This is a genomic window from Streptomyces sp. NPDC101110 (genome assembly GCF_044759525.1).
Taxonomy (GTDB): domain Bacteria; phylum Actinomycetota; class Actinomycetes; order Streptomycetales; family Streptomycetaceae; genus Streptomyces.
The window spans coordinates 225,948-450,610 of sequence record NZ_JBIVZM010000004.1; the positions used below are offsets into that span (position 1 = coordinate 225,948).

A 224,663-nucleotide genomic window follows, 5' to 3' on the forward strand; every position below is an offset into this window, starting at 1 on the left:
ACCCGCTGACCCTGTACTTAGAGCGCTGTCTGTTTCACGTGGAACGCTCTGTGTTTCACGTGAAACAGGGGATGCTCCACAGAAACACCGTGTTTCACGTGAAACATGGCCTCGCTCGACAGGGCCGCCCGGGAGACACGAAGGGGCCGCACCCCACAGGGTGCGGCCCCTTCGCTCACTGCCTCAGCGAGCGCGGCACTCAGGCCGCGACGACCTCGATGTTGACCTTGGCGGCAACCTCGGGGTGCAGACGGACGGACGTCTCGTGAGCGCCCAGCGTCTTGATCGGCGAGCCGAGCTCGATGCGGCGCTTGTCGACCTCGGGGCCACCGGAAGCCTTGATCGCGGAAGCGATGTCGGCCGGGGTGACGGAACCGAAGAGACGACCGGCGTCGCCGGAGCGGACGGCCAGACGGACCTTGACGCCCTCGAGCTGGGCCTTCACGGCGTTGGCCTGCTCGATGGTCTGGATCTCGTGGATCTTGCGAGCACGACGGATCTGCTCGACGTCCTTCTCGCCACCCTTGGTCCAGCGGATAGCGAACTTCCGCGGGATCAGGTAGTTGCGAGCGTAACCGTCCTTGACGTCGACGACGTCGCCCGCGGCACCGAGGCCGGAGACCTCGTGGGTGAGGATGATCTTCATGTGTCGGTCACCCTTCCCTTATCGCGCGGTGGACGTGTAGGGCAGCAGCGCCATCTCACGGCTGTTCTTCACGGCCGTGGCGACGTCACGCTGGTGCTGCGTGCAGTTGCCGGTCACGCGGCGGGCACGGATCTTGCCGCGGTCGGAAATGAACTTCCGCAGCATGTTCGTGTCCTTGTAGTCCACGTACGTGACCTTGTCCTTGCAGAAAGCGCAGACCTTCTTCTTCGGCTTGCGCACAGGCGGCTTCGCCATGGTGTTTCTCCTGTGTGATCAAGAAGTGTGGGTGCGAGCCCGCCCTTAGAAGGGGGGCTCGTCCGAGTAGCCGCCACCGCCGCCGCCGGAGTTTCCACCCCAGCCGCCGCCACCGCCCTGGTTGCCACCGGCGGGAGCGCCGGTGGCCCACGGGTCGTCGGCGGGAGCGCCGCCGCCCTGCTGACCGCCACCGGGGCCGCCGCCCCAGCCGCCGCCACCCTGGCCGCCGCCACCGCCGTAGCCGCCCTGGCCACCCTGTCCGCCGCGGCCGGTGGTCTTGGTGACCTTGGCCGTGGCGTTGCGCAGGCTGGCGCCGACTTCCTCGACGTCCAGCTCGTAGACCGTGCGCTTGACACCCTCACGGTCCTCGTAGGACCGCTGCTTCAGCCGGCCCTGCACGATGACGCGCATGCCTCGCTGGAGCGACTCGGCGACGTTCTCCGCCGCCTGACGCCAGACCGAGCAGGTCAGGAAGAGGCTCTCGCCGTCCTTCCACTCGTTCGTCTGGCGGTCGAAGGTGCGGGGGGTGGACGCGACACGGAACTTCGCGACCGCCGCACCGGAGGGGGTGAAGCGCAGCTCGGGGTCGTCGACAAGATTGCCGACGACCGTGATGACGGTCTCGCCTGCCATGGGGGAACCTCTCGGCGGGTTTGCTCTGGCTGCTTGCTACTCGAATCCCGGAATCAGCTGAGCCGGGAAGCTCAGTGGGTCTCGGGACGGAGGACCTTGGTCCGGAGGACCGACTCGTTCAGGTTCATCTGGCGGTCGAGCTCCTTGACGACCGCAGGCTCGGCCTGCAGGTCGATGACCGAGTAGATGCCCTCGGGCTTCTTCTTGATCTCGTACGCGAGACGACGACGGCCCCAGGTGTCGACCTTCTCGACCTTTCCGCCGCCGTCACGGACGACAGAGAGGAAGTTCTCGATCAGCGGAGAGACAGCGCGCTCCTCGACCTCGGGGTCGAGGATGACCATCACCTCGTAGTGACGCATGTGGAACCCACCTCCTTTGGACTCAGCGGCCACGGTCGTTCCGTGGCAGGAGGGTTGTGATGCGTAGGCAACGGTATCGGCCACCACTGACAATCGGGGTTCTGAAGAGAAGCCCCTGCCATGACGTGGGCAGACACCGGTGCGGACGCTACAGAGTACCCGCACAGCGGCTTGCGGTTGAAATCCGGCCGTCAGGGCAGCCAATCTGTACACATCGGGTGTGTATGGCGCTACGATGCGCCGACTTTCGCAGGAGGTGCCCTATGGCACAGGCATTGCGACCCAACACCGGTGGCGGCCTCTTCGCCACGGACGGCAAGCCCCATCCCCTCCAGGACGCCCTGCTCGCGGTGACCCTGGTACTGGGCCTCTTGTCGTTCCTCACGGCGATCATCGAGGAAGACCTGCATCTGCTCAGCTCCTGGGCGGGCCTGGTGGGCATCCTCACGGGTGCGTACGGCCAGTGGATCTCGGAGACGACCCGGGAGCGCTTCGGTCTCATCCTCGGCCTGGGCGCATCGGGCGTCGGGTTCTTCCTGGGCATGGCGCACGGCGGCCTCATCGGCTGACGCCAGGGACACCTCCACATCCGAAGACCGGATCACGCCCCGGTCGGCCTCGGGCCGGGGCGTGGGCCCCGTACGCCCAACCGGCGCGCTCCCAAGGCGCAGTAGGCTTCGCGCGAGAGCCGGAGCCCCTGACCCCATGGGGACACACCAGCCCGAGGAGCGCCCCGAAATGAGCCTGACCCTGAGGACCATCAGTCGCGAGCAGCATCTGGCGTACATCCAGAGCCTGCCGTCGGCGAGCCACATGCAGGTCCCGGCCTGGGCTGACGTCAAGGCGGAGTGGCGCTCCGAGAACCTCGGCTGGTTCGACGACCGCACCGGCGAGATGGTCGGCGCGGGTCTGGTCCTCTACCGGCAGCTTCCCAAGATCAAGCGCTACCTCGCCTACCTGCCCGAGGGCCCGGTCATCAACTGGTTCGCGCCGAACTTGCAGGAATGGCTCGAACCGATGCTGGCGCACCTGAAGCAGCAGGGGGCCTTCTCCGTGAAGATGGGGCCTCCGGTGATCATCCGGCGCTGGGAGGCCCCGTCGATCAAGCAGGGCATTCAGAACCCGGACGTCAAGCGCCTCCGTGACATCGAGGCCGACCACATCGAGCCGCGTGCCTTCGAGGTGGCCGACAAGCTCCGCCGCATGGGCTGGCAGCAGGGTGAGGACGGCGGCGCCGGCTTCGGTGACGTCCAGCCGCGCTACGTGTACCAGGTGCCGCTGGCGAATCGTTCCCTGGAAGAGGTCCACAAGAACTTCAACCAGCTGTGGCGCCGCAACATCAAGAAAGCCGAGAAGGCCGGCGTGGAGGTCGTCCAGGGCGGCTACCAGGACCTCGAGGAATGGCAGCGGCTGTACGAGATCACGGCCGTGCGCGACCACTTCCGGCCGCGCCCGCTGTCGTACTTCCAGCGCATGTGGACGGCCCTCAACACCGAGGACCCCAACCGCATGCGGCTGTACTTCGCCCGGCACAACGGCGTGAACCTGTCGGCGGCGACCATGCTGATCGTCGGCGGGCACGTCTGGTACTCCTACGGGGCCTCCGACAACATCGGCCGCGAGGTGCGGCCCTCGAACGCGATGCAGTGGCGGATGCTGCGCGACGCCTACGCGCTCGGTGCCACCGTCTACGACCTGCGGGGCATCTCCGACTCGCTGGACGAGACCGACCACCTCTTCGGTCTGATCCAGTTCAAGGTGGGTACCGGCGGCCAGGCGGCCGAATACCTCGGCGAGTGGGACTTCCCGCTGAACAAGCTGCTGCACAAGGCGCTCGACATCTACATGTCGCGCCGCTGATGTCCCGTTCAGTGCTTCTATACCTCTGATACACGGCAACCGCCGATACACGGCACCGCGAGAAAGGTTCCAGGTCCGGCCATGGCGCTCACGCTCTACGTCGACACCGCGCGCTGGCGTGCGCACCACAAGCACGTACAGGAGCAGTTCCCGGGCCTCGTGCCGGTCTGCAAGGGCAACGGCTACGGCTTCGGGCACGAGCGGCTGGCGGAGGAGGCCACGCGGCTGGGCTCGGACGTCCTGGCCGTCGGCACGACCTACGAGGCCGCCCGGATCAAGGACTGGTTCGGCGGGGACCTGCTGGTGCTGACGCCGTACCGGCGCGGCGAGGAGCCGGTGCCGCTGCCGGACCGGGTCATCCGCTCCGTCTCGTCGATAGACGGTGTCTACGGTCTGGTCGGTGCGCGCGTCGTCATCGAGGTGATGTCCTCGATGAAGCGGCACGGCATCGGCGAGCAGGACCTGGCCCAGCTGCACGCGGCCATCGAGAACGTCCGCCTCGAAGGCTTCGCCATCCACCTCCCGCTGGACCGGACCGACGGCTCGGACGCCGTCGAGGAGGTCATCGGCTGGATGGACCGGCTGCGTGCCGCCCGGCTGCCCCTGCACACCATGTTCGTCAGCCACCTCAAGGCCGAGGACCTCGCCCGGCTCCAGCAGCAGTTCCCGCAGACCCGCTTCCGGGCCCGCATCGGCACGCGGCTGTGGCTGGGAGACCACGACGCCACCGAGTACCGCGGGGCGGTCCTGGACGTCACACGCGTCGCCAAGGGGGACCGTTTCGGCTATCGGCAGCAGAAGGCGGCCTCGGACGGCTTCCTGGTGGTCGTGGCGGGCGGCACGTCGCACGGAGTGGGCCTGGAGGCTCCCAAGGCGCTGCACGGCGTCATGCCACGCGCCAAGGGAGTCGCCCGCGCCGGTCTCGCGACGGTGAACCGGAACCTCTCTCCGTTCGTCTGGGGCGGCAAGCAGCGCTGGTTCGCGGAGCCGCCGCACATGCAGGTCTCGATCCTCTTCGTACCGGCGGACGCGCCGGAGCCGACGGTCGGTGAGGAACTGGTCGCCCATCTGCGCCACACCACCACGCAGTTCGACCGGATCGTGGACCGCTGACCGTCGCGAGAGACCGTCGCACGAAGCGCAGCAAGAAGGCCGTACACGGTGCCCCGTGTACGGCCTTCTGCGTTCCCGGGCCACGGCGTCCCGGGGGAGGTTCGCTCAGAGCGAACCTCCCGTGGCACGGGGCCCGCCCCACTCGACCGGCGTCCCGTCGAACTCGGCGGTCACGTGCTGCCGGGGTCGGGCTGCCGGGCCGAGGACGAAGACGTCGTCGGCCCCGTCGAGGACACCGCCCGAGGGATCGTCGTCACCGGACCGGCGCACCGGATCCCGGTCCGGCATGAAGATGTCGCGCACGACCATCACGCACAGGTACAACGTCCCCAGCAGATGCAGGCCGATGGCCCAGTGGTAGCCGTCGGTGGGCAGTCCCTTGTGAGCTTCTCCGCTGGTCGTGTACGCGAGATACAGCCAGATCCCCAGGAAGTACGCCACCTCGCAGGCCTGCCAGATCAGGAAGTCCCGCCACTTCGGCCGGGCTAGAGCGGCCAGCGGCACCAGCCACAGCACGTACTGCGGCGAGTAGACCTTGTTGGTGAGGATGAAGGCCGCGACGATCAGGAACGCGAGCTGGGCGAACCGTGGGCGGCGCGGGGCGGTCAGTGCGAGCGCCGCGACAGCCGCACAGCACACCAGCATCAGCAGCGTGGCCAGGGTGTTCACGGTGTCGGTGCTGAGCGGGTCGTCCGAGTTCTGCGCCATGATCAGCCAGAAGGAGCCGAAGTCGACGCCCCTCTCCTGGCTGAACGTGTAGAACTTCGACCAGCCTTCGAAGGCGAAGAGCATCACCGGCCCATTCACGACGACCCAGGCGACGATCGCGCCCCCCAACGCCGTCCCGAACTCGCGCCATCTGCCCGCGCGCCAGCACAGCACCATCAGGGGCCCGAGGAGCAGGAAGGGATAGAGCTTGGCGGCCGTGGCAAGCCCCAGCAGGACGCCGAAAGCGAGGGAGCGGCCACGTGACCACATCAGCATCGCCGCGGCGGTCAGAGCGACCGCCAGCAGGTCCCAGTTGATGGTCGCCGTCAGTGCGGCGGCGGGCGCCAGGGCGACGAGCAGGCCGTCCCAGGGGCGCCGGGCGTGGGTACGGGTCACGCAGACGGCGATGACCGACGCGCACACCATGAGCATCCCGGCGTTGACCATCCAGTACCACTGCTCCTGGTCCTGGATGGTGCCGCTGCCGGGCGTGAGCCACGAGGCGGCCTCCATGAAGACACCGGTGAGCACCGGATACTCCAGGTACTCCATGTCGCCGGGGAGCCTGTCGAAGTACGGCACGAGTCCGTCGGCGAAGCCGCGCCCCTGGTAGAGGTGCGGGATGTCCGAGTAGCACGCGTGCGTGTACTGGGAGCTGGCTCCGAAGAACCAGGCGCCGTTGTAGCAGGGCGCCTTCTGGACCAGGCCGAGGGCGAACATGCCGATCGCCACCAGCGCGATCACCCGCACGGGCGTCCACCAGGACGACCCGAGCAGGGCACGGCGCCCGAGCGGACCGCCGATCAGCTCGCTGCCGGCCGCGGCGACCTCGTCCTCCTTGGTCGGCCCCACCGGCTCCCGCTCATGGACGCTCGCTTGCGTCGATTCTGCACTGGGCATGCCGCACATCCTGCCGTACGTGTCCGGGAAAACGCCGAGGGCCGCCGTACCCCGCGGGGACGGCGGCCCTTGTTTCACGTGAAACACCCTCGCGTTTCACGTGAAACACCCAAGCCGGGCGATCTGTCTGCGGCTACCCTTCGGGGCCTCCGAAGATGCCTCCGTTGCCGTTGCCTCTGCTGTTGCCGCCGTCCAGGTTCGTATCGGTCGGCGTGGGCTCGGGGGAGACTCCTCCGTCCGTGCCTCCGTTGCCGGTGCCGCCGTTCTGCGCGCCACCGTCCTCCTCACAGCCGAAGAACCCACAGGTGTCGCTGGGCGACGGCGACGGAGACGGGCTCTCGGTCGGCGTGGGGCTCGGCGACTCGGTCACGGTCTGGCTGGGCTCCACGCTGGGCGTCGGCTTCGGCGACGGAGCACCCACCTCGTCCTGGATCTCGCCGATCTTCTCGGCCTCGGGGAAGCCGAGGTCGGCCTTGCCCTTCAGTGCGGCCTTCATGTACTCGGTCCACACCAGCGTCGGGACGTCACCGCCGTGGATGGACTCCTCACCCGCGGTGCCGTTCATGGACAGCAGCTTGGCGCTCTTGGGGTCCTCACGGAACATCGCGACCGAGGTCGACAGCTGCTGGGTGTAGCCGACGAACCAAGCCGACTTGTTCTCGTCGGTGGTACCGGTCTTGCCGGCCGCCGTACGGCCCAGGGAGAGAGCGTTCTTACCCGTACCGTTCTGGATGACGTTCTCCAGAACGTCCGTGACGTTGTTGGCCACGTTCTCCGGCATGGCCTGCGTGACCCTCGGCTTGTCGAACCCCTCGACCTCCTGGCCGTTGTACTTGACGCTGGTCACCGAGTACGGAGCGGCCTGCTTGCCCGCCGCTGCGAACGTCGCGTAGGCGTCGGCCATACGGATCGCACTGGGAGTCGACGTACCGAGCGCGAACGACGGGTTGAGGGTGGCGAAGCTGGAGTCCAGGATGCCGGACTTCTCCGCCACGTCCCGCACGTTCCTCATCCCCACGTCCATGCCGAGCTGCACGAACGGGGTGTTGACCGACTGCTCCATCGCCTTGCGCAGGGAGATGTAGCCCCAGGGATGGTCGCTCTCGTTCTCCTGGAAGAACGGGGTGTTGTCTTTCTTCAGCACGTAGGTGCCGTCGTTGTTCTTGACCTTGAGGTGGTCGTTGCCGTTGTACTTGCTCAGCGGCGAGAGGGGACCGTTGCTCCGGTACGTGCCGTGCTCCATCGCGGCGGCCAGCACGAACGGCTTCCACGTAGAACCGACGGGGACACCCGAGGTGTCCGCGTTGTTGTTGAAGTGACCGTTCTCGTAGCCCGCACCGCCGTACAGCGCGACGATCGCGCCGTCCTTGGGCTTCACCGACGCCGCACCGAACTGGACGTGCTTGTCCAGCTCACGGTTCTTCGGGTCCAGCTTCTCCTTCTCGACCTTCTTGACGGCCTTCGCCAGCGCCTCGACCTTGCCCTTCTGGAAGGTGGTCTTGATCTGGTAGCCGCCCAGGTCGAACTGCTTCTCGGAGATGTTGGAGTGGTTCAGGACGTACTTCTTGGCCGTCTCCGCGAGGTAGCCGATCTGGCCGCTCATGCCCTTGGAGGCCTTGCGGTCCTGGGGCATGGGGTACTTCTTGATCGCGTCCTGGTACTGCTTGTCCGTGATCCTCTTGTCGTTGTGCATCTGCTCGAGGATCCAGCCCCAACGGTCCTCGGACCGCTTGCGGTTGGCCTTGGCGGTCGCCGTCTTGTCGATGCCGTCGTTACCCGCGGGGTCGTAGTACGTCGGGCCCTTCAGCAGGGCGGCGAGGAAGGCGCACTCACTCGGTGTGAGGTCCTTCGCCTCCTTGCCGTAGTAGGCCTGGGCGGCGGCCTGGATGCCGTAGGCGCCACGGCCGTAGTACGAGGTGTTCAGGTAGCCCTGGAGGATCAACGGCTTGGAGACCTTGGTGCCCACCTTGATGGAGATGAACATCTCCTTGAACTTACGGGTGACCGTCTGTTCCTGGCTCAGGTAGGTGTTCTTGACGAACTGCTGGGTGATCGTCGAACCGCCCTGCGTGTCGCCGCCCCGGGCCATGTTCGCCAGGGCGCGGGCGATGCCCATGGGGTCGACACCGGAGTCGTCGTAGAAGCTCTTGTTCTCGGCCGAGATCACCGCCCACTGCATGGCCTTCGGGATCCGGTCGATCGTGACGTTCTGCCGGTTCTGGCCACTGCCGGCCGCGACCATCTGGCTGCCGTCGGCCCAGTAGTAGACGTTGTTCTGCGACAGCGCCGCGGCGTTCTCCTCATTGGGGACGCCCACCATGGCGTAGCCGATGCCCGCCACGGCCACCAGACTGCCGAAGAAGCCGATGCACAGTCCGGAGACGAGCTTCCAGGACGGCATCCAGCGCTGCCAGCCGTACTTGCCGGCGCGCGGATAGTCGATCATCCGCTTCTTGTCAGGGACGGCGGCCGCGCGTCCCCTGCCCCGGCCGGGCCCGGCCGGCCCTCCGGGTGCGGCGCGCCGGCCGCCACGGGCCGGCTCGGGGGCTCTGCGGCGGCTGCCACCCGTACTTCTCTGCGCAGCACGACGGGCCTCGGCACGGCCGCCGTACTGACGCTCCTCACCCCCCGAGTCGTACGAGCCCGACCCATAGGAGTCGGACGGAGACCCGGTGGCGCCTCGCGGTGCCGCACGGCGGCCGGAGGACGAGGCGGACGTGCCGCGTCGGGCCGCGGCACGTCCGCCTCCCTGCGGCTGCTGCGGTTTGCGACGGTGCTCGCTCATCGAACGACTACTCCTCGGGCAGGCGCACCCCTGCGCGCCTGGAAACGGCGGCTTGTTTCCGGTCCCCCCGAAGTACGGATGCGGTCGGCTCCGCATTCATCGGTCCCGCATGCACCCGTACTACACCGAAGATGACGACGCGCTCAGGCGTCACTCGGTTCCCGGTGATGTGCATGGCGCACAGACTACGCACCGTCAAAACCCGCCGAGCCCAGAAGTTCACCTCAAATCAGGCAACTCGCATCGGATGAATCGGTGATGTGATCCCGTTCACCCACCCCCCTCTTGTCGCATCCGGAAGGCCGTTCTATCGTCGTGATGTATCGACTCGATACATCAGCTCGACACATCGGCCCGACACATCGGACTGATACACGCGCACCGCGGCGAGAGGAGGCGACCATGAGCCGGCGTTCCGGGATCCTCGAGTTCGCCGTACTCGGTCTGCTCCGCGAATCTCCGATGCACGGCTATGAGCTGCGCAAACGGCTCAATACATCGCTGGGTGTGTTCCGTGCGTTCAGCTACGGAACGCTCTACCCCTGCCTCAAGACGCTGGTCGCGAACGGCTGGTTGATCGAGGAAACGGGCAGCACCACCGAGGACGCCCTCGCCGCCCCCCTCGCGGGGCGCCGCGCCAAGATCGTCTATCGGCTCACGGCGGAGGGTAAGGAGCACTTCGAGCAGCTGCTCTCGCAGACCGGGCCCGACGCGTACGAGGACGAAACCTTCGCAGCCCGTTTCGCCTTCTTCGGGCAAACCTCACGCGATGTCCGCATGCGCGTGCTGGAGGGACGCCGCAGCCGGCTGGAGGAGCGGCTGGAGAAGATGAGCGCCTCCCTGGCCCGGACCCGGGAGCGTCTCGACGACTACACGCTGGAGCTCCAGCGCCACGGGATGGAATCCGTGGAGCGGGAGGTGCGCTGGCTGAACGAGCTCATCGAGAGCGAGCGGGCGGGGCGGGACCTCCAGGGTCCGGCCGCCGGAGAGCCCGTTTCGCGTGACACCACATCTGGAGCGTCGGGCGTCCTGCCCCGGCCGGGGGACGCCCCCCGGCCGGATGCGCCCGACGACACCGCCACGTGAGAGCCCACTCAGGGCCTCACTCGTACACACAGGGAGCAACCGGAATGGGTTCGGTTCGCGTAGCCATCGTCGGTGTGGGCAACTGCGCCGCATCGCTGGTGCAGGGAGTCGAGTACTACAAGGACGCCGACCCGGCGTCCAAGGTGCCGGGCCTGATGCACGTCCAGTTCGGCGACTACCACGTGCGCGACGTCGAGTTCGTCGCCGCCTTCGACGTGGACGCCAAGAAGGTCGGCCTGGACCTGGCGGACGCCATCGGCGCCTCCGAGAACAACACCATCAAGATCTGCGACGTGCCCCGCACGGGTGTCACGGTGCAGCGCGGCCACACCCTCGACGGCCTCGGCAAGTACTACCGCGAGACGATCGAGGAGTCCGCCGAGGAGCCGGTCGACATCGTCCAGGTCCTCAAGGACCAGCAGGTCGACGTCCTCGTCTGCTACCTGCCCGTCGGTTCCGAGGACGCGGCGAAGTTCTACGCGCAGTGCGCCATCGACGCCAAGGTCGCCTTCGTCAACGCCCTTCCGGTCTTCATCGCCGGCACCAAGGAGTGGGCCGACAAGTTCACCGAGGCGGGCGTCCCGATCGTCGGTGACGACATCAAGTCCCAGGTGGGCGCCACCATCACGCACCGCGTGATGGCGAAGCTGTTCGAGGACCGGGGCGTCATCCTGGACCGCACGATGCAGCTGAACGTCGGCGGCAACATGGACTTCAAGAACATGCTCGAGCGCGACCGCCTCGAGTCGAAGAAGATCTCCAAGACGCAGGCCGTCACCTCCCAGATCCGCGACCGCGAGCTGGGCGAGGGCAACGTCCACATCGGCCCGTCCGACTACGTCGCCTGGCTGGACGACCGCAAGTGGGCCTACGTCCGCCTCGAGGGCCGCGCCTTCGGTGACGTCCCGCTGAACCTGGAGTACAAGCTCGAGGTCTGGGACTCCCCGAACTCGGCCGGCGTCATCATCGACGCCCTGCGCGCCGCGAAGATCGCCAAGGATCGCGGCATCGGTGGTCCGATCCTCTCCGCGTCGAGCTACTTCATGAAGTCCCCGCCCGTGCAGTACTTCGACGACGAGGCCCGCGAGAACGTCGAGAAGTTCATCAAGGGTGAGGTCGAGCGCTGACGCGCACAACAGTCGCTCCTGCCAGGGCTGTGAGGGTCCCCGGGTCGTACGACCCGGGGACCCTCCCCGTATGTGAGGCTGGGCCCCATGGCCGTCGTCCGTGACCTGCGCGTCCTGTTGCGCTTCCAGGGCTTCCGGCGCCTGCTCGCCGTGCGTCTGCTGTCCCAGGGGGCCGACGGCGTCTACCAGGTCGCGCTCGCCGCGTACGTGGTCTTCTCGCCGGAGAAGCAGACCTCGGCCGCGGCGGTCGCCTCCGCGATGGCGGTACTGCTGCTTCCGTACTCACTCGTCGGCCCGTTCGCCGGTGTCCTGCTGGACCGCTGGCGGCGTCGGCAGGTCCTGCTGTACGGGAGTCTGCTGCGCGCTCTGCTGGCCGGTGCGACGGCCCTGCTCATCCTCAGCCCGGCTCCGGACTGGCTCTTCTACGTCTCGGCGCTGTGCGTCACCGCGGTCAACCGATTCGTGCTGTCGGGCCTGTCCGCCGCCCTGCCGCGGGTGGTCGACGCCGATCGCCTGGTCATCGCCAACTCCCTTTCCCCCACCGCAGGAACGCTGGCGGCGACCGCGGGCGGCGGGCTCGCCTTCGTCGTACGCCTGGCGGTGGCGGACTCGGACGCCGCGGTGGTGCTCGTGGGAGCCGGGCTGTATCTGTGCGCGGCCCTGGCGTCGCTGAGCATGGCGCGGGAACTGCTCGGACCTGACCGGCCCTTGGCGCGCGAGCAGCTCGGGACGGCCCTCACGGGAACGGCCCGTGACCTGGCGGCAGGCGTACGTCACCTGGCCGCTCCACAGCGCCGGCAAGCCGCCTGGGCGCTCGCGGCGATGTCGCTGATGCGGTTCTGCTACGGCGCCCTGCTGGTCATGCTGTTGATGCTGTGCCGGTACGCGCTCACCTCGACCACGGACGACGGACTGGCCCTGCTGGGAGTGGCGTTGGGCGTCTCCGGAGCGGGGTTCTTCGCGGCCGCCGTGGTCACCCCCTGGGCCGCCGGGAGGCTTGGGCCGGGGCGCTGGATCGTGGTGTGCGCGGGAGCCGCAGCGCTGCTGGAGCCCGCTCTCGGGCTGCCCTTCGCCACCGCCCCGCTCCTGGCCGCGGCGTTCGTCCTGGGACTGACCACTCAGGGCGCGAAGATCGCCACGGACACCATCGTCCAGTCCTCCGTCGAGGACGGCTTCCGTGGCCGGATCTTCTCGGTCTACGACGTCCTCTTCAACGTCTTCTTCGTCGGCGCGGCCGCCGTCGCCGCCGTGATGCTGCCACCGGACGGCCGATCCGTGCCGCTGGTGATCACGATCGCCGTTATCTACGCGGCAGTAGCTGGGGCTATGGCACGGTTTGGCCGTCAGTAAGTGTCACATCAATGACACAGAGCCACTTCTGGCTACTGCGTTGTCAGTGGAGACCGCTACCTTACGTGGGTCTTATCTCGCGACATGTTCGCGTCACTCACCATGTTCTAGGGGGACCCCCAAGTGACTACTCCGCCGCCCCAGGGCAATCCGTTCGCGCAGGGACAGCCCGCGGCTGCGCCGCAGGCTCCGTTCCCGCCCCAGGGCGGTTACCCGCAGCAGCCCGGTCAGCCCGGCTTCCCGCCCCAGGGCGCCGCTCCGTACGCTCCGGTCCCCCCGCAGCCGGCCGGCCGCAAGCTCAGCTTCAAGACCATCAAGAACATCGTCGTCGTGATAGCCGTGGCGACCATCGCCGTCGTCGGCTACGTCACGAGCCGGGACGACGCCAACACCGCCGCCGTGGGCGACTGCATGCACCGAGGCAGCAGCAGCGACAACAACCCGGACCTGGAAGTCGTGAACTGCGACGATGCCAAGGCCCAGTACAAGGTGCTGGCCAAGATCGAGGGTTCGTTCCTCACAGACACCCTGGCCTCCAGCAAGTGCGAGGCGGAGGCCAAGGACTTCCAGTACACGTACACCGAGAGCGGTGACGGCAAGGACTTCCTGCTGTGCCTGAAGGACTACAAGAAGTAGACAGACGCACCGAGGGGCACTGTTTCACGTGAAACAGTGCCCCTCGGGCTGTGCCCAGCAGGCGGCAGCTCTCCGCCGGTTCATGTTTCACGTGAAACATGAACCCGTTTCCCAGCCTCAGCCCTCCTGGCCGGCCCACCACTCCTTGAGCGCCGCCACCGCGGCATCAGGCTCCATGGGGCCGTGCTCCAAACGCAGCTCCAGCATGTGCTGGTAGGCGCGGCCGATGACCGGGCCGGGACCCACGCCCAGGATTTCCATGATCTGGTTGCCGTCGAGGTCCGGACGGATCGCGTCCAGCTCCTCCTGATCCTGCAGCTTGGCGATCCGCTCCTCCAACCCGTCGTAGGCGCGCGACAGAGCCGCCGCCTTGCGCTTGTTCCGGGTCGTGCAGTCCGAGCGGGTCAGCTTGTGGAGGCGGTCGAGGAGAGGCCCGGCGTCACGGACGTAACGGCGGACCGCCGAGTCCGTCCACTCGCCGGTGCCGTAGCCGTGGAAGCGCAGGTGGAGTTCGACCAGACGTGAGACGTCCTTCACCAGCTCGTTGGAGTACTTCAGCGCCGTCATACGCTTCTTGGTCATCTTCGCCCCGACCACCTCATGGTGGTGGAACGAGACCCGGCCGTCCTTCTCGAAGCGACGCGTACGGGGCTTGCCGATGTCGTGCAGCAGGGCGGCCAGGCGCAGCGTGAGGTCGGGGCCGCCCTCCTCCAGTGCCATCGCCTGCTCCAGAACGATCAGCGTGTGGTCGTAGACGTCCTTATGACGGTGGTGCTCGTCACGTTCCAGGCGCAGGGCCGGCAGCTCGGGCATCACGCGTTCGGCCAGGCCCGTCTCCACGAGCAGCGTCAGGCCCTTGCGCGGCTGCTGGGAGAGGATCAGCTTGTTCAGCTCGTCCCGCACCCGCTCAGCCGAGACGATCTCGATACGCCCGGCCATCTCCGACATCGCCGTGACGACCTCGGGGGCGACCTCGAAGTCGAGCTGAGCCGCGAAGCGCGCGGCCCTCATCATCCGCAGCGGGTCGTCCGAGAACGACTCCTCCGGAGTGCCGGGGGTACGCAGCACCCGCGCGGCGAGGTCCCCCAGCCCGCCGTGCGGGTCGACGAACTCCTTCTCCGGCAGTGCCACCGCCATCGCGTTCACCGTGAAGTCACGACGAACGAGGTCCTCCTCGATGGAGTCCCCGTACGACACCTCGGGCTTGCGCGAGGTGCGGTCGTAGGCCTCGGAGCGGTAGGTGGTCACCTCGATCTGGTAGCCGCCCTTGTGCGCACCGACGGTGCCGAAGGCGATCCCGACCTCCCACACGGCGTCCGCCCAGGGCCGAACGATCTTGAGGACGTCCTGCGGTCGCGCGTCCGTGGTGAAGTCCAGGTCGTTGCCGAGCCGACCGAGCAGCGCGTCCCTGACCGATCCACCGACCAGGGCGAGGGAGAACCCGGCCTCCTGGAAGCGGCGGGCGAGGTCGTCGGCGACAGGGGCGACCCGCAGCAGTTCACTCACCGCACGGTGCTGCACCTGGCTGAGGGCGTTGGACGATTCTTCGTTGGCGTTCGGCACAACAGAAGAGGGTACGTGGCCCGCGCCACCGGGAGCTCCTCCTATTCTGCTGGCACAAGCATGGGGACACGTCCGCCATACGCGCACAAGCAGAGCCTTGAGCAGTAAAGAGCGCTGTTCTCCAAAGAGCCATATACCGGACAGCGCGGTGCCCGCCCGCGATCTTGTGAAGCGGACCATGGCACTTCCCCTCAGCGCGCATCGTTACCATGCGTGGACGCACATTCCGACGACCACTGACGACGACGAGGGACGGACGAGCGCGTGGCCGAGGCGGCAGACTTCCGAGGGGCCAGTGCCTCACCTGCCCGCCGCTGGCTGCGGCGCACCGGGGCACTGCTCACCGGCGCGCCCCTGCTGGCCGGGCTCCTCCAGTTGCCCGCTGCGACACCGGCGGGCGCGGCCGGACAGCAGTCCCCGCAGGCTGCTGCCGCCGGCAAGGGCTCGGTGGCGGTCGCGGTCGACTCACTGAGCCCCAGCGCCCCCTCCGAGGGGGACACGGTCACCGTGTCGGGGACGGTGACCAACAACGGCAAGCAGACGGTCACCGGTGCCCACGTCGACCTACAGGTGGGCCCACCGCTGGAGACCCGCTCGGCGATCGACACCCTCGCCAAGAAGAGCGACGATCTCCAGGGCCCCTCCGGAGAGAAGCTCGGCGGTAAGTACAGCGAGAAGTTCTCCACGCTCACCCCCGGCGTCGCGGAGCCGTTCAGCATCTCCGTGCCGGCCGACAAGCTTGATCTCGGCCGCGACGGTGTCTACCAGCTGGCCGTCGCGCTCTCCGGTGAGACCGCGGCACAGCCTTGGGACCAGGTTCTCGGTGTCCAGCGCACGTTCCTGCCGTGGCAGCCGGAGGAGGCCGGCACAAAGACGAAGACCACGTTCCTGTGGCCGCTGGTCTCCAGCGCGCACATGGCGGCCGAGACCGGGTCGAACGAACAGCAGACGCCGGTCTTCCGTGATGACGAGCTCGCCGACCAGATCGCCCCGGGCGGCCGCCTCGACCAGATGGTGTCGCTGGGCAAGGGCCTCGACGTCACCTGGGTGATCGACCCGGACCTGCTGGCGTCCGTCGACGCGATGACGGGGAGCTACGAGGTCCGCGGCGCGGACGGCACCACCACCCCTGGAAAGAACCAGGAGATCGCCAAGCACTGGCTGGCCGAGCTCCAGCAGGCGGTCACGGGCAAGGAGGTCACCGCGCTGCCGTTCGGCGACCCGGACCTGGCCTCCCTCGCCCACAACGGCACGAACGTCACCGGTTCGCTGAACCACCTCAAGGAGGCCACCGACGTCGCCGACGACACGGTGGAGACCATCCTCCACGTGAAACCGTCCACGGATTTCGTGTGGCCGGTGGACGGCGCTGTCGACCCCTCGATCGTGAAGGTCGCCACATCCGCGGGCGCCGACAAGGTGATCACCCGCAGCGACAGCCTCCAGGACAACCTGTCGTACACGCCCTCCGCAGCCCGGCCCATCGGCGGCGGCACCACCGCCGTCGTCGCGGACTCCCGGATGTCCACGGCGTTCCAGGGCGACCTGACCAGGGCCTCCGCATCCACGCTCGCCGTGCAGCGGTTCCTGGCCCAGAGCCTGACGCTCGGCCTGCAGACCGGCAAGCAGCGCAGCGTCGTCGTTGCCCCGCAGCGCATGCCGTCCGTGAGCGAGGCACAGGCCATGGCCGAGGCGGTGGGGGCCCTTCAGGTCGGGAACTGGTCCGAGTCGCAGGACCTCACGGCGGCCGCCAAGGCCAAGCCGGACCCGTCCGCCAACACGAAGGTGCCCTCGGCCTCCGCCTATCCCTCCGCGTTGCGCAAGCAGGAACTGCCGCGGGCCGCCTTCGAGCAGATCGCCAGGACCCAGGCCAAGCTCGACAAGTTCAAGGTGATCCTCACCCGCCAGGCCCGGGTGGTGACCCCGTTCGGGCGGGCCATGAACCGCGAGATGTCCACGTCGTGGCGTGGCCGGGGTGTTGCGGCGGTGGGGTACCGCGATGGCATCGAGTCGTACCTCAACGGACTCATCGACGGGGTCAAGCTGATCCAGAAGTCGGAAACCAAGCTTTCCGGCCGCAGCGCCACGATCCCCGTGACCGTCCAGAACAACCTGGTCCAGGGCGTCGAGAACCTGGAGCTGCGGCTCACGTCGAAGAACCCCACGCGACTCAAGATCGACGGCGACGCCTACGAGGAGCAGCCCGTCACCGTCAACGGCGGCCACGCCCAGTCGGTGAAGTTCACCACGTCGGCCAACGCCAACGGCCGGGCGGAGGTCGTCGCCCAGCTGTACACGGAGGACGGCCAGAAGTACGGCGCCCCGGTCACCTTCGACGTACGGGTCACCGAGGTCACTCCCACGGTGATGCTGGTCATCGGCGGTGGCGTCCTGCTCCTGGTCCTCGCGGGCTTCCGGATGTACACCCAGCGCAAGCGCGCCGCCGCCCGTGAGACCGCCGAGGACGAGACCACCGAGGCCGACGACGAGGCCGACGGCCCGCAAGGCCAGGCAGACGCTGCACAGAACCCGGAAGCCGCCGGCACACGTCCCACGGAGGAGGTGGAGGCCGGCTCACGCGCCGAAACCCCCGAGCAGCCGAGTGACCCGGCCCCGGACACCGCAGCGGAAAGCGCCGACCCGTCCGGCACGGGTGAGAGAGTGGACCGTTGAGAAATCGTGGCCGGTGGGCCCGGGACGATGAGGTGGGGTAATCATGAACGCGCCGTACGACGGTGACCGCCGTGCCGCGGGCAGCTCGGGCTACCCCGACGCGGGCGAACCCGAGGGTTCACCGCCCGAGCACGGCCAGGTGCCGCCGCAGCCGCCCACGGACATGTACCTCCAGGACGCCTACGGCCAGGATCCCTACCGCGCGCAGGACCTCTCCGCGCAGGACCCGGTCGGCGAGGCGCTCTACGACCGCGCGGCGCACCCGCCGCCCGCTCCCGGCACGTACCAGCCGCAGCAGCAGCTCTACGGCCGGCCGCCGCAGTCGCCGTACGCGCCGGACCCGCAGGTGTGGGCCCAGACGCCCGCTCCCGAGCCGGAGGGCCCCACCCGGCATCTGCCCTACGGCGACGACCCCCGCACCACGCAGTTCGTAGGCGTGGACGACCTCGTCTCCCAGGCGGGCGAGCCGCGCCAGGAGCAGGACGCGTTCGCGCACCTCTTCCGGGACCAGCAGCAGGGCAGCGGTCACCCGTCGTACGAACCGCCGTCGGTCCCCGGCCCGTCGCCGGCCCCGGGGCAGCCGGCGCAGAGCCCGTACGCGGCACAGGGCCCGTACGCGGCCACCGACCAGACCATGGCGGGACCGCACCTCGTGGACGAGGCACGGGATCCCGAGCCTGAGGCCGCGCCCGCTCCCGCTTCCGCTCCAGCTCCAGCTCCAGCTCCGAAGAAGAGCGGCCGCGCGGCGGGCCTGATGAAGTCCAGCGCCGTGATGGCCGCGGGCACGATGGTCTCCCGCCTCACGGGCTTCATCCGCTCCGCGCTGATCGTGTCGGCACTGGGCGTCGGCCTCCTCGGTGACACCTTCCAGGTCGCCTACCAGCTGCCGACGATGATCTACATCCTCACCGTCGGCGGTGGTCTCAACTCCGTCTTCGTGCCGCAGCTCGTGCGTGCCATGAAGGAGGACGACGACGGCGGCGAAGCCTACGCCAACCGCCTGCTCACCCTGGTCATCGTGACGCTCGGCGCACTCACCGCGCTCTCGGTCCTCGGCGCACCGCTCCTGATCCGCGTCCTGTCCGACCCGGTCGCCAGCGACCCGGCGGCCAACGAGGTCGCCGTCACCTTCGCCCAGTTCTTCCTGCCCACCATCTTCTTCATGGGCATCCACGTGGTGATGGGCCAGATCCTCAACGCCCGTGGCAAGTTCGGCGCGATGATGTGGACTCCGGTCCTGAACAACATCGTCATCATCGTGACGCTGGGCATGTTCATCTACGTCTACGGCACCGCGGCCGACTCCGGGATGAAGGCCTCCACCATCCCGCCGGAGGGCCAGCGTCTGCTCGGCATCGGCGTCCTGCTCGGCCTCGTGGTCCAGGCACTCGCGATGATCCCCTATCTGCGCGAGACCGGCTTCCGGCTGCGCCTGCGCTTCGACTGGAAGGGTCAGGGCCTCGGCAAGGCCGTCACGCTCGCCAAGTGGACCGTGCTGTTCGTCCTCGCGAACCAGGCCGGTGCCATGATCGTCATCCAGCTCTCCACCGCGGCGGGCAAGGCCTCGCCGGTCGACGGCACCGGCTTCGCCGCCTACGCCAACGCACAGTTGATCTGGGGCCTGCCGCAGGCCATCATCACGGTCTCCCTCATGGCCGCCCTGCTGCCGCGTCTGTCGCGCTCGGCCGCCGAGGGCGACGGGGGCGCCGTCCGGGACGACATCTCCCAGGGCCTGCGCACCACGGCGGTCGCGATCGTGCCGATCGCGTTCGGCTTCCTCTCCCTCGGCATCCCGATGTGCACGCTGATGTTCGGCTCCTCGGGCACCAGCGAGGCCACCAACATGGGCTTCATGCTGATGGCGTTCGGTCTCGGCCTGATCCCGTACTCCGTGCAGTACGTGGTCCTGCGTGCCTTCTACGCCTATGAGGACACCCGAACTCCCTTCTACAACACGGTCATCGTGGCCGCGGTCAACGCCGGCGCCTCAGCTGTCTGCTTCTTCGTCATCCCCTCCCGCTGGGCCGTGGTCGGCATGGCCGCCTCGTACGGCCTGGCCTACGCGATCGGCGTCGGCGTCGCCTGGCGACGGCTGCGCAAGCGGCTGGGCGGGGACCTCGACGGAGCCCGTGTCCTGCGGACCTACGCCCGCCTGTGCATCGCGTCGGTCCCGGCCGCCCTGCTCAGCGGCGCGGCCTGTTACGGCATCGGCCACACGCTCGGCCAGGGCCCCGCCGGCTCGCTGGCCGCCGTCCTGGCAGGCGGCGCCGTGCTGCTCGGGATCTTCTTCGTCGCCGCCCGCCGCATGCGCATCGAGGAGCTCAACTCCCTGGTGGGCATGGTCCGCGGACGCCTGGGACGCTGAGTCGGGGGGTAGGCGCACAACCATCGTCAGCCACCGCGTGTCGTGCATAGCGGCGGAGTGTGGGCACAATTGGTTTCGGCGTCGGACGGCGCGCAGTGGATGCCGGCCGGGGCGTAATGGATGGGGAGGCAGGAACGACGGTGGCGGATCGGAGTACGGCTGCCGTCGACGTGGCAGACAACAGCGGCGAGTCGTCGCTGACCGCAGAGGCGGACCAGTCCACGGCCGACGGGGTGGCCAAGAACCGGGAGCGGGACACGGACAGCGACGAGGTACAGGAGAGCACCAGGACCGACGGTGCCGGAACGACCTCGCCGCCCGAACTGCACAGTGGGCACAAGCTCGCCAGACGCTACCGTCTCGAGGAGTGCGTTACCCGACTGGACGGTTTCAGCAGTTGGCGTGCCGTCGACGAGAAGCTCCGCCGTGCCGTCGGAGTGCACATCCTGCCCGCCGACCACTCGCGGGCCCGCTCCGTCCTGGCCGCCGCCCGTTCCTCCGCCCTCCTGGGTGACCCCCGCTTCGTTCAGGTGCTGGACGCAGTCGAGGAGAACGACGTCGTCTACGTCGTCCACGAGTGGCTTCCCGACGCGACGGAACTGACCACGCTCCTCACCTCCGGCCCGCTGGAGCCCTACGACGCCTACCAGATGGTCAGTCAGGTCGCCTCCGCCATGGCGGCCGCCCATCGTGAGGGTCTCGCCCATCTGCGGCTGAACCCCAACGCCGTGCTGCGCGCCTCGACCGGCCAGTGGCGCATCCGCGGCCTCGCGGTCAACGCCGCCCTGCGCGGCGTCTCGTCGGACACGCCGCAGCGCACCGACACCGAGGCCATCGGCGCCCTGCTGTACGCGGCGCTCACACAGCGCTGGCCGTACGAGAGCGACGCCTACGGTCTGTCGGGCCTCCCCAAGGACATCGGGCTCATCGCGCCCGACCAGGTGCGGGCCGGTGTGCACCGCGGCCTGTCCGAGCTCTCCATGCGCGCGCTCGCCAACGACGGTGCCACCGCCTCCCGGCACGAGTCGCCGTGCACCACGCCGGAGGAGCTGGTGAAGGCGATCGGTGAGATGCCGCGCATTCGCCCGCCGGAGCCCGCGTTCACCGCCCCACCCGAGTACCAGCGCACGACCTACCAGCAGGGCACGTACGGCCGTCAGGCCCCGCTTCCCGGCAGCACCCAGCCGGTGCCGGCCCCGCCGCCCCCGCTCCAGAGCCGCACGGGCAAGGCCCTGAAGTGGGCCGTCTCCGCACTGCTGATCGCAGCGCTGGGCCTCGGCAGCTGGCAGCTGGCGGACGCGTTGATGGACCAGGGGGGCAAGAACGAGGATCCGGGCCAGACGCAGACGAACGACGGGAACGACAAGAGCCCGAAGAAGCCCGCGTCCGGCAGGCCGATCGCCATCAGCAGTGCCCGCGACTTCGACCCTCTCGGGGATCAGACGGAGAAGCCGTCCGACATAGGGAAGGTCTACGACGACAGCACGGCCACCTATTGGCAGACCGACTTCTATCTGAGCCCGGACTTCGGCCGGTTGAAGTCGGGCGTCGGCATCATCCTCGACCTCGGCAAGACCCAGCAGGTCGGGAAGGTGACCGTCACGTTCGTGGGGGACACCTCGGTCGAGCTCCGCAGTGCGGGCCCGGGCGCGGGCTCCGAACCCACCTCCCTTGATGCCTACTCCAAAGTCGCCGAAGGCACGGGGACGACCGTCCAGCTGAAGCCCGACAAGACCCTCAAGAGCAGGTACCTCCTCGTGTGGCTGACGAAGCTGCCGCTGCAGCCGGACGACGGCAAGTGGCGCGGCCGGGTGGCGGACATCAAGGTGACCAGCTGACGGCATCTGCCTCGAGGAAGGAGGCCGATGGCAGACGGCACCGGATATGACGGAGTGAGCGATCAGGATCTGCTCGCCCGGCACGTCGAAGGCGACCCCGATGCCTTCGGTGAGATCGTGCGGCGGCATCGTGATCGGCTCTGGGCCGTCGCACTGCGGACGCTCGGTGACCGCGAGGAGGCCGCTGACGCCGTGCAGGACGCCCTCGTGTCCGCCTATCGGGCCGCCCACACCTTCCGGGGCCAGTCGGCCGTCACGACGTGGTTGCACAGGATCACGGTGAACGCCTGCTTGGACCGCGCACGCAAGGCCGCCTCCCGGAAAACCTCGCCCGTGGACGACACGGAGCGCCTGGAGCAGCTCCTGGAGCCGCACGAGTCGGCCTCGGCCCCCGCCGAGCGCAACGATCTCCACCGGCAGCTCATCGAAGCCCTGGGGACCCTCCCGGCCGACCAGCGTGCCGCGCTCGTACTGGTGGACATGCAGGGCTACCCGGTGGCCGAGGCCGCCCGCATCCTCGACGTGCCCACCGGCACGGTGAAGAGCAGATGCGCGCGCGGAAGAGCGAGACTGCTGCCGCTGCTGACCCACCTGCGGCCGGACAAGGGCGGTGAGGGCAAGAACCCGGGTGGAGAACGGAACCGGACGCAAGGGTCGGCCGTCCCACCCGCAGCGGGGCCGCCGCCAGCGGGCCCCCCGGCCAAGGGACCCAGCGACCCAGCTGCAGTGAAGGGCGGAGGTGGACGAGCGTGACGTCGACGACAGACATGGCCGGGCACCCGGACGTCGCGGAGATCTCCGACCTCGCCGAGGGGCTCCTCCCAGCGGACCGGACCACCGACCTGCGTCGGCACCTGGATGAGTGCGAGCTCTGTGCGGACGTGTACAGCTCCCTGGAGGAGATCCGTGGCCTGCTCGGCACACTGCCGGGCCCGCCGCGCATGCCTGCTGAGGTCGCGGGGCGTATCGATGCCGCACTTGCCGCCGAAGCTCTGCTGAACGCCGGCGGCCCCCATACGTCCGGCCCGGATTCGTCCGAGACACCTGAGTCGGTGAGTGCCCCTCGTGCCACCCCCGAGGACGACAGCGGTGTGCGTGTTTCACGTGAAACGACGACAGCCGATCGACCTGCCGGCCGCCCCCGCTCTTCCACCACGGGCCCGGGCCGCAAGGGCCGCCCCCGCCTCGGGCGACGCAGGATCGCCGTCCTGGGAACCGTCTTCACCGTGGCCGCCCTGGGGCTGGGCTCCGTACTGCTGTCGTCGCTCGGCGACAACAAGCCTTCCCATGACACGGCAGGCGAACGGAAGACCACCGCCGCGGACACCTTCTCCGAAGGAAAGCTGCAGAAGCAGGTCACCGATCTGCTGTCCCAGAACAAGACCAAGGAGGGTGGCTCCCGCACCCCGCTGGGCGCGGCGACGGCCCCCGGCAGCAACCAGCCCAGGGTCTTCCGGGAACCCGTGGTGCCCGGCTGCGTGCGAGACGGCATCGGGCGCGACGATGCGGCCCTGGCCACCAAGAACGGCACGTATCAAGGGAAGAAGGCCATGCTCGTACTGCTTCCCGATGCCTCCGACGCCACTCGGGTCACCGCCTACATCGTCGACGCCACCTGTGTGGATCACGCACCGTCCACGGTCACCGGCGAGGTGCTCCTGGAACGCACCTATCCCTCCGCCTGACCAAACGCCTCGTCTTCACCTCGCAGGGTCACCGCTTGGTGCCGCATCTCCGTGTGCCCGGACACAGTGGGAATGCGCGCCCCTTAGGATCCGTTGGGTGGGGTGAGAGCTCCGAGAGAAGCTCCCACCGGTCGAACGACGCAGTCCAGAGACGAGGAATCAAGCCGTGAGCGACGTCCGTAACGTGATCATCATCGGCTCCGGGCCCGCCGGCTACACGGCGGCGCTCTACACCGCGCGCGCGTCGCTGAAGCCCCTGGTGTTCGAGGGTGCCGTGACCGCTGGTGGTGCGCTCATGAACACCACCGACGTCGAGAACTTCCCGGGCTTCCAGGACGGCATCATGGGCCCCGAGCTCATGGACAACATGCGTGCCCAGTCGGAGCGCTTCGGAGCCGAACTCGTCCCGGACGACATCGTGGCCGTCGACCTGAGCGGTGAGATCAAGACCGTCACGGACACGGCCGGCACCGTGCACCGGGCGAAGGCCGTCATCGTCGCCACCGGCTCGCAGCACCGCAAGCTCGGTCTCCCGAACGAGGACGCCCTCTCCGGCCGTGGCGTGTCCTGGTGCGCCACCTGTGACGGGTTCTTCTTCAAGGACCAGGACATCGCCGTGATCGGTGGGGGCGACACCGCGATGGAGGAGGCAACCTTCCTCTCGCGGTTCGCCAAGTCCGTGACCGTCGTCCACCGTCGTGACACCCTGCGCGCCTCCAAGGCCATGCAGGAGCGCGCCTTCGCCGACCCGAAGATCTCCTTCGTCTGGGACAGTGAGGTCGCCGAGATCCAGGGCGACCCGAAGCTCTCGGGTCTGAAGCTGCGCAACCTCAAGACGGGGGAGATCTCGGACCTGCCGGTCACCGGACTCTTCATCGCCATCGGCCACGACCCGCGCACCGAGCTCTTCAAGGGTCAGCTCGACCTGGACGAAGAGGGGTACCTGAAGGTTCAGGCGCCGTCGACGCGCACGAACCTGACCGGTGTCTTCGGTGCCGGTGACGTGGTCGACCACACCTACCGACAGGCGATCACCGCGGCCGGGACCGGCTGCTCCGCAGCTCTCGACGCCGAGCGTTACCTCGCCGCCCTGGCGGACGAGGAGCAGCCCGAGCCCGAGAAGACCCCTGTCTGACCTCCCCCTACCCGCCCCACGCACCAACAGTTAAGGAGCCCGCCGTGGCCGGCACCCTGAAGAATGTGACCGACGACTCCTTCGAGCAGGACGTCCTCAAGAGCGACAAGCCCGTTCTGGTGGACTTCTGGGCCGCCTGGTGCGGACCGTGCCGCCAGATCGCTCCGTCCCTTGAGGCGATCGCCTCCGAGTACGGTGACAAGATCGAGATCGTCAAGCTGAACATTGATGAGAACCCGGGTACGGCCGCCAAGTACGGCGTCATGTCCATCCCCACCCTGAACGTCTACCAGGGTGGCGAGGTCGCCAAGACCATCGTGGGCGCGAAGCCGAAGGCCGCGATCATTCGCGACCTCGAGGAGTTCATCGCCGAGTGAATCGGCTGAGTCGTCGCACCGGCGACGCATGTTTCACGTGAAACACGAATGGGCCAGCCCGCGAGGGCTGGCCCATTCGTTTGCGTCCCTTACAGCGGTCGCAGCGCCGGTTCCTTCTGCACGGCTCCCAGAAGACGGTCCAGCGCCATCTCGACGTCTTCCTTCCAGGAGAGCGTCGACCGCAGTTCCAGTCTCAACCGGGGGTGTGTGGGGTGCTGGCGAACCGTCTTGAAGCCCACAGCCAGCAGATGCTCCGCGGGCAGGAGGCAGGCCGGTTCCTTCCAGCGCGCGTCGCCGAACGCCTCGATCGCCTTGAAGCCTCGCCGCAGCAGATCCTTGGCCACCGTCTGCACCATCACCCGACCCAGTCCCTGCCCCTGGTAGCCGGGCACGATGAACGCGGTCATCAGTTGCACCGCGTCGGGCGAGACAGGACTCGTGGGAAACGCCGTGGAGCGAGGAACATAGGCGGGTGGGGCGTAGAGCACGAAACCCACCGGCACGTCGTCGACGTACACCACACGCCCGCAGGAGCCCCAGTCCAGCAGAACCGCTGAGATCCAGGCTTCCTTCTCCGGGGCGGAGGTGCCCGCCTTTACCGCGGCCTCACCGCTGACTGGGTCGAGTTCCCAGAAGACGCACGAGCGACAACGCTTGGGAAGGTCCTGGAGGTTGTCCAGCGTGAGCGGTACGACCCGGCGGCCCATGAAGGCTGATCCTCGCTTCCTTCGCCCGCCGCCGCATCGCGGGCGGCTGTCAGAACGCTCCGTTCCCTGAGGAGACTGCCGATGAACCCACCGACTGCTCCCAGCCCCAAACCGGCGCTCACCAGTCCGGTGCGCCTCATGGTTCGCATGGCCCCTGCCTCCCTCTCAGAGGTGCTGCCAAGTGGTTGCGCCGTACCCGACGCATCGTATCCACGATGCGATTGCATCGATACCGCCAGAAAGGAAAGAGCGGACCATGTTCCGGCACATACCGGACATGGCCCGCTCCCTCTCCTGCACAGTGGAGGTTCCCGCCGGAGCCTCAGGAATCGGTCTCCTCGGAATCACCCTCCAGGAGACTCTTCTGCAGGACCGGTCCCTCGCCGGGAGCGAGTGAGCCGAGGATCCGTTCAAGATCCTCCATCGAGGCAAACTCGACGGTGATCTTGCCCTTCTTCTGCCCCAGGTCGACCTTCACCCGGGTCTCGAAGCGGTCGGAGAGCCGTGTGGCGAGGTCGGACAGGGCGGGAGAAACCCGCGCGCCGGCACGCGGGCCCTTGGGCTTCTGCGCCTTCTGGGGCCGTGAACCCATCAGCGTGACGATCTCCTCGACAGCCCGTACTGAGAGTCCCTCGGCCACGATGCGGTGAGCCAGCCGGTCCTGCTCCTCCGAGTCATTCACAGAGAGCAGGGCCCGCGCGTGGCCGGCGGAGAGGACCCCAGCGGCGACCCGGCGCTGCACGGCCGGTGAGAGCTTCAGCAGACGCAGAGTGTTGGAGACCTGAGGACGGGATCGGCCGATGCGATCCGCCAGCTGGTCATGCGTGCAGTTGAAGTCCCTCAGCAACTGGTCGTAGGCGGCTGCCTCTTCCAGCGGGTTGAGCTGGGCCCGGTGCAGGTTCTCCAGCAGGGCGTCCAGGAGGAGCTTCTCGTCCTCAGTGGCACGCACAATGGCCGGGATCGCCTCCAGCCCTGCCTCACGACAGGCCCGCCAGCGACGCTCGCCCATGATGAGCTCATAGCGGGCCGGACCCACCTGCCGCACCACGACCGGCTGGAGGAGCCCCACTTCCTTGATGGAGGTGATGAGCTCGGACAGCGCGTCCTCGTCGAAGACATCACGCGGCTGGCGCGGGTTCGGCGTGATGGAGTCGAGAGGGATCTCGGCGAAATGCGCACCGACTGGTGCCGCAGACGTGACGGGAGCGCTCGAGTGCGTCGGCTCCTCCGTTTCACGTGAAACAGACGGCAGTGTTGCTACCTTCGCTGCGGCCACCCCGCGTTCATGCGGCAGCGCAGGCACTGCCGCGGGGGACGTGGAAACAGCGTTCCCCGCCGCGGCCTGGGCCACCGATTTCTCCGTTGGTGCGGCAGGGATCAGTGCGCCGAGACCACGGCCCAGCCCCCTTCGTCGCTCGCTCACTGGATGCCCTCCACCATGCTCGGGTCGTTCTGCTGTGCGCCGATATGGGCGTGCGTCGCGTCATAGCTGATCCCCACACCCTTCAGCGCGATCTCTCGTGCCGCCTCAAGATAGGAGAGGGCACCACTCGATCCAGGATCGTAAGTCAGTACCGTCTGCCCATAACTCGGCGCCTCCGAGATCCGGACGGAGCGCGGGATGCTCGTCCGTAGTACCTCGTCGCCGAAGTGGGTGCGCACCTCTTCCGCGACCTGCGACGCAAGACGCGTCCGGCCGTCGTACATGGTGAGCAGGATGGTCGACACATGCAGGGCGGGGTTGAGGTGCCCCCGCACCAGGTCGACGTTGCGCAGCAGTTGCCCGAGGCCTTCCAGCGCGTAGTACTCGCACTGGATGGGAATCAGGACTTCCTGGCCTGCCACGAGAGCGTTGACCGTCAGAAGGCCGAGCGAGGGCGGGCAGTCGATGAGGATGTAGTCCAGCGGCTGTTCGTACGCCTGGATCGCGCGCTGCAGCCTGCTCTCCCGAGCCACCAGGGACACCAGCTCGATCTCCGCACCGGCGAGATCGATGGTGGCGGGGGCACAGAAAAGCCCCTCGACGTCGGGGACAGGCTGGACGACCTCGGAGAGCGGCCTGCTCTCGACCAACACGTCGTAGATCGAAGGGACTTCGGCATGATGGTCGATACCCAGAGCGGTGGAGGCATTGCCCTGAGGATCGAGGTCGACCACCAGGACCCGGCCACCGTGCAGCGCCAGCGATGCGGCGAGATTGACGGTCGTCGTCGTCTTCCCCACACCGCCCTTCTGGTTGGCGACCACGATGATTCGCGTCTGCTCGGGTCGTGGCAGGCCCTCGCCGGCACGCCCCAGAGCCTCCACCGCCAGTTGGGCAGCACGACCGATGGGAGTGTCGTCCATCGGAGGCGGTGTTTCACGTGAAACATCCGCCCCCATCGACTCGGTACGGGGACCGGGGACCGGATCGGTCATCGGTCCCGCGATGTTGGCGTCGGACCGCAAGGATTCACTCTCCTCGACTTCAGGCTCGCAATGAACAGAGCCTCCCATGTCTTCGGGGTCGCGAACCAGTGAGGCCTGGCGTTCTGTGGAGAAATCCACCTCTGTGGATACCTCAGGTCCCTCATCGAGTGAACCGAGAGGCTTTCGGTCGCGGGGTTCGGCCGCAGCGCGGCCCCGACTGATGATGCCGTGCAGCAGTGAGCGACGTTTCACGTGAAACACGATGCACAGCAGCCGTGGCCGGACTGTCGCGACACTCCGGCATGCACGGCTTTGGCAGCTTGTGTGGAGTACGTCTCTTCCTCAGGACGGATCAGACCCGCAGGACGGATCAGGACCTCAAGCCGAATCAGGACCTCAAGCCGGATCAGGACCTCAGGCCGAATCAGGACCTCAGGCCGAATCAGGACCTCAGGCCGGATCAGAGCCACTCCGGAAGGATCTCCTCAGCGCCTACGGCGCGTCCGCCCCGTGCGAGCCGCCTTGGCGCGCTTCGCGGCGAAGCGCACACCGCCGGGGCTCTCCCCGACCTCGACCCGTACGACGGTGGACGTGGGGTCCACCACACCCTCACCCACATGCAGGATGGACGTCTCCACCGCGCCCAGCTTGCTCAGCGCCGCCGACGCGCTCTTCAGCTCCTCCTCGGCGGTGTCGCCCTTGAGCGCGAGCATCTCCCCGTAGGGCCGCAGCAGCGGAATGCCCCAGGTTGCGAGCCGGTCGAGAGGCGCAACCGCTCGAGCCGTCACCACGTGGACGGGCTGGATCTTCCCCATGACCTCTTCGGCCCGGCCTCGCATGACCGTCACGTGGTCGAGGCCGAGCAGCTCCACGACCTCGGTGAGGAAGGTGGTGCGCCGCAGCAGCGGTTCCAGGAGCGTGATCTTCAGGTCGGTACGGACCAGTGCCAGCGGAATGCCGGGGAGGCCGGCGCCGGAGCCGACATCGCACACGGTCACGTTGTCGGGCACGACTTCCGAGAGCACCGCGCAGTTCAGCAGGTGCCGCTCCCACAGGCGGGGCACCTCGCGCGGGCCGATGAGACCGCGCTGCACGCCCGCCTCAGCGAGCAGCTCGGCGTACCGCACCGCATCCGCGTAGCGATCACCGAACACCTCGCGCGCCTGCTCGGGCGCGGGGGGAAGCTCCGCTGCCTCCGTCACGGGGGACCGTCCTTCCGTACCGCGTCGGCGCACCCGGCGCCGACACCAGAACCACCAGAACTATCAGGCTGACAAAGTTCGGCCCCGCCTGCGCAACAGACGGGGCCGGGAACGTAGGGGCCGATCAGGCGGGCAGCACGACGACGAAGCGCTGCGGCTCCTCGCCCTCGGACTCGCTGCGCAGACCGGCGGCCTTGACCGCGTCGTGCACGACCTTGCGCTCGAAGGGCGTCATCGGCTTCAGCTTCACGGCCTCACCGCTGCTCTTGGCCTCCGCGGCGGCCTTCGCGCCCAGCTCGGACAGCTCGGAGCGCTTCTGTGCCCGGTACCCCGCGATGTCGAGCATCAGACGGCTGCGGTCACCGGTCTCCCGGTGCACGGCCAGGCGGGTGAGCTCCTGGAGCGCTTCAAGCACCTCGCCGTCACGGCCGACCAGCTTCTGCAGGTCGCGGCCGCCCATGTCGCTGATGATCGAGACGGAGGCGCGGTCGGCCTCGACGTCCATGTCGATGTCGCCGTCGAGGTCGGCGATGTCGAGCAGACCCTCCAGGTAGTCCGCCGCGATCTCGCCTTCCTGCTCCAGGCGAGTCAGGGTGTCTGCACCCTCGGCAGCGGCGGAGGTGGTGCCTTCCGTCACGGGATGGACTCCTTCTTACTTCTTGGACGGGGACTTGGGCCGCTGCGGACCCTTGCGCTGTCCGGACTGGGCCTTGCTGCGGGTACCGCCAGCGGGCTTCGGACCGCCCTGCTTCGCAGCGGTGGCGGGCTTGTCCTCGGACCGGTCGGACTTGGTGAGCGACGTCTTCGGCTCGTTCTCCCCGGCCGCCTTCGGGACGACGGCACCGCCGTGCTGCCGCTGCGACTTGCTCTGCCGCTTGGGCTGCTGGCGCTTCGGGGTTCCGGCGGCGGTGGTCGGCGTACCGTCCTCGGCCTGGGCCGCGGCCGCGCTCTCGCTCTTGATAACGGTTCCGTCGGCCTGGGCGGCGAGGCCGGCCTTGCTCAGGCCGTTGATGAACTTGCGCTCGAACTCGTTGCGGTCGCGGCCCTTGACGACGATCGCCTTGACGATGGCCCGGTCGCGGCGCTTGCCGACCTTGTCGTGCTGCGTGACGTGCTTGACCAGACGCTCGAGGTACGCGGCCTGAGCCTTGGAACCAGGAGTCGGGTTGTTGCGGATCACGTACATCTGCTGGCCCATGGTCCACACGTTCGTGGTCAGCCAGTAGACGAGGACACCGACGGGGAAGTTGATGCCGAAGACGGCGAACATGACCGGGAAGACGTACATCAGCATCTTCTGCTGCTGCATGAACGGCGTCTTCACCGTGGTGTCGACGTTCTTCGTCATCAGCTGGCGCTGCGTGTAGAACTGCGACGCCGACATCAGGACGATCATGACCGCGGTGACGATGCGGACCGTGGTCAGCGAGGCGTCGAGGGCGGCGACATCAGCGCTGCTGTCGGTGAACTTCGCGGCCAGCGGGGCCCCGAAGATGTGCGCCTTCTGCGCGCTCTCCAGCAGGCTCTGGTTGATGACACCGATGGTGTCGTTGTTCGCGATGCTGTTGAGCACGTGGTACAGGGCGAAGAAGAACGGCGACTGCGCCAGGATGGGAAGGCACGAGGAGAGCGGGTTGGTGCCCGTCTCCTTGTACAGCTTCATCATCTCTTCGGACTGACGCTGCTTGTCGTTCTTGTAGCGCTCCTGGATCTTCTTCATCTCGGGCTGGAGCGTCTGCATGGCCCGGGTCGCCTTGATCTGCTTCACGAAGAGCGGGATCAGGCAGATACGGATCAGGATCACCAGGGACACGATCGACAGGCCCCAGGCCCAGCCGGTGTCGGGGCCGAAGATGGCGCCGTACACCGAGTGGAACTGGACGATGACCCAGGAGACGGGTGTGGTGATGAAGCTGAAGAGGCTGGCAATCGTGTCCACTAATCATGCTCCTTGGGCATGGGACGGTGTCTCTGCGGCCGGGCTCGAGGGGCCGGACCGACTTGTGGGAGAAGTCGGTCCCTCGGTGGCCGGTTCGGCGGCGGAGGACCCGCCCTTGCGTGCACGCCACGCGTTACGCAGCGTTTCGTGCCACCGCGGGCGCTTGCGCGGCGGGACATGGTCCACACCGCCCAGCGACCACGGATTGCACCGCAGGATGCGCCAGGCCGTGAGTGCCGTTCCCTTGATGGCACCATGCCGGTCGATGGCCGTGTAGCCGTAGTGGGAGCACGACGGGTAGTACTTGCAGACCGGCCCCAACAGCGGACTGATCGTCCACTGGTAGAGCTTGATCAGAGCCAGCAGCGGGTACTTCATCGCGCGCCCCCTCCCAGCAACCGCTGGAGAGCGGCATCCAGGTCTCGGGCCAGCTGTGCATGGTCGGCGTCGCCCGATCCGGGCAGCGCTCGTACGACTACCAGGCTACCGGGGGGCAGCTGGGCGACTCGCTCGCGCATCAGGTGGCGAAGCCTGCGCTTGACTTTGTTGCGCACGACCGCACCACCCACGGCTTTGCTCACGACGAAACCCGCACGCGTCGGGGGAGCGCTCTCCCCAGGCGCATGCGGGTCCGTGGCACCGCTTCGAAGGTGGACGACGAGGTGCGGGCGTCCTGCCCGGCGTCCTCGCCGTACCGCGGTCGCGAAGTCCTCGCGCCGCCTCAGCCGGTTCTCGGTGGGCAGCACGACGTCATGACCTGATCGGGATCAGGCGGACAGACGGGCGCGACCCTTGCTACGGCGGGACGCGAGAATCGCGCGGCCGGCACGGGTGCGCATACGCAGCCGGAAGCCGTGGGTCTTCGCGCGACGACGGTTGTTCGGCTGGAAGGTGCGCTTGCTCACTCGGGGGCTCCAGAAAGAATCGGTGGTTGCGGGGTGCCGTCCTGGCTGTCACCGTGCGCCCACGAGTAGCTCGCAGTTACGCCCGAGTGCACCGCTTACCGATCACCCAAATGATCTGTGCCCATCGGAGGCAGGCGGCAGCAGCCATCGACAACTCGACCTGGTTACGGTACGCGCGGCTACGCCATCCGGTCAAACCGGGAGTCGCCGGGAGACACTTGTCCACAGGCTGGGGACAACAACTTGAACCGTACCGGCCGCGCTGACTACCGTGACGGAGCTCCGATTCGTTCCCTTATCCCTGCCCCACCCGATTTACATCCCGAGCCGTCCCAGAACCACACGTTCGTGGGACCTGTGAGAGAGCGTGCCCTGTGGCTGACGTACCTGCCGATCTTGCCGCAGTGTGGCCACGCGTATTGGAGCAGCTCCTCGGGGAGGGGCGCGGCCAAGGGGTCGAGGGGAAGGACGAGCACTGGATCCGGCGCTGCCAGCCGCTCGCGCTGGTCGCGGACACCGCGCTGCTCGCCGTGCCGAACGAGTTCGCGAAGGGCGTACTCGAGGGACGGCTGGCGCCGGTCGTCAGTGAGACGCTGAGCCGCGAGTGCGGGCGCCCGATCCGGATCGCGATCACCGTCGACGACTCCGCGGGCGAGCCCCCCGCCCCTCTCGCGCCCCCGGCGCGCCCCCAGCAGCGCTACGAGGAGCCCGAGCTCCCGTCCGCGCGCCAGGACCGCGACGGGTACGACCGCTCCGAACGTGACGGATACGACCGTCAGGAGCGCGACGCGTACGACCGCCAGGACCGCGACGCGTACGACCGCCAGGAGCGTGACGGGTACGAGCGCCCGGACCGCGACGGATATGAGGGGTACGGCCGTCACCGCGCCGAGCCGCTGCCCGGGCCGGCCGGCGACCAGCTTCCGCCTACGCGCGCAGATCAGCTGCCGACGCCCCGTCCCGCATACCCCTCCGAGTACCAGCGCCCCGAGCCCGGCGCCTGGCCGCGGCCGGCGCAGCAGGACGAGTACGGCTGGCAGCAGCAGCGCCTCGGCTTTCCCGAGCGTGATCCGTACGCGTCACCCGGGCAGGACTCGTACGGCTCCGGCTCGCAGGACACCTACGGGTCCCAGGACTCCTACGGAGCCAAAGACACGTACGGGTCCAAGGACTCCTACGGCCCGCCCTCCCAGGATTCCTACGGTTCCCCCTCCCAGGACTACCGCCCGCAGCCCGTCGAGCGGTCCTCCTACGACCCGCAACGCTCCGACTACGACACGTCGCGGGGTGAATACGACCAGCGTGACGCGGGGCGCCGGGAGCTGCCCGAGCCCCCGGCCGGTTCGGGCCACGTGCACCGGGGCGGCCCGGTCGGTCCGAACCTGCCGACGACCGGTGCGCCCGGCCCCCTGGCCGCGCAGCCCGCGCCGGCGACCGGCCCGGGTGAGCCGACCGCCCGCCTGAACCCGAAGTACCTCTTCGACACCTTCGTCATCGGCGCCTCCAACCGCTTCGCGCACGCGGCCGCGGTCGCCGTGGCCGAGGCGCCGGCGAAGGCGTACAACCCCTTGTTCATCTACGGGGAGTCCGGGCTCGGCAAGACTCACCTGCTGCACGCGATCGGGCACTACGCGCGCAGCCTGTACCCGGGAACGCGGGTGCGGTACGTGAGCTCGGAGGAGTTCACCAACGAGTTCATCAACTCCATCCGCGACGGCAAGGGCGACAGCTTCCGCAAGCGGTACCGCGAGATGGACATCCTGCTCGTCGATGACATCCAGTTCCTCGCGGACAAGGAGTCGACGCAGGAGGAGTTCTTCCACACCTTCAACACGCTCCACAACGCCAACAAGCAGATCGTGCTCTCCTCCGACCGGCCGCCGAAGCAGCTGGTGACGCTGGAAGACCGGCTGCGGAACCGGTTCGAGTGGGGCCTGATCACGGACGTCCAGCCACCCGAGCTGGAGACGCGGATCGCGATCCTCCGCAAGAAGGCGGTGCAGGAGCAGCTGAACGCGCCGCCAGAGGTGCTGGAGTTCATCGCGTCCCGGATCTCACGGAACATCCGTGAGCTGGAGGGCGCGCTGATCCGGGTCACGGCGTTCGCCTCGCTCAACCGGCAGCCGGTCGACCTGGGCCTGACGGAGATCGTTCTGAAGGACCTGATCCCCGGGGGCGAGGACTCGGCCCCCGAGATCACCTCGACGGCCATCATGGGCGCCACGGCGGACTACTTCGGGCTGACCGTCGAGGACCTGTGCGGCACGTCGCGCGGCCGCGCCCTCGTGACCGCCCGGCAGATCGCCATGTACCTGTGCCGTGAGCTGACGGACCTGTCGCTGCCGAAGATCGGCGCGTTGTTCGGCGGGCGCGATCACACCACGGTCATGCACGCGGACCGCAAGATCCGCAATCTGATGGCCGAGCGCCGCTCCATCTACAACCAGGTCACGGAGCTGACCAACCGCATCAAGAACGGCTGACGCCGCCGGCGGAACGCCGCTGAGGGCGCCCTCCTGTGCTTCCGGGGGCGCCCTTCTTCATGCCCCGGGGGGGCCGGCGAGCACCGCGCCGAGCATCCTCCCGGCACCCGACCGCAACCCGCTGTTCGATTAGTCGCCGGGTTACGGCCTCCCTCCACAGATTCGGTGACTTTCTGCCGTCCACATCCTGGGGACCGGGGAGTTGTCCAGATCGTGTCCACAGCCGCCGCTGTTGAAAGACCATCAGACCAGCTCAGGTGGTTGTGGATTGGTGGACGAAGGATCTCCACAGACTGTGGACGACGAGATGATCCACAGGCTGTGCACCGAGTTGTCCACCGGCTGCCCACAGGCTGGGGGCGGTTGTCCCCAGCAAACGGTCGCTTCTCCACATGACTGTCCACTGTTCGGCAACCCGACGCGCCTCCTCACCGGGTCGAGTGAAAGGCGTCACACAAAGGTGCCGGGTTGGGCTGTGGGAAAGCTGGGTAAAGCTGGGGATGGCGCTGGGGAGAACTCGCCTCACCCTGTGCACGGCGTGTGCAGAACTTTCTGTTCTCCACAGATACGCCCGGTTGTCCACCGCCTCCACCCACAGGACCCGTGGACAAAATTCCTGCCTTGAGCTGGGCAAACGAGGTTATCCACGGTATCCACAGGCCCTACTACTACTCCCGACTAGAGAGAGCTGGGAATCCGTTTCGAAGGGGGCCCTGTGCACAACTCGCTCTTCGGTGCCCGGCCGCCCCTCGTCACGACTTGACCCCGAGAGGCACCTACTGTCAGTGCCGTGCGTCAGACTGGTCCCCGGTGTCCTCCCCGTCACAGGGACCGTCGACACCGAGACAGACGACGAGGGCCAGGCAGAGCGAGAAGCGCCGGCAACAGCAGGAGGCGGCAACAGTGAAGATCCGGGTGGAACGCGACGTACTCGCGGAGGCAGTGGCCTGGGCGGCACGCAGCCTCCCGGCCCGTCCGCCGGCGCCTGTCCTCGCCGGCCTCCTGCTGAAGACCGAGGAGGGCAAGCTGAGCCTGTCCGGCTTCGACTACGAGGTCTCCGCGCGGGTCTCCGTGGATGCCGAGGTCGAGGAGGAGGGCACGGTCCTGGTCTCCGGCCGCCTGCTCGCGGACATCTGCCGCGCGCTGCCCAACCGCCCGGTGGAGATTTCCACAGACGGTGTACGGGCGACCGTGGTCTGCGGCTCCTCCCGGTTCACACTCCACACCCTGCCTGTGGAGGAGTACCCGGCCCTGCCCCAGATGCCGAACGCGACGGGCACCGTCCCCGGCGAGGTCTTCGCCTCCGCCGCCTCCCAGGTCGCCATCGCGGCCGGCCGTGACGACACGCTGCCCGTCCTCACCGGTGTGCGCATCGAGATCGAGGGCGACACCGTCACGCTGGCGTCCACCGACCGCTACCGCTTCGCGGTCCGCGAGTTCCTGTGGAAGCCCGAGAACCCGGAGGCCTCCGCGGTCGCCCTGGTGCCCGCCAAGACGCTCCTGGACACCGCCAAGGCCCTGACCAGCGGCGACCAGGTCACCCTGGCGCTGTCCGGCTCGGGCTCCGGCGAGGGCCTGATCGGCTTCGAGGGTGCCGGCCGCCGCACGACGACCCGGCTGTTGGAGGGCGACCTCCCGAAGTACCGCACGCTCTTCCCGACGGAGTTCAACAGCGTCGCCGTGATCGAGACCGCCCCCTTCGTGGAGGCCGTCAAGCGCGTGGCCCTGGTCGCCGAGCGCAACACCCCGGTGCGGCTCAGCTTCGAGCAGGGCGTGCTCATCCTGGAGGCCGGTTCCAGCGACGACGCACAGGCTGTGGAGAGGGTCGACGCCCAGCTCGAGGGCGACGACATCTCGATCGCCTTCAACCCGACGTTCCTGCTGGACGGCCTGAGCGCCATCGACTCCCCGGTGGCCCAGCTGTCGTTCACGACGTCCACCAAGCCCGCCCTGCTCAGCGGCAAGCCGGCGCTGGACGCCGAGGCGGACGACGCCTACAAGTACCTGATCATGCCGGTGCGCCTCAGCGGCTGAGCCGGGCCCGGGGCCGCAGGCAGGCTGGGATCACCGGCGGTTGTCCACAGGTTGAGGACAAAGCCGCAGGTGAGGGCGTACGAGTGAGCGCGTATGCCCACAGATGTGCGCGAGCGTCCGGGTTTAGGCTCGGACGTGGGTACGAAAGTGCCTCGCGGTACGCACGTGCCGCCACGCCACGTCGCAGAACCTAAGGAACACAACTGATGGAGCTCGGTCTCGTCGGCCTCGGCAAGATGGGCGGCAACATGCGCGAGCGGATCCGCCGCGCAGGCCACACCGTCCTCGGATACGACCGCAACCCGGACCTCGCCGATGTCCACAGCCTGGAAGAGCTTGTGGGCAAGCTCAGCGGCCCGCGCGTGATCTGGGTGATGGTCCCTGCCGGTGAGGCCACGCAGACCACGATCGACCGGCTCGCCGAGCTGCTGGAGCCCGGCGACGTCGTCGTGGACGGCGGCAACTCCCGCTGGACCGACGACGAGCGGCACGCGGAGGAGCTGGCGGCCAAGGGCATCGGTTTCGTCGACTGCGGTGTCTCCGGCGGCGTCTGGGGCCTGGAGAACGGCTACGCGCTGATGTACGGCGGCGACAAGGAGAACGTCGCCAAGGTGCAGCCGGTCTTCGACGCCCTCAAGCCGGAGGGCGATTTCGGCTCGGTGCACGCCGGCAAGGTGGGCGCGGGCCACTTCGCGAAGATGGTCCACAACGGCATCGAGTACGCGATGATGCAGGCCTACGCCGAGGGCTGGGAGCTCCTGGAGAAGGTCGACTCCGTGACCGACGTCCGGGAGGTCTTCCGCTCCTGGCAGGAGGGCACGGTCATCCGTTCCTGGCTGCTCGACCTCGCGGTCAACGCGCTCGACGAGGACGAGCACCTGGACGAGCTGCGGGGTTATGCACAGGACTCCGGCGAGGGACGCTGGACTGTGGAGGCCGCCATCGACAACGCGGTGCCGCTGCCGGCGATCACCGCGTCGCTGTTCGCGCGCTTCGCCTCCCGCCAGGAGGACTCGCCCCAGATGAAGATGATCGCGGCGCTGCGGAACCAGTTCGGCGGCCACGCGGTCGAGAAGAAGTAGTCCACAGGGCTGTACGGCAGTCCACGAACGCCCGGGGAGGTCGGCGAAACGACCATGCACGTCACGCATCTGTCGCTGGCCGACTTCCGTTCGTACCCCCGGGTCGAGGTCCCGCTCGACCCCGGGGTGACCGCCTTCGTCGGGCCGAACGGGCAGGGCAAGACCAACCTGGTCGAGGCCGTCGGCTATCTCGCCACGCTCGGCAGCCACCGGGTCTCCTCCGACGCCCCCCTGGTCCGCATGGGCGCCGAGCGCGCGATCATCCGGGCCCAGGTCCGGCAGGGCGAACGGCAGCAGCTGGTCGAGCTGGAGCTGAACCCCGGGCGCGCCAACCGGGCGCGTATCAACAGGTCCTCGCAGGTCAGACCGCGTGACGTGCTGGGGATCGTACGGACCGTGCTGTTCGCGCCCGAGGATCTCGCGCTGGTCAAGGGCGACCCCGGCGAGCGGCGCCGTTTCCTCGACGAGCTGATCACCGCGCGCTCTCCGCGCATGGCCGGGGTCCGCTCCGACTACGACCGGGTCCTCAAGCAGCGCAACACACTGCTGAAGTCCGCCGCCCTGGCCCGTCGGCACGGCGGCCGCACCATGGACATGTCCACGTTGGACGTGTGGGACCAGCATCTCGCGCGTGCGGGCGCCGAGTTGCTGGCGCAGCGCCTGGACCTGATCGCCGCGGTCCAGCCGCTGGCGGACAAGGCATATGAGCAGCTCGCGCCCGGTGGCGGCCCGATCGCGCTGGAGTACAAGCCGTCCGCGCCGGGCGAGGCGCACACCCGCGAGGATCTCTACGAGCAGCTGATGGCGGCGCTCGCGGAGGCCCGCAAGCAGGAGATCGAGCGAGGTGTCACCCTGATCGGCCCGCACCGCGACGACCTGCAGCTCAAGCTCGGCCAGCTCCCGGCCAAGGGCTACGCCTCCCACGGCGAGTGCTGGTCCTACGCGCTGGCACTGCGTCTGGCCTCGTACGACCTGCTCAGGGCGGAGGGCAACGAGCCGGTGCTGGTGCTCGACGACGTCTTCGCCGAGCTGGACACCCGTCGCCGTGAGCGCCTGGCCGAGCTGGTCGCGCCCGGCGAGCAGGTGCTGGTGACGGCCGCGGTCGACGACGACGTACCGCATGTGCTGTCCGGGACGCGGTTCGCCGTGTCCGAGGGGACGGTGGAGCGGGTATGACGGAGAACACACCCGGTGACGCCCCCCAGCCGTCCAAGTCCTCCAAGGCCCCCGAGCCCTCCGGCGTCGACCTCGCGCGCGTGGCACTGCGCGCGGCCAAGGAAGCGGCACGCGCGCGGGGGGACGCTGCGCAGCAGAAGAAGCAGGCACGCCGTGGCGGTCTGCGGTCCGGCGCGCGAGCCGACGGACGCGACCCCATGGCACTCGGGTCCGCGATCAACCGGCTGATCAACGAACGAGGCTGGGAGGCGCCGGCCGCGGTGGGCGGCGTGATGGGCCGCTGGCCGCAGATCGTCGGCGAGGACGTGGCCAAGCACTGTGTGCCGGAGAGGTACGACGAGGACGAGCGCGTCCTGACGGTGCGCTGCGACTCGACGGCCTGGGCGACGAACCTCCGGCTGCTGGCGCCCACGCTGGTCGCGCGGCTGAACGAGGACCTGGGCCACGGCAGGGTGAAGCTGATCAAGGTGCAGGGCCCCGGCGGGCCCACCCGCCGCTACGGCCCGTTGCGCGCACCCGGCAGCACCGGGCCGGGCGACACCTACGGCTGATCGGCACCGGTTTTCCCACTGGTCGGCAGCACGTGACTGACATCACATCAGGGGCTTGCGGCGGCCCTGTCGGTGCGTCGGCGGCCCTCTTGTCGCGTGCCCGCACACGGTTGCGAATCGCGACCTGACTCCGAAGTAGCCAAGGGTTGACGGCCGGAAGCGCTGAGTGCCTCCGTGAGCCTCTTGGAGCCCCCTTCCGCATATCGGGAGTCGGACAAGACCCGTCGAGGGCGGCACATGCGGACTCAGGTACCGGCAAACCCCCATCAGTGTCAGTGCTACCGGTAGACTGGAAGCAATCCCGCCCCACTCGCTGGGGACCGTCCGGGAAAAGCTGAGCAACGCTGATCAAGGCTTACCAACGCAACATGCCGCAGCCGCTCCGGCAACCCGCCGACGAGCCTGGCTCGTGCTGTGCCAGAAAGGGCGCTTCGTGGCCGATTCCGGCAACCCCAACGAGAACATCCCGTCCACCGACGAAGGCGTGAGCAGCGAGGCGATCACCTCCAGCAGCGAGGTCACCGCCTCGTACGACGCCAGTGCCATCACCGTCCTCGAGGGTCTGGACGCGGTCCGCAAGCGACCCGGCATGTACATCGGCTCGACCGGTGAGCGCGGCCTGCACCACCTCGTGTACGAGGTAGTCGACAACTCCGTCGACGAGGCGCTGGCCGGGCACGCGGACACGATCCAGGTGACGATCCTCCCCGACGGCGGCGTCCGCGTCGTCGACAACGGCCGTGGCATCCCGGTGGGCATCGTCCCGTCCGAGGGCAAGCCGGCCGTCGAGGTCGTGCTGACCGTGCTGCACGCGGGCGGCAAGTTCGGCGGCGGCGGCTACGCGGTCTCCGGTGGTCTGCACGGCGTCGGCGTCTCGGTGGTGAACGCCCTGTCCAGCAAGGTCTCCGTCGAGGTGAAGACCGACGGCCACCGCTGGACGCAGGACTACAAGATGGGCGTCCCCACGGCGCCGCTCGCCAAGCACGAGGCCATCGAGGAGACCGGCACCTCGGTCACCTTCTGGGCCGACGGCGACATCTTCGAGACCACCGACTACTCCTTCGAGACGCTCTCGCGGCGCTTCCAGGAGATGGCGTTCCTCAACAAGGGCCTCACGATCAAGCTCACGGACGAGCGCGAGTCCGCGAAGGCCACGTCGGGGGCGGACGAGGCGGGGGCGGACGAGACCGCCGAGGTCAAGACGGTCACGTACCACTACGAGGGCGGCATCGTCGACTTCGTGAAGTACCTCAACTCCCGCAAGGGCGAGGCGGTGCACCCCACCGTCATCGACCTGGAGGCCGAGGACAAGGACAGGCAGCTGTCCCTCGAGGTCGCCATGCAGTGGAACGGCGGCTACACCGAGGGCGTGTACTCCTTCGCCAACATCATCCACACCCACGAGGGCGGCACGCACGAAGAGGGCTTCCGCGCCGCGCTGACCTCGCTGATCAACAAGTATGCGCGGGACAAGAGGCTGCTGCGCGAGAAGGACGACAACCTCACGGGTGACGACATCCGCGAGGGCCTGACGGCGATCATCTCGGTCAAGCTGAGCGAGCCCCAGTTCGAGGGCCAGACCAAGACCAAGCTGGGCAACACCGAGGCCAAGACCTTCGTGCAGAAGGTCGTCTACGAGCACCTCGCGGACTGGCTCGACCGCAACCCGAACGAGGCGGCGGACATCATCCGCAAGGGCATCCAGGCGGCCACCGCGCGTGTGGCGGCCCGCAAGGCCCGTGACCTCACCCGCCGCAAGGGCCTGCTGGAGACGGCGTCCCTGCCCGGCAAGCTCTCCGACTGCCAGTCGAACGATCCCACCAAGTGCGAGATCTTCATCGTCGAGGGTGACTCCGCCGGCGGCTCGGCCAAGTCCGGCCGCAATCCGCAGTACCAGGCGATCCTCCCGATCCGAGGCAAGATCCTCAACGTCGAGAAGGCGCGGATCGACAAGATCCTGCAGAACCAGGAGATCCAGGCGCTGATCTCGGCCTTCGGCACCGGAGTCCACGAGGACTTCGACATCGAGAAGCTGCGCTATCACAAGATCATCCTGATGGCGGACGCCGACGTCGACGGCCAGCACATCAACACCCTGTTGCTGACCTTCCTGTTCCGTTTCATGCGGCCCCTGGTCGAGGCCGGTCACGTGTACCTCTCCCGCCCGCCGCTCTACAAGATCAAGTGGGGCAAGGACGACTTCGAGTACGCCTACTCCGACCGCGAGCGCGACGCCCTGATCGAGATGGGCCGCAACGCCGGCAAGCGCATCAAGGACGACTCCGTCCAGCGCTTCAAGGGTCTCGGTGAGATGAACGCCGAGGAGCTGCGCATCACGACCATGGACCAGGAGCACCGCGTCCTCGGCCAGGTCACCCTCGACGACGCCGCTCAGGCCGACGACCTGTTCTCGGTCCTCATGGGTGAGGACGTCGAGGCCCGTCGCGCGTTCATCCAGCGCAACGCCAAGGACGTCCGCTTCCTCGACATCTGAGTCGGTCTCAGCTGACCGCACCAGGAAGGATCTTCACCAGCAATGACCGACGAGAACACTCCCGTGACGACGCCCGAGGGTGACGCCCTGGCCATGCGCGTCGAGCCCGTCGGGCTCGAGACGGAGATGCAGCGTTCGTACCTCGACTACGCGATGTCCGTCATCGTCTCGCGTGCGCTGCCCGACGTCCGCGACGGCCTCAAGCCCGTCCACCGCCGCGTGCTGTACGCCATGTACGACGGCGGTTACCGCCCCGAGCGCGGCTTCTACAAGTGCGCCCGCGTCGTCGGCGACGTCATGGGCAACTACCACCCGCACGGCGACTCCTCGATCTACGACGCACTCGTGCGCCTCGCCCAGCCCTGGTCGATGCGCATGCCGCTCGTCGACTCCAACGGCAACTTCGGCTCCCCGGGCAACGACCCGGCCGCGGCCATGCGGTACACCGAGTGCAAGATGGCGCCGCTGTCGATGGAGATGGTCCGCGACATCGACGAGGAGACCGTCGACTTCACGGACAACTACGACGGCCGCTCCCAGGAGCCGACCGTCCTGCCGGCCCGTTTCCCGAACCTGCTGATCAACGGCTCGGCCGGTATCGCGGTCGGCATGGCGACGAACATCCCGCCGCACAACCTGCGCGAGGTCGCCGCCGGCGCCCAGTGGTACCTGGAGAACCCCGAGGCCTCCCACGAGGAGCTGCTGGACGCGCTCATCGAGCGCATCAAGGGCCCGGACTTCCCGACCGGCGCGCTCGTCGTCGGCCGCCGGGGCATCGAGGAGGCGTACCGCACCGGCCGCGGCTCCATCACCATGCGCGCGGTCGTCGAGGTCGAGGAGATCCAGAACCGCCAGTGCCTGGTGGTCACGGAGCTGCCGTACCAGGTCAACCCGGACAACCTCGCGCAGAAGATCGCCGACCTCGTGAAGGACGGCAAGATCGGCGGCATCGCGGACGTCCGCGACGAGACCTCCTCGCGCACCGGTCAGCGCCTGGTCATCGTGCTGAAGCGGGACGCGGTTGCCAAGGTCGTGCTGAACAACCTCTACAAGCACACCGACCTGCAGACGAACTTCGGCGCCAACATGCTGGCGCTGGTGGACGGCGTGCCGCGCACGCTCTCGCTGGACGCGTTTATCCGCCACTGGGTGACCCACCAGATCGAGGTCATCGTCCGCCGTACGCGCTTCCGGCTGCGCAAGGCCGAGGAGCGGGCGCACATCCTGCGCGGTCTGCTGAAGGCCCTGGACGCCATCGACGAGGTCATCGCGCTGATCCGGCGCAGTGAGACCGTCGAGATCGCCCGCGGCGGCCTGATGGACCTGCTGACGATCGACGAGATCCAGGCCAACGCCATCCTCGAGATGCAGCTGCGCCGACTGGCCGCCCTGGAGCGCCAGAAGATCGTCCAGGAGCACGACGAGCTCCAGGCGAAGATCAACGAGTACAACGAGATCCTCGCCTCCCCCGTCCGCCAGCGCGGCATCGTCAGCGCCGAACTGGCCGCGATCGTCGAGAAGTACGGCGACGACCGCAAGACGACGCTGATCCCCTACGAGGGCGACATGTCCATCGAGGACCTGATCGCCGAGGAGGACATCGTCGTCACGGTCACCCGGGGCGGCTACATCAAGCGCACCAAGACCGACGACTACCGTGCCCAGAAGCGCGGCGGCAAGGGCGTGCGGGGCACGAAGCTCAAGGAAGACGACATCGTCGACCACTTCTTCGTGTCCACCACGCACCACTGGCTGCTGTTCTTCACCAACAAGGGCCGCGTCTACCGCGTGAAGGGCTACGAGCTGCCCGACGCCGGCCGGGACGCGCGCGGTCAGCACGTGGCGAACCTGCTCGCCTTCCAGCCGGACGAGTCGATCGCCGAGATCCTGGCGATCCGCAACTACGAGGCGGTCCCCTACCTCGTGCTCGCCACCAAGGCCGGACTTGTGAAGAAGACGCCTCTGAAGGATTACGATTCGCCCCGTTCCGGCGGTGTGATCGCGATCAACCTTCGCGCGATGGAGGACGGGTCCGACGACGAACTGATCGGTGCCGAACTCGTCTCGTCGGATGACGATCTCCTTCTGATCAGCAAGAAGGCGCAGTCGATCAGGTTCACTGCATCGGACGACACCCTGCGGCCCATGGGCCGTGCCACCTCGGGCGTCAAGGGCATGAGCTTCCGCGAAGGCGACGAGCTGCTCTCGATGAATGTTGTTCGACCCGGTACGTTCGTGTTCACTGCCACAGACGGCGGGTACGCGAAGCGGACCGCCGTCGACGAGTACCGCGTCCAGGGTCGCGGCGGTCTCGGCATCAAGGCCGCCAAGATCGTCGAAGACCGTGGATCCCTCGTCGGCGCGCTGGTGGTCGAGGAGACCGACGAGATCCTCGCCATCACGCTGTCGGGCGGTGTGATTCGTACGCGAGTCAACGAGATCAGGGAAACCGGCCGTGACACCATGGGCGTCCAACTGATCAATCTGGGCAAGCGCGATGCCGTCGTGGGCATCGCTCGCAACGCCGAGGCGGGGCGTGAGGCGGAGGAGGTCGACGGCGATGTGGTCGTCGACGAGAACGCCGAGAGCGCCGCGACCAGCGGCACGGACGAGGGTGAGGCGCCCTCGGCCGAGTAGGCACGAGGAGTGAGTCAGCGTGAGCGGAGCCACGGGCGCCGGACCGGCCGGAACCTCGAGGGGTACGGAAGCGGACGACGGCGGCCGTGGCTCCGCCGCGCGTGCGGCGGACCCGCACACGACCAACCTGAAGGCGATCAAGTCCCCGACCAAGGACGAGCCGTCGCCGGACGCGCACGAATCACAGGGGGGAACTGTGACGGACACCCGAGGTCCGCAGACTCAGCAGGCCAAGTCCGGTGCGGGGACGTCCGCCTCCGGCGCGCAGCCGAAGCCGGCCGCGCAGGAACCGGCCACGGCGTCGCCCCTGCCGGGCGAACGCAAGACGCAGCAGCCTGCCGGCCCGTACCACCCGCCGCAGGCCTACCCGGCGCAGCAGGCGGCGGCCGGGGCCGGCGCCGAGGCGGTACGGCGTCCTCGCACGGGGGCGCGCACCACGCCCCGCGTCCGCAAGGCGCGGCTCCGCGTGGCGAAGGCCGACCCGTGGTCGGTGATGAAGGTCAGCTTCCTGCTCTCCATCGCCCTGGGCATCTGCACGATCGTCGCGTCCGCCGTGCTGTGGATGGTCATGGACGCGATGGGCGTCTTCTCAACGGTGGGCGGCACGATCTCCGAAGCCACCGGATCGAACGAGTCCAACGGCTTCGACCTGCAGGCTTTCCTGTCGCTGCCCAACGTCCTGATGTTCACGTCGGTCATCGCGGTCATCGACGTGGTCCTGGCGACCGCCCTCGCGACGCTCGGCGCGTTCATCTACAACCTGTCCGCGGGCTTCGTGGGCGGGGTGGAGCTGACGCTCGCCGAGGACGAGTGACGTCACCTTCGTCTTTCTCCTGACGAGCTGTCCTGACGGTGCTCTGACAACCGATTTTGGGACTGCCCATGTCGTGCGCTAATCTTCAGGAGTCAGCGCGCGGGACACACACCGCAGAGCGCGGCGGGGCTATAGCTCAGTTGGTTAGAGCGCATCCCTGATAAGGATGAGGCCACAGGTTCAAATCCTGTTAGCCCCACCAGCGAGAAGACCCTCAGTCGAATGCGACTGGGGGTCTTTCGGTGTCCGTGGCCGGTGTTCAGGTGGACGGCTCTGTGGCCGACGGCTACGGCCGACGGTCACGGTCGAAGGCCATGGCCGATGGTTCTGGCCGACGGCTATGGCTCTCATCCGGTGGGCACGCCCTGATCCGAGGTCTCTGGAGCAGGACATGCGTAAGCCCGGCCGCTCCGCGGAGCTGCCGGGCTTTGTACGCAGTTCGCCGGGACGTCGTTCTCAGAGGTTCAGCGCTTCAGGGGCGTGAGATGGTCCGCCTCGGGGTCGGAGCCGGGGTCCTCGTCAGTGCCGTCGGTGCCGGGGGAGGCGGCCGTGTCCGCGGGTGAGCGGTGCCGGCAGCGGGGGGTCTTGCCGTGGGCCTCGGCACGGATGCGCTGCTTCATCGTGGGGGGCAGGGCCCTGGGGGAGGACCAGGGGGACATCACCGGTGCCGCCGTCCGCTGCTGCGGGATGCTCGCGCCGTTGCTGTTGCTCTTCTGCTCGGTCTGCGGTACGGCCGCGGCGGCGGTCGTGGTGATCAGGCCGAGCGCCGTGCACAGCGCGAGGAAGGCGGTGACGATGGTGGTCCACAGCTTCATGACCTTGTTCCGGGCCATGGCCCCTCACTTTCGGGTTGGGCGATTTGCGTACTTTCCTCATGATGTGTATGGGGGTCGAGAAGTGGTGGACCTCCGCCCGTGGCGCGTCGATGTTCTGATGAACACCACCCGGATGGGTGCAGGGCGGTTGAAAACATGAGGAAAGCGCCGAAGGAGGGTCAAAGTAACCTTCCGTCGGCGTGTGGTCACCCTCTGATCGGAACGTTGCACTCCGCTTCTATCCCGGCTTCCGGGACGGGAGTTGAGGGCCGACGCAGGTCACCGATCGGTCTCGGCCGGTGTGTATAGTCGGGCGCCAGAGGTCCCCTACGTCAAGGAAAGACGAGGTCGCGCGGTGAAGAAGCTTCTCCTGGTCGCACTGGCCGCCATCGGCGGGCTCCTCGTGTACCGCCAGATCCAGGCGGATCGCGCCGAGCAGGATCTGTGGACGGAGGCGACTGACTCCGTGCCCACGGGTTCGTGAGTCACGACAACTCATACCGAGCACACCCCGGCCGCCTCGCGGTCGGGGTTTTGTGTGCCGAGGGCCGGTCGTGAACCCGGTGCACGCGGCAGGATGGGCCACGGCTTCACGGCTCTGCGGTCCGGCGAGGGTGAGGGGTGGCGCGTGAGGGGACGGTGTCGTACGGCGTGGCGACGGCACACGGGGGCGTGGCGCGGCCGTCCGGCCGTGGCCGTGCGCGTCGGCGCCGCGGCGCTGGTCCTGGGGACGACGACGGCAGCGCTGCCGACGACAGCCGCAGCGGTTGCGGGCAACGAGGCAGCGGCTGCGGGGCGGGCCTCCGCCATCGCGGCGCAGGCCTCCGCCACCGCGGCGCGGGCCTCCGCCACCGCTGCGACGGCCTCCGGTACGCCGAGCCCCTACGCCTTCGCCGACGGTGCCCGGAGCATCGAAGGAGCCAGAAGCACCGGTGACGCCGCCCTTCTGAAGCCCGGCGAGGCCTACAAGAGCTCTCTGCCGGGCACCGGCAGGGTCAGCTACCGCCTCGACCTCGACGCCGCGTCCAACGCGTACGTCTCCGTCACGGCCGTCCCCTCCCCCGACACCACCGTCTCCGTCATCGACGGGGTCAGGGTGACCGTGCAGGACGCCGAGGGCAACACCTGCTCCGATGACACCAAGAGGTTCGGTACCGCCCGCAGCCCCCACCCGATCGCCGCGTGGGGGATGCGTGAGATCTCGCCCAACCGGCCGCTGTGCCGGAAGGCCGGTGCCTACTACGTGTCCGTCGAGCGCGTCGACCCCGAGGGCGACGGCTCCTCACCCGACGCCTGGGGCCTGGAACTCCTGGCCACGACGGAACCGGGAACAGCGAAGACCGGGGCGACCGGCGCGCCCGAGGGATGGAACTCCGCCACGCCCCAGCCGCTCCAGGGTGAGCCCGGGCACCGCAAGGGCGGAGCGGGTTTCACCGGGGCGACGCCCCTGGACCAGGGCGTCTGGCGGGACGACATCCGGCCGGGCCAGACCCTCTTCTACGAGGTGCCGGTCGACTGGGGACAGCAGGTCTCCGTCACCGCGGACCTCGGCAGCTCCGACTCCGGCGGCACCGGGTACACGTCCGACGCGCTGGACCTGGTCCTCTACAACCCCGCGCGCGGTGATGTCGCCGATGTGGCCGTGGGCTACGACGGCGACCAGAAGTCCGGAAGCCTGCCTCCCCTGCCCCCGGTCGACCACGCCAACCGCCACTCCGCCATCGCCCAGGTGAGCGCGATGCGCTTCGCCGGCTCCTACTACCTCGTCGCCCATCTCGCCCGCGGTGTCGCCGACAGCTTCGGGGACGGGCCGTTCAAGATGACGCTGCGCGTGACGGTGAGCGGGGAGCCGCGTGGAGGGCCCGACTACGAGGGGGAGTCCGTGCCGAGCGGCGTCTTCGAGGTCTCGGAGCAGGACCGGGAGGCGGCTGCGGAGGGCGTGGCCGCGGGCGGTGACACCGCCATGAGGGTGCTCGCCGTGGGCGGCATCGGCACCGGGAGCGCGCTGCTCGTGGGGCTCGGCGTGTGGACCCTTGTGGCCCGGCGCAGGAGTGTCGCGTAGGGGAGCGCCGAGGGCCGCGGGCAGTCTGCCTCGGCGCGCGGAGTATCGCCTGAGAGGGGTTCCGCCGGCCGCCCAGGCGGTTCGCTGCGGCGCGCGGAGTATCGCCTGAGGGGAGCTCCGATGGGCCGGCGGTTCGCTGCGGCGCCCCGGGCTCCCCATTGCCGTCCTGCCGGCCTCGCCGAGTGGTGTACGCGTCAGGGCCGCTCAGATGCGGGACAGGGCCCAGAAACCCACGGCGTAGCAGGCCAGTGCGAGGAGCAGCAGGGGCACCGCCACCCTGGCCGGAGGACCTGGTCGCGAGGGCCGCTGAGCCCGGTGCCGTGACGGTGCCGGGCCGCTCGGTGGGGCCGCCGGTGTCCGGGCGGTGTACGAGGCTGTGGAGGCGTCCGCACGGTACTGCTCCGCGGGAGGCACATGCGGGCCGGGGTACACCGGTGGGAGCGGCTGGGCGGGGGACAGCCGGTGGGTGGTGTCGTAGGGCGAGACGGGCGCCTGCGCGGGCGGGGCGTGGACCGGGGCGGGACGGGCCCGTCCGGCCGCGGGGGACGAGGTGACGGTGGGCTGGGGCGGCGGCAGATGGAAGCTGCCGGTGTCCGACATGGAGGCCGGCTGCGCCGGGTCGGCGGTGTGCCGGGGATCGGACGGCGTCACCCATGCGTGGTGCCGGTCGTGCTCGGAGACCTGCTGCCCGCCCGGCTCCGACGCCTTCCCCTCGGCCCGCCGCTGCGAGGACCTCTCCCCGCCCCCCTCCGAGGGGTCGGACGGCTCCTCCCTCGGGCCCAGACCTTTCGCTCTCTCCAGCGGACCCTCGGGGGCGAACCCTCTTGGCAACGGGCCCAGTTGGTCGAAGATCTCGATCAGCTCGTCGTCCGGGCCCGGCTCCGGAAGCAGCTCCGCGGCGGCGGCGAGCGCCTTACGTGCCCCCGTGGCCGTACGGAAGCGCGCCTCCGGATCCGGCTGGAGCAACGAGGCCACCACCTGCCACAGCGGCTCCGGAATGCCCTTGGGCGCACCGGGCGTCCCGTGTTCGGCGAAGTACTGGATGAGCGCCTTGCTGTCCGGTTTGGCACCCTCCAGCAGATACAGCGCGACCAGTCCCACGGCGAACAGGTCGGCGGGGAAGTCCGGTTCGGCCCCCATCATCTGTTCGGGCGCGAGGTAACCGGGCGTCCCCACCACAAGGTTGGTCTCCGTCAGGCGGGGCTCGCCCAGCCGCATCGCGATGCCGAAGTCGGACAGCCGCAGCCGCGGCCGGCCCGTGCCCGTGGCCTCCAGTAGGACATTGGCGGGCTTCACGTCACGATGGACGACGTCCTCCGCGTGCACCGCGGCCAGGCCCGCCAGCAGCTGATCGAGCAGGGTGCAGACGAACGCCGGCGGGAGCGGGCCGTAGTCACCGACGAGGTGGACGAGCGAACCGCCCGCGACCAGGTCCATGGTGAACAGGACCTTGTCGTCGTCGGCGGCCCAGCTGGTCGGGGCGAGCACATGCGGGTGATCGATCCGCAGGGCCTGTTCCCGTACGAAGCGCAGCAGCGAGTGCGCGTCGCTCTGGAGCAGGACCTTGGCGGCCACGTAGCGGCGACGGCGGTGGTCCCAGGCGCGCCAGACGGCACCGACCCCTCCGCGCCCGATCGGGTCGACCAGTTCGTACCGGCCGGCGAAGACCTCACCCATGGCTGTACGTCGCTCCTCCCCCTGCGGCTTCCCCCCTTGCTTCCCCCTCGGCGAGCGCTACGACTCCCCGACGGGGCGAAACGCCTCCCCCGAGTCCCCCGAATCCTGATCCCCCTCGAACCCACGGGCTCCCCCGAACCCCTGGAATTTCCGGGCTCCCCCGAACCCAGGCTGTCTCGACCCGCATCCCCGATGAGTGATACGTCCCCCTCGCGTCGACCGGTCCCCCGTACGGACCACGCCCCCACGTGTCCGCCCGTACCGTGACGCATCCCCCGTCACCTCACCCGAGCCCGTCGCCGAACCCCCTTCGGCGGTCGGGCGGTGGGATCAGTTCTGGTGGGACTGGTAGTGCGTGACGGCGTCCGAGGTGCGGCCGGCGCCGTAGACCCGGAGGAACTCTGCCAGCTCCGGATGGCTCGGGGCGAGAGTGTCGGCGGCGTCGATTATGTCGCCCGCCGCCGCGACCGACCGCAGCAGCGACTGGATCTCGCGCACGACGCGCTTGACCGTGGGCGCCCCCGAACTGCTCGTCGTCTGCGTGGTGTTGCTCAGCACCGAGCCCCCCTGCGACTTCTTGATCTCCTCCATGCGCTCGGTGGCCTCGGCCGCGCTCACACTGCCGTCCGCGACCTGCCCCGCCAGGTCCTGCAGCAGCTGCACCCGCTGCACCACGGCCGGGTTGCCGATCTTCGCCCGCTGACCACTCATCAGCTGCGACAACATCGGTGCGGACAGTCCCAGAACCCCCGCGAGACGAGCCTGGTTGAGACCAAGATCGTCGATGAGCCTACGGAAGAGCGCCCCCAGTGGCTCCCCGTACCAGTTCCGCTGCAGTTCCCGCGCTCTTGCGGTCGCTTCCTGCTGTGCGGCGTCCATTGCGTCTCCCCATCGCTTCCCCATGTACGGCGGTTCGCGGTAGCGAACCACGCCGAGCATCTTACGGAGAGTGGTCGATGACGGGGACCCCCAATCTTTTTGCGGAACCACGGGGGAGACCCGGTACTCTGGTCTCCGACGCCCGCCGGGACGCGGTTTCTCCGGTCGGACGTCCCCTTCCGGGGCCTTAGCTCAGTTGGTAGAGCGCTGTCTTTGCATGGCAGATGTCAGGGGTTCGACTCCCCTAGGCTCCACTCCGGATATGCCCTCCGAGCTGCGGAAACGCGGTCTCGGGGGCATTTCGCATGTCGGCGCGGACGGCGGGGCGCCTGTTTCACGTGAAACAGCCCGGCGGGGCGGGAGACCCTCAAGTCTCCCGCCCCGCCGGGCTGTTAGATCAGGCGCCCTCAGGAATTGTCATCGCGCCGGGAGGCCTCGTCCTCGGCCTGCTTGGCCTCGACCTCCGGATCCAGGACCGCCGGGCCGGTGCCGTCCACGGACGACAGACGCCCCGACTCGGGGACCTCCGTCGCGGCCGGCGGCTCCACCAGCCAGTCCGGGTTGGCCTGCTTGTCCCACCACTTCCACGCGGCGAAAGCACCACCGGCGACCGCGCCCAGAATCACCAGCGTCTTCATGGCCTTACCGGCCTTGGCCCGCCGTTCGTGCTTGCGGACCAGCTTCTGGATCTCCTTGGGCGTGACCTGGCCGCGCAGCGCGGACAGGGCGGCCACACTCCGGGCCGCGGCCTCGGTCGTGACAGGCACGGCCGCGGCCACCGCCTGTTCGATCCTCGGACGCGAGTACTCCGCCGCCTGGCGAGCGGCCTTGCGGGTGCGCTCGGCAGCCTCCTGGGCGGCCTGGTCGACCTTCGGTGGCACATGCGTGCGGGCCTGCTCCAGATACGGCTGCACATGAGTGCCGTACTGGACGCGAGCCTGCCCTGCGGCCTGCGTCACCTTGGGCGCTAGCCGTACGCGTGCCTCGTGCGCGTAGTGCGCGGCCCTGTCCTTGGCCGTGTCGGCGTAGGGCGCCACCACTTCCGCGGCGTGCAGCACGCTGTCCTTCGCCGAACCAGTCGCGGCGCGCACGCTGTCGATGCGGGTCACGGGTTCCTCCTCCTCGGTGGCGTACGGTATTTCGACTTTCCACCCTTTTACGGATCATGCCTCCCGGCACACGACCAGGCATGCGCGGAAGGGCATCCGGGTCACGGGAACCGGCGTCCGAAGGACGCCGATCACGTGCAATAGCGGATGAATGGGGGACAACAGGAGCTTGTCGTCGACAATGCCACGGATCGCAGCCGAGCGCTCCCGCCCCGGGACTACTCGACTTCTTTTTGCGTACACCCGCCGAGGGTTTCCCCCCGCTGCCACGAGGTCGGGCGACGCGGAGGCCCGTCCGTGCGAGGATCGGGGAGTCACGGAAAGACAACGGAAGGCAGATCGTGGCCGAGCAGCTCTACGCCACCCTGAAGACCAATCACGGCGACATCGACGTCCGGCTTCTGCCGAACCACGCGCCCAAGACGGTCAAGAACTTCGTCGAGCTCGCCCAGGGCGAGCGGGAGTGGACGCACCCGGAGACGGGACAGAAGTCCACGGACAAGCTCTACGACGGCACGGTCTTCCACCGGGTGATCAGTGGCTTCATGATCCAGGGCGGTGACCCGCTGGGCAACGGCACCGGCGGCCCCGGCTACCAGTTCGAGGACGAGTTCCACCCCGACCTGCGCTTCGACAAGCCCTACCTGCTCGCGATGGCCAACGCCGGCCCCGGCACCAACGGCTCGCAGTTCTTCATCACGGTCTCCCCGACGGCGTGGCTGAACCGCAAGCACACCATCTTCGGCGAGGTCACCGACGCGGCCAGCCAGAAGGTCGTGGACACCATCGCCACGACCCAGACCAACCCGCGCACCGACCGTCCGCTCAACGACGTGGTCATCGAGTCGGTCGTCATCGAGACCCGCTGAGCGCGAGGGCTTCCGCAGGGAACCCCGTGACGGCCCCGCAGGCCGTCATGCGAAGGCGCCCGCAGGGAACCAATCGCCCCGCTCATCCGTAAGGATGAGCGGGGCGGGCTTTTCTCACACGACCTAGGGGAGACCATGGACGACCAGGCTGCGGGCAGCCCGCAGGACGCCCACAGCGTCCCCATGTGCTACCGCCACCCGGACCGCGAAACGGGCATCCGCTGCACCCGCTGCGAGCGCCCCATCTGCCCCGAATGCATGGTCAACGCCTCCGTCGGCTTCCAGTGCCCCGAATGCGTCCGCACCGGTTCCGGCACGGGCCACTCGCCCACGGCCGCCATGCCCCGGACGATCGCGGGAGGCTCCGTCGCCGCCGACCCGCGGCTGCTGACCAAGATCCTCATCGGTATCAACCTGGCCGTGTTCATCGCCGTCCGGGTCCACGAGTCGCTGCTGACCGACATCTTCCTCCTCGGCGCCTGGCCGCCCGCACCCTTCACGCCCACCCAGGGCGTGGCCGGAGGCGAGTGGTACCGCATGGTCACGTCGATGTTCACGCACCAGGAGATCTGGCACGTCGCGTTCAACATGCTCAGCCTGTGGTGGCTCGGCGGTCCCCTCGAAGCGGCCCTCGGCCGCGCTCGCTACCTCGCCCTCTACTTCATCTCCGGCCTCGCCGGCAGCGCCCTGGCCTATCTGCTGGCATCCCCGACCACGGCGACCCTGGGCGCCTCCGGCGCGATCTTCGGCCTCTTCGGCGCGACGGCCGTGCTGATGCGCCGGCTCAAGTACGACATGCGGCCGATCATCGCGCTGCTGGTGATCAACCTGATCTTCACCTTCAGCCCCGGCTTCAACATCTCCTGGCAGGCCCACATCGGCGGCCTGGTCGCCGGAGTCGTCGTCGGATACGCCATGGTCCACGCCCCGCGGGAACGCCGCGCACTGGTCCAGTTCGGCACCTGTGCCCTGGTCCTCGGCGTGGTCGTGCTCATGACCGTGTTGAGGACGGCGCAGCTCGCCTGACCAGGCGTTGTCCACAGCGGGTGCCGGATCTTGTGCATACGGTGCGGGAACACATGTGCCCCCTGTCACTGACCTGCGTTTCCGCAGGCCAGGCAGGGGGCGAACAAGTTTTCGAGTGCCGGTACTTCCGTCATACCGGCGTCAACGTCCAACGGGTTATCCACAGATCGTCTTCATTATCCCCATGTGGAAAACCGCTGTGGATAACTCAGCGAACACCCCTGGGCAGAGCTGCGTTCACCGCCCGGTGACCGCTACTTCCACTGGGTCGAGACACCGAATCCGGCGGCGATGAAGCCGAATCCCACCACGATGTTCCAGTTGCCCAGCGAGTCGATGGGCAGCGTTCCGTCGGTGACGTAGAAGACGACGATCCAGGCCAGACCGATGAGGAACATGGCCAGCATGACGGGCGCGACCCAGGCACGGTTGGTCAGCTTGATCGCGGTCGTCTGCTTGGCAGGCGGCGGCGTGTAGTCGGCCTTCTTGCGGATACGTGACTTCGGCACGAGGGTCTCTCCTGTCGATGCGCTGCGTGGCCGCGCAGGTAACTGGGTCGGTCTCGGGGCAGCGTAAGGGGACTCCGATTGCTCCCCCGGGCGTCCGTTAGCGTAGTGCTTCCGCCGCGCCGAAGGAGATAAGGGTACGTTGAGCAATTCTGCCGACTCCCCCGGGACGGGATCCACCCCTGAGCGCGCGCGCCGTTTCCGGCCCGTGCGCATCCTCACGGCGGCCGTGTTCGCTCTCGCGGGGCTGATCTTCTTCACCAGCTTCAACACCGCCAAGGGCACCAACATCCGTACGGACACCTCGCTGCTGAAGCTGTCCGACCTCATCCACGAGCGCAGCCGTGAGAACGGGGAACTGGACGAGACCAACGGCACCCTGCGCCAGGAGATAGAGGCCCTCGCCGAGCGGGACGACGGCAGTACCAAGGCGGAGGACGACAAGCTCAGCGCGCTGGAGAAGCGCGCGGGTACACAGAAGCTCAAAGGCGACTCGCTCACGGTCACGCTCAACGACGCTCCGCCGGACGCCACCGCCAAGCTGCCGGGCTACCCCGAGCCGCAGCCGGACTACCTGGTCATCCACCAGCAGGACCTCCAGGCGGTGGTGAACGCGCTGTGGCAGGGCGGGGCCAAGGGCATCAAGGTCATGGACCAGCGGCTGATCTCGACCAGCGCGGTGCGCTGCGTGGGCAACACCCTGATCCTCCAGGGGCGCGTGTACTCGCCGCCGTACAAGATCACGGCGGTCGGTGACCCGGACAGGCTGAAGAACGCGCTCGCGGCCTCCGCCGCGATCCAGAACTACATGGTCTACGTCAATGTCTACGGGCTCGGCTGGAAAGTCGAGGAGAACGGCCCGGTGACTCTGCCCGGCTACTCGGGCACAGTGGATCTGCACTACGCGAAGCCCGTGGAGTAGCGGCCAGGCCGGGGGAGCTGCCGGTGCGCGTGATCGTCAGAACCGTCAGCGAACTGTGCGTCACCGTCGGCAGCGTGATCGTGCTGTTCGTCGTCTACGTGCTCTTCTGGACCGGTGTGCGGGCCGACGGCGTCATGGACGACCAGATCGACCTGCTCCAAAAGGAGTGGTCGAAACCCCGTCCGCCGGCCGGCGCCTCCCCTGCCGGGCCGGTGAAGCCAGCGCCGCACGCCAAGGGCAGGCCCTTCGCGATCATGTACATCCCGCGGCTCGGTTTCACGTGGAACAAGCCCGTGCTCGAAGGCACCGCCACCGGCACCTTGAAGAAAGGGCTGGGGCACTATGCGCAGACCGCTCAGCTCGGGCAGCAGGGGAACTTCGCCGTCGCCGGCCACCGCCGCACCTACGGCGACCCCTTCAAGGACTTTCCCGAGCTCAGGCGGGGTGACGCGGTGGTGCTGACGGACGGCACGACCTGGTTCACGTATCGGATCGACAAAGGCCCGTACAAAACAGTGCCCTCGGAGATCGAGGTGATCGACCCTGTCCCACGTACATCCGGGTACACGCGTGCGGGCCGGTACCTGACGCTGACCACGTGTGAACCGGAATGGGGACACAGCCACCGGCTGATCGTCTGGGCGCACCTGGACTCCACCCAGCCCGTGGAGGCCGGGAAACCAGAGGCGCTGCGCCGTTAGTCTGGTGGCTGTACGGCGTGGGTCTGGTGCCGTGGTACGACGGAAGGGACGGCATGTACGGCTGGATCTGGCGGCATCTGCCGGGGAACACGGGAGTGAAGGCAGTGATCTCACTCGTCCTGGTCGTGGCCGTGGTCTACGTCCTCTTCCAGTACGTCTTCCCGTGGGCGGAACCGCTGCTGCCCTTCAACGATGTGACGGTGGACAACCAGTGAGCGCGCGCATTCTCGTCGTCGACAACTACGACAGCTTCGTCTTCAACCTGGTCCAGTACCTGTACCAGCTGGGCGCCGAGTGCGAGGTCCTGCGCAACGACGAGGTCTCGACGGCGCACGCCCAGGACGGTTTCGACGGGGTGCTGCTCTCCCCCGGGCCCGGCACGCCGGAGCAGGCCGGCGTGTGCGTCGACATGGTCCGGCACTGTGCGGACACCGGTGTCCCGGTCTTCGGTGTCTGCCTAGGCATGCAGTCGATGCAGGTGGCGTACGGCGGTGTGGTGGACCGGGCACCGGAGCTGCTGCACGGCAAAACCTCGCTGGTCGAGCACAGCGGGGGCGGCGTCTTCGCCGGCCTGCCCTCGCCCTTCACGGCGACGCGCTACCACTCCCTGGCCGCCGAGCCGGCCACGGTTCCGGACGAGCTGGAGGTCACGGCCCGTACGCACGACGGCATCGTGATGGGTCTCCGGCACCGCGAACTTCCGGTCGAGGGAGTGCAGTTCCACCCCGAGTCGGTGCTGACCGAGCACGGGCACCGGATGCTGGCCAACTGGCTGGTGGAGTGCGGCGACCAGGGCGCGGTGGCGAGGTCGGCCGGGCTCGCCCCGGTGGTGGGCAGGGCCTCGGCGTGACCGCGCTGCGCCCCGAGCGCGAGTCCGACACCTCGTACGGGCAGCAGTCGTACGGGGCGCGGGGCGCGTTCGAGGAGTGGTCGGGCGGGGAGTCGTACGGGGTGACCCCGCACTCCCAGCCGCAGCAGCCGTACGCGTCGTACGAGCCCGTGCCGGACGAGAGGTATCTGCCGCCCGCCGACGAGGAGACGGTGGCGCTGCGGATACCGGATCCCCTGCCGGAGGGTGGCGGCCCCACGACGGGCTCTGCCGCTTCCTCCGCCACGCGCCGGGACGGACCGGCCCACGGTGGGCGCGCGGCCCGCAGAAAGGCCGCCAAGCGCCGTCACGGGCGCCATGGCGGAGCCTCGGACACGTCGGACACCCCGTCCGCCCGCACCGGCAGCGGGGGCCGGGGAGGGGCGCCGCTGTCGCGGGTCGAGGCGCGGCGGCAGGCACGGGCGCGCAAACCGGGGGCGGCGGTTGTCGCGAGCCGGGCGATCGGCGAGGTGTTCATCACCACCGGCGTCCTGATGCTGCTGTTCGTCACCTACCAGCTGTGGTGGACGAACGTGCGGGCGCACGCCCAGGCCGGCAAGGAGGCCAGCAGCCTCCAGAACGACTGGGCGAGCGGCAAACGGAACCCGGGCGCCTTCGAACCGGGGCAGGGTTTCGCCATCCTGCACATTCCGAAGCTGGACGTGGTCGTGCCGATCGCCGAGGGGACCAGCAGCAAGGGCGTGCTCGACCGGGGCATGGTCGGCCATTACGCCGAGGGTGCGCTGAAGACGGCGATGCCCGGTGACAGGAGCGGCAACTTCGGGCTCGCGGGTCACCGCAACACCCACGGAGAACCCTTCCGGTACATCAACAAGCTCGCTCCGGGCGATCCGATCGTCGTGGAGACGCAGGACGAGTACTTCGTCTACAAGATGGCGTCGATCCTGCCGGTGACGCCGCCGAGCAACACGAGCGTGCTGAATCCGGTGCCCAAGGGGTCGGGATTCACCAAGCCCGGCCGTTACATCACGCTGACCACGTGCACGCCGGAGTTCACCAGTAAGTACCGGATGATCGTCTGGGGCAAGATGGTCGAGGAACGGCCGCGCAGCAAGGGCAAGCCGGATGCGCTCGTCAGTTAAGGGCAGATGACCAGTGGCAGCGACCACCGACACGGATCACGAAGAGCACACCGGCAGGGGGTCCCGGCCGCACGCGGCACGACGCCGCGTCGGGCCGGTCGCGATGGCGGTCAGCTTCTTCGGGGAACTCCTCATCACCGCGGGCCTGGTCCTCGGCCTGTTCGTCGTCTATTCGCTGTGGTGGACGAACGTGGTCGCCGACCGTGCGGCGGGCAAGCAGGCGGACCAGGTCCGTGAGGACTGGGCACACGGCCGGGGCGGCCCGGGTGTGCTGGACACGCACAACGGCATCGGGTTCCTGCACGTGCCGTCGATGCGCAACGGTGAGGTGCTGGTCGAGAAGGGCACGTCGAACAAGATCCTCAACGACGGTGTCGCCGGCTACTACACCGATCCGGTGAAGGCGACCCTGCCGATGTCGGGCAAGAACGGCAACTTCTCCCTCGCCGCCCATCGCGACGGCCACGGCGCGAAGTTCCACAACATCGACAAGATCGGCAAGGGCGACCCGATCGTCTTCGAGACGAAGGACAAGTGGTACGTCTACAAGGTCTACGGCATCCTTCCCGAGACGTCGAAGTTCAACGTCAAGGTCCTCTCGCAGGTCCCGAAGGAGTCGGGCCGGAAGAAGCCGGGCCACTACATCACGCTGACGACCTGCACGCCGGTGTACACGAGCACGTACCGGTACGTGGTGTGGGGTGAGCTGGAGCGCGTGGAGAAGGTGGACGCGGACCGCACGCCGCCGAAGGAACTGCGCTGACGGCACTCCCGGCGGGAGAGCAGCCGCCGGCATGACGACGGCCCGAAGGCGCGCCGTACCGGCGTACCCCCGGGCCGGAACCGACGGTCGTCAGGACCACTCGATGCAGGAGTTCAGCTTCCATCGAACACCCGCGCAGTCCGCCTCATGAGCGTCCCCGTCTCTGGATGGTCCGATGACCAACGGATCATCAGGAAGCGTCTGAACAAACGGTGATGGCCCGGGCTCCCCGTGGGAGCCCGGGCCATCACCGTGGTGCGGTGAGCCGTCAGTCGTCTTCGTTGCTGCCGGTGATGCCGCCGAAGATGCCGCCGTTTCCGCCGCCGCCGTTGTTGTTGCCGCCGTTGTTCCCGAAGCCGACGGTCTGAAGGGTGATCGTCGTCCCTGCCGGGTCGTCGACCTCCTGGTTGGCGCCGGGGTTCTGGCCGGCGACGAGGGCGTTGTCGCTCTGGTCGCTGCCCTCGGCGAACTGGATGTTGGTGAAGCCCTGCTGCGCGAGGGTCTGCTTGGCCTGGCCGACCGTCTGGCCGACGACCTGCGGGACCTTGACCTTCTGCTTCTGCTTCTTCTTGCCGATCTGGATGTTGACCGACGAGTTCGGGTCGACCGACGTGCCGGCCTGCGGGGTGGTCTGGATGACCTTGCCCACCTGGCTGTCGTCGTCGGTCTCCACCTCGGTGCAGTTGCCGATCAGGTCACTGGCCTGCATCTGCTGCTTGGCCGCGTCGCAGGTCTGGCCGAGCACGTCCGGGACGGTGGACTTCTCCGCTTCCTTGGCGATGGTCAGGGTGATCGTGGAGCCCTTCTCCACCTCTGCGCCCGTGGTGGGGTCCTGCTCCAGAACGGTGCCAGGCTTCTCGGGGGACGTCCGGGTCTTCGTTTCGACCTCGAACTTGTACTTGTCGTCCTCCAGCTTGGCCTTCGCCTCGTCCAGAGTCAGGCCGGTGACGCTGGGCACCGTCACCTTCGGCGCCCCCGTCGACACCACCAGGGAGATGGTGTCGCCCTTGTTGACCTGCACCCCGGCCTTCGGGTCCTGGGAGCAGATCTTGCCCTTGCTCTGGCTGTCACAGGGCTTGCTGGAGAAGGTCAGTTCCAGATCGGAGTTCTTGGCCAGCTGCTGGGCGCTGCTCTTCGACTCACCGACGAAGTTGGGCGCCGCGAGCGCGTCGTTGCCCGCGCCTCCGTCGCCGCTGAACGCCCACCGGCCGATCAGGATCGCCCCGACCAGGACCAGGATGCCGGCGACGACCAGCAGGATCGTGGAGGTGTTGGACTTGCGCTGCTGCCCGCGGCGCCGGTCGGGGCGGTCGTCGTAGCCGTAGCCGCCGTCGTCCGGGTTCATGGGGGGCAGCATGGACGTGGCGCCGGCGCCGGAGTCGGCGCGCAGGGCCGTCGTCGGCTGGTCGTCGGGGTAGCCGCCGTAGCCGGCGGAGCCCATCGCTGCCGTGGCGGCGACCGGCTGGCCGTCGAGGCAGGCCTCGATGTCGGCGCGCATCTCGTCGGCCGACTGGTAGCGGTAGTCCGGGTCCTTGACGAGCGCCTTCAGCACGATCGCGTCCATCTCGGGGGTGATCTCGGGGTCGAAGACGCTCGGCGACTGCGGCTCCTCCCGGACGTGCTGGTAGGCCACGGCCACCGGGGAGTCGCCGACGAACGGAGGACGGACGGTCAGCAGCTCGTACAGCAGACAGCCGGTGGAGTACAGGTCGGACCGGGCGTCGACCTGCTCGCCCTTGGCTTGCTCCGGCGAGAGGTACTGGGCGGTGCCGATGACCGCGGAGGTCTGCGTCATCGTCATGCCGGAGTCGCCCATGGCGCGGGCGATGCCGAAGTCCATGACCTTGACCTGGCCGTTGCGCGTGAGCATGACGTTGGCCGGCTTGATGTCGCGGTGGACGATGCCGGCGCGGTGGGAGTACTCCAGGGCCTGGAGGATGCCGATGGTCATCTCCATGGCACGCTCCGGCAGCAGCTTGCGGCCGGAGTGCAGCAGCTCACGCAGGGTCGAGCCGTCCACGTACTCCATGACGATGTACGGGATCGACACGTTGTCGATGTAGTCCTCGCCCGTGTCGTAGACCGCGACGATCGCGGGATGGTTGAGCGAGGCGGCCGACTGGGCCTCCCGGCGGAACCGGGCCTGGAAGGAAGGGTCACGCGCGAGATCCGCACGCAACGTCTTCACCGCCACGGTGCGGCCGAGGCGGGTGTCATGCGCGAGGTAGACCTCCGCCATGCCACCACGCCCGAGCACCTGGCCCAGTTCGTACCGGCCGCCGAGGCGACGCGGCTCTTCCATAGCTACCTACCAGCCCTCTCCGTCGGTCCCGACCGGCACGCTTGTACGGTCGGAGGCTGCCGTCCGGGCCTACCGTACCCGGCTCGCTTTATGTGACCTGGCCAAGCCCGTCAGCCGATACAGGACCGGTATCGCAACGTGCACCGATGTGAAGCAGGCGTGAGCGGGGTCACTTCTTGCTGTCGATGACCGCCTCCATCACGTTCCTCGCGATCGGCGCCGCGAGGCCGCCACCGGAGATGTCGTCACGGACGGCGTTGTCGTCCTCGACGACGACCGCCACCGCGACCGGCGAGCTGCCGTCGTCGCCCTTGGCGTAGGAGATGAACCACGCGTAGGGGTTCTCGCTGTTGTCGACGCCGTGCTGGGCGGTACCGGTCTTGCCGCCCACCGTGACGCCGGGGATCTTGGCGTTCGAGCCCGTGCCCTTGTCGACGACCGTCTCCATCATCGACTGGAGGATCTGCGCGTTCTCCGGCGACAGCGGCTGGCTCAGCTCCTCCGGGTCGGTCTTCGTGATCGGGTCGAGGCCGGGCGACTGGAGCTCGTCGACCATGTACGGCTTCATCAGCTTGCCGTCGTTGGCGACGGCCGAGGCGACCATGGCCATCTGCAGCGGGGTCGCGGCGGTGTTGAACTGCCCGATGGACGACAGCGCGGTCTGCGACGGGTTCATGTCGTCGGAGAAGACCGAGGCGTTGGCGCGGACCGGCGTGAAGTGCTCCTCGTCGAAGCCGAACTTCTTGGCCATGTCCAGCATCTTGTCGTTGCCGAGGTCCGAGCCGATCTTGCCGAAGACGGTGTTGCAGGAGTACTGGAGGGCCACCCGCAGCGTCGCGTTCTCGCAGGGGATGTTGCCCTCGTTGGGCAGCTTGGTGGTGGTGCCCTTCATGATCCACGGGTCCGGCGAGTTCGTCTTGGCGTCGGCGGACGTGTACAGACCGTCCTCCAGCGCCGCGGCCGCGGTGACGACCTTGAACGTGGAGCCGGGCGGGTAGGTCTCCCGCAGTGCCCGGTTGAGCATCGGGTCGTCGGGGTTGTTCTTCTTCTGCAGCTTCGTCCAGGCCTTGCTGTCCTTCGTCGTGGAGTTGCCGGCGAAGGACGACGGGTCGTACGACGGGTAGGAGGCCAGGGCGAGGATCTTGCCCGTCGACGGTTCCAGGGCGACTACGGCGCCCTTGCCGCCCTGCTTCTCGAGGCCGTTGTACGCGGCCTTCTGGGCGGCGGAGTTCAGGGTGGTGACGACGTTGCCGCCCTGCTGCTTCTTGCCCGTGAGCATGTCGAGGGTGTTGCGGAAGAACAGCCGGTCGTCGTTGCCGGTGAGGATGCCGTCCTCGAGGTTCTCCAGCTGCGTGGCGCCGAAGGCCTGCGAGGCGTAGCCGGTGACCGGCGCCCACATGGGGCCGTCCTTGTAGGTGCGCTTGAACTTGAAGTCGCTGCCCGACGACTCGGCGGAGCCGGTGATCGCCTTTCCGCCGACGATGATGTTGCCGCGCGGGGAGGCATAGCGCTCGATGGTGACGCGGCGGTTGTTCTTGTTGGTCCGGAGTTCGTCGGCCTGGACGTACTGGATCCAGTTGTCGCGGATCAGCAGTGCCAGAACGAGCAGGCCGCAGAAGATCGCGATCCGGCGCAGGGGCTTGTTCATGACGGGCGGACCACCTGGGTCATCTCGGCGTCGGGGTTGGCGGCGGGGGCGGGGGCCGGGCGGCGGGCGGTGTCGCTGATGCGCAACAGGATGCCGATCAGCGCCCAGTTGGCGATCACGGAGGAACCGCCGTACGCCACGAACGGCAGCGTCATACCGGTCAGCGGGATGAGGCCCATCACACCGCCGGCCACGACGAACACCTGGAGGGCGAAGGCGCCGGACAGGCCGATCGCCAGCAGCTTGCCGAACGGGTCACGGGCCGCGAGGGCGGTACGCACGCCGCGCTCGACGATCAGACCGTAGAGCAGCATGATCGCCATGACGCCCGCCAGACCCAGCTCCTCGCCGAAGGTGGCGAGGATGAAGTCGGAGTTGGCGGCGAAGCCGATGAGGTCGGAGTTGCCCTGCCCCAGACCGGTGCCGAGGGTGCCGCCGGAACCGAAGGCCCACAGTGCCTGCATGGCCTGCTCGGAGTGGACGACGCCGTCCTGGACGGCAGCACGGGAGAGCTCGAACTCCCGCATCGGGTCCAGCCAGGCCTGGACACGCGTCTGGATGTGCGGCTCGAAGCTCGCCACGCCGACCGCGCCGACCGCGGACATCAGCAGACCGAAGACGATCCAGCTGGTCCGCTCGGTGGCGACGTACAGCATGATGACGAACATCCCGAAGAACAGCAGGGATGTACCGAGGTCGGTCTCGAAGACCAGGATCAGGATCGACATCACCCAGACGACGAGGATCGGACCCAGGTCACGGCCACGCGGCAGGTACAGACCCATGAAGCGACGGCTGGCCAGGGCCAGGGCGTCCCTCTTGACCATGAGGTAGCCGGCGAAGAACACCGCCAGGGCGATCTTCGCGAACTCACCGGGCTGGAGCGTGCCGAGGCCGGGGATCTTGATCCAGATCTTGGCGCCGTAGGTCGGAGCACTGAGACCGGGGATCAGCGGCATCACGAGCAGGAGCAGGGCCGCGGCCATGGAGATGTAGGTGTACCGCTGGAGGACCCGGTGGTCCTTGAGGAAGATCAGCACGACCACCAGCAGCGCGACGCCCATCGCCGAGTACAGCAGCTGGCGCGGAGCCGCCTCGACGAAGGTCCTGCTCGCCTGCAGCTTCTCCGACTGGTCCAGCCGCCAGATCACCACCAGTCCGAGCCCGTTGAGAAGGGTCGCCAGCGGCAGCATCAGCGGGTCAGCGTACGGCGCGAACTTCCGGACGACGAGGTGCCCGACGCCCGCGAGCAGACCGAGCCCGAGCCCGTAGCTCAACAGGCCCGGCGGCACCGAGTCGTGGAGTGCCAGGCCGACGTTGGCGTAGGCGAACACCGGGATGACGACGGCGAACACCAGCAGTGCGAGCTCGGTGTTGCGCCGGCTCGGCGCGCCGATGGCGCCGATCGTGGACGTGTGGTGCGTCGCCGAGGGCGACGTATTCGTACCGCTCATCGTGTGACAGGGCCTCTCACGGCTACTGCTTACCGCACAGCGAGACGACCTTCTGCTCTTCCTCCGAGAGGCTGGGGCCGGGGCTGGGGGTGGGTGCGGTCGTGGTCGGGGGCGTGGACTTCTCCGGGGCCGACGGTGAACCCGACGGGCTGGACGGGTTCGGCGTCGGTGTGGCCTTGGACGTGAAGGAGGCGGGAGTGGTTCCCGTGGTGCCCCCGGCCTCGCCTTCGCCGGTCTTGGAGTTGTTCTTGCTCTCGGCTTCGCGCCGCTGCGCCTCCTTCTTGCACGCGGAGGCCTGCACCGACAGTTCCTGGATCTTCGCCTGGGCGTTCTTCAGCCCGCCCTCGGGGATCGTCTCCTTGACCTGCTTCTGCTGGTAGGGCGGCAGGTACTTGAGTTCGATCTCGGGGTGGTCCTTCTCGACCTTCGAGAGCGAGACCCAGGCCAGGTCCTGGCTGATGCCCCGGTACAGGGCGACGTGCTCGTCCTCGGTGCCGACGTAGTACTGCGTCTGCGTCCAGCGGTAGCCGCCGTACAGACCGCCGCCGACGACGGCCAGAGCGAGCGCGCCGTAGAAGGATCTCTTCAGCCAGCGGCCCTTCTTGCGGCGGGGCTTGGTGAAGTCGTCGTCGCCGTAGTCGAAGCCGTCCGCCGGGATGTAACCGGTGGTGTCGCCGGAGCCGGGCGGGCCGAACTCGCCGCTGCCGCCGCCCCGTCCGTGCCGGCCGAGCCCGGAGGCGCGGCCCGCGGGGGTCTGCATGATGCCGTTGTCGTGCAGCTGGTGCTGGTTCTCGGCGACGGCGCCGACCACGACGGGGGTGTCGGACAGCTGTCCCGCGAGGGTGTCGCCGGTGTCGAGGTCGAGGACGTCGGCGATGATGACCGTGATGTTGTCCGGACCGCCGCCGCGCAGGGCCAGCTCGATCAGGTTCTGGACGGTCTCCTGGGGGCCCTGGTAGCTGGCGAGGGTGTCCTCCAGGGTCTGGTGGGACACCACGCCGGACAAGCCGTCGGAGCAGATCAGGTAGCGGTCGCCGGCGCGGACCTCGCGGATGGACAGGTCCGGCTCGACGTGGTCGCCCGATCCGAGGGCGCGCATCAGCAGCGAGCGCTGCGGGTGCGTGGTCGCCTCCTCCTCGGTGATCCGGCCCTCGTCGACCAGGCGCTGCACCCAGGTGTGGTCCTGGGTGATCTGTGTGAGGACGCCGTCGCGGAGCAGGTACGCGCGCGAGTCGCCGACGTGCACCATGCCGAGGCGCTGGCCCGTCCACAGCAGGGCGGTCAGGGTGGTGCCCATGCCCTCCAGCTGGGGGTCGTCCTCGACCATCGAGCGCAGCTGGTCGTTGGCGCGCTGCACCGCGGTGCCGAGCGAGGTGAGGAGGTCCGAGCCGGGGACGTCGTCGTCGAGGGCGACGATCGTGGAGATGGCCTCGGAGGAGGCGACCTCACCGGCCGCCGCGCCGCCCATGCCGTCGGCGATGGCGAGCAGGCGCGGGCCGGCGTATCCGGAGTCCTCGTTGCCCTCCCGGATCATGCCCTTGTGCGATCCGGCCGCGAAGCGCAGTGACAGACTCATGCGCACCTCGCCTGTCGGCTCCGGGTACAGCCGGTCGTGTCGAGCCACACTGCCCACCCTCCGGTCGGGAGCGCGCGGGGGGCCGGGGTGGGGCCCGCCACTGCGTGCTCGCTCCGCTCGCGCCTATCCATGATGTAGCACTACTTCCGCAGCTCGATGACGGTCTTGCCGATGCGGATCGGCGCGCCCAGCGCAATCGGTGTGGGAGTCGTCAGCCGGGACCGGTCCAGGTACGTGCCGTTGGTGGAGCCGAGGTCCTCGACGATCCACTGGCCGTCGCGGTCCGGATAGATCCTGGCATGGCGGCTGGAGGCGTAGTCGTCGTCCAGCACGATCGTCGAGTCGTGCGCCCGGCCCAGGGTGATGGTCTGGCCCTGGAGCGCGACCGTGGTGCCGGTGAGGGTGCCTTCGGTCACGACCAGCTTGGTGGGGGCGTTTCGGCCCCGGCGTCCGCCGGCGGGCTGCTGGCGCTGCTGCGGCGGCGCCTGGCGGGCGGCGGCCTGCTGCTGCCGGCCTGCCTCGCGGCGCGATCCGCGCTGCGTGACACGCGTACCGAACAGGTCGCTGCGGATGACCTGCACGGCCACGATCACGAACAGCCACAGTACGGCCAGGAAACCCAGCCGCATGACCGTGAGGGTCAGCTCTGACATTGCCCCCGCTTCACCCTTCGGCTTGCCGGTAAATGATGGTGGTGCTGCCCACGACGATCCGCGAGCCGTCGCGGAGCGTAGCGCGGGTGGTGTGCTGCCCGTCCACCACGATGCCGTTGGTGGATCCGAGATCCTGGATCGTCGAGGGCGTTCCGGTCCGGATCTCGCAGTGCCGACGCGAGACGCCGGGGTCGTCGATCCGCACGTCGGCGTCGGTGCTGCGGCCCATCACCAGCGTCGCGCGGGAGATCTGGTGGCGGGTGCCGTTGATCTCGATCCAGTGGCGGGTGCGTCCGCCGGCGGCCGGGGGCCGCTGGCCGCTCGCGGCGGGCGGGTAGCCGTAGCCGCCGGGGCGGCCGCCGGGCGGCGGCGCGGACGGCATGGGCGGGGCGCCGGAGGGCGCAGCGGACGGCGGGTAGCCGTAGCCACCGGGGCGTCCGCCCTGCGGGGCCGCGGGTGCGGCGGCGCCGCCTCCCGGGCCGCCCTGCTGGCTGCTGGAGGAGGCCAGCGTGCGGCTGCGCACCCGGTACAGGCCGGTGTCGAGGTCGTCCGCCTTCTCCAGGTGCACCTTGATCGGGCCCATGAAGGTGTAGCGCTGCTGCTTGGCGTAGTCGCGCACCATGCCGGCGAGCTCGTCGCCGAGCTGCCCGGAGTAGGGGCTGAGCCGCTCGAAGTCCGGAGTGCTCAGTTCGACGATGAAGTCGTTGGGGACGACCGTCCGGTCGCGGTTCCAGATGGTGGCGTTGTTGTCGCACTCACGCTGGAGAGCTCCCGCGATCTCCACGGGCTGGACCTCGGACTTGAACACCTTGGCGAAGGTGCCGTTGACCAGACCTTCGAGACGTTGCTCGAACTTCTTCAGGACTCCCATGGGGCACCTCCTCCTTGGCTGCCGTCCTGTGTACTGCCCTGCGGGCCGCTTGCCGGGTACTGCTGGTACTGCTTACTGATCGTATCCACGCGCCGCTCGATCGGCTGGTTCCCCCTGTCAGCCCCGCCGACGGGTGTCGACGCATGACGAAGTTCCCTGTGGAGCTCGTCTTCGAACTCCTCCGGTGGTACTGCTGCGCGTATCCGCCTCCGGTATGCCTGACAAGGATCGTAGAGGCGGCTGAAGACCAGTGTCCCGCACCTGACTGTGGACCCCGCCCCCTCCTGCGGAGACGGCGGGGACCGGTACGAGGTTGATACGTGAACCGGTACGGGTTGATACGTGACAGGGACATCGACGGTTCGGCAGGGGGGTCTGCCTGCGGGGATAAGGGATGTGAACCCACCCCTTCCAGCGTGCTAATGTTCTGGGTGTCGGAAGGCGCCCGCCCCAACGGGGCAGACGCCCAGGGCACACCCAATGCGCGGGTGGCGGAATAGGCAGACGCGCTGGATTCAGGTTCCAGTGCCCGCAAGGGCGTGGGGGTTCAACTCCCCCCTCGCGCACCGTCGGAACGGGCGGCATCGATCAGATGCCGCCCGTTCCTCTTTGTATGGGCTAAGACGCGGGGACCGTCGACGGCGGAGGCCGTCGGAGGTCCTGTTCGGGTGGATCTTCGGTTGTGCTTCCCAGGCCAGGGCCGGCTTGTGATGAAGGTCTCAGGGTTGGATGACGTAGCCCTTGGGAGTCCAGTTCCCCGGTGGCTTGGCCTTGCCCCGGTGGGTGTGCCGGTCGGTCGTCGTGGAGCGCGGGGGAGTCGGCCCAGGTTCTGAGCTTGCGGCGGTTGGCGTGGGCGAGCTGGAAGGTCAGCAGGAGGGTCTGGGCGGCGATGCCGCGGATCCGGCGGATGCCCGCGTCTTCGAGGCGTTCGGAGAGGGGGCGTTGGCACAGCCCTTGATGCCTTCGTTCCTGTTGCGCAGCCGGAGGCACATGACGCTGCCATGGACGCGTGCCTTGAGGGGCACTGGGTCCGGTTGTCCTCGGCCGGGCACGTCACGCGGCGGCGGCCCACGGCTTCGGGCTGATGCTTGCGCATGACTGTGCGCCAGTCGTCGACGGGATCACGCAGGCTGAGCTGCGCTGTGGTCCTGGCTCCCGTCCCGGTTGATTGTCAGGTAGTTCGACGGGCTGGGTCGAAGAAACGAATCAGCTGGTCAGCTCATTACTCCTTGATCACTCAAGTCGGTGAACCATTCCATCGACCAGAAACATGATCGCGGTATCGAAGTTTTTCCGGTCGGAGAGATTCTCCACTGGAAGGGGCTTGTTCATGTTCGCGCTCTGTCGATACAAACTCTTCATGGCTCTTGCCGCTGCGTGCGCTCTCGTGCTGACGAGTTCCTCGGTGGCGCAGGCCGGCGCTGTCGGATCGACTCCTGTTCGAACCTTCGATTACAGCGTTGGCGGCATGGCGATGAAGGTTCCGACCGGTTGCATGTTCACACACATCATCCGAGGCGGTGGGAAGAAGATCACCTATCAGAACGCCGGCGTCGACTGTGCTTTTGTCGCCGCGCTCGGCACCGGCTTCTGCAACTGGCGAATTGACTTCACCTACGCGAGCACCAACAACAAGACGTACAGGACCTCCCGGGGGCGAACGCATCCTGAGTGCAAGATCGATCCGATGCGGAGCAACTCTCCTCAGATGCTGCCTCGTTATGGAAAGGCGTGCGCGCATCTCCACGTCAACGGGGTGCGCCGAGTGAGCCAGTGTCACCACATCACGAAGTGAGCCGTTCATGATTGATCAACAGCAGGGGCGGGATCAGCGATGGGATGCGAGGCGCCGGTCGGCTGGGATCGCCGCATTCGTGGCGGGTCTCGTCGTGGCACTCGCCTTTTTCGCTTTCTTCCCTGGGCTTCCGCATGTCATCGACTGGGGGGCAATCGTCATTGCCGTTCTGGCAGGAGTGCTCGCCCGATGGGTCTGCCAGTCCTGGATGGGAAAAAGGAGTGGAGAGAGCAAGTGAACTCGGGAATAGCTGGGCGGGCATATAAACGGCACTCTGCCGGTACCGGAAGCGGACGCCTTGCGGGTGCTGGACGCGCGGAGCCTTTGAGCTCCTGACCTGCGTCCCGGGAAAACTGCGACAACAGCGCGGGAAACCGTCCACGCATCGGGCCCGTGGGGCGCGATCAGCATTCTTCGTGTATCCGGATGTGACGGTCCTCTCGGGACGGGTTCGGAGGCGTGGGCGGGGCGTGTGAGGAAGCTCTCAGGGTCGGTCGGCGGGGCCGTCCCCCAGGGTGCGCCCCGGTGTGAAGCGGTCCCGGACGGACGGGTCGTGGAGGAGACGGGGCGGGTAGCCGGGGCCGGTGCGGGCGCTCATGTCCCTCTGGTGAAGTACCTCGCCGCAGGCGGAGCAGATGACCCGGGCCTCGGTGTCGTGGCCGCAGGGCCGGTGGTGCAGGACCACGGGGGCGCCCGCGTCGTCCGCAAGCCAGCGGTCCCCCCAGGCGTTGATCGCGGCGAGCACACCGAAGAAGTCTCGGCCCTTGTCCGTGGGCAGGTACTCGTGACGGACCGGGTCGCTCTGGTAGACGCGCCTGTGCAGCAGGCCCTCGGCCTCCAGGCGCCGCAGCCGGTCGGTGAGGGTGTTGCGGGCGATGCCCAGGGTGTTGATGAAGCCGTCGAAACGGGATTCGCCGTAGAAGACCTCGCGCAGCACCAGGAGAGTCCAGGCGTCGCCCAGGATGTCGGCGGTGCGGGCGATCGAGCAGGGCCAGGTGCCGAACGAGGTCCGTCGCATGGGTTCACTGTAGAAGGCGGCCGCCACGCCGGTCTCATGATGAGATCGACCATCGCCGCCCGGACCGCTATGTGCGCATGCCCGCCAGTTCCGCCGGGCAGCGGCGCAGGGCGAGGGCCGCGGGCACCGTGGCGCAGACCACGGCCAGGAGGGCGCAGGCGGCCGCCGTCGCGCCGAGGGCCTGCCACGGGACGGTGACGGTGGGCGGCACCGACAGCAGGGCGAGCGCGGCCCCCATGCCGGCCAGGTTGACGCCGGTGACCAGCAGGCCGAGCAGCGCGCCGGCCGTGACGGCCGTCAGGGCCTCGGCCGCGGTCAGCCGCAGCACCTGCCGGCGGGTCGCTCCGGCCAGCCGCAGCACGGCCAGGTCACGGGCCTGGTCCGAGGCCGCCATGACCGTGGTGTTGGCCACGGAGATGCCCGTGTAGAGCAGGGCGATGCCGAGAACCAGGAGGAGGCCGAGGCGGGTGGTGCGGTTGGTCTCCGGCTGGACGGCGTGCAGCCATGCCTCCCGGGTGAGGACCCGGGCGCCTCCCGGACCGGCCGCCTCGCGCAGCGCGGTGGCCGCCGCTGCCGGGGCGGTGCCGTGCTCCAGGGCCACGTCCACGCGGTCGACCGTGGTGCCCGGGGCGTTGCGCGGGGTGACGTAGACGCCGTAGCCGCCCGTGCCGGTGGGCATCACGGCGGCGATGCGGAGGGTGCGCGCGGTTCCGTCGCCGAGCCAGACCCGGACGCGGTCGCCCACCCGGTGCCGTTCCCACTCCTCGTTGACGATGATCGAGTCGTCGTCGAGGTCGCTCACGCGGCCGGCCCCGAGCGGCAGGCGGGTGGTGGCCGCCAGATCGCTGGGGGTCGCGGCGCGGGCCTCGGAGCGGACCAGGGCGACCCCGTCCTCCAGCACGTGCACGGCCGTCGACGACGTCGGGGAGATCCGCGCGCCCGGCACGGCGCGCAGCCTGTCCAGGGCGGCGGCGTCGAAGCCCTGCCCGGCGGCGGGGGTGACGACGAAGTCTGCGGTGGTGCGTTCGCTCGTCTCGGTGGACTTCGCCCGGTTCAGGGTCGCGGTGGCGCCCAGGAGTGAACCGGCGAGCGCGACCGTGACCAGGACGGGGGCCGCGAGGGCGGCGGTGCGGCGTACGGCGGTGACGGTGTTCCCGCGGACCACGGTGCCCAGGGCCGAGGGCAGGCAGGTCAGCAGGCGCGTCAGCGGGCGCAGGACGAGGGGGGCGAGCAGGGCGGCCGCAGTGATCAGCAGCATGGGGCGGCTGATGTACGTCTTGCGGTGGAGCAGGTCGCCCGGGTCGGTGGTGAGGGAAAGGGTCAGGGTCACGGCGGCGACGAGCAGGAGGGCCGTGCCGCAGAGCAGGCGTCCCCGGGTGAGCGGTCCGCTGTCGGCGGCGGCCTCGCGCAAGGCCTCGGCGGGGGCGGTGCGGCCGGCCCGCCAGGAGGCCGCGGCCGCTCCGCACAGGGCGACGAACAGGCCCGTCCAGAACGCGGCGTGGTAGGGCCAGGTGTGCTCGCCGACGGTGAACCAGGCTGGGGCCAGGCCCTCTTCGACCACCCGGGCCGCCAGCAGCGGCGCCCCGTGGGAGCCCAGCGCGCAGCCGGCCACGGAGGCGAGCACGCCGACGGCGAGGGCCTCGGTGAGGACGGCCCGGCGCAGCTGAGCGGGACTGGCCCCGGCGGTGCGCAGCAGGGCGAACTCCCTGCGGCGCTGGGCGACCGCGAAGGCGAAGGTCGACGCCACGACGAACACGGACACGAACGCGGTGACGCCGCCGGCGGTGCCGAAGAGGGCGTTCATCGCGGTGAGCGCCTCACGGTCCCGGTCCGGGTCGGCGTCGGCGAGGCGGCGTGCCGTGCCGGTGAGGACCCGGGCGCTGTCGCCCACCGCCGCGCGTACGGACGCCGGGGCGGCCGTCACGACCAACTGGTCCGTCGCCGGGTGCAGTTGTGCGGCGCGGGTGTCCGTGAAGAACACGGCGTTCTCGAAGCCGCGCGAGGTCAGCGTGCCCACGACGCGTACGGTGCCCGCGTCGGTGTGGATCCGCCGGCCCGGGCGGGCCCAGTCGCCGGTGACGGTGACTTCGTCGGCCGCGCGGGGGGCGCGGCCGGTGGCGAGGTCGTACGGGGCGAACGCGGCGATGGACCAGGGGTGGCCCACCAGGCCCGCGGGTGCGCCGGGTGCGCGGACGGGGAACGAGCGGTCCTCGACGACCGGGCCCAGCGTCCGCAGCCGTGCGACGGTCGTGGCGGGTACGGAACGCGGGTGGGCGAGCCGGGACGCGCGCACGCCGATCGGAGTCGGTACGCGCAGGGTGTCCTGCCCCTTGACCACGACCGGCGCGGCGGCGAAGCGTTCGGGGGCGCGCTCCGGGGCGGTGAGCGTCGAGGCCAGGGCCAGGCCCATCACGGTGAGCAGGGCCACGCCCAGGCAGAGCGCGACGAAGCTGCCGGTGAAGGTGGCCCAGCGGGCGCGCAGGGTGTGCAGGGTGACGCTCAGCACGGCACGGCCTCCAGGCGGGTCATGCGGCCGGCGATGGTTTCGGCGTCGGCGCCCGTCAACTCGCCGCTCACACGGCCGTCGACGAGGAAGACGACACGGTCGGCGTACGCGGCGGCCACCGGGTCGTGCGTGACCATGACGACCGTCTGGCCCTCTCGGTCGACCATGCCGCGCAGCAGGCCGAGCACCTCACGGCCGGTGCGGGTGTCCAGGGCGCCGGTCGGTTCGTCGCCGAACAGCACGTCGGGCCGGGTGATCAATGCGCGGGCCAGGGCGACGCGTTGCTGCTGGCCGCCGGAGAGCTGGGCCGGCCGGTGCCGGGCCCGGTCCGCGAGCCCGACCTGACCGAGCGCCTCGCGCACCCGGGCCGTGGGGACGCGGCGGCCGGCCAGGCGCAGGGGCAGGGCCACGTTCTGCTCGGCGGTCAGTGAGGGCAGCAGATTGAACGCCTGGAAGACGAACCCGACGCGTTCGCGCCGCAGCAGGGTCAGCCGCCGTTCGCTCAGCCCGGTCAGCTCGGTGCCGCCCACGGTGACCGACCCGGAGGTGGGCCGGTCCAGGCCGGCCGCGCACTGGAGCAGCGTGGACTTGCCGGAGCCGGAAGGGCCCATGACGGCGGTGAAGGTCCCGGCGGGGAACGCGAGCGAGACCGCGTCGAGTGCGGTCAGGGGCCCGTATTTCCGGGTGAGCGAGTCCAGCCGGACGGCGTCGTGTGTCATGGGTTCCCCCTGGTGTCGGTGTGGCTTCCACGAAACCGGGCGGGGCGGGCCGGCGCACTGCGGCAGGGCCTAGACCCGGGGTAGGGCCAGGCATACCCCCGGGCCTCTGCCTGCGCCCATGGCCACGGCACAGGGCGGCTCCTACGGTGATCCGCATGCATCCTCGGAACGTGTGGCAGGCCCTGTCCCGCCCCGGCTACCTGCTGTCGGCGTGGCCCTGGCGGTCGGCGGCCTACCTGCTCACCGGCGCGGTCACGGGCATGGTCGTGCTGGTGGGCATCGTGCTGGGGCTGGCGGCCGGCGGGGTGCTCGCGCTCGCCCTGGTGGGGCTGCCGCTGCTGCTCGGGGCGGCCCTGGCGGGGATCCCGGTGGCGGCCCTGGAGCGGTACCGGCTGCGGCTGGTCGACGAGGAGCCGGCGCCCGACCCGCACGAGGAGCCCGCGGAGCCGGGTTTGCGGGCCTGGCTGGTGACGCGGTTGCGGGAGCGGGCCACCTGGCGGGAGCTGGGCCACGCCCTGCTGTTCGCGGGGCTGCTGTGGCCGGCGGACACCCTGGCGTTCGCCGTCCTGCTGCTCGGGCCGCTGTCGGTGGTGGCGACGCCGTTGCAGCTGGCCCGCTTCGGTGAGGCGAAGGTCCTCAAGGTGTGGCTGGTCACCGGCTGGCCGGCTGCCGTCGGCTGGGCTGTGCTCGGGCTGGTGCTGCTGGCCCTGGGCGGCTGTCTGCTGGGTGTCGTGGCCGGGGCCCGGGCCGGGCTGGCCCGGCTGCTGATCGCGCCGCGGGAGGCCGAGCTGGGGGCCCGCGTGGTCGAACTGGCCCGCTCCCGGGTGCGGTTGGTGGACGCCTTCGAGGCGGAGCGGCGGCGGATCGAGCGCGATCTGCACGACGGGGCGCAGCAGCGGCTCGTCGCCCTGACGATGACGCTCGGGCTGGCGCGCCTCGACGCCCCGCCCGGCCCGCTCGCCGACCAGCTCGCCAAGGCGCACCAAGAGGCGGGAACGGCCCTCGAGGAGCTGCGCGAACTCATCCACGGCATCCACCCCAAGGTCCTCGCCGACTACGGTCTGGAAGCGGCGGTGGCCGACGCGGCCGACCGATCGGCCGTGCCCGTGGACGTCGACCTGGAGCTGCCCGGACGGCTCTCCCCGGCGGTCGAGGCCGCCGCGTACTTCGTGGTGTGCGAGGCGCTCGCCAACGTGGGCAGGCACAGCGGGGCCGGCCGGGCGGAGGTCAGCGGGGAGCACCGCGACGGGCGGCTGCTGCTGCGGGTGCGCGACGACGGGCGCGGCGGGGCGCGGGCCGGGGAGGGCAGCGGGCTGACCGGGCTCGCCGACCGGGTGTCGGTGCTCGATGGCAGACTTTCCCTGTCCAGTCCGCCCGGCGGACCGACCCTGCTGTGTGTGGAGATCCCTTGTGACCCTGCGAGTTGAGCGCCCGCTGCGGGTCGTCCTGGCGGAGGACAGCGTCCTGCTGCGGGACGGGCTCGTCGGACTGCTGGAGCGCTGTGGGCACGAGGTCGTCGCGGCCGTGGGGGACGCCGGTGCGCTGGTCGCGGCCGTCGCGGAGCACGACCCGGACGTGGTCGTGACGGACGTGCGGATGCCGCCCGGGTTCCAGGACGAGGGCCTGCACGCGGCGGTGCGGCTGCGACAGGAGCGGCCCACGCTGCCCGTGCTGGTCCTCAGCCAGTACGTGCAGCGCCGGTATGCCGCCGAGCTGCTGGACTCCGGCGACGGCACGGGCGTCGGCTATCTGCTCAAGGACCGCGTCGGCCAGGTCGAGGAGTTCGTCGAGGCGCTCGGCAAGGTGGCGGAGGGCGGCACGGTCGTCGACCCCGAGGTCGTACGGCAGTTGCTGCGCCGCCGCCGCGACCCGCTGGAGCGGCTCACCCCGCGCGAGCGGGAGGTGCTGGCGCTGATCGCCGAGGGCAGGTCCAACAGCGCCATCGCCCGCGAACTGGTCGTCTCCGAGGCGGCCGTGGGCAAGCACGTCTCCGGCATCCTCACCAAGCTGGATCTGCCCCCGGCCGACGCCACGCACCGCCGGGTGCTGGCCGTGCTGGCGTATCTGCGGTCCTGACGGGTGCTTCCGCGGGGCTGACAGGGCGTGCGATTAGGTCCGAAGGGGCGGACCCGGGGATCTGACGGGGTGGATCCGGGAGCCCGACGGGGCGGACCCGGGGCCCGACGGGGCGGATCCGAGAACCTGAAGGGGGGCGGATAAGCGGGACTGACGGGTCAACAGCACCGCTCATAGAGTGCAGGCATGACGCTGCAACTTGTTCAGGTGAACTTCAAGGCCCGGGACGACTCGGCGCTCGGCCGGTTCTGGGCGGAGGTGCTCGGCTGGGGCGTTTCCAGCGAGGGCCCCGGGGTCACCAACCTGGAACCGGTGGGCTTCGACTGGCCGGACCCGTCCGCCGTCTGCGTCGATCTCGTCCGCGTCCCGGACCCGGAGTCGGTGCGGTACCGCGTCCACCTCGAACTCGCCACCACCTCGGACGCCCATCAGGCGGAGCTGGTCGCACGCCTGAAGGACCTCGGGGCGACGCCCGTCGACCCGGGTCGGGGCGATGTGCCGTGGACGACGCTGGCCGACCCGGAGGGCAACGTGTTCAGCGTCCTGGAGCCACGGGAGCTCTACCGCGACACCGGGCCCATCGCCGCCGTGGTCGTCGACTGCGCCGACCCGCGGGCCATGGTCCGGTTCTGGGGAGAGGCGATCGACTGGACCGTCCATGAACTGACCGACGACCGCGCCCTGCTGCGCTCCGCCGAGGGTGTCGGGCCGTACCTGGAGTTTCGCCGCACGCCGGACGACCGGGTCGTCACCAGCCGCGTCCACCTCGACGTCAGGCCCGACCCGGTCGAGGACCAGGCCAAGGAGGTCGCCCGGCTCGAAGGGCTCGGCGCGACCCGGGCCGATGTGGGGCAGGGCGACGTCCCCTGGGTCGTCCTGGCCGACCCGGAGGGCAACGAGTTCTGCGTGCTCGGCCGGGGCTGACGGGGACTGCGTCCGGTCTTTCACTCGGCGGCACGGCAGTGCGCACCCGTACGGGACGACCCCGAGGAACCCCCCCCAAGAGCCGTGCGTGGTGCGCACGTTGTATTAAAACCAGCGAGTTGGTTTCATTGCGTCGCCATCAGAGCCCTGCAGGGGAGCCACGGGTGACCAAACAGGACCGGGCCGTCCGGACCCGTCTCGCGCTGATCCGTTCCGCGGCCGAGCAGTTCGAGGCCCGGGGATACGTCCGGGCAGGTCTGGCGCAGATCAGCGCGGGCGCCGGCGTCAGCTCCGGGGCGCTGCACTTCCACTTCGCCAACAAGGCCGCCGTCGCCGAGGCCGTCGAGCACGCGGCCGTCGGCGCCCTGCGCGAGGCGGCGGGATACGGCCGGGACGCCGGCGGCAGCGCCCTGCAGCGGCTCGTGGACGTCACCCACCACGTCGCCCGGCTGCTGTGCGCCGACGTGGTGGTGCGGGCCGGTCTGCGGCTGAACGCCGAGGGGTACGGCGGGGGGACGAGGGACCTGCGCCGCGAGTGGCGTGAGTGCGTGCAGGGGCTGCTGGCCGAGGCGGAGGGACGGGGCGAACTCGCCGCCGGTGTGACGCCGCAGCGCACCGGCGCCGTAGTCCTCGCCGCCACGACCGGCATCGAGGTCCTGGCCAGGCAGGACCGCGGCTGGCTCGCCCGGCCCTCGCTGACCGACCTGTGGCACCTGCTGCTGCCGTGCCTGGCGGCACCGCGCCTGGCCGGAGCGCTGGACCCGGCGGGGAGCGGATCGGCGGCGAGTGGATCGGCGGCGAATGGATCGCCGGTGAGCGGGTCGGCGGGGAGTGAGCCGGTGGCTTGTAGGTCAGAGGCCGGACGGTCGGCGGAAGCGGGGCCGGTGGGGAGCGGGGCGGACGATCCGGACTCTCCGGGCGTCCGGGCGCAGGCGTGCGGTGTGGGGCTCGCGCTGTGGTAGGGATGCGCCCCCCGGCCGAGCACGCCGCCGAGCCGTGACCAAAACAAACCGGATGGCAAGTTTTTCGGGCCGGCTGATCGCAGGATGGTCTCCCAGTCTCTGGACCGAGGAGCGATGAGCCATGACTCAGCCCGCCTGCCCCTTCCTGTCGATCGACCCGTCCGGTCAGGACCTCTACGGCGAGATATCCCGCATCCGTGCCCAGGGCCCGGCCGTGGAGGTCGAACTCCCCGGCGGCGTACGGGCGTGGTGGATCAACGGCCTGGAGCTGAACAAGCGGCTCCTGGCCGGCCCCGAGACGAGCAAGGACGCCTTCCAGCACTGGCCGGCCTGGATCAACGGGGACATCTCCCGTACCTGGCCGCTCGCCATCTGGGTCTCGGTGCGCAACATGGTCACCGCCTACGGCTCCGACCACAGCCGGCTGCGCAAACCGATGGCCGCCGCCTTCACCAAACGCCGCGTCGAGGCGCTGCTGCCGCGCGTCCGGCAGATCGTCGACCAGGCACTGGACGCACTGGAACGCGTCCCGGAAGGCGAAGTCGTGGATCTGCGGGCGGCGTTCGCGGCGCCCGTCCCGCACGAGGTGGTGTGCGAACTCTTCGGCGTACCGCGCGGCGAGGACGGCCCGCGCGCGGACCTCTACCGCATCATCAACCGCTTCTTCGACACGGCCATCTCCCTGGAGGACGCGCAGGCCAACGCCGTCGACCTCTACGGCACGCTGACGGCGTTCCTCCAGCACAAGCGCGAGCACCCGGCCGACGACCTGACGACGGCGCTGATCGCCGCGCACGACCAAGGTGCCCTGAGTGAGCAGGAGTTGATGGACAACCTGATCCTGCTGCTCACCGCGGGTTTCGAGACGACGGTCAACCTCATCGACAACACCGTGCACAGTCTGCTCGCCCACCCCGAGCAACTCGACCTCGTCCGCTCCGGCCGGGCGACCTGGGAGGACGCCCTGGAGGAGTCGCTGCGCTTCGAGGCGCCGGGTGCCATGTCGGGGCTGCGCTACGCCGTGGAGGACATCGAGATCGAGCCGGGCCTGACCATCCCCGAGGGCGACCCGCTGGTGGTCTCCTTCGCCGGTGCCGGGCGCGACCCCGAGCGGCACGGGCCCGACGCCGACCGGTTCGACATCACCCGCGGCACCAGCCGCGACCACGTGTCCTTCGGCCACGGGGTGCACCACTGCCTGGGCCGGCCCCTGGCCATGGCCGAGGCGACCGTGGCCCTGACGTCGCTGTTCGCACGCTTCCCGCGGCTGGCCCTGGCCGATCCGTCGCGCCCGCCGCAGCGGCTGCGGTCCATCATCTCCACCGGCCACCAGGAACTGCCGGTCCTGTTGCACGGCAGGCGCCCCGGCTCGCGACCGGAGTCCGAGCGGGAGCCGGAGGCGGCGCCGGAATGATCAGGAGACCTTCCGGCCCTGGAGGAAAGCGCGGTACCAGGGCACCGCGCGGGGGAAGCCGACCGTGAACCCCTCACCGGGCGAGCAGTCGAAGGCCTTCCAGAACGTGTCGTCCACGAACCAGTGGTCGACCGTGAGCATGCCGAGGTGATGCAGGGCGAGCGGTGACCCGGCGGCCCGGTCGAGGGCGGTGGCGACGTCCACGGCCGCGCCGCCGCCGGGCTCCCCGAGCTCCCGGGACACGGCCTCCAGCAGGTCCGGAACAGCCACCGGCTCGGGATGGCCGACGTGGTGCACACCGCCGCCGGATGCCGGGGAGAGCGCGGCGGCCACCACGGCACGGCCCAGGGTGTCGGCGTCGATCATCGACTGAAGTGCCTCGCAGCCGGTCAGGGTGGCCGACAGCTCTTTCATCAGCCCCACCAGCCCGGGGATCACCCACCGGTCGCCCTCGCCGTACACGAGGTGCGGGCGCAGCACCAGGCCGCCGGCGTCGAGGACGTACCGTTCGGCGGCGGCCCGGGTGCGGCTGGTGGGCGAGGCGGGCGCGATCGGCGCCTCCCCGGGGCGCACGCCGCGGAAGGGGCCCCGGCCGTGCACGGCGGCCGTACTGACGTACACGATCCGGCGCACTCCGGCGCGCACGGCCTCCTCGACCAGGGCCCGGGTGCCGTGGTCGTTGACCGCCTCGACGGTCTCGGCGTCGCCGCCGACCCGCGTGGCGCAGTGCACCAGGACGTCGGTGTCGGCGCAGACGCCGCGCAAGGAGGGCGGGGCGCAGAGGTCGCCGTGCACGTACTCGGGCCCGGGCGGTGCGTGCCGGGACAACAGGCGCACGCGGACGCCCGGTTGCCGCTTCGCGGTGGCGGCGACCCGGCCGCCGACGAAGCCGGTCGCGCCGGTGATCAGAATCTTGAGCGTCACGGCAGGGACCGTACCCGCGCGGGGCGGGTTGAGGTCAGGTCGGCGGTGAAGACCGGCTCGCCGTCCTGCCGCCCCGACACCCGTACGGTCACCTCCCCGGGGCGCTGGTCGAGAACCTCGGTCTCGATCCGGCACGGGCTGTTCAGTTCGGCGTAGCGGGCGAATTCCGCCGTCATCCTGAGCGGCAGGAACGGGTGCAGGCCCGATGCGGCGGTCGCGGCCTGGCGGGCCGCCTCGAACAGGACCATGCCGGGGACGTGGTCGTTGGGGCGCGGGAAGAGCACCGGGTGACCGGTGTCGACGCGCAGGTCGAAGACGCCGGGGCGGTCGCCGGGAGCGAGGACGACGTCCTCGGCGCGGGCCCGGCCCGCGGTCCGCGGCGCGATGCCCGCCGGGAGCGGCACCGGTATGTCCAGGGCGTGCAGCCTGCCCGCGCGCAGCCGGCGGTAGGCGCGCGGTGGGGTGCAGCCGGTGCTTCCGGTGCCGCGGGCGACGAGTCGTCCCGCGCGGCGGAACTCCATCGTGGTCCGCATGCTGCGCAGCCCGCGGCCGCGGCGGCGGATCTCGGAGCACACGACGTCGAACTCGACGGGTTCGGCGGCGTCCGCGAGCAGGAGCGCGGCCGGGTCGACGTGGACCGTCATGTCCCACATGACGAAGTGCGTGTCGGCCGGGGCACCGAACTCGGCGTGCGCGAGCACCATCGAGGCCTGCCGCAACGTTTCGCCCACGACCATCGGGTCCTGGTGACGGTCGTCCACGGGGCCGAAGAAGCGGTGGTCGGCCGGCCAGTGCCCCGTGAAGTGGAAGCGGCTGTCGGAGATTCGCGTCCACCGGGTGGGGAAGACGTCCGTCTCAGCGGTGCGATGGGCGAGTTCCGTGGTGACGACGCCGGTGTGGGAGCGGGGGGTGGGGAGTTCGGTGACGGGGGTTTCGGTGATGGGGGGTTCGGTGACGGGGATCTGTGGTGCGGACCGGCCGTCGGCAGGGGGCGCGGACCGTGGTGGGCGGGCTTCGGTGGTGGGGCGTGCCGCGGTGGCCGGGGTGGTGCGGGTCGATGACATGGGCTCGTTCGTTGCTGAGGGGGCCGAAGGGGCCGAGAGGGCTGACGGGGGTGTGCCGGTCGCTGCCGGGATCGCCGGTGCCCGCCGCTCTCGGAGGGCGGTGTGCTGTGGCGTGTTCTCGACGGTCGTAGCCGTTGCGTTTGCCGGACTGCCCTCATGTCCGGTCTGATCCTCCGTGAGTGGGCTTAAAGGCCCTGTCTGCGGCATGAGAACCCCCAGGATCGGCTGCCTGGCCGCGGTCGACGCCTGACTAAGATACGGACGAGCCGGTTTTTTTCAAAGGGTGAGCCAAGCCGCTGGAACAGGCTCTCGCGCCCTCGCCACACAGCGACTTCACAGGGATCGACGGAGATCAGGAGGCATCCGATGGCGCGACAGGAGCGCGCGATCCGCACCCGGCGGACCATCCTGGAGGCGGCAGCGGCCGTCTTCGACGAACGCGGCTACACCTCGGCGACCATCGGCGAGATCCTGGACCGGGCCGGCGTCACCAAGGGCGCACTGTACTTCCACTTCGGTTCCAAGGAGGAGCTGGCGGTGGGGGTGTTCGAGGAGCAGCTCGCGATCACGCTCCCGCCGCAGACCAGCAAGCTCCAGGAACTCGTCGACTCCGGTCTGGTGATGGCCCGCCGCCTGCGGTCCGAACCGCTGGTACGGGCCAGTGTGGGGCTCGCCCTCGACCAGGGGGCCATGGACCTCGACCGCACCCCGGCCTTCCGGATGTGGATCGACCAGAACACGCAGATGCTGACCGAGGCGAAAGCGCGGGGCGAACTGCTCCAGCACGTCGACGTGGCGGAGACGGCCGAGCTGCTGGTCGGGAGCTTCTCCGGGGTGCAGCTGCTGTCCCAGCTGCGCTGCCAGCGGCAGGATCTGGAGCGCCGGGTCGTGGTGCTGTTCGAGCACTTCCTGCCCAGCATCACGGTGCCGGCGGTGCTGGCCAGGCTCGACATCTCGGTGGAGCGGGCCGAGCGGGTGCTGGCGCAGGTGCTGACGGAGGAGGGCGCGGCCGTGCCGGCCCGGGCCGCCGTGCCCGCGCAGACGACCGTGGCTTCGGGGGCTTGAGCACGGCCGCGAGGCCCGGTGCTGCTCGGCTCGGTGCTGCCTGGGCCGGTGCTGCTCGGGCCGGAGCGGTCCGGCCTCGCTGGGTGCGGTCCGGCTCGGTGCCGTCCGGCTCGGCGGGGGCTGTCCACAGTCGTGGAGTTGTCCACAGGGTCTGACGCGTTTCGGCCGCCGGTTGTACGGTCGGCACGAGTTGATGTTCGTGCGCGTGCGGGGGAGGCGGTCGGGATGACCAGGGCTGGAGCTCAGGACGAGAGCGGGAGCACGGCGAAAGGCGGGGCACCGCGCAGGCTGCCCCGGGTACGCGGCTTCGCCGAGTGGCCGGCCGCCGGTTCGCCCAAGGACGAGGGCAAGGCCCTGCGCAAGCGGATCCCCCGCAGCGCCCACGCCTCGCTCGACCTGGACGCCTCCCGGCCCGGCGCGGTGAGCGCCGTCGAGGAATCGGGCCGCGGGCGGCTGCCCGAGCTGACCCCGATCCGGGTCGGGCGCATGGCCGCCAACCCGTTCGCGTTCCTGCGCGGCTCGGCGGGACTCATGGCGTACGACCTCGCGCGCACGCCGATGACGAGAATCCGGGCCCAGCTCTGCGGCGACGCCCACGCGGCCAACTTCGGCCTGTACGGCGACGCCCGCGGCGGGCTGGTCATCGACCTGAACGACTTCGACGAGACGGTGCCCGGCCCGTGGGAGTGGGACCTCAAGCGCCTCGCGGCCTCCCTGGTGCTCGCGGGCCGGGTGGCGGGCGCCGACGAGGACCAGTGCCGCAAGGCGGCGTACGACGCGGCGGGCGCCTACCGCAGAACCATGCGGCTCCTGGCCAGGCTCCCGGTCCTGGACGCGTGGAACGCCATCGCGGACGAGGAGCTCGTCTCCCACACCGACGCCCATGATCTGCTCGGCACGCTGGAGCGGGTCGCCGAGAAGGCCCGCCACAACACCAGCGGCCGCTTCGCCGCCAAGTCGACCGAGGCCACCGAGGACGGCGGGCGCCGCTTCGTCGACGCTCCACCGGTGCTGCGGCGCGTCCCGGACGCCGAGGCCGCGGCGGTGGCGGCGTCCCTGGAGGAGTACGTCGGCACGCTGCAGGAGGACCGGCTGCCACTCCTCGCCCGGCACGCGGTGCAGGACGTGGCGTTCCGCGTCGTCGGCACGGGCAGCGTCGGCACCCGGTCCTACGTCGTGCTGCTCCTGGACCACCGGGGCGAGCCGCTGGTGCTCCAGGTGAAGGAGGCGCGGGCGTCGGCGCTGGTGCCGCATCTGGCGACGGCCGGTTTCGAGACGCCGGAGTCCGGCCATGAGGGCCGGAGGGTCGTGCTGGGCCAGAAGCGGATGCAGGTCGTCAGCGACAACCTGCTGGGCTGGACGACGGTCGACGGCTTGCCCTTCCAGGTCCGCCAGTTCCGCAACCGCAAGGGCAGCGTCGATCCGGCCGCCCTGGCCACCGACCAGCTGGACGACTACGGCCGCATGACCGGCGCCCTCCTGGCCAGGGCGCACGCGCACAGCGCCGATCCGCGGCTCATCGCCGGGTACTGCGGGAAGAACGAGGAGCTGGACGAGGCGATGGCGGCCTTCGCCGTGACCTACGCGGACCGGACGGAGGCGGACCACGCGGATCTGCTGGCCGGGGTGAAGGCGGGGAAGGTGGCGGCGGAGCTGGGGGTGTAGGGGCGCCACGGCCGACGGGCGAGTCTCGGTGCAGGGGTGCAGGGGTGCAGGGGTGCAGGGGTGCAGGGGCGCGGGGGCGCGGGACGCACCTGGCCGTGGTTTGGGCCGTTCGTCTCCGGGGCGTGGGCGCGGTCGGTGCGTCGCCTAGGCTGGTCGGGTGACGACCCCGGAAGCTGAGCAGGATGGTGGCGACGCCGCACGGCCCGAGGCGCGGCTGGAGCGGGCCGTGCGGGCCGCGGAGCAGGCGTTGATCGAGTACGAGATCGCCGTGGAGACCTTCCGCGTCGAGGTCGAGAACTTCTCCCGGCTGCACGAACAGAAGCTCGGCCCGCTGTACGCCCGGCTCGAGGAGCTGGACGCCCGGATCCTGGAGGCCAGAGCCGCCCGCAGCGGCGACCCCGCGGACCGGCAGCGGGCGGAGGAGGCCAGGGCGCGGCTCGCCCCCATCCCCGGCGTCGAGGAACTGCTGCACGGCTGGATGGACGGCGACGGTCTGTTCGCCGAGGCGTCGGCGATGCTCACGGACCAGCCGGTCCGGCCCCCGCAGCGGGTCCGCCCCAGCGAGGAGGCCCGCAAGCTGTACCGGGACCTGGCCCGAAAGGCCCACCCGGACCTGGCGCAGGAGGAGAAGGAACGCCGCCGGCGCGAGGAGTTCATCACACGGGTCAACGCGGCCTACGCCCGCGGAGACGAGAAGGAGCTGCGGGAACTCGCCGCGGAATGGGCCGAGGGACCCCAGCTGAAACGGGGACCGAGCCGCGCCGAGGAGCTCTATGCCCGCCTGGAGTGGCTCGCCCAGCGCAAGGAACTGCTCGGGCTGCTCGCCCGGGAACTGGAGGACAGCGCCATCGGCCACATGCTGCAGCTGGCCCCGGACGACCCGGACCGGCTCCTGGACGAGATCGGGCAGGGGCTGCTCGCCCAGGTCACCGAGCGGGAGACGGAGCTGGCCACGCTGCTCGGCGAGGGCGAGGGTCAGGGCCAGGGTTAGGGCCAGGGCCAGGGCCGGGGAGTAGGGGGCCGTGGCTGTGGCCAGGGCCCGGGTCGGCGAGAGCGGCAGGGCTGAGCCGTGCCCGGGCCGGTGTTGCGGCCGGTTCCGGTAGCGTCGGGCGTATGAGTTTTGGAGCTGGTGTGCCCACGGTCGCGGTCGCGGACCTCAAGGACGGTGACTTCCTGCTGGACGTCCGGGAGGACGACGAGTGGAAGGCCGGCCACGCCGCAGGGGCGCTGCACATCCCGATCAGCGAGTTCGTCGCCCGGTACGGCGAGCTGACCGAGGCCGCCCCGCAGGACGGCCGCGTCCATGTGATCTGCCGTTCGGGCGGCCGGTCCGCCCAGGTCACGATGTACCTGGCCCAGCAGGGCGTCGACGCCGTGAACGTGGACGGCGGCATGCAGGTGTGGGAGGCGGCGGGCCGTCCCGTCGTGACGGACGACGGGCAGCAGGGGTTCGTCCTCTAGGGCCCGTTGACCGGGGACTCTGGGGCCCGTCGACCGGGGACTCCAGAACCCGCCGACCGGCGACTCCCGACGAGGGATTCCCGACTAAGGGCGCCCGTCCAGAGACTCCCGACGGCGACGGCCGACCGGGGACGGCCGACCGGTGACCCCGCATGGGCCCCCGGCGGACCCGGCTGTCGGGTCAGGCGGGCGGATGGGCCGCCAGCAGGTCGCCCAGGGCCTCCTCGTGTGCCGCGGCCGGGCCGAGTGACAGTTCCAGGTGCTTGGCCCAGGCGTGGTAGCGGTGCAGGGGATAGTCCACGTCGGCGCCGAACCCGCCGTGCAGGTGCTGCGCGGTCTGCACGACCCGGCGGACGCCCTCCGCCGCCCAGATCTTGGCCACGGCCACGTCTCCGGCGGCGGGCAGCGGGCCCGGCGCCCCCGAGGCGATGCGCCATGCGGCCTGCCACAGCGTGGCCTCCATCGCGCGCAGGTCGATGTAGCGGTCGGCGGCCTGCACGGCGACGGCCTGGAAGGTCGCGATCGGGAACCCGAACTGCTCCCGCTTGCCCGTGTACTCCCCGGTCATCCGCAGCACGCGTTCCCCGAGTCCGAGCGCCAGCGCGCACGTGCCGGTGGCCAGCAGGTCCCGCAGCCACTCCCATGCCCCGTCGGCGTCGATGACGTCCCGGGACGCGAGCCGTGCCGACTCCAGCCGCAGCTCCCCGAGCCGTTCGCCGCTGGTGGAGAACTGCTCCGCGAGCCGCACGCCCTCGTGCCCGCGCGGCACCAGGGCCAGTACGGTCCGGCCGGTCCCGGTGTGCGCGGGGACGAGCGTGACGTCCGCGTCGTAGGCCCACGGCACCGCCGTCTGCACCCCGTCCAGCACCCAGTCCCCGCCGTCCTGCCGGGCGGTCACGGACTGTTCGGCCGGGTCGTGGCCGGTGCGGCCGTGCGCGGCGACGGTCAGCACGGTCTCTCCCCGGCCGGCCCGGGCGAGCAGGTCCGCCCTCACCTCCTCCCCGCCGAAGGCCTGGACGGTCGCGGCTGCCGCACTGCTCTCCAGCAGGGGCACCCTGGCCAGTACCCGCGCCGACTCCCGCAGCACCAGGCACAGTGCGATGGCGTCCAGGCCGGCCCCGCCGTACCGCGCGTCGAGCAGCAGGCTCAGCAGGTCGGCTTCGGCGAGCCTGGCCCACAGGGCGCGGTCGTAGGTCTCGGCGACGGCGCCCGGGGTGAGAGCCGGGCTGGGCACGGCGTCGGGGGCGACCCCGGCGAACACGCCCTTCGCCGCCTCGGCCGCCGCCTGCTGCTCCTCGGTGAAGGTGAAGTCCACGGTGCCTGTCCTCCCGGCGGGTCCCGATGAGCTGACGGGGCGTCAAGATAGAACAGGTTCTAGAAGAAGGGAATGGGTGTACGGGCGGGCACCGTAGGGTGTCACTCCCGTCGGCGACCGGCCGGGGCGCCCTGTGGATAACCTGCGGGGGTCCCCTGTGGACCACGGGGACGGCGGCTCCCGGATGGTCGCCCGCGCCGTACGGTCATCCTCCGTGGTGTGGCGACGGCCACTGCGGGAGGGGCGGGCAGGGGCTGTGCGCGGGTGGGTGTCCTGAGTACCGTGCCGGTGCCGATGCCGCGCGGTGCAGCGCGGGCGGTACGACGCCCTCGCGACCGGGCGGACGGAACGACGGACCGGGATCGTGGAACGGGGCGGAATGGACGCGTACGACGAGGGCTCGAGCGCCCGGCACGGCCCGGACGCGCCGGGCCCCCCGACCCCGCCCCAGCGACAGCCGGTGCCGGCCGGTCCGCCCGTGCCGTGCCCGCCCGGTGAACCCAGTACCGGCGTCGCCGCGCTCTCCCTGCCTTACCAGGTCGGTGTCGCCCTGGCCCTCGCGGTGGTCGCCATCGGGGTGTGTGTGCATCTAGGGATGACGTTCCTGCACGTCGCGCCGGCGAACACGGTCACCAGGGCGCACGGCAAGGCCGTCGACGACTGGATCTATCCGGAGTTCGAGCAGAACTGGAAGCTCTTCGCTCCGAACCCGCTCCAGCAGAACATCTCGATCCAGGTCCGCGCCGGGGTTCGCGGGCCGGACGGCATGACGCTGACCACTGGCTGGTACGACCTGTCCGCCGAGGACGGCAGGGCCATCGACGGCAACCTGCTGCCCAGCCACACCCAGCAGAACGAGCTGCGCCGGGCCTGGGACTTCTTCGTCGCGACGCATGACGGCGAGAACCGCCCGGTGGGGCTGCGGGGTGCGCTCTCGGAGACTTATCTGCGCCGGATCATGGTGTTGCGCCTCACCGAGGACGACGCGGTGCGGGCCGCGACCGGGGGCGCCGGGGTGATCGAACGGGTGCAGGTGCGTTCCCGGACCAGCAACGTGCCGCCGCCCTCGTGGAGCCGGGAGAAGGTCTCCACGACACCGTCCTACCGGGAGCTGCCGTGGTGGAAGGTGCCGCGGGACGAGGCCGAGGGAGGAATGCGGTGAACCGCTTCTCGCTGGCCGTCTCGGGCGGCATCGCCCGGGTCACCGAGGCCGCCCTGGGCCCCTGTCAGACGGCCGTCGTCCGCATCGGCTTCAGCGCCACCTGGCTGCTGTTCCTGCTCCGCGAACTCCCCCACCGGCACGAGCTGTACGGTCCCGACGGCCCCTGGAGCTGGGATCTCGCCCAGCAGCTGGTCGGCTCCAACGGCTCCTTCACCGTCCTGATGTGGTCGGACGGCCGGGTCTGGTTCGAGATCGTCTACGCGCTCGCGGTCCTCTCCGGCGCTCTGCTGATGCTGGGCTGGCGCACCCGCACCATGTCGGTGCTGTTCATGGTCGGCGTGCTGTCGCTGCAGAACCGCAGCGTCTTCATGGGCGACGGCGGCGACAATGTGCTGCACCTGATGTCGATCTACCTGGTGTTCACGCGCTGCGCCCAGGTGTGGTCGCTGGACGCCCGGCGGGCCGTGCGGGACAGGGCGGCCCGCGCGCGGGGCGAGCGGGTCACGGACCGGACCGGGCCGGTGCTGTGGGGCGTGCTCGGGTTCGTGCTGGTCGCGGTCACCCTGGCCGGCCGCATGCAGGGGGACCGGCTCATACCGGTCCTGTTGTGGACGGTGTGGGTGGTGCTGGGCCTGTGGTGGCTGGTGGGACGCCGGGCCGGGACCGGTGAGCCGCGGATCCTGCTGGACGTCGTCGCGAACATCGCGCACAACGGCGCGCTGCTCGTGATCATGGCCGAGGCGTGCCTGATCTACGCGACAGCGGGCTGGTACAAGGTCCAGGGCTCTCGCTGGCAGGACGGCACGGCGGTCTACTACCCGCTCCACCTGGAGTACTTCTCGCCCTGGCCGGCGCTCGCGGACTTGCTGTCGGCCAGCGGCACGATGGTGATGCTGGTGACCTACGGGACGGTCCTCGTGCAGGTCGCCTTTCCGTTCACGCTGTTCAACCGGCGAGTGAAGAACGTCCTGCTGGCCGTCATGATGACCGAGCACGCCGTGATCGCCGTGGTCCTCGGGCTGCCGTTCTTCTCGCTGGCGATGATCGCGGCGGACGCGGTGTTCCTGCCGACGGGCTTCCTGCGCCGCCTGGGCGGCCGGGCGGTCCGCGCGCGGGACCGGCTGCGGCGGGGCGGGCGTACGGAGCTGCCCGGGCAGCGCACCCGCGAGAGCCCGGAGGCCACGCACGTAGGCTTCGGGGCATGACCGACCCCGTGACCACCTGGCGACGGCTCGCCGGTGACACCGTCCTGCTCGACGGGTTCCACGCCCTCAAGCACGCGCTGCGCTTCGGTGCCGAGGTGCCGCTGGCGGTCACGGCCGACCGGGCGGCGGCGCTGGGCCTCGCCGACGCGCTGGCCCCGGACGTGCGGGACGCGCTGGCCGGGTTGCTGGCTGAGGTGCCGCACGAGACGTACGCGTCGCTCGTGCCGCGCCCGCATCCCACGGCCGTGGCCGCCCTCGCCGTACGGCCGACCCGGGCCTCCAATGTGGAGAAGCTCGCGTGGATGCCCCGCGCGGCCCCGGTCGTGGTCCTGGACAACCCCCGCAACCTGGGCAACGCGGGCGCGGTGATCCGTCTGGCCGCCGGTCTGGGGGCGACCGGCGTGGTGACGACCGGGACGCTCGACCCCTGGCACCCGACGGTCGTGCGGGGCGGGGCGGGGCTGCACTTCGCGACGACCGTGGAGCGGCTGGCCGTCGACGAACTGCCGCCGGGCCCGCTGTTCGCCCTGGACCCGGAGGGCGACGACATCCGGGGGGTGAAGCTCCCGGACGACGCCGTCCTCGCGTTCGGCTCCGAGCGCACCGGACTGTCGGGCGAACTGCGCACCCGGGCCGACCACCTGCTGTCCCTGCCGATGCGCCCTCAGGTCAGCAGCTACAACCTGGCGACCAGTGTGGCGATGACGCTGTACCACTGGAGCCTCGGAGCGCCCCTCTAGAAGCGCCCTCGGGGCACCCGTACAGGCGCGCGGGGACCTGCGCGGGCAACCACAACGCACCGGTCACCCGCGCGAGGACGAGCACCCCCGAGCTCCTAGGCCTCCCTGCGCACCTCGACCACCCGGAACCGGTTGGCCACGAACGCCCCGTCACACAGCGCCGCACTGGCCGCCGGGTTGCCGCCGGACCCGTGGAAGTCGGAGAACGCGGCCGTCTGGTTCACGTACACCCCGCCCGTGAGGTTCAGCGACAGCTGCGCCGCCTCCTCCAGGCAGACCTCCTGCACGGCCTGCTCGACCTCCGGGTCGGTCGTGTACGCCCCGACGGTCATCGCGCCCTTCTCACGGACGGTCCGCCGCAGCAGCTCCGCCGCGTCCGCCGCGGAGTCGACGGCCACGGCGAAGGACACCGGTCCGAAGCACTCGCTCATGTACGCGGCCTCGTCGTCCGGCTTGGCCCCGTCCAGCTTGACGATCACCGGCGTGCGGACGACGGCCCCGGGGAAGTCCGGGTTGGTGATCTCGCGGGAGGCCAGGGCGACCTCGCCCAGCCCCGCGGCGGCCTCCAGGCGGGCCTTCACGTCCGGGTTGACGATCGCGCCGAGCAGGGCGTTCGCCCGGGCGTCGTCGCCGAGCAGCCCGTCCACGGCCCGGGCGAGGTCCGCGACGAACTCGTCGTAGGACTTGGGGCCCTGGTCCGTGGTGATGCCGTCGCGGGGGACCAGCAGGTTCTGCGGGGTGGTGCACATCTGGCCGCTGTACAGGGACAGCGAGAAGGCCAGGTTGGAGAGCATGCCCTTGTAGTCGGACGTGGAGTGGACGACGACGGTGTTGACGCCGGCCTTCTCCGTGTAGACCTGGGCCTGGCGGGCGTTGGCCTCCAGCCAGTCGCCGAACTCGGTCGAGCCCGTGTAGTCGATGATGCGGATCTCGGGGCGCAGCGCGAGCGTCTTGGCGATGCCCTCGCCGGGGCGCTCGGCGGCCAGCGCCACCAGGTTCGGGTCGAAGCCGGTCTCCGCGAGCACCTCGCGCGCGACCTGGACCGTGAGGGCGAGCGGCAGCACCGCGCGCGGGTGGGGCTTGACCAGGACCGCGTTGCCCGTGGCGAGGGAGGCGAACAGGCCCGGGTAGCCGTTCCACGTCGGGAAGGTGTTGCAGCCGACCATCAGGGCGATGCCGCGCGGGACCGGCGTGAACTGCTTGTTCATGGCCAGGGGGTCGCGCTTGCCCTGCGGCTTGGTCCACTCGGCGTTGTCGGGCGTGCGCACCTGCTCCACATAGGCGTAGGCCACCGCCTCCAGGCCGCGGTCCTGCGCGTGCGGCCCGCCCGCCTGGAACGCCATCATGAACGCCTGGCCGGAGGTGTGCATGACCGCGTGCGCGAACTCGTGCGTGCGGTCGCTGATGCGCTTGAGGATCTCCAGGCAGACCACCGCGCGCTGCTCGGCGCCCGCGTCCCGCCAGGCGCGCTGGCCGGCCTTCATGGCGGGCAGCAGCACGTCGAGGTCCGCGTGCGGGTACGTCACGCCCAGGTCGACGCCGTACGGGGACGTCTCGCCGCCCACCCAGTCGTCCGTGCCCGGCTGGCCGAGGTCGAGGCGGGAGCCGAGCAGGGCGTCGAAGGCGGCCTTGCCCGCCGCCGCGTCCAGGCTGCCGTTCTCCCCGTAGGCCTTGGGGTGCTCGGGGTGCGGGGACCAGTAGGCGCGCGTGCGGATCGCTTCCAGCGCCTGGTCGAGGGTGGACCGGTGCCGGGCGATCAGCTCGTGCGCCGAGAGTGCGGCGGTCATGGATGACCAACTCCTCGTCTCAAGAACTCCTCGTCGAGTTCATGACCTGGGCAGAAACCTGGGCAGGAACACTCGGACAGAGCTAGAGTAACCGAACGATCGGTCGGTTCAAGGGGGTCCGCCGCATCTGTGGAAAACCCCGTGCGGGAGGATCGCGCACATGACAGCACTCGACCTCAGCAGTCCCGTGGCCGTCGTCGGCACCGGCACCATGGGCCAGGGAATCGCCCAGGTCGCGCTGGTCGCGGGCCATCCCGTCCGGCTGTACGACACCGTCCCCGGGCGGGCCCGGGAGGCGGCCGACGCGATCGGCGCCCGTCTTGACCGGCTCGTCGAGAAGGAGCGGCTCACCGGCCCCGAGCGGGACGCCGCCCGCTCCCGGCTGCTGCCCGCCGGGACCCTCGCCGAGCTCGCGGACTGCGCCCTGGTCGTCGAGGCCGTCCTGGAGCGGCTGGACGTCAAGCAGGAGCTGTTCGGCGAGCTGGAGGGCGTCGTCTCCGACGACTGCCTGCTCGCCACCAACACCTCGTCGCTGTCGGTCACCGCCATCGGCGGCGCCCTGCGCGTCCCGGGCCGGTTCGTCGGCCTGCACTTCTTCAACCCGGCGCCGCTGCTGCCGCTGGTCGAGGTCGTCTCCGGGTTCGCCACCGACGTCACGTACGCCACGCGCGCTTACGAGACCGCCCGCGCCTGGGGCAAGACGCCGGTCGCCTGCGCGGACACCCCCGGCTTCATCGTCAACCGCATCGCCCGGCCCTTCTACGCCGAGGCCTTCGCGGTGTACGAGTCGCAGGGCGCCGACCCGGCCACCATCGACGCCGTGCTGCGCGAGTCGGGCGGCTTCCGGATGGGCGCGTTCGAGCTGACCGACCTGATCGGCCAGGACGTCAACGAGTCGGTCACGCGGTCGGTCTGGGAGTCCTTCTTCCAGGACGTGCGCTTCACGCCGTCCCTCGCCCAGCGGCGTCTGGTGGAGTCGGGCCGGCTCGGCCGCAAGACCGGCCACGGCTGGTACGACCACGGCGACGGCGCCGAGCGCCCCGAGCCGGACACCGCCGAGAAGCGGCAGCCGCCCGCCTACGTCGTCGCCGAGGGCGACCTCGGGCCGGCCGCCGAGCTGCTCACGCTGATCCGCGAGACGGGCATCCCGGTCCGCGACGAGGACGAGGACAGCGGCAGCCGCCTGGTGCTGCCGAGCGGCGGGCAGCTCGCGCTCGCCGACGGGCAGACCTCGGTGGAGTTCCGCGACGTCGTCTACTTCGACCTCGCGCTCGACTACCGCGCGGCCACCCGGATCGCCCTGTCCGCCTCCCAGGACACCTCCCCGCAGACCCTCTCCGAGGCCATCGGCCTCTTCCAGGCGCTCGGCAAGCAGGTCAGTGTCATCGGCGACGTTCCGGGCATGATCGTCGCCCGTACGGTGGCGCGGATCATCGACCTGGCGCACGACGCGGTCGCCAAGGGCGTCGCCACCGAGGAGGACATCGACACCGCGATGCGCCTCGGCGTCAACTACCCTCTGGGCCCCTTCGAGTGGAGCCGCCGGCTCGGCCGCTCCTGGGCCTACGCGCTGCTGGACGACCTGCACCTGCGCGACCCCTCGGGGCGCTACGCGCCTTCCTTGGCGCTGTACCGCCACGCCCACGCCTCCGACAAGCGGGAGGGCACCGCCTCATGACCACCGCCAAGCGCGACACCTACACCCCGGACACCCTGCTGTCCGTCGCCGTCCAGGTGTTCAACGAGCGCGGTTACGACGGCACCTCCATGGAGCACCTCTCCAAGGCGGCCGGCATCTCCAAGTCGTCGATCTACCACCACGTGACCGGCAAGGAGGAGCTGCTGCGCCGGGCCGTCGACCGGGCCCTGGACGGGCTCTTCGGGATCCTCGACGAGGAGCACGCGCGCGTGGGGCGCGCCTCCGACCGGCTGGAGTACGTGGTCCGGCGCATGGTCGAGGTGCTGATCTCCGAACTGCCCTACGTGACCCTGCTGCTGCGGGTGCGCGGCAACACCGACACCGAGCGGTGGGCCCTGGAGCGGCGCCGCGACTTCGACCACCGGGTCGCCGACCTGCTCAAGGCGGCCGCGGCGGACGGGGACGTGCGCGCCGACATAGAGGTGCGGCTGGTGACCCGGCTGGTCTTCGGCATGATCAACTCGATCGTCGAGTGGTACCGCCCGGACGGGCGCGGCATGAGCGAGCGCGAGGTGGCCGACGCGGTGGTGCAGCTGGCCTTCGGAGGTCTGCGCAAGGCCGGGTGACGGTGCCCTGCGCGTGAGTACCCGCGACGGGCGGGCTGAGTACGTGTGACGATGTCCCGGCCACCCGGCGGTGATGGGGTGGTGCGCATGCCCGGACACGACACACCGCCCCTTCGCACCGCCCACCGGACCTGGTGGCGGGCACCGCTCGCGGCCACCCTGCCCGGCCTGCCGCTCCTCGTGCTGGAGTACCGCTGGTTCGCATCCCAGGACGGCCCCGGCGCCTTCTCGGGCGTGCTGTTCTGGGCGGCCGGCCTGCTCGCGCTCGCCTGGGTGCTGCCGCACCGCCGTTCCCTGCGCGGACTGCGGATCGCGGCCGCCGGCACCGGGCTCGGCTGTGCCCTGCTCCCGGTGGCGTTCGCGGTGCTGCTCGGCGTCGCGGTGGCCGCGGGCTGACGGGCGCGGCCCGGCCCGTCAGCCCTGCGGTTCCAGGTCCTCCTCCTCGAACACCAGCAGGGTGCGTGTGCTGAGCACCTGGGGGATCGCCTGGAGCCGGGTCAGGACCAGCTCGCGCAGGGACCGGTTGTCGGAGACGTGGACCAGCAGCAGCACGTCGAAGTCGCCTCCCACCAGGGCGATGTGGGAGGCGCCGGGCAGCTGTCTGAGTTCCTCGCGGACCGTGCGCCAGGAGTTCTGGACGATCTTCAGCGTGATGTACGCGGACGTGCCCTGTCCCGCCCGCTGGTGATCGACCCGGGCGCCGAAGCCCCGGATGACACCGTCCTCCACGAGCCGGTTGATGCGGGCGTAGGCGTTCGCCCGGGAGACGTGGACCCGCTCGGCGACCGACCGGATCGACGCGCGGCCGTCCGCCTGCAACATGCGCAGGATGTCCTGATCTATGGCGTCCAGGGGTCGCGGCGGCGGCAGCACGCCAGTGTCGTCCGGTCCTTCGGCCATTTGTTCAGATGCCACCTGCGCCGACCTCCCTGCCATGGACGTACTGCGTCCATCTCAGGCTGTGGAGAACCGTTTGTCCACAGCCTGGGGCCACCCATAGCCAAATTGTGCCGTCGACCGAACAATCGGTAGGTGAGGCGAGTCACAGCCGACGCGTCTCTTCGAGCCGCTCCCACGAGGAGGTGCCGTCATGACGGTCATGGAGCAGCGGGGCGCGTACAAGCCGACCCCGCCGCCCGCCTGGCAGCCCCGGACGGATCCCGCGCCGTTGCTGCCCGACGCCGAGCCGTACCGCGTCCTCGGCACCGAGGCGGCCGCCAAGGCCGACCCCGAGCTGCTGAGGGCGCTGTACGGGCAGCTGGTGAAGGGCCGCCGCTACAACGCGCAGGCCACCGCCCTCACCAAGCAGGGCCGTCTCGCGGTCTACCCCTCCACCACCGGCCAGGAGGCCTGCGAGGTCGCCGCCGCCATGGTCCTCGAGGAGCGTGACTGGCTCTTCCCGAGCTACCGCGACACGCTCGCCGTGGTCGCCCGGGGCGTGGACCCCGTGGAGGCGCTCACCCTGCTGCGCGGCGACTGGCACACCGGCTACGACCCGCACGAGCACCGGGTCGCCCCCCTGTGCACCCCGCTCGCCACCCAGCTGCCGCACGCCGTGGGCCTCGCGCACGCCGCCCGCCTCAAGGGCGACGACGTGGTCGCGCTGGCCATGGTCGGCGACGGCGGCACCAGCGAGGGCGACTTCCACGAGGCGCTGAACTTCGCCGCCGTCTGGCAGGCCCCGGTCGTCTTCCTCGTGCAGAACAACGGCTTCGCCATCTCCGTCCCGCTCGCCAAGCAGACCGCGGCCCCGTCGCTGGCCCACAAGGCGGTCGGCTACGGCATGCCCGGCCGCCTGGTCGACGGCAACGACGCCGCGGCCGTGCACGAGGTGCTCGCCGACGCCGTACGCCACGCCCGCGCGGGCGGCGGCCCCACCCTCGTCGAGGCGATCACCTACCGCGTCGACGCCCACACCAACGCCGACGACGCGACCCGCTACCGCGGCGACGCCGAGGTCGAGACCTGGCGCGAGCACGACCCGATCCGGCTGCTGGAGCGTGAGCTGACCGGACGCGGCCTCCTCGACGAAGCCGGCATCGAGGCCGCCCGCCAGGACGCCGAGACCATGGCCGCGGCCCTGCGCGAGCAGATGAACAAGGACGCGGTCCTCGACCCGATGGACCTGTTCGATCACGTCTACGCCGAGCCCACGCCCCAGCTGCTGGAACAGCGGGAACAGCTGCGGGCCGAGCTGGAGGCCGAGGCCGAGTCCGAGGGGGGCACGCACCGATGACCACCGTCGCCGTCAAGCCGGCCACCATGGCGCAGGCCCTCACGCGCGCGCTGCGCGATGCCATGGCCGCCGACCCCGCCGTGCACGTCATGGGCGAGGACGTCGGCACCCTCGGCGGCGTCTTCCGCGTCACCGACGGACTCGCCAAGGAATTCGGCGAGGACCGCTGCACGGACACCCCGCTCGCCGAGGCCGGCATCCTCGGCACCGCGGTCGGCATGGCCATGTACGGTCTCCGGCCGGTCGTGGAGATGCAGTTCGACGCGTTTGCCTACCCGGCGTTCGAGCAGCTCATCTCGCACGTGGCCCGCATGCGCAACCGCACCCGCGGCAGGATGCCCCTGCCGATCACCATCCGCGTCCCCTACGGCGGCGGCATCGGCGGCGTCGAGCACCACAGTGACTCCTCAGAGGCGTACTACACGGCGACTCCGGGGCTCCACGTCGTCACGCCCGCGACCGTCGCCGACGCCTACGGGCTGCTGCGCGCGTCCATCGCCTCCGACGACCCGGTCGTCTTCCTGGAGCCCAAGCGGCTGTACTGGTCGAAGGACTCCTGGAACCCCGAGGAGCCGGCGCCCGTCGAGCCGATCGGCCGCGCGGTGGTGCGCCGCCCGGGCCGCAGCGCCACGCTCATCACGTACGGGCCGTCCGTGCCCGTCTGCATGGAGGCGGCCGAGGCGGCCCGGGCCGAGGGCTGGGACCTCGAAGTCGTCGACCTGCGTTCCCTGGTGCCGTTCGACGACGAGACGGTGAGCGCGTCGGTGCGGCGCACGGGGCGGGCGGTCGTCGTCCACGAGTCGGGTTCCTTCGCAGGCCCGGGCGGGGAGATCGCGGCGCGGGTCACGGAGCGCTGCTTCCACCACCTGGAGGCGCCGGTGCTGCGCGTGGCCGGGTTCGACGTCCCGTACCCGCCGCCCATGCTGGAGCGCCACCACCTGCCCGGTGTGGACCGGATCCTTGATGCCGTGGGGCGTCTGCAGTGGGAGGCCGAGAGCTGATGGCACAGGTGCTGGAGTTCAAGCTGCCCGACCTCGGTGAGGGGCTGACCGAGGCGGAGATCGTGCGCTGGCTGGTCGAGGTCGGCGACGTGGTCGCCATCGACCAGCCGGTCGTCGAGGTCGAGACGGCCAAGGCCATGGTCGAGGTGCCCTGCCCCTACGGCGGTGTGGTCACGGCCCGCTTCGGCGAGGAAGGCACGGAACTGCCCGTCGGGGCGCCGCTGATCACGGTGGCCGTGGGGGAGCGGCCCGCCTCGGGCGACGAGGACACCGGCTCCGGGGAATCGGGCAACGTCCTGGTCGGCTACGGCACCTCCGAGGCGCCCGCGCGGCGCCGCCGGGTCCGGCAGGACCGGCCCCTGTCCGGCGCGTCCGCGACAGCCGGTCGGGCCGATGCCGCCGGGTCGCCGACCGGGCGGGCGGACGCCGCGGCGGCCACGGAGCCGGTTTCCCCGGCGTCCCAAGCGCAGGCCGCCGGCTCCGTGACGACCGTGAACGGCCGGGCCGACGGCCCCGGCACGGCGGACGGCCTCGGTGCCGCAGACGGCCCCGTCCCCGTGATCTCACCCCTGGTGCGCCGGCTGGCGCGGCAGAACGGCCTGGACCTGCGGGCGCTGACCGGGTCCGGCCCCGACGGGCTGATCCTGCGGGCGGACGTGGAGGACGCGCTGCGCGTCGCGGGCACCCAGGGGGCCCCGGTGGAATCGCCGGCCGTGCCGCGCCCGCACGAGGTGCAGCACGCACCGAGCCCGGCTCTCGCCTCCCGCCCTTCCGCGACGGCGGCCCACGGCGAGACCCGCGCTCCGCTCACCGGCGAGATCCGCACCCCGCTCAAGGGCGTCCGCGGCGCCGTCGCCGACAAGCTGGCGCGCAGTCGCCGGGAGATCCCGGACGCCACCTGCTGGGTCGACGCGGACGCCACGGAGCTCATGCGGGCGCGTGCGGCCATGAACGCGGCCGGCGGACCGAAGATCTCCCTCCTGGCCCTGCTCGCCCGGATCTGCACCGCGGCCCTCGCCCGCTTCCCCGAGCTCAACTCCACGGTCGACGCGCAGGCGCGGGAGATCGTGCGGTTCGACCACGTGCACCTGGGGTTCGCGGCGCAGACCGACCGGGGCCTGGTCGTGCCGGTCGTGCGGGACGCGCACGCGCGGGACGCCGAGTCGCTGACCGCAGAGTTCGCCCGGCTGACCGAGGCGGGCCGCACGGGGACGCTGACACCGGGCGAACTCACCGGCGGGACCTTCACCTTGAACAACTACGGGGTCTTCGGCGTCGACGGCTCCACGCCGATCATCAACCACCCGGAGGCCGCGATGCTCGGCGTCGGCCGCATCGTTCCCAAGCCGTGGGTGCACGAGGGCGAGCTGGCGGTGCGGCAGGTCGTGCAGCTCTCGCTCACCTTCGACCACCGGGTGTGCGACGGAGGCGTGGCCGGCGGCTTCCTGCGGTACGTCGCGGACTGCGTGGAACAGCCGGCGGTGCTGCTGCGGACGCTGTGATTCCTGTTCCTCGTCCGAGCCGCTGTAGGTGATCGCGTCGCTTCCCCCGCGTTCCGTGTGATCGCGGGGGCACGCATACTCGGAGGGTGACCGCCTACCAGCCCCCCGGTGAACCCGGCGCCGCCCCCGGGCCCGCGCACGGGGCCGGGCCCGCCCGGTACAACGCCGGGCCCGCCCGGTACGACGCCGTCGTGCTCGCCGGCGGTGCCGCCCGGCGGCTGGGCGGCACGGACAAACCCGGTGTGCGGGTCGGCGGACGGCCCCTGCTGGACCGGGTGCTCGCGGCCTGCGCCACCGCCCGCACCACCGTCGTCGTCGCCGCGCCCAGACCGACCGCACGGCCCGTGACCTGGGCGCGTGAGGACCCACCCGGCGGCGGCCCGCTCGCCGCGCTCGACGCCGGGCTGCGCCACACCACGGCCGAGCACCTCGTGGTGCTCTCCGCCGATCTGCCGTTCCTCCGGGAGCCGACCGTGAGCCGCCTGCTGAGCGCGCTGCGGACGAGCGGCTCCGACGGCGTGCTGCTGACCGACCCCGGCGGCCGTGACCAGCCCCTCGTGGCCGCCTACCGGGCGTCGCGGCTGCGTGCGGAACTCGCGCTCCTCACCGGCCGGCACGACGCTCTCACCGGTCTCCCCCTGCGGCGTCTGACCGCCGAGCTGAACCTCACCCGTATCTCCGACCCGGTCGCGTCCTTCGACTGCGACACCTGGGACGACATCGCCACCGCCAGGGCACGTATCAGGGAGCATGGGCACGTGTTGGATGAATGGATTTCCGCCGTCAAGGACGAACTGGGGATCGACCTCGACGTCGACACCCGCGGCCTGCTCGACCTCGCCCGCGACGCCGCCCACGGGGTGGCCCGGCCCGCGGCGCCGCTGACCACCTTCCTCGTCGGCTACGCGGCCGCACAGGCCGGCGGCGGCCCCGAGGCGGTCGCCGAGGCCGCCCGCAAGGCCGTGGCGCTCGCCGCGCGCTGGGCACAGGAGAAGACGTCCGAGGCCGGACCCCCCGACGGCGGTTCGCAGCAGCCTCAGGGCGGCGGCGTGGCCTCCGAAGGCGCACAGCAGACCCGGGGCGACGCGGCCGCCGACGCCACGCAGCCCCCGCAGGGCGATGTGGCCCCCGACGCCACGCCGGACACCCGGCCGGACGCCGGATGAGCCGGCACGGCGCCCGCGCCGGAGAGGACGCCGAGGACCTCGATGTCGAGGAGGTGCTCGCCCTCGTGAGGAACAGCAACGGCGACCACCTGCCCGGCCCCGCGGCCGGAGGCGGGAAGGACAGTGCCCGCACCGCGTCCCAGCCGGACACTCCGGCCCGGCCCGACAGCCACCACCGCGCCACCGCGTGGCCCGAGGCCCGGGCCGTCGCCGAACGCGCCGGCCGCGACGCCGCCCGGGCCGCCCGTCGGGCCCCCGTCTCCGCACCCCTCGACACCGCCCTCGGCCTGACCCTCGCCGCCCCGCTCGACGCGCTCACCGACCTCCCCTCCTTCGACACCTCCGCGATGGACGGCTGGGCGGTCTGCGGCCCCGCACCCTGGCGCGTACGGGACGAGGGGGTTTTGGCCGGGCACGCCGCGCCCGGGTCCCTGACCGACGGCGAGGCCGTCCGGATCGCCACCGGCGCCCGCATCCCGCCGGACACCACCGCGGTCCTGCGCAGCGAGCACGGCCGCACCGACGACAAGGGCCGCCTCTACGCGACCAGGGACGTCGTCCCCGGCCAGGACATCCGCCCACGCGGCCAGGAATGCCGTACCGGCGACCAGCTGCTCGCCGTCGGCACGCTCGTCACCCCGGCCGTCCTCGGGCTCGCGGCGGCGGCCGGATACGACACCGTCACCGCCGTCCCCCGGGCCCGTGCCGAAGTCCTGGTGCTCGGTGACGAGTTGCTCACCGCGGGCCTGCCGCACGGCGGCCTGATCCGGGACGCGCTCGGCCCCATGCTGCCGCCCTGGCTGCGGGCGCTCGGCGCCGAGGTCACCGCCGTCCGGCGCATCCGCGACGACGCCGACGCGCTGTACGAGGCCGTCACCGCCTCCGACGCCGACGTTCTCCTCACCACCGGCGGCACCGCGGCGGGCCCCGTCGACCACGTCCATCCCACGCTGCGCCGGATCGGTGCCGAACTCCTCGTGGACGGGGTCAAGGTGCGCCCGGGCCATCCGATGCTGCTGGCCCGCACCACGCAGACCCAGCACCTCGTGGGACTGCCCGGCAATCCGCTCGCCGCCGTCTCCGGCCTGCTGACCCTCGCCGAACCGCTGCTGCGGATCCTCACGGCCCGCCCGGCCCCCGAGCCGTACACGATGCCGCTCCGGGAGGGCGTCCACGGGCACCCGCACGACACGCGGCTCGTCCCCGTCGTCCTGCGCGGCGACGAGGCCGTACCGCTGCACTACAACGGCCCCGCCATGCTGCGCGGTATCGCGGCGGCCGACGCGCTGGCCGTGGTCCCGCCGGGCGGTGCAGGCACGGGACAGGAGACGGAACTGCTCGACCTGCCCTGGGCGTCCGGAGGAATCGGGGTGTGTTTCACGTGAAACTTCCGGGCCAGGACGCGATCGCCCGCCAGGCCGACGAACATCTGGTGACCCATCGGGTGAAACTCCCGAGGAAAGTGGTGGAGCACCCGATCCGCCAGGTCGCCAAACGGCTCTCCATGGCGCTGTTCGTCCTCGTGCTGACCGCGTTGATCGTCTACGCCGACCGCGACGGCTACAACGACAACGCGGGCGGCGGCATCAGCCTCCTCGACGCGTTCTACTACGCGACCGTCACCCTCTCCACCACCGGCTACGGTGACATCACCCCGGCCAGCGAAAGCGCCCGGCTCACCAACATCCTCGTCATCACGCCCCTGCGCGTGCTGTTCCTGATCATCCTGGTCGGCACCACGCTCGAAGCCCTCACCGAACGCACCCGGGAGGAGTGGCGGCTGACCCGCTGGAGGTCCACCTTGCGCGATCACACCGTCGTCATCGGCTTTGGCACGAAGGGCAGATCGGCGATCCGGACCGTCTGTGCGACGGGCCTGAAGAAGGAGCAGGTCGTCGTGGTCGACCCCAGTTCCAAGGTGATCGACGCCGCGACCGCCGAGGGCTACGCGGGCATCGTCGGGGACGCCACCCGCAGCGAGGTCCTCACCCGGGCCGAGGTGCACAAGGCGCGGCAGATCATCATCGCGACCCAGCGCGACGACACGGCGGTCCTGGTCACGCTGACGGCTCGCCAGCTCAACCGCGGGGCGAAGATCGTGGCCACCGTGCGGGAGGAGGAGAACGCTCCGCTGCTCAAGCAGTCAGGCGCGGACGCGGTCGTCACCAGCGCCAGCGCCGCCGGCCGGCTGCTCGGGCTGTCCGTGCTCAGCCCCTCCGCCGGCATGGTGATGGAGGACCTCATCCAGCAGGGCAGCGGCCTCGACATCGTGGAACGGCCGGTGGTGAAGGCCGAGGTGGGCAAGACGCCCCGGGAGGTCGCCGACCTGGTGGTGAGCGTCATACGCGGTCACCGGGTGCTCGGTTACGACGATCCCGCCGTCGGCAGGCTGGAGTTGACCGACCGTCTCATCACGATCGTGCGCGCGACCCCGGCCACCCAGGTCGCACCGGACATCCGCCCGATGCCCCCGATGCCCCGCAACAACTGACGCGCGCAGCGCCCGGCCGGCCGAACCGCACCCTGGCTGAGCGCCCGGCCGGCCGGACCGCACCCCGAGCAGTGCGTGACGGCCGGCCGAAGTGCCGGACCCCGAGGGCTACTTCCGGTTGTACAGCCGCATCGTGACCGGCCCGAAGACCAGCACGAACAGGGCGGCCCAGCCCAGCGACCAGGCGACCTCGTCGGCCGGCCAGTCGCCGCCCATCAGGCCGCGCACCGCCGACGCCAGATGGGTGATGGGGCTGTTGTTCACGAAGGCCTGCAGCCAGCCCGGCATCGTCCTGGGATCGACGAACACGTTGGACAGGAACGTGAGCGGGAAGATCACCATCATGCTGACGCCCATCACCGACTTCTCGGTGCGCAGCATCAGCCCGAACATCGTCCAGATCCACGAGAAGGCGAACGAGAAGGCCACCAGCAGGGCGATCCCGGCGAGCACGCCGAGGACCCCGCCGTCCGGCCGGTAGCCGAGGATGATGCCGACGGTGAGCATCACGACCGAGGCGATCGTGTACCGCAGGGCGTCACCGAGCAGATAGCCGACCATCGTCGACGGCCGCCAGATCGGCAGGCTGCGGAACCGGTCGAAGACGCCCTTCTCGATGTCGGTGTTCACGGAGACACCCGTGTACATGGTGATCATCACGACCGACATCACGAGGATGCCCGGCAGCAGGAACTGGATGTACTCCTCCGGCGAGCCGGCCAGCGCCCCGCCGAACAGGTACGTGTACATCAGCACCATCATGATCGGGAACGCCGTGACGTCGAAGAGCTGCTCCGGCACATGCTTGATCTTGAGGATCGCCCGCCAGCCGAAGGTCATCGACGCCGACCACGCGCTGGGCCGCGGCGGCCGCTCCCTGGCGACGAGCAGGGCGGCGAGCGACTCGGCGCTGACCGGGGCGAGTTCCTTGCTCTCGGTGGTCGTCGCGGTGCTCATGCCGCCACCTCGTCCTTCGGGTCGTCGGAGCGGTCGGTGGAGTCGTGCGTGTCGTGCCCGGTGAGGGCGAGGAACACCTCGTCCAGGCTGGGCTGGCCCAGCGAGAAGTTGTCGACGGTGATGCCGGCCCGGGCCAGTTCGTTCAGCGCGCGGGCGGCCTGCTCGGCGGCGGAGTCGTCGTTCGCCGCCGTGCCGAGGCGGGCGGTGAGGGCCACCGGGTCGGGCTCCGGCTGCACCTGCGCGTCGAGCGCGCGGCGCAGCAGGCCGGCCGCGAGATCACGCTGGTCGGCATCGCGCAGCCGCAGGTGGACGGACCCGGCGCCGACGGACGACTTCAGCTCGCCCTTGGTGCCCTCGGCGATCACCTTGCCCCGGTCGATGACGGCGATCCGGGACGCCAGCTGGTCGGCCTCGTCCAGGTACTGCGTGGTCAGCAGCACGGTGGTGCCCTGGGCGACGACGGCCCGCACGATGTCCCAGACCTGGTTGCGGCTGCGCGGGTCCAGGCCGGTCGTCGGTTCGTCGAGGAACAGCAGGTCCGGGGTGTTGAGGATCGACGCGGCGATGTCGATGCGGCGCCGCATGCCCCCCGAGTAGTGCTTGACCTGCTTCGCGGCCGCGTCCGTGAGCCCGAAGGCCTCCAGCAGCTGGGCGGCGCGCTCCCGGGCGGCCTTCTTGTGATGGCCCAGCAGCCGGCCCAGCAGGACCAGGTTCTCGGTGCCGGTGAGGTCCTCGTCCACCGACGCGTACTGGCCGGTGAGGCTCACCCGGCCGCGCACCTCGTCCGCCTCGCGGACGATGTCGTGGCCGAAGACATGCGCCTCGCCGCCGTCCGGCCGCAGGAGTGTGGCGAGCATCTTCACGGTGGTGGTCTTGCCGGCGCCGTTCGGGCCGAGGACGCCGTAGACCGTGCCCGCGGGCACGGACAGGTCCACTCCGTCGACGGCCCTCGTGTCGCCGAACGTTTTCACCAGGCCCGCGGTCTCGATCGCCAGGCCGGACAACTGCGTGCTCATGCTTCGGGTCCTTCCGCGTGCTTGGGCTACGCATGGGGAGACCTTTACCGTCGCGCAAACTCATCGGTGACGCACACGACTTTTTCGGCGGGACAGGTCCGGCGGCGCACGCGGGGAGGACCTCGGGACGGAGCGGACTCGGTCCCAGAGCGGCGGGTACGGTCCCTTGCATGCATGCGATCACGATTCCCGAACCTGGTGGGCCCGAGGCGCTGGTCTGGGACGAGGTCCCCGACCCCGTGCCCGGCGAGGGCGAGGTCCTGGTCGAGGTGGCGGCCGGCGCCGTCAACCGGGCCGACATCCTGCAGCGGCAGGGCTTCTACGAACCGCCGCCCGGCGCGTCCCCGTACCCCGGCCTGGAGTGCTCCGGCCGGATCGCCGGGATCGGCACCGGCGTCTCCGGCTGGAAGGTCGGCGACGAGGTGTGCGCGCTGCTGTCCGGCGGCGGCTACGCCGAGAAGGTGGCCGTCCCGGCCGGACAGCTGCTGCCCGTGCCCGAGGGCGTCGGCCTGACGCAGGCGGCGGCGTTGCCCGAGGTGGCCTGCACGGTCTGGTCCAACGTCTTCATGATCGCCCACCTGCGGCCCGGCGAGACGCTCCTCGTGCACGGGGGCTCCAGCGGTATCGGCACGATGGCGATCCAGCTGGCCAAGGCCGTCGGAGCGCGGGTGGCCGTGACGGCCGGTACGAAGGAGAAGCTGGAGCGGTGTGCCGAGCTGGGCGCCGACATCCTGGTCAACTACCGCGAGCAGGACTTCGTCGAGGAGGTCGGGAAGGCGACGGACGGCGCCGGTGCGGACGTGATCCTCGACAACATGGGCGCCAAGTACCTGGAGCGCAACGTCAAGGCCCTCGCCGTCAACGGCCGGCTCGCGATCATCGGCATGCAGGGCGGCGTCAAGGGCGAGCTGAACATCGGCGCCCTGCTGGCCAAGCGCGCCGCGATCAGCGCGACGTCACTGCGGGCCCGGCCCCTCGAGGAGAAGGCCGCCATCGTCGCGGCCGTACGCGAACACGTCTGGCCCCTGCTCGCGGGAGGCCATCTGCGCCCGGTCGTCGACCGCGAACTCCCGATGCGGGACGCTGCCGCCGCGCACCGCGTGGTGGAGGAGAGCGGCCACGTCGGAAAGGTCCTGCTGATCACCCCGCAGGGCACCTGAGCCCACCCCGCCCCCAGGGGGTGTCTGCGAAGTGGCGTCGTCCGCCCGGAGGCGGGACATTGCGGACAGCGTGCCGGGCGCCGCGGGGCAGGCGGAACATCGCGGACATCTCCTGGGCCCTCCCTGTGGGGCTACTGACGGATCTCCGTGGTGTCGCGACGTCCGTCAGAAGCCTCCTGGGCCCGGCCGCCCCCTAGGCCCGGCGCAGGCGCAGTGCGACGAAGGCCAGGGCCAGCCCCAGGCCGATCAGGACCAGGCCGCTGCCCAGGGGCAGGATCCGCAGGACCGGGCCGACGGGGCGTTCGGCGGTGGCCGCCTCGCGTACGGGCTGCTCGGCCGGGGCGGACGGCACCGGGGCGGTCTCCCGTGGCTCCTCGGGGAGGGCCGTGGCGTCGGAGAGGTCCGGCCGCTGCACCGCGTCCTCCGGCCGTCCCGGCCGCGCCCGGCCCTCTCCCGCCCTGCTCCCGGCCCGGGAGGGCTCACCGGCGGCGGAGGGAGCCGCCACGGACGCCGCCACGGACGCCGCCACGGACGCCGCCGAGGAAGCCGCCCGGGCCGACGGGGCCGCCAGGGGTGACGGGGCGGACCGGGACGGTGAGGCAGTCGGCGGCGACGCAGTCGGCCTGGGGGACTGCACGGCCGGCCGGGTCTGTCCGGCCGGCGCGGCCGACGGGGCCGAGGAAGCGGGCCTCGGGGACCGGGCGGTGAGCGGCCCGGACCGCGCCCCCTCGGCGCCCTCCGGGTCGGTCTCCTCGTCGTGGGCGAGGACAGCCCCGTACGACGGGACGGATGCGAAAGGTGAGACGACCGCGCCGGCCCCCAGGGCGAGCACCAGTCCCGCCGCCCGCAGTGCGCGTAGCCATGGAGTCACGGGGGTGACCCCTTCCCGCCGTGCCCGGCAGGGCGTAAACGGCAAGTTCGGTCATATCGTGGCAATAAGCCTCACACCGTCCCGGGCGCCCGGCACTCCGGGTTCGGCCGACGGACGGAATCGCGCACCGTCCGGCTATGTCGATTCGTCACGGGCTGCTGGCCCTGCCGGCGGCCGGCCCCCGCTACGGCTCCCGCCTGCGCTCCGACTTCGAGGCCCGCCCCGGCGGCACCCGGCCGCTGAACATCGGGCAGGTCTGCACGACGGCGGGCCGCCTGGAACGGGACGGCATGGTCGCCCGGGACGACGTCGACGCGGCCGGGCGGACGCTGTACGCGCTCACCGAGACCGGCCGGGCCGAACCGCGCTCCAGGTACGAACGCCCCGTGGAACGGGCCGGCCGAGGTCCTCGCCCGCGCGCCGGCCCCCCCGGGGGGAGCCGGCCCGGCTGCTCGTCGTGGAGCGGCTCGTCCTCCACGCGGAGGCCGAGGTGCGCCGACTGGACCACTGCGAGGCCCGCCTGCACCGTTTCACCCGCGGGGCGGAGCCACCCCCGCCGGAGCAACCCGGAGCGTGAGCGACTCGTCTCCTCCAGCACGGTGGATCAGCGTCCCGTGGGGGCACCACGGAGGTGAGGTGCAGGCGTGCGACAGAATGGCGACATGGAGATGCCGAGGAACGAACGGTCGTCGGAGAACCCGCAGATCCTGGTCGTGGGCCAGGACGGCATGGCGCTCGGTGGCGGCGGCGCAGACGATGACTCCCGCGAGACCCCGGTCACGGAACAGGTGGAGCAGCCCGCGAAGGTCATGCGGATCGGCAGCATGATCAAGCAGCTGCTGGAGGAAGTGCGCGCGGCTCCCCTGGACGAGGCCAGCCGGGTGCGGCTGAAGGACATCCACGCCAGCTCCGTGAAGGAGCTGGAGGACGGCCTCGCGCCCGAGCTGGTCGAGGAACTGGAGCGGCTCTCCCTGCCCTTCACGGACGAGGCGACTCCCAGCGACTCGGAGCTGCGCATCGCGCAGGCCCAGCTGGTCGGATGGCTGGAGGGGCTCTTCCACGGGATCCAGACGACGCTGTTCGCCCAGCAGATGGCGGCCCGCGCCCAGCTGGAGTCCATGCGCCGCGCCCTCCCGCCCGGGGTGGGCGACGGCCTCGACGAGCAGCACCCGGGCGGCCGCTCCGGCGGCCCCTACCTCTAGAGGCCCGGCCCCGCACGGAGTGAACGAAGGGCCCGGCAGCCGAAGCCGCCGGGCCCTTCCGCGTGTCAGGGGGGCTCAGGAGGGCGGGTTGCCCGTCGAGACGCTCAGTTCGATCTCGGGCATGTCCTCCGGGTCGACGTCGGTGTCGGCGGACGGGAACTGGTTCATCACCGTGCCGTCGCCGTAGGTGTTCTCGTCGACCTTCTTCTCGTTCACTTCCCAGCCGGCCGCCTGGAGACAGGCCTTGACCGACTTGATGTTCTTGAACTTGAAGTCCGGGATCTGGATCTTGTCGGGGTCGTTGTACGACTCCCGCGGCTCCGTGCACTCCTCGGTGTCGATCGTCTTCGTGGTGTCCGGGCCGCGGTAGCCGGGCTTCTTCTCCGCGGAGGCCGAGGCGCTCGCGCTGCTGCCGCCGCCGCCCTTGTCGTCCTCGCTGCCGCCGTTCAGCAGCAGCGCCGTGACGAGGCCGCCGACCGCCAGCACGGACACGATGACCGAGCCGATGATCACCGGCTTGTTCCGGCCGCCGGAGGAGGCCGCCGGTGCCTGGGGCGACAGGTTGTACGGCGGCGGCGTCGACGGGCCCGGCTGCGGGGAGTACCCCGCCGGGGCCGGCGTCCGGTAGCCGCCCGCCTGGGGATATCCGTACGCCGGGGTCGGTCCCGTCGGGGCGGGCGTGCCGTACGGGTTCGGGGGCGGGGTCGGCTGGTACGGCGTCTGGACCTGGCCCGAGGGCGCCGGGGTCGCCTGGTCGACCGGCGGGAACACGGCCGAGCCGACTCCCGCGCCGCTCGGGGCCGGGGTGCCCGGGACGATGCTCGGCGGCGCGGCCTGGAAGGACGCCGCCACCCGCAGGCACTCGTCCCGCATGGCCTCGGCGCTGGGGAAGCGCTCGTTCGGGTTCTTCTTCAGCGCGCGGGCGATCAGCGCGTCCACGGCCGGGGGCAGGGCGCGGTTGACCGAGGACGGGACGGGCGGCTCCTCCTGCACGTGCGCGTACGCGATCGCCAGCGGGGAGTCCGCCTCGAAGGGCAGCCGCCCGGTCACCAGCTGGAACAGCATGATGCCGACCGAGTACAGGTCGGAGCGGGCGTCCACCCCGCGGCCGAGGGCCTGTTCGGGCGAGAGGTACTGCGGGGTGCCGACGACCATGCCGGTCTGCGTCATCGACGTCACACCGGACTGCATGGCGCGGGCGATGCCGAAGTCCATGACCTTGACGACGCCGCGCTTGGTCATCATCACGTTGCCCGGCTTGATGTCGCGGTGGACCAGGCCCATCTCGTGGCTGATCTCCAGCGCGGCGAGCACGTCGGCGGTGATCTTCAGTGCCTTGTCCGCGGGCATCGCGCCCTGCTGCCGCACGTCCTCGTCGAGGACCGAGCCGAGCGGGCGGCCCTCGACGTACTCCATGACGATGTACGGCGTCGTCAAGCCGTCGAGGGTGTCCTCGCCGGTGTCGAAGACCGACACGATGTTGGTGTGCGTGAGCTTGGCCACGGACTGGGCCTCGCGGCGGAACCGCTCGCGGAAGGCCTGTTCCCGTCCGAGATCCGTGTGAAGTGTCTTGATGGCGACCTGCCGGTCGAGCACGCTGTCGTACGCAAGGTGCACCGAGGCCATGCCGCCCTGGCCGAGGAGGTCACGCAGCTGATAGCGGCCACCGGCGAGCGCCCGCCCCGCGTACTGGCCCTGTGCGCCGTCCTGGCTCATGTTCCGTTTCCCCCGTAGCCCTTGAGGCGCCGCCGACTTACGCGGACCCGCCGCAGATCCGTCGTTGATCCAAACCGCCATTCCCGGCCAAGTCTGCCCCAGGGCACTGACACGTCAAGCTCGGTGCCCGTTCCGTGACCGTACGCGAAAGAAGCGTCGCGGAAGCGTTACCGGGGGCGTACGGGCGGGACACAGAATTTGCACGACGGTAAGGAGTGAAGGTTTCATGGCCGGTCCGTCTCGTGCCGGTCCCGGTGCCCCTTCTCGGGCCGGTGGCTTGCGCGGAGGCTGTAGCGTGGCCGACGGAGACCGTAACAACACCGCGCGCACCGCGGGCAGAAACGACGGCGAGGACTGATGGCACAGCAGCAGCGCGCTCAGGGCCCGTCCGACCCCGAGGCGACTGGCGGCGGCATGTCGGAGGCGCCGGAGTCCTGGGGGAACGGCGGACTGGTCGGGGACGGCCGGTACCGGCTGACCCGCAGACTCGGCCGGGGCGGCATGGCCGAGGTGTTCGCAGCCGAGGACGTCCGCCTCGGACGCACCGTCGCGGTCAAGCTGCTCCGCTCCGACCTCGCCGAGGACCCGGTGTCCAAGGCGCGCTTCACGCGCGAGGCCCAGTCGGTGGCCGGCCTCAACCACCACGCGATCGTCGCCGTGTACGACTCCGGCGAGGACTTCGTCGGCGGCCAGTCCGTGCCGTACATCGTCATGGAGATCGTCGAGGGCCGCACCATCCGCGACCTGCTGCTGAACGCGGAGGCGCCCGGCCCCGAGCAGGCACTGATCATCGTCTCGGGCGTCCTGGAGGCGCTCGCCTACTCGCACCAGCACGGCATCGTGCACCGCGACATCAAGCCCGCCAACGTCATCATCACGCACAACGGCGCCGTGAAGGTGATGGACTTCGGCATCGCCCGCGCCCTGCACGGCGCGTCCACGACGATGACGCAGACCGGCATGGTCATGGGCACCCCGCAGTACCTCTCCCCCGAGCAGGCCCTCGGCAAGGCCGTCGACCATCGCTCCGACCTGTACGCGACGGGCTGCCTCCTCTACGAACTCCTCGCGCTGCGCCCGCCGTTCACCGGCGAGACCCCGCTGTCCGTGGTCTACCAGCACGTCCAGGACATCCCGACGCCGCCGTCCGAGGCCTCCGACGCCTGCCCGCCGGAGCTGGACGGCCTGGTCATGCGCTCCCTCGCCAAGGAGCCCGACGACCGGTTCCAGACGGCGGAGGAGATGCGCGGGCTGGTCCAGTACGCGCTGCAGATGCTGTACGACCAGGGCGGCCACACCGGCACCTGGAACACCGGCCCGGTCGACATGCACGAGGGCCGCAACACCCCGTCGGGCGGCTTCGCCGGAGCGACGGCCGTGATGGGACACGCCGGGGACGTCTCCGGCACCACGCAGATCCCCTCGCCGATCCTGCCCAGCGGCTACGGCGGCGGGGACGACGGCGGCTTCGAGGGCCACGGCAACAAGGGCAGCGGTCGCGGCAAGCTGTGGATCCTCGCCGTGCTTGCGGTGATCGCCGTCGCCGCGGGCGTCGCGCTGGCGCTGCAGAACACCGGCGGCGGCAAGGAAGGCCCGAGCAAGGACCAGAAGCCGACCACCTCGCAGACGACCGAGAAGAAGACGCCCAGCGAGACGCCGAGCGACGACGACACGGGCCAGCCGACGGACACCACCACGGACGACGGCACCGGCACCGGCTCGGGCAACGGCAACTGGACGCCGACCTACAAGCCGTCCGCCACGCCGTCGCAGAGCGCTCCCGCCTCGCCCACCGGCGAGCCGACGGGGGAGCCGACCAGCGCGGAGCCGACCGGCGAGCCGACGGACGAGGAGCCCACGGACCCGGGCACCCCGACCGACGACACCGGCGGTGTCGACGGCGGCGGCACCACGGAGGGCATCGTGGGCGGCGCAGGCGACGGCGAAGGCTGATCCCACAGCTCAGCGGCATGATCCACGCGCGCGTGGGACCCGGGGACGGGGCCCACGCGCGCGTGCCGTTCGGGGTACGCCAAAAAGAGGACTCTTCCCGTGACCTGGGTCACCGGGTTAACGTGCGGTAGCTCCGGCCTCCTGCAAGGCTGTGACCAGGGCCCCTTCCACGCCTTTCCGATTTACTTGGATATCCAAGCAAAATCGCAGGTCAGGTGGGGTTTCACAGAAATGTGGCGCACTGGGTAACGTGCTTTCTGCAGGGCGCTCGCCGGGGCACCTGTCACGCCCGTTCCCGGCCGAGCGGCACCCACCCCGTGCCCCGTGGTCGAGAACAGGTGAGCCGCTCCCCCGAGCTCAAAAGAGCAAGGGGGGACCCCCAGGCCTACCGGCAACCCCGTGGCCCGGACCGACGGAGGAGCACACGTGACCGTGGAGAGCACTGCCGCGCGCACACCGCGACGCAGCGCCGGAAGCAAGGCCGGCACCACCGGCACCAAGCGCACCCGCACCACCGCCAAGAAGGACGCCGGCACCGAGCCCCAGCTCGTGCAGCTGCTGACGCCCGAGGGCAAGCGCGTCAAGAACGCCGAGTACGACAAGTACGTCGCCGGCATCACCCCGGAAGAGCTCCGCGGCCTCTACCGCGACATGGTGCTCACCCGCCGCTTCGACGCCGAGGCCACCTCCCTGCAACGCCAGGGCGAGCTGGGCCTGTGGGCGTCGCTGCTCGGCCAAGAGGCCGCCCAGATCGGATCCGGCCGGGCCACCCGCGAGGACGACTACGTCTTCCCGACCTACCGCGAGCACGGCGTCGCCTGGTGCCGCGGGGTCGACCCGGCCAACCTGCTCGGGATGTTCCGCGGTGTGAACAACGGCGGCTGGGACCCCAACAGCAACAACTTCCAGCTGTACACGATCGTCATCGGCTCCCAGACGCTGCACGCCACCGGCTACGCGATGGGCGTGGCCAAGGACGGCGCCGACAGCGCGGTGATCGCCTACTTCGGCGACGGCGCCTCCAGCCAGGGCGACGTGGCCGAGTCCTTCACCTTCTCCGCGGTCTACAACGCCCCGGTCGTGTTCTTCTGCCAGAACAACCAGTGGGCCATCTCCGAGCCCACCGAGAAGCAGTCCCGCGTGCCGATCTACCAGCGCGCCCAGGGCTTCGGGTTCCCGGGCGTGCGGGTCGACGGCAACGACGTGCTCGGCGTCCTCGCGGTCACCCGGTGGGCCCTGGAGCGGGCCCGCAGCGGCGAGGGCCCGACCCTCGTCGAGGCGTTCACCTACCGCATGGGCGCCCACACCACCTCGGACGACCCGACCCGCTACCGGGGCGACGAGGAGCGCCAGGCCTGGGAGGCCAAGGACCCGATCCTGCGCCTGCGCCGCTATCTGGAGGCCTCAAACCACGCGGACGAGGGATTCTTCGCGGAACTGGAGAACGAGTCCGAGGCGTTGGGCAGACGAGTGCGCGAGGCGGTCCGTGCCATGCCGGACCCGGACCACTTCGCAATCTTCGAGAACGCCTACGCGGACGGGCACGCGCTCGTCGACGAGGAGCGCGCCCAGTTCGCCGCGTACCAGGCGTCGTTCGCCGATGAGGGGGGTAACTGAGATGGCCGACAAGATGGCACTGGCCAAGGCGATCAACGAGTCGCTGCGCCGCGCCCTGGAGTCCGACCCCAAGGTCCTGATCATGGGTGAGGACGTCGGCAAGCTCGGCGGCGTCTTCCGGGTGACGGACGGGCTGCAGAAGGACTTCGGCGAGAGCCGCGTCATCGACACCCCGCTCGCCGAGTCGGGCATCGTGGGCACGGCGATCGGCCTGGCCCTGCGCGGCTACCGCCCGGTGGTGGAGATCCAGTTCGACGGCTTCGTCTTCCCCGCGTACGACCAGATCGTCACGCAGCTCGCGAAGATGCACGCCCGCTCGCTGGGCAAGGTCAAGCTCCCGGTCGTCGTCCGCATCCCCTACGGCGGCGGCATCGGCGCGGTGGAGCACCACTCCGAGTCGCCCGAGTCGCTCTTCGCCCACGTGGCGGGTCTGAAGATCGTCAGCCCGTCGAACGCCTCGGACGCGTACTGGATGATGCAGCAGGCCATCCAGAGCGACGACCCGGTGATCTTCTTCGAGCCCAAGCGCCGCTACTGGGACAAGGGCGAGGTCAACACGGAGGCGATCCCGGGCCCGCTGCACAAGGCCCAGGTGGTCCGCGAGGGCACCGACCTCACCCTGGCCGCCTACGGCCCGATGGTGAAGCTCTGCCAGGAGGTCGCCGACGCGGCCGCCGAGGAGGGCAAGAGCCTGGAGGTCCTGGACCTGCGCTCGGTCTCCCCGCTCGACTTCGACTCGATCCAGGCGTCGGTGGAGAAGACCCGCCGCCTGGTCGTCGTCCACGAGGCCCCGGTGTTCTTCGGCTCCGGCGCGGAGATTGCCGCGCGGATCACGGAGCGCTGCTTCTACCACCTGGAGGCCCCGGTGCTCCGGGTCGGCGGCTACCACGCCCCCTACCCGCCGGCCCGCCTGGAAGAGGAGTACCTGCCGAACCTGGACCGGGTACTGGACGCCGTCGACCGCTCGCTGGCGTACTGAGGAGAGGGTCGTGACGACGATGACGGAAGCGTCCGTGCGCGAGTTCAAGATGCCCGACGTGGGCGAGGGACTCACCGAGGCCGAGATCCTCAAGTGGTACGTCCAGCCCGGTGACACGGTCACCGACGGGCAGGTGGTCTGCGAGGTCGAGACGGCGAAGGCGGCCGTGGAGCTGCCCATCCCGTACGACGGCGTGGTCCGGGACCTGCACTTCCCCGAGGGCACCACGGTCGACGTGGGCACGGCGATCATCGCGGTGGACGTCGGCGGCGGCAGCGCCGCGCCCGCCGCCGAGCAGCCCGCCGCCGAGCAGCCCGCCGCCGCGCAGCCGGCGGCAGCCGCGCCCGCCGCGGAACCGAAGGCCGCGGGCTCCGGACGCCAGCCGGTCCTGGTGGGCTACGGGGTGGCGACCTCCTCCACCCGCCGCCGCCCCCGCAAGGGCCCCGAGGTTCCGGTCCAGCAGGTCTCGACGGCGATCCAGACGGAGCTGAACGGCCACGCGCCGGCGGCCCCGGCAGCGAACGCCCCGGCGGCTTCGGCCGCCCCGGTCCCGGCCGCCCCGGCCGGCGGGGAGCGCCCGCTGGCCAAGCCACCCGTCCGCAAGCTCGCCAAGGACCTGGGCGTCGACCTGACGACGGTGGTCCCGACCGGCCCGGACGGCATCATCACCCGCGAGGACGTGCACGCGGCGGTCGCCGCGGCCGTACCGGCGGCCCCCGAGCCCCAGGTGGCGTCCGCCCCGGTGGCCGCGGCCCAGGCCGCGGTGTCGTACGACACCGCGCGGGAGACCCGCATCCCGGTCAAGGGCGTCCGCAAGGCGACGGCGGCGGCGATGGTCGGCTCGGCGTTCACCGCGCCGCACGTGACGGAGTTCGTGACGGTCGACGTGACGCGCACGATGAAGCTGGTCGAGGAGCTGAAGGCCGACAAGGAGTTCACCGGTCTGCGCGTGAACCCGCTGCTGCTGATCGCCAAGGCGCTGCTGGTGGCCATCAAGCGCAACCCGGACGTCAACGCGTCCTGGGACGAGGCCGCCCAGGAGATCGTGGTCAAGCACTACGTGAACCTGGGCATCGCGGCCGCCACCCCGCGCGGTCTGATCGTGCCGAACATCAAGGACGCGCACGCCAAGACGCTGCCGCAGCTGGCCGAGTCGCTGGGCGAGCTGGTGTCGACGGCCCGGGACGGCAAGACGTCCCCGGCGGCGATGCAGGGCGGCACGGTGACGATCACCAACGTGGGCGTGTTCGGCGTCGACACGGGCACGCCGATCCTCAACCCGGGCGAGTCCGCGATTCTCGCGGTCGGTGCGATCAAGCCGCAGCCGTGGGTCCACAAGGGCAAGGTGAAGCCCCGTCAGGTCACCACCCTGGCTCTGTCCTTCGACCACCGCCTGGTCGACGGCGAGCTGGGCTCGAAGGTGCTGGCCGACGTGGCGGCGATCCTGGAGCAGCCGAAGCGTCTGATCACCTGGGCGTGAGCCGACTGCGGCGGCCCCCTGCCCACCCGGGCGGGGGGCCGCCGGCGTTTTTCCGGGGGCTGCGCGGGCGGGCGGCGCCGTCAGCGCACCGCCGTGTGGCGGACACGGCCGAGGGGGCCCCGCCGCACACCGCGGCGGGGCCCCCTCGGCCGTGGTCCTACTTGGTGAAGCCGTAGTTGAGCAGCTTCGTGGCGTCCGCCTTGCGGGCGTCCAGGCCGGTCGAGGCGAGGACGGTGCCGATGACGGTCTTGCCGCTGCGGGTGGCGGCGAAGACCAGGCAGTACTTCGCCTCCGGGCCGGAACCGGTCTTCACGCCGATCGCGCCGGAGTAGCTGCCGAGCAACGGGTTGGTGTTCTCCCAGGGCGCCATCGTCCGCGTACCGCCGGACTTGGTGGTCGTCTTCGCCGTGTACTTCTTCGTCTTGACGACCGTGCGGAACGAGGAGTTCTTCATCGCCGCGCTGGCGAGCTTCGTCAGATCGCGCGGCGTGGAGTAGTTCGCGCCGTGGCCGATGCCGTCGAACGAGTCGAAGTGGGTGTTCTTCAGACCCAGGTTCTTGGCGGTGGTGTTCATCTTGCCGATGAACGACTTCACGCGGGCCGAGCGGGTCGAGCCCGAGCCGAACTTGTCGGCGAGGGCGTACGCCGCGTCGCAGCCGGACGGCAGCATCAGCCCGTACAGCAGCTGACGGACGGTGACCTTGTCGCCGACGATCAGCTTCGCGTTGGACGCGTAGTTGTTGTCGACGATGTAGTCGCTGTACGCCTTCTGGATCGTGACCTTGCTGTCCATGTTCAGGTTCGACTGCTTCAGCACCACCAGGGCAGTCATGATCTTGGTGGTCGAGCCCGTCGAGCGGCGCGTGTCGGCCGCCTTGGTGTAGAGCGACTTGCCGGTCGCGTTGTTCATCACGTAGCCGCCCTTGGCGGCGATGGAGGGCGCCGAGGCGGCCTGCGCCGGCGCGACGGTGAGGGCACCGGTCGCGAGCATGGCGCCGGTGGTCACGGCGACGGCCGCGGCTCTGCGGAGACGAGTGCCCTTAATGCCGGTTATCAAGTCAAGTACCCCGATTACGTCGAATGCCCCAACGATGCGGCCGAGTTGAGGACGAGGGGAAAGGGGGCCGCACGTGTCTGACTCGTAACTAGCACACGTGGTTGTGCTGTTGCTGAGGGGGACCCCCGCTTTGCCACGGATGTGTGACATACAAGTCCGCATACTGGACGTTTCTCTTCATGCGTACCTGTTGTATCTATGCTGTCCGCATGACCCTGGCCGTGAAGCAACCGCCCGCCGCCGACCGCGTCTATGCCCACGTCAAACAGGGTGTCCTGGAACGCCGCTACGAGGGCGGCACCCTCCTCACCGAGGGCGAGCTCGCCGAGGCCGTCGGAGTGTCGCGCACACCGGTCCGCGAGGCGCTGCTCCGCCTGGAGGTCGAGGGGCTCATCCGGCTCTACCCGAAGAAGGGCGCCCTCGTCCTGCCCGTCTCCGCGCAGGAGATTGCCGACGTCGTCGAGACGCGGCTGCTCGTCGAGGAGCACGCGGCGCGCAAGGCCGTGCCCGCGCCCGCCGGGCTCATCGAGCGCCTGGAGGAGCTGCTGGCCCGGCAGAAGAAGCAGGCCGCCGCAGGGGACCTCGCGGGGGCCGCCGTCACCGACCGCTGCTTCCACGCCGAGATCGTCCGCAGCGGCGGCAACGAGATCCTCTCCCGCCTCTACGACCAGCTGCGCGACCGCCAACTGCGCATGGGCGTCGCCGTCATGCACTCCCACCCCGACCGCATCGCCAAGACCCTCGCCGAGCACGAGGAGATCCTCGACGCACTGCGCTCCGGTGACGCGGAGACGGCCGTCGGCCTCGTCCACCGCCACATCGGCTGGTTCTCCCACCTGGCCCGGGGAGAAGTCCGATGAGCGCCGTCTCGATACCCGGCGACCCGCCGGGCGGCCGCCGGGCCCTGGCCGTCTGGGGCACCGGCGTCTCGGTCTACTTCGTCGCGGTCATCTTCCGCACGTCCCTGGGCGTGGCCGGACTCGACGCCGCCGACCGCTTCCACGTCAACGCCTCCGCCCTGTCCACCTTCTCCATCCTCCAGCTGCTGGTCTACGCCGGCATGCAGATCCCCGTCGGCCTGCTGGTCGACCGGCTCGGCACCAAGAAGGTGCTGGCGCTCGGCGCGGTGCTGTTCACCGCCGGGCAGCTGGGCTTCGCCTTCTCCCCCTCGTACGGCACGGCGCTCGCCTCCCGGGCGCTGCTGGGCTGCGGTGACGCGCTGACGTTCATCAGCGTGCTGCGCCTGGGCAGCCGCTGGTTCCCGGCCCGTCGGGGGCCGCTGGTCGCCCAGTTCGCGGGACTGGTCGGCATGGCGGGCAATCTCGTCTCCACGCTCGTCCTGGCCCGGCTGCTGCACGGCATCGGCTGGACGGCGGCGTTCGCGGGCAGCGCGGCGGCCGGTGCCGTGGTGCTCGTCCTCGTACTGCTCTTCCTCAAGGACCACCCGGAGGGCCACGAGCCGGAGCCCTTCCCGCACCAGGGCGCGGCCTATGTGCGGCGGCAGATCGCCGCGTCCTGGCGGGAGCCCGGGACGCGGCTCGGCCTCTGGGTGCACTTCACCACCCAGTTCCCGGCGATGGTGTTCCTGCTGCTGTGGGGCCTGCCCTTCCTCGTCGAGGCGCAGGGGCTGTCCCGGGCGGTCGCCGGCGAACTCCTCACCCTCGTCGTCCTGTCGAACATGGTGGTGGGCCTGGTCTACGGCCAGATCGTCGCCCGGCACCACGGGGCCCGGCTGCCACTCGCGCTCGGCACGGTCGGCACGACGGCGGCCCTGTGGGCTGCGACGCTCGCCCACCCCGGCCCCCGCGCCCCGATGTGGCTGCTGATCGTGCTGTGCACGGTGCTCGGGGCCTGCGGGCCGGCGTCGATGATCGGTTTCGACTTCGCGCGCCCGGCCAACCCGCCCGAACGGCAGGGCACCGCCTCCGGCATCACCAACATGGGCGGCTTCGTCGCCTCCATGACCACGTTGCTCGCGATCGGCGTGCTCCTGGACGCGACCGGTGACGACTACTCCCTGGCCTTCTCGGCGGTGTTCGTGCTCCAGGCGCTCGGGGTCTCCCAGATCCTGCGGCTTCGTAAGCGGGCGCAACGGCGGGAGCGGGAGCGGCTGGTGGCCAGCCGCGTGGAGACGGTGCACGTGCCCGCGTGACGTCCGTCAGGCGGCCGTCGGTACGAGGGTGAGGTACGCGAGGCCGAGGACGCCGCGGTAGGCGAGCCACCGGGCGCGGTGCCGGTCGACGCGTTGCCGGGTCTCCTCCGCCAGGGGGTGGCGGGGGTGCTCGGCGAGCCACACCTCGGTGTCCGCGAGGTACCCCGACTCGAACGCCTCCCATTCGTCGAGGCTCGCCGTCTCCGTCCACTCGGGCCGGAACCCCGCGTCGACGGCCGTCCCTGTGAGCGTCGCGAGGTCGGGGTGGTCCGTCGCGGCGGCGTCCGGCCACATGCGGGACAGTTCGCCGGGGGTCGGGGTGCGCTCCCAGAACCCCTCGCCGAGCAGGACGCGGCCGTGGTCGGTGACGAGGCGGCGGAGCTCGCCCAGGGCCTCGGGTAGCCGGTGGCCGAGGGCCTGGCTCGATCCCACGCACAGGACGAGGTCGGCGGGGCCGCGGGTGGTGCCGGTGGCGGACTCCTCCAGGAAACGGACCCGGGACGCCAGGCCGCGCTCCGCGGCGGCCTTGCGCCCGCGTGCCAGGTCGTCGGTGTCCAGGTCGATGCCGGTGCCGGTCGCCTCCGGCGTGGTGGCCAGGACACGGAGCATCAACTCGCCCGAGCCGCAGCCGATGTCCAGGACGGTGGTGGGGTGGTGGCGGGTGAGGCGCTGTACGAGAGCCTCTGCGCGGGTCTCGGAGAGCGGGCCGTGGAAGGTGAGGCGGGTGCGGTGGGGTGGGGTCATGCGGGTGGACGGTACGGGGGGTCGGGGGGCAGCGGCACGGGGTTTTCGAGGCCCGGGGGGGCTGGAGCCTGGCGGGTCCGCAGCCCGGCGCAGCGGGGCGCCTCCCCCAAGCTCTCGGCTTCGCTGGAGCAGGGGACCCCCACGCCCACCCGCGCCGCCCCTCGGGGGCTTCACTCAGCCTGTCCGGCGATTCACCTCCCACTCAGGTCCTAGGCCGGCGGGTCCGCCCTCCGGCGTACAGCGGAGACGGTCTGCCGTAGCGGACGACGCGCGGCTGCCATGTCCACGGCCAGCATGTAGATCATGACGACAGCAACCGCTCCTGTCCTCGCCGCGCCTGTCTGGGCCCGCCGCGCCGCCCATGCCATCGCCCTGTGCGCCGTCCCGTCCGGCCTGTGGCGCATCGCCATGGCATCCGGTGTCCATGTCGGCTACAGCGACCAGGTCCTGCGGGACGTCTTCGACATTCCGGGCTGGGGTGTCGCGTACGTCGTCGGCCTCTCCGTCCTCACCGAACTGGCCGCCCTGTTCCCGCTGCTCCTCGTGAGCGACCGGTGGCGGCCGCTGCGCCCCCGGACCCTCGCCGCACTGGCCTGGACCGCGTCGGCCGTCCTGGTCCTGGTGACACTGTGGCAGCTCGTGGTCGCTTTCACCGTCGAGAGCCGGACGTACATGTCGAGCGGTACGGCGCAGACCGTCTGGGGCTTCACCTTTGCCCCGTTGTTCGCCATCCCGGTCCTGATGACCGCGGTGACCTGGTCGTACGCGAAGCGGCACCGGGCACGGGTCAGGCCGTGATCCCCCCCGCGTGCTCGACGTCGACCGAGGCGAAGACCCGGTCCGGAAGGGCTCCGGCATCGGCTCGGTCCGCTCGTCGTCAGGCTCGGGCAGGCGGGGACGGCCTTCCGCCCACCGAGGGTCCCGGCAGGCCAGGCCGATCTCGTTGTCCAACCGCCAACCCGGCGAACCTTCCCGGTCCCAGCACCAGCGGCACGCATGCCCGCGGCTCGCGTGGCACACGTGCCCGCAGCGGGGGCGGGGCGTCCCCTACTGCGTCACCGTGAAGTTGCGCAGGATCGCTGCCGTCAGTTCCGGGTCGCCCTCTGTTTTCAGCCGGTCGGACACCGACTCCGGTGTCACGCGGCCGCAGGCCAGGCGGACGTAGGTCTCCCAGTCGAGGGTGAGGGTGGCGGCGGGGCCGAGAGCCGGAGCCGTTTCCAGGGTGCCGCGGCCCTGGATGTCGACGCGGATCGTGCGCAGGAACTCCACGGGCCCGTGCACGTCGAAGACGATCGCCGAGCTGCGCGGTGCCTGCGCGTTCTCGGCGACCACGCGAGGGAGTTCGCCGAGGAGCACGTCACGGGCGACCAGCGCGCCGGGGGAGTCGAGGTTGCCGGGGCGGCCGAGGGCCGTACGCAGATCCTGCTCGTGCACCCACACGTCGAACGCGTGCCGCCGCATCGACTCCTCCAGGGTGAGTTCGCTGCCGAGCGGCCCCCGCACCTTCGTGCCCGGGTCGCGCGACTCGTTCCGCAGCTGCCGGTTGCGGCGGATGATCACGTACTCCAGCTCGGAGGTCATCTCCGGCGCCGTGTGATGGCGGCGGACGTCGACCTGCATCTCCATGTAGCGCTGGTGCTCGTTGGTGACGTGGAAGAGGTCACGCGGAAGGCTGTGGATGGGACGCGGGTCGCCGAGCATCTCGCAGTCCAGACCGATGACGTGGGACACCACGTCCCGCACCGACCACCCGGGGCACGGCGTCCGCCGGTTCCACTCGGCCTCCGCGAGCGGCTGGAGCAGCTCGGATATCGCTTCGACGGAGTGGGTCCAGGCATCGGCATAGGGCTGGAGGGTGGGATGCAGACTCACGGAACGGGACCCCTCGGCGGTTCGGTCACGGGCAGGTGGTGGCGGCGTTGCCAGTGGGAGGTGGCGGCTGTCGGCGGGCGTCTTGCGAGCTAAGTTACGCTGCTGTGAGGCACCCCGGCAGTGCTTTCGTGTGACGATCGTAGGCCCGTGTGGACGGCTCGAATGCCAGGACGGTGGTAGTGTGCGCGCCTCTGTGATCCAGATCGCCGTGAACGAGGACGAATCGGTCGAAGCGCGCCGCCGGCGCGTGGCGGCGCTGGTCCGGGAGCAGGCCGGAGCCGATCTCGTCGTCCTGCCGGAGCTGTGGACCACGGGTGCCTTCGCCTACGAGGAGTTCGGGCGTGAGGCCGAGCCGCTCGAAGGGCCGACGTACGAGGCGATGGCGAAGGCCGCGAGCGACGCGGGCGTCTGGCTGCACGCGGGTTCCGTCCCGGAGCGGGATCCCGACGGCCCGCTCTACAACACCTCCCTGGTCTTCTCCCCCTCCGGCGACCTGGCCGCCGCCTACCGCAAGATCCACCGCTTCGGCTTCGACAAGGGCGAAGCCGTGCTGATGGGCGCGGGCGCGGAGCTGGTGACGGTGCGTCTGCCCGGGACGACCCTCGGCCTGTCCACGTGCTACGACCTCCGCTTCCCCGAGCTCTACCGCGGTCTCGTCGACGCCGGTGCCGAGACGCTCGTGGTGTCGGCGGGCTGGCCGGAGCGCCGCCGCTCCCACTGGACGCTGCTGGCCCAGGCACGGGCCGTGGAGAACCAGTCGTTCCTCCTCGCCTGCGCAACGGCCGGGACGCACGCCGGAGTTCCCCAGGCCGGTCACTCGATCGTGGTCGACCCCTGGGGCGAGGTGCTGGGGCAGGCCGGTGCCGGCGAGGAGGTCCTCACGGTGGAGTTCGACCCGGGGAAGGTCGCGGCGACCCGGGAGCAGTTCCCGGCGCTGAAGGACCGGATGCTGGGACTCCAGCCGCCGCGCAGGCCCTGAGGACGCCCTGCGCGCACGGGTACGCCCGGGCGGCTCAGTCCTCCCGTTCCTTCTCCGCCAGGTGGATCACGCACACGGCCACCGCGATCAGCAGCGCCGGATCGGCGTCCTCGCGGACGACGTCCACGCCGTAGGTGTCCCGTACGGTCAGCCACCGCCGGGAGATCACCGCCAGCAGCTCCCCGTCGTACTCGACGGCGAACTCCCGGTCGAGGATCCTGCCGCTGACGTCCAGCTCGTTGCCGTCGGCCAGGGCCACCCGGTAGTGGTTGCGCAGCAGGGACAGCCGTTTCCTGCGGATGGTCGCCAGCGGCTCCCCGCCGCGCTGGAGCACCATGGTGTCGCGCAGGGCGAGCATCTTCTGGTGGATGTCGACGAGGACGCGTCCCTGGGTGTCCTTCAGCTCCCAGGTGTCCCGCACCCGCAGGGCCTTGCCGTCGACGAGGAACACCTTGCCGCCGTGGTCGTCCTCGATCCAGTAGTCGTCACCGAAGCCGAGGAGCCGGTCGTACACGAGGAATCTCATGAGACCAGGGCTTCCCCGCGGCCCGGTCCGAAACGCCGCCGATAGGCCGAAGGGCCGAGGCCCGCCGGGCACCGGCACCGGCCCCGGGCGCAACGGGGCGAAGGCAACCGTACGGTGACGGTGAACAGCCGTCACGTCCGCACCCTGGAGGGGACATGCACCGGGCAGCAGAGGACCGCGATCGTCCCGAGGAGGCGGCCGCCGACGGCCCGCGCACCGGGGTCACGTGCCCGTTCTGCCGCATCGTGCGCGGGCTCGCCCCCGCCCGGGTGCTGCGCGACTGGCCCGACGCGCTGGCGATCCTGCCCCGCGGCGGGGGCGTCACGGCGGGCCACGTGCTGGTGCTGCCCAAAACGCACGTCCCGGACGTGGCGGCGGACCCGCTGGTGTCCGCGGCGACGATGCGGCGCGTCGCGGAACTCGCCGCCGAGATGGACGACTGCAACGTCATCACGTCGCGGGGCGCCGCCGCCACGCAGACCGTGCGGCACATGCACGTCCACCTGGTGCCGCGCCGCGACGGCGACGGCATCCTGCTGCCCTGGACACCGGTCGCCGGAGCCAGCCGCCGGCCGGGCCCGGACCGGCGGCCCTGGTCGGCCCGCCCGGCCGGCCGGTGAGCCCGCGTCGGCGGTCCTGGTCGGCCTGCCCGGCCGGCCGGTGAGCCCGCGTCGGCGGCCCTGGTCGGCCCGCCCGGCCGGCCGGTGAGCCCGCCCCTCCCCGGCCGGGTGCGCCTCAGCCGAGGAAGACGAGAAGCAGGCTGTTGGCCGCGGCCAGCACGCCGTAGCAGAACAGCATCGGCCGGGACAGCAGCACGGCGGTCCAGGACACCGTCCCGCCGTGGCGCTCGGCGTCCATGGTGAACGGGGGCGGCGGGTCGTCCCGGTCGCTGACGACCTTCTCGTAGAGGGCGCGGAACAGTCGCTCCTGGCGGAGGTAGTAGCCGTCGAGCAGCCAGAAGCCGACGGCGAGGGCCAGGGTGACGGGGATCGTCGCGCAGCCCGGCCTGCGGTCCGCGACCGCGACGAGCACGCCGCTCAGCGTGATGCACCAGCCCTTGATCAGGAACGAGTTGTTGCCGAGCCGGGCGATCACGCTCTGGAGCAGCTCCAGGTGCTTGAGGCGCTGTTCGTCGAGGCCCGGGCCGCCGGTCATCCGCGGGATGCCCCGCCGGGCCCGGCCCCGGTCTCGGGCGGTGTCTCGGACTGGGGCCCGGGCGGGGTCCCGGACTCGGATCCGGGCGGGGGCTCGGATTCGGGCGGTGTCTCGGACTCGGGCCCGGGCGGGGTCCCGGCCCCGGGCGGCTCCTCGGCCGGCGGGGTGCCCGGAGGTTCGATGTCCGGCTGTGAGAACTGCTCGTTCAGCTCCTCGACGGTGTCCTCCAGCCAGTTCTCCAGCCGGGTCGGGGCGTACCGGTCCAGCAGCCCGTCGCCGTGCTCCAGCATCTCCAGACGCAGCCGGGGCAGCGCGGTCCTGCCGTCGCCCCCGGCCCGGTCCGGGCCGGCCGGCCAGGCGTAGCCGCGCAGCGGCAGCTCCAGGGTGCCGGCGACGCCGCTCTCGGCCCGTTCCTCGAGCAACCGGACGCAGGCGTCGTCCACGGCCCGGTGCGCGTCGGCCTCCGCCTGCTCCAGGGCGGAGCGCAGCCGGTGCCAGGTGGTGCTGTGCGAGACGAGCCGCTGCCGCGCCTCGGACACGAGCCGGTCCGCGCTCTCCTCGGCGGCGGACGCGGAGCCGGAGGCCGCCTTGTCGGCCTCGGCGTAGGGATTGTGCGCCAGGACGGCCGTCGCCGCGGTGGCGAGACCGAGCGAGACGATGAGGAAGACGGCCATCACCGTGCCGGCCGTGTCGAAGGCCAGCGGGTTGCTCTGGTCCGTCCGCGTGTAGGCGGTCGTGGCGAGCAGACCGACGAGCAGCAGGTTGGCGAGGACCGGAAGGACCGGCGCGGACCAGGCCAGGTCGTCCGGCCGCCGGGTCTCGGTGCGGGGCCCGTCCAGCCGCAGCGCGTGCCGCAGCGCGGGCCAGGGCGCGCGCCGCACCCGTTCGGTGCGGTGCGCGGCGCGTACCCGCAGCCGGAACAGCGACCTCGCCAGCCAGCAGCTCAGCGCGAACTGGAGCGTGGACACCCCGAGGGCGACCAGGAAGGACAGGGCGTAGACCACGGTCTGCCACGGGTCGCCCGGGCCGACGCTCAGGGCCTGTGCCGTGGCCTGGCCGACGAAGGGCAGGTCGAACAGGGCGCTCAGCCCCAGCATCACCCACTGGAGCCACGACCAGGGCCGGCGGCTGCGGCGCAGCCCCTCCGGCCCGTCCGAGGTGTGCCGGACCCGTACCTGGCGGACCCGGTTGCGGGCCTCGCCGGCCGTCCGGCCGACGGTGAAACGCTCCACGGCGTCGATCGCGGTGAGCGCCGACTGGAACGTCTCCACCAGCGCCGTGCCCAGCTCCCCGAGGTTCCGCTGGGCCTTGGCCAGGCCGTTGTTGGCCTGTGTGAAGGCCCGCATCAGCACGGCGTGTTCCCGGCTGTCCACGGGGTCGGCCGGCCGCCCGGCGGGCCGGGGGCCGTCCGGGCCCACGAAGGGGAGGAACGTCTTTCCGGGGCAGGGTATGGGCGCCTCGCGGGCGCCTCCGTTCGAACCGTTGCTGCCGTTCACTTTCATGGCGCCCCGCCTCACTTCCGGATGATCTCGATGTCCACGCGGCGGTCGCACTGCCACCGCTGCTCCCGGGTCATGTCCACGGCGGCCGTCTCCTCGGTCTCGGGGCAGCCCGGTGACCGGCCCCGGCCGTGCGCCGTCACCCGGGAGGCGGCCACCCCGTGGTCGACGAGGACTTCCCGCACCGCCTCCGCCCGGCCCTGGGACAGCTCGCGGTCGTTGCCCGAGCCGCCGCGCGGGTCGACGTAGCCGTTGACCACGACCCGGTCGAGCGAGGGGGTGGTGCGTGCGGTCGCGGCGACGTCGGCGAGCGTGGGGACGGCTCCCCGCCGCACCCTCGGCGAGTTGGGGTCGAACAGGGCGGCGCCCGGCAGCGTGATCGTCCGGGAGCGGCTGTCGCCGTAGCGCACCACCGGCTCGCCCGGGGAACCCGGCCGGGCCGGAGCGGGGGACTTGGCCATGACGGAGGAGTCCTCGGCCTCGCACGTGCCGCCGGCCCGCTCGCACAGCGTGGTCCACAGCTTGCGCAGCCATTCGCGCTGGGCCCTGTCGGCGGAGGGCTGGCCGCCCGCGGAGTGCCCCAGGCCCACGAACGTGACCTTCACCCCCGACAGACGGGGGAGCTCGCTGAACTCCCCCCGCGCGGCGCACACCGAGACGATCGACTTGATGTCCTGCGGTGAGCCGAACCGCGCCCCCCGCAGGTCGGCGCAGCCCGTGGTGGACAGCCCGTCGCTGAGCACGAGCAGGTGCTTGTCGCCCTTCGTGTCGCTGAGCGTCTCGGCGCCCGCCGCCAGCGCGGCGAGGACGTCGGTGCCCCCGTCGACGGGCCGCTCCCGCTGGGCCGTGGCGAGGTCCTCGCGCAGACAGTCGTTCGCCGCCTGGCGGTTCAGCTCCTGGTTGCGCGGGTTGTCGTTGCTCTCCTTCCAGTCCCCGGGCCGCTCCCGCACGGTCCACACGACGTCCCCCGCGGGTCCGCCGAAGGTGCCGATGGAGACGGTCTCCCCCTGCTCGTCCTCCTTGTCGAGCAGTTCGTCGGCCGTCCCCCCGTAGTCCGGCCCGCGGGCCCCGGCCTTCTTGACGCGCACGGACGCCGAACCGTCGACGAGGACGACGGTGTTCCCGGCCTCCGCGGTGGGCGCCTGAGTCTTCGTCCAGGCGCATCCGGCTCTCTCGTCCTCTTCCTCGCAGCCGGTGAGCAGTGTGGCGGCCGTAAGGACGCCCACCACCGCGACGGCGGCGGAAAGCCGGCGTGCGGCGCTCACAGGGCCGGCCCCTCGGAAGCGATGGCGTCCTCGATCCAGGACGACTCGCTGAGCCCCATCTCCCGGCGGAACGCCCCGATCGCCTTGTCGTAGGCGTCGGCGAACTCGAACAGCCCAGCCTCCTGGTGGGCGCCGCGCGCCCCCTCCAGCGTCGTGATCAGCGCGTCGACGCTGGTACGGCGCTGCCTGCGCAGTCCCTCCATGACCTTGCGGAAGTCCTGGTCGGCGAGCGTGGCCGCGAACGGGACCAGCAGACGCCTCTGGTGGGCGTCGAGTTCACCGATCAGCTCCAGGTCGCTGATCACCTTCAGCCAGGCCTCGGTGAGCTCCCGCGCCCGCTCCGCCCTGATCAGGCCCAGGCGCTGGGTCTCCCGGAGCGTCAGCTCGTTCAGACGGTGCGGCAGCACGTGCTCGCGCAGGGCGGGGTCGACCCGGACCCGGACCGAGGGTGTGCACCGGATGAGGCCCTCGGTGTCGTCGAAGCACCAGTTGCCGTCGATCGACAGCCTCTTGTTGATCGCGCGCTCGGCGGCGACCGGGTCGGCCGGGTCGCAGTCGCGGGCGGCCGACCAGCCGACCCGCAGCAACTCCTCGCGCGCCGTCGCCTCGTGGTGCACGACGCGTTCCTTCAGCGTCTCCCGCGACATCGCCGAGCTGTTCCACTGGAACGTCGGGAACACCTCGTAGGAGAAGACGTCGTCCCGCGCCGCCATGGACAGCGGTGTCTCCGGGGGCAGGGACTGCACGAAAACCTTCCTGCGGCGGGGCTGCCGGGCGGTCTCGTCCCCGTCGTCGGAGCCGGAGGTCTCCGGCTCCTCCTCGAAGGTGTCGTCGTAGCGGTTGCGTCGCCAGGTGCGCCACGCCTCGCGCAGCGTGGCGAACAGGCCTTTGCGTCGTGCCATGTCGGTCCTCCCAGTGGGGTCGGATCTGTTTTCGGGTGCGGTGTGCCGGGGCCGGGTGGTGCCGGTCGGGAGAAGGCGGTACGAGGTGCGCCGGGGCTCAAGCGCCGCTCAGGCCGCGCAGAAGCCGGGCGATCAACCGGGCGTCCGGCAGCCGGCGCGCCCACCGGCGCAGGTTGAACAGGGCGCGGCGGTCCTTGGGCGGCCACATCCGGAGCGCGAACTTCTCCAGGAAAAGGGCCAGTTCCTCGTCCTCGTCGGCCGCGACCAGCCAGTCGCACAGCAGGCGCCAGGCCTGGCCCGAGTGGGCCGGGTCGATCAGCGCGCGCTGCCACAGCAGCAGCAGCGTCTCCTCGCCCCCGGGGTCCTCCATCGCCTGGTGCGCGAGCGTGGGGCGGGACGGCAGCTCGGGTCCCGCAGCCAGGGGGCCGAGGACCAGCAGGGTGCGGACCGCGTGGCGCGGCAGGTGCCCGTCGCCCGCTCGGATCCACCGGCCGAGCGCCTCACCGACGGGTGCCGCGCCGCCCCCGGCGAGGAACAGCGCCGCGGTCGAGTAGGCGACGGACGCGTAGGGGTCGAGCGCGGGCCGGCCGCCCAGCCCTTGCAGGGCCCGCAGGGTGCCCGGCACGTCCTGGGTCCCCACCTGCGTCCCGTAGGCCCGTGCGGCGCTGTCCTGGAGCTGCGGGCTGGGGCTGCCGGACCAGTCCCGCACCTGACGGGCGACCTGGGCCGTGATCCGGGGGTCGTCGGCGGCCATCGCCACCGACAGCGCCATGGCGGCGTAGCGGCGGTCGCGCACCGACGGGCTGCGCGCCCAGTCCTTCACCACGTCCCGGTATACGCTGTCGAAGTCGTGCCGGAGCAGATGGCCGACGATCACGGCGGCCCGGGCGCCGACCCGTTCAAGACGGTCGTCGGCCAGAGCCCGCAGCCAGGCGACCAGCGGGTCGCGCAGCCAGCCGAATCCGTGCCAGATCACCTCGATGACCGCCGGCATCAAGTCCGGGTCCGTGAGCCGGGCACGGCGCGGGTTGTCGGACAGATGGGCTCCGGCCTCGGCGGCGATGCCCATGCCCGGCGCGACCAGCCGGTCCAGGTCCAGCTCGAAGACGGGCCGGGCGGGCGCCGACTCCCGGTACTCGGCGCGCAGCATCTCCGCGCTGAGCCGCGTGCCCATCCGCAGGACGTCGGACAGCGGCAGTTCGTGGCCGAGGACGTAGGAGATCCGCACGGCCTGGTGGTGCGTCTCGGCCTCCGAGGCGGACGGTTCCCCCTCGGTGTCCTGTGTCTCCGACAGCTTCAGAAACCGTCTGGCGAGGCTGCGCAAGTCCTCGTGAGGGGTGTCGAGAAGGACGTCCAGGGCGTCCTCGGTGCCGTGCAGGCACGCGGCGATGTTCCGGGCGAAGGACGTGATCCAGTCGATCGAGCGGGCGGCGTCGAGTTTGGCGCCCACCCGTGCGTCGTCCAGCACCCCGTCCGCGAACCGGCGCAGCCGTGCCCGTTCGCAGCGGTCGCGGTCGGTGCACCGGGTGCGGTGCGCCTCCAGCACGGACCGCAGGTGCGCGTCCAGCACCGGCCGCGGGTCGGGGCGCAGGTGCCGGACGGCGTAGGGGGCCGGGAGGTCGTCGTCGGTCCGGGTGTCCTCGACGACCAGGACCACGTACGTCCCATGCGCACGGGCGAGCAGGCTCAGCGCCTGGAGCGTGCTCCGGCCGGGGCGCCGGCCGCCCAGACCGACCAGCACGCCCTCCCCCCGCTCCAGGCAGCGCCGGGCCTGTGCGATCAGGGCCTGGAGCAGGTCGGCGTCGGCACTGTGCAGGACGGAGACCCGGTCGCTGCCGCACCGGTCGGCCAGCAGGAAGGTGCCTGTGTCCTCCCGTCCGCTGCCCGACCGCCCGACCAGGGCGACGAGGTGGTGCTCGCGCAGCGTTTCGGCCATCTGGTCCTGGTGCGGGACGGGGTGGTGCAGCTGGTGCAGCCGGGCCGTCTCCCCGGCGTCGAGGCGTATGCGGTGGAGTTCGGCGGCTTTGGCCGTACCGACGTTCAGCGTGTAGGCGTCGCCGCCGAAGGCCATGGCGTTGTTGAACGCCTCGTGGAAGGTGGCGACGGACACGGTCTCGGCCCGGAAGTGGTCCTCCGCGTCGTGGGCCCGCGGCCCGGGCTTCCGGGGCCGGTCGTCGTCCGGCGGGGAGTCGGCCTGCTCGCCGGGCTCTTCGTCGCTCCGCCCCTCGTCGTTCCGGCCCTCGTCGTCCCGGCCGTCGTCCGCGCTGGGACCGGTCGCTTCGCGGGTGTCCTCCGGCGCGCCGGCGTCCGCGGCGGGCGGTTCCTCGTGGCCGGGTGGCGACGCGTCCGATCTCGGCTCGGAGGCGGGTTCCGGGGCCGGGGCGCCGGGTGCGGGGAGGTCGTCGGTCGTGCTCATGGGCGTTCCTCGTCGTCTTCCTCGGGGCCAAGGTTGTACGTGTTGGCCGTGTTGCCGTTGCCGCCGAAGTTGGCCGAGCCGTGGTCGAAGCGCTCGATGTGGTACGTGGCTCCGCCGCTCTCGCCCTGGGGGCGGCGCGGGCGCCTGCGGCGCAGATCGGGAACCGCCTTGTGGACCGCCTCGAAGAGTGGCGGGAAGTCGATGTGTTCCTGGTGCGGCCGGAAGAACACGCACTGGCGGCTGCTCAGATCGCGGATCTCGACGGGGAGTTCGGACGCGTGCGGCATCTCCGCGCCGTCGACCAGGACCGGGAGGACGCGGATGCCCCAGGCGAACGCCAGGGCGATCTCCTTGCGGACCCAGTCCTCCGGGTCGTCGATGCAGCGGCGGCCGGCATCGTCCGTCGCCGTCGCCCACCGCTGGCCCATGACCGCGATCAGCAGGTCGCACTTGCGCAGGGCTCCCGTGATCTCGTCGGGGAAGTGCGCGCCCTTGCCGATCGACCGCTGGTCCCGGAACACCTCCCGCTCGCCGAACTCGTCCCGGAGCGCCGTGTCGAGGTGCGGACCGGTCGTACCGGTGTCGGCACGGCGGAAGTTGACGAAGAGACGGGGAGCCATGCTGTTCCTCGTTTCGTGAGAGGGCGCGCACCCGGCAGGCCCGGGTGGGCTGGACCGATGCCCGGAGTCGTCTGCTCCGCGGGCGAGTTGGAGAAGGGCCGCCGACGCGGCGCCGACGGTGGGTAAATCCGACATTTTCAGCCGCCGTACGGACGGTCAACGCGTTGCCTGTTGACACTTCCGGTGCCAACAGGACACAGGCGACCGGGGCGGTCGTCGGAGGCCGCCCGGGCGGCTGTCGCGGCCCGGGCGCGGTGGTGCGGGGAGCCTCAGGTCGTCCGGGCCCCGCGCAGACTCGCGGCGATGACCGGCAGGATGTCGCGGACCGCGGGATGTTTCCGCCGGGTGGCCAGCGACGACCTCAGCTGCCGCAAGTCGGCCCGTACGGTGGCGGAGTCGGTGGTCCGCACGTCCTCGGCGACGGACCGGGCCACCGCGCAGGCCCGGTCGACCTCGTCGGCGTCCGCGAGGGCGAGGGCCAGCCGGGCGCCGTGCCGGGCCCGGGCCCGCAGGGCGTGCGGGGCGATGGTGTCCTGGCCCGCGTCGAGCAGGGTGACGGCGGCCTCGGACTCGCCGAGTTCCCGCAGGCACCAGGCCGCGACGAAGGCGGCGAGGTCGGGGAGATGGGTGCTGCCCAGGGCGGGGGACTCGTCCGTCTGCGTCCGGGCGGCGTCCACGAGTCCGGCCCCCCGGTCGAGGGCGCGCAGACACTGCGTCTCGCTGCCCATGAGCGCGTACCCCTGGGCCTCGCGCTGCGCGGCCAGTTCCCTGGTGCGCAGGCCGCGGGCCTGCCGGCCGGCCGCCTCCGCCAGTTCCACGGTGGTCTGCGCGTCCCCCGCGTAGAGGGCGAGTTCGGCCCGGCGCAGCAGCGTGTACGCGGCCATCTCGTGATCGCCGCACGAGGCGGCCAGCTGTGCGGCCTGCTCGGTCCACCAGCGGGCGGCCCGGTCGTCGCCCGCCTCCTGCCACATCCAGCCCGTGTACTCGGCGAAGCGCGCGGCGAGCCGGAGCACGGCGGCCCGGCCGGCGGGCGCGGCGCCATGGGCGAGTCCGCGAAGCGCCCCGGTGGCCGTGCTGCTGAGCGGGATCACGAGGGCGGGGCCTGAGCACTGGCCGAGCCGGCGGTACTCGTCGAACACGGCGTGGAACACGGGGAGCGACGCCTCCACCGAGACGGCTTCCCGGCTGCCCGGCGTGACGGCCCAGTGCGCCACGACGGCGGAGGCGTGGCCGTCCGCCAGTGCCTCGGGGTCGCTGGCCGTGAAGGTGCTCTCGCCGTCGGCGGACACACGCAGCGACCAGGGGACGCCGTCGCCGCCGGGCGAGGCGGGACGCTCCTCACGCGCCGGCGCGGCGGCGGGCAGCAGGGCGAGGAGCGCGCCGTCGGCGCGCAGTTTGGCGTCGCAGGCGCGGGCCAGTTCCAGGCTGGGATTGCGGTGGCCCCGCTCAATCTTGCTCAGGTGCGACCTCGTCGCATGGACGAGCCGTTCCATGTCGGTCAGCGATTTCCCGGATTCGTTCCTTCGCCGGCGAAGTTCCTCACCGAACGTCGGGGTCTGTGCTGACATGGTGGCTCCCCCGCCTCGTGCCAATCGACGCTCGAGTTTGACACACCTTGCTGCAAGATCATCTATTTAGTGCAGATATGCAAAAACCAGTGGCTCATGTGTTCTATGTCTGAAATCTTCGTTCGAATCATTTCGGCGTTCTCAGGCATTCTGGACCCATGAGCAACGAGGGAGGGCCCGCGCCCCGCCGCCCCCGCGTACGCGCCCCCGAACTCCGCGGCAAGGGCGGCTGCTGAACACGGGCGGTCACCAGTACACCCTCGCCGACCTGCGAGGACGCATCGTCATCCTGGATTTCTGCCCAGCGACGCAGTGCTCGCCGGAGACGACATCGTGGTCGTGGAGTCGGCCCGCCACCGTCTGACGCGGCTGCGGCTGCCGGAGGAGGCCGTGAAGGTCCCGGGCGTGGCCCACCGCGCGCGACGGGAGTCGACGGAAGTCGCTCCCGGACGGCTTGAGTTGGACCTGCTCTTCCAGGCTCCGGCGGGTCGGAAGCTGGTCACCCGCTACGGCCCCTCGACCCGTCTCCTCGTCTCGGCCACCCCGCCGGAGCCGCTGCGCGGCGGCGAGGGCGCGGGAACCGGTCTCTCCCGCACCCTCGAACTCGACCCGGACGTACCGGAGGGCGTGCTGCATGTCTCCGCGACGGCCGCCTCTTGCGACGACGACCCGGACAACGAGTAACCGGCTAGCCATGTACTCCAGCAGGACCGGGGGTGTACCCGTCCGTCTCAGCGAAGTGGGGGCGTACCGGTTTCCGCCGGTGCCGGCCGGTACGGACGCCTGACCACCCCGGACGTCACACGCCGTATCCGTCGCTGTAGCCGTCGCGGCGGTGGTGGACCGCCGGGTCCTCGACGACGCCGGGCGTCGTCGGGGGCACCACCACGCGCCGGCGCCTGGCGATGCTGCTGAACGTGGTGACGCCGATCAGTCCGACGATCATCAGAATGATGCCGACCAGGTCGAGGTTGACCCCCTGCATGTCCCAGTCGGTCGCGAACGTGAGGATGGCTCCCACGGCGATGAGGATGATGCATCCGCCGAGGCCCATGTCTGTCGCCTCCCTGTACGGTCCGGTCGTTCCGGTCCCGGAACACCGGGTACCCCCGAGGCGAACACCCATGCGGTGACGACCCGTTCTACCTCTCCAGGAACGCGGTCAGCGCGTTCGCGAGCAGGAACGGATCGTCGGCACCGCACAGTTCGCGGGCGCTGTGCATGGACAGGATGGCCACGCCGATGTCGACCGTCCGGATGCCGTGCCGGGCGGCGGTGATCGGGCCGATCGTGGTGCCGCAGGGCATGGAGTTGTTGGAGACGAACGACTGGAAGGGCACGTCGGCCGCCTCGCAGGCCGCCGTGAACTCCGCGCGGCCCGAACCGTCCGTGGCGTAGCGGTTGTTGACGTTGACCTTGAGGATCGGGCCGCCGTTGACGCGCGGGTGATGCGTCGGGTCGTGCCGCTCCGCGTAGTTGGGGTGGACGGCGTGGCCCGTGTCGGAGGACAGGCAGACCGTGCCGGCGAAGGCGCGGGCCCGGTCCTCGTAGGAGCCGCCGCGGGCGAACACCGAGCGTTCCAGCACGTTGCCGAGCAGCGGTCCGTCCGCACCGGTGTCCGACTGGGAGCCGTTCTCCTCGTGGTCGAAGGCGGCCAGGACCGGGATGGACGCCGGCTGCGACGAGGAGGAGGCGACGGCCGCGAGGGCGGCGGTGCCGGCGTGCACCGACAGGAGGTTGTCCATGCGCGGCCCGGCCAGCAGCTCGCGGTCGCGGCCCAGATAGGCGGGCGGCTCCACGGAGTGGGTCATCAGGTCCCAGCCGGTGACCTCGCCCGCCGGGATGCCTGCCGTCTCCTCCAGGAAGGCGATCAGGTCGCCGTCGCGCACGTCACGGCCGAGGCCCCACACCGGCTGCATGTGTCGCTGTTTGTCGAGCTTGAGGCCGTCGGCGGTGACCGAGCGGTCCAGGTGGATGGCGAGCTGCGGGACGCGCAGCAGCGGCCGGTCCACGTTCACCAGGCGCGTCGAGCCGTCGCGCAGGGTCAGGCGGCCGGCGATGCCGAGGTCACGGTCGAGCCAGGAGTTGAGCAGCGGTCCGCCGTAGATCTCCACGGCCACCTGGCGCCAGCCGTGCGCCCCGGTGTCGGGGAGCGGCTTGACGCGCAGGTTGGGGGAGTCGGTGTGGGCGCCGACGATCCGGAACGGCGTGTGCGGCGCGGCGCCCTCCGGCACGTACCAGGCGACGATCGCGCCGCCGCGCAGGACGTACTTGCCGCCGCTCGTCCCGTCCCAGGCGTCCGTCTCGGCGACCTGCCTGAAGCCCGCCTTCTCCAGCCGCTCGGCGGCCGTGGCCACGGCGTGGTACGGCGAGGGGCTCGCCGCCAGGAAGGTCATGAGGTCGTCGGTGTGGCCGCGGTCGAAGCGGGCTCGTTCGGTCATGGGTTCACTTTAACGACGGACGAGGGCCCGTTCCCCGGGTAAGGGAACGGGCCCTCGTACAGAGGACGTGAAGGATCAGAACGCGGCCTCGTCCAGCTCCATCAGGTCCAGCTCGACACCCTCGGCGATCTTGCGGGCCAGGGTGACGCCCGGCAGGACGTTGGCGGCGAAGAACTTCGCGGCGGCGATCTTGCCGGTGTAGAAGGCCTTGTCCTTGGCGGAGGCCGTCTCCAGCTTCTCGGCGGCGACCGCGGCACCCCTGAGCAGCAGGTAGCCGACGACGACGTCACCGGAGGCCATCAGCAGGCGGGTGCTGTTGAGGCCCACCTTGTAAATGTTCTTGACGTCCTGCTCGGTGGCGGCGAGGTCGGTGAGCATCAGGCCCACGATGGCCTCCAGCTCGACGGCGGCCTTGGCGAGGTGCTCGCGGGCACCGGCCAGCTCCTCGCCGCCCGTGCCGAGGGCGAGGAACTTCTTGATGTCCTCGGCGAGGGAGTTCAGCGCGGCGCCCTGGTTGCGGACGATCTTCCGGAAGAAGAAGTCCTGGCCCTGGATGGCCGTGGTGCCCTCGTAGAGGGTGTCGATCTTGGAGTCCCGGATGTACTGCTCGATCGGGTACTCCTGGAGGAAGCCGGAGCCTCCGAAGGTCTGCAGCGACTGGGCGAGCTGCTCGTAGCCCTTCTCGGAGCCGTAGCCCTTGACGATGGGCAGGAGCAGGTCGTTCAGGGCCTCCAGGGCGGAGATGTCCTCGCCGGCGGCCTCCTTGACCTGGATCTCGTCCTGGATGGAGGCGGTGTGGAGCACCAGGGCGCGCATGCCCTCGGCGTACGCCTTCTGCGTCATGAGCGAGCGGCGCACGTCGGGGTGGTGGGTGATGGTGACCTTGGGCGCGGTCTTGTCCATGAAGTTCGCCAGGTCGGGGCCCTGGACGCGCTCCTTGGCGTACTCCAGGGCGTTGAGGTAGCCCGTGGAGAGCGTGGAGATCGCCTTCGTGCCGACCATCATGCGGGCGAACTCGATGATGCGGAACATCTGGCGGATGCCGTCGTGCTTGTCGCCGATCAGCCAGCCCTTGGCGGGGTGCTGGTCGCCGAAGGTCATCTCGCAGGTGTTGGAGGCCTTCAGGCCCATCTTGTGCTCGACGTTCGTGGCGTAGACGCCGTTGCGCTCGCCCAGCTCGCCGGTCTCGAAGTCGAAGAGGTACTTCGGGACGAGGAAGAGGGACAGGCCCTTGGTGCCGGGGCCGGCGCCCTCGGGGCGGGCCAGCACGTAGTGGAGGATGTTCTCCGACATGTCGTGCTCACCGGAGGTGATGAAGCGCTTCACGCCCTCGATGTGCCAGGAGCCGTCCTCCTGCTGCACGGCCTTGGTGCGGCCGGCGCCCACGTCGGAGCCCGCGTCGGGCTCCGTGAGGACCATGGTGGAGCCCCACTGCTTCTCCGTGGCGACCTTGGCTATGTGCTTCTGGACCTCGTTGCCCTCCTCGAAGAGGATGCCGGCGAAGGCCGGGCCCGAGGAGTACATCCACACGGCCGGGTTGGCGCCCAGGATCAGCTCGGCGTAGGCCCAGATCAGGGAGCGGGGCGAGGTGGTGCCGCCGATCTCCTCGGGGAGGCCGAGCCGCCAGTACTCGGAGTCCATGAAGGCCTGGTAGCTCTTCTTGAAGGACGCCGGGACCGGGGCGGTGTTGGTCTCCGGGTCGAAGACCGGCGGGTTGCGGTCGGCGTCGATGAAGGACTCGGCCAGCTCGTTCTCCGAGAGGCGGGTCAGCTCCTCCAGGATGCTCTTCGCGGTCTCGACGTCCATCTCCTCGAACGGACCGGTGCCGTACACCTTGTCCCGACCGAGTACCTCGAAGAGGTTGAACTCGATGTCGCGGAGATTCGACTTGTAGTGCCCCATGGCGACGGCTCCCGGCTCCGTAGAGAGATCGGCGAGGCACTGGATCCTCGCGCTAGTTCACGTACCAACAAGTAGCTACGATGATGCTACCCGTCGGTAATAAGAAGCAACCCCGAACCCGTCATCTGTGACAGGTCACACCGGAGCGGTCAGTTCCGCGGTGTGGCCGTCCGTCGCGCCGCCCGACATCGTCGCCGGCCGCCGGTCGTGCCCGTCGCCGAAGACGCCGTCGTCCTCCAGGGAGAGGCCGCTCAGGTTCCGCACGCCGGCGGCGTGGCCGTCGTGCAGGTGCGCCCGGCGGCCCGGGTAGCAGCCCGGGAAGATGCTGGTGAACGTGGCCCGGCCGCCGTCGTCCGTCTCCCGCACGCCCCGCAGATAGTTCTCGTCGGTGACGCCCTCGAGTACACGGAGTAGGCGCCCGGTCGCACTGCCAGAGGTAGACGGCGGCGCCCTTCTTCGGTGCCCCGCAGCCGGAGGCCGCGCCCACCACCGTCAGGCTGATCGTCAGCGGCACGCCCTCGGAGGTGCCGCACCCGGCCGTCTCCTCGGGGATCTCCGCGCACCCCGCGGGCGAGGACGGGGAGGTCGCGGGAGAGGCCCCCGTCGGGTGCGGGCGGGCCCTCCTCGACGCGTGCGTTCATAGGCCGACGCCAGAAGCACCGGCCGCCGCGCTCCACGCGGCCGGCGCTGTCGACTCGCTGTCGGTTCTCCGGACCGGCCGTACCGGCCCGCCCGCCGGTCCGCTCTCGGTACGCTTGCGCTCATGTACGGCTACGACCAGACAGCGGGCCCGCAAGGGCAGTACGCCCCTCCGCAGCAGCCGATGTCCGGCGGATACGGGCAGCAGCCACCGCTGTACCCCGAGCCGTCCCCGCCCTCCCTGACGGACGCGGTACGCGCCTTCACCACGGGGCAGATGGCCGCCGAGGACTTCCAGCAGGTCTTCGCGACGTCGAAGGTCTACTGCCCGCGCGGCGACAACCCCGGCTTCCTCGCCCTGCACAACACGCAGCAGCCAGTGATCCCGATGTTCAGCACGCTCAAGGAGCTGCGCCGGTACGCGGGCAAGGAGTCCAAGTACTTCGTGATCACCGGCGCCGAGGTGCTGGACCTGCTGCCGACCGGCTACGGCTTCGTCCTCGACATGGAGGGCGAGCACCGCATGGTCTTCGACGCGAAGGCCGTGGAGCAGATGGTCGAGTTCGCGATGCGCCGGATGTACGGCTAGGACCTGTCGCCTGGATCAAGGCGGCCGGGGCCGGCCCCGGTCACTTCGGCAGGCGCAGCGCCAGGCCGTCCAGGACGACCTCAAGGCCGTAGGCGAACTTGTCGTCGCGCAGCTTCGCGGGCTCGGAGGCCTGTGCACTGGTCTCCGGCCCGGCGGCCGCCAGGTGGTCGTAGCCGGCCGAGGCCTGCTGGGCCGCGGGCAGCAGCCGGGCCACGAACTCCGACTCGCTCTCGCCGGAGCGGGCGACCGTGGTGAGCCACGCCGCCTCGGTCGTGCTCATGCCGATGACGTACGAGAAGACCGCGTCGATCGCCCGGCTCGGCTCCGGGAATCCGGCGGCGGTGAACAGGGCCGCCAGCCGTTCCGAGAAGTTCATGTAGTTGGGGCCGAGGTAGGCGAGCCCCGCCTGCCCCAGCACCAGGGTCAGCCAGGGGTGCCGTAGCGCCGTCGTGCGGAAGGACCCGGCCGCCTCGGTCACGGCCGCGCGCCAGTCGGGGGCACCCGCCCGCGGGACGTGGATCTCGGCGGCGACCTCGTCCACCGCGAGCTCCATCAGCTCGTCCTTGGTCGCCACATGCCGGTAGAGCGAGGTCGCACCCGCGTTCAGGCGCGCGCCGAGCTTGCGCATGGAGAGCGCCTCGACGCCGTCCGCGTCGAGCATCGCGATCGCCTCGCGGACGATCGCGTCCCGGCTGAGCGCGGGCTGGTCGGTGCGGCGCTGCTCGCGGGTCCATACGGACGGGATCGGGTTCTTGTCCTTCGTCCTGCTCATCGGGGTTCCTCCTGTTGAACCTCTTCGTGCGAACAGCGTGCGCAATCAGCGTACAGAACTCAAGGGTTGCGCACACCGTTCCGTCCTGCGTACAGTGTTCGCATCGAAGGAACGGTGTTCGCACGAACGTTGTTCGCAGGAGGGGAAGAGGAAATGGACGCTCGCAATCCACGGCGCTGGTGGATCCTGATCGTGCTGTGCCTCAGCACGCTGGTCCTGGTCGTCGACAACATGGCGCTGACGGTCGCGGTGCCCGCCCTGACCGAGGACCTCGGCGCGAGCGCCCAGGCCATGCAGTGGATCCTCGACTCCTACACCCTGGTCTTCGCCGGGCTGCTGCTGACCTCCGGCAGTCTGGGGGACCGGTTCGGGCGCCGGAGGGTGATGCTGATCGGGCTGCTGCTGTTCGGGGCGGCCTCGCTGGGGGCGGTCTTCAGCTCCACTCCGGGTGAGCTGATCGCGGTGCGGATCGCGATGGGCGTCGGCGGGGCGCTGATCATGCCGTCGACCCTGTCGATCCTGATCACCGTCTTCGACGAGGGCGAGCGCCCCAAGGCCATGGCCGCGTGGGGCTCGGTGTCGATGCTCGGGCTTGTGGGCAGCCCGGTGCTGGGTGGTGTGCTGATCGATCACTTCGCCTGGCAGGCGATCTTCCTGATCAATGTGCCGATCGTCGGGCTCGCGCTGCTCGCCGGTGTGCTGCTGATGCCGGAGTCGAAGGCGCCGTGGCAGAAGCCGGACCCGCTGGGCGCGGTGCTGTCGGCGGTGGGCATGACGGCCCTGGTGTGGTGGATCATCGAGATCCCGCAGCACGGTGCGTTCGAAGGCCGCTCCCTGGTCGTCCTGGCCGTCGCGGTGCTCGCCCTGGCCGGCTTCGTGACCTGGCAGAACGTGACCCCCTCGCCGATGGTCCCGCTGGTCCTGTTCAAGCACCGCAACTTCAGCGGCGGTTCGCTCTCCCTGGCGCTCGTCCAGATCGGCAACGCAGGCCTGTTGCTGGTGCTGACCCAGTACCTCCAGTTCGTCCTCGGCTGGTCCGCCGTCAAGGCCGGCCTCGCCTTCCTGCCGCTGGCCGTCGCCGCGCTGGCCGGCAACGCGGCCGGGGCGCAGCTCGCCGTGAAGTTCGGCAACCGGTTCGTCATCCTCGGCGGGATGCTGCTGATGGCCGCCTCCTTCGCCCTGCTGACCACCCTCACCGCCGACAGCGGTTTCACCGTCCCGGCGGTGGCGCTGGGAATCCTGGGCCTCGGTGCCGGTCTGGCGATGCCGGCCGCGGTGGCCGCGCTGATGGGCACCATCCCGGAGGACAAGGCGGGCGTCGGCTCCGCCCTCAACGACACCATCCAGCAGTCCGGCACCGCCCTCGGCATCGCGATCCTCGGCTCCCTGCTCGCCTCCGGCTACACCGGCGAGATGCCGGCCGGCGCGCCGGAGCGGGCCCGGGAGTCCATCGGCGGGGCGCTGACGGTGGCGGGCGGTGACGCGGGTCTGGTGCGGGCGGCCCGGGAAGCCTTCACCGCCTCGATGTCGACGACCTTCACGATCAGCGCGCTCGGGGTCCTGGCCGCGGCGGTCGTGGCCACGCTGGTCATGCGGGACCGCAAGGCGCCCGCCCCGGCCGGCGCCATGGGCGAGGAGCGCGAGCTGGCCGCCTGACCTGCCCCGGACACCGAAGGCCGTCACCCCGCAGCGGGGTGACGGCCTTTCGCCGTGCCGGTCTCCCGTGGTTCGCTGCGCCGTCCCCCGGGTGGGGAATGCCCTCCCGGTTTTCTCTGTTGGGGGTGGCAGGAAGTTCAACGCTCAACTAAACTGGGCGTACACGAGGAGGAACCGACATGCCTGCAGTGACCGTCGAGAACCCGTTGACGCTGCCCCGCGTGACCACGCCGGCCGACGCCGTGGCACGTCCCGTGCTCGCCGTCACGACCGCTCCGAGCGGTTTCGAGGGCGAGGGCTTCCCGGTGCGCCGGGCGTTCGCGGGGATCAACTACCGCCACCTCGACCCGTTCATCATGATGGACCAGATGGGCGAGGTGGAGTACGCGCCGGGCGAGCCCAAGGGCACGCCGTGGCACCCCCACCGCGGTTTCGAGACCGTCACCTACATCATCGACGGCATCTTCGACCACCAGGACTCCAACGGCGGTGGCGGCACCATCACCAACGGCGACACGCAGTGGATGACCGCGGGCTCGGGCCTGCTGCACATCGAGGCCCCACCCGAGCACCTCGTCGTCTCCGGCGGGCTCTTCCACGGCCTCCAGCTGTGGGTGAACCTGCCGGCCAAGGACAAGATGATGGCCCCGCGCTACCAGGACATCCGCGGCGGCACGGTCCAGCTGCTCAGCACCCCCGACGGTGGCGCGCTGCTGCGTGTCATCGCCGGTGAGCTGGACGGGCACGCGGGCCCCGGCATCACGCACACCCCGATCACGATGGTCCACGCGACCATCGCGCCGGGTGCCGAGGTCACGCTGCCGTGGCGCGAGGACTTCAACGGACTGGCGTACGTCCTGGCCGGGCGCGGCAGCGTCGGACCCGAGCGCCGCCCGGTCCACATGGGACAGACGGCCGTCTTCGGCGCCGGTTCCTCGCTGACCGTCCGCGCGGACGAGAAGCAGGACTCGCACACCCCCGACCTCGAAGTCGTCCTGCTCGGCGGACAGCCCATCCGTGAGCCGATGGCCCACTACGGCCCGTTCGTCATGAACACCAAGGACGAGCTCATGCAGGCCTTCGAGGACTTCCAGAAGGGTCGGCTGGGCACGATTCCGGCCGTGCACGGCATGACCGCGGGCGGTCCTCAGGGCTGACGCGGCACGGGGCGGCTGACGCCCCGTCACCCTGGCGGGCCTCCCTGGCGGGACGGCCCGCCCGGGGCGTGGTCGGCTGGGCATGTGCAGGCCGCCACCCCGCTGCTCCCCGAACCCGTCCGGCGATTCGCCGCCTGGTGCGCCGTGCTGCTGCTCGGCGCCGGCGTCGTCTACGTCGGGATCCGGCTGGTCGTGGAGTTCCGGACCGCCGTCGTGCCCGTGCTGCTCGCGCTGCTCGGGACGGCGCTGCTCGGGCCGCTGCACCGGCGGCTGGTGAAGGCCGGGGTGCACCGGTCGGTCGCGGCCGGGCTGACCTGTGTCGCGGTGGTCGCCGTGGTCGGCGGTGCCGTGTACATCGTGGTCGCCGCGCTCATCGACACCGGCGACGAGATCGTCGCCTCCCTCAAGGAGGCCGCCCGGGGCGTCTCCGAGCACTTCGGGGCGGCCGGCACCTCGCTGGGCGACCTCGCCTCCAACGCCCGTGAACTGCTGGGCAAGTTCGGCGGCACGGCCGCATCCGGCGTGATCAGCGGCGTCAGCGTGGTCGGCGAGTCCATCGCCATGGCCGTCCTCGCACTGCTGCTCGTCTTCTTCTTCCTGCGCGACTCCGACAAGGCCGCCGGGACGCTGCGCTCCTTGTCGCCCCGCGGGGCGGCCGACACCCTGGTGGCCATGGCGCGGCGGGCCCTGAGGGCAGTCGAGGGGTTCATGCGCGGCACCACCCTCATCGCCCTCATCGACGCGCTGTGCATCACCGTCGGGCTGCTCGTCCTGGACGTGCCCGGTGCGGCCGGGCTGGGCGCGCTGGTCTTCGTCGGCGCCTACATCCCCTACCTCGGCGCGTTCATCTCCGGGGCCCTGGCCGTGCTGGTCGCACTCGCCGACCGGGGGTTCGTCATCGCGCTGTGGGTACTCGGCGTGGTCCTCGCCGTGCAGGTGCTGGAGGGGCACGTGCTCCAGCCGATGATCCAGAGCCGGACCGTGCAGATGCACCCGGCGGTGGTGATGGTGACGATCACGGCCGGGGCGTCCGTAGCCGGCGTCCTCGGCATGCTGCTCGCCGTCCCGCTCACCGCCGCCGCCTTCGGCGTCGTCCAGGAACTGCGCACGCGCTACGAAGACCAGGAGCCGTCACCGGAACAGGAGCCGTGACCGGCCACGGCCGCCGGGAGCCGCCGTCCTGTCATGCGCCGTGGCCGCTACGGCGACCAGGACCCGTCGCCCGTGCCGTCCATGGACTCGTGGAGCTCGAACCAGATGCTCTTGCCCTCGCCGCGCGGCTCCACCCCCCAGGCGTGGGCGAGCAGTTCGATCAGCACCAGGCCCCGGCCGGAGGACGCCAGCTCCCCGGGCCTGCGCCGGTGCGGCAGGTCGTCACCGGCGTCCGTGACCTCGATCCGCAGCCGCCGCCCGCCCACCTCGCCCGTCATCTCGGCGACCAGCAGCGCGTCGGAGTCGGTGTGCACGAGGACGTTCGTCAGCAGCTCGGACAGCAGCAGCACCGCCGAGTCGACCTGGTCGCGTGAGATCCAGTCGTGCAGCAGCTCGCGCAGCTGTTGCCGGGCCACCGCGACCCGCTCGGGCTCGGCCTGCGCCACGGTCAGCACCGAGCGCCGCACCGGAGGCCGTACGGTCATCGCGTCACCGCAGCCGCAGCCCCCGCCCTCCCGGCTCAGCAGCAGCATCGCGATGTCGTCCTCGCGGCGGTCCGCCAGCGGGCCGGTGGTGTGGTGCGAGGACGGCCCGTGCACCGCCTGCACCAGGGTGTCGGCGAGTTCCTCCAGATCGCCCTTGTGCTCCTCAAGGATCACGCGCAGCCGCCGCCAGCCGGTCTCCAGGTCGTGGCCGCCGGTTTCGAGCAGGCCGTCCGTGCAGATCAGCATGGTCTCGCCGGGCTCCAGGGTGAGCCGCGTGGTGGGGTAGTCGGCGTCCGGGTCGATGCCCAGCGGCAGGCCCCCCGACGTCGGCCGGGTCAGAACCGTGCCGTCGGCCAGCCGGATCGCCGGGTCCGGATGCCCCGCACGGGCGATGTCCAGCACCCCGGACGCCGGGTCGACCTCGACGTACACACAGGTCGCGAAGCGCGGGTCGGTCGGGTCCTCGTCGCTGATGCCGTGCAGGAAGCGGGAGGCGCGCGACAGCACCGCGTCCGGGCGGTGGCCCTCCGAGGCGTAGGCCCGCAGGGCGATCCGCAGCTGGCCCATCAGCCCCGCCGCCCGCACGTCATGGCCCTGCACATCACCGATGACCAGCGCGAACCGTCCGCTGGGCAGCGGGATCACGTCGTACCAGTCGCCGCCGACCTGGAGTCCGCCGCCGGTGGGGACGTAGCGGGCCGCCACGCTCATGCCGGGGATGCGCTGCGGTCCGAGCCTCGGCAGCATCGTGCGCTGGAGCCCGTCGGTCAGTGCCCGCTCGCTCTCGGCCACACCCGCCCGCGTCAGGGCCTGTGCCAGCATCCGCGCCACCGTCGCCAGCACCGACCGTTCGTCCGGGGTGAACGCCACCGGGTAGGTGAACGCCGCCATCCACGCGCCCATCGTCCGGCCGGCCACCGTCAGCGGCAGGAACGCCCAGGAACGGCGGCCGAAGCGCTCGGCGAGGGGCCAGGTCAGCGGATAGCGGGCCTTGTACTGCTCGGCGGACGACAGGTAGACGGCCCGGCCGGTCCGCACCACCTCGGCGGCCGGGTAGTCCGTGTCCAGCGGCATGTCCGAGAACGGGCTCTCGGTGCCGTGCTGCTGGCCGTGGTGGCCGATGATCGTCAGCCGGTCGCCCGACACCCCGAACACCGCGAGACCGTCCGGCGAGAAGCCGGGCATCGACAGATTTGCGGTGACCCGCAGGACCTCCTGGGTGGAGCGTGCCTCGGCCAGTGCCCGGCCCGCGTCCAGCAGGAACGCCTCCCGGGAGCGCCGCCAGTCCCCGGTCACCGCGCTGCGCCCGGCCGGAGTGCCCGGCGTCGGCTCGGTGACCTCCTGGAGGGTGCCGATCAACCGGTACGCCTTGCGGGCCCGGTCGAACGACGGCTTGGAGCGGCTGCGGACGACCCGGACGACCCGGCCCAGCTCGTCCATGATCCGGATCCGGACCTCGGCGAGGGTTCCCTCGGCCACGGCCAGCTGGATCACGCCGGTGATCTCGTTCCAGTCCACCGGGTGCAGCCGGGCCCGGGCCTGGGCCTCCGTGAGGCTGACCTGTTCGGCGGGCAGCCCGAGCAACCGGGCGGCCTCGGCATCGACCGTGACCAGCCCGGTGGCGGTGTCCCAGTGCCACAGGCCGGTCGCGAGGGCGGCGAGGGCCTCCCCCACGGCGGGCAGAGGCTCGCCAGTGCGCATTGCCCTACTTTAAGAAGACGCGCTCGAACGCTGCCACCGATAGCGGATGGGTTCCCGAACCACGGTGATCGCGTACTCGATCCATAACTGTGGAGAGCCGATCTTCGCCTGCCCGGTACGCTGGGGAGGCGTTTCACGTGAAACACAGACCCCGATCAGCGAAGACTGGATGAACGACGATGCATCGGTACAGGTCCCACACCTGCGGCGAGCTCCGCTCCTCTGACGTCGGCAGCGACGTCCGGCTGAGTGGCTGGCTGCACAATCGGCGCGACCTGGGCGGCATCCTCTTCATCGATCTGCGCGATCACTACGGCATCACGCAGCTCGTGGCCCGTCCCGGCACCCCCGCCTACGAGGCCCTCGACAAGCTCTCCAAGGAGTCGACCGTCCGCGTCGACGGCAAGGTCGTCTCCCGGGGCGCCGAGAACATCAACCCCGAGCTGCCGACCGGTGAGGTCGAGGTCGAGGTGGGTGAGGTCGAGCTGCTCGGCGCCGCCGCCCCGCTGCCGTTCACGATCAACACCGAGGACGGGGTCAACGAGGAACGGCGCCTGGAGTACCGCTTCCTGGACCTGCGCCGCGAGCGCATGCACAAGAACATCCTGCTGCGCACCTCGGTCATCTCGGCGATCCGTCACAAGATGACGGCGCTGGGCTTCAACGAGATGGCGACGCCGATCCTGTCCGCGACCTCCCCCGAGGGCGCCCGCGACTTCGTCGTCCCCTCCCGCCTGAACCCGGGCAAGTTCTACGCCCTGCCCCAGGCGCCGCAGCAGTTCAAGCAGCTGCTGATGATCTCCGGCTTCGACCGGTACTTCCAGATCGCGCCCTGCTTCCGTGACGAGGACGCGCGCGCCGACCGCTCGCCGGGCGAGTTCTACCAGCTCGACATCGAGATGAGCTTCGTCGAGCAGGAGGACGTCTTCCAGCCCGTCGAGAAGCTCATGACCGAGCTGTTCGAGGAGTTCGGCGGCGGCCGCCACGTCACCTCGCCGTTCCCGCGGATCCCGTTCCGCGAGGCGATGCTGAAGTACGGCTCCGACAAGCCCGACCTGCGCGCCCAGCTCGAGCTCGTCGACATCACCGACATCTTCGAGGGCTCGGAGTTCAAGGCGTTCGCCGGCAAGCATGTGCGCGCCCTGCCGGTGCCGGACGTCTCCGGCCAGCCCCGCAAGTTCTTCGACCAGCTCGGCGACTACGCCGTCTCGCAGGGTGCCAAGGGCCTGGCCTGGGTCCGCGTCGCCGAGGACGGCTCGCTGTCCGGCCCGATCGCGAAGTTCCTCACCGAGGAGAACGTCGCCGAGCTGACCAAGCGCCTGTCGCTGTCGGCCGGTCACGCGGTCTTCTTCGGCGCGGGCGAGTTCGACGAGGTCTCCAAGATCATGGGCGCCGTCCGGGTCGAGGCCGCCAAGCGCTCCGGACACTTCGAGGAGAACGTCTTCCGGTTCTGCTGGATCGTCGACTTCCCGATGTACGAGAAGGACGAGGAGACGGGCGCGATCGACTTCTCGCACAACCCGTTCTCCATGCCGCAGGGCGGCCTGGAGGCCCTTCAGACCCAGGACCCGCTGGACATCCTCGGCTGGCAGTACGACATCGTCTGCAACGGCGTCGAGCTGTCCTCGGGCGCGATCCGGAACCACGAGCCGGAGATCATGCTCAAGGCCTTCGAGATCGCCGGCTACGACCGGGAAACCGTCGAGGAGAAGTTCGCGGGCATGCTGCGCGCCTTCCGCTTCGGCGCCCCGCCGCACGGCGGCATCGCCCCGGGCGTCGACCGCATCGTCATGCTGCTCGCCGACGAGCCCAACATCCGCGAGACCATCGCCTTCCCGCTCAACGGCAACGCCCAGGACCTGATGATGGGCGCGCCGACGGAGCTGGAGGAGGCCCGGCTGAAGGAGCTGCACCTTTCGGTGCGCAAGCCGCAGCCCAAGTAGCCGATCGCGTTCTCCTGAACGCCTGTGAGTGGCTCGGAACCGGCGCCGGTTCCGAGCCACTTCCGTATCCAAGGCTCTCACCCAGCTCTCAAGAACGGGGGCATATGGACGAGCGTGAGGATGAGCTTCTGGCCGATGAGCTTGCTGCTCTGGCTGCCGCTGTCGGGGCCTGGGGTGGCTTGACTCGCTTCGTGGCCAAGCTCATGAGGAAGAACGTGCACGAGATCGACCTGGTCGCAGCCCTGCCGTTCGAGGAGACCGTCGAGCGCGTTGCCGCCGTGCTCGAACGGGCAGGGCGAAGGGTCGGCTCAGCGCCGGGACCCGGTAAGGATCAACGGACGATCCGTGTCGTCGTCGGCGGTGGCGCCGGCGGCATGAACCCGGTGGTCGTCACCGCCCGGGTGACCAAGGGCGGAGCGGCCCACTCGGAGGTCAGGCTCCGTGCAGCCGCCAAGGAGGGCTTGATCAGGCAACGGGCGGGCGAGCGGACCGCTACCCGTCTTGCGGCGATGCTGGACACTTGGACCGTGTCGTAGCAAGCCCCCGTCACATCCTCGCCCTTGTCGGCATCGCCGCACCATCGGCGACGCGATTCAAGCGATCAATCAGGTATCGGTTCCCAACGCCTGCCGTGCGGCGACCTGGAACGCGACCTCCAGGGGCTTCTTGGCCTTGAACCCGGCCATGAATTGCCGGTCGTGCTCCGCGAGACTCCCAGTACCCTGCTGGACCGCGGCTTGAAGCCAGATGCCGGTCACCAGCTCCCACTGCCTCAGAGCTTCTCGCAGCTCCTCAGCGGCCGCAGCCACGGTGTGCGGACCGGCCATCGTGACCGCCGCTGAAGCGGCACTGAACTGAGTCCAGGCGTCGTGCACGCTGCGGCGGGCACTTTCCCAGTCCTCGACACCGCTTTCGCCGTGAAGCAGATCGGACGCCTTCCAGACGGCATTGGAGAGTTGCTTCGCGCAGGTGACAAAGTGTGTATAGGTCTCGCGGCGCAGATCCGCGAGCCAACGCCTCTCCTCAGCACGATGCTGAGCATCCAGACTTCGGAGCTGGGTGCTGAGGGTGAGCAGCCCTCCGCCGACACCGCCGACAGCACCGATCGCTGCACCAAGTATCGCTGCAACACCGGCGTCCACTTGGCGCGCCCCTCTCGTTGATCAAGCCGTTCCACCCCGTCGCGTCCCGACTCAACTCGCCTATCCGGCCATGTCGGTGGGAATACGGTTCGGTGTCCCGTGTCGACCGCGTAGGACCCCCGGGCCGAGACAAAGCCGCCCCGGTGACTCCTCTACCCCGCCACGAACTGCGTCAGGATCGCCTGGACCTCGTAGATGTCGACGCCCTTGGTGAAGGTCTTCTCGATGGGGGTCGGGGTGCCGGAGATCCAGATCTTCAGCTCGGCGTCGAGGTCGAAGGTGCCGGCCGTTTCCACCGCGAAGTGGGTGATGCTGCGGTACGGGACCGAGTGGTACTCCACCTTCTTGCCGGTGATGCCCTGCTTGTCGATCAGGATGAGGCGGCGGTCGGTGAAGAGGATCGTGTCGCGGATCAGCAGGAACGCGGCGTGGACCTGCTCGCCGTGGCCGAGGAGGCGGGCGTAGTCCTGCTGGGCGGACTGCGGGCTGACGGTGTGTGCGTTGCCGAAGAGTGCCATGTGTTCCCCCGTTTGGTTTGCTGTGTCCCCCGGTCATTTTAGGAACAGAGGGCCCCGGAGGGCGATGAGTTCGTTCTTCGCGCCCACGAGAAGCAGGCTGCCCAGCATGTCCGAGGACTCCACCTCCAAGGGAAGACGGAGCCGGTCGGCCATGCGGAGCGTGTCGAGGTCCCACGTCAGCAGTGTCCGGTCCCAGCCGCCCGTGACGGCGTAGGACCGGCCGTGCGCCGTGAACGCCGAGATGGTGGTGACCCGTTCGGTGTGGTCGCGCAGGAACGTACGCGGTGTGAGGCCGGTCAGGTCCCACACGCCGATCGTGCCGTCCCAGGAGCCGGACAGGAGGTGAGGGCGGCCCTCCACCGGTGCGACGGCCAGACTCGAGATGTGGTCCGTGTGGCCTTCGAGCGTCGTCAGCGGAGTTCTCGCATCGAAGTCCCAGACTTCCACGCGTCCCGTCCTCGTTCCGATCAGGAGCAGGGGACTCGGCCCGGTGCCGTCGACCACCGCGGCGCAGGTCCAGCCGGTCGCCGTCGCGGCCACCCACAGCTTCTCGCGCTTCGAGACGTCCCAGATCTCGGCGGCCTGTGAGGCGGTGGACAGTACCGCGTAATGGTTGCCGCGCACCTGGAGGTACCCCGCCTGCCCCACCTCGGTCAGCCAGGAGACGAGGGGGTCGATCGCGTCGTGCAGGTCCCAGAGAAGAGCGCCGTCCGTGTGACCGATGCCGACGTGCGTGCGCCCGTCGACGGCCAGAAGCGCGATCGAGTGCGGCCAGCCGATCCTGGTGTTCAGGCGGCCTGCCTCCACACCGGTGTCGGCGTCCCAGATACGCACCGTGTGGTCGCGGGAGGCGCTCAGCGCCCGAGGACGTTCCCCCTCGGGCTCGACGAGCCTGACGCTGTCGACCCAGTCGGTGTGCCCGCCCCGTCGTTCGTTGGTGAGCGCGTCGGTCAGGTCCCAGATCCTGACCGTGTCGTCACTCGACGCCGTCACGGCGTGCGGGCGATCGTCCACGTCGACGCAGGCGATGGACGTCACCGCATAGGTGTGCCCGGTGACTTCGGCGACCTTGGCCCGTCCGGTCGGGTCGAGCAGCCGCATGATGCCGTCACCGCCTCCGACGATGACGTACGGGACACCCCCGATGGCGCAGTGCGCCAGGGAGTCACTCTCCCCGGCCTCGAATCCGAACGATTCAAGGGAGTGCTGCTCCGTAAACGGATCCCACATCTCGACCGCCCCCCACTCCCCTGGGGCCACCAGCACCTTCAGTCGGCCGTCCACCCAGCAGTAGTCCACCGCATTGACGGGGTCGTCGAGCTCGAGAGCAGCCGTGGCACCGAGTTCCATCAGATTCCACAGCCGCACGGTGCCGTCCCATGAACCGGTGAGCGCATGCGGCGTGCCGTCGTAGGACAGACACTTGACGCCGCTGACGTGGTTGCCGTGCCCGTCGAGCACGGCGACCTGCTCGCGGCGTACGGGGTCCCACACACGGACGCTGCCGTCTCGCGACGACGTCACCAGACGCAAGACGCCCTGGTGCTCGTAGTGAGCGATCTCTGTGACGAAGCCCTTGTGGCCGAGCAGCGTGCCTTGGATGCTCAGGTCGTCCAGGGAAAGGATCTCCACCGTGTGGTGCGCCGTGCCGACGAACGCGTGCGGGCGGCCGTCGAACCGTACACAGTGCACCGAGGACAGCCACTCACTGTCCAGGTGCGTCCTGTCCGTCTCCTGTCGGTCCAGGAGGTCCCACTTCACCACGACCCCGTCGTGCCCCACCGAGACGGCGACCGGGCGGCCGTCGACATCGATGCACGAGACCTGCTGGACGAGTTCCTCGTGCCCTCTCAGTGTGGCGCGGTGCGCGGAGCTGACCAGTGCGCCCGTCGCCCACATCACCTGCCACGGATCGTCGGCCGCCAGTTCCCGTGCCAGGCGGCGGTCTTCGTGCCGGGCCGCGTCCACGGAGAGCATCTGGCGTCGGGCACGGTTGTCCGCAGGGGCGTGGACGGCCGCCGAGGTCCGGTAGATGCGGGCGATGCGGTGCCCCTCGTCAGTGGTCACGGATTCCAGCGCGCGCAGCAGCGGGGCGGGGGCGGCGTTGACCAGGAAGCCGGGGTCTTCGAGCAGGGTGTCGAGCGCGCCTCCTGCGGCAGCGTGGGTGGCGAGGTGCTCCCGGACGTAGTCGGGGGCCGCGGACCAGTCCGGTTCCGCGGAGCGGGATCCACTCTCGCGCGCCAGTGTGTTCAGAGCCCTTGCGATGGCGCGGTGCGCGTCCGCGTCACCGCCCGGGCGGCGCAGGTACTCGGCCATGGTCTCGTGGAAGAGCCGGAAGACCGACCCGCCCGGTGTCGCGGCTTCCACGATGTAGGCGCCCGCGTGCTCGTGCAGCCACTGCAGATCCTCCTGAGGACAGCACATGCCGGAGAGCGCTTCGGCCACCGGGGCCCACACGGTCGACCAGGGCAGACCGACGCCCTGCGCGTACGCCAGGGGGCGCAGCAGCCGTTCCACCCTGGCCCGGTGCGGGCCGAACCGGTCGAGGTAGGCGGCGAAAGCCTGGTCGGCATCGCTGGGCAGGGCTTCCTGCCAGCCCGGTCGCGCCGGGTCGACCGTGATCTGCCCGTGCACCAGGGCTCGCGCGGTCATGCGCGCCACCAGATAGGAACGGCCGGCGCGTGCGGCGATGCCCGCGGCCACGGTGGTCGCGAGTGCCTCCCGGCCGCGGTAGGGCGAGAGGCTCTCCGGATCGTGTTCGTCCAGCAGCAGGCTGAGGGCGTAGGAGGGGATGTCGTCGGGCTCCATGTACTCGGGGCGGTCGAGATCGATCACCTCAACGGCTCGTCCGAGAGCCCTGATCAGATGGCGCCGGGTGCCCACGACCAGCCGTACGGCGGGCAGGACGCTCAGCGGCTGGAGCAGTTCCCGGGCGATCCGTGCCCCCTCCGACGCGTCGCCTGCGGTGCCCGCCTCGTCCAGGGCGTCGATCATGACGGCGATGGGCCGCTCACGCTCGCCGAGGGCCCTCAGCACATCGTCGCGGTCCGGGTGGGGCAGTCCGAGTGCACCGGAAAGTTCCGTGACCAGCGTCCGTGCTGTGGCCCGACGGGCGTGCAGCGGGACGACCGGAACGGCCGGGCGGCAGGGGGACGAACCGCCGGTGCCGCGGACCGGGTCACCGAGGGCCGACAGGGCCCATAACCGCCCCAAGAGGGCTGACTTGCCGGAGCCCGGTAACCCGGTCACCACCCTGGCCTTCCGGTCGTGACGTCCTCCGGACAGAAAACGGACCAGCTCGGACAGGGCGCGCTCGCGCCCCTTGAAATGGTCGCCCTTCTCGCCGGCGTGTTCCACACCGCGGCCCCGGGGATCGAAATGACCGTGCTGGCTCCGCCGGAGCCGATGAAGGGTGGCCACGTCCAGTTCGTCGGCGGGGAGCCCTGGGATGTGGGCGGGGTTGCGGAAGAACGGGTCCTGGCCGTCGCTGTCCACGACCGCGTGCCGCGCGTGCTGGCGTGCCTGACGCAGACGCAGGTACTCGTTGACGCGTTCCGTCGTCTCCCGGACGCCGATGAACTCCTGGTAGGCACCCGCTCGGGGCCGGCTGAGGGCCTCGGCCAGTGCCTCGACGAAGACGTTCTCCGCGGCCGTCTCCTTCCCCCGGGCCGCGGCCAGCAGGCACCGGCCGGCCGTACCCCCGCGGATATGGGCCAGTTCGTGCGCGTGGACGGCGATCTCTCCGATGCCGGCTCCGGCGTAGCAGGTGTCCAGGATGACGAGCAGATGACCCAAAGCGCTGTTGACCAGCGGCCGCGCCAGATCCTCGGTGGCCAGGGCGGTGCTCCACAGGCCCGGTTCGGAATTCGCGCACAGCAGGTAGTGGCGGTCCTCGCCTCGGACTCCGTGCCCGGCGAAGTAGAGCACCACGACGTCGTCCTGGCCCAAGTCGGCCCGGTTCGCCCAGCGGTCGACTGCCCGCGCCACGTCATGGGCGGGCGGATCGTCCGACACCTCGGTCAGCACCCGTACGTAGCCCATCGGCTCCAGCAGGGAACACACCCGCCCGATGTCGTCCGGGACACCGGGGAGGTCGGCGATGCCGGAGTCGTCGTAGCGCGAGCAGCCGATCGCGATGAGGAACCTTCGGCGCGGGCTCATCGGCCGCCGGTACCCGTCAGGACGCGTCAATCCGTCTCAGCTCCTCGCGTCGGACCGCTTGCGGAACGGGACCCACCGGGGAAGCGGCACCGCCCCCGGGAAGAGATCCTCCCAGGGGCGGGCCGTGCGGTGCGGGTCAGGCGGACTCGCCGCCGAAGCGCTCCTTGTACGACTCCAGGTCCTCGTCCGTGAGCTTGGCGAACAGGACCGGCGGGATGGTGAACGGGGTGCCGGCGGGGACGGAGGTCAGGGAGCGGGCCTCGTCCGGGGTGACCCAGGTCGCCGTGTCGTTCTCCAGGGAGAACGCCTCGCGCATCTTCTTCGCCGACGTCGGGATGAACGGTTCGGAGACCACGGCGTAGAGGTGGATCAGGTTCATCGCCGTGCGCAGGGTGAGCGCGGCGCCCTCCGGGTTGGTCTTGATCTCCAGCCAGGGGGCCTTCTCCTCCAGGTAGGAGTTGCCCGCCGACCACAGGGCGCGCAGCGCGGCCGCCGCCTTGCGGAACTGGATGGCCTCCATCTGGGACTCGTACTCCGCGAGCAGGCGCGCGATCTCCTCGCCCAGCTTCGCCTCCGCCTCACCCGGCTCGGCACCGGCCGGGACCTCCTCGCCGAAGCGCTTCCTGGAGAAGGACAGGACGCGGTTGACGAAGTTGCCGAGGGTGTCGGCCAGGTCCTTGTTCACCGTGGCGGTGAAGTGCTCCCAGGTGAACGACGAGTCGTCCGACTCCGGGGCGTTCGCCATCATGAAGTAGCGCCAGTAGTCGGCCGGCAGGATGTCGAGTGCGTCATGCGTGAAGACGCCCCGGCGCTGCGACGTGGAGAACTTGCCGCCGTAGTAGTTCAGCCAGTTGAAGGCCTTGATGACGTCGACCTTCTTCCACGGGGCGCGGGTGCCCAGCAGGGTCGCCGGGAACATCACGCTGTGGAAGGGGACGTTGTCCTTGCCCATGAACTGCGTGTAGTGGACGTTCGCGTCCGACTCCCACCACCAGGAGCGCCAGTCGCGGTTCTCCGGGTCCTGGTCCGCCCACTCCTTCGTGGCACCGATGTACTCGATCGGGGCGTCGAACCAGACGTAGAAGACCTTGCCCTCCGCGGCCAGGTCCGGCCACGTGTCGGCGGGGACCGGGACGCCCCAGTCCAGGTCACGGGTGATCGCGCGGTCGTGCAGGCCCTCCGTCAGCCACTTGCGGGCGATGGAGGAGGCGAGGACGGGCCAGTTGTCGGCGCGCTCGTCGACCCAGGCCTCCACCTCGCCGGCCAGCGCCGACTGGAGGAGGAACAGGTGCTTGGTCTCGCGCACCTCCAGGTCGCTGCTGCCGCTGATCGCCGAACGGGCGTCGATCAGGTCGGTCGGGTCCAGGACGCGCGTGCAGTTCTCGCACTGGTCGCCGCGGGCCTTGTCGTAGCCGCAGTGCGGGCAGGTGCCGATGATGTACCGGTCGGGCAGGAAGCGGCCGTCGGCGTTCGAGTACACCTGGCGGATCGAACGCTCCTCGATGAAGCCGTTCGCCTTCAGCTCGCGCGCGATCTCCTGCGTGATCTCGTGGTTCTGCGGGGAGGAGCTGCGGCCGAAGTAGTCGAACGCCAGGCTGAAGCCGTCGTAGATCGCCTTCTGCTGGTGGTGCGCCTCGGTGCAGAACGCGTCCACCGGGATGCCCTGCTCCTTGGCCGCGAGCTCCGCGGGGGTGCCGTGCTCGTCCGTCGCGCAGATGTAGAGGACCTCGTGGCCCCGCTGGCGCAGGTAACGGGAGTAGACGTCAGCCGGGAGCATGGACCCCACCATGTTGCCCAGGTGCTTGATCCCGTTGATGTACGGAAGGGCGCTGGTGATGAGGTGTCGAGCCATCGCGGGCTGCTCCCAAGTCGCTACGTGGGGTGACGATCTCGTGGTCTCGGTCGTCTACGGAACCTTGAAATCGTAGCTGACACGGGTACGCCGCCCGCCTCCCGTTTTACGGGGTGGGAAGCGGGCGGCGTCGTGCGGCCGGGTGGAGCCGGGGAGTCTTACGGGCGCCAGTTCGCCAGTACGCCCTCGTAGAGCTCCTTGTCCGTGAGCTCGCGGGGGGTTTCGCCGGCGAGGAAGTGGGACGTGTTCGGGGTCTTGAGCTTGCGGAGGTAGTCGAAGGCCTTGTTCTCCGGGTCTCCGAAGGCGACGAAGGAGAAGAAGACGGCCGGGTGGCTCTCGGCGGCGTCGGTGAGGGCCTGGGTGGCGGGGGTCTTCGCGTCCGGGGCGCCGTCGGTCTGGAAGACCACCAGGGCGGGGGTGGCGGGGTCCGCCGTCTTGTCGTGGTGGGCGAGGACGGCTTCCACCGCCGCGTGGTAGCTGGTGCGGCCCATGCGGCCCAGGTCCGCGTGCAGGTCGTCGATCTTGTTCTCGTGCTCGGTGAGGGTGATCTCGCCGGTGCCGTCGAGCTCGGTGGAGAAGAAGACGACCGGGACGGTGGCCTCGGGGTCGAGGTGGGCCGCGAGGGCGAGGGTCTGCTCGGCGAGGGCCTGGGCGGAGCCGTCCTTGTAGTACGGGCGCATGGAGGCGGAGCGGTCGAGTACGAGGTAGACCTTGGCTCGGGTGCCGGTGAGGTCGTTCTTCTTGAGGGCGGTGGTGGCGGCCTTGTAGGCGGTGGCGAGGTCGGGGGCGTGCTTCTTGAGGGTGGTCAGGGGGAGGGCGGGGCCGTCCTCGCCTTCGGCTTCGTCCGGCTTCGTCTTCCCACCCGCACCGCCCGTGCGGCTTTCGTCGTCGGGTGCGGGTGGCCCCTGCGGGGCGGTCCCGCCGTCGGCGGCCGCGGCTTCGGCGGCAGCGGGTTCGGCGGCCGCCGGTTCCGGGGTGGCGGGTTCGGTGGCAGCGGGTTCGGTGGCAGCGGGTTCCGGGGTGGCGGGCTCGGCGGCCGTGGGTTCGGGGGTCTTCTCGGGCTTCGTCGCCGTCTTGCCCGTCTTGACCTTCGTGGTGCTCGCGGTCTTCGCGGTCTTCGTCGGGGACTTCTTCGCCGTCTTCGCCGTCTCCGCGGCCTTGTCGGCCGCGGTCTTCGGCTCCGGCTCCGGCTCTGCGGGCGTCTCGGCCTTCGGCTTCGGCTCTGGCTCCGCGGGCGTCTCGGCCTTCGGCTCCGCGGGCGTCTCTTCCTTCAGCTCAGGCTCGGCTTCCGCCTTCTCCGGCTCCTCGGCAGCCGCAGGTTCCTCGTCGGCTGCCCTCTCCACGACCGCCGCCTCATCGACAGCAGCGGCCGGCTTCTCAGCAGCGGCCGGCTCCTCCGCAGCCGCCGCCGATTGCTCCGCAGTCGCCGGCTCCTCCGCAGCAGCCGCCGATTCCTCCGCAGCCGTCGGTTCCTTCGTCTCCGCCCGGTCCGCCGTGGTGTCCTGCTCGTCATCCGTCGAGCGGGTCGGCCTCGGGACCGCGACGTGGTCGAAGGCCGCCGAGACGAGGTCGTGCTCGTCCGAGGGGGACGTCCGGGGTTCGGGGACGTTGGCCGTCGGGGTGGGCTTCGGTTCGGGGGAGGGGGAGGGGACCTTCGGGTCCGTGGGGGAGGCCGGTGCCTGTGCCGGTGTCGTCTCGGCCGGCGTGACGGCCTCGTCGTGGCCGGTGTGCTCGGCGGTCCGGTCCTCGGTCCCGCTGGTCTCACCGGCGGTCGCCGTACGCGCCGCACCCTCCGCCTCGGCGGTCCGTGACTTGCGTGACCGTCCGAACGCGTTCCGCAAGAGAGTGAGAATGCCCATGTGCGCGCAACCCTTCGCGTGAGTTGAAGCCCGTCAATCCCTGGCCAGGACGGACACGTAAGGTTAGCGGCCCTCCTGTGTGATCTTGGGCAGGGTTGCTTGTACCAGGCCCGCCCTGTCAAGGGGACAACCGGCCCGGGCAGGTGTCGCAGGGCCGGATCGCCACAACCCCCGTACGGCAGCGGGGGGTTCATTCGTTGTTCACCCGGGCGCCCGATCACCGCACGTGCGTGCCCCTACGGTCACGAGGACACCAAGGGCATCCATGGGGAGAGCAAAGTGCACAAGCTGCTGCCGTTGATCGGAACACCGTCCGGTTCGCACCCCGGCGGCCGGTCCGCCATGACCTGTCGTTTCCGCTGTGGTGATGCCTGCTTCCACGAGGTGCCCAACACCAGCCCCAACGAGTACGTCGGTGACGTGATCGCAGGTGCGATCGGCCGCCGGTCGATGATGCGCGCCGCGGCCGTGGTGACCGTGGCCGCCGCGGGGGCGGGTGCCTCCGGTGTCGTGCGGGCTCCGGTGGCCGCCGCCGCGCCGGCCACCGGAGCCACGGCGGCCGCTGCCGCCGCCGAGGCGGCCCGGCGCACGGGCAAGGGCGCGCGCGGGCTGCGGTTCACGCCGGTCGCGCCCAACACCGCCGACGCGGTGACCGTGCCGGACGGGTACGGGCAGAACGTCGTCATCCGCTGGGGCGAGCCCATCCTGCGGGGTGCGCCCGCCTTCGACCCGGAGAAGCAGACCGCAAGGGCCCAGGCCGGACAGTTCGGGTACAACTGTGACTTCCTCGCCCTGCTGCCGCTGCCCGGGGAGCGCAACCGGCAGCTGCTCGTCGCCAACCACGAGTACACCGACGAGCTGCTGATGTTCCGTGGGTACGACGCGGCGAACCCCACGCGTGAGCAGGCCGAGATCGCCTGGGCCGCGCACGGGCTGTCCGCCGTGGTCGTGGAGGAGGACCGCAGGAGCGGGAGGCTCACCGCCGTCCCCCGGCACCAGCTGAACCGGCGTGTCACCGCCACCACCGCGCTCCGCCTCACCGGGCCCGTCGCGGGGTCGGCGCTCGTCAGGACCTCCGCCGACCCGACCGGCACCAAGGTGCTCGGCACCCTCAACAACTGCTCCGGCGGTGTCACCCCGTGGGGCACGACCCTGCACGGCGAGGAGAACTTCAACCAGTACTTCGCCAACGGCAGCCGCGCGACCGACAAGCGGTACGGGATCGGCACCGGAGCCGGCGAGCGCAAGTGGGAGCGGTTCGACAAGCGGTTCGACGTGGCCCGGGAGCCGAACGAGGTGCACCGGTTCGGATACGTGGTGGAGTTCGATCCGTACGACCCGGCCTCCACGCCCCGCAAGCACACCGCTCTCGGGCGGTTCAAGCACGAGGCGGCGACCGTGCGGCTGACGCACGACGGGCGTCCTGTCGTGTACTCCGGTGACGACGAGCGGTTCGACTACTTCTACAAGTTCGTCGGCAGCAAGCGGATGAGGCACGGCCACAGCCGGGCCGTCCGCGAGCACAACCTCTCCCTGCTCGACGAGGGCACGCTGTACGTCGCAAGGCTCACCGGTGACTCCCCCGCCCTCGAGATCGACGGCACGGGCAGGCTGCCGGAGGACGGTGAGTTCGACGGGGGCGGTGAGTGGATCCCGCTGGCCACCGCCACCGCGAAGGGCGCCGTCTCGCACGTGGCGGGGATGAGCGCCGAGGAGGTGTTCGTCTTCACGCGGCTCGCCGGTGACAAGGTGGGCGCCACCAAGATGGACCGGCCCGAGGACATCGAGCCCAACCCGGTGACCGGCAAGGTGTACGTCGCGCTGACCAACAACAGCAACCGCGGTGTCGGCTCCAACGCCACGGCGGACGAGGCCAACCCGCGCAACGCCAACAAGCACGGGCACGTGCTGGAGCTCACCGAGCGGTGGAACCGGCCCGAGAGCACCCGGTTCGCCTGGTCGCTGTTCCTGGTTGCCGGTGACCCGGACGACCCGGCGACCTACTTCGCCGGGTTCCCGAAGGACTCCGTCAGCCCGATCTCCTGCCCGGACAACGTCGCCTTCGACCCGCACGGCAACCTGTGGATCTCCACCGACGGTGCCCAGCTCGGTTCGCACGACGGCCTGTTCGGTGTGGCGACCCGGGGCGAGCGGCGCGGGGAGCTCAAGCAGTTCCTGACCGTGCCGAAGGGGGCCGAGACCTGCGGTCCGATCGTCCAGGACCGGCGCGTGCTGGTGTCCGTGCAGCACCCGGGGGAGGTCGACGGCGCGTCCGTGGAGAAGCCCGCGAGCAGCTGGCCCGACGGGCCCGGGACGTACGTCCGTCCGGCCGTGGTGGCCGTGTGGCGTGCCGACGGGCGCGACATCGGCGTCTGAGGGAGGGTCCCGGCTGTCGGTTGCATCGGTTGGTGCCGGTTGTTCGGTGGCAGTCGTTCGTCCCGGCCGTTCGGTGGCAGTCGTTCGTCCTGACCGTTCGGTTGCAGCGGTTCGTCCCGGCCGTTCGGTTGCAGCGGTTCGTCCGCGTCGTTGCGGCGGCGGCAGCAGCGTGTCAGGGAAGGGCCGGGCTCGGGGGTCTGCGGGGACCGCCGGGTTCCAGCCAGTCCCGCTTGTGCCAGTCTTGGTAGGCCGGTGCCTGCCGGGCGACCTCGCCGTACGCCTCCTCCAGCGCGGGGTAGACGCCGTCCAGGTCGGTCTCGGTGCGGGCCGCTGCGAGCAGTCGTACGCCGAGTGGATCGTCCTTCAGGCGGCGCACCGCCATGTCGGGGCCGGGGACGCGGGTGGGCTGGCAGACGGTGACGACCTCGCCGGTCGCGACCAGGGCGTCGGCCGTGTGGTAGTCGCCGTGCAGGACGTGCGGGCTGACGCCGGCCTCGCGGAACATCCGCTGGACCGCGTCCCATTCACCGTCGACGGTGGGGTCGATCATCCAGCGGTCGCCGGCCAGGTCGGCCAGCTCGACCTCCTGTTTGGCGGCTGCGGGATGGTCGACGGGCAGGGACACGCACTGCGGTTCGCGCTCCACCAGGACGCGCAGCCGGAGGTCGGCGGGGATACGCAGCGGGCAGCCCTCCACCTCGTGCACGAAGGCGACGTCGAGCTGCCCGTGGGCGACCATGCGGAGCAGGGCGTTCGGGGAGACGTTCATATGGAGGCTGGGGTTCTGACCGCGGGCGCGCAGCCGGCGCAGCCAGCCCGCCAGGGCCTTGCTCGCCGTGGAGCCGATGCGGAGCTCGGTGCCGCCGGTGGCGGCCGCCCTGGCCTCGGTGACCAGCAGGTGCAGTTCGGCCATGAGCGGGCGGGCGCGGCTGAGGACCAGACGTCCCAGCGGGGTGGGGTGGCAGCCCGTGTGGGAGCGCAGGAACAGCGGGCCGCCCAGCTCCTGCTCGATCCGGCGCAGCTGTGTGCTCAACGACGGCTGGGCGACGCCCAGCTGCCGGGCGGCGCGGTGCAGACTGCCGGTGTCGGCTATGGCGCACAGCGCGCGGAGGTGCCTCACCTCGAGCTCCATGCTCTGTGAGGCTAAAGCGGAATCGCGGCGTTAACCAGCCACATAATTCATCGCTAAACCAGGTGAATTGGGCAGTCGATAGCCCCGTCCTATCGCTGGTTGCCATCATCACAGGCGCCGCACGGCCATCGAGACTCACCGGTGAGACTCAACCCCCACCCGAGGAGTCCTTCGATGCGAAAGCCCCTGTCCTCCCTGGCGGTTCTCGGCCTCGGCCTGACGATGGCCGGACTCGGAACGGCCGGTCCCGCCGCGGCGTCCCCGGCCGCGGAGCCGCACGCCGGATTCGTCGCGAAGTCCGCCGCGTCCGCCGACTCCGACGCGAGCAGAGCCTTCTTCCAGGCGGTCCTGAAGTCCGTCGCCGAGAAGCGCGCCGCGAACCCGAGTGCCACCGCGGCCGTCACCGTCGTCTACGACGCCTCCCGGGCGCCCACGTTCAGCGCCCAGATCGCGCGCAGCACCCAGATATGGAACAGCTCGGTGTCGAACGTGAAGCTCCAGTCGGGTTCCGCTTCGGCGGCCGACTTCAGTTACCGGGAGGGCAACGACTCCCGTGGCTCGTACGCGTCCACCGACGGCCACGGAAGCGGTTACATCTTCCTGGACTACCGGCAGAACCAGCAGTACGACTCCACGCGGGTCACCGCCCACGAGACCGGTCACGTCCTCGGTCTGCCCGACCACTACACGGGCCCGTGCAGTGAGCTGATGTCCGGCGGCGGCCCCGGCCCCTCCTGCACCAACGCCGTCCCGAACGCGACCGAGCGCTCCCGGGTCAACAGGCTGTGGGCGAACGGCTTCGCGGCGGCGATGGACAAGGCCCTGGAGAAGTCGCCTCGTTGAGACCCCCATGCGGATGCGGCCGCCCTGCCATGCGGGGCGGCCGTATCCGCATGTGCGGGCCGGGGTCAGCGGCGCTCGTGCAGCGTGAGGTCTGTGACGACCGCCCGGTGGTCGGTGTCGGCCAGGTCGAGGACGCGGGTGCGGCGGGCGCCGAAGTCCCGCGAGAGAAGGACGTGGTCGATCTGCGCGCCGAAGGTGGGTGCCGTCCGGGCCGGCCAGGTGACGGTGCGGTCGGCGCCGTCCGTGCGGGAGGCGTCGCTCAGGCCGGTGTCGAGGATGCGGCGGAACGCGGCGTGGTCCTGCGAGGCGTTGAAGTCGCCGGCCAGGACGAGGGGAGTGCCCGGGTCGGCGGTCGCCGCCTCGCGCACGGCGCCCAGCTCCCGGCGCCAGAGGTCCACCTGCCCGGGCAGCGGCGGCATCGGGTGGGCGAGCTGGAGCCGTACGGCGTGCCCGTCGACGTCGGCGACCGCCCCGGGCATGCCCATCGTGCCGCGCACGCCCTCGGTGGGCCGCAGCGGGAAGCGGCTGAGGATGACGGAGCCCTCGGAGCCGCCGCCCTCCACGGCCCGGCGGTGCGGGTAGTCCCGGGCGAGGTCCCGCTTCAGCAGCGCGTCGCACGCGTAGTCGCACTCCGACACGAAGACCACGTCCGGTCTCTCCCGGCGTACGGCGGTGACGAGGGAGCCGGTGCCCTGGCCGAACTCCACGTTGGAGGTGAGGACGCGGAGGTCGGCGACCGGGCGGCCCACGGGGTCCCCGACCTTGCCGTACGGCTCGATGTACCAGGCCAGCAGGCCGAGCAGGAGCACGCCCCAGACCGTTCCGGTCCACCAGCGGGACAGCAGGGTGAGCAGCAGGCCCGCGGCGGTGGGGACGAGCAGCCAGGGGAGGAAGGCGAGCAGCTGCGGGACGGGGGTCATGCCGTCGCTGTCGGCGACCCGGAAGCCGACGACCACGCTCACCGCGGCGAACAGCAGGCCGGCGCATCCGGCACCGGACCGCCGTCCGGACGGGCGGTGCTCCTGCCCGTCGTCCCCGGTGGTCCACTCGGCAGCGGCGGTGTCCAAGGCCCGGCCTTCCGTTCGCGGGATGGGGTGCCCGCATCCTCCCTCAAAGACGGGGCGGGACGGTGGAGGGTCGCCGGGCGTCGACCCGGCCCAGGAACTCCTCCAGGGCCCGGTCGAACACCTCCGGGCGTTCCAGGTTCGGCAGATGCGCCGCCCCCTCGATGACGCGCAGCTCCGCGTCCGGGAGCGCCGCGTGCATCGCCCGGGCGTCGGAGACCGGTGTGAAGGTGTCGTCGGCTCCCACGACGACCAGGGCCGGGACGGAGACCTGCGGCAGCAGGGCGGTGTAGTCGGGGCGGCGGGCCCGGGCGCGCAGGGCCGCGGCGGCGCCCTCGGGGGCGGTCGCGGTCATCATGCCGTGGACGTGCGCCTTGACCTCGGCGGACGCGTACGGGGCGACCATCCGCTCCAGGACCTCGTCGGCGTAGCCGCCCATGCCTTCGGCGAGGAGGCGGTCCGCCATGGCGTCGCGGGTGCGCACGCCCTCGGGGGTCTCCGCCGACGGGAAGGTGTCCGCGAGGACCAGGCCGCGCACGCGCTCGGGGAACAGGCGGTAGCAGTCCATGACGATCTGCCCGCCCATCGACAGGCCCGCCAGCACGAATGACTCCACCTTCAGCTCGTCCAGCAGGGCCTCGACGTCCCGGGCGAACCCGGAGAAGTCCTGCACGCCGGGGGTCGTCGGGGAGGCCCCGTAGCCGCGCAGGTCGGGGGCGACGACACGGCGGGTACCCGGGAACCGGTCGAGCTGGGGAGCCCACATCGTGCGGTCGAAAGGGTGGCCGTGGACGAGGACCAGGGGAACCCGACCGGTATCGGGGCCTTTGTCCTCATAAGCGAGGAAGGGTGCCATGGCGTCGACCCTAGGCCGCCCAACTACTCAGTGCAATAAGATCTTTGCTCTCGGTGCAATCCAAGGGGGAGACCGGCCGATGAGTGACTACCGGCGCATCGCCGACCGCATCGCCGACGACATCGCCACCGGACGGCTCCGGCCGGGCCAGCGGCTGCCTCCGCAGCGGGCGTTCGCCCGGCGGCGGGGCATCGCCCCGTCGACGGCCGGGCGGGTCTACGGCGAACTCGTGCGGCGCGGACTGGTCGTCGGGGAAGTGGGGCGCGGGACCTTCGTACGGGCCGCACCGGCCGGACCGGCGGGGCAGGCGCTCGTCGAACCCGGGCCCCCCGGAGCCGCACCCGTCAACCTCGAACTCAACTACCCCGCCGCGCCCGGCCAGCCGGAGCTGCTCGCCCCCGTCCTCGCGCCGCTGCTGCGTCCCGACGTGCTGGCCGAGGCGCTGTTACCGGCGGCCGCCACCGGCACCCGGGCCGCGCGGGAGGCGGCGGCCGGCCTGCTCACCACCCCCGGCTGGCGGCCCGCACCGGAGCGGCTGCTGTTCACCGGCAACGCCCGGCAGGCCATCGCCGCCGTCCTGGCCTCACTGGTCCGGCCGGGCGGCCGGGTGGGGGTGGAGCAGCTGACGTATCCGCTGGTCAAGGAGATCGCGGCACGGCTCGGCATCACCCTGGTGCCGCTGGCCGGGGATCCGGCCGGGGTGCTCCCGGAGGCCGTCGCCGCCGCGCACCGCACGGCGCCGCTGTCCGCCCTCTACGTGCAGCCGACCCTTCACAACCCGACGTCCCTGACGACGAGCCGGCCGCGGCTGCTGCAACTCGCCCAGCTGGTCCACGACCTGGATCTGCCGGTCGTGGAGGACCGCATCTGGTCCTTCCTCCAGGAGCCCGGTGACCCGCTCGCCGTGCACGCCCCGGCCCTCACCCACGTCGTCGACGGGCTCTCCAAGCGGGTCGCTCCGGGGCTCACCGCCGGGTTCCTGATCGTACCGCCGCACCGGGTCGCCGCCGTGGCCGACGCCGTGCGCTCGGGCGGCTGGAGCGCGGGGCGGTTCGCGCTGGAGGCGGCCGTGCGGTGGGCCGCGGAGGGGACGGTGGCCCGGCTGGTGGCGGCCAAGCGGGTGGACGCGGCACGGCGGCAGCGGATCCTCGCCGAGGAACTCGCCGGCTTCGCCGTACGGTCCGACCCGGCGTCCTCCTTCGCCTGGTGGCAGTTGCCCGCCCCATGGCGCGCGGACACCTTCACGGCCGCCGCCGCGGCGCACGGCATCGCCGTCACGCCCGGCCCCGCCTTCGCCGTCGCCCCCGGGCACACACCCGACGCCGTCAGGCTCGGGCTCGCGTCGGCTCCGGAACCGGATCTGCGCCGGGCACTGCGGACCCTCGCGCACGTCGCCGCGCGGCGAGCCGGGGACCGAACCGGCCCGTGACCCAGGCACCGGCCGCCACCGCCAGGCCCAGCACGCACAGCAGCCAGGACACCGTGCGCAGGGTGGCCGTCAGGGCGTCGTAGACGGCGCCCGCGGCCGGGCGGTGCAGGGCGTCGGGCAGGTCGGCGAGGGTCAGACGTCGGCCGATCGCGACGGCGAGGACCAGCAGCACGCCCCCCAGGGCCGTGCCCAGGCCGAGGGCGGTGAGCGCCCTGCGGCGGCATGCGGCGACGGTGATCCCGGCGACCGCGAGGACGGCGGCGGCGAGCGGCAGCCAGAAGGCGGCGGTGTCCAGCACGTGATACCCCTTGCGCAGTCGGTCGGTGTCGTCGGCCGGCAGCACCGGGATCCGCGTGTGCGTGACCGGGATGCGGTGGGCGAACGGCACATGGTCGTCGGAGAGTTGGCGCTTGACCCGGGCGATGACGGGGGCGGGGTCGACGGTGACCGGGGCTCCGCGGGTGCCCTGGTCGCGCAGGGCGCGCAGCACCGCCTCGTGGAAGGCCCGGTTCGCCGCGTCCCAGGCCGTGCGACAGGTCTCGGTGCGGGTGAAGGAACGTGCCGCGTCGTGCACGAAGGGCTCGATCGCGGCGGGCCGTGGGCCGCTGTCCGCCCGGCGCCCGGCCTCCCGCAGGACGCCGTCGCCGACGGCGTCCGCGATCGCGATCCGCACGTCGGGGTCGTCGGCGAGCGGCGCCATCGTCCGGACGTAGCGGCCGGTGTCGGTCAGGCCGTGGGCCGCCCAGGACGCGAGCGCGCCGGCCGGCACGAGCAGACACGCGAGAACCAGCAGAACGGCCGACAGGGCGTTCCGTGATCGTGGGGGCGCCTTCCCGGCTCCGGGCGCCCGGTCGTGCTCGGACACCCTTCCAGGCAACGGCCCCGGGGCCCGGTCCGCGAGCGCTGGGCCACCGTCCGGCCGCCCGCCTGCCGTGCAGCGGCGCGCTCCACCTGCGACGAGTGGCTGACCGGGCCCGCGGCCGGGCTCGCCCGAACGGGTGTCCCTCAGCCGATGCGCCGGCCCTGGGCGTCCTCGTGCGTGTAGTAGCGGTAGAACACCATCACGAGGACTGCCGCCCCCACCGCCAGCCCCAGGCCGCTGGAGCTGATCACGGATGCACCGGACTGGCTGTACAGGAAACCGGTCGCACCGCCCGCGAAGACGAACCAGCACAACGCGTGCAGCTCGCGGGGCAGCAGCGGGGCCAGCGCGCACACCGCGGCGAACACCGCGGCGAACACGAGCGCCGTGAGGAAACCGAACAGCAGGTTCCAGCCGGTGATGGGCCCGGCGTCGCGCCGGATGGCGGCGGCCCAGTAGCCGTAGGTGAGCCCGAGCACCACGGGCAGGCCGACCTTCACGGCGACGTGGACGCGCGGGCCGAAGACGTCCGGCCTCCGGCCGGGCATGGTCATCCTGCGTGAGGCGGGTGCCGCATGAGCCATGACAGCTCTCCTCTCTGTCCCTGCCCCTGGAACCAGGGCACACCTGGGGACAGCCCCTGGCAAGTCGGCGAGCGTCGCGAACGGGATGCGGCCGGTGCGGCCCCGTGTTTCGCTGGGGCCGTGAGCCGCCACCTCGGGGAGCACGGCCCGCACGTCCGGCACCGTCCGCACGTCCGGCCCGGTCCCCTCGTCCGGCACGCCCGGGCCGGTCGCCCCGACGCCGTGCGGCGGCAGGAGCTGCTGCGGGTGCGGGGCCGCAGCGTGGCCTGGATCCCGCCGCTGCTGCTGCTCGTCGCCATCGCGGTGGCTGATTACCACACCATCGGCGAATTCCGGATGATCTCCTGGATCGTGCTGGTCCCGGCCATCGCCGCCTCGATCTGCGGGGTGTGGGGCACAGCCCTCTTCGCGGTCCTCTCCCTGGTGACATACGTCGTCGCCGACAGCTCCTGGCCGCACGAATACCGGGCCGGCCGCGCCGACTTCGTCCTCGTCGCCCTCGGCGGCATCCTCGCCACCCTGGCCTGCGCGGTCCGGGTGCGCGACGAGAACCGCGCGCTGCACATGAGCGACGTCACCGACACCGTCCGCCGTACCGTGCTGCGCCCGCTGCCGCCCGGCTGGGGCGGCCTCGACCACGCCGGCGTCTACCTCACCGCCGACGCCCACGCCCGCGTCGGCGGCGACTTCTACGACATCCAGCCCGGCCCGCACGGCACCCGGGTCCTGGTCGGCGACGTGCAGGGCAAGGGCCTGGGCGCGGTCGAGGCGGCGGCCGCGCTGCTCGGCACGTTCCGTGAGGCCGCTTACCACGAGGCGGCCCTGACGACGGTCGCCGAACGGCTGGAGACGCGGATGATCCGGCACCGCGGGCACACCGTCGCCCTGGGCCGCTCGGACGGCGACCGGTTCGCCACCGCCGTACTCCTCGCCTTCCCCGACGACCAGAGGGAGGCGGTGGACGTGATGCTGTTCGGGCACGAGCCGCCGCTCGCCGTCGGGCCCGGCGGAGTGCGCACCCTGGCGGCCGCGCCGGGGCTGCCGCTCGGCTTCGGAGATCTCGGAGCCGGGCATCCGCGAGCGCGGCGGTGGCGGGTCGCCGCCGACGAGACACTGCTGCTGGTGACGGACGGGGTGACCGAGGCCCGGGACGGCACCGGGGCGTTCTACCCGCTCGCCGACGAGGTGGCCCGGGCCGTCGCCGAGGACCCCGGCACCGCCGAACCGGCCCGCCTGGCCGCCTTCGTACGCGACGGCACCCTGCGGCACGGCGGCGGGAGCCTCGCCGACGACACGACCGTCTTCGCCCTCCGCAGGAGAACGGGGCGCGAAGCCCCGGAAGGCGGACGTTTGCGGTCCTGAGGCCCACCTTTGCAGCCGCAGCGGTTACCGTGCTGACGTACGTGATCGACACAGGGGGTGGGGCCATGCCCGGAACCGTGCTGCTGCTGGCGGCCTCGCCGGTGGGCAGGGGGCGCCTGGTGGACGCCGCCTCCGTGCTCCCCGTCCTCGCCGCCGTACCGCCCGCCGTGCTGTCCGGCACCGACACCGCGAACGTCGTCGAACTCGCCGACCCGCTGGAACCGCAGGCCGTCCTGACCCGGCTGCGCGCCGCCGCCGCGGCCCCCGGACCCCTCACCGTGTACGTCACCGGTCAGCTCCAGCTCGACCGCCGCCAGCGCCTGCCCCACCTCGCCCTGGCCCGCACCACCCCCGCCACCGTCCGCTACACCGCATTCCCCTGGCACTGGTTCCGGGAAGAGCTGCGCCTCAGGCCCGCCGGCGCCACAACCCTCCTGCTCGACCTGCACGCCGACACCGAGACCTGGCAACTGCTGCGCGCCACCCCGCTGGACTCGGGCCGCGGCAACGCCGTTCACGGTCGCATCGCGCCCCCGCCGTCCCGACGGGGCGTCGCGCAGCCGGCGTACATGAAGGCCGTCGCGACGATCCTGCGCAGCGGATTCCGGCCGCCGGTCGAGCAGTTGCACCAGCAGGCCCTGACCCGGATCGCGCCGGAGAGCGCGGGCACCGACCTGGTGCTGAGCCCGCCCGGTCCCCCGGGCGGGGACCCGCACGCCGCCATCACCGCCGCCGTCCAGTCCGGCCGGCACACCGACGCCGACGCGCTCGCCGCCCGGCACGAGCAGTCCGCCGTCGCCGCGCACGGCCCCGCGTCCGAGGAGGCCCTGCACTGGGCCGAGGTACGGGCCGACCTGGCGATGTTCGCCGGGGACGCCGCCCGCAGCTGCCGCACCTGGCTGGCCGTCGCCACCGCCCGCCTGAACGCCGGGCAGGCGCCGGACGCCCCCGCCGTCGAGGCCGCCGCCGACCGGGCGCACCACCAGTGGGGGCAGGTCCGCGACCCCGCCCCCGCCCGCGAACTGGGCGCCGCGCTCGCCGCGTTGCGCGAGCGGGTGCCCGGGCGCCGCGAGGGGGCGCTGGACCATGTGCAGCGGCAGATGCGGCAGTTGCAGACCCAGGGCTGAGGGGCCCTGGCGCCGGGAGGGGCCGCGCCCCGGACGCTCGTCGCGCACGGACCCCTCAACCGCGTGTGCCGTGTGCGCGTGGCGTGAAAGGGGTGTGCGATCGCCCGCGCCGGTCACGTCACGGGTCTGCCGCCGGAGCCTGACCCGATGTCATGATGTCGGACATGACAGAGGGGGACGAAGTGGCTGTCTTAGGCGTGCGCGTACGGCTGGGCGCCGGCGCGACCATGGACGATGTCAGAGCCCTGCAGACGTGGCTGAAGCGCGACGAACCCCTGGAGGACCTGGTCTCCCGGCGGCAGCTGCGCATCGAGGCCAGGCCCGGCACCGACGGGCCCCCGGGACGGCTCGGGCCCGACCTCGACCTGGTGCTGGAGATCCTGGGTGACGTCGTCACCGTCGCGGCGCTCACCGAGTACACCGCCCGCGCGGTGAAGACCTGGACGAACAACCGCCGCAGGTTGCAGGGCGGCGACCCCGAGCCGCAGATCCGCCCGCTGGATTCCGACGGGGAGTAGGCGGTGAGCCGCTTCGACCCGCGCGGCAAGGCGAACAGGGCGCTGCTGGCCGGTGTGTCCGAGTACGACCATGTCGCCCCGGACCCCCAGGGAGTGAACGGTCAGCTCCCGGCCGTGCGGCACAACCGGACGTCCCTGGAGGACGCGCTGCACCGGGGCGGCGTGTTCGGCGCGGGTGAGGTGAGGGCCCTCGCCTCACCGACCCCGGACGACTTCACGGGGGCGCTGCGCCGCGCCTGCCGCGAGGCCAGAGGGCTGCTGCTGCTCTACTTCGCCGGGCACGCCGTCACCTCCACCTCCGGCAGCGAGCTGCACCTGCAGATGCGCACCGCGCGGGTGCTCATGGGCCACGGGCTGCCCGGCTCGGTACGTTTCAGCGAGGTGCTGGGCGAGCTCGCCGAGAGCCACGCCGAGCGGGTGGTGGTGATCCTCGACTGCTGCTACGCGGGCAACGCCGCCGGAATCTGGCACCACCTCGACGATCCGAAGCGCAAGAAGCACAAGATCCAGCTGCTGATGAGCGTCCAGCCCAACCGCTGCATCCTGGGCGGGGACGCCGACGCGGCGACACCGTTCACCCGCGAACTCACCCGCGTCCTCGACGAGGGCGGTGACGTGTGGCTGTCCCGGCTGTACGCCGCGGTCAAGGAGCGGATGGCCGCGGCGAGGTACAAGGCGGAGGACGACGATCCGCAGCGGCCGCAGGCCCTGGCTCCCCCTTGGGACCCGGAGGCGGACGTGCTGCTGGCCGCGGGCCCCTCGGTGCTCCCGCCTCCTCCCCCGGGCGTCTCCTGGCCGCGCAGGCTGCGGGCCCTGCTCGCCCGCGCCCGGAAGACCGTCGCCGGGTCCGGCCGTACGACGCTGGCGGCGCTGCTCGCCCTGCTCGCCACCGGCGCCGGCGGCTACGGCATCCTGGCCCTGACCGGCGAGCACGGCCCCTGCGCACCGCCCCTGGAACTGCGCGTCCTCACCGACCCCGACCTGGAGCCGCCGGTGCGGGCGGCGGCGGACGCCTACGTCACCTCGGACGCCAACACCACCGGCGACGGCTGCCGGCGCAGCGGCGTCACCGTCAACAGCGCGGGTTCCGCGGCTGTCGTGACCGCGCTCGGCAAGCGGACCGACGCCTGGCAGCAGCCGCGCGAGGACGACAACCCGCAGCGGGACATCGGCCCGCAGCCGGACGTGTGGATCCCCGCCACCCGCGCCGACCTCGACCGGGTCAACCTGGCGGCGGCGCGGGAGGACCGCCTCTTCGCCCGGTTGGAGGCGGAGGCCGAGCCGATCGCCTACTCGCCGGTCGTGCTGGCCGTACCGAAGGCACTGGGCGCGGGCCTCGAACCCACCGGGCGGTCGCTGTCCCAGCTGCGCACCGACCTCGAACGGGTCGACGGGAAGGCCGAACTGCACCGCCCCGCGCCGGAACTGACCGACGCGGCGCTGCTGGCCACGATGGGCCTGTACGGCGAGGACGCCGACGCGCGCGCCGCCGAGCGGCGCCTCGCCCGAGCCGGACGGCCCGAGTCCTCGGCCGCGCGGCTGCTGTGCGCGCTGCCCGCCGACGACGCCGTGGACCGCCACGGCGCGGCGCTGGTACCGGAGTTCCTGCTGAAGAGCGGCATCGGCTGCCACCCGGTCACCCGCGTCCCGCGCGTCGCCGCCTACCCCGACGACGTGCCCGGTCTGGAGCCGGCGTTCGTGCGGGTGCGCTGGGAGGACGGCGACCGGGACGCCGACGCGCGGGACGACGCCGTGGACCGTTTCCGCGCCTGGCTGACGGGCGACGGCGGCCGGGCGGTGCTCGGCGAGCACGGCTTCCGGTCGGCGACCGGTGAGCGCGGCCTGCTCGCCGCCCAGGAACCACCCGCGGGCCTCGCCGGGTCGGTCCGTCCGGCCAAGGCCGCCGACCCCTCGGAGATGGACCTGACCCTGGAACGCCACGGCAGCGCACACGGTCCCGGCCGGGTCCTGTTCCTCCTCGACAGCTCCGGCTCGATGGCCGGGCGCTGGGACGGTTCCAGTGGCGGCCCCGGCATCCTGAAGCAGACCCTGCCCGGGCTCGGCGGGGAGGACGAGTACGGGGTGTGGGCGGTGCACGGCACCGGCGGCCGCACCCACACCGAGCTGCTGGACTTCGGCACGCACGAGCGCCCCGACGCCGAACGCGCCCTGGACCGCGCCGAGGTGCGGGACGCCGAGGCCGATCCGCACGGGGCGCTGCTGGACGCGCTGGCGTTCATGCGGGAGCGCGGCACGGGCGACGAGCAGCCGCAGCTGATCGTGTACCTCACCGACGGCGAGGACGACGGCCGCCTGACGGGCAAGGCACTGGATGAGGTCCTCGACCGGGCCGGCGGCGACGCGGGGGCCCCGGTCGTCATGGTGTCCCTGCGCAACTCGGGCTGTGACCGGGGCCGTCCCGCCACCCGCATCGCCGCGGCCGGCCGGGGCCGCTGCCTGGATGTCGGGGACGACCTGGTGCCCGCCCTGCTGGACGAGGTCGCCCGCACCGGATCGGGGGTGGAATGATGGCCCGCCGCCTGACAGCCGCGGTGCGCGGGAAAGCCGCGATACGTGTGACGGCCGGGGTCCGCATGCGGGCCGCCGTACGTCTGACGGCTGCTGCACTGTCGCTGTCGTCGCTTCTCGCGCTCACCTCCTGCACCGCCGGGGACGTGGGCCGGCAGCAGCCGCAGGGCGCCGAGCCGCCCCGGATCGTGGTGGCCAGCGGCCAGGACGTCACCGGCAAGAACGGCATCCGCCAGCAGCTCATCGACGCCTGGAACGCCAAGGAGGGCGAACAGGGCTACCGGGCCCGCCTGGTGGAGCTGCCCGGCTCGGCGGACCAGCAGCGCAGCCAGCTGCTCGGTGCGCTCCAGTCGGGCGGCGCCGAGTACGACGTGGTGAACCTGGACGTGACCTGGATCCCGGAGTTCGCCGCCGCCGGGCTGATCCGCCCGCTGACCGGCGGGGCGGTGAGGTCTCCCGGCGACATCATCCCGTCCGTCGACCGCACGTCGTTCTGGGACGGTGAGCGGTACGCGGTGCCCTTCAACAGCGACGTGGGTCTGCTGTACTACCGCAAGGACCACCTGCGCAGCATCGGCACCTCCCGCACCGACCTGAGCGGCGGCGTGACCTGGGACGACCTCCGCGACCTCATCGACACCGTCAACGACAGGCCGAAGCCCCGGGGGTACAAGGACGGCTGGACCACACAGCTCGCCGCCTACGAGGGACGCACGGTCAACGCGATCGAGGCGTTCGCCTCGGCCGTCCCGGACTTCGCGCTGACCGACGAGGAGGGCCGGTACGCCGCCGACGAGGAGCAGTTGACGGCCGGCGTGACCGAACTGCGGGAGCGCACGGCGTCGCCGTACCTGCTCGGGGAGGCCTCCGGGTCACGCGAGGCCGAATCGCTCAGCGCCTTCGCGGAGGGCCGCACGACGTTCCTGCGGCACTGGCCGTACGTCTACCCGGCCCTGTACGAGACGCTCAAGGGGAACCTCGGGGTGACCCGGCTGCCCGGCAAGGCCGTGCTCGGGGGCCAGAACCTGGCCGTCACCTCCTCCACCTCCGAGCAGCGCGCCGCGAAGGCCGCCGAGCTGATCGCGTTCCTGACCGACCCGGACAGTGAACGCTGCCTGCTGCGAGCCGGGTTCGCCGCCACGCGCACCTCCGCGTACCAGGCGCCCGGCACCACCCCGGAGTGCCGGCACGCCTCCGCGTACTCCGGGAGCGCCTCGGCGTCCCCGACGCGCGAGAGCGCCGAACTGAAGGCACCCGACCTGCTCGCGGGCGGCGTCAGCTACTCCCGTGACGTCCTGCTGCCGGCTCTGAGCGAGGCCGTCCAACGGCCCCGTACGCCGCTGTACGGAGCCGTCACACAGACCCTCATCACCCAGCTCGACGCCCTGTGCGGCCCCCGCCCGACCGGCGCGCCCCGACCACGGGACGCACAGGTGGCGAAGAGTCTTGACGAGGCGTTGAAAAAGGTTTTGCCCGGTTGAATTTCCTCCCGGTGATGTTCACACTTCCTCCATTGCGACCGTCCGTTCCCCGTGGGTAGCCTCGATTTCGCACTGACCATGCAATTCATCAGGCAGTTCGGCATGTGGTTCTCCATGCAGTTCGGCATGCACATCAAAATCGGGGACGGTCTTCGTGAGCGTACGAAGCAAGGGAATTTCTTCTGTCGTCGCCTTCGCCGTGACCGGCGCGCTGTGCGGTGTCGGCGCACAGACGGCACAGGCGGCGCCGGCACAGCCGCAGGTGCGCGCCGGAGCGGACGAGATCTGCGCGGTCCTGGGGATCGGCAGCGGCGCGGCAGGCCTCACCAAGGCCTTGGCCAAGGGCGCGTCGTGGGTGGGGATCGGCGCGAGCGTCGGGTGCTACGCCTATACGAAGGCGAAGGAGGCCACACCCGCGGAAAAGCGGGCGGCCATGATCGCCTCCTACAAGAAGTATCAGGCGATGAGCGACATCAAGAAGCTCGACGCACTCGGCTATTACTGCCGGAAGAAGGAAAGCGGCGGCGGTGGCGGAACCGATGTCGCACCCACCGATGTTTCGGTGAAGGCGGGATGGCGGGACATCAGGATGAAGGGCGTGACGTACAAGTGCACGGCCACCGGGGACTGACCGGCCGCAGCGGACCGGGCCACGGAGAACGACTCCTCCTCTCCCTGGCCCTGGTCGTCGTGAGCCTGCTGTGGATCACCCGGGACATGGCCACCTGGGCGACGGCGATGTGCGGTGCCGGTGCGGCCGCAGGAGCTCTCGGAGTGTGCTACTTCGCATGGTGCTGTGTTCGCGATTCTCGCGCACGCGGGAAATCCCGCTGATCGAGTTCACGGTGGCACAGTTCGGCCATCTCCCAGGCGTGGAAATAACACCCTGAGTACCACCTCGCGTACAAGGGGGGCCGGGTATCGTCCTCGAGGACGATAACCGGCCTTTCGCGGAGTCAGGCCACCTTGTGGCACGTGGCCTTGCACGGACCGCCGGTGTTCACCTGACCTACTGGAATCGAGCTGCCCGGCGACGCCTCGCCGGCGCGAAGGCATCGATCGTTCCCGCGCCCCTGCCCGGTGCCGTGTTCCATCCCCGGATGCGGTCGGCAAGTTTCCTGAGACGAAGATCTCCGGGCTCGACGGCGAGCTGGAAGTGGGACTGCTTCACCGGCTTCAGATGCCCGCCCCAGGCGATGACGCCTTCGCAGTCGGCAAGGATGTCCGTGACGACGATCTGCTCGGCTTCGCTCATGCCGGTGTTCCTGACATCAGCTCCCAGCGGGTAGTGCATGGGCCGGATCGCGATGGCCGTTCCCGACAAGTAGTTCGACTCGAATGCTGAGCCGATCTTGCGCTCCGTCGTGTGCCCCTGGAGGTCACCGGGCATAAGCATGTCGACTTCATAGGCGAACCGGCGGGCAACGTAGAGAAGAACGGTTGCGACGTCTCCCCCCGCCAGGGAAACGTCGACGTTGGTGCCTTCGACCCGGAACTTCCCGGCGTGATCGAGGAGGGGCCAGCCGTTTGCCGATTCGCGCTTGGTCCAGGCACGCTCGCCGGTGGTAGGGGCGGCCTGTGCCGGGCCGGCACTCGCGACGGCTATTGCTGCCCCAGCCCCGAGTCCGAGAACCCGTCTACGCGTCAAGCTCGTTGTCATGGAGGGCCCTTCTGTGCTGAGAGCGGTTGATGAATAGCAGGGTGAAACAGACGATGGCGCAGGCCAGCCCCGCGTAAAGCAGGGGTGTGGCCCAGAACGACACGTCGTTGGTGCTGTGTCCGCTGCTCCAATGGCAGGTGACGGATGGGGGGAAATGGTGGACGGTCGCTGACGTCAGGCTGTAGTCCCGCCCGGTGTCCACGTAGTCACCACTGGCGGTCTTCGTCGCACAGAGGTCGAGTGGGTGTGTGTAGGCGAGACCGTAGAAGGTTCCGGCACCGTAGGCGGCGAGAGCTGCCGCGCTCCCGACCGCAGCCAGACGGGCCGTCCGCGAGGGCCTCTTCCGGGTCACCCACCATGCGTAGGGGAACACTCCGATGATGAAGAGGAGGAGCGTGATCGCGGGCGGGCCGAAGAGCGCGAAGAGTGCCATGCGTCCTGACGCTACTTCGCTCCAAGAAGACGCTTCTGGTTGGCTTGGTACTGAGCTCGCCGGAGCGTCTCCGTGGAGGCGTGCTGAGCGAGGTTGTTGCCGAACGCGTTGCACCACGCGTTGAGCTGGTCGCCTGGAAGGTTGTGCGGCATCAGGGTGGGTATGCCGCCGAACTTCTGGATCAGGCTTGCGCGCCCGGCCACCAGGATGACCCCGTCCCCGCTGGCGGGCTCGTCCGTGAGGATCTTCTTCGCCTGAGCGGCTGCTTCGCTGATGGTGCCGCCGAACCGCTGTTTCATATAGTCCCGGAACCGGGTGAGGCCGCCGCTGCCCACGTAGTGATCACGGACCGCGTCGACGATGGTCTTACCGCCACGCACGGCTTGGGCGATGAGATACCCGTCGGCGTCTTCGACGAGGTCGGTGAATCCAAAGGTGGACGCGACACCGATCTTGCCCATCTTGTCGTTGATGTAGGTGGCGCCGGAGGCGTAGGAGTCGTGGTCCCGCCGCCATTCGCCGTACAGGGTCATCAGGTCGCCGCCCCAGCCGGCGACGTCACCCAGGCTGATGTTCCCCGCCGGGTTGGGTTTGACGAACTGGCCGTTCGCCGTGGCCATCAAGTGCTCGATTCCGAGGTGCTGACCGGTGAACGGGTCCTTGAACTCCGGCCAGATGCTCAGGTTGCGGCTGTTCACGTATGAGACGAATCCGGCGTCCGCCTTCCCGATCAAAGCCCGCCACTGGTTGTCGTCGTACGCGTCGCTACGGAGGTATTCCATGACGAGCTGGTTCGGGTTGCCCTTGCCGTATGCCTTGGCCAAGTCATAGAGGGACTTGATGTAGTTGACGAATTCATCCGCGGGCGACGACGGCCTGTTGACGCTGCTCTGGCCGGGGTCGCTACCGATACGGTGAGCGTCTCGGTCGAGCCAGAAGGTGTCTGTTCCGTTGGTGACCTGGTATTCCTTGATCTGATTGAAGGACCAGTTCGCCGGCAGGGGATAGCCGAGGTTGCCTGAGAAGCCCCAGGACATGCCGGACACGAACGAGTAGCGGGCGTAGGTCTCCTTGGTGACCTCGGCGCATACGTGTCGAGATCCGTATACGCCGTGCACGTACCGCTTCCCCTTGCTCCCGAGTCCGGACGCGACGCCTCGGAAGTACTCGAGGATGTGCGGCATATCGGCATCGGTGGCGTCGTAGTCGACGGCGAAGTAGATGATCGTCCCTCGGTTGAAACCGAAGTGCACGGCTTGGTCGTGGGCCTTCTTCGCGTGGGCGTACCCGTTCCCCCAGTAGTACTCGGACAGGGACCTGCCGTTGTCCTGGAAGATCGGAAATACCCGAAGCCCGCCATTGAAGATGTTGGAAAGTTCACCTTCTTCAAGCATCTTCGACCCGCCGCCGGCCGATGCCTCGTTGAGGTACCTGCCGACATATCGGTACCCGTCGCTGTACATTCTCTTGGCACGTGACGCCGTGATGGTGTAAGCGGTGTCGGAGGCGGTGACCGGCCGGTCCGGGTCTCCCATCGACACGAGGAGCTGAGCCCATGTCGCGTAGTCGCCACGGCCGTTGGCGGATATTTCGGAGAACCGCTGGAAGGTGGTCACGAAGGACGTCAGATTGCTGTCGAATGACGTCTTGAACACCGTCTTCGTCTGAACCGTGTCGCCGTTTCCGTTTACGGTGACGATCGGCTGGTTGAAGACACACGCGGCGGAGAACAGCTGGACGAAGATTCCGGACGAGCCCTCCGAGACGCCGGCCTTGGACCTGATGCCGGCTTGCGTTCCGGCCCCGAAGTTGCCGGTGGCGTCCGCTTCGGCGATGCCTATTTCCAGCTGGAGGGCCTTCATCAGATTCTGCTGGACATTGCGGGAGTAGTGGCCGTCGGCCGGGCCGATGTCGACCGTCTTCCTCGTCCAGTAGCGCCCGTTCAGCCACTGCTGGATGGAGCGGACCTCCTCCGACCCGCCGGCGGTGAGTACGTAGGCGTCCATGTTGAGCAGCGCCTTGAACACCTTCGGCTCGAGGGTGCCGCTCTGCGAGAGGCCCATGTTGCTCTGCATCTTCTTGACGGCGAGCTCGATGTCCGGGTCGTAGTAGCCGGTGTCGGAGTACCCGCCGGTGTAACCCTTGCAGAACAATCCGTATCGGATGATCTTCACTATGTTTTTGTTCTTCGCCCAGCCGCCTCTGAGTTCGCCGAGCCCTGCGAGTTTGGAAACGGTGCCGTCGCCGAAGTTCGCCACGACGGGGCTGATGCCCAGTTCCTTCTGCAGCCCCATGATGAAGGCATACATCGTGGGCCAGCCGACCTTGCCGTCTTCAGGGCACTTCTGGTAACCGGGCACGCTCGCATAGGTCGAGTTGACCCACTTCTGCGCTTCGAGGACTTTCTCGTCGGCCATGCCGGATCTCCTGGACTGCTTGACGGGTTGAGGCGCGGAGGCAGACGACGCCGGCTCATGGCACGAGACGTCCTGCCTGTCGAGCACGCGCACGCCGCGGGTGCGAGTGCCGTGAGGTACTCAGGTGCCGAGCCGGGTGCGTTGCGGCCGCTCGCCGGCCCGGTCACAGGCCGGCGGCAAGCCCCGAGGCGAGCACCGATACGAAGGCCGACGGGGCGAGTTCAGAGGCCCATGCGTCGTGCCCGCAGTTGACTTCGTCCCCCTGGCCTCCGACGTCACGGATGAGGCAGGGAACGAGGGGGTTCCGCGGACGGGCTGTCCGGACGGCCGTCCCCGGTCGATGGGGCGGCCTCTCCCCGACAGGCCCCGCGCCGCAGCGAGTTGGCGACTCGGATCCCGACTGAGCAGCGGGGAAGCGCTCGCCATGCGGAGGCAGTGAAAGATGGCGCGCCGGTACGCGGACGCTCTGAAGGGTCAGTCGCAGGGGGCTACGTACCTGACCCGGTCGATGATCGCGACGCCGCTCGACCACATGATCGCGGTCACCCGGGAGCAATTGTTCCAGCCGGAGTCGTGGTTGCCCTCGCCTTTGACCGGGCCTGCGTACTGTGAGTAGGTCCCCTCGTCCACCTTGCAGTCCACGCCGGTCTTGTTCGGGCACAGCTTCAGCTTCATGTGCTTCGCCGTGCCGAGGTTGTTGTCGAACACCGCGCAGGCCCCCGACCTGGTGGTCGTGGATTTCGTGTAGGTGAACAGCGTGCCGAAGCGGCGCGCGTCCGGGAGTTGTTCGGCGGCCTCGAGTTCGTACCCGGATCCGCACAGTGTTGCGGTGGCGCTGACAGCGGCAGGGTCCTCCGCCGCGATCGCACGCGTCCGCGCGTCACGGGCTCCGTTCTCGGAGAACTCGACACTGGTCCCGGGGACGCGCATGCCGCTGCCCGAGGGGCCGTGGTCATCGGCCATGGCTTGCGGGGTGACGGCGAGAACGGAGACAAGTGCGGCTGCCGGGGCGATGAAACGTATCAGTGTGCGCATAAAGTCAAGTGCTCCTGTTCGAAAGAGAGCTGATTCAGGACCGTACGCGTCATCTTCGACGCTCCGCCGGGGATGGGGCATGGGTGCACCGGCGAGGGACCACCACAGGTCACATCGGTGTGCACGAAAGGCAGCGACAAGGCATGAGCGATGTTTCCCCCTGGTGAGGCTCCCGCTCATGGGGCGGTCGCCTGGTGGGGCAGTTTGGTCGTGCTGCCCCGTTAAGAATCGCAATTGGAATCGAACATAGCCGAAGAGCCGACATGCAGCCCGATCAGCTGAAGGAATGGCTGGAACGCTTCATGGCGTTCGAAAGCCGCTGAGGTGACATGTCACCCGGGCAGCCGCGCAGCTGAGACCGGTGCGACGCATGTGAAGCACGGGTGAGACATCAGGGAGTGCGTGATCGTTCCGTTGGCTGATTCCCGCCCCTGTAGCTCACGTCGCTGTGAAGTGACGGCTCGGGCCGGCTCTCCCCTGCTCTCGCCGACCCCGTGTTCGCCGCCAGCAGGAGCGTGGCGACGGCGACGACCGCAGCCGTCAGACCTCGGGCGTACCGCTCGGTGGTGCGTGTGCGTTCGAGCACGGCGACCTCGCAACAGGGGCGGCGACTACGGCGGCAACGTATTAAGCAGGTTCGACAATCCTGCTTAACACTCCGTTTAACCTAGGGGCAGTTCAGGGCGAACGGCAAGAGCCACAGGGGGAGTTGGCGTGGGGGAGCGTGACGATCCGGGGACCATCGGCCGCCGGGTGCAGCGGTTGCGGGTGGAACGCGGCCTGACGCAGAGGCAGTTGGCGGAACCCGTGTACACCCCCGCCTACATCTCCACCCTCGAGTCGGGCCGGGTACGGCCCTCCGACGACGCCCTGCGGCATCTCGCGGAGCGGCTCGGCGTCGCCTTCGAGGAGCTCGCCGGCGGACGCTCGGCCCGGCTCGTCACCGGCCTGCGGCTGCGGCTGACCGAGGCCCAGCGCACCTTCGCCGTCGGCGACGCCGAGGCGGCGGCCGCGCAGTACGCCGAACTGCTCGTCGAGGCCGAGACGCACTCCCTGGCCGCCGAGCGGTCCGCCGCCCTGCTCGGGCTCGGCGAGTGCGCACTGGAGACCGGCGAGCTCGTGGCCGGGCGGCAGTACTTCGAGCGGGCCGAGGAGTGCCTGGCCGGCGCCCCCCTGCCGGCCCGGGTCCCGGCCCTGCGCGGCCGGGCCGTGGCCCACTACCTCGCCGGTGAACTCCGTTACGCCGTCTACCTGCTGGAGACCACCCTCGACGAACTCAACCGCGGCGGACTGCACGACCCGGATGCCTTGCTGCTGCTCTACGCCAGCGCCATCGGCCCGTACATGGACATGGGCGCCCACGCACGTGCCGCCCAGGCCGCCGAGTTCGCCCTGGCCCTCGCCCCGCAGTCCGGCGACCCCGCCCTGGTCGCCCGCATGCACCGGTCCGTCGCCCGCACGCTGGTCGCCGAGGGCCGCCTCGCCGAGGCCGACGCCTCCCTGGCCAAGGCCGCCGAGCTCTACCGAGGCCTGCAGCTCCGCACCGAACTGGCCAACTGCCACTGGATGCGCGGTTACGTCTACGCCCAGGAGGGCCGGCTGGAGCGCGCGGAGGAGGAACTGCGGCAGGCCCTCGGCATGCTCTCGGCCCAGCGCGCCGCCCTCTACAGCAGCCAGGTCACCGTCGAACTGGCCGACGTGCTCCACCGGCGCGGCAGGTCCGAGGAGGCGGCGGCCCTGTTGCACGACGTCCTCGGGCAGTTGTCCCCCGAGCGCGGAGCCGTGCACGCCGCCGCCGCGCACCGGCTGCTCGGCATCATCGCCGAGGACGCCCGCCGCACCGACGACGCCGAGGAGCACTACGTCCGTGCCCTGAGTCTGCTGGAGCGGGCCGGCGCCGCCGGTGACCTGGCCGACCTGTGCCGGCTGCTGGGCGACCTGCTGCGGCGGACCGGGCGGGTGGAGGCCGCCCTGGACGCGTACCGGACGGGCCTCGGACACCGCACGGCCCCCGGCACCACCACCCTCGGACCGGCTCCCGCACAGCCCCCTCTGTGAGGAACCGGGTCCCGGCACCACCACCCTCGGACCGGCTCCCGCACAGCCCCCTCTGTGAGGAACCGGGCCCCGGCACCACCACCCTCGGACCGGCGCCCGCACAGCCCCCTCTGTGAGGAACCGGGCCCCGGCACCACCACCCTCGGACCGGCGCCCGCACAGCCCCCTCTGTGAGGAACCGGGTCCTCGCAGCCGGTTCCGCGCGGCGGATGCCACAGCCATACGACCCGTACGGGAAACGTTGAGGCCGTACCCCGCGCCGACGCCGTCCGGGCAGGTGTTTCGCCCCATCCGCAACGGGTAGTCGGGCACGGTTCCCAGGGTCCCGGCCCGGTGCGCGGCGGGCACCCGGCAGGAGAGCGGCCGGCCGCAGCACGGCCCCGCAGGGCGCACGTGGCCCGGCCCCGTCGTGCTCCGGCCGGAAACCGGTGTCGGTGCAAGCCGCGGGTGAGTGAAGGAGGCGGTGGTCGTGCGGCCCAGGGACGATCCCGCAGACGCCCCCGACGGCGACCAGGGACCTGGCCGCGCCGGGGGTGACGGCCCGGACCCGGACGGAGCGCGGGCCGCCGACGCCATCGCCAGGGGCATGCGGGGCGCCGAGCCCGGAGAGGTGCCGGGCCGGCTGTGCGAGGTGGCGGTGGAACTGCTGCCGGTGACCGGCGCGAGTGTGTCGCTGCGCAGCGAGGGGATGCCCGTGCAGCTGAGCGCGAGCAGCGAGCAGGCCGCGCACCTGGCGCAGATCCAGGCGACGCTGGGCGACGGCCCCTGCCAGAGCGCTCTGGAGGACGGAGCGCCCGTACTCGCCTGTGATCTGACCACGGGCCGGGACGCCGGCCGTTGGCCGGTCTTCGCCCAGCAGGCGACGGAGGCCGGGGTGCGGGCGGTGTACGCGGTGCCGCTGGGCAGCGGCCCGGTGTGCGTGGGCACCCTCGACCTGTACCGCGACCGTCCGGGCGGGCTCACCGACCGCGAGCTGCACCTGGCACGCGTCGTGGCCGGTGTCATGACCGTGGCCCTGATGGCACTGCCGCACGGCGACGAGCCCGGGACTCCTGGCGGGGAGGACTGGCTGAGCGGACTGGCCACCGACCACGACGAGGTCTACCAGGCCGTCGGCATGATCATGGCGCAGCTGGGCGTGGCCGCGGACGACGCGCTCGCGCGGTTGCGGGCGGACGCGTTCGCGCACGGGCGCACGGCCCTCGAGGTGGCGCGCGACGTGATCGCCCACCGCACGCGGTTCGACCGGTACTGACCTGCCGGGAGCCGGGAGCCGGGAGCCGGGAGCCGGGTGTCAGATCTGCGCCCTGCCCTGCTTCCTGATCTCCGCCAGGCGCTGCGCCCCGAGCTGCGCGGCCTGCTGGGTGACTTCCGCGTACACCTCGCCCAGGCCCGCGTTGGTGAGGGTGATCGCCTCCTGGCCGACACGGACGGCGGCGATGTCCATGGTGAGGTAGGTGAGTTCGCCCTCCTCCGACTCGCCGGCCAGCATGACCCGCAGGGCCTGCCGGGCGTCCCCGACCGGCGGCAGCGGCAGGTCGCGGACCTCCACGCCCTGAATGCCGCCGCGGGTGGTCGCCGCCGTGAACTCACCGCACGTGCCGGGCAGTGACTTCATCCAGTCCAGCGTGCGGTCCACGTCCGCCGGGGGGTGGGCGGCGACCCGGTAGCGCAACTGGGCGTCGGTGTCACCGTCGTCGAGCGCGGACGTCGCCTGCGGGCCCTTGGGGCTGCCGAAGGGCTCCTCCGTGTAGAGGATGTCCAGCAGCCGCTGGCAGTCTCCACTCTCCGTGGTCGCCTTGAGCAGTCCGTCCCGCCAGGTCTGCGCGCCCCGGGACGGCACCCACGGCTCTCCCAGATCGGCCTCGGTGACCAGTGCGGCGTGGGCCTGCGCCTCGGTGAGGGCGGCTCCGGAACCGGACGGCTGCTCGACGGCGGGGGACGCGCCGGAGGCGGACGCGGAGGCGGAGAACCACCGGGGACGCGGCTCGTCCCCGACGGAGCAGCCGGCCGTGACCAGCAGGGCGGTCGCCGACAGCGTGGAGGCCAGGAGGGCACGGGTGGCCGCGGGGTGGGTCATCGGGGTGCCTCCTGCGGGCTCATGGAGGGGCCTGCGCACGGGGCGGCTCTCCAAGATCGGGTACGTGCTCCTACGGCACCACCGCGCTCGCCCGGCCACCAGCGATACGGGCCGTCCGGGTGAGCGGACCGGGAGCTCCGGCCCCGCCGGATCCCCGGGGATCGGGTCCCGCGGGCCGCCCAGGACGTCGACACTCTCCGTGCCGCGGGGCGGCCCTCGATGCCGGCCCTGTGCGACCCGGCCGGAATCCCCTCGCCCCGCCCCCCACGGCCCTGTTACCGTCGCGCCCATGCAGCGCGTCCAGCCGTTCCCGTCCTCCACGACGACGCCGGAGAGTGTCCCGGCGCGCTGACAGCTGACCCAGATGTCCGAAGCCCCGGGGCGAGTGCCCCGGGGCTTCGTCGCGTGGTGCTCGCCTTCCCACCGCGAGGAGTCACGCCATGCACGACCACCGCCGACTCGGCCGTGAACTGGACCTGTTCGACACCGACCCGCTGATGGGCGCGGGGCTGCCGTACTGGCTGCCCGACGGCGCGATCGTGCGGCACGCCCTGGAGGAGTACGTCCGCGACGCGGAACGCCGGGCCGGCTACCTGCATGTGTACTCGCCGGTCCTCGGCAAACGCGAGCTGTACGAGATCTCCGGGCACTGGGACCACTACGGCGACGACATGTTCCCGCCGATGGACCTGGGCGCCGAGCAGGTGCTGCTGCGCCCCAGCCTGTGCCCCCACCACGCCCTGATCTACCGCTCCCGCTCCCACAGTTACCGCGAACTACCACTGCGCATGGCCGAGTTGGGCGGCATGTACCGTTCGGAGCTGTCCGGTGTCCTCGGCGGCCTGACCCGGGTCCGGGGCATCACCCTCAACGACGCGCACATCTTCTGCACCCTGGAGCAGGCCGTCCAGGAGGCGCGGGCCGCGCTGGAGCTGATCTGCCGCGCCTACGTGGACCTGGGCATCCGCGCGTCCCGCCACCGGCTGTCCCTGCCCGGGGAGGGCGGCAAGTACGTGGCCGATCCGGAGCTGTGGCGGCGTGCCACCGCCCTGCTGCGGGAGGTCCTGGACGGCTCCGGCATCGCGTACGAGGAGGCCGAGGGCGAAGCGGCGTTCTACGGCCCCAAGATCGACGTGCAGATCACCGACCCGGCCGGCCGGGAGGCCACCCTCTCCACCGTGCAGATCGACTTCCACCAGCCCGAGCGCTTCGACCTGCACTACATCGGCCCCGACGGGGCGAAGCACCGCCCGGTCATGGTGCACCGCAGCGTCATCGGCAGCGTGGAGCGCGCGGTCGCCCACCTCGTCGAGGAGCACGGCGGTGCCTTCCCGCCGTGGCTGGCGCCGGTGCAGCTGGCGGTCCTGCCGGTGGCGGAGGAACACGCCGAGGCCGCGGACACCCTGGCCGCACGCGCCCGGGAACTCGGTCTGCGCGCCGACGTCGCCGGACCCGGGCAGGGCACCCTGGCCGCCCGGATCCGCGCGGCCCGGCTGGTGCCGTACCAGGCGGTGATCGGCGGGCGGGAGGCCGTATCGGGCCTGGTGGCGGCGCGCCTGCGGGACGGCCGCCGGCTTGACGCACTGCCCGCCGCCGAGCTGCTGCGGCGGATCGGCGACCGGGTCGCGGCCCGCGGTAGCGAACTGTGGGACCAGCCGTAGGACGGGGTCAGAACGTCCACCGTGTGTGGCTGTAGACGCCGTTGTCCCGGCCGAAGCCGTAGGCCGTGCCCGGGGCCACCGCGAACACCACCACCTCGCCGCTGCGGAACGCGTCGCCGATGCCGTGGAACGTCCCCTCGGGGGAGGTGATGTGCGGCCCGTACTTCGTCTCGTACGCCGTGATCACCTCCTCCAGCAGCGCCCGGTCGGCGACCGGCTCGGCGGTGCCCTCGACCACCAGGTCGAGCCCGTCGGTGAGGGAGCTCGCGCCGGTGGTCAGCGCGCAGTGCGCGTCGTGTGCGAGGTTCTTCGCCTTCTGCTCGGTGCGGCCGGTGGAGAAGTACAGCACCCCGTCGTGCCAGGCGGCGATGCAGGGGGTGACGTGCAGCCGGCCGTCGGGCCGCACCGTGGACACCCAGAAGATCTCGGCGGCCGCCAGCCGCCCCTGGGCCTCGTCCCACCCGGTGGCGGTCACCTCCGAGGCACCCGGGCGGGGGGTGAGCGCGGAGCTGTAGCGGGCGTCGAGCTCGGTCGTCGGTTGCTGTGCGGGCATGGCGGACTCCTTCGTCGTCTCCTGCCCGTAACGACCGTCCGGCGGGGCCGGAATCATCGCCGCGTCCGTTCGTGTGGCGGGCGGCACCGGTCAGGGTGCCGTCCTGGGCGGAGCTCGTCGGGGTTGAGCACGGCCCGGACGTTGCGGATCCGGTCGCCCGCGATGTCGAAAGCCAGCACCGACACGGTGACGCCGTCCTTCCGGGCCACCAGGCCGGGCCGGACGTTGACCCAGCACACCAGGAGCGGGATGCCGGGCACCGCGCGGGCACGCTCGGGGAGGAAGCGCGCCACCGGCCCGGCGTCCTCATGGTCGGCCGGAAGGTGACGCCGGACTTCGGCGTCACGGCGGTACGCCGGTCGTGACGCGGGCCGGAGCCCGGGAGGGGCCGGGGTCGTAGGGTCGCTGCTGCGGAGCTTTCCCGCGGAGCCACTGGAAGGAGTCCCCGCCGTGACGGACGGCCAGCGCACCCCGGTGATCATCGACTGCGACACCGGTGTCGACGACGCCCTCGCCCTGCTGTTCGCGGTACGGCACCCGGCGCTCGACGTGCGGGCGATCACCTGCGTGGCGGGGAACACGGACGTCGACGGCGTCGTGCGCAACACCCTGACCGTGCTGGAGCAGGCGGGCGCTCCGCCCATTCCCGTCGCCCGGGGCGCCGAGCGGCCGCTGATCGAGGCGCCCCGCTCGGCGCAGCACGTGCACGGGCGCGACGGCATGGGCGACCTGGGGCTGCCGGAACCGTCCCGGGAGCCCGCCGACGTCGACGCGGTGACGCTGCTGCGGCGCGAGATCCTCGCCTCACCGCGCCCGGTCACCCTCGTCCCGACGGCACCGCTCACCAACATCGCGCTGCTCCTGCGCACGCATCCGGAAGTGGTCCGCAACATCGAGCGGATCGTCTTCATGGGCGGCGCGGCGGCCGTCGGGAACGCCACGCCCGTCGCGGAGTTCAACGTCTGGCACGACCCGGAGGCGGCCGCGATCCTGCTCACCGCCGGGGTGCCGATCACCATGTACGGGCTGGACGTGTTCAACCGGGTCGTGGTCCCCGCGGCGGACGTGCGCAGGCTGTGCACGAGCGGGGAGCCGGGGGCGCGGCTGGCCGGGGAGCTGCTCTCACACCGCCCGGCCCGTCCGGACAGCCGCCCCGGCGACCCGGCCGAGACGTCCGGCGGCCTCGGTGACGCCGGCGCGGTGTGCGCGGTCGCCGACCCGGAGGGCCTGACGACCCATCGCCTCCCGGTGGACGTCTCCCTCGCGCCCGGACCCACACGCGGTATGACGATCGTGGACCGCCGCCCCCGGCCCGGGGAGTCGGAGCTGCACGAGGGCACGCGCGAACAGCCGCTGGTCGACGTGGGGCTGGACGTGGACGTGGAGCGCTACGTGAAGCTGTATCTGGCGACCGTGGAAACGTGATCTATTGACTGTCGATCGGTACCGATCGAGAATCGATAAATGAATGGCTTTCTCATTGCCGCGCTCCGGGCCGGTATCGCCTTCGCCGTGTTGGCGGGGCTCTTCGGGCAGATCGTGGTCATACCGACGACGGCGGCCGACGAGGTCGACCGCTTCCCGCCCTACGAGCCCTTCGCCGCGCCGTACGCGGCCGTGGCGATCGCCGGGGTCGTGTGCGTCCAGGTCGCACTCGTCGCCGTGTGGATGCTGCTGACGATGGTGCAGCGCGACGCGATCTTCACGCCGCGGGCGTTCCGGTGGGTCGACGTCGTCATCGGGGCGTCGGCGGTGGCGACCGCGCTGGCCCTCGGGGCCGCCGGGCATCTGGCCGTGGCGGAGATCCCCTCCCCCGGCGACGGCATGGACGTCGAGAGCGCCCTGGCCGCGGCGACGGCCGCGGTCGCCGTGGGGGCGGCGTTCGCGATGCTGATGCTGGTCATGCGGAGCCTGCTGCGCAAGGCGACGAGCCTGCAGAGCGAGATGGCGGCAGTGGTCTGACCGCCGGGCACGACAGGGCCCGGTGTGCTGTCGCCGCCGGACGACAGCGCACCGGGCCCTCTTCGGTTCGGGTGTGCCTACCGGGTTCGGCCGTTCCTCATGGGTTCGGGCGTCCTTACCCGTGGCTGTTACGCGTTGCGCTTGGCCGCGCGGCGGCGGGTCACGACGACGAGGGCCGCGCCGCCGGCCAGCAGGGCCGCCGCGCCGAGGGCGATCGGGCCGGTGCTGCTGTCGGCGCCGGTCTCGGCGAGGTCGCCACCGCCACCGTTCGGCTCGGGCGCGACGGGCGTCGACTCGGAGGCGCTCGGGGTGGGCGTGTCCGTGCCGGAGGACGGCGGCGTCGAGGGTTCGGCCGGCTCGGACGGGGACACCGGGGGCGTCGCCGGAGGCGTCGTCTCCTCGGCCGGCTCGGACGGGCTCGCGGGCGGCGTGGAGGCGGGCGGCTCCTCCTCCTCCGCCGGCGGCGGGGTGTCGCAGTCCTTCGTGCCGCCGTTCCAGGCCGCGATCAGCTTGTCCTTGATGACCGGGCGGTCCGGGCCCTTGGGCAGGTCGCCGTGCTCGAAGCCGTCCTTCGCGTCGAGCTCGCCGTCGAACTTCACCGCGCCCCGGTAGAGGTCGATCTGCCCGAAGCAGCCCTTGTCCGGGATGGCGATGTCGAGGGACTCGGTGCCGCCCGGCTTGACCGTCACCGTGTCGAAGTCGACGAACACCTGCTCGCCGGAGGTCGCGAACGTCGCGCCGTGGGCGAGGTAGGAGGCGAGGGAGGCCGTGCAGGTGGCCGCGTCGCCGGCGGTGCGGACCTTGATGTGGACCTTGCCGTCGTCGGTCGGCTTCAGGTTCTGGTCGTCGACCTTGACCGAGTCGTGGAAGCCGGTGCCGTCGAGCGAGAACTGGCAGCGGTCGGTCCCGGTCTCCGTGCCCGCGCCCGTGCCGGGCTCGTAGCTGCCGCCGGACGACCAGCCGTCTCCGCCGGGCGCACCGTGCGCGAACGCGGTCGTGGCGGAGGCGGCGCAGAGGACGAGGGTCGCGGCGCCCGTCCCCAGCAGGCGTCGCGCGGTGACACGTCTCCCTATGGACATGCGTATCCCATTTCTTGGCGTGTTCAGGGACCCGGGTGACGGCCTGCGGGCAGCGCGCGGCGCGCGGCTGCCGGGCCGCACCGGGAAGTGAGTGGTCTGAGAAACACTGGGCTCATTGGTCACATGTGCCTCAGTGGCCCCATCGTGGCGGCGCCGCAGCACACTGTCAACCTGCGGTGATGCAAAGGAAGTTGAGCCGCCATCACACTTTCGTCACAGCAGGAATGGATCACTCCGATCGATGTGATGGTTCCTTTTTCCGGCATTCTGGACAGATTCAATGCTGTCGCCCGTATGCCCTGCGAAGGAGACCGCGTGACCGATCGCTCGACCCTCGACCTGTCGTCCCGGGACCCCGGCTGGTGGCGCCAGGCCGTCGTCTACCAGATCTATCCCCGCAGCTTCGCCGACGCCGACGGCGACGGACTCGGTGACCTGCGCGGCATCACCCGCCGCCTCACCCATCTCGCCGCCCTGGGCGTGGACGCCCTGTGGCTGAGCCCCTTCTACCCCTCCGAACTCGCCGACGGCGGCTACGACGTCGCCGACCCGCGGGGCGTCGACCCGCGCCTGGGCACCCTCGACGACTTCGACGACCTGGTCGGCGAGGCCCACCGGCTCGGCCTGAAGGTCATCGTCGACATCGTGCCCAACCACTCCTCGCACCGGCACGTCTGGTTCCAGGAGGCCCTGGACGCGGGGCCCGGCTCGGCCGCCCGTGACCGCTACGTCTTCCGTGACGGCCGCGGCGAGCACGGCGAACTCCCGCCCAGCGACTGGCAGTCCGTCTTCGGTGGCAGCGCCTGGAAACGGGTGCCCGACGGCCAGTGGTACCTCCATCTGTTCGCCCCCGAGCAGCCCGACCTCAACTGGGAGAACCAGGAGGTCCGCGACGACTACCGGACCACCCTGCGCTTCTGGTCCGACCGCGGGGTCGACGGCTTCCGCGTCGACGTCGCCCACGCCCTCGCCAAGGACCTGAGCGAACCCCTGCGCGACCTCGGCGCCCCCGAACTGAGCGGCGAGCAGGCACTCACCGCGATGCCGCCCGGCACGCACCCCTTCTACGACCGTGACGACGTGCACGAGATCTACCGCGACTGGCGCAAGATCCTCGACGCCTACCGCCCGCCCCGCATGGCCGTCGCCGAGGCGTGGGTGCCCGGCGGCCGCCGTGTGCTGTACGCCCGCCCGGACGAGCTGGGCCAGGCCTTCAACTTCGAGTACCTGCAAGCCGGATGGGACGCGCGGGAGCTGCGGCAGGTCATCACCGACTCGCTCGCCACCGCCCGGGCGGCGGGCGCCTCGGCCACCTGGGTGCTGTCCAACCACGACGTCGTACGGCACGCCTCCCGCCTCATGCTGCCGCCCGGCACCGATCCCAACGCCTGGCTGCTGGCCGGAGGGCACGCCCCGGCCGTCGACGAGGCGGCCGGACTGCGCCGGGCCAGGGCGGCCACCCTGCTGATGCTGGCGCTGCCCGGCTCGGCGTACGTATACCAGGGCGAGGAGCTCGGCCTGCCCGAGGTCGCCGACCTGCCCACGGAGGTGCTCCAGGACCCGATCTGGGAGCAGACGGGGCACGTCCGCAAGGGCCGTGACGGCTGCCGGGTGCCGCTGCCGTGGACGACGACCGGACCGTCGTACGGCTTCGGGCCCGGCGGTGCCTGGCTGCCGCAGCCGCCCGGCTTCGCCGCGTACGCCGTCCAGGCCCAGGACGGTGCCGAGGGCTCCACCCTGGAGCTGTACCGCACGGCCCTCAGGCTGCGCCGCAAACTCCTCGACGGCGAGGAGCTGATCTGGGCGGCGGACGCGCCGCCGGGCGTGCTCCGGTTCGACCGCTGCGAGGGGTGGCGCTGCGTCACGAACCTCTCCGACAGGGCGGTCGAACTCCCGGCCGGTGAGGTGCTGTTGAGCAGCGCACCGCTGGAAGACGGCATGGTCGGGCCGGATACGACGGTGTGGCTCGGGCGGTGAGGGCGCTGTCGGCGGGGGTGCCGGGTTGTTCTTCGGCCGAGCCGCCGTAGGGGGCGATCGCGCAGTTCCCCGCGCCCCGTCGGGGCGCGGGCGGCGTCGGGTCGGTCTTCGGCCGCAGCGGCGTCGTGGCTGGTCGCGCAGTACCCCGCGCCCCTTCGGGGCGCGGGGTGGTGGTCAGTAACGGACCGCCCTGGCCACCTCGGTGCGGGGTTCGCCGGACAGGTCGTGGGTGCTGCGGGCGGTGGCCGTGGCGGAATGACCGGCCTGCACGTGGTCCACCGTGACGATGACCGTGTCGACCAGTTGTCCGTCGGCGTCCCGGAAGTCGACCTGGACGGCGAAGGACCGGGTCGAGTCGTCGGTGTTGCGTGCGGTGACCTCGGTGCGGACCCGGCCGTCGGACCCGGTGACGGGCGGACCGGTCGTCACGTCCTTCTTGACGTCGATGCCGTCCTGGATGTCGTCGAGCCGCCGCCCGGCCTCGGCGGTCGCGGACTCCACCGCCTCGGAGGCCTCCGAGGCGATCGAACCCACGGCGGACTCCGCCTTGCGTGCGGTGTCCGAGGGGCTGTCGTCGCCGCCGCACCCCGCGAGCACGGCGGACAGACCCAGCGCCAGGGCGGCCCCGCCCGTCGCCCGGCGCCTGCGGCGGCGGGCGGTGCCCCCTGCCCGGGGCCCGCCGACACCCGGACCGCGCGGGGTCATGTGCGTCCGAGCCCACCGCCGCCGAAGGATCCGCTGGATCCGGGCGACCAGCGGCGCGGCTTCTGGTCCTTGCCGGTCCTGGTGCTCGCCCGGTGGAGCTCATGGGGCATGAGCCGCTGGCCGTCGCGTGCCACGACCGGCACGTCGTCGGGCTCCCTCATCTCCCGGGTCTCGCGGACCGGCCCGCCGTCCGGGACGTGCGGCTGTTCCTCCGGAGCGGGGTGATGGGTGTCCTTGTCCATGACCCGCATCCCGACCCGCACGGCCCAGATCAGCGCGCAGGCCACGATCAGGCCGCCGACGAACGCGATGGTCACGGCGACCGCGTGATCTGACGAGGCCGCCAGTTCTGCATACGTAGCCGTATTCATGCCCCAAGTATCACCGACGCAATGGGATAAAGCGCCCGGAATGTCCAACCGCAGGTCGGCGGGCCGGCGGGCCGGCAGATCAGCGGACCAGCGGCCGTCGGCCCGACGAGCCGGCAGGCCGGGATGCCCGGCAACCTCGGCGGGCGCACGGCAGCCTCGGTGGGGCCGGTGTGCGCGGCAACCCCGGCCACGCCGTTGACGGCCTCGGGGTGACACCCGTCCTTTCCCCCACGAGGAGATCACCATGCGCAGACCCCTGGCGCGCCTGATCACCGACTTCGACACCTGGACGGCGCGTGACTTCTGGCGCCATCTGAAGAGCCGCCACGGGCCTGTGAACGGTCGCGGGGCGGTGCGGGCGGCAACCCAGTTCCCGTGCCGCCCCGCGGGGTACGGTGAAGGAACGGAGGGTACGCAGACAGTGGCCGAACCGGTCTTCCGGCCACACGCCCCGGTCCGCAGCAGGAGCCCCGATGACGTCCGCCTCCTCGTCCCCGACACCGCACCCGGCACCGCGGGAAGTCCGGCTGCGGCTCGCCGAGCCGACGCGCTACGGCCGTACGGCCCGCCGCATCGACGGCGCGTGGTGGCCCCGGTCCGACGATCTGGCCGAGGAGCTGACCGGACTGCTGGGCGTGCTGCCGCCCGCCTGGGGGCGCATCGCCAGCGTCCTGGTCCACGGGGACACCTGGCCCGGTTGCCCGGAGCGGATGATGGTCGCCGGACAGCCGGTGCACGTCGGCCACGACGACTCGCCCACCGCCCCCCACACCGTCTGCCTGATCGCTCCCGGCCGGGGCCGCTACGACCTGCTGGTGGTGCCGCCGGCGACGGCCGAGGCCGAGGCGGACCGGCTCATGGAACGGGCCGTCGCCGGGGACGCGTGACGTCCCGTCCTGCCGGTCAGTGCGCGGCCAGCACCAGCGCCAGGGCGGCCAGCGCCGGGACGGTCTGCACGAAGAGGATCTTCCGGCTGGCGGTGGCCGCGCCGTAGAGGCCCGCGACCGCCACGCACACGAGGAAGAACACCGAGACCTGGAAGCCCACCGGGTCGGCCGCCACCGCGCCCCAGACCAGACCGGCGGCGAGGAAGCCGTTGTAGAGGCCCTGGTTGGCCGCCAGGGCCTTCGTCCCGGCGGCGAACTCGGCACTGGTGCCGAAGGCCGCCCGGGCCCGTGGCGTGGTCCACAGGAACATTTCCAGCACCAGGATGTAGGCGTGGAGCGCGGCGAGGGCCAGCACCGCGAGCGTGGCGAGCGTCGACATGCACTCATCATCACAGGCACGCCCGGCCCGTCCCCCGTCGGGCCCGCCCGGGAGGCGGCGTGGGGCGCCGGGTGGCAGATTGCGGCCAGAGGCCGGGTCCGGCCGTCGCGTCCCCGCGTGTGCCGCTCGGGAGCCGGACCCGGCCTCCCCGTGCCGCGCGGGGAGCGCGCCGCGCGCCGCTCCCCCTCTCGTGTCCGGAATCAACCATTCTCGGTTGACCGGCAGTCTCAGGTTTGATCAGCTGTCCCACCAGGCGTGTTCGATTCTGATCGAGCAGTTGATGGCTCCCGGGGGGGAGCTTGTGACGAGTTGGGGAGTTCCCTTGATGCATCACGGTTCCGCCGTGCCGCGCCGTGCCGGATTCCGGCGCGGCGCCGCGGCCCTGACCTTCGTGGCGCTGGCCGCCGGCACGGCCCTGACGGGTGCGCAGGCCGCCACGGCCGCCGGTGGCCAGGCGCCGGGGAAGGCCTGCGCGCCGACGGAGGGCTTCTCCGGCTGCCGCCTGTTCGTGCCCACCGAGGCCGACCAGGACTTCACGGTGCCGTCCGGGGTGACGAGCCTCGACGTACGGGCCTGGGGCGAGGGCGGCGCGGGCAACTCCATGGCGTACGGCGGTGCGGGCGGCTTCGTCGCCGGCAGCCTGAAGGTCAGCCCCGGAGAGGTCCTGAGCCTCGCCGTCGGCGGGCCCGGCTCCGGTGACGCCCTCGCCGGCAAGGGTGGCAGCGGGGGCGGCGAGCGCGGCGGCAACAGCAGCGCCATCCGCACGAGCGGCGGGGCGGCGCTCGTCGTCGCGGGCGGCGGTGGCGGCGCCGGTGGCGACGTGGCCCACGGCCAGGCCGGTGCCGCCGGGGGCGAGAACGGCCAGGACGGCTCCGAGAAGGACCGCGGCGGCAAGGGCGCCACCGGCGCGAAGGGCGGCGCGGGCACCGGCAACGGCGCCGCGGGCGCCGACCGTGCCAAGGGCGGGGCCGGCGGCGCCGGCGGCACGGGCCGTCACGGCGGTGGCGGCGGCGGTGCCGGATACGCGGGCGGCGGTGGCGGCACGGGCGCCGAGACCGGCTCGACCACCGGCAACGCCCCGACCACCGGCAGCGGTGGCGGCGGTTCCGGCTACGCCGAGCTGGCCCGGGTGGACGACGCCCGGCTCGTCGCCGGCGACAAGTACGCCGCCCCGGAGAAGAAGGACCCCTTCTGGGCGTCCTCCGACAACCCGGTCGACTCGGGCGTGGCCGAGGGCGGCGTCAACGCGCCCGGCGGCCCCGGCCGGATCGTCCTGCAGTGGCGGCAGTCCCCCGCCACGGACCGGCTGGTCCAGGTCTCCGGCACCGACGCCACCACCCAGCCGGGCACCGACGTCCGGCCGCTGGCCGTGGTGGCCCGGGACAAGGACGGCAGGCCGGTCGCCGACACCTCGGTGACCTTCACCGTCGAGGACCCGGACGGCCTGAAGCCGCTGTTCCGCCTCACCGGCGGCCCGGACGACGACGAGACCGTCGTGGCGACCGACGCCCGGGGCCGTGCACAGACCCCGTGGATCGGCCTGGGCAGCCGCAAGGAGGGCACGTTCACCGTCCGGGCGAAGACCCTGGGCGCTTCGGTGGCCCTCACCGTGCGGGTCAAGGAGTCCCCCTACACGGTGAGTGCCGTCGGTGGCAACGAGCAGAAGGCCGAGCAGGGCGGGGACTTCGCCGACGCGCTGCGCGCCCGGGTGGTCGCGTCGGGCCGGGCGGTGCCGGCCGGCACCGAGGTGGAGTTCCGCGTCGAGGACGGCGCCGAGGGTGCTCCCCGCTTCGGGGGCGAGGACCGGGTCGTGCGCGTGAAGACCGACGGCTCGGGCACGGCGACCGCCCCGGACCTGACCGCGGGTGAGGGTACGGGTACGTACACCGTGGCCGCGTCGGTGGGTGACGCCATGACCCAGTTCGCGGTCGAGGTCGTCCCCGGCGACGGCATGCAGGAGCCCGGCCCCGGCGACGCGTCCGGCTCCCCGTCCCCGAGCCCCACCACCGACCCGGGCCCCTCCGCCGAGCCGAGCCCGTCGACCGGCACCGCCACCCCCGGCACGACCGGCGGCGACGGCACCTCGACCACCGGCGGCGGCACGTCCACCGCCCTCGCCGGCGGCAGTCTCGCCTCCACCGGCGCGGGCGGCATCGGTCTCCTGCTCGCGGCGGCGGGCCTGGCAGCGGTGGGCTTCGCGGCCTTCCGCCTCGCCCCGCACCTGAAGCACCGCTCGCGCGAAGGCGCCTGACAGCACGCCACCGAGACGGCGCCTGAAGGCAGATCTCCGAGACGGTGTCTGGAGGCAGGTCTCCGAGACGGTGTCTGATGGCAGCTCACCGCGACGGCGTCCGGCGGCACGTCACCGCGGCGGCCCGCACCCGGTCCCCGGGTGCGGGCCGCCGCCGTTTCGTCTTTGCGGAACCTTTGCCCGGGGGCCGGGCGTTGGAGGGGTGTGCGCGCGTGAGCGGGTGCGCCAGGTGATGCCGACTAGTACCGAGGTGACGTCAATGGCAGTGTGGGACCGGCTCAAGGACCAGGCCAAGGCTCTCCAGCAGGGTCAGGGGGCGCGGGGTGCGACGGCCGGCGGGCACGGCGGCGGGACGCGGCCCGGCGGTGGCGGCAAGGCCCAGCTGGTCGGCCTGCTGAAGACACAGCTCGGCTCGCTGAAGAACGAGTTGAAGAGCGGTGCGTACCGGGACGCGAGCATGGCCATGTGCGCCCTGGTCGCGGCGGCCGACGGGCATGTCGACCCGGCCGAGCGCCACCAGGTCGAGTCCATGATCCTCAACAACGACGTCCTGCAGAACTTCCCGCCGGAACAGCTCCGGCAGCGTTTCAACAAGCACGTCGACCAGCTGACGGCCAACTTCCAGCTAGGCAAGTCGGAGGCGATGCAGGAGATCGCGAAGGCCGCCAAGAAGCCCACCGAGGCCAGGGCCGTGATCCAGACGGGCATCGTCATCGCCGGTTCCGACGGCGACTTCTCCCAGGCCGAGCAGATGGTCCTGCGCGAGGCCTGCGCGACGCTGGGGGTGTCCCCGGCCGAGTTCCAGCTCTGACGCCGCTCTGATTCCGGCTCTGCTCCCAGCTCCGTTGCCGGCTGTGACGCAGCTCTGATCAGCGAGCCGGGCCGGGCTCCCCTCCGCCGGGACGGGAGCCCGGCCCGCACGGCCGCCGGGACAGGAGCACCGCGACGACCCCCCCGACCGGACCGGCGCGTCGTCTGCACCGAGGCCGGCGTCTATAACGGGGCCATGATCTATCACGTCGTACCGCTCACCGTCTGGGCCACCGCCACCGGCCGGACGTACGCGCCGGACTCCCTCGCCGAGGAGGGGTTCGTGCACTGCTCCCCGGACGAGGCGACCACGCTGGCCGTCGTCGACGCCTTCTACCGGGACGCGCCCGGCCCCCTGCTGGTGCTCGCCCTCGACGAGGCGCGGCTCACCGCCCGGGTCGAGTGGGAGGCGGCGGCCCCCGCCCCGCCGCCCGGGGCGTCCGGCGACGTCCTGTTCCCGCACGTGTTCGGCCCTCTCGACCGGGACGCCGTCGACCACGTCCTGGAGGTGCGGTTCGACGAGGAGGGCCGGGCCGCGGAGCTGCGTACGGCAGGATGACCGGATGATCGAACAGGAATCCGTCCCCGCCGGCCCACCTCCCACGCTGCGCCCCGTCCGGGGAGCCGCCCGCTGTGCCGTCGCGGCGCTCGCGCTCGCGGCGCTCGCCTGGGTGGTCCGGGCGGTCTGGCACCTCCGGCTCGCCGCCGCGGGCGAACCGGCGTCCGGCCCGCCCGACCAGGGCGAGGGGGTGCATCGCCCGCTGAACGCCCTGGAGGACTCGTACCACTTGGTCTCCTCGGCGGGTGCCGCCGTCACGGCCGTCTGCGCGATCGTGTTCCTGTTCTGGCTGGACCAGGTGCGGGACAACGCCAAGGCCCTCACGGGCACGGCCCCCCGCTACGGCTACGGCTGGCTCTGGCTGGGCTGGATCGTGCCCGTGGCGAACCTGTGGATACCCCGGGGCGTCGTCGCGGACGTCCACCGCTCCGTCTTCCCCGAGCGGCCGCTGCCGGCCGTCGTGAACTGGTGGTGGGGCCTGTGGCTGCTCGGTCTGGCCGGCGGCGTGGGGATCATCTACGCCGACGACACGGACGAGGTCATCGCCCGTGCCTACCACGAGGTCACGCCCCTGCTCGTCGCCGACCTGGTGATCGTGGCTGCGGCCGTGGCGGCGGCCCTCATGGTCCACACGCTCACGACGGCACAGCAGGAACACATCGCTCGCAAGGGCTACTGACCGCCCGCAGCTCAGCGGCCGTCCGAACTGACCCGTCCGCACCTCAGCGGCCGTCCGAACTGATCGCCCGCAGCTCAGCGGCTGTCCGGCGCCGTCTCCCTGGTCGTGCCCGGCCGGGACGCCGACGGCACGGGACGTACCGAGGTGGGGGTGGCCGACGGGGCGTGGGACGGCTCCGCCCGGCCGGTCTCCTCCGGGGGGCCGGGTGTGCCGGGCCTGGTCGTGCGGGAGTCGCCGGTGCCCGGTGACGAGGGCCGCGAGCCGGGAACGGACGGTGACGGTTCGGGGGTCGGGGCCGCCGAGTCGGTGGCCGGCGCCGGTCTCGCGGTGGGCGGTGCCATCGGGATCGTCGGGGTCCGAGGGTGTTCGGGCGCGGTGTGGCGCAGCGGGAGCGCGATGAGGGCCGCCGCGACGCAGCACAGCCCCGCCCCGGCCGCGGTGCGCAGCAGGCGGCGCCGGGCCGCGCGGCGCCGGATCGCCTCGTACCGGCCGGCGGGAGCTCCCAGGTAGTCGGGGCCGTAGGGGCGCAGGATCACGGCGAGCGGGTCGTCGGGGGCGTGCCCCGGGTCACCCGGATCCCCGTCAAGACGTGTGGTCAAGGCTTCTCCTCAGGTGGACGCGGAGCAGTTCCCGGGCCGCGTGCAGATCGGCCTTGACGGTGCCTTCCTTCCGCCCGGTCAGTGCGGACACCTCGCGGATCGGCATGTCAGCGTAGTAGTGGAGGAGGATCGGGACGCGCAGTCGTTCCGGCAGCGACTGCACGAGCAGCCGCACGGACGGGTCGGCCTGCTCGTCGGGCGGGCGTACGGCGGCTTCCGAGGTGACGCGGTGCAGCGTCCGGCGCTCGCGCTCCGTCTTGCGCCAGTGGTCCCGGACCAGGTTGGCCGCGGTGACGTAGAGGAAGCCGCGCGGCTCGTCGACGGACGTCCAGCGGGCCCAGAGCCGGGTGAACGCCTCCGAGGCGATCTCGTGGGCCGTCCCGTCGTCGTCGACGAGCCGGCGGCACCAGCCGGCGAGGCGCGGGTAGAGGGCGGCGAACAGCTCGGATGCCGCCTTCTCGCGGGATCGTTTCAACGCTCTCCATGGTTGGGGGACTTCGCACCGCTCAGCGCCGCGAACACGATCACGTTGTCCGTGTATCCGTCTCCCGTCCGGGCTCCGCCGCACGTGATCAGCCGCAGCTCGGGGCGGGCCACGTTCCCGTAGACGTCGTCCGCCGGGAAGTCGGTTTTGGGGACGGTCCGTACGGCTGTGACGGCGAACTCCGCCGCCGTGCCGTTCTCCAGGCGCGCCACGATCCGGTCGTCCCGGTGCAGCCGGGCGAGGTGCCGGAAGACGCCGTCACCGTAGGGGCCGACCGTGACATGGCCGAGGAGCACCGACGGGCCCGTCTCGCCGGGTGCCGGCGAATGCCGGTACCAGCCCGCGCGGTCGTGGTCCGTGACCGGTGGCACCTGCACCGTGCCGTCGGCCGCCAGGCCCAGCCGGATGACCGGGGTGTCGACACCGATGGCCGGGATCAGGAGCCGGACGGGGACCGAACGGGCCGGGGGGCGTGCTCCGTCGGCCGGCACCGGCGAGGCGGTGATCCTCGGCCGGCGCGCGGCGCCGTCGGGGCGGGTGGGTCCGGGGCCCCCGCACGCCGTCAGCAGGGACGCCAGCCCCCCGGCCGTGAAGGCGCGCCTGGAGAACGGGCTCACGCCCCGCTCGCCCGGCGCCGGCGTACGACGAAGACGGTACCGCCGCCCAGGGCGAGCACCGCGGCGGTGCCCGCGCCGATCGCCGTGCCGCCGGTTCCCGAGGCGGCGGGCGGCGTCACACCGGTGTCGGGCGCGCCGCTGGGCCGGACGGAGACCTGGCCCTCGGCGGGGGCCCGGGTCGGCTCGTCAGCGGCCGGCGGGCGGGTCGGTTCGGGCGTCCGGGTCGGTTCGGCGCTCTCCGCCGGCCCGGTGGTGGGCGAGGCGGCCGACGGGACCGGGCTCGGGGTCGCCGCCCCGTCCGCGAAGGCGGGCCCCGTGCCCAGCAGTACGGCGGTGCCCGCCAGGGCCAGGGTGCTGAGGACAGTTCGGCGCATGGAATCGCACTCCTTCGTCGGTCCGCCCGACGGTCGGCGGGCGGGGTGACAGATCGTGCGGAGAGACGAGGCGGCGGCACGGCGGGTTGTAAAGAGATGGCAAAGCCGCCGGGGGGCCTCCGAAATATTCGGCTGCGTGCGGGACTTCGGGGCCGTTAGCATCCGACCGATGACGACTCACTCCACGAACAGATTGGGGGACCCGGCCGCGCAAGGTGAGTGCTGATGCCCACCGACCACGCGAACGGGGACTTCCCGCTTTCCTTCTGGCCGCGCGTGCGCGAGTACGCCGTGCCCCCTTCCATGATCGAGACGGCGACCGCGCGCCGCCGTGCCGGTGACTGGGCCGGTGCCTGCGCCGCCGCGAACATCGACGTCGATCTCCGACCCCGCCTCGTCGCGCGGCGCCACGGCGGGGAGGTCGCCGCCCTGCTGCGCACCGACCTGCGTCACCTCGCCCCCGACCTGCTGCGCTGGCACATGCCGAGGATCGCCCCCGACGGGCTGCTGCGGCCGGGTCTGACCCTCACCCTGGCCCGGTACGGCACGGCGGCGCAGACGCTGCACCTCGTGGCGCGGACCCCGCCGGCCTGGGCGGACGCCGGTCAGCGGATCAGCCTCGCCCTGTGGGACGGCTCCCGCGGGCACGAGAGCGACCGGTGGCATCCGCACCCCCGTCCCAGTCGGCGCTTCCGGTTCGACCTGCACCGCCACCTGTGGGACGCGCGCCGGGCCGGAGAGCTGCGGACGCGCTCCGGTCAGGGTGGGCCTCTCCCCGAGGTCGCCGGGGCGCCGCCCGGGGGGAGGCGGTGCGCCGTCGACCGGTGGGCGGCCGAGGCGGCGATCCTGCTGCGGGCCGAGGGGCGGTCCGGCGGCAAGGTCGCCGTACGGCTCGGGGCCCGGCACCGCGTCGTCCTCGACGTGTCCGACGGTGGTGGGGAGAGCGCCGTGTCGTACGCGCGTGCCCCGGACTCCGCACTGCCCGTGCTGCCCGACGCGGCGACCTGGGTGCCGCCCGACGTGGAGCTGTTGCGGGCCGGGGCGATCGACGCCGGGCGCCTGCATCCGCTGGTCGCCGCCGCGCTGGGTGCCGAAGGGAGCGGGCCCGCCCCGGTGCCCGGGCGGACGGGCGATCCACGGGTGGTGGAATGCCGGGGCGCCCGGCACCGGATCGGCCTGGTCGACGGCGTCCTGGCGGCACTCGACCACGACCCGGACGAGGTGCGGCGGGAGGAACTGCTCGCCGCCTTCGGCGGACCGCCGCTGCCCTGCCTGCGGGCCGTCGACGAGGCACACCGCCGGCCCGACTGCCTTCCCGGCGTCCGCGAACGTCTCCAGCACGGCGACACCGCCGGGGCGCTCGCCGCGGTCGAGAACCTGCTCGGCCCCGAGGCGGTGCTGCGCGACGGCCCGCTGCGGGACGCGCTGGAGACGGCCGCGCGCAGGCGCGTCGCCCACGGGCTGTTCCGGGCCGGGCTCGAAGGCCCCGCGCCCGGCAGCCTGCGCCCCTGGGACCGTCGCCGCTCCCGGGACGACGGCCCGCACCCCCGCCACATGTAGAGCGCCCTGACCCGACCCGACCGGGCTCGACCGCGTGCCCCGGTTCCTCCTCATCCACCGAGACGTCCGACCGAGACGTTCGACCGAGACGTTCGACCGAGACGTCCGACCGAGACGTCCGACCGAGACGTCCGAGCGAGACGGCTCACCGAGGCGTCCGACCCGAGAAGTCCGACCGAGACGGCCCACCACCGGCAACAGGTGATCACACATGCGCACTCACACCCCGTCCCTGCCCGACACCGCCACCCGGCTCGACGTGGCTGCCGAGCTGCTGGCCCTGCTGCGGGACACCACCACCGAACCCCGCCCCGACACCCAACTGGAGGCCCTCACCCTGGCCGTGGCCGCCGACCTGCCCGTGCTGCTGTGGGGCGAACCGGGCATCGGCAAGACGGCTGCCCTGACCCAGCTCGCCACGGCCCTGGACCTGCCGCTGACCACGGTGATCGCCAGCGTGCACGAACCGTCCGACTTCTCCGGCCTGCCGGTCGTCGGCGACGACCCCGCCGAGCAGGGCGTGCCGATGGCCCCGCCGGACTGGGCCGTACGCCTGGTGCGGGCCGGGCGGGGGCTGCTGTTCCTCGACGAACTGTCCACCGCGCCGCCCGCCGTGCAGGCCGCCCTGCTCCGGCTCGTGCTGGAGCGGCGCATCGGCGCGCTGCGGCTGCCGCCGGACGTACGGATCGTGGCCGCCGCCAACCCGCGCTCCTCGGCAGCCGACGGCTGGGAACTGAGCCCGCCGCTCGCCAACCGCTTCGTCCATCTCCAGTGGACGCACGACACCGACGTCGTCGTCCGCGGTCTCGGCGGGGTCTGGCCGCGGGCGACCCTGCCCCGGCTCGATCCGCTCGTGCTGCCGGAGGCCGTGGACTTCGCCCGCCGCGCGGTGTGCGGGCTGCTCGCCGCCCGCCCCGCGCTCGCGCACCGGCTGCCTACGGGCGAGATGCACCGGGGCGGTCCCTGGCCGTCCCCGCGCAGCTGGGAGATGACGCTGCGTCTGATCGCCTTCGCGACCGCGGCCGGCTCCTGCCGGGACGTCCTCTCCCTGCTGGTCAGGGGCACGGTGGGGGACGGGCCGGGGCTCGAACTGCTGGCGAGCCTGGACCGGATGGATCTCCCGGACCCCGAGACGCTGCTGGCCGACCCGGCCGGTGCGGAGCTGCCCGAACGCGGGGATCTGCGCCAGGCGGCACTGGACGGGGTCGTCGTGGCGGTGCGCAACCGCCCCGAGCGGTCCCGCTGGGACGCCGCCTGGGCGCTCCTGGTGAAGGCCCTGGAGACCGGCCCCCCGGACGTCGTGGTCGTCCCCGCGACCACCCTCGCCTCCCTGCGCCGCGACGACTGGGACGTCCCGGCGTCGATCGAGCGCCTGGCAGGAGTGGTGTCCTTGTCCCGCAGGGCGGACCGGACCACGGCCGCGGTCGCGGCAGCGGCGAAGGCGGGCCGGTGACGGCGGACGAACCCGGGGCCCTCGACCGGGACAAGCTGTTCACCGCCCGCCTGCACGCCGCTCGCGTCCGCCCCTACCTCGCCACCGCCCTGTTCGCCCTGCACGTCGTCGAGTCGCGGCGGGTGCCGACCATGGGAGTCGACCGGTACTGGCGCTGCTACGTCTCGCCGGGTTTCGTGGACCGTACACCCGTCGAGGAGCTCGCGGGCGTGTGGGTGCACGAGGTGTCGCACCTGCTGCGCGACCACCACGGCCGCAGCGACCGGGTCGCCCGGGAGCGCGGTCTGCACGGCCCGGGGGAGCGGCTGCGGATGAACATCGCCGCGGACTTCGAGATCAACGACGACGTCTACGGCGAGGGCCTGGCCCGCCCCGAGGGCGTGGTCGACCCGGGCGATCTCGGCCTGTCCGAGGGGGAGTTGATGGAGGAGTACCTGCGGCGGTTCAGCCTGGGTCCGCGGGCACAGGACCTGGCCTGGCTGGACTGCGGCAGTGGTGCCGACGGCCTGGACCGGGAGTGGGAACTGGGCCCGGACGGGGCGCACGGCCTGAGCGAGCAGGAGCGGGACGCGGTCCGCTTCCGGGTCGCGCAGGGCATCACCGGCCGGCCGGGCAGGGCCCCCCGGGGCTGGCGGCGCTGGGCGGAGGAGGCCTTCCACCCGCCGCAGCCGTGGCGGGAGCTGCTGGGTTCGGCGGTCCGCTCGGCGACGTCCGGTCCCGGCGCCGGCGAGGACTACACCTATGGGCGGCCCGCCCGCCGTTCGACCGCGCTGCCCGGCACGGTCCTGCCGAGCCTGCGCCGCCGGCCGCCCCGCGTGGCCGTCGTCATCGACACCTCCGGCTCGGTCAGCGACGCCGAACTGGGCAGTGCGCTGCTGGAGGTCGCCGCGATCGCCCGGGCCGTGGGCGGCCGTCGCGACCTCGTCACCGTGGTGCCCTGCGACGCCTCGGCGGGGGCCGCCCGGCGCCTGTGCCGCGCCGAGGGCATCCCGCTCACCGGCGGCGGTGGCACGGACCTGAGGGCCGGCTTCACCCGGGCCCTGCGCACCCGTCCGGCTCCCGACGTCATCGTCGCCCTCACCGACGGCCAGACGCCCTGGCCGGGCACCCGGCCGCCGTGCCGCACGGTGGTGGGCCTGTTCCCCCGCCGCTACGAGAACCACTCCTTCGACGAGTCCCGCTCCGAGTACGTCCCGGACTCGCCCCCGGAGTGGGCCCGGGTGGTGGACATCGGCTGACCGGGAGGTCACCCCGGCTTCGGCACGGCCGCCCGGCCGCCCCTGGGGGCCACCGCCACGTCGAGGGAGCCGGCGGCGGTCACGGTCCCGCTGCCGCTCACGACCGGGGTCCCGCAGGGGTTCGGGCGGCCGGGCCCCGGCCTCACAACCCGAAGAGCTCGGCCCCGTTGTCGTGGCACACCGCCCGCAGCCACTCCTCGCCGAGGCCGAGCCGCTCCAGGGCGTCGAGCTGATGCACGTACGGATAGGGGATGTTGGGGAAGTCGGAGCCGAGCAGTACACGGTCGCCGAGGGCGGCCAGCCGGGGCAGGGCACGGCGGGGGAGCGGCATGAACGCCTCGGTGAAGTCGGTGAACGCCATCGTCGTGTCCAGCCGCACCTCCCCGTACCGCTCGGCGAGGTCGAGGAACTCCTCGTACTCGGGCATCCCCATGTGCGCGACGATCAGCCGGAGCCGGGGATGCTCGGCCAGCACCCGCGCGATCGGCTCCGGGCCGGTGTGCTTGCCGGGCGCGGGGCCGGAACCGCAGTGGATCACCACCGGGACACCGGCCTCGGCCAGCAGACCCCACGCCGGCCGCAGGAGCTCGTCGGCCGGGTCGTACGCCCCCACCTGCACATGCGACTTGAAGACCCGCGCGCCCGCTTCGACGGCTTCCCGGACGTACGCCTCGACGCCCGGCTCCGGGAAGAGGGTGGCGGTGTGCAGACAGTCGGGGGTGCGGTGGGCGAAGTCGGCGGCCCAGCCGTTGAGCCAGCGGGCCATGCCGGGCTTGTGCGGATAGAGCATCGAGGTGAAGGCCCGCACGCCGAACCCCCGCAGGATCGTGGCCCGTTCGGCCTCCGCTTCCCGGTAGGTGATCGGCCACTCCAGTCCGCCGGTGAGCGGCCCCAGGGAGTCGAAGTACTCCCAGACCTTGCGCAGGACCCGCTCGGGCATGAAGTGCGTGTGCACGTCGACGAGACCGGGGAGCCCGAGCCGCCCCCAGAAGCGGCGGACGGCGTCGGACTCGGCAGCGTGATCATCCATGGTGCCCACCCTCGGACGGGACGGGGCGGCGTGACCAGTGCCGTGCGCGCGGCATCCGTGAGGAATCCGTCACGCCGCGAGCCACCGGCTCAGCTGCTCCGAAACCGTCCGTGGACTCCGCGCACCCGGCTCAGGTGTTCAGGAACCCGGTCCGCGGCCGCCAGGCGCCCGGCTCAGGTGTTCCGGAACCGGTCCGTGGCCGCCACCACAGCCGCCGTCGTGGAGGTGCCCGCCAGACCGTGCCCCTCGTCGCCGATCAGGACGAGCTCGGCGTCCGGCCATGCCCGGGCCAGCCGCCACGCGACGTCCGCGGGGCTGCTGATGTCCATCCGGCCGTGGATCAGCACACCCGGGATGCCGGCCAGCCTCCCGGCGTCACGCAGCAGCTCCCCGTCCTGAAGGAACGCGGCGTGCCGCCAGTAGTGCGTGACGAGGCGGGCGAAGCGCATCCGCATGCGCGGGTCGTCGTAGCGGGGGTCGGGCCGGTGCCCGGGAGCGGTGGAGACATGAACGTCCTCCCACCGGCACCACTCCCGCGCGGCCCGCTCCCGCACGGCGGGATCGGGGTCGGCGAGCATCCGGGCGTATGCGTCGGCCAGACTCCCCTCGCGCTCCGCCGCGGGCACGGTGTCCCGGAACCGGGCCCACTCCTCGGGGAAGATCCGCCCCATGTCCCGGGTGACCCACTCGACCTCGCGGCGCGTGGTGTGGGTGACGCTGAAGAGGACCAGCTCGGAGACGGCGGCGGGGTGCCGCTGGGCGTAGGCCAGCGCGAGGGTCGCGCCCCAGGAGCCGCCGAGCACGAGCCATTTCCCGATGCCGAGGTGCTTGCGCAACTGCTCCACGTCGGCGATCAGATGGTGGGTGGTGTTGGCGGCGAGCGAGGTCCGCGGATCGGCGGCGTCGGGCGTACTGCGCCCGCATCCGCGCTGGTCGAGGAGCACGATGCGGTACGCCGCCGGGTCGAACAGCCGCCGCCAGAACGGCCCCGCCCCGGACCCCGGCCCGCCGTGCAGCACGAGGGCGGGTTTGCCCGCGGGGTTCCCGCAGGTCTCCCAGTGGACGCGGTTGCCGTCACCGACGTCGAGCATGCCGTGCGCGTACGGCTCGATGCCGGCGGGATGGAGCTCGGCCATACGAGAAGTCCCCTCTCACCGTCCCTGCGATCCGACCTGTCCCTGTAGTCGACCCGTTCCCGCGGGCGACCCGTTCCTGTGGTTGACCCGTCCCTGTGGCCGATCCGACGCAGGTCCGCCCGCCGAACTCCGTTCGGGGCGACGGACCTCGGCTACTTGATCTCGGTCCAGCCTGTGGGCGTCACCTTGTAGTGGTCCCCGTCGTCGGCGTCCATCCGCGAGCTCGCGTGCACGTGCACGTGGTCGCCCTCGTGGTGGTACCGGAAGCCGCCCATCATGCCGACCACCGTGAAGACGACCCTCACGGCGGGACCCTCCGTGAGAGGGGCGAGCGGGGGCAGCAGGTGCTCGATCTCCTCGAAGCACCGGCCGGTCGTCTCGCGCATCAGCGTGTGGAAGTGCTGCTCCAGGGCGTCCGCCGGGACGGGCAGGGGCCGTACCGTGACCGGTTCGAGGAGCTCCAGCAGGTGCGTGTGCCCCCGCTCCCGGGCGATGTCGACGGGACGGCGGCCGTCCCGGGTGAGCTGGGTGCGCCAGGCGCCGTGCGCGATCAGCCGGGACACCACGGCGAACTCGGCGCCGTGCCAGGCCGCTTGATGCAACGGGGAGAAGCCGCTGCGGTTCCCGGGCCGGGGCAGATTGACCCACTCCGGCCACTCCCCCAGCGCCTCGAACAGCCGCTCCCAGGCGGCGTCCCGCGCCAGATCCGAGAAGGCGTCACGCCGTTCCAGATACCACTGGTTGAAGCGCGCGCGATCGGTGAGCCCGTCCCATTGCAGCAGCGTGATCACCGGCCCACGGTAGCCGAGCGGGGCGGAACACCCTGGGCCGCGGGCCGGAACGGTCGCTGCGGCAAGGGCACCCGAGTCGCCGGGACTCGCCCTGGCGCCGCGGCGACTCCAGGAACGCCCACAGTTCCGGGTACTCCGACGGACCTCCGATCACGCCGCGGGCCTACGGTGCACTCGATGCCGGGCCCGGAGACGGTTTGCGGGCCGTGCTGCGGCGTTGCACCAGGCGCGTGGGCACCAGCGTCGTCCCGTGTTCCGTGCCGGCCTCCCGTATCTTGCTGAGCACCCCCTCCACGCACAGCCGCCCCACCTGAGCGAAGTCCTGGTGGATCGTGGTCAGGGGAGGGAGGAAGGACGCGGACTCGGGGATGTCGTCGAAGCCGACGACGCTGACGTCCTCGGGGACGCGGCGGCCGCGTTCGTGGAGGGCGCGGAGCAGGCCCAGGGCCATCTGGTCGTTGGCCGTGAACACCGCCGTGCAGTCCGGCTCGTCGGCCAGCCGGAGCCCCGCGCGGTAGCCGGACTCCGCCGACCAGTCGCCCCGGACCAGGGGCGGTGGGGTGCGGCCCGCCTCGGTCAGGGTGGTGCGCCAGGCGTTGGCGCGGCGCTGGGCGGCGAAGGAGCCCTCCGGGCCGGCCAGGTGCCACACCGTGTCGTGCCCGAGGTCCAGCAGGTGCCGTACCGCGTCCCGGGCACCGCCCGCCTGGTCGGTGTCGACGACGGTGTAGCGGTCGCCGGCGTCGGAATCGGCCACCACGACCTGCACACCGGGCGGCAGGGACACCGTCGCCGCGTCGAGCAGGTGGATCTCCATGATGACGATGACGGCGTCCACGGCGAGCTCCCCCAGCCGGGAGAACGCGCCGTTCACCTCGTCCTGGGTGGGGACGGCCACCGGCAGCAGGGTGACGGCGTAGCCGTGCTCGGCGGCGGAGGTGGCGATGGCCTCCAGGGTGCGGATGTTGCCCATGGTGGAGAGCGAGAAGGTGATCACGCCGAGGGTGCGGAACTCGCCCCGGCGCAGCGCCCGCGCCGCGCTGTTGGGGCGGTAGCCGAGCTCCCGCATGGCGGCCAGGACCTGCGCGCGGGTGTCCTCGGTAACACCCGGGAAGCCGTTGGAGACCCGGGAGACGGTCTGCGAGGAGACCCCGGCGAGCTGCGCGACGTCCGCCATGGAGGCCCCCTGCCGGGGCCGCGCCGCACGCCGTCTCGTACGGCTCGTGCCGCCCGGCTCGCTCTCGCCGTTCACCGCGCCCACCCGCCCCTCGCCTCCCTCGACGCGCCCCCGGCGCGCAATCCAGGTCCGGAACGACTCCTTGACCCCTGAGATTCGGACAGTGTAGACATCCCGCCAGTGGATGTTTACGTAAACATTGCCTAGTCGAAATCGTACGCAAAGGCACCGAATCCGTACCAGTCGTACTACACAGGTCCCGATCTCTGCGCCCGCCGGGACGCGCGGCATGCAGAAGAGCTGGAGTACTCGAGATGGCACACCGCACCCGCAAGAGAAGGCTCCTCGGGGCCATCGGCGTCACCGCCGTGGCGACCGGAACCCTCCTGGCCACGACGACCCTGCCCGCCGCGCACGCCGAGCCGGCCCGGGCCGCGGCCGCCGGGGTCACGGTCCGGCCCGACCCCTCCTACGCGGGGGAGAAGTTCGAGGGCTGGGGCACCAGCCTGGTCTGGTTCGCCAACGCCACCGGCGACTACCCGCCCGCGATCCGCGAGAAGCTCTACCGGCTCCTCTTCGGCGACCAGGGCCTCAACCTGAACATCGCCCGCTACAACATCGGCGGCGGCAACGCCCCCGACGTCAAGGACTACCTGCGGGCCGGCGGCGCGGTCGAGGGCTGGTGGAAGGCCCCGGCGGGCACCACCCGCGAGGACGTCGACTGGTGGGACGCGGAGGACCCGGCCGACTGGAACAAGAACGCCGACCGGACGCAGCGCTGGTGGGTCGACCGGATCAAGAAGGACATCACCCACTGGGAGACCTTCAGCAACTCCCCGCCCTGGTTCATGACCGAGAGCGGCTACGTCTCCGGCAACTTCGACGCCGGCAAGGACCAGCTGAAGCCCGGCTCCGTCGACGACTTCGCCAAGTACCTGGTCGGTGCGACCGAGCGTCTTGAGAAGGCGCACGGCATCAAGGTCGACACGCTCGATCCCTTCAACGAGCCGAACACCGACTACTGGGGCACCAAGCTCGGCCCGGACGGCGAACCGACCGGCGGACGTCAGGAGGGCGCCCACATCGGCCCCGAGCTCCAGCAGAAGGTGATCCGCGCCCTGGCCCCGGTCCTGGAGAAGTCCCGGTCGCACGCGGAGATATCCGCGATGGACGAGACGAACCCGGGCACGTTCGCCACCAACTGGAACTCCTACCCGCAGGAGGTCCGCGACCTCGTCGGCCAGATGAACGTCCACACCTACGGCACCGGTCAGCGCACCACCGTCCGCGACCTGGCCAAGGCCGCCGACAAGCCGCTGTGGATGAGCGAGGTCGAGGGCGACTGGGGCGACGGCCAGAGCTTCACCGACATGCGGCCCGGCCTGGGCCTCGCCCAGCGCATGGTGGACGACCTGCGCGAACTGGAGCCCAAGGCCTGGGTGTTCTGGCAGCCCGTCGAGGACTACGACAACATGAAGCCGGGCGGCGAGTCCGCCAAGGGCGGCAACTGGGGGGAGATCCAGCTCCCGTTCAGCTGCACCTCCAAGGACACCCTGGCGTCCTGCCCGATCTACACCAACACCAAGTTCGACACGGCCCGCAACTTCACGCACTTCATCAAGCCGGGCGACCGGCTGATCAAGACGAACGACACGTCCAGCACGGCGGCGATCTCCCGCAAGGGCGACGCGGCGACCGTCGTCCACGTCAACAGCGCCGCCGAGGCACGTGAGGTCACGCTCGACCTGTCGAAGTTCGGCCGGGTCTCCTCCCACGCCACGGTCACCCCGGTGGTGACCAGCGCCGACGGCAAGCTGGACAAGCACAAGCCCGTCCGCGTCTCCGGCAAGCAGGCCACGCTCACGGTGCCCGCCCAGTCGGTCACGTCCTTCCTCGTCAAGGGCGTCTCCGGTGTCGCGAAGGACGCGGCCGAGCTGCGCAAGGGCCACACCTACCGCCTCACCGGCGTCCAGAGCGGCAAGGACCTCACCATCGCCGGCAACGGCACGGGCCTGGTCATCAAGACCCCGAACACGACCGACCCCAGCGGGCAGCAGTGGCGGGTGGAGCAGATCCGCGGCGAGGACAACCGCAAGCGGTACGTGCTGACGGAGACGGCTTCCGGCAAGCGCCTGGCCGTCCGCGACGGTGCGCTGGTCGCCGAACCCGACGAAGGCCGGCGCGACGGCGCCGCGCAGTGGATCGCGTCCTCGACCGGCGACGGTTCATGGACGCTCGTGAACGCGGCGACCGGGCAGCTCCCGGATGTCGGCGGCCAGTCCACGAACGACGGCGCCCCCGTCGGCGTGTGGCAGCCCAACTCCGGCGCCAACCAGCGCTGGAAGGTGACGGAGGTGACGAGCGGCTGACCCCGGCGCACACCGGTGGCGCCGACCGCGGCACCCGCGACGCAGAGCCCGGTGTGCCCGTGCGGCGCGGGCGGCGCGTGGTCGCACCGCCCGCGGCCGTCGGTTCAGCGGCGGCGGCCCCGGGAGGGCCTGCTCCGCCGCCGGTTCGGGCCGGAGCCCGTGCGCGCGGGGGCCTTCTCGGCGGCCGGCGGGGCGAGGACGACGGGCACGCCCGTGGGCTCCTGCGCCCCGGTGATGCGGCTCAGTTCGTCCTCGTCCGAGCGGACCCGGGTGATCTGCGGGGTGATCCCGGCATCGGCCATCAGCCGGGTCATCTCGCGCCGCTGGTGCGGCAGGACCAGCGTGACGACGGTGCCGGACTCGCCGGCCCGCGCGGTACGGCCGCCCCGGTGCAGATAGTCCTTGTGGTCGCCGGGCGGATCCACGTTGACGACCAGGTCGAGGTTGTCGACGTGGATGCCGCGGGCGGCGACGTTGGTCGCGACCAGGACCGTGACCTCGCCGTCCTTGAAGCGGGCCAGGGTCCTGGTCCGCTGGGACTGGGACTTCCCGCCGTGCAGGGCCATGGCGCGCACGCCCACCGCGAGCAGCTTCTTGGCCAGCCGGTCGGCGGCGTGCTTGGTGTCCAGGAACATGATCACGCGTCCGTCGCGGGCGGCGATCCGGGTCGTGGTGGCGTGCTTGTCGTCGTCCTCCACGTGCAGCAGGTGGTGCTCCATCGTGGTGACCGCGCCCGCGGACGGGTCGACGGAGTGCACCACCGGGTCGTGCAGGTAGGTGCGGACCAGCCGGTCGACGTTGCGGTCCAGGGTGGCCGAGAACAGCATCCGCTGCCCGCCCGGCCGCACCTGGTCGAGCAGGGCGGTGACCTGCGGCATGAAGCCCATGTCGGTCATCTGGTCGGCCTCGTCGAGGACGGTGATGTCGACCTGGTCCAGACGGCAGTCACCTCGGTCTATGAGGTCCTTGAGACGCCCCGGCGTGGCGACGACGACCTCGGCGCCGCTGCGCAGCGCGTTCGCCTGCCGGCCGATCGGCAGGCCGCCGACCACCGTGGCGAGCCGCAGCCGCAGCGCACGGGCGAAGGGGGTGAGGGCGTCGGTGACCTGCTGGGCCAGCTCCCGGGTGGGCACCAGGACGAGGGCGAGGGGCTGCCGGGCCTCGGCGCGCCGCCCGTCGACACGGGCCAGCAGGGCGAGCCCGAAGGCGAGCGTCTTGCCCGAGCCGGTGCGCCCGCGACCCAGGACGTCCCGGCCGGCCAGTGAGTTCGGCAGCGTCGCCGCCTGGATCGGGAACGGCGCGGTCAGCCCCTCGGCGCGCAGCGCGGCCAGCAGCCGCTCGGGCAGGTCGAGGTCGTCGAACGCCTCGACGGCGGGCAGCGCCGGGGTGAGGGTGGCGGGCGGTGCGAACTCCCGGCCGGCGGCGGGGCGGCGCCCGCCGCGGCCGCCGCCCGACGTGCGGGAGGCGCTGCCCGCGCCACCGGGCTTGCGCGATCGTGACCCGTTGCCCCGGGAATGGGGGGAGCCGTTGTTCCTGCGAGCCGTACGGTCCATGGGGAACCTTCCTCGATGCGGCACGCGTCGAGGAATGCACGGCGGCACGCAAAGGCCGCGGGATTCGCAAGAGTTGAGCCGGAGACGAACCAAACGAGCCGAGGCCCGCACCGCAAGGGTGCGGGCCCCGGTCAGGGCATGCGCGTACGCGTCAGGCAGGGAGGATGTTCTCGGCCTGCGGGCCCTTCTGGCCCTGCGTGACGTCGAAGGTGACCTTCTGGCCTTCCTGGAGCTCACGGAAGCCAGAGGTGGCGATGTTCGAGTAGTGGGCGAAGACGTCCGGGCCGCCACCCTCCTGCTCGATGAAGCCGAAGCCCTTTTCCGAGTTGAACCACTTCACGGTGCCGTTAGCCATCTGAATCTCCTTAGAGGGCAGTACTCAGGGCCCGCACCTTGCGGACCCGTAGTCGCCGAAATGATCACCCTTGGGAGATCCGAGAATCCTCGGAAACAAAAAAAGTGCTCGTCGACGAAGGTCGAAAGAGCACTCGAAGTCTCTGGGAACCAAAACTGCAACGCCAGCCAAGGTAGCACAGGCCGGATCGGACGGCCCGGGATTGTCGTACCCGAGGTGGACCCGGCAGGCCGTTCGTACTGCGTATCGAGTACCGGAGATTGTCGGCAGCCGCACGACGACGGGACAGCCCGCTGCCCGAGAAGCTCGGCAGACGTACGACACCAGATGGGGAGACCTCCTGCCGTGGCTGATTTCCTGTATCGAGTGGGCCGTCTGGCCTTCCGGCGACGCTGGTACGTCGCCCTGGTCTGGGCGGCCGTCCTGGCCGCCGTGGGGCTGGCGTCCCTCAAGGCGCCGGGGGCCGTCGACGAGGAGTTCTCGATGCCCGGCATCGAGTCCCAGAAGGCGTTCGACCTGATGGAACAGCGCTTCCCGGGGGCCACGGCCGACAGCGCGACGGCCAGGGTCGTCTTCATCGCGCCGGGCGGCGAGAAGGTCACCGCCGCCGGGCACAGGAAGGCCGTCGAGAACGCCGTCGCCGCACTCGGCGACGGTACGCAGGTCGCGGGCGCCGTCGACCCGTTCCGTGCGGGGACGGTCAGCGAGGACGGCCGGACGGCCTTCGCGACGGTCACCTACGAGGTCGGCGCCGCCGACCTCACCGACGCCGGCCGCGACCACCTGGAACGGACCGTCGAGCAGGCCCGGGACTCCGGCCTGACCGTCGAGGCGGGCGGCACCGCGCTGGCCGCCGAGGGCGGGCCGGGCGGTGCCGCCGAGGTGATCGGCGTCGCGATCGCCGCCGTCGTGCTCCTGATCACCTTCGGCTCGCTGGCCGCCGCAGGGCTGCCGCTGCTGACGGCCGTCGCCGGCGTCGGCATCAGCATGGCCACGATCCTCGCCCTGTCCGACGCCCTCGGCCTGTCCACGACCACCGGCACCCTGGCGATGATGCTGGGTCTCGCCGTCGGGATCGACTACGCCCTGTTCGTCGTCTCCCGCTACCGGGAGGAGCGCGCTCGGGGCCGCACCCCGCAGGAGGCGACGGCGCTGGCCGTCGGCACGGCCGGTTCCGCGGTCGTGTTCGCCGGGCTCACCGTGGTGATCGCGCTGGCCGGACTCGCCGTCGTCGGCATCCCGATGCTCACCAGGATGGGGCTGGCCGCCGCGGGCGCGGTCGTTGTCGCCGTCCTGATCGCGCTCACCCTCGTTCCGGCGCTGCTCGGCTTCTGGCCGAACGCCGTGCTCACCCGGCGGGCCCGCCGCAGCGGCCGGATCGAGGAGGTCACCGCGGTGAACGCCGGCACCCGCTGGGCGCGGTTCGTGCTGCGCCGCCCCCTCCCCGTTCTCCTCCTCGGCGTCGTCGGCCTCGGCGCCCTGGCCCTGCCCGCCGCCGACCTCCGGCTCGGCATGCCCGGGGACGAGGCCAAGCCGGTCTCCACCACCGAGCGCCGGGCCTACGACGCGCTCGCGGAGGGCTTCGGACCGGGCTTCAACGGGCCCCTGACCGTCGTCGTGGACGCCAGGGGAGCGGCCGACCCGAAGGCCGCCGCCGGCACGATCGCGAAGGAGATCGGCGGCACCAGGGGCGTGGTGTCCGTCTCCCCGGCCCGCTTCAACGACGCCGGCGACACCGCGGTCTTCTCGGCCGTGCCCGCCACCGCGCCCACCGACGAGAAGACCAAGAGCCTGGTGTCCGCCATCCGCGGCGAGCGCCCCGGCATCGAGTCCGGCACCGGCGCGAGCTACGAGGTCACCGGCACCACCGCGATGAACATCGACATCGCCGAGAAGGTCCAGGCCGCGCTGATCCCCTACCTGGTCGTCGTGGTGGGCCTGGCGGTCGTGCTGTTGCTGGTGGTCTTCCGGTCCCTGCTCGTCCCGCTCAAGGCGGCCCTCGGCTTCCTGCTGTCGGTGCTGGCCTCCCTCGGCGCGGTCGTCGTGGTCTTCCAGCAGGGCCACGGCGCGGAACTCCTCGGTGTGGAGCAGACCGGGCCGATCATGAGCCTGATGCCGATCTTCCTGGTCGGTATCGTCTTCGGTCTCGCGATGGACTACGAGGTGTTCCTCGTCTCCCGGATGAGGGAGGCGTACGTGCACGGCGAGTCGTCCGCGGAGGCCGTCGCTTCGGGCTTCCGGCACAGCGCCCGGGTGGTCGTGGCCGCCGCCCTGATCATGATCGCGGTGTTCGCCGGGTTCATCGGCGAGGGCGACTCCATGATCAAGATGATCGGTTTCGGGCTGGCCACCGCCGTCCTGTTCGACGCGTTCGTCGTACGGATGGCGATCGTGCCGGCCGTCCTCGCCCTGCTCGGCGACAAGGCCTGGTGGCTGCCGAAGTGGCTGGACCGGCTGCTGCCGCGGGTCGACGTGGAGGGCGAGGCGCTCAGCCGGCCGGAGCGGGAACCGGCCCGGGACGGCGAGCCCGACCTGGAGCCCGCCCGCACCTGACCCGGGCGCGCCCCGGGAGCGGGGCGCACCCCGGGCCGCCCGTGGCGAAGGACACGGGCGGCCCCCGGGGCGTTCCCGTCCCGGGTCGACCACGATGGACCCAGTCCCACCGACCGGAGAGCCCGATGAGCATCCCCACGGAGCGTCGCTACGCGGACCGCCTGGAGGAATTCGCCGAGCAGCACCCCTTCCTCGTCGACCTGGCGCTGGCCCTGGGACTGATGGGCTGCGCGACCTACGGCACGTCCCTGGTCCTGCCCGGCGCCGAGCCGCCCGCCCAGGACAAGGCGGGCGTCGTCCTCATGGGTGTGGCCTGCCTCGCCCTGCTCAAGCACCGGACCCACCCGCGCACGACCGTCGTCATCACCACGGGCTGCACCGTGACGGCGATCGTGATGGGCTACCTGCTCACCCCCCTGCTGCTGGCACCGATCATGGCGGCGCTGTACCGGCTCGCCACCCTCACCGACCGCAGGACCACCCGCGTCTGGGGCGTCGGCACCATGGTGGCGGTGATCGCCGCGGCCGTGTTCACCGACTCCATGGACCACCTCTCGCTGCTGCTGAGGACGATCGGCCCGTTCTTCTGGCTGATGCTGCCCCTGGCCGCCGGCAACATGACGCGGCTGCGGCGCGCCTACCTGCGGGCCGTTCAGGCCCGGGCCGAGCACGCCGAGCGCACCCGGGAGGAGGAGGCCCGGCTGCGGGTCACCGAGGAACGGATGCGCATCGCCCGGGAGCTGCACGACGTCGTGGCCCACCACATGGCCCTGGCCAACGCGCAGGCCGGCACGGCCGCGCACCTCGCCCTCACCCGCCCCGAGGAGTCCCGGAAGATCCTCGACGACCTGACCGGCACCACGTCCTCCGCGCTGCGGGAGCTGAAGGCCGCGCTGGGCCTGCTCCGTCAGGACGGCGAGAGCCCCGGCTCCGGGCCGCTCGACCCGTCGCCGGGTCTGTCCCGCCTGTCCGAGCTGGTCTCGGCGTGCGAGTCGGCGGGCCTGGAGGTCACCGTCACCACGGAAGGGGAGCCGCAGCCGCTGTCGCCGGGCGTCGACCTGACCGCGTACCGGATCGTGCAGGAGGCCCTCACCAACGTCACCAAGCACGCCACGGCCGAGGCCGCCCACGTGCTCCTCGTCTACACCGGTCCCCGGCTGCTGATCACGGTCAGCAACGACGGCCCCAGCAAACCGGACGTCGCCCGGGGCCGCGGCTTCGGCGTCATGGGGATGCGCGAGCGCGCCCAGTCCATCGGCGGTGAGCTGTGCGCGGGCCCCCGCCCCCAGGGCGGCTTCGAGGTCACCACCGCGCTGCCGCTGCGACCCTCCGTCCACCTCGTGGAAGGAACCACCGCATGACCATCAGGGTGCTGCTCGCCGACGACCAGGCCCTGCTGCGGGCCACCTTCCGCATCCTCATCGACTCCTGCGCGGACATGGAGGTGGTCGCCGAGGCCTCCGACGGTGCCGAGGCGGTCGACCTGACCCGTGAACTGCGCCCGGACATCGTCCTGATGGACATCCGCATGCCCGGCACCGACGGTCTCACCGCGACGTCGGAACTGTGCGCGGACCCGGAGCTGTCCGCCACCCGGGTCCTGATCCTGACCACGTTCGAGACGGAGGACTACGTCGCGCAGGCCCTGCGCGCCGGTGCCAGTGGTTTCCTGGGCAAGGACGTCACCGCCGACACCCTGCTGGCGGGTCTGCGCACGGTGGCCTCCGGAGAGGCCCTGCTGTCGCCGGTCGCCACCCGCTCCCTGATCACCCGTTTCCTCATGGCCCCCGCCTCCGGCACCCACCTGCCCCCGCCGGAGCGCCTCGCCGACCTCACGGTCCGCGAACGCGAGGTGATGGCCCTGGCCGCCGAGGGCAGGTCCAACACGGAGATCGCCGAGGACCTCACCCTCAGCCCGCTGACCGTCCGTACGCACATCCACCGGGCCATGACCAAACTGCACGCCAGGGACCGCGCGCAACTGGTCGTCATCGCGTACCAGACGGGCCTCGTCCGGGCGATGCCACCGGCCTGAGCCCCACGCCCTGCGGCTTGCCGAAGGCCGCGACCATGAGGGACTCGGCGGTCCTGTTCATGTCCTGGCCCTTGGCGTCGGTGGAGTTGACGCTGTACACGAGGGTGCGGGAGGCGTCCCGGGTGGAGGCGACGGCGGCGTTGTACCCCCAGCGCCCGCCCGTCCTGCCCCACACCTCGCGCCCGCCGAGAACCTTCATGGACAGACCGACGGAGCAGGCGGCCCGCTTCCCGGTCTTGACGTCGGTCACCTCCGGCAGCGTGAACATCTCCTCCAGCAGCGGTCCCCGCACGATCCGCCCCCGGAACAGGGCGCGGGTGAACCGTTCCAGGTCCGCGGTGGACGAGATGAGGTCGCCGGCCGCCCACGCGTCCGTCGCGTCCGTCGCGCCCCCCGTCTCGTACGGCCCGACGTCCGGAAACCGTAGCGGGGCGGGCGGGTTCAGGCGCCGGGTGCGCGGAAGGAGACCTCCCGGCGGGCGGCCTCGTCGATCTCGTCGAGGGTGAGCAGCGGGGTGGCCCGGGTGTGGAGGGCTCCGCTGGCCTTGACGGTGAGGCTCGCCGCGGCCATGGAGACGCTGTCGGGAAGTTCGACGATCAGGATCAGATCGTCCGCCCCGAACGCGAAGTACATGGCCTCGACCCGCCCGCCGAGCCCGCTGACGACCTGCTCCACGGCGGCCCGCCGACCGCTCGCACCCTCCCTGAGCAGCCCTCGGGACCCGTCGGACGTGTAGGAGGCCTGGATGAGGAACTTCGGCATGCGGCAGCCCTTCCCACGGCGGCCCCGCCGGTCACGCCCGGCCGGCCGCATTCACTCGTAGGAAGCCGCGGCGGCCGGACCGGGCGCCGCACAGCGGGGAACCGGGACTGTCCGGGGCTTGATCCGTGGAGCTTCTGCACCTGCGCTACTTCCTCGCCGTCGCCCAAGAACCCAACTTCTCCACCGCGGCCCGCAAACTGCACATGGCGGCCTCGCCGTTGAGCCGGCGGATCAAGGACCTGGAGAAAGAGGTCGGGGCGGGCAGGGGTTGTTCGACCGGGACACCCACCACGTACGGCTCACCGCCGTCGGCAACGCGCTGCTGCCGATCGCGCGCGGGGTGCTGGAGCAGGTCGACTCCATCAAGTGGCGGCTGGACGAGACGGCCCGGACGCAGCGCGCCACCCTGCTGCTCGCTGTGCCCAGCTGGAGGCCGACCCCACCCTGCGGGCCGGCGTCCTGACCGGACGAACCAACCCCGGGTCTCCACCCGGGATTTCGTCCTGCGTGGTCGGCATTGCGTGGTCGGCTTATTGCGTGGCCGGACCGGCCCCCGGTTGCGTACCGTCCGCGTGGTGAGCAGGAGACGTTACGTGGCCAGGGGGGTGCCCGGCGGCTACCGCATCTGGGACAACCGGGGGCGCCGCTGGTGGGGCGACCTCTACGAGCTGTGCCCGGACGACCTCCTGACCGAGCTCAACGGCCGGGCCGACCAGACGCGGATCACGGCGCTGTTGAGACGCTACCGGGCGCAGAAGCGCTAGGCCGGACGCGGCCTGCGAGCGCGTCGACCTCGGCGGCGAAGAACCGGGCCGGGTCGAAGCCCATCCCCGTGAAGTGGCCGGCGAGTTCCAGCGACAGCACGCCGTGCAGCCGGGTCCAGAAGGTCATGGCCCGGTGCAGGGCCGCGGGCGGGGCCGGATGGCCGTTCGCCCACTCCCGGTGCCCGTCGAGGTGGCTGCCGAACGCGGTGGCCGGGGCGTCCGCGTTCACCTCGGCGCAGGCGTCCAGCAGGATCGCCATGATCTCGGACGAGATCGCGGTGATGTCGTCGGGCGCGTGGTAGCCGGGCACGGGTGTGCCGTAGATGAGGAAGTACCGGTGCGGGTCCCGCAGGGCCCAGTCCCGCAAGGCGTGCGCGAGCGCCGGCACCGCGGCGCCGTCCTCGGCCGCCGTCGCCGCGATGGTGTCGGCGAGGCTGCGGTAGGCGTCCCGGACCAGCTCGGTGATCAGGTCGTCGCGCCCGCCGTAGTAGCGGTACAGCGCCGGACCGCTCATCCCCATCTGCTTGGCGATCGCGTTGAGGGACAGCGCGGACGCGCCCGCTGTGGCGATCTGCTCCCACGCACGCTCCTTGATCTCCGTGCGCACCTGGGCGCGGTAGCGCTCGCGGGGGGTCTTCGTACCGTCGGCCTGCGTCATGGTTAGAGGGTATCACTGGAGTTATTGACAGTCGCGCCGCTCATGCGTTAGAACCTATAACGAACGCAAGGGCAGCTAATCAGAGCGGGCGTCAGCGGAGGTCGTCATGAACAGCACCGGAGAACTCGTCGAGGTCGTCCTGCCGGGCCGGGTGGAGCCCGAGGGGCTGGCGATCCGCCACGGGGCCGTGCCGGTCCCCGGCCCCGGCCAGGTCGTGGTCCACGTGGAGGCGACCGGCGTCTCCTTCGCCGAGCAGCAGATGCGGCGCGGCCGCTACTACGACCAGCCGCCCTTCCCGTTCGTGCCCGGCTACGACCTCGTGGGCACGGTGCTGGCGGTCGGCGAGGGCACCGATCCGGGGCTGACCGGCACCCGCGTGGCCGCGCTGGTGAAGGTCGGCGGCTGGGCCAGCCATGTGCCGGTCGACGCGGCGGACGTCGTACCGGTACCCGAGGGCATCGGGGCGGCGGAGGCGGAGACCCTCGTCGTCAACGGCGTCACCGCCTGGCAGATGTTGCACCGCAAGGCCCGCGTCCGCGCCGGGAACACCGTCGTGGTGCACGGCGCGAACGGCGGTGTCGGCTCGGTCCTGGTCCAGCTCGCCCTGGCCGCGGGCGCGCGGGTGATCGGCACGGCGTCCGCGCGCCACCACGACGCGTTGCGGGACCAGGGCGTCGACCCCGTCGACTACCGCGCGGGCGACGTCGCCGCCCGCATCCGCGCCCTCGCCCCCGGCGGGGTCGACGCCGTCTTCGACCACGTCGGCGGCCGCGGCATCACCGACTCCTGGCGCCTGCTCGCCCCCGGCGGCACGCTCGTCTCCTACGGCAGCGCCTCCACCCGGGACGACGAGGGCTCCAAGCAGTGGCCCGTCATCAAGCTGCTCCTGCGGGTGTGGATGTGGAACGCCCTGCCCAACCGCCGCCGCGCCTGCTTCTACAACGTCTGGGCCGGCAAGGCCCTCTTCGGCGACCGTTTCCGGACCCGGCTGCGCACCGACCTCGCCCAGGTCTTCGCCGCACTCCAGCGCGGAGAACTCACCGCCCGGATCGCCGCGCGACTGCCGCTCACCCACGCCGCCGAGGCCCTGCGGCTGGCCGAGTCCGGCACGGTCGCCGGGAAGGTCGTCCTCGTTCCCTGACGGGTCCCGCCTCTTGCCGGCCGGCCCCAACCCATGGCTGCGCGACCTGAAGGCCACCGCCGGGGCGCGCTTCCGGCGGCCGTCCTCAGTGACGTACCAGCTTCTCGAAGAAGAACTCGTGCTTGAGGAACGACGTCGTGTGCTCCGCCCCCGGATACGGCGGCACCAGCGGGGCGGCCTGGAAGAGCCGCCAGCGGTCCTCCAGGGCGCCGACCCCCGTCTCGTACGGGGGTTCGTCGCTGTCGCCGGTCGTCGGACGGGTCGAGCCGGTGCCGTCGTACCGGGCCCAGCCGACGACCCGTGAGTCGAGGGCGGAGGTGTCGAGGTAGAGGACGAGGACCTGCTGCCGGGTGGTGGTCATGCGGTGCTCCTCGGGGTGGCGTGCGCGGCGGACACGGCGGGCCGGTTGGCGATGCGGGTGGCCCAGTGCTCGATGTCGAAGCCGGGGTCGTCGGACAGGGAGCGCCACAGCAGGACCCGGTTGTGGATCTCCAGCCGGCCCGTGGCCTGCTCGTACCAGGGGAAGGAACGGCCCAACTCCTCGCGGACGGCGGGGGAGTCGAGGTCCCGCGTGTCCCACAGCCGCACCTGCGGGACGGTCGGGTTGAAGCGGATCTTGTACATGTGGCGGACGGTGTCGCTGTCGTTGCGCCGCCCGCCGTGCCAGATGCCGTGGTGCAGCAGGAGCACGGTCCCGGCCGGGCAGGTCAGCCGGGTCTGGCCGCGCAGGTTCTGGTAGCGGCCGGTGTCGGACTCGTTGATGCGGCGCAGGTGGCTGCCCGGGACCACGAGCGTGCCGCCCATGTCGGCGGTCACCTCCTGCGGGTAGTACATGAGCTGCACGTCGAACGCGTCGGGCCGCACGTCGATGAGGGCGTCGGCGTGCAACGGCTGGGCGCTGCCCTCATGGGGCAGGCGGGTGTGGAGGAAGTGGTGGTCGACGTCCGGGTCCGGCCCCACCAGGCTCTCCAGGGCGCCCGCGACCACGGGCAGTTCGAGGAGCCGGCGAGTGAAGGAACCCTCGGGGAACGCCGCCGGTACGGCAGTGCCGTACGGCACGGCGGGCATGACCCCGGCGGCGAAGACCGCGAGCGCCTCCTCGTTCATCTCCCCGGGCACGACGCCGTCCAGGCGCAGGAAGCCATGGGCCGTGAACCGCGCCACCTCGGCCGAGCTCAACAGCTGTTTCGTGGTTGACATGACGCAACCGTAGGAACGGGGAGACGGGTTGTCGTGGGTCGTAATCGGCAACCACTGGTAATTTTCCACCATGCCCATCTCCGTGGAACTGCCCCTCGACCTGCCGCCGGACCTGGTGCACGCGGGCGTGGGCGTGCACGGCTCGGCCGGCCCGCACGAGGTCTTCCGCCTCCCGCACCTGTGGCAGCTGCATCTCTACGGCTACTCCGGCACCCTGGAGTTCGACGGCGCCCGGCATCCGATCCGTCCCGGGCACCTCAGCCTCGTACCGCCCGGCACGGAGGTGCACTTCCACTACGGCGCCGCGCGCTGTGAGCACCTGTACGCCCACTTCCGGCTGCCCGGCGACGGGGAGCGGCGCCGGCTCCCGGCGATGCAGGACACCGGGGCGGACGCGGCGGTGCTGAGCGCGCTGCTGCGCCAGACGATCACGGCCTGCGCGCAGTCCCCGGCCCGGGCCTCCGCGGAACTGTGGGCGGTGCTGTGGCGCACGACCGGCCTGACCGAGGCCGCCGCACCGGCCTCGGGGCCCCGGCACCCGGCCCTGCGCGCGGCCGTCGCCCACATCGAGGAGCACCTGGCCGATCCGCTGAGCGTTCCCGGCATCGCCCGGGTCGCCGGGGTGTCGCACACCCACCTGACCCGGCTGTTCCGCGAGGACACCGGGCACACGGTCGTCGGTTACGTCCGGCGCCGCCGGATGGAGCGCGCCCGGCACCTGCTCGTCGCCTCGACCCTGGCGATCCCGGCCGTCGCGGCGACGGTCGGCATCCCCGACCTCCAGGCCTTCAACAAGGCCTGCCGCAAGGAACTCGGCGCGTCCCCACGCGCCGTACGGCGGGCCGCGGGGGCGTGAGGGTCGCTGAGCTCCTGCGTCGGCCCCCACCCAACTCGTCGGAGATCAGGGGCTGTTGCCGTGCGCCAGGATTCCTTACCGAGCTCTTGCGCTCGGTCTCGCCGTCGGCGCCGAGCCCCGCATCGGCCCCCTCGCCACGGCCTGCGTCCTGATCCTCGTCGTCCTCGGCACGCTCGCCGCCCGCTGGACCGAGCCCCTCGCCCACCGCGTCGTCCGCCGCCCGGGCCACCGGACACCGGCCGCCCACCCGGTCGCCGGGCCGGCCGAACAGGCCGCCTCCGCCCACCCTTGAGCCGGGAACGGCTGTCCGGATCGGCTGTTCTCCGCGGGGGGGCCATCCGGCACCCTGGCGAGCACCCCGGGCACCGGCAGGGGAGACCGGGGGAGAATTCCGTCCAGGAACACCGGAAGGAAGCGCCGGCATGATCGAGTGGAAGCCCCTGGGCACCGGAGCCAGGCCCGTGCCCCAGCCCGTGGCCACACCGCTGGTCTGGGCCGGGGCCGGGGGCGGCGCGCTGGCGCTGGTGGCACTCCTCAACACCGTGGTCGGGCCGGACCGGCCCGGACTTGCCCTGCTCGCGCTGTCCGTGCTGGCCGCCCTGCTGGGCCTGTGTGCGCGGTTCACGGCCGCCCCCGGCACGGCCCTGCTGTGCTGGCTGTTCCTCAACGGCTTCGCCATACCGCCCGCGGGCGTGCTCACCTGGGCCGGTCACCGCGACCCCTCCTGGCTCGCCTGCCTGCTCACCGCCGCCCTCGTCGGCACGGGTCTGGCCCGTGTCGTCCACGCCCGCGCCGCCTACCGTCGCCTGCTCCCCTCCCGCGCCCGCACCGATCCCACGAGGGGCGGGGGGCCGTACGACTCCTGACGCCGGAGCGGCCGTGGGCCTGGCCGAGAATGCGTCACCGGTTTGACTGGTGACGATCAGGGTGCGACAGTCGGCTCACGCACAAGCCGGTGCGCGTCACACCACGGAGGCTCATGTGATCGGCAGGCGCAGTTTCGGCAAGGCGCTGGGTGTGGGTCTGGGCGTGGGTGCCGCCGCGCCACTGGCCGGGCCGCCGGCCGCCTCCGCGGCGGCCGTTCCCGCCGTCACCCCCGCACCCGCCCCCGGCACGCACCCCGCGTTCGCGCGGACCAAGCGGATCAGGGCCGGTGTCCTGGACGTCGGCTACGCCGAACTCGGGCCGGCGCACGGCCCCGCGGTGATCTGCCTGCACGGCTGGCCGTACGACATCCACAGCTACGCCGACGTCGCCCCGCTGCTGGCCCGGCAGGGGTACCGGGTGATCGTCCCGTACCTGCGCGGCCACGGCACCACGCGCTTCCTGTCCGCCCGGACCTTCCGCAACGCCCAGCAGTCGGCGATCGCCCTGGACGTCCTCGCCCTGCTGGACGCACTGAAGATCGACAAGGCGGTGCTGGCCGGCTTCGACTGGGGATCGCGCACGGCCGACATCGTCGCCGCTCTGTGGCCCGAGCGCTGCAAGGCCCTGGTGTCGGTGAGCGGCTACCTCGTCACGAACCTGGCGGCCAATCTGAAGCCGCTGGCGCCCAAGGCCGAACTCGCCTGGTGGTATCAGTACTACTTCTCCACCGAGCGGGGCCGGCTCGCCCTGGAGGACGAGACGCTGCGCCGCGAACTGACCCGGCTCGTGTGGGACACCGTCTCCCCGACGTGGGACTTCGACGACGCCACCTTCGAGCGCACCGCGGCGGCCTTCGACAACCCCGACTACGCGGCCGTCGTCGTCCACAACTACCGCTGGCGGCTGAGCCTCGCCGACGGGGAGCGCCGCTACGACGCACTGGAGAAGCGGCTCGCCGCCCGCCCCGCGATCGCGGTTCCCACCCTCACCCTCGACGCCGAGCGGGACCCCTTCACCGCCCCGGGCCACGGGGCCTCCTACCGGGACCGGTTCACCGGGCCCTACGAGCACCGCACCCTGCTCGGCATCGGCCACAACGTGCCCCAGGAGGCGCCCGCCGCCTTCGCGCAGGCCGTCCTCGACGCCGACCGCCTCTGAGGCTTGCCCCGGCAATGGTCACCGGCCAGAATGGTGACGTGAATCTCGACCATGTCTTCGTCTGCGGGAACCCGGCCCTCGACTTCGCCGCCACGCTCCGCGCACGCCGTTCGGCGCGCTTCGAGATGCTCGTGACGCCGGACCGGCTGAACGCCTGGTACGTGGAGTCCGGGCTGGTCGACGCGGTCTCGCCGGGCCGGGAGGCCGACGTCGAGCGGGCGAGGGCCGTCCGGGAAGCGGTCTACCGCCTGGTCACCGCCCGCCGGCTCGGGGAGGAGTACGACGGGGCGGCGCTGACCGTCCTGAACAACGCGGCGCGCACTCCGCCCGCCGTCCCCCAGCTCACCCCGTCGGGGCGCTGGACGCAGGCGACGCCGGACGAGGCCCTCTCCCTGGTGGCGCGGCACGCCGTCGAGCTCCTGAGCGGCCCGGACGTGCCCCTGCTCAAGGAGTGCGAGAACCCGGAGTGCACGCGTACCTACATCGACCGCTCGCGCGGCATGCGACGCCAGTGGTGCGGAATGGACTCCTGCGGCAACAAGATCAAGGCCGCCGCGTACCGCGCCCGCAAGAAGACCGCGGCGGCCCACTGAGTCAGGGAGCCGCCGCCGGTCCGCACGCCCCGCCCCGGTGGGACGGCCGTCAGCCGCCGACGTACCAGCTGAATCCGCCGTTGCTGCTGGCCACAGCGAGAAGTATCAGCCACAGGACCACGTCGACGATGCCGAGGATGATGCCGGCCTTCGCCATTCCGGCCCCGTTCCTGACCGACGCCTGACGCCTGGCGACGGCACCGAAGACGATGGCCAGCGGGCCGAGGATGATGTTCAGGAAGAACAGGCCGATGATGCCGCAGCACAGGCTCGCGATCGCCAGGCCGTTGGTGCGCGAACCGGAGGACGCGGCAGAGGAACCGCCGTAACTCGCCATGGAAAACTCCCAGTTGTCGATGGCACGGACCGAAGGGGCCGCACTCTCCTCACTGTTTCGACTTGTTTTGTTCGAATGCCCCTCAGTGGCGTTCCCATGACAACCAATTCGGCGGAGACCGCCGTCAGTTCTCCCGCACCAGTCCGGCGACATGCGCGGTGACCGTGTCGAGGATGCCCGTCCAGGCCGAATCGTCGCCCAGGACGAGGTAGTTGAGCGTCAGGCCGTCGGTCATGGCGGCCAGATAACGGGCCAGGACGGGCACCGGCACGCGCAGCCGCAGCCCCATGGCCTGCCGCAGCTGGTCGATGAGCTCGGTGTACGTCTCGGCGTACAACTCGTACTGACGGCGTGCCAGATGTTCGAAACCGGGCTGGCGCAGGGCGTACTGCGTGAGCTCGTAGGTGAGCATGTGCTCGTCGGGGTGGGCCCGGACGTGGTCCCAGTACGCCTGGAAACCCGCCCGGACGGTCTCCTCCAGGGTGGCTCTGGGGCGCAGTGCCTCCTTCACCACCGTCACGTAGTGCCCGGTGATGGTGGTGATGACGGACTCGATCAGCTGCTGCTTGGAGTCGAAGCAGTAGTGGAAGACGCTCAGCGAGACGCCCGCCTCGGCGGCGATGGACCGGGTCGTCGTCCTGGGGACGCCGTCCCGGGCCATCGCCCTGATCGCCGCTTCGGTGAGCTGTCGCCGCCGCTCGGCGGACGGCAACCGTGCCATGGAGCCCCTCTCGTGCCCGTCAGCCGGCGTGGACGCCGACCTCGTAAAGGGAGTAGCCCCAGCCGGTGCCGCGCTCCAGGCCGTGGACGCGGACGTAACGGGCCGGCGTACCGGCGAAGCGCGCGGTGTCCAGACCGCCGTCACCCGCGGTCGTGGACCAGGCGGTCCGCCAGGTCGCGCCGTCGGTCGACAGCTCGATCCGGTACGACTTCGCGTACGCCCGCTCCCAGTCGAGGGTGACCCGGCCGACGGTCCGCGGTGAGCCGAGGTCGACCTGGTACCACTGGTCGTCGCTCCAGTCGCTGGCCCAGCGGGTGGAGCGGTCGCCGTCGACGGCCCGGTGCGGCTTGTAGCTCGTGAACAGGCTCCACTCCGAGGAACTGGCCGAAGTGGCGGCCCCGGACGCGAGGTTGGCGTCGGCCTTGTGGTTCTCGGAGGCCGCCCAGGTGCCGAGGTAGGACTCCGCGCCCCGGAACAGGTCGTCGACGGTGTCCTGGCCGCCGACCCGGCGGATGTCCTCGATCCAGTCCGGGACGAGTCCGTAGTGGGCGGCGCCGTCGGTGTTCAGGTCCCAGGTGCGCTCGCCGGTGGTCTGCCGGTCGATGACCGAGCCGCCGTCGACGCTCTTGAACGGGTAGGTGACCTTGTTCGGCGCGTCCGCCCCGCGCGGCCCCGGCCAGCCGCCGACGCCGTTCATGTCGGTGCCGTAGCCGTAGCCCACGCCGTACTTGTCGCGCAGGGACTCGGTGCGCTTCGCCTCCGCGATGAAGCCCTCGGAGCCGTGCATGTACTGGGCGATGAAGCCGCCGAGGCCGTAGACCCGCTCGGTCCAGTCCATGTCCATCCAGCTGTGCGAGGAGAGCACGCCGGGGTAGGACTCGGACTCGAAGATGTCGAGCACCCGGCCGGTGGCCTTGACACTCATGTGGTCGATCTCCAGCATCATGCCGCGCTTCATCATGCCGCGCACCGCGTACTCGCCGAGGTCGGTGAGCCCCCGCACGTTGCACTGGGCGCCGGCGCCGTACGTGGGGACCTCCTCACCCGCCGGGAGCTTCTTCTCGGCCGCGGGCGCCGCCGCGTTGCCGATGGGG

General features: G+C 71.2%; 204 protein-coding genes, 3 tRNA genes and 2 pseudogenes (2 of these 209 cut by a window edge). 113 read left to right on the forward strand and 96 right to left on the reverse strand.

From position 1 onward, the window contains the following. A protein-coding gene (locus ACIQU3_RS10365; RefSeq protein ID WP_403924385.1) for an MATE family efflux transporter crosses the window boundary here: on the forward strand, window positions 1–9 show its 3' portion. The gene continues 1,329 nt to the left of window position 1, outside the view; only the last 9 of its 1,338 coding nucleotides appear in the window; the start codon falls outside the window, past its left edge; its stop codon occupies window positions 7–9. 190 nt (window positions 10–199) lie between these two features. On the opposite strand, the gene rplI is transcribed toward ACIQU3_RS10365, so the two are convergent. The 4 genes from rplI to rpsF form a co-directional block, all read right to left on the reverse strand. Continuing rightward, window positions 200–646: a 50S ribosomal protein L9 gene (rplI, locus tag ACIQU3_RS10370; protein WP_033309881.1), complete on the reverse strand. Its 447-nt coding sequence runs from the start codon at window positions 644–646 to the stop codon at window positions 200–202. 18 nt (window positions 647–664) lie between these two features. Beyond that, the gene (rpsR, locus tag ACIQU3_RS10375; RefSeq protein WP_003949403.1) at window positions 665–901 is read right to left on the reverse strand and encodes a 30S ribosomal protein S18; all 237 of its coding nucleotides are present in this window, start codon (window positions 899–901) and stop codon (window positions 665–667) included. Between the two features lie 45 nt (window positions 902–946). Further along, window positions 947–1,534 (reverse strand): single-stranded DNA-binding protein, encoded by a 588-nt coding sequence (locus ACIQU3_RS10380; RefSeq protein ID WP_234750335.1) that lies wholly within the window; start codon window positions 1,532–1,534, stop codon window positions 947–949. Between the two features lie 71 nt (window positions 1,535–1,605). Further along, window positions 1,606–1,896, reverse strand: a complete 291-nt coding sequence (rpsF, locus tag ACIQU3_RS10385) for a 30S ribosomal protein S6 (protein WP_030847098.1) — start codon at window positions 1,894–1,896, stop codon at window positions 1,606–1,608. Between the two features lie 263 nt (window positions 1,897–2,159). Here rpsF and ACIQU3_RS10390 point away from each other — a divergent pair, with 263 nt between their 5' ends. The 3 genes from ACIQU3_RS10390 to ACIQU3_RS10400 all read left to right on the forward strand — a co-directional run bounded on the left by ACIQU3_RS10390 (window position 2,160) and on the right by ACIQU3_RS10400 (window position 4,869). Next, a complete protein-coding gene (locus ACIQU3_RS10390) occupies window positions 2,160–2,465 on the forward strand; it encodes a hypothetical protein (RefSeq protein WP_403741765.1) in 306 nt (101 codons plus the stop codon). A 169-nt stretch (window positions 2,466–2,634) separates the two neighbouring features. Then, window positions 2,635–3,756 (forward strand): peptidoglycan bridge formation glycyltransferase FemX, encoded by a 1,122-nt coding sequence (gene femX, locus ACIQU3_RS10395; protein ID WP_031137685.1) that lies wholly within the window; start codon window positions 2,635–2,637, stop codon window positions 3,754–3,756. 81 nt (window positions 3,757–3,837) lie between these two features. Continuing rightward, the gene (locus tag ACIQU3_RS10400) at window positions 3,838–4,869 is read left to right on the forward strand and encodes an alanine racemase (protein ID WP_403741769.1); all 1,032 of its coding nucleotides are present in this window, start codon (window positions 3,838–3,840) and stop codon (window positions 4,867–4,869) included. Window positions 4,870–4,974: 105 nt separating this feature from the next. Here the strand turns inward: ACIQU3_RS10400 and ACIQU3_RS10405 are convergent, their stop codons facing one another. Further along, window positions 4,975–6,486 (reverse strand): glycosyltransferase family 87 protein, encoded by a 1,512-nt coding sequence (locus ACIQU3_RS10405; RefSeq protein WP_403742034.1) that lies wholly within the window; start codon window positions 6,484–6,486, stop codon window positions 4,975–4,977. 124 nt (window positions 6,487–6,610) lie between these two features. Further along, window positions 6,611–9,262, reverse strand: coding sequence for a transglycosylase domain-containing protein (locus ACIQU3_RS10410; protein WP_403741772.1), 2,652 nt, complete (start codon window positions 9,260–9,262; stop codon window positions 6,611–6,613). Window positions 9,263–9,664: 402 nt separating this feature from the next. On the opposite strand from ACIQU3_RS10410, the gene ACIQU3_RS10415 reads away from it, so the two are divergent. From ACIQU3_RS10415 to ACIQU3_RS10430, 4 genes are all read left to right on the forward strand, one after another. Continuing rightward, window positions 9,665–10,348 carry a PadR family transcriptional regulator gene (locus tag ACIQU3_RS10415; RefSeq protein WP_403741775.1) on the forward strand — a complete coding sequence of 228 codons (684 nt, stop codon included), beginning with the start codon at window positions 9,665–9,667 and terminating at the stop codon, window positions 10,346–10,348. A gap of 44 nt (window positions 10,349–10,392) precedes the next feature. Continuing rightward, complete coding sequence (locus ACIQU3_RS10420; protein WP_403924388.1) at window positions 10,393–11,475, forward strand: inositol-3-phosphate synthase; 1,083 nt, start codon at window positions 10,393–10,395, stop codon at window positions 11,473–11,475. Between the two features lie 87 nt (window positions 11,476–11,562). Further along, the gene (locus ACIQU3_RS10425) at window positions 11,563–12,825 is read left to right on the forward strand and encodes an MFS transporter (protein ID WP_403741781.1); all 1,263 of its coding nucleotides are present in this window, start codon (window positions 11,563–11,565) and stop codon (window positions 12,823–12,825) included. A gap of 123 nt (window positions 12,826–12,948) precedes the next feature. Further along, window positions 12,949–13,461 (forward strand): hypothetical protein, encoded by a 513-nt coding sequence (locus tag ACIQU3_RS10430; RefSeq protein WP_403741783.1) that lies wholly within the window; start codon window positions 12,949–12,951, stop codon window positions 13,459–13,461. Window positions 13,462–13,578: 117 nt separating this feature from the next. On the opposite strand, the gene ACIQU3_RS10435 is transcribed toward ACIQU3_RS10430, so the two are convergent. Then, on the reverse strand, window positions 13,579–15,024 hold the full coding sequence (locus ACIQU3_RS10435; protein WP_403741790.1) for a CCA tRNA nucleotidyltransferase: 1,446 nt from the start codon (window positions 15,022–15,024) through the stop codon (window positions 13,579–13,581). A gap of 264 nt (window positions 15,025–15,288) precedes the next feature. Between ACIQU3_RS10435 and ACIQU3_RS10440 the strand changes: the two genes are divergently transcribed. The 7 genes from ACIQU3_RS10440 (at window position 15,289) to trxA (ending at window position 25,097) form a co-directional block, all read left to right on the forward strand. Further along, on the forward strand, window positions 15,289–17,697 hold the full coding sequence (locus tag ACIQU3_RS10440; protein WP_403741794.1) for a DUF6049 family protein: 2,409 nt from the start codon (window positions 15,289–15,291) through the stop codon (window positions 17,695–17,697). Between the two features lie 43 nt (window positions 17,698–17,740). Continuing rightward, window positions 17,741–20,062, forward strand: coding sequence for a murein biosynthesis integral membrane protein MurJ (murJ, locus tag ACIQU3_RS10445; protein WP_403741797.1), 2,322 nt, complete (start codon window positions 17,741–17,743; stop codon window positions 20,060–20,062). 140 nt (window positions 20,063–20,202) lie between these two features. Beyond that, window positions 20,203–21,900, forward strand: a complete 1,698-nt coding sequence (locus ACIQU3_RS10450) for a protein kinase family protein (RefSeq protein ID WP_403741801.1) — start codon at window positions 20,203–20,205, stop codon at window positions 21,898–21,900. A 27-nt stretch (window positions 21,901–21,927) separates the two neighbouring features. After that, entirely contained in the window at window positions 21,928–22,653 is a 726-nt protein-coding gene (sigM, locus tag ACIQU3_RS10455; RefSeq protein ID WP_403741805.1) for an RNA polymerase sigma factor SigM, read from the forward strand. Next, window positions 22,650–23,585, forward strand: coding sequence for an anti-sigma factor family protein (locus ACIQU3_RS10460; RefSeq protein WP_403741808.1), 936 nt, complete (start codon window positions 22,650–22,652; stop codon window positions 23,583–23,585). The genes sigM and ACIQU3_RS10460 overlap by 4 nt, the downstream gene beginning before the upstream one ends. Before the next feature lie 166 nt (window positions 23,586–23,751). Then, on the forward strand, window positions 23,752–24,720 hold the full coding sequence (gene trxB / locus ACIQU3_RS10465) for a thioredoxin-disulfide reductase (RefSeq protein WP_403741811.1): 969 nt from the start codon (window positions 23,752–23,754) through the stop codon (window positions 24,718–24,720). Between the two features lie 44 nt (window positions 24,721–24,764). Continuing rightward, window positions 24,765–25,097 carry a thioredoxin gene (gene trxA / locus ACIQU3_RS10470; RefSeq protein ID WP_161364656.1) on the forward strand — a complete coding sequence of 111 codons (333 nt, stop codon included), beginning with the start codon at window positions 24,765–24,767 and terminating at the stop codon, window positions 25,095–25,097. Between the two features lie 89 nt (window positions 25,098–25,186). On the opposite strand, the gene ACIQU3_RS10475 is transcribed toward trxA, so the two are convergent. The 9 genes from ACIQU3_RS10475 to rpmH form a co-directional block, all read right to left on the reverse strand. Beyond that, window positions 25,187–25,804, reverse strand: a complete 618-nt coding sequence (locus ACIQU3_RS10475; protein ID WP_403741816.1) for a GNAT family N-acetyltransferase — start codon at window positions 25,802–25,804, stop codon at window positions 25,187–25,189. Window positions 25,805–26,126: 322 nt separating this feature from the next. Next, window positions 26,127–27,227 carry a ParB/RepB/Spo0J family partition protein gene (locus tag ACIQU3_RS10480; protein WP_403741819.1) on the reverse strand — a complete coding sequence of 367 codons (1,101 nt, stop codon included), beginning with the start codon at window positions 27,225–27,227 and terminating at the stop codon, window positions 26,127–26,129. Continuing rightward, on the reverse strand, window positions 27,224–28,300 hold the full coding sequence (locus ACIQU3_RS10485) for a ParA family protein (RefSeq protein WP_185008886.1): 1,077 nt from the start codon (window positions 28,298–28,300) through the stop codon (window positions 27,224–27,226). The genes ACIQU3_RS10480 and ACIQU3_RS10485 overlap by 4 nt, the downstream gene beginning before the upstream one ends. Window positions 28,301–28,698: 398 nt before the next feature. Beyond that, the gene (gene rsmG / locus ACIQU3_RS10490) at window positions 28,699–29,415 is read right to left on the reverse strand and encodes a 16S rRNA (guanine(527)-N(7))-methyltransferase RsmG (RefSeq protein ID WP_403741822.1); all 717 of its coding nucleotides are present in this window, start codon (window positions 29,413–29,415) and stop codon (window positions 28,699–28,701) included. 124 nt (window positions 29,416–29,539) lie between these two features. Then, the gene (locus ACIQU3_RS10495; RefSeq protein ID WP_403741825.1) at window positions 29,540–30,052 is read right to left on the reverse strand and encodes a protein jag; all 513 of its coding nucleotides are present in this window, start codon (window positions 30,050–30,052) and stop codon (window positions 29,540–29,542) included. Between the two features lie 15 nt (window positions 30,053–30,067). Beyond that, window positions 30,068–31,354 (reverse strand): membrane protein insertase YidC, encoded by a 1,287-nt coding sequence (gene yidC, locus ACIQU3_RS10500; protein ID WP_403741830.1) that lies wholly within the window; start codon window positions 31,352–31,354, stop codon window positions 30,068–30,070. Between the two features lie 3 nt (window positions 31,355–31,357). Continuing rightward, window positions 31,358–31,732 (reverse strand): membrane protein insertion efficiency factor YidD, encoded by a 375-nt coding sequence (gene yidD, locus ACIQU3_RS10505; RefSeq protein ID WP_403741833.1) that lies wholly within the window; start codon window positions 31,730–31,732, stop codon window positions 31,358–31,360. Then, window positions 31,729–32,100 (reverse strand): ribonuclease P protein component, encoded by a 372-nt coding sequence (gene rnpA / locus ACIQU3_RS10510; protein WP_078625383.1) that lies wholly within the window; start codon window positions 32,098–32,100, stop codon window positions 31,729–31,731. The genes yidD and rnpA overlap by 4 nt, the downstream gene beginning before the upstream one ends. A gap of 21 nt (window positions 32,101–32,121) precedes the next feature. After that, window positions 32,122–32,259, reverse strand: a complete 138-nt coding sequence (gene rpmH, locus ACIQU3_RS10515) for a 50S ribosomal protein L34 (protein ID WP_003956500.1) — start codon at window positions 32,257–32,259, stop codon at window positions 32,122–32,124. A 374-nt stretch (window positions 32,260–32,633) separates the two neighbouring features. Between rpmH and dnaA the strand changes: the two genes are divergently transcribed. The 9 genes from dnaA (at window position 32,634) to ACIQU3_RS10560 (ending at window position 45,732) form a co-directional block, all read left to right on the forward strand. Then, entirely contained in the window at window positions 32,634–34,742 is a 2,109-nt protein-coding gene (gene dnaA, locus ACIQU3_RS10520) for a chromosomal replication initiator protein DnaA (RefSeq protein WP_403924391.1), read from the forward strand. Window positions 34,743–35,645: 903 nt separating this feature from the next. Beyond that, entirely contained in the window at window positions 35,646–36,776 is a 1,131-nt protein-coding gene (dnaN, locus tag ACIQU3_RS10525) for a DNA polymerase III subunit beta (RefSeq protein ID WP_403741841.1), read from the forward strand. A 206-nt stretch (window positions 36,777–36,982) separates the two neighbouring features. Continuing rightward, window positions 36,983–37,858, forward strand: coding sequence for a phosphogluconate dehydrogenase (NAD(+)-dependent, decarboxylating) (gene gnd / locus ACIQU3_RS10530; protein ID WP_361114601.1), 876 nt, complete (start codon window positions 36,983–36,985; stop codon window positions 37,856–37,858). A 54-nt stretch (window positions 37,859–37,912) separates the two neighbouring features. After that, complete coding sequence (gene recF / locus ACIQU3_RS10535) at window positions 37,913–39,034, forward strand: DNA replication/repair protein RecF (protein ID WP_403741845.1); 1,122 nt, start codon at window positions 37,913–37,915, stop codon at window positions 39,032–39,034. Then, window positions 39,031–39,585: a DUF721 domain-containing protein gene (locus ACIQU3_RS10540; protein WP_403741848.1), complete on the forward strand. Its 555-nt coding sequence runs from the start codon at window positions 39,031–39,033 to the stop codon at window positions 39,583–39,585. The genes recF and ACIQU3_RS10540 overlap by 4 nt, the downstream gene beginning before the upstream one ends. 433 nt (window positions 39,586–40,018) lie before the next feature. Next, window positions 40,019–42,079: a DNA topoisomerase (ATP-hydrolyzing) subunit B gene (gyrB, locus tag ACIQU3_RS10545; RefSeq protein ID WP_403741851.1), complete on the forward strand. Its 2,061-nt coding sequence runs from the start codon at window positions 40,019–40,021 to the stop codon at window positions 42,077–42,079. Window positions 42,080–42,121: 42 nt separating this feature from the next. Continuing rightward, window positions 42,122–44,716 carry a DNA gyrase subunit A gene (gene gyrA / locus ACIQU3_RS10550; protein ID WP_403924394.1) on the forward strand — a complete coding sequence of 865 codons (2,595 nt, stop codon included), beginning with the start codon at window positions 42,122–42,124 and terminating at the stop codon, window positions 44,714–44,716. A gap of 19 nt (window positions 44,717–44,735) precedes the next feature. Next, entirely contained in the window at window positions 44,736–45,530 is a 795-nt protein-coding gene (locus ACIQU3_RS10555; protein WP_403741857.1) for a DUF3566 domain-containing protein, read from the forward strand. Between the two features lie 125 nt (window positions 45,531–45,655). Beyond that, window positions 45,656–45,732: transfer RNA gene (locus tag ACIQU3_RS10560), tRNA-Ile, on the forward strand. Between the two features lie 262 nt (window positions 45,733–45,994). Here ACIQU3_RS10560 and ACIQU3_RS10565 read toward each other — a convergent pair. Then, window positions 45,995–46,363, reverse strand: coding sequence for a DUF6344 domain-containing protein (locus tag ACIQU3_RS10565; protein ID WP_403924397.1), 369 nt, complete (start codon window positions 46,361–46,363; stop codon window positions 45,995–45,997). Between the two features lie 337 nt (window positions 46,364–46,700). Between ACIQU3_RS10565 and ACIQU3_RS10570 the strand changes: the two genes are divergently transcribed. Then, complete coding sequence (locus ACIQU3_RS10570) at window positions 46,701–46,829, forward strand: DLW-39 family protein (RefSeq protein WP_003999697.1); 129 nt, start codon at window positions 46,701–46,703, stop codon at window positions 46,827–46,829. 207 nt (window positions 46,830–47,036) lie between these two features. After that, the gene (locus ACIQU3_RS10575; protein WP_403924400.1) at window positions 47,037–48,407 is read left to right on the forward strand and encodes a hypothetical protein; all 1,371 of its coding nucleotides are present in this window, start codon (window positions 47,037–47,039) and stop codon (window positions 48,405–48,407) included. 204 nt (window positions 48,408–48,611) lie between these two features. On the opposite strand, the gene ACIQU3_RS10580 is transcribed toward ACIQU3_RS10575, so the two are convergent. Both ACIQU3_RS10580 and ACIQU3_RS10585 read right to left on the reverse strand, forming a co-directional pair. Next, complete coding sequence (locus ACIQU3_RS10580) at window positions 48,612–50,084, reverse strand: protein kinase (protein WP_403924403.1); 1,473 nt, start codon at window positions 50,082–50,084, stop codon at window positions 48,612–48,614. A gap of 330 nt (window positions 50,085–50,414) precedes the next feature. Next, window positions 50,415–50,963, reverse strand: coding sequence for a DNA-binding protein (locus ACIQU3_RS10585; RefSeq protein ID WP_189590515.1), 549 nt, complete (start codon window positions 50,961–50,963; stop codon window positions 50,415–50,417). 181 nt (window positions 50,964–51,144) lie between these two features. On the opposite strand from ACIQU3_RS10585, the gene ACIQU3_RS10590 reads away from it, so the two are divergent. Beyond that, window positions 51,145–51,217 (forward strand) — tRNA-Ala (locus tag ACIQU3_RS10590). A 153-nt stretch (window positions 51,218–51,370) separates the two neighbouring features. Here ACIQU3_RS10590 and ACIQU3_RS10595 read toward each other — a convergent pair. After that, entirely contained in the window at window positions 51,371–52,072 is a 702-nt protein-coding gene (locus tag ACIQU3_RS10595) for a DUF5324 family protein (RefSeq protein ID WP_403741872.1), read from the reverse strand. A 341-nt stretch (window positions 52,073–52,413) separates the two neighbouring features. On the opposite strand from ACIQU3_RS10595, the gene ACIQU3_RS10600 reads away from it, so the two are divergent. After that, complete coding sequence (locus ACIQU3_RS10600; protein WP_403741875.1) at window positions 52,414–52,941, forward strand: peptidylprolyl isomerase; 528 nt, start codon at window positions 52,414–52,416, stop codon at window positions 52,939–52,941. Window positions 52,942–53,076: 135 nt separating this feature from the next. After that, window positions 53,077–53,967, forward strand: coding sequence for a rhomboid family intramembrane serine protease (locus ACIQU3_RS10605; RefSeq protein WP_403924407.1), 891 nt, complete (start codon window positions 53,077–53,079; stop codon window positions 53,965–53,967). Window positions 53,968–54,221: 254 nt separating this feature from the next. On the opposite strand, the gene crgA is transcribed toward ACIQU3_RS10605, so the two are convergent. Continuing rightward, on the reverse strand, window positions 54,222–54,476 hold the full coding sequence (crgA, locus tag ACIQU3_RS10610) for a cell division protein CrgA (RefSeq protein ID WP_333931863.1): 255 nt from the start codon (window positions 54,474–54,476) through the stop codon (window positions 54,222–54,224). A gap of 139 nt (window positions 54,477–54,615) precedes the next feature. Between crgA and ACIQU3_RS10615 the strand changes: the two genes are divergently transcribed. Genes ACIQU3_RS10615 through ACIQU3_RS10640 form a run of 6 tightly spaced genes read left to right on the forward strand, consistent with a single transcriptional unit; the run spans window position 54,616 to window position 58,830 of the window. Further along, complete coding sequence (locus ACIQU3_RS10615) at window positions 54,616–55,395, forward strand: DUF881 domain-containing protein (RefSeq protein ID WP_403924410.1); 780 nt, start codon at window positions 54,616–54,618, stop codon at window positions 55,393–55,395. Between the two features lie 23 nt (window positions 55,396–55,418). Continuing rightward, the gene (locus ACIQU3_RS10620) at window positions 55,419–56,096 is read left to right on the forward strand and encodes a class E sortase (RefSeq protein WP_403924413.1); all 678 of its coding nucleotides are present in this window, start codon (window positions 55,419–55,421) and stop codon (window positions 56,094–56,096) included. Window positions 56,097–56,113: 17 nt separating this feature from the next. Continuing rightward, window positions 56,114–56,311, forward strand: a complete 198-nt coding sequence (locus tag ACIQU3_RS10625; protein WP_403742053.1) for a hypothetical protein — start codon at window positions 56,114–56,116, stop codon at window positions 56,309–56,311. Then, window positions 56,308–56,946, forward strand: coding sequence for an aminodeoxychorismate/anthranilate synthase component II (locus ACIQU3_RS10630; protein ID WP_403924416.1), 639 nt, complete (start codon window positions 56,308–56,310; stop codon window positions 56,944–56,946). Before ACIQU3_RS10625 ends, ACIQU3_RS10630 begins: the two co-directional genes overlap by 4 nt. After that, the gene (locus tag ACIQU3_RS10635; RefSeq protein WP_403924419.1) at window positions 56,943–58,067 is read left to right on the forward strand and encodes a class E sortase; all 1,125 of its coding nucleotides are present in this window, start codon (window positions 56,943–56,945) and stop codon (window positions 58,065–58,067) included. Before ACIQU3_RS10630 ends, ACIQU3_RS10635 begins: the two co-directional genes overlap by 4 nt. Window positions 58,068–58,080: 13 nt before the next feature. Beyond that, window positions 58,081–58,830 carry a class E sortase gene (locus ACIQU3_RS10640; RefSeq protein WP_403741898.1) on the forward strand — a complete coding sequence of 250 codons (750 nt, stop codon included), beginning with the start codon at window positions 58,081–58,083 and terminating at the stop codon, window positions 58,828–58,830. Window positions 58,831–59,098: 268 nt separating this feature from the next. Here the strand turns inward: ACIQU3_RS10640 and pknB are convergent, their stop codons facing one another. The 6 genes from pknB to ACIQU3_RS10670 form a co-directional block, all read right to left on the reverse strand. Continuing rightward, window positions 59,099–61,132, reverse strand: coding sequence for a Stk1 family PASTA domain-containing Ser/Thr kinase (gene pknB, locus ACIQU3_RS10645; protein ID WP_403741902.1), 2,034 nt, complete (start codon window positions 61,130–61,132; stop codon window positions 59,099–59,101). A 169-nt stretch (window positions 61,133–61,301) separates the two neighbouring features. Continuing rightward, window positions 61,302–62,780 carry a peptidoglycan D,D-transpeptidase FtsI family protein gene (locus tag ACIQU3_RS10650; RefSeq protein ID WP_403741905.1) on the reverse strand — a complete coding sequence of 493 codons (1,479 nt, stop codon included), beginning with the start codon at window positions 62,778–62,780 and terminating at the stop codon, window positions 61,302–61,304. Then, window positions 62,777–64,234, reverse strand: a complete 1,458-nt coding sequence (locus tag ACIQU3_RS10655) for an FtsW/RodA/SpoVE family cell cycle protein (protein ID WP_366716883.1) — start codon at window positions 64,232–64,234, stop codon at window positions 62,777–62,779. Before ACIQU3_RS10655 ends, ACIQU3_RS10650 begins: the two co-directional genes overlap by 4 nt. 22 nt (window positions 64,235–64,256) lie before the next feature. Further along, a complete protein-coding gene (locus tag ACIQU3_RS10660) occupies window positions 64,257–65,810 on the reverse strand; it encodes a Stp1/IreP family PP2C-type Ser/Thr phosphatase (RefSeq protein ID WP_403741908.1) in 1,554 nt (517 codons plus the stop codon). Between the two features lie 140 nt (window positions 65,811–65,950). After that, window positions 65,951–66,463, reverse strand: a complete 513-nt coding sequence (locus ACIQU3_RS10665; RefSeq protein WP_033309926.1) for an FHA domain-containing protein — start codon at window positions 66,461–66,463, stop codon at window positions 65,951–65,953. Between the two features lie 10 nt (window positions 66,464–66,473). Beyond that, window positions 66,474–67,334, reverse strand: coding sequence for an FhaA domain-containing protein (locus ACIQU3_RS10670; protein WP_403741912.1), 861 nt, complete (start codon window positions 67,332–67,334; stop codon window positions 66,474–66,476). Window positions 67,335–67,816: 482 nt separating this feature from the next. Between ACIQU3_RS10670 and ACIQU3_RS10675 the strand changes: the two genes are divergently transcribed. Together ACIQU3_RS10675 and ACIQU3_RS10680 are read left to right on the forward strand one after the other, a co-directional pair. Next, window positions 67,817–67,900: transfer RNA gene (locus ACIQU3_RS10675), tRNA-Leu, on the forward strand. Window positions 67,901–68,694: 794 nt separating this feature from the next. Beyond that, a complete protein-coding gene (locus tag ACIQU3_RS10680) occupies window positions 68,695–69,129 on the forward strand; it encodes a hypothetical protein (protein WP_403741915.1) in 435 nt (144 codons plus the stop codon). Window positions 69,130–69,613: 484 nt separating this feature from the next. Here the strand turns inward: ACIQU3_RS10680 and ACIQU3_RS10685 are convergent, their stop codons facing one another. From ACIQU3_RS10685 to ACIQU3_RS10695, 3 genes are all read right to left on the reverse strand, one after another. Beyond that, window positions 69,614–70,147, reverse strand: coding sequence for a winged helix-turn-helix transcriptional regulator (locus tag ACIQU3_RS10685; RefSeq protein WP_403741919.1), 534 nt, complete (start codon window positions 70,145–70,147; stop codon window positions 69,614–69,616). Window positions 70,148–70,214: 67 nt separating this feature from the next. Next, on the reverse strand, window positions 70,215–72,653 hold the full coding sequence (locus ACIQU3_RS10690; RefSeq protein WP_403924422.1) for an FtsX-like permease family protein: 2,439 nt from the start codon (window positions 72,651–72,653) through the stop codon (window positions 70,215–70,217). Beyond that, entirely contained in the window at window positions 72,647–73,372 is a 726-nt protein-coding gene (locus ACIQU3_RS10695) for an ABC transporter ATP-binding protein (RefSeq protein ID WP_403741925.1), read from the reverse strand. The genes ACIQU3_RS10690 and ACIQU3_RS10695 overlap by 7 nt, the downstream gene beginning before the upstream one ends. A 155-nt stretch (window positions 73,373–73,527) precedes the next feature. Between ACIQU3_RS10695 and ACIQU3_RS10700 the strand changes: the two genes are divergently transcribed. The 5 genes from ACIQU3_RS10700 (at window position 73,528) to ACIQU3_RS10720 (ending at window position 78,748) form a co-directional block, all read left to right on the forward strand. Then, window positions 73,528–74,799: a sensor histidine kinase gene (locus tag ACIQU3_RS10700; RefSeq protein ID WP_403924425.1), complete on the forward strand. Its 1,272-nt coding sequence runs from the start codon at window positions 73,528–73,530 to the stop codon at window positions 74,797–74,799. Further along, a complete protein-coding gene (locus ACIQU3_RS10705) occupies window positions 74,789–75,448 on the forward strand; it encodes a response regulator (protein ID WP_403924706.1) in 660 nt (219 codons plus the stop codon). Before ACIQU3_RS10700 ends, ACIQU3_RS10705 begins: the two co-directional genes overlap by 11 nt. Window positions 75,449–75,634: 186 nt before the next feature. Next, window positions 75,635–76,372, forward strand: coding sequence for a VOC family protein (locus ACIQU3_RS10710; RefSeq protein ID WP_403924428.1), 738 nt, complete (start codon window positions 75,635–75,637; stop codon window positions 76,370–76,372). A 164-nt stretch (window positions 76,373–76,536) separates the two neighbouring features. Continuing rightward, window positions 76,537–77,334: a ScbR family autoregulator-binding transcription factor gene (locus ACIQU3_RS10715; protein WP_403924431.1), complete on the forward strand. Its 798-nt coding sequence runs from the start codon at window positions 76,537–76,539 to the stop codon at window positions 77,332–77,334. Between the two features lie 121 nt (window positions 77,335–77,455). Next, a complete protein-coding gene (locus tag ACIQU3_RS10720; RefSeq protein WP_403924434.1) occupies window positions 77,456–78,748 on the forward strand; it encodes a cytochrome P450 in 1,293 nt (430 codons plus the stop codon). Here the strand turns inward: ACIQU3_RS10720 and ACIQU3_RS10725 are convergent, their stop codons facing one another. Beyond that, window positions 78,749–79,672 carry an NAD-dependent epimerase/dehydratase family protein gene (locus ACIQU3_RS10725; RefSeq protein WP_403741941.1) on the reverse strand — a complete coding sequence of 308 codons (924 nt, stop codon included), beginning with the start codon at window positions 79,670–79,672 and terminating at the stop codon, window positions 78,749–78,751. After that, entirely contained in the window at window positions 79,669–80,736 is a 1,068-nt protein-coding gene (locus ACIQU3_RS10730; protein WP_403741944.1) for a ScbA/BarX family gamma-butyrolactone biosynthesis protein, read from the reverse strand. The genes ACIQU3_RS10725 and ACIQU3_RS10730 overlap by 4 nt, the downstream gene beginning before the upstream one ends. A gap of 366 nt (window positions 80,737–81,102) precedes the next feature. Here ACIQU3_RS10730 and ACIQU3_RS10735 point away from each other — a divergent pair, with 366 nt between their 5' ends. From ACIQU3_RS10735 to ACIQU3_RS10750, 4 genes are all read left to right on the forward strand, one after another. Further along, window positions 81,103–81,801 (forward strand): ScbR family autoregulator-binding transcription factor, encoded by a 699-nt coding sequence (locus tag ACIQU3_RS10735; RefSeq protein ID WP_366716904.1) that lies wholly within the window; start codon window positions 81,103–81,105, stop codon window positions 81,799–81,801. Between the two features lie 225 nt (window positions 81,802–82,026). Further along, window positions 82,027–83,466: a DUF2252 domain-containing protein gene (locus ACIQU3_RS10740; RefSeq protein WP_403924437.1), complete on the forward strand. Its 1,440-nt coding sequence runs from the start codon at window positions 82,027–82,029 to the stop codon at window positions 83,464–83,466. 157 nt (window positions 83,467–83,623) lie between these two features. Then, window positions 83,624–84,457: a hypothetical protein gene (locus ACIQU3_RS10745; protein WP_403741951.1), complete on the forward strand. Its 834-nt coding sequence runs from the start codon at window positions 83,624–83,626 to the stop codon at window positions 84,455–84,457. 140 nt (window positions 84,458–84,597) lie between these two features. After that, window positions 84,598–84,927, forward strand: coding sequence for a rhodanese-like domain-containing protein (locus tag ACIQU3_RS10750; RefSeq protein WP_053670196.1), 330 nt, complete (start codon window positions 84,598–84,600; stop codon window positions 84,925–84,927). 181 nt (window positions 84,928–85,108) lie between these two features. Here the strand turns inward: ACIQU3_RS10750 and ACIQU3_RS10755 are convergent, their stop codons facing one another. Continuing rightward, window positions 85,109–86,242 (reverse strand): acyl-CoA dehydrogenase family protein, encoded by a 1,134-nt coding sequence (locus ACIQU3_RS10755; RefSeq protein ID WP_403741956.1) that lies wholly within the window; start codon window positions 86,240–86,242, stop codon window positions 85,109–85,111. Between the two features lie 379 nt (window positions 86,243–86,621). Between ACIQU3_RS10755 and ACIQU3_RS10760 the strand changes: the two genes are divergently transcribed. The 3 genes from ACIQU3_RS10760 to ACIQU3_RS10770 are packed head-to-tail and all read left to right on the forward strand — an operon-like array spanning window position 86,622 to window position 89,349. Next, window positions 86,622–87,404 (forward strand): DUF5819 family protein, encoded by a 783-nt coding sequence (locus tag ACIQU3_RS10760; protein WP_403924709.1) that lies wholly within the window; start codon window positions 86,622–86,624, stop codon window positions 87,402–87,404. Next, a complete protein-coding gene (locus tag ACIQU3_RS10765) occupies window positions 87,401–88,609 on the forward strand; it encodes an HTTM domain-containing protein (protein ID WP_403741958.1) in 1,209 nt (402 codons plus the stop codon). The genes ACIQU3_RS10760 and ACIQU3_RS10765 overlap by 4 nt, the downstream gene beginning before the upstream one ends. Beyond that, a complete protein-coding gene (locus ACIQU3_RS10770; RefSeq protein ID WP_403741960.1) occupies window positions 88,606–89,349 on the forward strand; it encodes a TrmH family RNA methyltransferase in 744 nt (247 codons plus the stop codon). The genes ACIQU3_RS10765 and ACIQU3_RS10770 overlap by 4 nt, the downstream gene beginning before the upstream one ends. Window positions 89,350–89,444: 95 nt before the next feature. Here ACIQU3_RS10770 and paaN read toward each other — a convergent pair whose 3' ends face one another. Further along, window positions 89,445–91,136: a phenylacetic acid degradation protein PaaN gene (paaN, locus tag ACIQU3_RS10775; RefSeq protein ID WP_403741963.1), complete on the reverse strand. Its 1,692-nt coding sequence runs from the start codon at window positions 91,134–91,136 to the stop codon at window positions 89,445–89,447. Window positions 91,137–91,296: 160 nt separating this feature from the next. Between paaN and ACIQU3_RS10780 the strand changes: the two genes are divergently transcribed. The 3 genes from ACIQU3_RS10780 to ACIQU3_RS10790 all read left to right on the forward strand — a co-directional run bounded on the left by ACIQU3_RS10780 (window position 91,297) and on the right by ACIQU3_RS10790 (window position 93,797). Continuing rightward, complete coding sequence (locus ACIQU3_RS10780; RefSeq protein WP_403741967.1) at window positions 91,297–92,814, forward strand: 3-hydroxyacyl-CoA dehydrogenase; 1,518 nt, start codon at window positions 91,297–91,299, stop codon at window positions 92,812–92,814. Continuing rightward, the gene (locus tag ACIQU3_RS10785) at window positions 92,811–93,401 is read left to right on the forward strand and encodes a TetR/AcrR family transcriptional regulator (protein WP_403741970.1); all 591 of its coding nucleotides are present in this window, start codon (window positions 92,811–92,813) and stop codon (window positions 93,399–93,401) included. Before ACIQU3_RS10780 ends, ACIQU3_RS10785 begins: the two co-directional genes overlap by 4 nt. Before the next feature lie 87 nt (window positions 93,402–93,488). After that, on the forward strand, window positions 93,489–93,797 hold the full coding sequence (locus ACIQU3_RS10790; RefSeq protein ID WP_403924440.1) for a hypothetical protein: 309 nt from the start codon (window positions 93,489–93,491) through the stop codon (window positions 93,795–93,797). 18 nt (window positions 93,798–93,815) lie between these two features. On the opposite strand, the gene ACIQU3_RS10795 is transcribed toward ACIQU3_RS10790, so the two are convergent. After that, a complete protein-coding gene (locus tag ACIQU3_RS10795) occupies window positions 93,816–94,301 on the reverse strand; it encodes an Lrp/AsnC family transcriptional regulator (RefSeq protein WP_403742047.1) in 486 nt (161 codons plus the stop codon). Between the two features lie 190 nt (window positions 94,302–94,491). On the opposite strand from ACIQU3_RS10795, the gene pdhA (ACIQU3_RS10800) reads away from it, so the two are divergent. The 6 genes from pdhA (ACIQU3_RS10800) (at window position 94,492) to ACIQU3_RS10825 (ending at window position 101,797) form a co-directional block, all read left to right on the forward strand. Further along, window positions 94,492–95,637 (forward strand): pyruvate dehydrogenase (acetyl-transferring) E1 component subunit alpha, encoded by a 1,146-nt coding sequence (gene pdhA / locus ACIQU3_RS10800; protein ID WP_403741976.1) that lies wholly within the window; start codon window positions 94,492–94,494, stop codon window positions 95,635–95,637. Continuing rightward, window positions 95,634–96,638 carry an alpha-ketoacid dehydrogenase subunit beta gene (locus ACIQU3_RS10805; protein WP_403741979.1) on the forward strand — a complete coding sequence of 335 codons (1,005 nt, stop codon included), beginning with the start codon at window positions 95,634–95,636 and terminating at the stop codon, window positions 96,636–96,638. Before pdhA (ACIQU3_RS10800) ends, ACIQU3_RS10805 begins: the two co-directional genes overlap by 4 nt. Continuing rightward, window positions 96,638–98,140 (forward strand): dihydrolipoamide acetyltransferase family protein, encoded by a 1,503-nt coding sequence (locus ACIQU3_RS10810; protein WP_403741982.1) that lies wholly within the window; start codon window positions 96,638–96,640, stop codon window positions 98,138–98,140. The genes ACIQU3_RS10805 and ACIQU3_RS10810 overlap by 1 nt, the downstream gene beginning before the upstream one ends. Window positions 98,141–98,226: 86 nt before the next feature. After that, window positions 98,227–99,306, forward strand: a complete 1,080-nt coding sequence (locus tag ACIQU3_RS10815) for an NTP transferase domain-containing protein (RefSeq protein WP_403741985.1) — start codon at window positions 98,227–98,229, stop codon at window positions 99,304–99,306. After that, complete coding sequence (locus tag ACIQU3_RS10820) at window positions 99,303–100,691, forward strand: molybdopterin molybdotransferase MoeA (protein ID WP_403741988.1); 1,389 nt, start codon at window positions 99,303–99,305, stop codon at window positions 100,689–100,691. The genes ACIQU3_RS10815 and ACIQU3_RS10820 overlap by 4 nt, the downstream gene beginning before the upstream one ends. Continuing rightward, window positions 100,688–101,797, forward strand: coding sequence for a potassium channel family protein (locus ACIQU3_RS10825; protein ID WP_403741991.1), 1,110 nt, complete (start codon window positions 100,688–100,690; stop codon window positions 101,795–101,797). The genes ACIQU3_RS10820 and ACIQU3_RS10825 overlap by 4 nt, the downstream gene beginning before the upstream one ends. Window positions 101,798–101,905: 108 nt before the next feature. Here ACIQU3_RS10825 and ACIQU3_RS10830 read toward each other — a convergent pair whose 3' ends face one another. Both ACIQU3_RS10830 and ACIQU3_RS10835 read right to left on the reverse strand, forming a co-directional pair. After that, on the reverse strand, window positions 101,906–102,754 hold the full coding sequence (locus ACIQU3_RS10830) for an ABC transporter permease (RefSeq protein ID WP_403741993.1): 849 nt from the start codon (window positions 102,752–102,754) through the stop codon (window positions 101,906–101,908). Continuing rightward, the gene (locus ACIQU3_RS10835) at window positions 102,751–103,770 is read right to left on the reverse strand and encodes an ATP-binding cassette domain-containing protein (protein ID WP_403741995.1); all 1,020 of its coding nucleotides are present in this window, start codon (window positions 103,768–103,770) and stop codon (window positions 102,751–102,753) included. The genes ACIQU3_RS10830 and ACIQU3_RS10835 overlap by 4 nt, the downstream gene beginning before the upstream one ends. A 170-nt stretch (window positions 103,771–103,940) precedes the next feature. Between ACIQU3_RS10835 and ACIQU3_RS10840 the strand changes: the two genes are divergently transcribed. Further along, on the forward strand, window positions 103,941–104,930 hold the full coding sequence (locus tag ACIQU3_RS10840; protein WP_403742000.1) for an NAD(P)H-quinone oxidoreductase: 990 nt from the start codon (window positions 103,941–103,943) through the stop codon (window positions 104,928–104,930). Window positions 104,931–105,123: 193 nt separating this feature from the next. On the opposite strand, the gene ACIQU3_RS10845 is transcribed toward ACIQU3_RS10840, so the two are convergent. Further along, entirely contained in the window at window positions 105,124–105,801 is a 678-nt protein-coding gene (locus tag ACIQU3_RS10845; RefSeq protein ID WP_403924443.1) for a hypothetical protein, read from the reverse strand. Window positions 105,802–105,938: 137 nt separating this feature from the next. Here ACIQU3_RS10845 and ACIQU3_RS10850 point away from each other — a divergent pair, with 137 nt between their 5' ends. Continuing rightward, window positions 105,939–106,436, forward strand: coding sequence for a PadR family transcriptional regulator (locus ACIQU3_RS10850; protein WP_403742005.1), 498 nt, complete (start codon window positions 105,939–105,941; stop codon window positions 106,434–106,436). Between the two features lie 27 nt (window positions 106,437–106,463). Continuing rightward, window positions 106,464–107,003 (forward strand): bacterial proteasome activator family protein, encoded by a 540-nt coding sequence (locus ACIQU3_RS10855; RefSeq protein ID WP_403742050.1) that lies wholly within the window; start codon window positions 106,464–106,466, stop codon window positions 107,001–107,003. A 75-nt stretch (window positions 107,004–107,078) separates the two neighbouring features. Here the strand turns inward: ACIQU3_RS10855 and ACIQU3_RS10860 are convergent, their stop codons facing one another. Then, the gene (locus ACIQU3_RS10860) at window positions 107,079–108,719 is read right to left on the reverse strand and encodes a protein kinase (RefSeq protein WP_403742008.1); all 1,641 of its coding nucleotides are present in this window, start codon (window positions 108,717–108,719) and stop codon (window positions 107,079–107,081) included. Between the two features lie 357 nt (window positions 108,720–109,076). Between ACIQU3_RS10860 and ACIQU3_RS10865 the strand changes: the two genes are divergently transcribed. The 4 genes from ACIQU3_RS10865 (at window position 109,077) to ACIQU3_RS10880 (ending at window position 114,748) form a co-directional block, all read left to right on the forward strand. Next, window positions 109,077–110,672, forward strand: a complete 1,596-nt coding sequence (locus ACIQU3_RS10865; RefSeq protein WP_403742011.1) for a protein kinase — start codon at window positions 109,077–109,079, stop codon at window positions 110,670–110,672. A gap of 426 nt (window positions 110,673–111,098) precedes the next feature. Beyond that, window positions 111,099–112,289, forward strand: coding sequence for a pyruvate dehydrogenase (acetyl-transferring) E1 component subunit alpha (gene pdhA / locus ACIQU3_RS10870; protein ID WP_403742014.1), 1,191 nt, complete (start codon window positions 111,099–111,101; stop codon window positions 112,287–112,289). A gap of 1 nt (window position 112,290) precedes the next feature. Further along, window positions 112,291–113,268, forward strand: coding sequence for an alpha-ketoacid dehydrogenase subunit beta (locus ACIQU3_RS10875; protein ID WP_403742018.1), 978 nt, complete (start codon window positions 112,291–112,293; stop codon window positions 113,266–113,268). Window positions 113,269–113,278: 10 nt separating this feature from the next. Then, on the forward strand, window positions 113,279–114,748 hold the full coding sequence (locus tag ACIQU3_RS10880; RefSeq protein WP_403742024.1) for a dihydrolipoamide acetyltransferase family protein: 1,470 nt from the start codon (window positions 113,279–113,281) through the stop codon (window positions 114,746–114,748). Between the two features lie 157 nt (window positions 114,749–114,905). On the opposite strand, the gene ACIQU3_RS10885 is transcribed toward ACIQU3_RS10880, so the two are convergent. Then, complete coding sequence (locus ACIQU3_RS10885) at window positions 114,906–115,805, reverse strand: D-alanyl-D-alanine carboxypeptidase family protein (RefSeq protein ID WP_403735272.1); 900 nt, start codon at window positions 115,803–115,805, stop codon at window positions 114,906–114,908. A 209-nt stretch (window positions 115,806–116,014) separates the two neighbouring features. On the opposite strand from ACIQU3_RS10885, the gene ACIQU3_RS10890 reads away from it, so the two are divergent. Together ACIQU3_RS10890 and ACIQU3_RS10895 are read left to right on the forward strand one after the other, a co-directional pair. Further along, window positions 116,015–116,665: a GntR family transcriptional regulator gene (locus ACIQU3_RS10890; RefSeq protein WP_361114733.1), complete on the forward strand. Its 651-nt coding sequence runs from the start codon at window positions 116,015–116,017 to the stop codon at window positions 116,663–116,665. Then, complete coding sequence (locus ACIQU3_RS10895; RefSeq protein ID WP_403735267.1) at window positions 116,662–117,957, forward strand: nitrate/nitrite transporter; 1,296 nt, start codon at window positions 116,662–116,664, stop codon at window positions 117,955–117,957. Before ACIQU3_RS10890 ends, ACIQU3_RS10895 begins: the two co-directional genes overlap by 4 nt. 6 nt (window positions 117,958–117,963) lie before the next feature. On the opposite strand, the gene ACIQU3_RS10900 is transcribed toward ACIQU3_RS10895, so the two are convergent. Then, a complete protein-coding gene (locus ACIQU3_RS10900) occupies window positions 117,964–118,701 on the reverse strand; it encodes an SAM-dependent methyltransferase (RefSeq protein ID WP_403735263.1) in 738 nt (245 codons plus the stop codon). A gap of 303 nt (window positions 118,702–119,004) precedes the next feature. Here ACIQU3_RS10900 and ACIQU3_RS10905 point away from each other — a divergent pair, with 303 nt between their 5' ends. After that, window positions 119,005–119,499 (forward strand): hypothetical protein, encoded by a 495-nt coding sequence (locus ACIQU3_RS10905; RefSeq protein ID WP_403735259.1) that lies wholly within the window; start codon window positions 119,005–119,007, stop codon window positions 119,497–119,499. A 249-nt stretch (window positions 119,500–119,748) separates the two neighbouring features. Here ACIQU3_RS10905 and ACIQU3_RS10910 read toward each other — a convergent pair whose 3' ends face one another. Continuing rightward, window positions 119,749–120,573, reverse strand: coding sequence for a maleylpyruvate isomerase family mycothiol-dependent enzyme (locus ACIQU3_RS10910; RefSeq protein ID WP_403735256.1), 825 nt, complete (start codon window positions 120,571–120,573; stop codon window positions 119,749–119,751). 181 nt (window positions 120,574–120,754) lie between these two features. On the opposite strand from ACIQU3_RS10910, the gene ACIQU3_RS10915 reads away from it, so the two are divergent. Next, window positions 120,755–121,552: a carbon-nitrogen family hydrolase gene (locus tag ACIQU3_RS10915; protein ID WP_403735253.1), complete on the forward strand. Its 798-nt coding sequence runs from the start codon at window positions 120,755–120,757 to the stop codon at window positions 121,550–121,552. 34 nt (window positions 121,553–121,586) lie between these two features. Here the strand turns inward: ACIQU3_RS10915 and ACIQU3_RS10920 are convergent, their stop codons facing one another. Continuing rightward, window positions 121,587–122,078, reverse strand: coding sequence for an LURP-one-related/scramblase family protein (locus ACIQU3_RS10920; RefSeq protein WP_403735248.1), 492 nt, complete (start codon window positions 122,076–122,078; stop codon window positions 121,587–121,589). Between the two features lie 155 nt (window positions 122,079–122,233). Here ACIQU3_RS10920 and ACIQU3_RS10925 point away from each other — a divergent pair, with 155 nt between their 5' ends. Continuing rightward, window positions 122,234–122,698, forward strand: a complete 465-nt coding sequence (locus ACIQU3_RS10925) for an HIT family protein (protein ID WP_403735245.1) — start codon at window positions 122,234–122,236, stop codon at window positions 122,696–122,698. A 115-nt stretch (window positions 122,699–122,813) separates the two neighbouring features. Here the strand turns inward: ACIQU3_RS10925 and ACIQU3_RS10930 are convergent, their stop codons facing one another. The 7 genes from ACIQU3_RS10930 to ACIQU3_RS10960 form a co-directional block, all read right to left on the reverse strand. Continuing rightward, window positions 122,814–123,233, reverse strand: coding sequence for a hypothetical protein (locus tag ACIQU3_RS10930; RefSeq protein ID WP_403735242.1), 420 nt, complete (start codon window positions 123,231–123,233; stop codon window positions 122,814–122,816). Further along, window positions 123,230–124,735, reverse strand: a complete 1,506-nt coding sequence (locus ACIQU3_RS10935; RefSeq protein ID WP_403924446.1) for a hypothetical protein — start codon at window positions 124,733–124,735, stop codon at window positions 123,230–123,232. Before ACIQU3_RS10935 ends, ACIQU3_RS10930 begins: the two co-directional genes overlap by 4 nt. Before the next feature lie 11 nt (window positions 124,736–124,746). Next, window positions 124,747–125,997 (reverse strand): OmpA family protein, encoded by a 1,251-nt coding sequence (locus ACIQU3_RS10940; RefSeq protein ID WP_403924449.1) that lies wholly within the window; start codon window positions 125,995–125,997, stop codon window positions 124,747–124,749. Next, on the reverse strand, window positions 125,994–126,899 hold the full coding sequence (locus ACIQU3_RS10945) for a hypothetical protein (protein WP_403924452.1): 906 nt from the start codon (window positions 126,897–126,899) through the stop codon (window positions 125,994–125,996). Before ACIQU3_RS10945 ends, ACIQU3_RS10940 begins: the two co-directional genes overlap by 4 nt. A gap of 97 nt (window positions 126,900–126,996) precedes the next feature. Then, complete coding sequence (locus tag ACIQU3_RS10950; protein ID WP_403735230.1) at window positions 126,997–129,315, reverse strand: hypothetical protein; 2,319 nt, start codon at window positions 129,313–129,315, stop codon at window positions 126,997–126,999. Further along, window positions 129,312–129,935 (reverse strand): toll/interleukin-1 receptor domain-containing protein, encoded by a 624-nt coding sequence (locus ACIQU3_RS10955; RefSeq protein WP_403735226.1) that lies wholly within the window; start codon window positions 129,933–129,935, stop codon window positions 129,312–129,314. Before ACIQU3_RS10955 ends, ACIQU3_RS10950 begins: the two co-directional genes overlap by 4 nt. 269 nt (window positions 129,936–130,204) lie before the next feature. After that, window positions 130,205–131,503 (reverse strand): helix-turn-helix domain-containing protein, encoded by a 1,299-nt coding sequence (locus ACIQU3_RS10960; RefSeq protein ID WP_403735223.1) that lies wholly within the window; start codon window positions 131,501–131,503, stop codon window positions 130,205–130,207. Window positions 131,504–131,803: 300 nt separating this feature from the next. On the opposite strand from ACIQU3_RS10960, the pseudogene ACIQU3_RS10965 reads away from it, so the two are divergent. Further along, window positions 131,804–132,290, forward strand: a pseudogene (locus tag ACIQU3_RS10965) (alkyl hydroperoxide reductase); the annotation flags it as partial. Between the two features lie 12 nt (window positions 132,291–132,302). On the opposite strand, the gene ACIQU3_RS10970 reads toward ACIQU3_RS10965, so the two are convergent. The 4 genes from ACIQU3_RS10970 to ACIQU3_RS10985 form a co-directional block, all read right to left on the reverse strand. After that, window positions 132,303–132,557: a DUF6458 family protein gene (locus tag ACIQU3_RS10970; RefSeq protein ID WP_030846811.1), complete on the reverse strand. Its 255-nt coding sequence runs from the start codon at window positions 132,555–132,557 to the stop codon at window positions 132,303–132,305. A gap of 88 nt (window positions 132,558–132,645) precedes the next feature. Next, window positions 132,646–133,944 carry a M18 family aminopeptidase gene (locus ACIQU3_RS10975; RefSeq protein WP_403924455.1) on the reverse strand — a complete coding sequence of 433 codons (1,299 nt, stop codon included), beginning with the start codon at window positions 133,942–133,944 and terminating at the stop codon, window positions 132,646–132,648. A gap of 75 nt (window positions 133,945–134,019) precedes the next feature. Beyond that, on the reverse strand, window positions 134,020–135,846 hold the full coding sequence (locus ACIQU3_RS10980) for an acyl-CoA dehydrogenase (RefSeq protein ID WP_403735215.1): 1,827 nt from the start codon (window positions 135,844–135,846) through the stop codon (window positions 134,020–134,022). 135 nt (window positions 135,847–135,981) lie between these two features. Then, the gene (locus tag ACIQU3_RS10985) at window positions 135,982–136,212 is read right to left on the reverse strand and encodes a hypothetical protein (protein WP_403924458.1); all 231 of its coding nucleotides are present in this window, start codon (window positions 136,210–136,212) and stop codon (window positions 135,982–135,984) included. Between the two features lie 397 nt (window positions 136,213–136,609). Between ACIQU3_RS10985 and ACIQU3_RS10990 the strand changes: the two genes are divergently transcribed. Further along, on the forward strand, window positions 136,610–137,074 hold the full coding sequence (locus tag ACIQU3_RS10990; protein ID WP_030846788.1) for an SseB family protein: 465 nt from the start codon (window positions 136,610–136,612) through the stop codon (window positions 137,072–137,074). 40 nt (window positions 137,075–137,114) lie between these two features. On the opposite strand, the gene ACIQU3_RS10995 is transcribed toward ACIQU3_RS10990, so the two are convergent. Further along, window positions 137,115–137,846 carry a TetR/AcrR family transcriptional regulator C-terminal domain-containing protein gene (locus ACIQU3_RS10995; RefSeq protein ID WP_403735208.1) on the reverse strand — a complete coding sequence of 244 codons (732 nt, stop codon included), beginning with the start codon at window positions 137,844–137,846 and terminating at the stop codon, window positions 137,115–137,117. Between the two features lie 153 nt (window positions 137,847–137,999). Between ACIQU3_RS10995 and ACIQU3_RS11000 the strand changes: the two genes are divergently transcribed. From ACIQU3_RS11000 to ACIQU3_RS11010, 3 genes are all read left to right on the forward strand, one after another. After that, window positions 138,000–139,502, forward strand: coding sequence for an MFS transporter (locus tag ACIQU3_RS11000; RefSeq protein ID WP_403735204.1), 1,503 nt, complete (start codon window positions 138,000–138,002; stop codon window positions 139,500–139,502). 179 nt (window positions 139,503–139,681) lie between these two features. Continuing rightward, on the forward strand, window positions 139,682–140,659 hold the full coding sequence (locus ACIQU3_RS11005) for a pirin family protein (RefSeq protein ID WP_403735201.1): 978 nt from the start codon (window positions 139,682–139,684) through the stop codon (window positions 140,657–140,659). 84 nt (window positions 140,660–140,743) lie between these two features. Continuing rightward, window positions 140,744–141,811 carry an AI-2E family transporter gene (locus ACIQU3_RS11010; RefSeq protein ID WP_403735198.1) on the forward strand — a complete coding sequence of 356 codons (1,068 nt, stop codon included), beginning with the start codon at window positions 140,744–140,746 and terminating at the stop codon, window positions 141,809–141,811. A gap of 47 nt (window positions 141,812–141,858) precedes the next feature. Here ACIQU3_RS11010 and ACIQU3_RS11015 read toward each other — a convergent pair whose 3' ends face one another. Then, the gene (locus ACIQU3_RS11015; protein ID WP_403924461.1) at window positions 141,859–143,997 is read right to left on the reverse strand and encodes a SpoIIE family protein phosphatase; all 2,139 of its coding nucleotides are present in this window, start codon (window positions 143,995–143,997) and stop codon (window positions 141,859–141,861) included. Between the two features lie 179 nt (window positions 143,998–144,176). On the opposite strand from ACIQU3_RS11015, the gene aspS reads away from it, so the two are divergent. Continuing rightward, on the forward strand, window positions 144,177–145,940 hold the full coding sequence (gene aspS / locus ACIQU3_RS11020) for an aspartate--tRNA ligase (protein ID WP_403924464.1): 1,764 nt from the start codon (window positions 144,177–144,179) through the stop codon (window positions 145,938–145,940). Window positions 145,941–146,044: 104 nt separating this feature from the next. Then, window positions 146,045–146,476: a hypothetical protein gene (locus ACIQU3_RS11025; protein WP_403924467.1), complete on the forward strand. Its 432-nt coding sequence runs from the start codon at window positions 146,045–146,047 to the stop codon at window positions 146,474–146,476. Between the two features lie 69 nt (window positions 146,477–146,545). On the opposite strand, the gene ACIQU3_RS11030 is transcribed toward ACIQU3_RS11025, so the two are convergent. The 5 genes from ACIQU3_RS11030 to ACIQU3_RS11050 form a co-directional block, all read right to left on the reverse strand. Further along, window positions 146,546–147,082 carry a hypothetical protein gene (locus ACIQU3_RS11030; RefSeq protein ID WP_403735182.1) on the reverse strand — a complete coding sequence of 179 codons (537 nt, stop codon included), beginning with the start codon at window positions 147,080–147,082 and terminating at the stop codon, window positions 146,546–146,548. A 152-nt stretch (window positions 147,083–147,234) separates the two neighbouring features. After that, window positions 147,235–147,600 (reverse strand): PH domain-containing protein, encoded by a 366-nt coding sequence (locus ACIQU3_RS11035; protein WP_403735179.1) that lies wholly within the window; start codon window positions 147,598–147,600, stop codon window positions 147,235–147,237. A gap of 33 nt (window positions 147,601–147,633) precedes the next feature. Then, a complete protein-coding gene (locus ACIQU3_RS11040) occupies window positions 147,634–151,761 on the reverse strand; it encodes a caspase family protein (protein ID WP_403924469.1) in 4,128 nt (1,375 codons plus the stop codon). Window positions 151,762–151,897: 136 nt separating this feature from the next. After that, entirely contained in the window at window positions 151,898–153,613 is a 1,716-nt protein-coding gene (gene metG / locus ACIQU3_RS11045; protein WP_403924472.1) for a methionine--tRNA ligase, read from the reverse strand. 158 nt (window positions 153,614–153,771) lie between these two features. Then, entirely contained in the window at window positions 153,772–155,472 is a 1,701-nt protein-coding gene (locus tag ACIQU3_RS11050) for a VWA domain-containing protein (protein ID WP_403924475.1), read from the reverse strand. Between the two features lie 279 nt (window positions 155,473–155,751). Between ACIQU3_RS11050 and ACIQU3_RS11055 the strand changes: the two genes are divergently transcribed. Continuing rightward, complete coding sequence (locus ACIQU3_RS11055; RefSeq protein WP_403924478.1) at window positions 155,752–157,848, forward strand: PhoX family protein; 2,097 nt, start codon at window positions 155,752–155,754, stop codon at window positions 157,846–157,848. Window positions 157,849–158,020: 172 nt separating this feature from the next. On the opposite strand, the gene ACIQU3_RS11060 is transcribed toward ACIQU3_RS11055, so the two are convergent. Next, a complete protein-coding gene (locus ACIQU3_RS11060; protein ID WP_403735166.1) occupies window positions 158,021–158,980 on the reverse strand; it encodes a LysR substrate-binding domain-containing protein in 960 nt (319 codons plus the stop codon). Between the two features lie 174 nt (window positions 158,981–159,154). Here ACIQU3_RS11060 and snpA point away from each other — a divergent pair, with 174 nt between their 5' ends. Next, window positions 159,155–159,823, forward strand: a complete 669-nt coding sequence (gene snpA, locus ACIQU3_RS11065) for a snapalysin (RefSeq protein ID WP_403924481.1) — start codon at window positions 159,155–159,157, stop codon at window positions 159,821–159,823. A 65-nt stretch (window positions 159,824–159,888) separates the two neighbouring features. Here the strand turns inward: snpA and ACIQU3_RS11070 are convergent, their stop codons facing one another. Both ACIQU3_RS11070 and ACIQU3_RS11075 read right to left on the reverse strand, forming a co-directional pair. Continuing rightward, entirely contained in the window at window positions 159,889–160,890 is a 1,002-nt protein-coding gene (locus ACIQU3_RS11070; protein ID WP_403924483.1) for an endonuclease/exonuclease/phosphatase family protein, read from the reverse strand. A 43-nt stretch (window positions 160,891–160,933) separates the two neighbouring features. Then, window positions 160,934–161,743, reverse strand: a complete 810-nt coding sequence (locus ACIQU3_RS11075) for an alpha/beta fold hydrolase (RefSeq protein ID WP_403924486.1) — start codon at window positions 161,741–161,743, stop codon at window positions 160,934–160,936. A gap of 79 nt (window positions 161,744–161,822) precedes the next feature. Here ACIQU3_RS11075 and ACIQU3_RS11080 point away from each other — a divergent pair, with 79 nt between their 5' ends. Next, window positions 161,823–163,172: a PLP-dependent aminotransferase family protein gene (locus ACIQU3_RS11080; RefSeq protein WP_403924489.1), complete on the forward strand. Its 1,350-nt coding sequence runs from the start codon at window positions 161,823–161,825 to the stop codon at window positions 163,170–163,172. On the opposite strand, the gene ACIQU3_RS11085 is transcribed toward ACIQU3_RS11080, so the two are convergent. Beyond that, on the reverse strand, window positions 163,069–164,037 hold the full coding sequence (locus ACIQU3_RS11085) for a hypothetical protein (RefSeq protein ID WP_403924492.1): 969 nt from the start codon (window positions 164,035–164,037) through the stop codon (window positions 163,069–163,071). The genes ACIQU3_RS11080 and ACIQU3_RS11085 overlap by 104 nt on opposite strands. Before the next feature lie 140 nt (window positions 164,038–164,177). Then, a complete protein-coding gene (locus ACIQU3_RS11090; RefSeq protein ID WP_403735149.1) occupies window positions 164,178–164,618 on the reverse strand; it encodes a hypothetical protein in 441 nt (146 codons plus the stop codon). 222 nt (window positions 164,619–164,840) lie between these two features. Here ACIQU3_RS11090 and ACIQU3_RS11095 point away from each other — a divergent pair, with 222 nt between their 5' ends. From ACIQU3_RS11095 to ACIQU3_RS11120, 6 genes are all read left to right on the forward strand, one after another. Beyond that, a complete protein-coding gene (locus ACIQU3_RS11095; protein ID WP_403735301.1) occupies window positions 164,841–165,980 on the forward strand; it encodes a PP2C family protein-serine/threonine phosphatase in 1,140 nt (379 codons plus the stop codon). A 65-nt stretch (window positions 165,981–166,045) separates the two neighbouring features. After that, complete coding sequence (locus ACIQU3_RS11100; RefSeq protein ID WP_403735146.1) at window positions 166,046–167,107, forward strand: hypothetical protein; 1,062 nt, start codon at window positions 166,046–166,048, stop codon at window positions 167,105–167,107. Between the two features lie 182 nt (window positions 167,108–167,289). Beyond that, complete coding sequence (locus ACIQU3_RS11105) at window positions 167,290–167,625, forward strand: hypothetical protein (protein ID WP_403735142.1); 336 nt, start codon at window positions 167,290–167,292, stop codon at window positions 167,623–167,625. Window positions 167,626–167,628: 3 nt separating this feature from the next. After that, the gene (locus ACIQU3_RS11110; protein WP_403924495.1) at window positions 167,629–170,154 is read left to right on the forward strand and encodes a substrate-binding domain-containing protein; all 2,526 of its coding nucleotides are present in this window, start codon (window positions 167,629–167,631) and stop codon (window positions 170,152–170,154) included. 65 nt (window positions 170,155–170,219) lie between these two features. Next, window positions 170,220–171,635 carry an extracellular solute-binding protein gene (locus ACIQU3_RS11115; RefSeq protein ID WP_403924712.1) on the forward strand — a complete coding sequence of 472 codons (1,416 nt, stop codon included), beginning with the start codon at window positions 170,220–170,222 and terminating at the stop codon, window positions 171,633–171,635. Window positions 171,636–171,834: 199 nt separating this feature from the next. Next, complete coding sequence (locus ACIQU3_RS11120) at window positions 171,835–172,266, forward strand: hypothetical protein (RefSeq protein WP_403735133.1); 432 nt, start codon at window positions 171,835–171,837, stop codon at window positions 172,264–172,266. 378 nt (window positions 172,267–172,644) lie between these two features. On the opposite strand, the gene ACIQU3_RS11125 is transcribed toward ACIQU3_RS11120, so the two are convergent. From ACIQU3_RS11125 to ACIQU3_RS11145, 5 genes are all read right to left on the reverse strand, one after another. Further along, the gene (locus tag ACIQU3_RS11125; protein ID WP_403924498.1) at window positions 172,645–173,295 is read right to left on the reverse strand and encodes a hypothetical protein; all 651 of its coding nucleotides are present in this window, start codon (window positions 173,293–173,295) and stop codon (window positions 172,645–172,647) included. Beyond that, window positions 173,273–173,728 (reverse strand): hypothetical protein, encoded by a 456-nt coding sequence (locus ACIQU3_RS11130; protein ID WP_403924501.1) that lies wholly within the window; start codon window positions 173,726–173,728, stop codon window positions 173,273–173,275. Before ACIQU3_RS11130 ends, ACIQU3_RS11125 begins: the two co-directional genes overlap by 23 nt. 11 nt (window positions 173,729–173,739) lie before the next feature. Continuing rightward, a complete protein-coding gene (locus tag ACIQU3_RS11135) occupies window positions 173,740–176,145 on the reverse strand; it encodes a glycoside hydrolase domain-containing protein (protein ID WP_403735121.1) in 2,406 nt (801 codons plus the stop codon). Between the two features lie 474 nt (window positions 176,146–176,619). After that, entirely contained in the window at window positions 176,620–177,180 is a 561-nt protein-coding gene (locus tag ACIQU3_RS11140; RefSeq protein ID WP_403735118.1) for a hypothetical protein, read from the reverse strand. A 391-nt stretch (window positions 177,181–177,571) separates the two neighbouring features. Beyond that, a complete protein-coding gene (locus ACIQU3_RS11145) occupies window positions 177,572–177,766 on the reverse strand; it encodes a hypothetical protein (protein WP_403735115.1) in 195 nt (64 codons plus the stop codon). 128 nt (window positions 177,767–177,894) lie between these two features. On the opposite strand from ACIQU3_RS11145, the gene ACIQU3_RS11150 reads away from it, so the two are divergent. Next, window positions 177,895–179,238: a tetratricopeptide repeat protein gene (locus ACIQU3_RS11150; RefSeq protein WP_403735112.1), complete on the forward strand. Its 1,344-nt coding sequence runs from the start codon at window positions 177,895–177,897 to the stop codon at window positions 179,236–179,238. A 463-nt stretch (window positions 179,239–179,701) separates the two neighbouring features. Continuing rightward, the gene (locus ACIQU3_RS11155) at window positions 179,702–180,493 is read left to right on the forward strand and encodes a GAF and ANTAR domain-containing protein (RefSeq protein ID WP_403924504.1); all 792 of its coding nucleotides are present in this window, start codon (window positions 179,702–179,704) and stop codon (window positions 180,491–180,493) included. 39 nt (window positions 180,494–180,532) lie between these two features. Here ACIQU3_RS11155 and ACIQU3_RS11160 read toward each other — a convergent pair whose 3' ends face one another. Next, the gene (locus ACIQU3_RS11160) at window positions 180,533–181,318 is read right to left on the reverse strand and encodes a hypothetical protein (RefSeq protein ID WP_403924507.1); all 786 of its coding nucleotides are present in this window, start codon (window positions 181,316–181,318) and stop codon (window positions 180,533–180,535) included. A 440-nt stretch (window positions 181,319–181,758) separates the two neighbouring features. On the opposite strand from ACIQU3_RS11160, the gene thrS reads away from it, so the two are divergent. After that, window positions 181,759–182,979: a threonine--tRNA ligase gene (thrS, locus tag ACIQU3_RS11165; RefSeq protein WP_403924510.1), complete on the forward strand. Its 1,221-nt coding sequence runs from the start codon at window positions 181,759–181,761 to the stop codon at window positions 182,977–182,979. Window positions 182,980–182,986: 7 nt separating this feature from the next. Here the strand turns inward: thrS and ACIQU3_RS11170 are convergent, their stop codons facing one another. Further along, complete coding sequence (locus ACIQU3_RS11170) at window positions 182,987–183,532, reverse strand: pyridoxamine 5'-phosphate oxidase family protein (protein ID WP_403924513.1); 546 nt, start codon at window positions 183,530–183,532, stop codon at window positions 182,987–182,989. Window positions 183,533–183,585: 53 nt separating this feature from the next. Further along, on the reverse strand, window positions 183,586–183,825 hold the full coding sequence (locus ACIQU3_RS11175; RefSeq protein WP_403924514.1) for a hypothetical protein: 240 nt from the start codon (window positions 183,823–183,825) through the stop codon (window positions 183,586–183,588). Window positions 183,826–183,982: 157 nt separating this feature from the next. Here ACIQU3_RS11175 and ACIQU3_RS11180 point away from each other — a divergent pair, with 157 nt between their 5' ends. Both ACIQU3_RS11180 and ACIQU3_RS11185 read left to right on the forward strand, forming a co-directional pair. Next, window positions 183,983–184,957, forward strand: a complete 975-nt coding sequence (locus ACIQU3_RS11180; RefSeq protein WP_403735089.1) for a nucleoside hydrolase — start codon at window positions 183,983–183,985, stop codon at window positions 184,955–184,957. Window positions 184,958–184,996: 39 nt separating this feature from the next. Next, a complete protein-coding gene (locus ACIQU3_RS11185) occupies window positions 184,997–185,494 on the forward strand; it encodes a DUF2975 domain-containing protein (protein WP_403924517.1) in 498 nt (165 codons plus the stop codon). A 128-nt stretch (window positions 185,495–185,622) separates the two neighbouring features. Here ACIQU3_RS11185 and ACIQU3_RS11190 read toward each other — a convergent pair whose 3' ends face one another. Further along, window positions 185,623–186,573: an LAETG motif-containing sortase-dependent surface protein gene (locus tag ACIQU3_RS11190; RefSeq protein WP_403924520.1), complete on the reverse strand. Its 951-nt coding sequence runs from the start codon at window positions 186,571–186,573 to the stop codon at window positions 185,623–185,625. A 294-nt stretch (window positions 186,574–186,867) separates the two neighbouring features. Between ACIQU3_RS11190 and ACIQU3_RS11195 the strand changes: the two genes are divergently transcribed. Then, window positions 186,868–188,550: a glycoside hydrolase family 13 protein gene (locus ACIQU3_RS11195; RefSeq protein ID WP_403924523.1), complete on the forward strand. Its 1,683-nt coding sequence runs from the start codon at window positions 186,868–186,870 to the stop codon at window positions 188,548–188,550. 174 nt (window positions 188,551–188,724) lie between these two features. Here ACIQU3_RS11195 and ACIQU3_RS11200 read toward each other — a convergent pair whose 3' ends face one another. Further along, complete coding sequence (locus ACIQU3_RS11200; RefSeq protein WP_403924526.1) at window positions 188,725–189,255, reverse strand: hypothetical protein; 531 nt, start codon at window positions 189,253–189,255, stop codon at window positions 188,725–188,727. Next, entirely contained in the window at window positions 189,252–189,626 is a 375-nt protein-coding gene (locus tag ACIQU3_RS11205; protein ID WP_403735073.1) for a DUF6479 family protein, read from the reverse strand. The genes ACIQU3_RS11200 and ACIQU3_RS11205 overlap by 4 nt, the downstream gene beginning before the upstream one ends. Window positions 189,627–190,099: 473 nt before the next feature. On the opposite strand from ACIQU3_RS11205, the gene ACIQU3_RS11210 reads away from it, so the two are divergent. After that, on the forward strand, window positions 190,100–190,513 hold the full coding sequence (locus ACIQU3_RS11210; protein WP_403924529.1) for a DUF5994 family protein: 414 nt from the start codon (window positions 190,100–190,102) through the stop codon (window positions 190,511–190,513). Window positions 190,514–190,529: 16 nt separating this feature from the next. Here the strand turns inward: ACIQU3_RS11210 and ACIQU3_RS11215 are convergent, their stop codons facing one another. Continuing rightward, window positions 190,530–190,892, reverse strand: a complete 363-nt coding sequence (locus ACIQU3_RS11215) for a DUF1304 domain-containing protein (protein WP_403735067.1) — start codon at window positions 190,890–190,892, stop codon at window positions 190,530–190,532. A 325-nt stretch (window positions 190,893–191,217) separates the two neighbouring features. Between ACIQU3_RS11215 and ACIQU3_RS11220 the strand changes: the two genes are divergently transcribed. The 4 genes from ACIQU3_RS11220 to ACIQU3_RS11235 all read left to right on the forward strand — a co-directional run bounded on the left by ACIQU3_RS11220 (window position 191,218) and on the right by ACIQU3_RS11235 (window position 195,191). Beyond that, on the forward strand, window positions 191,218–193,143 hold the full coding sequence (locus tag ACIQU3_RS11220) for a hypothetical protein (protein WP_403924532.1): 1,926 nt from the start codon (window positions 191,218–191,220) through the stop codon (window positions 193,141–193,143). A 259-nt stretch (window positions 193,144–193,402) separates the two neighbouring features. Continuing rightward, window positions 193,403–193,954 (forward strand): tellurite resistance TerB family protein, encoded by a 552-nt coding sequence (locus ACIQU3_RS11225; RefSeq protein WP_403735061.1) that lies wholly within the window; start codon window positions 193,403–193,405, stop codon window positions 193,952–193,954. A 195-nt stretch (window positions 193,955–194,149) separates the two neighbouring features. Beyond that, window positions 194,150–194,512 (forward strand): DUF952 domain-containing protein, encoded by a 363-nt coding sequence (locus ACIQU3_RS11230; protein ID WP_403924535.1) that lies wholly within the window; start codon window positions 194,150–194,152, stop codon window positions 194,510–194,512. Window positions 194,513–194,516: 4 nt separating this feature from the next. Further along, the gene (locus ACIQU3_RS11235; RefSeq protein WP_403735055.1) at window positions 194,517–195,191 is read left to right on the forward strand and encodes a DUF4328 domain-containing protein; all 675 of its coding nucleotides are present in this window, start codon (window positions 194,517–194,519) and stop codon (window positions 195,189–195,191) included. A 74-nt stretch (window positions 195,192–195,265) separates the two neighbouring features. Here ACIQU3_RS11235 and ACIQU3_RS11240 read toward each other — a convergent pair whose 3' ends face one another. The 4 genes from ACIQU3_RS11240 to ACIQU3_RS11255 are packed head-to-tail and all read right to left on the reverse strand — an operon-like array spanning window position 195,266 to window position 197,265. Continuing rightward, window positions 195,266–195,790, reverse strand: a complete 525-nt coding sequence (locus ACIQU3_RS11240) for a hypothetical protein (protein WP_403924538.1) — start codon at window positions 195,788–195,790, stop codon at window positions 195,266–195,268. Then, window positions 195,774–196,265, reverse strand: coding sequence for an RNA polymerase sigma factor (locus ACIQU3_RS11245; RefSeq protein ID WP_403735048.1), 492 nt, complete (start codon window positions 196,263–196,265; stop codon window positions 195,774–195,776). The genes ACIQU3_RS11240 and ACIQU3_RS11245 overlap by 17 nt, the downstream gene beginning before the upstream one ends. Then, entirely contained in the window at window positions 196,262–196,891 is a 630-nt protein-coding gene (locus ACIQU3_RS11250; RefSeq protein WP_403924541.1) for a class F sortase, read from the reverse strand. The genes ACIQU3_RS11245 and ACIQU3_RS11250 overlap by 4 nt, the downstream gene beginning before the upstream one ends. Continuing rightward, complete coding sequence (locus ACIQU3_RS11255; protein WP_403735041.1) at window positions 196,888–197,265, reverse strand: sortase-dependent protein; 378 nt, start codon at window positions 197,263–197,265, stop codon at window positions 196,888–196,890. Before ACIQU3_RS11255 ends, ACIQU3_RS11250 begins: the two co-directional genes overlap by 4 nt. A gap of 225 nt (window positions 197,266–197,490) precedes the next feature. Here ACIQU3_RS11255 and ACIQU3_RS11260 point away from each other — a divergent pair, with 225 nt between their 5' ends. From ACIQU3_RS11260 to ACIQU3_RS11270, 3 genes are all read left to right on the forward strand, one after another. Further along, on the forward strand, window positions 197,491–198,825 hold the full coding sequence (locus tag ACIQU3_RS11260) for a hypothetical protein (protein ID WP_403735038.1): 1,335 nt from the start codon (window positions 197,491–197,493) through the stop codon (window positions 198,823–198,825). Between the two features lie 211 nt (window positions 198,826–199,036). Beyond that, window positions 199,037–200,278, forward strand: a complete 1,242-nt coding sequence (locus ACIQU3_RS11265; protein WP_403735035.1) for an AAA family ATPase — start codon at window positions 199,037–199,039, stop codon at window positions 200,276–200,278. After that, on the forward strand, window positions 200,275–201,516 hold the full coding sequence (locus ACIQU3_RS11270) for a VWA-like domain-containing protein (protein WP_403735030.1): 1,242 nt from the start codon (window positions 200,275–200,277) through the stop codon (window positions 201,514–201,516). Before ACIQU3_RS11265 ends, ACIQU3_RS11270 begins: the two co-directional genes overlap by 4 nt. Before the next feature lie 142 nt (window positions 201,517–201,658). Here the strand turns inward: ACIQU3_RS11270 and ACIQU3_RS11275 are convergent, their stop codons facing one another. The 4 genes from ACIQU3_RS11275 to ACIQU3_RS11290 form a co-directional block, all read right to left on the reverse strand. Next, window positions 201,659–202,546, reverse strand: coding sequence for an amidohydrolase family protein (locus ACIQU3_RS11275; protein ID WP_403735027.1), 888 nt, complete (start codon window positions 202,544–202,546; stop codon window positions 201,659–201,661). Window positions 202,547–202,719: 173 nt separating this feature from the next. Then, window positions 202,720–203,682 carry a prolyl aminopeptidase gene (gene pip / locus ACIQU3_RS11280; protein ID WP_403735024.1) on the reverse strand — a complete coding sequence of 321 codons (963 nt, stop codon included), beginning with the start codon at window positions 203,680–203,682 and terminating at the stop codon, window positions 202,720–202,722. Window positions 203,683–203,834: 152 nt separating this feature from the next. Further along, window positions 203,835–204,473 (reverse strand): ankyrin repeat domain-containing protein, encoded by a 639-nt coding sequence (locus tag ACIQU3_RS11285; RefSeq protein WP_403735021.1) that lies wholly within the window; start codon window positions 204,471–204,473, stop codon window positions 203,835–203,837. A gap of 163 nt (window positions 204,474–204,636) precedes the next feature. After that, window positions 204,637–205,647 (reverse strand): LacI family DNA-binding transcriptional regulator, encoded by a 1,011-nt coding sequence (locus ACIQU3_RS11290; protein ID WP_403735016.1) that lies wholly within the window; start codon window positions 205,645–205,647, stop codon window positions 204,637–204,639. A 314-nt stretch (window positions 205,648–205,961) separates the two neighbouring features. Here ACIQU3_RS11290 and ACIQU3_RS11295 point away from each other — a divergent pair, with 314 nt between their 5' ends. Continuing rightward, window positions 205,962–208,016, forward strand: coding sequence for an RICIN domain-containing protein (locus tag ACIQU3_RS11295; RefSeq protein WP_403924544.1), 2,055 nt, complete (start codon window positions 205,962–205,964; stop codon window positions 208,014–208,016). A 104-nt stretch (window positions 208,017–208,120) separates the two neighbouring features. Here ACIQU3_RS11295 and ACIQU3_RS11300 read toward each other — a convergent pair whose 3' ends face one another. Next, window positions 208,121–209,569, reverse strand: a complete 1,449-nt coding sequence (locus ACIQU3_RS11300; protein ID WP_403735006.1) for a DEAD/DEAH box helicase — start codon at window positions 209,567–209,569, stop codon at window positions 208,121–208,123. A 151-nt stretch (window positions 209,570–209,720) separates the two neighbouring features. After that, a complete protein-coding gene (locus ACIQU3_RS11305) occupies window positions 209,721–209,924 on the reverse strand; it encodes a cold-shock protein (RefSeq protein ID WP_015031667.1) in 204 nt (67 codons plus the stop codon). Window positions 209,925–210,269: 345 nt separating this feature from the next. Between ACIQU3_RS11305 and ACIQU3_RS11310 the strand changes: the two genes are divergently transcribed. From ACIQU3_RS11310 to ACIQU3_RS11320, 3 genes are all read left to right on the forward strand, one after another. Beyond that, window positions 210,270–212,477 carry an MMPL family transporter gene (locus tag ACIQU3_RS11310; RefSeq protein WP_403735002.1) on the forward strand — a complete coding sequence of 736 codons (2,208 nt, stop codon included), beginning with the start codon at window positions 210,270–210,272 and terminating at the stop codon, window positions 212,475–212,477. A 125-nt stretch (window positions 212,478–212,602) separates the two neighbouring features. Continuing rightward, on the forward strand, window positions 212,603–213,838 hold the full coding sequence (locus ACIQU3_RS11315) for a histidine kinase (protein WP_403734999.1): 1,236 nt from the start codon (window positions 212,603–212,605) through the stop codon (window positions 213,836–213,838). After that, window positions 213,835–214,512 (forward strand): response regulator, encoded by a 678-nt coding sequence (locus tag ACIQU3_RS11320; RefSeq protein ID WP_403734996.1) that lies wholly within the window; start codon window positions 213,835–213,837, stop codon window positions 214,510–214,512. The genes ACIQU3_RS11315 and ACIQU3_RS11320 overlap by 4 nt, the downstream gene beginning before the upstream one ends. On the opposite strand, the gene ACIQU3_RS11325 is transcribed toward ACIQU3_RS11320, so the two are convergent. Then, complete coding sequence (locus tag ACIQU3_RS11325) at window positions 214,466–214,957, reverse strand: serine hydrolase (protein WP_403924715.1); 492 nt, start codon at window positions 214,955–214,957, stop codon at window positions 214,466–214,468. The two genes, ACIQU3_RS11320 and ACIQU3_RS11325, sit on opposite strands and share 47 nt — an antisense overlap. Continuing rightward, the gene (locus ACIQU3_RS11330; RefSeq protein WP_403734993.1) at window positions 214,954–215,274 is read right to left on the reverse strand and encodes a GYD domain-containing protein; all 321 of its coding nucleotides are present in this window, start codon (window positions 215,272–215,274) and stop codon (window positions 214,954–214,956) included. Before ACIQU3_RS11330 ends, ACIQU3_RS11325 begins: the two co-directional genes overlap by 4 nt. Before the next feature lie 125 nt (window positions 215,275–215,399). Between ACIQU3_RS11330 and ACIQU3_RS11335 the strand changes: the two are divergent. From ACIQU3_RS11335 to ACIQU3_RS11345, 3 genes and pseudogenes are all read left to right on the forward strand, one after another. Continuing rightward, window positions 215,400–215,477: pseudogene (locus tag ACIQU3_RS11335) on the forward strand (LysR family transcriptional regulator); the annotation flags it as partial. Between the two features lie 65 nt (window positions 215,478–215,542). Continuing rightward, window positions 215,543–215,737 (forward strand): hypothetical protein, encoded by a 195-nt coding sequence (locus ACIQU3_RS11340; RefSeq protein WP_403735304.1) that lies wholly within the window; start codon window positions 215,543–215,545, stop codon window positions 215,735–215,737. A gap of 112 nt (window positions 215,738–215,849) precedes the next feature. Beyond that, window positions 215,850–216,038, forward strand: coding sequence for a hypothetical protein (locus ACIQU3_RS11345; protein WP_403735294.1), 189 nt, complete (start codon window positions 215,850–215,852; stop codon window positions 216,036–216,038). Here the strand turns inward: ACIQU3_RS11345 and ACIQU3_RS11350 are convergent. Beyond that, window positions 215,998–216,696, reverse strand: a complete 699-nt coding sequence (locus ACIQU3_RS11350; RefSeq protein ID WP_403734990.1) for a TetR/AcrR family transcriptional regulator — start codon at window positions 216,694–216,696, stop codon at window positions 215,998–216,000. The two genes, ACIQU3_RS11345 and ACIQU3_RS11350, sit on opposite strands and share 41 nt — an antisense overlap. 106 nt (window positions 216,697–216,802) lie before the next feature. On the opposite strand from ACIQU3_RS11350, the gene ACIQU3_RS11355 reads away from it, so the two are divergent. Continuing rightward, window positions 216,803–217,837: a medium chain dehydrogenase/reductase family protein gene (locus ACIQU3_RS11355; protein WP_403924546.1), complete on the forward strand. Its 1,035-nt coding sequence runs from the start codon at window positions 216,803–216,805 to the stop codon at window positions 217,835–217,837. An 85-nt stretch (window positions 217,838–217,922) separates the two neighbouring features. Here the strand turns inward: ACIQU3_RS11355 and ACIQU3_RS11360 are convergent, their stop codons facing one another. Further along, entirely contained in the window at window positions 217,923–218,198 is a 276-nt protein-coding gene (locus ACIQU3_RS11360) for a hypothetical protein (RefSeq protein ID WP_403924549.1), read from the reverse strand. Beyond that, window positions 218,195–219,037, reverse strand: a complete 843-nt coding sequence (locus ACIQU3_RS11365; RefSeq protein ID WP_403734986.1) for a phytanoyl-CoA dioxygenase family protein — start codon at window positions 219,035–219,037, stop codon at window positions 218,195–218,197. Before ACIQU3_RS11365 ends, ACIQU3_RS11360 begins: the two co-directional genes overlap by 4 nt. A gap of 70 nt (window positions 219,038–219,107) precedes the next feature. On the opposite strand from ACIQU3_RS11365, the gene ACIQU3_RS11370 reads away from it, so the two are divergent. The 5 genes from ACIQU3_RS11370 (at window position 219,108) to ACIQU3_RS11390 (ending at window position 222,511) form a co-directional block, all read left to right on the forward strand. After that, window positions 219,108–219,893 carry a helix-turn-helix domain-containing protein gene (locus ACIQU3_RS11370; protein ID WP_403734984.1) on the forward strand — a complete coding sequence of 262 codons (786 nt, stop codon included), beginning with the start codon at window positions 219,108–219,110 and terminating at the stop codon, window positions 219,891–219,893. Between the two features lie 55 nt (window positions 219,894–219,948). Then, complete coding sequence (locus ACIQU3_RS11375) at window positions 219,949–220,185, forward strand: hypothetical protein (protein WP_403734982.1); 237 nt, start codon at window positions 219,949–219,951, stop codon at window positions 220,183–220,185. 130 nt (window positions 220,186–220,315) lie between these two features. Then, the gene (locus ACIQU3_RS11380; RefSeq protein WP_403734980.1) at window positions 220,316–220,759 is read left to right on the forward strand and encodes a hypothetical protein; all 444 of its coding nucleotides are present in this window, start codon (window positions 220,316–220,318) and stop codon (window positions 220,757–220,759) included. 115 nt (window positions 220,760–220,874) lie between these two features. Further along, window positions 220,875–221,918: an alpha/beta fold hydrolase gene (locus tag ACIQU3_RS11385; protein WP_403734978.1), complete on the forward strand. Its 1,044-nt coding sequence runs from the start codon at window positions 220,875–220,877 to the stop codon at window positions 221,916–221,918. Window positions 221,919–221,956: 38 nt separating this feature from the next. Then, window positions 221,957–222,511: a CGNR zinc finger domain-containing protein gene (locus ACIQU3_RS11390; protein ID WP_403734974.1), complete on the forward strand. Its 555-nt coding sequence runs from the start codon at window positions 221,957–221,959 to the stop codon at window positions 222,509–222,511. Window positions 222,512–222,560: 49 nt separating this feature from the next. Here the strand turns inward: ACIQU3_RS11390 and ACIQU3_RS11395 are convergent, their stop codons facing one another. From ACIQU3_RS11395 to ACIQU3_RS11405, 3 genes are all read right to left on the reverse strand, one after another. Next, entirely contained in the window at window positions 222,561–222,848 is a 288-nt protein-coding gene (locus ACIQU3_RS11395; RefSeq protein ID WP_104782852.1) for a DUF4190 domain-containing protein, read from the reverse strand. 124 nt (window positions 222,849–222,972) lie between these two features. After that, on the reverse strand, window positions 222,973–223,569 hold the full coding sequence (locus tag ACIQU3_RS11400; protein ID WP_403734971.1) for a TetR/AcrR family transcriptional regulator: 597 nt from the start codon (window positions 223,567–223,569) through the stop codon (window positions 222,973–222,975). 19 nt (window positions 223,570–223,588) lie between these two features. Then, window positions 223,589–224,663 carry the 3' portion of a discoidin domain-containing protein gene (locus tag ACIQU3_RS11405; RefSeq protein WP_403924551.1) on the reverse strand. The gene runs 989 nt beyond the window's last position, so the window shows 1,075 of its 2,064 coding nt (coding positions 990–2,064); the start codon falls outside the window, past its right edge; the stop codon is at window positions 223,589–223,591.

Excerpts from the sequence above, each read along its gene's own strand:
- rplI (WP_033309881.1), bottom strand. The coding sequence starts at position 646 with ATGAAGATCATCCTCACCCACGAGGTCTCCGGCCTCGGTGCCGCGGGC.
- rpsR (WP_003949403.1), bottom strand. The coding sequence starts at position 901 with ATGGCGAAGCCGCCTGTGCGCAAGCCGAAGAAGAAGGTCTGCGCTTTC.
- ACIQU3_RS10380 (WP_234750335.1), bottom strand. The coding sequence starts at position 1,534 with ATGGCAGGCGAGACCGTCATCACGGTCGTCGGCAATCTTGTCGACGAC.
- rpsF (WP_030847098.1), bottom strand. The coding sequence starts at position 1,896 with ATGCGTCACTACGAGGTGATGGTCATCCTCGACCCCGAGGTCGAGGAG.
- ACIQU3_RS10390 (WP_403741765.1), top strand. The coding sequence starts at position 2,160 with ATGGCACAGGCATTGCGACCCAACACCGGTGGCGGCCTCTTCGCCACG.
- femX (WP_031137685.1), top strand. The coding sequence starts at position 2,635 with ATGAGCCTGACCCTGAGGACCATCAGTCGCGAGCAGCATCTGGCGTAC.
- ACIQU3_RS10400 (WP_403741769.1), top strand. The coding sequence starts at position 3,838 with ATGGCGCTCACGCTCTACGTCGACACCGCGCGCTGGCGTGCGCACCAC.
- ACIQU3_RS10405 (WP_403742034.1), bottom strand. The coding sequence starts at position 6,486 with ATGTGCGGCATGCCCAGTGCAGAATCGACGCAAGCGAGCGTCCATGAG.
- ACIQU3_RS10410 (WP_403741772.1), bottom strand. The coding sequence starts at position 9,262 with ATGAGCGAGCACCGTCGCAAACCGCAGCAGCCGCAGGGAGGCGGACGT.
- ACIQU3_RS10415 (WP_403741775.1), top strand. The coding sequence starts at position 9,665 with ATGAGCCGGCGTTCCGGGATCCTCGAGTTCGCCGTACTCGGTCTGCTC.
- ACIQU3_RS10420 (WP_403924388.1), top strand. The coding sequence starts at position 10,393 with ATGGGTTCGGTTCGCGTAGCCATCGTCGGTGTGGGCAACTGCGCCGCA.
- ACIQU3_RS10425 (WP_403741781.1), top strand. The coding sequence starts at position 11,563 with ATGGCCGTCGTCCGTGACCTGCGCGTCCTGTTGCGCTTCCAGGGCTTC.
- murJ (WP_403741797.1), top strand. The coding sequence starts at position 17,741 with ATGAACGCGCCGTACGACGGTGACCGCCGTGCCGCGGGCAGCTCGGGC.
- sigM (WP_403741805.1), top strand. The coding sequence starts at position 21,928 with ATGGCAGACGGCACCGGATATGACGGAGTGAGCGATCAGGATCTGCTC.
- ACIQU3_RS10475 (WP_403741816.1), bottom strand. The coding sequence starts at position 25,804 with ATGGGCCGCCGGGTCGTACCGCTCACGCTGGACAACCTCCAGGACCTT.
- ACIQU3_RS10485 (WP_185008886.1), bottom strand. The coding sequence starts at position 28,300 with ATGGGAGGCTCTGTTCATTGCGAGCCTGAAGTCGAGGAGAGTGAATCC.
- yidD (WP_403741833.1), bottom strand. The coding sequence starts at position 31,732 with ATGAAGTACCCGCTGCTGGCTCTGATCAAGCTCTACCAGTGGACGATC.
- gnd (WP_361114601.1), top strand. The coding sequence starts at position 36,983 with ATGGAGCTCGGTCTCGTCGGCCTCGGCAAGATGGGCGGCAACATGCGC.
- recF (WP_403741845.1), top strand. The coding sequence starts at position 37,913 with ATGCACGTCACGCATCTGTCGCTGGCCGACTTCCGTTCGTACCCCCGG.
- ACIQU3_RS10540 (WP_403741848.1), top strand. The coding sequence starts at position 39,031 with ATGACGGAGAACACACCCGGTGACGCCCCCCAGCCGTCCAAGTCCTCC.
- gyrA (WP_403924394.1), top strand. The coding sequence starts at position 42,122 with ATGACCGACGAGAACACTCCCGTGACGACGCCCGAGGGTGACGCCCTG.
- ACIQU3_RS10565 (WP_403924397.1), bottom strand. The coding sequence starts at position 46,363 with ATGGCCCGGAACAAGGTCATGAAGCTGTGGACCACCATCGTCACCGCC.
- ACIQU3_RS10580 (WP_403924403.1), bottom strand. The coding sequence starts at position 50,084 with ATGGGTGAGGTCTTCGCCGGCCGGTACGAACTGGTCGACCCGATCGGG.
- ACIQU3_RS10585 (WP_189590515.1), bottom strand. The coding sequence starts at position 50,963 with ATGGACGCCGCACAGCAGGAAGCGACCGCAAGAGCGCGGGAACTGCAG.
- ACIQU3_RS10605 (WP_403924407.1), top strand. The coding sequence starts at position 53,077 with ATGGACGACCAGGCTGCGGGCAGCCCGCAGGACGCCCACAGCGTCCCC.
- pknB (WP_403741902.1), bottom strand. The coding sequence starts at position 61,132 with ATGGAAGAGCCGCGTCGCCTCGGCGGCCGGTACGAACTGGGCCAGGTG.
- ACIQU3_RS10650 (WP_403741905.1), bottom strand. The coding sequence starts at position 62,780 with ATGAACAAGCCCCTGCGCCGGATCGCGATCTTCTGCGGCCTGCTCGTT.
- ACIQU3_RS10655 (WP_366716883.1), bottom strand. The coding sequence starts at position 64,234 with ATGAGCGGTACGAATACGTCGCCCTCGGCGACGCACCACACGTCCACG.
- ACIQU3_RS10660 (WP_403741908.1), bottom strand. The coding sequence starts at position 65,810 with ATGAGTCTGTCACTGCGCTTCGCGGCCGGATCGCACAAGGGCATGATC.
- ACIQU3_RS10665 (WP_033309926.1), bottom strand. The coding sequence starts at position 66,463 with ATGTCAGAGCTGACCCTCACGGTCATGCGGCTGGGTTTCCTGGCCGTA.
- ACIQU3_RS10670 (WP_403741912.1), bottom strand. The coding sequence starts at position 67,334 with ATGGGAGTCCTGAAGAAGTTCGAGCAACGTCTCGAAGGTCTGGTCAAC.
- ACIQU3_RS10680 (WP_403741915.1), top strand. The coding sequence starts at position 68,695 with ATGGCTCTTGCCGCTGCGTGCGCTCTCGTGCTGACGAGTTCCTCGGTG.
- ACIQU3_RS10685 (WP_403741919.1), bottom strand. The coding sequence starts at position 70,147 with ATGCGACGGACCTCGTTCGGCACCTGGCCCTGCTCGATCGCCCGCACC.
- ACIQU3_RS10695 (WP_403741925.1), bottom strand. The coding sequence starts at position 73,372 with ATGACACACGACGCCGTCCGGCTGGACTCGCTCACCCGGAAATACGGG.
- ACIQU3_RS10700 (WP_403924425.1), top strand. The coding sequence starts at position 73,528 with ATGCATCCTCGGAACGTGTGGCAGGCCCTGTCCCGCCCCGGCTACCTG.
- ACIQU3_RS10710 (WP_403924428.1), top strand. The coding sequence starts at position 75,635 with ATGACGCTGCAACTTGTTCAGGTGAACTTCAAGGCCCGGGACGACTCG.
- ACIQU3_RS10720 (WP_403924434.1), top strand. The coding sequence starts at position 77,456 with ATGACTCAGCCCGCCTGCCCCTTCCTGTCGATCGACCCGTCCGGTCAG.
- ACIQU3_RS10730 (WP_403741944.1), bottom strand. The coding sequence starts at position 80,736 with ATGTCATCGACCCGCACCACCCCGGCCACCGCGGCACGCCCCACCACC.
- ACIQU3_RS10735 (WP_366716904.1), top strand. The coding sequence starts at position 81,103 with ATGGCGCGACAGGAGCGCGCGATCCGCACCCGGCGGACCATCCTGGAG.
- ACIQU3_RS10740 (WP_403924437.1), top strand. The coding sequence starts at position 82,027 with ATGACCAGGGCTGGAGCTCAGGACGAGAGCGGGAGCACGGCGAAAGGC.
- ACIQU3_RS10760 (WP_403924709.1), top strand. The coding sequence starts at position 86,622 with ATGGACGCGTACGACGAGGGCTCGAGCGCCCGGCACGGCCCGGACGCG.
- ACIQU3_RS10770 (WP_403741960.1), top strand. The coding sequence starts at position 88,606 with ATGACCGACCCCGTGACCACCTGGCGACGGCTCGCCGGTGACACCGTC.
- paaN (WP_403741963.1), bottom strand. The coding sequence starts at position 91,136 with ATGACCGCCGCACTCTCGGCGCACGAGCTGATCGCCCGGCACCGGTCC.
- ACIQU3_RS10780 (WP_403741967.1), top strand. The coding sequence starts at position 91,297 with ATGACAGCACTCGACCTCAGCAGTCCCGTGGCCGTCGTCGGCACCGGC.
- ACIQU3_RS10785 (WP_403741970.1), top strand. The coding sequence starts at position 92,811 with ATGACCACCGCCAAGCGCGACACCTACACCCCGGACACCCTGCTGTCC.
- ACIQU3_RS10790 (WP_403924440.1), top strand. The coding sequence starts at position 93,489 with ATGCCCGGACACGACACACCGCCCCTTCGCACCGCCCACCGGACCTGG.
- ACIQU3_RS10795 (WP_403742047.1), bottom strand. The coding sequence starts at position 94,301 with ATGGCCGAAGGACCGGACGACACTGGCGTGCTGCCGCCGCCGCGACCC.
- pdhA (WP_403741976.1), top strand. The coding sequence starts at position 94,492 with ATGACGGTCATGGAGCAGCGGGGCGCGTACAAGCCGACCCCGCCGCCC.
- ACIQU3_RS10805 (WP_403741979.1), top strand. The coding sequence starts at position 95,634 with ATGACCACCGTCGCCGTCAAGCCGGCCACCATGGCGCAGGCCCTCACG.
- ACIQU3_RS10810 (WP_403741982.1), top strand. The coding sequence starts at position 96,638 with ATGGCACAGGTGCTGGAGTTCAAGCTGCCCGACCTCGGTGAGGGGCTG.
- ACIQU3_RS10820 (WP_403741988.1), top strand. The coding sequence starts at position 99,303 with ATGAGCCGGCACGGCGCCCGCGCCGGAGAGGACGCCGAGGACCTCGAT.
- ACIQU3_RS10830 (WP_403741993.1), bottom strand. The coding sequence starts at position 102,754 with ATGAGCACCGCGACGACCACCGAGAGCAAGGAACTCGCCCCGGTCAGC.
- ACIQU3_RS10835 (WP_403741995.1), bottom strand. The coding sequence starts at position 103,770 with ATGAGCACGCAGTTGTCCGGCCTGGCGATCGAGACCGCGGGCCTGGTG.
- ACIQU3_RS10840 (WP_403742000.1), top strand. The coding sequence starts at position 103,941 with ATGCATGCGATCACGATTCCCGAACCTGGTGGGCCCGAGGCGCTGGTC.
- ACIQU3_RS10850 (WP_403742005.1), top strand. The coding sequence starts at position 105,939 with ATGTCGATTCGTCACGGGCTGCTGGCCCTGCCGGCGGCCGGCCCCCGC.
- ACIQU3_RS10855 (WP_403742050.1), top strand. The coding sequence starts at position 106,464 with ATGGAGATGCCGAGGAACGAACGGTCGTCGGAGAACCCGCAGATCCTG.
- ACIQU3_RS10860 (WP_403742008.1), bottom strand. The coding sequence starts at position 108,719 with ATGAGCCAGGACGGCGCACAGGGCCAGTACGCGGGGCGGGCGCTCGCC.
- ACIQU3_RS10865 (WP_403742011.1), top strand. The coding sequence starts at position 109,077 with ATGGCACAGCAGCAGCGCGCTCAGGGCCCGTCCGACCCCGAGGCGACT.
- ACIQU3_RS10875 (WP_403742018.1), top strand. The coding sequence starts at position 112,291 with ATGGCCGACAAGATGGCACTGGCCAAGGCGATCAACGAGTCGCTGCGC.
- ACIQU3_RS10890 (WP_361114733.1), top strand. The coding sequence starts at position 116,015 with ATGACCCTGGCCGTGAAGCAACCGCCCGCCGCCGACCGCGTCTATGCC.
- ACIQU3_RS10895 (WP_403735267.1), top strand. The coding sequence starts at position 116,662 with ATGAGCGCCGTCTCGATACCCGGCGACCCGCCGGGCGGCCGCCGGGCC.
- ACIQU3_RS10900 (WP_403735263.1), bottom strand. The coding sequence starts at position 118,701 with ATGACCCCACCCCACCGCACCCGCCTCACCTTCCACGGCCCGCTCTCC.
- ACIQU3_RS10905 (WP_403735259.1), top strand. The coding sequence starts at position 119,005 with ATGACGACAGCAACCGCTCCTGTCCTCGCCGCGCCTGTCTGGGCCCGC.
- ACIQU3_RS10920 (WP_403735248.1), bottom strand. The coding sequence starts at position 122,078 with ATGAGATTCCTCGTGTACGACCGGCTCCTCGGCTTCGGTGACGACTAC.
- ACIQU3_RS10925 (WP_403735245.1), top strand. The coding sequence starts at position 122,234 with ATGCACCGGGCAGCAGAGGACCGCGATCGTCCCGAGGAGGCGGCCGCC.
- ACIQU3_RS10930 (WP_403735242.1), bottom strand. The coding sequence starts at position 123,233 with ATGACCGGCGGCCCGGGCCTCGACGAACAGCGCCTCAAGCACCTGGAG.
- ACIQU3_RS10935 (WP_403924446.1), bottom strand. The coding sequence starts at position 124,735 with ATGAAAGTGAACGGCAGCAACGGTTCGAACGGAGGCGCCCGCGAGGCG.
- ACIQU3_RS10945 (WP_403924452.1), bottom strand. The coding sequence starts at position 126,899 with ATGGCACGACGCAAAGGCCTGTTCGCCACGCTGCGCGAGGCGTGGCGC.
- ACIQU3_RS10950 (WP_403735230.1), bottom strand. The coding sequence starts at position 129,315 with ATGAGCACGACCGACGACCTCCCCGCACCCGGCGCCCCGGCCCCGGAA.
- ACIQU3_RS10955 (WP_403735226.1), bottom strand. The coding sequence starts at position 129,935 with ATGGCTCCCCGTCTCTTCGTCAACTTCCGCCGTGCCGACACCGGTACG.
- ACIQU3_RS10960 (WP_403735223.1), bottom strand. The coding sequence starts at position 131,503 with ATGTCAGCACAGACCCCGACGTTCGGTGAGGAACTTCGCCGGCGAAGG.
- ACIQU3_RS10970 (WP_030846811.1), bottom strand. The coding sequence starts at position 132,557 with ATGGGCCTCGGCGGATGCATCATCCTCATCGCCGTGGGAGCCATCCTC.
- ACIQU3_RS10975 (WP_403924455.1), bottom strand. The coding sequence starts at position 133,944 with ATGACCGAACGAGCCCGCTTCGACCGCGGCCACACCGACGACCTCATG.
- ACIQU3_RS10980 (WP_403735215.1), bottom strand. The coding sequence starts at position 135,846 with ATGGGGCACTACAAGTCGAATCTCCGCGACATCGAGTTCAACCTCTTC.
- ACIQU3_RS10990 (WP_030846788.1), top strand. The coding sequence starts at position 136,610 with ATGTACGGCTACGACCAGACAGCGGGCCCGCAAGGGCAGTACGCCCCT.
- ACIQU3_RS10995 (WP_403735208.1), bottom strand. The coding sequence starts at position 137,846 with ATGAGCAGGACGAAGGACAAGAACCCGATCCCGTCCGTATGGACCCGC.
- ACIQU3_RS11000 (WP_403735204.1), top strand. The coding sequence starts at position 138,000 with ATGGACGCTCGCAATCCACGGCGCTGGTGGATCCTGATCGTGCTGTGC.
- ACIQU3_RS11005 (WP_403735201.1), top strand. The coding sequence starts at position 139,682 with ATGCCTGCAGTGACCGTCGAGAACCCGTTGACGCTGCCCCGCGTGACC.
- ACIQU3_RS11015 (WP_403924461.1), bottom strand. The coding sequence starts at position 143,997 with ATGCGCACTGGCGAGCCTCTGCCCGCCGTGGGGGAGGCCCTCGCCGCC.
- aspS (WP_403924464.1), top strand. The coding sequence starts at position 144,177 with ATGCATCGGTACAGGTCCCACACCTGCGGCGAGCTCCGCTCCTCTGAC.
- ACIQU3_RS11025 (WP_403924467.1), top strand. The coding sequence starts at position 146,045 with ATGGACGAGCGTGAGGATGAGCTTCTGGCCGATGAGCTTGCTGCTCTG.
- ACIQU3_RS11035 (WP_403735179.1), bottom strand. The coding sequence starts at position 147,600 with ATGGCACTCTTCGGCAACGCACACACCGTCAGCCCGCAGTCCGCCCAG.
- ACIQU3_RS11040 (WP_403924469.1), bottom strand. The coding sequence starts at position 151,761 with ATGAGCCCGCGCCGAAGGTTCCTCATCGCGATCGGCTGCTCGCGCTAC.
- metG (WP_403924472.1), bottom strand. The coding sequence starts at position 153,613 with ATGGCTCGACACCTCATCACCAGCGCCCTTCCGTACATCAACGGGATC.
- ACIQU3_RS11050 (WP_403924475.1), bottom strand. The coding sequence starts at position 155,472 with ATGGGCATTCTCACTCTCTTGCGGAACGCGTTCGGACGGTCACGCAAG.
- ACIQU3_RS11060 (WP_403735166.1), bottom strand. The coding sequence starts at position 158,980 with ATGGAGCTCGAGGTGAGGCACCTCCGCGCGCTGTGCGCCATAGCCGAC.
- snpA (WP_403924481.1), top strand. The coding sequence starts at position 159,155 with ATGCGAAAGCCCCTGTCCTCCCTGGCGGTTCTCGGCCTCGGCCTGACG.
- ACIQU3_RS11075 (WP_403924486.1), bottom strand. The coding sequence starts at position 161,743 with ATGGCACCCTTCCTCGCTTATGAGGACAAAGGCCCCGATACCGGTCGG.
- ACIQU3_RS11080 (WP_403924489.1), top strand. The coding sequence starts at position 161,823 with ATGAGTGACTACCGGCGCATCGCCGACCGCATCGCCGACGACATCGCC.
- ACIQU3_RS11090 (WP_403735149.1), bottom strand. The coding sequence starts at position 164,618 with ATGGCTCATGCGGCACCCGCCTCACGCAGGATGACCATGCCCGGCCGG.
- ACIQU3_RS11100 (WP_403735146.1), top strand. The coding sequence starts at position 166,046 with ATGCCCGGAACCGTGCTGCTGCTGGCGGCCTCGCCGGTGGGCAGGGGG.
- ACIQU3_RS11115 (WP_403924712.1), top strand. The coding sequence starts at position 170,220 with ATGCGGGCCGCCGTACGTCTGACGGCTGCTGCACTGTCGCTGTCGTCG.
- ACIQU3_RS11125 (WP_403924498.1), bottom strand. The coding sequence starts at position 173,295 with ATGACAACGAGCTTGACGCGTAGACGGGTTCTCGGACTCGGGGCTGGG.
- ACIQU3_RS11130 (WP_403924501.1), bottom strand. The coding sequence starts at position 173,728 with ATGGCACTCTTCGCGCTCTTCGGCCCGCCCGCGATCACGCTCCTCCTC.
- ACIQU3_RS11135 (WP_403735121.1), bottom strand. The coding sequence starts at position 176,145 with ATGGCCGACGAGAAAGTCCTCGAAGCGCAGAAGTGGGTCAACTCGACC.
- ACIQU3_RS11140 (WP_403735118.1), bottom strand. The coding sequence starts at position 177,180 with ATGCGCACACTGATACGTTTCATCGCCCCGGCAGCCGCACTTGTCTCC.
- ACIQU3_RS11160 (WP_403924507.1), bottom strand. The coding sequence starts at position 181,318 with ATGACCCACCCCGCGGCCACCCGTGCCCTCCTGGCCTCCACGCTGTCG.
- thrS (WP_403924510.1), top strand. The coding sequence starts at position 181,759 with ATGCACGACCACCGCCGACTCGGCCGTGAACTGGACCTGTTCGACACC.
- ACIQU3_RS11170 (WP_403924513.1), bottom strand. The coding sequence starts at position 183,532 with ATGCCCGCACAGCAACCGACGACCGAGCTCGACGCCCGCTACAGCTCC.
- ACIQU3_RS11185 (WP_403924517.1), top strand. The coding sequence starts at position 184,997 with ATGAATGGCTTTCTCATTGCCGCGCTCCGGGCCGGTATCGCCTTCGCC.
- ACIQU3_RS11190 (WP_403924520.1), bottom strand. The coding sequence starts at position 186,573 with ATGTCCATAGGGAGACGTGTCACCGCGCGACGCCTGCTGGGGACGGGC.
- ACIQU3_RS11195 (WP_403924523.1), top strand. The coding sequence starts at position 186,868 with ATGCCCTGCGAAGGAGACCGCGTGACCGATCGCTCGACCCTCGACCTG.
- ACIQU3_RS11200 (WP_403924526.1), bottom strand. The coding sequence starts at position 189,255 with ATGACCCCGCGCGGTCCGGGTGTCGGCGGGCCCCGGGCAGGGGGCACC.
- ACIQU3_RS11205 (WP_403735073.1), bottom strand. The coding sequence starts at position 189,626 with ATGAATACGGCTACGTATGCAGAACTGGCGGCCTCGTCAGATCACGCG.
- ACIQU3_RS11210 (WP_403924529.1), top strand. The coding sequence starts at position 190,100 with ATGACGTCCGCCTCCTCGTCCCCGACACCGCACCCGGCACCGCGGGAA.
- ACIQU3_RS11215 (WP_403735067.1), bottom strand. The coding sequence starts at position 190,892 with ATGTCGACGCTCGCCACGCTCGCGGTGCTGGCCCTCGCCGCGCTCCAC.
- ACIQU3_RS11220 (WP_403924532.1), top strand. The coding sequence starts at position 191,218 with ATGCATCACGGTTCCGCCGTGCCGCGCCGTGCCGGATTCCGGCGCGGC.
- ACIQU3_RS11225 (WP_403735061.1), top strand. The coding sequence starts at position 193,403 with ATGGCAGTGTGGGACCGGCTCAAGGACCAGGCCAAGGCTCTCCAGCAG.
- ACIQU3_RS11230 (WP_403924535.1), top strand. The coding sequence starts at position 194,150 with ATGATCTATCACGTCGTACCGCTCACCGTCTGGGCCACCGCCACCGGC.
- ACIQU3_RS11235 (WP_403735055.1), top strand. The coding sequence starts at position 194,517 with ATGATCGAACAGGAATCCGTCCCCGCCGGCCCACCTCCCACGCTGCGC.
- ACIQU3_RS11255 (WP_403735041.1), bottom strand. The coding sequence starts at position 197,265 with ATGCGCCGAACTGTCCTCAGCACCCTGGCCCTGGCGGGCACCGCCGTA.
- ACIQU3_RS11260 (WP_403735038.1), top strand. The coding sequence starts at position 197,491 with ATGCCCACCGACCACGCGAACGGGGACTTCCCGCTTTCCTTCTGGCCG.
- ACIQU3_RS11265 (WP_403735035.1), top strand. The coding sequence starts at position 199,037 with ATGCGCACTCACACCCCGTCCCTGCCCGACACCGCCACCCGGCTCGAC.
- ACIQU3_RS11275 (WP_403735027.1), bottom strand. The coding sequence starts at position 202,546 with ATGGATGATCACGCTGCCGAGTCCGACGCCGTCCGCCGCTTCTGGGGG.
- pip (WP_403735024.1), bottom strand. The coding sequence starts at position 203,682 with ATGGCCGAGCTCCATCCCGCCGGCATCGAGCCGTACGCGCACGGCATG.
- ACIQU3_RS11290 (WP_403735016.1), bottom strand. The coding sequence starts at position 205,647 with ATGGCGGACGTCGCGCAGCTCGCCGGGGTCTCCTCGCAGACCGTCTCC.
- ACIQU3_RS11295 (WP_403924544.1), top strand. The coding sequence starts at position 205,962 with ATGGCACACCGCACCCGCAAGAGAAGGCTCCTCGGGGCCATCGGCGTC.
- ACIQU3_RS11300 (WP_403735006.1), bottom strand. The coding sequence starts at position 209,569 with ATGGACCGTACGGCTCGCAGGAACAACGGCTCCCCCCATTCCCGGGGC.
- ACIQU3_RS11305 (WP_015031667.1), bottom strand. The coding sequence starts at position 209,924 with ATGGCTAACGGCACCGTGAAGTGGTTCAACTCGGAAAAGGGCTTCGGC.
- ACIQU3_RS11315 (WP_403734999.1), top strand. The coding sequence starts at position 212,603 with ATGAGCATCCCCACGGAGCGTCGCTACGCGGACCGCCTGGAGGAATTC.
- ACIQU3_RS11320 (WP_403734996.1), top strand. The coding sequence starts at position 213,835 with ATGACCATCAGGGTGCTGCTCGCCGACGACCAGGCCCTGCTGCGGGCC.
- ACIQU3_RS11330 (WP_403734993.1), bottom strand. The coding sequence starts at position 215,274 with ATGCCGAAGTTCCTCATCCAGGCCTCCTACACGTCCGACGGGTCCCGA.
- ACIQU3_RS11350 (WP_403734990.1), bottom strand. The coding sequence starts at position 216,696 with ATGACGCAGGCCGACGGTACGAAGACCCCCCGCGAGCGCTACCGCGCC.
- ACIQU3_RS11355 (WP_403924546.1), top strand. The coding sequence starts at position 216,803 with ATGAACAGCACCGGAGAACTCGTCGAGGTCGTCCTGCCGGGCCGGGTG.
- ACIQU3_RS11360 (WP_403924549.1), bottom strand. The coding sequence starts at position 218,198 with ATGACCACCACCCGGCAGCAGGTCCTCGTCCTCTACCTCGACACCTCC.
- ACIQU3_RS11365 (WP_403734986.1), bottom strand. The coding sequence starts at position 219,037 with ATGTCAACCACGAAACAGCTGTTGAGCTCGGCCGAGGTGGCGCGGTTC.
- ACIQU3_RS11370 (WP_403734984.1), top strand. The coding sequence starts at position 219,108 with ATGCCCATCTCCGTGGAACTGCCCCTCGACCTGCCGCCGGACCTGGTG.
- ACIQU3_RS11380 (WP_403734980.1), top strand. The coding sequence starts at position 220,316 with ATGATCGAGTGGAAGCCCCTGGGCACCGGAGCCAGGCCCGTGCCCCAG.
- ACIQU3_RS11395 (WP_104782852.1), bottom strand. The coding sequence starts at position 222,848 with ATGGCGAGTTACGGCGGTTCCTCTGCCGCGTCCTCCGGTTCGCGCACC.
- ACIQU3_RS11400 (WP_403734971.1), bottom strand. The coding sequence starts at position 223,569 with ATGGCACGGTTGCCGTCCGCCGAGCGGCGGCGACAGCTCACCGAAGCG.